The sequence below is a fragment of the Paraburkholderia sp. UCT70 genome (assembly GCF_050434085.1).
Lineage (GTDB): Bacteria > Pseudomonadota > Gammaproteobacteria > Burkholderiales > Burkholderiaceae > Paraburkholderia > Paraburkholderia tuberum.
Genome location: NZ_JBNPVZ010000002.1, coordinates 1,029,501 through 1,256,301 on the forward strand (window position 1 = coordinate 1,029,501; position 226,801 = coordinate 1,256,301).

Annotated in this window: 209 protein-coding genes, 12 pseudogenes and 1 other annotated feature (2 of these 222 only partly in view); of the genes and pseudogenes, 127 read left to right on the plus strand and 94 right to left on the minus strand. The window is 62.8% G+C overall.

The genetic code is table 11. The features are described 5' to 3' along the window. The 10 genes from OKW41_RS06985 to OKW41_RS07030 all read left to right on the plus strand — a co-directional run. On the plus strand, window positions 1-281 hold the end of the coding sequence (locus OKW41_RS06985; RefSeq protein ID WP_429445738.1) for a substrate-binding domain-containing protein. Its footprint begins 631 nt before the window's first position; the window shows 281 of its 912 coding nt (coding positions 632-912); its start codon lies off the left edge, out of view; its stop codon occupies window positions 279-281. Further along, a complete protein-coding gene (locus tag OKW41_RS06990) occupies window positions 278-1,048 on the plus strand; it encodes a hypothetical protein (RefSeq protein ID WP_429445740.1) in 771 nt (256 codons plus the stop codon). Before OKW41_RS06985 ends, OKW41_RS06990 begins: the two co-directional genes overlap by 4 nt. A gap of 5 nt (window positions 1,049-1,053) precedes the next feature. Beyond that, window positions 1,054-2,058, plus strand: a complete 1,005-nt coding sequence (locus OKW41_RS06995) for a LysR family transcriptional regulator (RefSeq protein WP_429571992.1) — start codon at window positions 1,054-1,056, stop codon at window positions 2,056-2,058. 255 nt (window positions 2,059-2,313) lie between these two features. Further along, complete coding sequence (locus OKW41_RS07000) at window positions 2,314-3,336, plus strand: AAA family ATPase (protein WP_429571993.1); 1,023 nt, start codon at window positions 2,314-2,316, stop codon at window positions 3,334-3,336. A 20-nt stretch (window positions 3,337-3,356) separates the two neighbouring features. Then, window positions 3,357-4,256 carry a DUF58 domain-containing protein gene (locus OKW41_RS07005; RefSeq protein WP_429571994.1) on the plus strand — a complete coding sequence of 300 codons (900 nt, stop codon included), beginning with the start codon at window positions 3,357-3,359 and terminating at the stop codon, window positions 4,254-4,256. After that, window positions 4,253-5,176, plus strand: a complete 924-nt coding sequence (locus OKW41_RS07010; protein WP_429571995.1) for a calcium incorporation protein MxaA — start codon at window positions 4,253-4,255, stop codon at window positions 5,174-5,176. The genes OKW41_RS07005 and OKW41_RS07010 overlap by 4 nt, the downstream gene beginning before the upstream one ends. Next, on the plus strand, window positions 5,173-6,159 hold the full coding sequence (locus OKW41_RS07015; RefSeq protein WP_429571996.1) for a vWA domain-containing protein: 987 nt from the start codon (window positions 5,173-5,175) through the stop codon (window positions 6,157-6,159). Before OKW41_RS07010 ends, OKW41_RS07015 begins: the two co-directional genes overlap by 4 nt. Beyond that, window positions 6,156-6,701 (plus strand): tetratricopeptide repeat protein, encoded by a 546-nt coding sequence (locus tag OKW41_RS07020; RefSeq protein ID WP_429571997.1) that lies wholly within the window; start codon window positions 6,156-6,158, stop codon window positions 6,699-6,701. The genes OKW41_RS07015 and OKW41_RS07020 overlap by 4 nt, the downstream gene beginning before the upstream one ends. After that, window positions 6,698-7,693, plus strand: a complete 996-nt coding sequence (locus tag OKW41_RS07025; protein ID WP_429445749.1) for an MxaL protein — start codon at window positions 6,698-6,700, stop codon at window positions 7,691-7,693. The genes OKW41_RS07020 and OKW41_RS07025 overlap by 4 nt, the downstream gene beginning before the upstream one ends. A 378-nt stretch (window positions 7,694-8,071) precedes the next feature. Then, window positions 8,072-8,632: a hypothetical protein gene (locus OKW41_RS07030; RefSeq protein ID WP_429445750.1), complete on the plus strand. Its 561-nt coding sequence runs from the start codon at window positions 8,072-8,074 to the stop codon at window positions 8,630-8,632. 36 nt (window positions 8,633-8,668) lie between these two features. Here OKW41_RS07030 and OKW41_RS07035 read toward each other — a convergent pair whose 3' ends face one another. Continuing rightward, a complete protein-coding gene (locus OKW41_RS07035) occupies window positions 8,669-9,643 on the minus strand; it encodes a GlxA family transcriptional regulator (protein ID WP_429571998.1) in 975 nt (324 codons plus the stop codon). A gap of 158 nt (window positions 9,644-9,801) precedes the next feature. On the opposite strand from OKW41_RS07035, the gene OKW41_RS07040 reads away from it, so the two are divergent. The 6 genes from OKW41_RS07040 (at window position 9,802) to OKW41_RS07065 (ending at window position 14,346) form a co-directional block, all read left to right on the plus strand. After that, the gene (locus tag OKW41_RS07040; protein WP_429571999.1) at window positions 9,802-10,479 is read left to right on the plus strand and encodes a DJ-1/PfpI family protein; all 678 of its coding nucleotides are present in this window, start codon (window positions 9,802-9,804) and stop codon (window positions 10,477-10,479) included. Window positions 10,480-10,586: 107 nt separating this feature from the next. Continuing rightward, window positions 10,587-11,027, plus strand: a complete 441-nt coding sequence (locus tag OKW41_RS07045) for a zinc-finger-containing protein (protein ID WP_429445756.1) — start codon at window positions 10,587-10,589, stop codon at window positions 11,025-11,027. A 263-nt stretch (window positions 11,028-11,290) separates the two neighbouring features. Beyond that, complete coding sequence (locus OKW41_RS07050; protein ID WP_429572000.1) at window positions 11,291-12,697, plus strand: selenium-binding protein SBP56-related protein; 1,407 nt, start codon at window positions 11,291-11,293, stop codon at window positions 12,695-12,697. Further along, a complete protein-coding gene (locus tag OKW41_RS07055; protein ID WP_429572001.1) occupies window positions 12,694-13,377 on the plus strand; it encodes a hypothetical protein in 684 nt (227 codons plus the stop codon). The genes OKW41_RS07050 and OKW41_RS07055 overlap by 4 nt, the downstream gene beginning before the upstream one ends. Before the next feature lie 126 nt (window positions 13,378-13,503). After that, the gene (locus OKW41_RS07060; RefSeq protein ID WP_018437257.1) at window positions 13,504-13,656 is read left to right on the plus strand and encodes a DUF6496 domain-containing protein; all 153 of its coding nucleotides are present in this window, start codon (window positions 13,504-13,506) and stop codon (window positions 13,654-13,656) included. A gap of 27 nt (window positions 13,657-13,683) precedes the next feature. Further along, a complete protein-coding gene (locus tag OKW41_RS07065) occupies window positions 13,684-14,346 on the plus strand; it encodes a UdgX family uracil-DNA binding protein (RefSeq protein WP_429445762.1) in 663 nt (220 codons plus the stop codon). Here OKW41_RS07065 and OKW41_RS07070 read toward each other — a convergent pair. Together OKW41_RS07070 and OKW41_RS07075 are read right to left on the minus strand one after the other, a co-directional pair. Beyond that, window positions 14,338-15,249: a DUF72 domain-containing protein gene (locus tag OKW41_RS07070; RefSeq protein ID WP_429572002.1), complete on the minus strand. Its 912-nt coding sequence runs from the start codon at window positions 15,247-15,249 to the stop codon at window positions 14,338-14,340. The genes OKW41_RS07065 and OKW41_RS07070 overlap by 9 nt on opposite strands. 62 nt (window positions 15,250-15,311) lie before the next feature. Beyond that, on the minus strand, window positions 15,312-15,545 hold the full coding sequence (locus OKW41_RS07075; RefSeq protein WP_187629707.1) for a DUF2795 domain-containing protein: 234 nt from the start codon (window positions 15,543-15,545) through the stop codon (window positions 15,312-15,314). A 240-nt stretch (window positions 15,546-15,785) separates the two neighbouring features. Between OKW41_RS07075 and OKW41_RS07080 the strand changes: the two genes are divergently transcribed. Then, window positions 15,786-16,724 carry an NADP-dependent oxidoreductase gene (locus tag OKW41_RS07080; protein ID WP_429572003.1) on the plus strand — a complete coding sequence of 313 codons (939 nt, stop codon included), beginning with the start codon at window positions 15,786-15,788 and terminating at the stop codon, window positions 16,722-16,724. A gap of 20 nt (window positions 16,725-16,744) precedes the next feature. Here the strand turns inward: OKW41_RS07080 and OKW41_RS07085 are convergent, their stop codons facing one another. Next, a complete protein-coding gene (locus OKW41_RS07085) occupies window positions 16,745-17,245 on the minus strand; it encodes a MarR family winged helix-turn-helix transcriptional regulator (RefSeq protein ID WP_429445768.1) in 501 nt (166 codons plus the stop codon). Between the two features lie 185 nt (window positions 17,246-17,430). Here OKW41_RS07085 and OKW41_RS07090 point away from each other — a divergent pair, with 185 nt between their 5' ends. After that, the gene (locus tag OKW41_RS07090; protein ID WP_429572004.1) at window positions 17,431-18,516 is read left to right on the plus strand and encodes a Rieske 2Fe-2S domain-containing protein; all 1,086 of its coding nucleotides are present in this window, start codon (window positions 17,431-17,433) and stop codon (window positions 18,514-18,516) included. Beyond that, window positions 18,513-19,478 carry a PDR/VanB family oxidoreductase gene (locus tag OKW41_RS07095; protein ID WP_429572005.1) on the plus strand — a complete coding sequence of 322 codons (966 nt, stop codon included), beginning with the start codon at window positions 18,513-18,515 and terminating at the stop codon, window positions 19,476-19,478. Before OKW41_RS07090 ends, OKW41_RS07095 begins: the two co-directional genes overlap by 4 nt. Before the next feature lie 43 nt (window positions 19,479-19,521). Here the strand turns inward: OKW41_RS07095 and OKW41_RS07100 are convergent, their stop codons facing one another. After that, window positions 19,522-21,978: a penicillin acylase family protein gene (locus OKW41_RS07100; protein WP_429572006.1), complete on the minus strand. Its 2,457-nt coding sequence runs from the start codon at window positions 21,976-21,978 to the stop codon at window positions 19,522-19,524. Between the two features lie 264 nt (window positions 21,979-22,242). On the opposite strand from OKW41_RS07100, the gene OKW41_RS07105 reads away from it, so the two are divergent. Further along, window positions 22,243-22,572 (plus strand): hypothetical protein, encoded by a 330-nt coding sequence (locus OKW41_RS07105; RefSeq protein ID WP_429572007.1) that lies wholly within the window; start codon window positions 22,243-22,245, stop codon window positions 22,570-22,572. Between the two features lie 490 nt (window positions 22,573-23,062). Here the strand turns inward: OKW41_RS07105 and OKW41_RS07110 are convergent, their stop codons facing one another. From OKW41_RS07110 to OKW41_RS07120, 3 genes are all read right to left on the minus strand, one after another. Then, a complete protein-coding gene (locus tag OKW41_RS07110; protein WP_429572008.1) occupies window positions 23,063-23,536 on the minus strand; it encodes a DUF2778 domain-containing protein in 474 nt (157 codons plus the stop codon). A 141-nt stretch (window positions 23,537-23,677) separates the two neighbouring features. Further along, entirely contained in the window at window positions 23,678-23,953 is a 276-nt protein-coding gene (locus tag OKW41_RS07115; RefSeq protein ID WP_429572009.1) for a hypothetical protein, read from the minus strand. Continuing rightward, window positions 23,950-24,387, minus strand: a complete 438-nt coding sequence (locus tag OKW41_RS07120; protein WP_429565030.1) for a DUF2778 domain-containing protein — start codon at window positions 24,385-24,387, stop codon at window positions 23,950-23,952. The genes OKW41_RS07115 and OKW41_RS07120 overlap by 4 nt, the downstream gene beginning before the upstream one ends. A 417-nt stretch (window positions 24,388-24,804) precedes the next feature. Between OKW41_RS07120 and coxB the strand changes: the two genes are divergently transcribed. The 5 genes from coxB to OKW41_RS07145 are packed head-to-tail and all read left to right on the plus strand — an operon-like array spanning window position 24,805 to window position 30,216. Beyond that, complete coding sequence (coxB, locus tag OKW41_RS07125) at window positions 24,805-25,806, plus strand: cytochrome c oxidase subunit II (RefSeq protein WP_429572010.1); 1,002 nt, start codon at window positions 24,805-24,807, stop codon at window positions 25,804-25,806. Between the two features lie 28 nt (window positions 25,807-25,834). After that, window positions 25,835-27,832, plus strand: coding sequence for a cytochrome c oxidase subunit I (gene ctaD, locus OKW41_RS07130; RefSeq protein WP_429572011.1), 1,998 nt, complete (start codon window positions 25,835-25,837; stop codon window positions 27,830-27,832). A gap of 1 nt (window position 27,833) precedes the next feature. Then, window positions 27,834-28,475 carry a cytochrome c oxidase subunit 3 gene (locus OKW41_RS07135; protein ID WP_429445779.1) on the plus strand — a complete coding sequence of 214 codons (642 nt, stop codon included), beginning with the start codon at window positions 27,834-27,836 and terminating at the stop codon, window positions 28,473-28,475. Next, window positions 28,472-28,888, plus strand: coding sequence for a hypothetical protein (locus tag OKW41_RS07140; RefSeq protein WP_184064815.1), 417 nt, complete (start codon window positions 28,472-28,474; stop codon window positions 28,886-28,888). The genes OKW41_RS07135 and OKW41_RS07140 overlap by 4 nt, the downstream gene beginning before the upstream one ends. Next, a complete protein-coding gene (locus OKW41_RS07145; protein ID WP_429572012.1) occupies window positions 28,888-30,216 on the plus strand; it encodes a c-type cytochrome in 1,329 nt (442 codons plus the stop codon). Before OKW41_RS07140 ends, OKW41_RS07145 begins: the two co-directional genes overlap by 1 nt. 16 nt (window positions 30,217-30,232) lie before the next feature. On the opposite strand, the gene OKW41_RS07150 is transcribed toward OKW41_RS07145, so the two are convergent. Both OKW41_RS07150 and OKW41_RS07155 read right to left on the minus strand, forming a co-directional pair. Then, a complete protein-coding gene (locus tag OKW41_RS07150) occupies window positions 30,233-30,637 on the minus strand; it encodes a Fis family transcriptional regulator (protein WP_429445786.1) in 405 nt (134 codons plus the stop codon). A 173-nt stretch (window positions 30,638-30,810) separates the two neighbouring features. Further along, on the minus strand, window positions 30,811-31,551 hold the full coding sequence (locus OKW41_RS07155) for a 3-ketoacyl-ACP reductase (protein ID WP_429445788.1): 741 nt from the start codon (window positions 31,549-31,551) through the stop codon (window positions 30,811-30,813). 377 nt (window positions 31,552-31,928) lie between these two features. Between OKW41_RS07155 and OKW41_RS07160 the strand changes: the two genes are divergently transcribed. Next, complete coding sequence (locus OKW41_RS07160; protein WP_429572013.1) at window positions 31,929-33,617, plus strand: Na/Pi cotransporter family protein; 1,689 nt, start codon at window positions 31,929-31,931, stop codon at window positions 33,615-33,617. 340 nt (window positions 33,618-33,957) lie between these two features. After that, window positions 33,958-34,230: a hypothetical protein gene (locus tag OKW41_RS07165; RefSeq protein WP_429572014.1), complete on the plus strand. Its 273-nt coding sequence runs from the start codon at window positions 33,958-33,960 to the stop codon at window positions 34,228-34,230. 264 nt (window positions 34,231-34,494) lie between these two features. On the opposite strand, the gene OKW41_RS07170 is transcribed toward OKW41_RS07165, so the two are convergent. The 4 genes from OKW41_RS07170 to OKW41_RS07185 all read right to left on the minus strand — a co-directional run bounded on the left by OKW41_RS07170 (window position 34,495) and on the right by OKW41_RS07185 (window position 37,157). Continuing rightward, complete coding sequence (locus OKW41_RS07170; protein ID WP_090809158.1) at window positions 34,495-34,896, minus strand: DUF3597 domain-containing protein; 402 nt, start codon at window positions 34,894-34,896, stop codon at window positions 34,495-34,497. Window positions 34,897-35,114: 218 nt separating this feature from the next. After that, entirely contained in the window at window positions 35,115-35,729 is a 615-nt protein-coding gene (locus tag OKW41_RS07175) for a hypothetical protein (protein ID WP_429572015.1), read from the minus strand. Between the two features lie 48 nt (window positions 35,730-35,777). After that, the gene (locus tag OKW41_RS07180; RefSeq protein ID WP_429572016.1) at window positions 35,778-36,572 is read right to left on the minus strand and encodes a molybdopterin-dependent oxidoreductase; all 795 of its coding nucleotides are present in this window, start codon (window positions 36,570-36,572) and stop codon (window positions 35,778-35,780) included. A gap of 3 nt (window positions 36,573-36,575) precedes the next feature. After that, window positions 36,576-37,157, minus strand: coding sequence for a cytochrome b/b6 domain-containing protein (locus OKW41_RS07185; RefSeq protein WP_429572017.1), 582 nt, complete (start codon window positions 37,155-37,157; stop codon window positions 36,576-36,578). A 21-nt stretch (window positions 37,158-37,178) separates the two neighbouring features. Between OKW41_RS07185 and OKW41_RS07190 the strand changes: the two genes are divergently transcribed. From OKW41_RS07190 to OKW41_RS07210, 5 genes and pseudogenes are all read left to right on the plus strand, one after another. Then, a complete protein-coding gene (locus OKW41_RS07190; RefSeq protein ID WP_429572018.1) occupies window positions 37,179-37,544 on the plus strand; it encodes a hypothetical protein in 366 nt (121 codons plus the stop codon). A 617-nt stretch (window positions 37,545-38,161) separates the two neighbouring features. Continuing rightward, window positions 38,162-39,521, plus strand: a pseudogene (locus OKW41_RS07195) (MFS transporter). A gap of 71 nt (window positions 39,522-39,592) precedes the next feature. Continuing rightward, window positions 39,593-40,618 (plus strand): amidohydrolase family protein, encoded by a 1,026-nt coding sequence (locus OKW41_RS07200; protein ID WP_429572019.1) that lies wholly within the window; start codon window positions 39,593-39,595, stop codon window positions 40,616-40,618. Window positions 40,619-40,620: 2 nt separating this feature from the next. Further along, on the plus strand, window positions 40,621-41,304 hold the full coding sequence (gene ligK / locus OKW41_RS07205) for a 4-carboxy-4-hydroxy-2-oxoadipate aldolase/oxaloacetate decarboxylase (RefSeq protein WP_429572020.1): 684 nt from the start codon (window positions 40,621-40,623) through the stop codon (window positions 41,302-41,304). Between the two features lie 14 nt (window positions 41,305-41,318). Next, on the plus strand, window positions 41,319-42,026 hold the full coding sequence (locus OKW41_RS07210) for a substrate-binding domain-containing protein (protein WP_429572021.1): 708 nt from the start codon (window positions 41,319-41,321) through the stop codon (window positions 42,024-42,026). Between the two features lie 152 nt (window positions 42,027-42,178). Here OKW41_RS07210 and OKW41_RS07215 read toward each other — a convergent pair whose 3' ends face one another. Continuing rightward, entirely contained in the window at window positions 42,179-43,195 is a 1,017-nt protein-coding gene (locus tag OKW41_RS07215; protein ID WP_429572022.1) for an ATP-grasp fold amidoligase family protein, read from the minus strand. A gap of 58 nt (window positions 43,196-43,253) precedes the next feature. Then, the gene (locus OKW41_RS07220; RefSeq protein WP_429572023.1) at window positions 43,254-44,186 is read right to left on the minus strand and encodes a GlxA family transcriptional regulator; all 933 of its coding nucleotides are present in this window, start codon (window positions 44,184-44,186) and stop codon (window positions 43,254-43,256) included. An 810-nt stretch (window positions 44,187-44,996) separates the two neighbouring features. On the opposite strand from OKW41_RS07220, the gene OKW41_RS07225 reads away from it, so the two are divergent. The 6 genes from OKW41_RS07225 (at window position 44,997) to OKW41_RS07250 (ending at window position 53,633) form a co-directional block, all read left to right on the plus strand. Then, window positions 44,997-47,318 carry a polysaccharide biosynthesis tyrosine autokinase gene (locus OKW41_RS07225; RefSeq protein WP_429572024.1) on the plus strand — a complete coding sequence of 774 codons (2,322 nt, stop codon included), beginning with the start codon at window positions 44,997-44,999 and terminating at the stop codon, window positions 47,316-47,318. Between the two features lie 59 nt (window positions 47,319-47,377). Further along, window positions 47,378-48,493 (plus strand): glycosyltransferase family 4 protein, encoded by a 1,116-nt coding sequence (locus OKW41_RS07230; protein WP_429572025.1) that lies wholly within the window; start codon window positions 47,378-47,380, stop codon window positions 48,491-48,493. A gap of 18 nt (window positions 48,494-48,511) precedes the next feature. Further along, window positions 48,512-49,969 (plus strand): hypothetical protein, encoded by a 1,458-nt coding sequence (locus OKW41_RS07235; protein WP_429572026.1) that lies wholly within the window; start codon window positions 48,512-48,514, stop codon window positions 49,967-49,969. Window positions 49,970-50,038: 69 nt separating this feature from the next. Then, a complete protein-coding gene (locus OKW41_RS07240; protein WP_429445815.1) occupies window positions 50,039-51,049 on the plus strand; it encodes a glycosyltransferase family 2 protein in 1,011 nt (336 codons plus the stop codon). A gap of 16 nt (window positions 51,050-51,065) precedes the next feature. Then, the gene (locus tag OKW41_RS07245; RefSeq protein ID WP_429572027.1) at window positions 51,066-52,382 is read left to right on the plus strand and encodes a lipopolysaccharide biosynthesis protein; all 1,317 of its coding nucleotides are present in this window, start codon (window positions 51,066-51,068) and stop codon (window positions 52,380-52,382) included. A 51-nt stretch (window positions 52,383-52,433) separates the two neighbouring features. Next, window positions 52,434-53,633, plus strand: a complete 1,200-nt coding sequence (locus OKW41_RS07250) for a glycosyltransferase family 4 protein (RefSeq protein WP_429572028.1) — start codon at window positions 52,434-52,436, stop codon at window positions 53,631-53,633. Here OKW41_RS07250 and OKW41_RS07255 read toward each other — a convergent pair. Further along, window positions 53,609-54,916 (minus strand): O-antigen ligase family protein, encoded by a 1,308-nt coding sequence (locus OKW41_RS07255; protein WP_429572029.1) that lies wholly within the window; start codon window positions 54,914-54,916, stop codon window positions 53,609-53,611. The genes OKW41_RS07250 and OKW41_RS07255 overlap by 25 nt on opposite strands. A gap of 634 nt (window positions 54,917-55,550) precedes the next feature. On the opposite strand from OKW41_RS07255, the gene OKW41_RS07260 reads away from it, so the two are divergent. The 4 genes from OKW41_RS07260 to OKW41_RS07275 are packed head-to-tail and all read left to right on the plus strand — an operon-like array spanning window position 55,551 to window position 59,951. Then, on the plus strand, window positions 55,551-57,071 hold the full coding sequence (locus OKW41_RS07260) for a mannose-1-phosphate guanylyltransferase/mannose-6-phosphate isomerase (protein WP_429572030.1): 1,521 nt from the start codon (window positions 55,551-55,553) through the stop codon (window positions 57,069-57,071). A 40-nt stretch (window positions 57,072-57,111) separates the two neighbouring features. After that, the gene (locus OKW41_RS07265; protein ID WP_429572031.1) at window positions 57,112-58,494 is read left to right on the plus strand and encodes an undecaprenyl-phosphate glucose phosphotransferase; all 1,383 of its coding nucleotides are present in this window, start codon (window positions 57,112-57,114) and stop codon (window positions 58,492-58,494) included. Window positions 58,495-58,496: 2 nt separating this feature from the next. Continuing rightward, complete coding sequence (locus OKW41_RS07270; protein ID WP_429445827.1) at window positions 58,497-59,582, plus strand: sugar-transfer associated ATP-grasp domain-containing protein; 1,086 nt, start codon at window positions 58,497-58,499, stop codon at window positions 59,580-59,582. Between the two features lie 33 nt (window positions 59,583-59,615). Next, window positions 59,616-59,951, plus strand: coding sequence for a hypothetical protein (locus OKW41_RS07275; protein WP_429445829.1), 336 nt, complete (start codon window positions 59,616-59,618; stop codon window positions 59,949-59,951). A 22-nt stretch (window positions 59,952-59,973) separates the two neighbouring features. Here OKW41_RS07275 and OKW41_RS07280 read toward each other — a convergent pair. Then, a pseudogene (locus tag OKW41_RS07280) lies at window positions 59,974-60,385 on the minus strand (hypothetical protein). Then, the gene (locus OKW41_RS07285; RefSeq protein WP_429572032.1) at window positions 60,370-60,645 is read right to left on the minus strand and encodes a hypothetical protein; all 276 of its coding nucleotides are present in this window, start codon (window positions 60,643-60,645) and stop codon (window positions 60,370-60,372) included. The pseudogene OKW41_RS07280 and the gene OKW41_RS07285 overlap by 16 nt, the downstream one beginning before the upstream one ends. Before the next feature lie 194 nt (window positions 60,646-60,839). Between OKW41_RS07285 and OKW41_RS07290 the strand changes: the two genes are divergently transcribed. The 4 genes from OKW41_RS07290 to OKW41_RS07305 are packed head-to-tail and all read left to right on the plus strand — an operon-like array spanning window position 60,840 to window position 62,372. Continuing rightward, window positions 60,840-61,286, plus strand: a complete 447-nt coding sequence (locus OKW41_RS07290; RefSeq protein WP_429572033.1) for a hypothetical protein — start codon at window positions 60,840-60,842, stop codon at window positions 61,284-61,286. Continuing rightward, entirely contained in the window at window positions 61,279-61,782 is a 504-nt protein-coding gene (locus OKW41_RS07295; RefSeq protein WP_429572034.1) for a hypothetical protein, read from the plus strand. The genes OKW41_RS07290 and OKW41_RS07295 overlap by 8 nt, the downstream gene beginning before the upstream one ends. Next, the gene (locus OKW41_RS07300; protein WP_429572035.1) at window positions 61,775-61,969 is read left to right on the plus strand and encodes a M35 family metallo-endopeptidase; all 195 of its coding nucleotides are present in this window, start codon (window positions 61,775-61,777) and stop codon (window positions 61,967-61,969) included. Before OKW41_RS07295 ends, OKW41_RS07300 begins: the two co-directional genes overlap by 8 nt. After that, a complete protein-coding gene (locus OKW41_RS07305; protein WP_429572036.1) occupies window positions 61,962-62,372 on the plus strand; it encodes a hypothetical protein in 411 nt (136 codons plus the stop codon). Before OKW41_RS07300 ends, OKW41_RS07305 begins: the two co-directional genes overlap by 8 nt. A gap of 20 nt (window positions 62,373-62,392) precedes the next feature. On the opposite strand, the pseudogene OKW41_RS07310 reads toward OKW41_RS07305, so the two are convergent. Together OKW41_RS07310 and OKW41_RS07315 are read right to left on the minus strand one after the other, a co-directional pair. Beyond that, window positions 62,393-62,572, minus strand: a pseudogene (locus tag OKW41_RS07310) (LysR family transcriptional regulator); the annotation flags it as partial. Between the two features lie 80 nt (window positions 62,573-62,652). Next, a complete protein-coding gene (locus tag OKW41_RS07315; protein ID WP_429572037.1) occupies window positions 62,653-62,979 on the minus strand; it encodes a hypothetical protein in 327 nt (108 codons plus the stop codon). 308 nt (window positions 62,980-63,287) lie between these two features. Here OKW41_RS07315 and OKW41_RS07320 point away from each other — a divergent pair, with 308 nt between their 5' ends. Beyond that, window positions 63,288-64,625, plus strand: a complete 1,338-nt coding sequence (locus OKW41_RS07320) for an MFS transporter (protein ID WP_429445840.1) — start codon at window positions 63,288-63,290, stop codon at window positions 64,623-64,625. Here OKW41_RS07320 and OKW41_RS07325 read toward each other — a convergent pair. Continuing rightward, the gene (locus tag OKW41_RS07325; RefSeq protein WP_429572038.1) at window positions 64,600-65,535 is read right to left on the minus strand and encodes a LysR family transcriptional regulator; all 936 of its coding nucleotides are present in this window, start codon (window positions 65,533-65,535) and stop codon (window positions 64,600-64,602) included. The genes OKW41_RS07320 and OKW41_RS07325 overlap by 26 nt on opposite strands. A 136-nt stretch (window positions 65,536-65,671) precedes the next feature. Here OKW41_RS07325 and OKW41_RS07330 point away from each other — a divergent pair, with 136 nt between their 5' ends. From OKW41_RS07330 to OKW41_RS07340, 3 genes are read left to right on the plus strand one after another with little or no spacing between them, the layout of a single operon-like run. After that, window positions 65,672-67,012, plus strand: a complete 1,341-nt coding sequence (locus tag OKW41_RS07330) for an MFS transporter (RefSeq protein ID WP_429572039.1) — start codon at window positions 65,672-65,674, stop codon at window positions 67,010-67,012. A gap of 23 nt (window positions 67,013-67,035) precedes the next feature. Then, window positions 67,036-68,211 (plus strand): L-rhamnonate dehydratase, encoded by a 1,176-nt coding sequence (locus tag OKW41_RS07335; protein ID WP_429572040.1) that lies wholly within the window; start codon window positions 67,036-67,038, stop codon window positions 68,209-68,211. 23 nt (window positions 68,212-68,234) lie between these two features. Continuing rightward, window positions 68,235-69,236 (plus strand): 4-hydroxythreonine-4-phosphate dehydrogenase PdxA, encoded by a 1,002-nt coding sequence (locus OKW41_RS07340; RefSeq protein ID WP_429572041.1) that lies wholly within the window; start codon window positions 68,235-68,237, stop codon window positions 69,234-69,236. 4 nt (window positions 69,237-69,240) lie between these two features. Here the strand turns inward: OKW41_RS07340 and OKW41_RS07345 are convergent, their stop codons facing one another. Continuing rightward, complete coding sequence (locus OKW41_RS07345; RefSeq protein ID WP_429572042.1) at window positions 69,241-70,257, minus strand: LacI family DNA-binding transcriptional regulator; 1,017 nt, start codon at window positions 70,255-70,257, stop codon at window positions 69,241-69,243. Window positions 70,258-70,461: 204 nt separating this feature from the next. Here OKW41_RS07345 and OKW41_RS07350 point away from each other — a divergent pair, with 204 nt between their 5' ends. The 6 genes from OKW41_RS07350 to OKW41_RS07375 all read left to right on the plus strand — a co-directional run bounded on the left by OKW41_RS07350 (window position 70,462) and on the right by OKW41_RS07375 (window position 78,215). Then, window positions 70,462-71,601, plus strand: a complete 1,140-nt coding sequence (locus OKW41_RS07350; protein ID WP_429572043.1) for an ABC transporter ATP-binding protein — start codon at window positions 70,462-70,464, stop codon at window positions 71,599-71,601. 118 nt (window positions 71,602-71,719) lie between these two features. After that, window positions 71,720-72,973, plus strand: a complete 1,254-nt coding sequence (locus OKW41_RS07355) for an ABC transporter substrate-binding protein (protein ID WP_429572044.1) — start codon at window positions 71,720-71,722, stop codon at window positions 72,971-72,973. A gap of 78 nt (window positions 72,974-73,051) precedes the next feature. Next, window positions 73,052-73,957 carry a carbohydrate ABC transporter permease gene (locus tag OKW41_RS07360; protein WP_429572045.1) on the plus strand — a complete coding sequence of 302 codons (906 nt, stop codon included), beginning with the start codon at window positions 73,052-73,054 and terminating at the stop codon, window positions 73,955-73,957. Window positions 73,958-73,984: 27 nt separating this feature from the next. Beyond that, on the plus strand, window positions 73,985-74,836 hold the full coding sequence (locus tag OKW41_RS07365) for a carbohydrate ABC transporter permease (RefSeq protein ID WP_429445850.1): 852 nt from the start codon (window positions 73,985-73,987) through the stop codon (window positions 74,834-74,836). Between the two features lie 60 nt (window positions 74,837-74,896). Then, complete coding sequence (locus OKW41_RS07370; RefSeq protein ID WP_429572046.1) at window positions 74,897-76,861, plus strand: beta-galactosidase; 1,965 nt, start codon at window positions 74,897-74,899, stop codon at window positions 76,859-76,861. Window positions 76,862-77,024: 163 nt separating this feature from the next. Further along, window positions 77,025-78,215 carry a glycoside hydrolase family 53 protein gene (locus OKW41_RS07375; protein WP_429572047.1) on the plus strand — a complete coding sequence of 397 codons (1,191 nt, stop codon included), beginning with the start codon at window positions 77,025-77,027 and terminating at the stop codon, window positions 78,213-78,215. Between the two features lie 64 nt (window positions 78,216-78,279). Here OKW41_RS07375 and OKW41_RS07380 read toward each other — a convergent pair whose 3' ends face one another. From OKW41_RS07380 to OKW41_RS07405, 6 genes are all read right to left on the minus strand, one after another. Next, entirely contained in the window at window positions 78,280-78,612 is a 333-nt protein-coding gene (locus OKW41_RS07380; RefSeq protein ID WP_429572048.1) for a hypothetical protein, read from the minus strand. 383 nt (window positions 78,613-78,995) lie between these two features. Next, on the minus strand, window positions 78,996-80,354 hold the full coding sequence (locus OKW41_RS07385; protein WP_429445857.1) for an MFS transporter: 1,359 nt from the start codon (window positions 80,352-80,354) through the stop codon (window positions 78,996-78,998). A gap of 384 nt (window positions 80,355-80,738) precedes the next feature. After that, window positions 80,739-81,725: a M14 family metallopeptidase gene (locus OKW41_RS07390; RefSeq protein ID WP_429572049.1), complete on the minus strand. Its 987-nt coding sequence runs from the start codon at window positions 81,723-81,725 to the stop codon at window positions 80,739-80,741. A 168-nt stretch (window positions 81,726-81,893) separates the two neighbouring features. Beyond that, window positions 81,894-82,238: a GtrA family protein gene (locus OKW41_RS07395; RefSeq protein WP_429446935.1), complete on the minus strand. Its 345-nt coding sequence runs from the start codon at window positions 82,236-82,238 to the stop codon at window positions 81,894-81,896. Between the two features lie 76 nt (window positions 82,239-82,314). After that, complete coding sequence (locus OKW41_RS07400) at window positions 82,315-82,734, minus strand: class I SAM-dependent methyltransferase (RefSeq protein ID WP_429573360.1); 420 nt, start codon at window positions 82,732-82,734, stop codon at window positions 82,315-82,317. Between the two features lie 98 nt (window positions 82,735-82,832). After that, the gene (locus tag OKW41_RS07405) at window positions 82,833-83,915 is read right to left on the minus strand and encodes a tartrate dehydrogenase (protein WP_429572050.1); all 1,083 of its coding nucleotides are present in this window, start codon (window positions 83,913-83,915) and stop codon (window positions 82,833-82,835) included. Between the two features lie 178 nt (window positions 83,916-84,093). Here OKW41_RS07405 and OKW41_RS07410 point away from each other — a divergent pair, with 178 nt between their 5' ends. The 3 genes from OKW41_RS07410 to OKW41_RS07420 all read left to right on the plus strand — a co-directional run bounded on the left by OKW41_RS07410 (window position 84,094) and on the right by OKW41_RS07420 (window position 85,775). Beyond that, a complete protein-coding gene (locus OKW41_RS07410) occupies window positions 84,094-84,924 on the plus strand; it encodes a hypothetical protein (protein ID WP_429572051.1) in 831 nt (276 codons plus the stop codon). Between the two features lie 12 nt (window positions 84,925-84,936). Continuing rightward, window positions 84,937-85,287, plus strand: coding sequence for a hypothetical protein (locus tag OKW41_RS07415; RefSeq protein ID WP_429334274.1), 351 nt, complete (start codon window positions 84,937-84,939; stop codon window positions 85,285-85,287). A 62-nt stretch (window positions 85,288-85,349) separates the two neighbouring features. Continuing rightward, on the plus strand, window positions 85,350-85,775 hold the full coding sequence (locus OKW41_RS07420) for a hypothetical protein (RefSeq protein WP_429572052.1): 426 nt from the start codon (window positions 85,350-85,352) through the stop codon (window positions 85,773-85,775). A gap of 6 nt (window positions 85,776-85,781) precedes the next feature. On the opposite strand, the gene prpR is transcribed toward OKW41_RS07420, so the two are convergent. Further along, window positions 85,782-87,740 (minus strand): propionate catabolism operon regulatory protein PrpR, encoded by a 1,959-nt coding sequence (gene prpR, locus OKW41_RS07425; RefSeq protein ID WP_429572053.1) that lies wholly within the window; start codon window positions 87,738-87,740, stop codon window positions 85,782-85,784. Between the two features lie 236 nt (window positions 87,741-87,976). On the opposite strand from prpR, the gene prpC reads away from it, so the two are divergent. From prpC to OKW41_RS07450, 5 genes are all read left to right on the plus strand, one after another. Next, the gene (gene prpC, locus OKW41_RS07430; protein ID WP_429572054.1) at window positions 87,977-89,146 is read left to right on the plus strand and encodes a bifunctional 2-methylcitrate synthase/citrate synthase; all 1,170 of its coding nucleotides are present in this window, start codon (window positions 87,977-87,979) and stop codon (window positions 89,144-89,146) included. Between the two features lie 112 nt (window positions 89,147-89,258). Beyond that, window positions 89,259-91,856: a Fe/S-dependent 2-methylisocitrate dehydratase AcnD gene (gene acnD / locus OKW41_RS07435; protein ID WP_429572055.1), complete on the plus strand. Its 2,598-nt coding sequence runs from the start codon at window positions 89,259-89,261 to the stop codon at window positions 91,854-91,856. Between the two features lie 106 nt (window positions 91,857-91,962). Then, on the plus strand, window positions 91,963-93,150 hold the full coding sequence (gene prpF, locus OKW41_RS07440) for a 2-methylaconitate cis-trans isomerase PrpF (protein ID WP_429572056.1): 1,188 nt from the start codon (window positions 91,963-91,965) through the stop codon (window positions 93,148-93,150). A gap of 10 nt (window positions 93,151-93,160) precedes the next feature. Then, on the plus strand, window positions 93,161-93,775 hold the full coding sequence (locus tag OKW41_RS07445; protein ID WP_429572057.1) for a class I SAM-dependent methyltransferase: 615 nt from the start codon (window positions 93,161-93,163) through the stop codon (window positions 93,773-93,775). Window positions 93,776-93,908: 133 nt separating this feature from the next. Then, window positions 93,909-95,150, plus strand: coding sequence for an MFS transporter (locus OKW41_RS07450; protein ID WP_187631527.1), 1,242 nt, complete (start codon window positions 93,909-93,911; stop codon window positions 95,148-95,150). Between the two features lie 13 nt (window positions 95,151-95,163). On the opposite strand, the gene copM is transcribed toward OKW41_RS07450, so the two are convergent. Then, the gene (gene copM / locus OKW41_RS07455; RefSeq protein ID WP_429445874.1) at window positions 95,164-95,559 is read right to left on the minus strand and encodes a CopM family metallochaperone; all 396 of its coding nucleotides are present in this window, start codon (window positions 95,557-95,559) and stop codon (window positions 95,164-95,166) included. Between the two features lie 190 nt (window positions 95,560-95,749). Here copM and OKW41_RS07460 point away from each other — a divergent pair, with 190 nt between their 5' ends. Both OKW41_RS07460 and OKW41_RS07465 read left to right on the plus strand, forming a co-directional pair. Then, window positions 95,750-96,064, plus strand: a complete 315-nt coding sequence (locus tag OKW41_RS07460; protein WP_429572058.1) for an antibiotic biosynthesis monooxygenase family protein — start codon at window positions 95,750-95,752, stop codon at window positions 96,062-96,064. Between the two features lie 128 nt (window positions 96,065-96,192). Then, window positions 96,193-97,200, plus strand: a complete 1,008-nt coding sequence (locus tag OKW41_RS07465) for a zinc-dependent alcohol dehydrogenase family protein (RefSeq protein ID WP_429572059.1) — start codon at window positions 96,193-96,195, stop codon at window positions 97,198-97,200. Between the two features lie 49 nt (window positions 97,201-97,249). Here OKW41_RS07465 and OKW41_RS07470 read toward each other — a convergent pair whose 3' ends face one another. After that, complete coding sequence (locus OKW41_RS07470) at window positions 97,250-97,873, minus strand: ABC transporter ATP-binding protein (protein ID WP_429572060.1); 624 nt, start codon at window positions 97,871-97,873, stop codon at window positions 97,250-97,252. 128 nt (window positions 97,874-98,001) lie between these two features. Beyond that, entirely contained in the window at window positions 98,002-98,850 is an 849-nt protein-coding gene (locus OKW41_RS07475) for a shikimate dehydrogenase family protein (RefSeq protein ID WP_429572061.1), read from the minus strand. Window positions 98,851-99,271: 421 nt separating this feature from the next. On the opposite strand from OKW41_RS07475, the gene OKW41_RS07480 reads away from it, so the two are divergent. Further along, the gene (locus tag OKW41_RS07480) at window positions 99,272-99,589 is read left to right on the plus strand and encodes a hypothetical protein (RefSeq protein ID WP_429572062.1); all 318 of its coding nucleotides are present in this window, start codon (window positions 99,272-99,274) and stop codon (window positions 99,587-99,589) included. Window positions 99,590-100,178: 589 nt separating this feature from the next. After that, entirely contained in the window at window positions 100,179-102,077 is a 1,899-nt protein-coding gene (locus OKW41_RS07485) for an ATP-dependent metallopeptidase FtsH/Yme1/Tma family protein (RefSeq protein WP_429572063.1), read from the plus strand. Window positions 102,078-102,278: 201 nt separating this feature from the next. Here the strand turns inward: OKW41_RS07485 and OKW41_RS07490 are convergent, their stop codons facing one another. Continuing rightward, complete coding sequence (locus OKW41_RS07490; protein ID WP_429572064.1) at window positions 102,279-103,403, minus strand: acyltransferase family protein; 1,125 nt, start codon at window positions 103,401-103,403, stop codon at window positions 102,279-102,281. Between the two features lie 384 nt (window positions 103,404-103,787). Here OKW41_RS07490 and OKW41_RS07495 point away from each other — a divergent pair, with 384 nt between their 5' ends. The 4 genes from OKW41_RS07495 to OKW41_RS07510 all read left to right on the plus strand — a co-directional run bounded on the left by OKW41_RS07495 (window position 103,788) and on the right by OKW41_RS07510 (window position 108,535). Further along, window positions 103,788-104,903: an OpgC domain-containing protein gene (locus OKW41_RS07495; protein ID WP_429445890.1), complete on the plus strand. Its 1,116-nt coding sequence runs from the start codon at window positions 103,788-103,790 to the stop codon at window positions 104,901-104,903. Window positions 104,904-104,938: 35 nt separating this feature from the next. Then, window positions 104,939-106,594, plus strand: a complete 1,656-nt coding sequence (locus OKW41_RS07500; RefSeq protein ID WP_429573361.1) for a tannase/feruloyl esterase family alpha/beta hydrolase — start codon at window positions 104,939-104,941, stop codon at window positions 106,592-106,594. A gap of 256 nt (window positions 106,595-106,850) precedes the next feature. Next, a complete protein-coding gene (locus OKW41_RS07505) occupies window positions 106,851-107,777 on the plus strand; it encodes an ABC transporter ATP-binding protein (protein WP_429445894.1) in 927 nt (308 codons plus the stop codon). Next, window positions 107,774-108,535, plus strand: coding sequence for an ABC transporter permease (locus tag OKW41_RS07510; protein ID WP_184037297.1), 762 nt, complete (start codon window positions 107,774-107,776; stop codon window positions 108,533-108,535). The genes OKW41_RS07505 and OKW41_RS07510 overlap by 4 nt, the downstream gene beginning before the upstream one ends. A gap of 76 nt (window positions 108,536-108,611) precedes the next feature. Here OKW41_RS07510 and OKW41_RS07515 read toward each other — a convergent pair whose 3' ends face one another. Beyond that, window positions 108,612-109,613: an autoinducer binding domain-containing protein gene (locus tag OKW41_RS07515; RefSeq protein ID WP_429572065.1), complete on the minus strand. Its 1,002-nt coding sequence runs from the start codon at window positions 109,611-109,613 to the stop codon at window positions 108,612-108,614. A gap of 182 nt (window positions 109,614-109,795) precedes the next feature. On the opposite strand from OKW41_RS07515, the gene OKW41_RS07520 reads away from it, so the two are divergent. From OKW41_RS07520 to OKW41_RS07530, 3 genes are all read left to right on the plus strand, one after another. Continuing rightward, window positions 109,796-110,707: an AraC family transcriptional regulator gene (locus OKW41_RS07520; RefSeq protein ID WP_184037292.1), complete on the plus strand. Its 912-nt coding sequence runs from the start codon at window positions 109,796-109,798 to the stop codon at window positions 110,705-110,707. 299 nt (window positions 110,708-111,006) lie between these two features. Then, window positions 111,007-111,432 (plus strand): DUF3830 family protein, encoded by a 426-nt coding sequence (locus OKW41_RS07525; RefSeq protein WP_018424716.1) that lies wholly within the window; start codon window positions 111,007-111,009, stop codon window positions 111,430-111,432. Between the two features lie 131 nt (window positions 111,433-111,563). Then, on the plus strand, window positions 111,564-112,598 hold the full coding sequence (locus tag OKW41_RS07530; protein WP_429572066.1) for an SGNH/GDSL hydrolase family protein: 1,035 nt from the start codon (window positions 111,564-111,566) through the stop codon (window positions 112,596-112,598). Between the two features lie 74 nt (window positions 112,599-112,672). On the opposite strand, the gene OKW41_RS07535 is transcribed toward OKW41_RS07530, so the two are convergent. From OKW41_RS07535 to shiA, 3 genes and pseudogenes are all read right to left on the minus strand, one after another. After that, window positions 112,673-112,801, minus strand: coding sequence for an MFS transporter small subunit (locus tag OKW41_RS07535; RefSeq protein ID WP_429445904.1), 129 nt, complete (start codon window positions 112,799-112,801; stop codon window positions 112,673-112,675). 10 nt (window positions 112,802-112,811) lie between these two features. Then, on the minus strand, window positions 112,812-114,215 hold the full coding sequence (locus tag OKW41_RS07540; RefSeq protein ID WP_429572067.1) for an L-lactate MFS transporter: 1,404 nt from the start codon (window positions 114,213-114,215) through the stop codon (window positions 112,812-112,814). 414 nt (window positions 114,216-114,629) lie between these two features. After that, window positions 114,630-115,948 (minus strand): annotated as a pseudogene (gene shiA, locus OKW41_RS07545) (shikimate transporter). A 373-nt stretch (window positions 115,949-116,321) separates the two neighbouring features. Here shiA and OKW41_RS07550 point away from each other — a divergent pair. The 6 genes and pseudogenes from OKW41_RS07550 to OKW41_RS07575 all read left to right on the plus strand — a co-directional run bounded on the left by OKW41_RS07550 (window position 116,322) and on the right by OKW41_RS07575 (window position 122,314). Next, window positions 116,322-116,540: a hypothetical protein gene (locus OKW41_RS07550; RefSeq protein WP_184010619.1), complete on the plus strand. Its 219-nt coding sequence runs from the start codon at window positions 116,322-116,324 to the stop codon at window positions 116,538-116,540. Next, window positions 116,518-117,237 (plus strand): GntR family transcriptional regulator, encoded by a 720-nt coding sequence (locus tag OKW41_RS07555; protein ID WP_013091210.1) that lies wholly within the window; start codon window positions 116,518-116,520, stop codon window positions 117,235-117,237. The genes OKW41_RS07550 and OKW41_RS07555 overlap by 23 nt, the downstream gene beginning before the upstream one ends. 457 nt (window positions 117,238-117,694) lie before the next feature. After that, on the plus strand, window positions 117,695-119,458 hold the full coding sequence (locus tag OKW41_RS07560) for a thiamine pyrophosphate-binding protein (RefSeq protein WP_429572068.1): 1,764 nt from the start codon (window positions 117,695-117,697) through the stop codon (window positions 119,456-119,458). 24 nt (window positions 119,459-119,482) lie between these two features. Then, the gene (gene frc, locus OKW41_RS07565; protein WP_429572069.1) at window positions 119,483-120,730 is read left to right on the plus strand and encodes a formyl-CoA transferase; all 1,248 of its coding nucleotides are present in this window, start codon (window positions 119,483-119,485) and stop codon (window positions 120,728-120,730) included. 9 nt (window positions 120,731-120,739) lie between these two features. Further along, a pseudogene (locus OKW41_RS07570) lies at window positions 120,740-121,546 on the plus strand (fumarylacetoacetate hydrolase family protein); the annotation flags it as partial. A 9-nt stretch (window positions 121,547-121,555) separates the two neighbouring features. Further along, window positions 121,556-122,314: an NAD(P)(+) transhydrogenase (Re/Si-specific) subunit beta gene (locus OKW41_RS07575; protein ID WP_429446939.1), complete on the plus strand. Its 759-nt coding sequence runs from the start codon at window positions 121,556-121,558 to the stop codon at window positions 122,312-122,314. Window positions 122,315-122,404: 90 nt separating this feature from the next. Here OKW41_RS07575 and OKW41_RS07580 read toward each other — a convergent pair whose 3' ends face one another. Beyond that, window positions 122,405-122,725, minus strand: a complete 321-nt coding sequence (locus tag OKW41_RS07580) for a hypothetical protein (RefSeq protein ID WP_429572070.1) — start codon at window positions 122,723-122,725, stop codon at window positions 122,405-122,407. A gap of 96 nt (window positions 122,726-122,821) precedes the next feature. Then, window positions 122,822-123,769 (minus strand): LysR family transcriptional regulator, encoded by a 948-nt coding sequence (locus tag OKW41_RS07585; RefSeq protein ID WP_018424728.1) that lies wholly within the window; start codon window positions 123,767-123,769, stop codon window positions 122,822-122,824. Between the two features lie 371 nt (window positions 123,770-124,140). Here OKW41_RS07585 and oxlT point away from each other — a divergent pair, with 371 nt between their 5' ends. The 3 genes from oxlT to OKW41_RS07600 all read left to right on the plus strand — a co-directional run bounded on the left by oxlT (window position 124,141) and on the right by OKW41_RS07600 (window position 128,048). Then, window positions 124,141-125,490: an oxalate/formate MFS antiporter gene (gene oxlT, locus OKW41_RS07590; protein WP_429445915.1), complete on the plus strand. Its 1,350-nt coding sequence runs from the start codon at window positions 124,141-124,143 to the stop codon at window positions 125,488-125,490. 30 nt (window positions 125,491-125,520) lie between these two features. Continuing rightward, window positions 125,521-126,504 carry a LysR family transcriptional regulator gene (locus OKW41_RS07595; RefSeq protein WP_429445917.1) on the plus strand — a complete coding sequence of 328 codons (984 nt, stop codon included), beginning with the start codon at window positions 125,521-125,523 and terminating at the stop codon, window positions 126,502-126,504. Window positions 126,505-126,596: 92 nt separating this feature from the next. Beyond that, window positions 126,597-128,048 carry an aldehyde dehydrogenase family protein gene (locus OKW41_RS07600; protein ID WP_429573362.1) on the plus strand — a complete coding sequence of 484 codons (1,452 nt, stop codon included), beginning with the start codon at window positions 126,597-126,599 and terminating at the stop codon, window positions 128,046-128,048. 85 nt (window positions 128,049-128,133) lie between these two features. On the opposite strand, the gene OKW41_RS07605 is transcribed toward OKW41_RS07600, so the two are convergent. The 4 genes from OKW41_RS07605 to OKW41_RS07620 form a co-directional block, all read right to left on the minus strand. Further along, window positions 128,134-129,111, minus strand: a complete 978-nt coding sequence (locus OKW41_RS07605) for a 2-dehydropantoate 2-reductase (protein WP_018424732.1) — start codon at window positions 129,109-129,111, stop codon at window positions 128,134-128,136. A gap of 192 nt (window positions 129,112-129,303) precedes the next feature. Beyond that, a complete protein-coding gene (locus tag OKW41_RS07610) occupies window positions 129,304-129,924 on the minus strand; it encodes a LysE family translocator (RefSeq protein ID WP_429445920.1) in 621 nt (206 codons plus the stop codon). 109 nt (window positions 129,925-130,033) lie between these two features. Then, the gene (locus OKW41_RS07615; RefSeq protein ID WP_429572071.1) at window positions 130,034-130,615 is read right to left on the minus strand and encodes a hypothetical protein; all 582 of its coding nucleotides are present in this window, start codon (window positions 130,613-130,615) and stop codon (window positions 130,034-130,036) included. A gap of 149 nt (window positions 130,616-130,764) precedes the next feature. Next, the gene (locus OKW41_RS07620; RefSeq protein WP_429445923.1) at window positions 130,765-131,346 is read right to left on the minus strand and encodes an IMPACT family protein; all 582 of its coding nucleotides are present in this window, start codon (window positions 131,344-131,346) and stop codon (window positions 130,765-130,767) included. A gap of 555 nt (window positions 131,347-131,901) precedes the next feature. On the opposite strand from OKW41_RS07620, the gene OKW41_RS07625 reads away from it, so the two are divergent. From OKW41_RS07625 to OKW41_RS07695, 15 genes are all read left to right on the plus strand, one after another. Next, the gene (locus OKW41_RS07625; protein ID WP_429572072.1) at window positions 131,902-132,093 is read left to right on the plus strand and encodes a Flp family type IVb pilin; all 192 of its coding nucleotides are present in this window, start codon (window positions 131,902-131,904) and stop codon (window positions 132,091-132,093) included. 57 nt (window positions 132,094-132,150) lie between these two features. Continuing rightward, entirely contained in the window at window positions 132,151-132,678 is a 528-nt protein-coding gene (locus tag OKW41_RS07630; RefSeq protein ID WP_429445927.1) for an A24 family peptidase, read from the plus strand. A gap of 24 nt (window positions 132,679-132,702) precedes the next feature. Continuing rightward, on the plus strand, window positions 132,703-133,647 hold the full coding sequence (gene cpaB / locus OKW41_RS07635; RefSeq protein WP_429572073.1) for a Flp pilus assembly protein CpaB: 945 nt from the start codon (window positions 132,703-132,705) through the stop codon (window positions 133,645-133,647). A 136-nt stretch (window positions 133,648-133,783) separates the two neighbouring features. Next, window positions 133,784-135,145 carry a type II and III secretion system protein family protein gene (locus OKW41_RS07640; protein WP_429445931.1) on the plus strand — a complete coding sequence of 454 codons (1,362 nt, stop codon included), beginning with the start codon at window positions 133,784-133,786 and terminating at the stop codon, window positions 135,143-135,145. An 11-nt stretch (window positions 135,146-135,156) separates the two neighbouring features. Further along, window positions 135,157-135,531 carry a CpaD family pilus assembly lipoprotein gene (locus tag OKW41_RS07645; protein WP_429292383.1) on the plus strand — a complete coding sequence of 125 codons (375 nt, stop codon included), beginning with the start codon at window positions 135,157-135,159 and terminating at the stop codon, window positions 135,529-135,531. A 36-nt stretch (window positions 135,532-135,567) separates the two neighbouring features. Further along, complete coding sequence (locus tag OKW41_RS07650) at window positions 135,568-136,794, plus strand: AAA family ATPase (RefSeq protein WP_429572074.1); 1,227 nt, start codon at window positions 135,568-135,570, stop codon at window positions 136,792-136,794. Continuing rightward, window positions 136,794-138,209: a CpaF family protein gene (locus tag OKW41_RS07655; protein ID WP_429572075.1), complete on the plus strand. Its 1,416-nt coding sequence runs from the start codon at window positions 136,794-136,796 to the stop codon at window positions 138,207-138,209. The genes OKW41_RS07650 and OKW41_RS07655 overlap by 1 nt, the downstream gene beginning before the upstream one ends. Continuing rightward, on the plus strand, window positions 138,206-139,192 hold the full coding sequence (locus tag OKW41_RS07660) for a type II secretion system F family protein (RefSeq protein WP_429572076.1): 987 nt from the start codon (window positions 138,206-138,208) through the stop codon (window positions 139,190-139,192). Before OKW41_RS07655 ends, OKW41_RS07660 begins: the two co-directional genes overlap by 4 nt. A 35-nt stretch (window positions 139,193-139,227) precedes the next feature. After that, window positions 139,228-140,160, plus strand: coding sequence for a type II secretion system F family protein (locus OKW41_RS07665; protein WP_429572077.1), 933 nt, complete (start codon window positions 139,228-139,230; stop codon window positions 140,158-140,160). Then, window positions 140,157-141,035: a tetratricopeptide repeat protein gene (locus OKW41_RS07670; RefSeq protein ID WP_429572078.1), complete on the plus strand. Its 879-nt coding sequence runs from the start codon at window positions 140,157-140,159 to the stop codon at window positions 141,033-141,035. Before OKW41_RS07665 ends, OKW41_RS07670 begins: the two co-directional genes overlap by 4 nt. Then, window positions 141,032-141,550, plus strand: a complete 519-nt coding sequence (locus tag OKW41_RS07675; protein WP_429445945.1) for a TadE/TadG family type IV pilus assembly protein — start codon at window positions 141,032-141,034, stop codon at window positions 141,548-141,550. Before OKW41_RS07670 ends, OKW41_RS07675 begins: the two co-directional genes overlap by 4 nt. Continuing rightward, window positions 141,538-142,266: a TadE/TadG family type IV pilus assembly protein gene (locus OKW41_RS07680; RefSeq protein WP_429572079.1), complete on the plus strand. Its 729-nt coding sequence runs from the start codon at window positions 141,538-141,540 to the stop codon at window positions 142,264-142,266. The genes OKW41_RS07675 and OKW41_RS07680 overlap by 13 nt, the downstream gene beginning before the upstream one ends. Before the next feature lie 156 nt (window positions 142,267-142,422). After that, window positions 142,423-144,177: a hypothetical protein gene (locus tag OKW41_RS07685; protein ID WP_429572080.1), complete on the plus strand. Its 1,755-nt coding sequence runs from the start codon at window positions 142,423-142,425 to the stop codon at window positions 144,175-144,177. Window positions 144,178-144,179: 2 nt separating this feature from the next. Next, on the plus strand, window positions 144,180-145,454 hold the full coding sequence (locus tag OKW41_RS07690; protein WP_429572081.1) for a glycosyltransferase family 87 protein: 1,275 nt from the start codon (window positions 144,180-144,182) through the stop codon (window positions 145,452-145,454). An 8-nt stretch (window positions 145,455-145,462) separates the two neighbouring features. Then, window positions 145,463-146,650 (plus strand): glycosyltransferase, encoded by a 1,188-nt coding sequence (locus tag OKW41_RS07695; RefSeq protein WP_429573363.1) that lies wholly within the window; start codon window positions 145,463-145,465, stop codon window positions 146,648-146,650. A 154-nt stretch (window positions 146,651-146,804) separates the two neighbouring features. On the opposite strand, the pseudogene OKW41_RS07700 reads toward OKW41_RS07695, so the two are convergent. Both OKW41_RS07700 and OKW41_RS07705 read right to left on the minus strand, forming a co-directional pair. Next, window positions 146,805-147,758, minus strand: a pseudogene (locus OKW41_RS07700) (glycosyltransferase family 87 protein); the annotation flags it as partial. A 57-nt stretch (window positions 147,759-147,815) separates the two neighbouring features. After that, on the minus strand, window positions 147,816-148,178 hold the full coding sequence (locus OKW41_RS07705; protein WP_429445955.1) for a GtrA family protein: 363 nt from the start codon (window positions 148,176-148,178) through the stop codon (window positions 147,816-147,818). Window positions 148,179-148,387: 209 nt separating this feature from the next. Between OKW41_RS07705 and OKW41_RS07710 the strand changes: the two genes are divergently transcribed. Then, window positions 148,388-149,014 (plus strand): LysE family translocator, encoded by a 627-nt coding sequence (locus OKW41_RS07710; protein WP_429572082.1) that lies wholly within the window; start codon window positions 148,388-148,390, stop codon window positions 149,012-149,014. Window positions 149,015-149,248: 234 nt separating this feature from the next. Continuing rightward, window positions 149,249-149,884 carry a 2-hydroxychromene-2-carboxylate isomerase gene (locus OKW41_RS07715; protein WP_429572083.1) on the plus strand — a complete coding sequence of 212 codons (636 nt, stop codon included), beginning with the start codon at window positions 149,249-149,251 and terminating at the stop codon, window positions 149,882-149,884. Between the two features lie 9 nt (window positions 149,885-149,893). Here the strand turns inward: OKW41_RS07715 and OKW41_RS07720 are convergent, their stop codons facing one another. Next, window positions 149,894-150,148, minus strand: coding sequence for a DUF2866 domain-containing protein (locus tag OKW41_RS07720; protein ID WP_018424737.1), 255 nt, complete (start codon window positions 150,146-150,148; stop codon window positions 149,894-149,896). A gap of 345 nt (window positions 150,149-150,493) precedes the next feature. Between OKW41_RS07720 and OKW41_RS07725 the strand changes: the two genes are divergently transcribed. Continuing rightward, a complete protein-coding gene (locus OKW41_RS07725) occupies window positions 150,494-151,609 on the plus strand; it encodes a diguanylate cyclase (protein ID WP_429572084.1) in 1,116 nt (371 codons plus the stop codon). Window positions 151,610-151,636: 27 nt separating this feature from the next. Here the strand turns inward: OKW41_RS07725 and OKW41_RS07730 are convergent, their stop codons facing one another. Next, complete coding sequence (locus OKW41_RS07730; RefSeq protein ID WP_429572085.1) at window positions 151,637-153,376, minus strand: peptidoglycan D,D-transpeptidase FtsI family protein; 1,740 nt, start codon at window positions 153,374-153,376, stop codon at window positions 151,637-151,639. Window positions 153,377-153,697: 321 nt separating this feature from the next. Continuing rightward, window positions 153,698-155,239, minus strand: coding sequence for a methyl-accepting chemotaxis protein (locus tag OKW41_RS07735; RefSeq protein WP_429445964.1), 1,542 nt, complete (start codon window positions 155,237-155,239; stop codon window positions 153,698-153,700). A gap of 547 nt (window positions 155,240-155,786) precedes the next feature. Here OKW41_RS07735 and aepX point away from each other — a divergent pair. Genes aepX through OKW41_RS07750 form a run of 3 tightly spaced genes read left to right on the plus strand, consistent with a single transcriptional unit; the run spans window position 155,787 to window position 159,768 of the window. Then, entirely contained in the window at window positions 155,787-157,517 is a 1,731-nt protein-coding gene (gene aepX, locus OKW41_RS07740; protein WP_429572086.1) for a phosphoenolpyruvate mutase, read from the plus strand. Further along, window positions 157,514-158,677 (plus strand): phosphonopyruvate decarboxylase, encoded by a 1,164-nt coding sequence (aepY, locus tag OKW41_RS07745; protein ID WP_429572087.1) that lies wholly within the window; start codon window positions 157,514-157,516, stop codon window positions 158,675-158,677. The genes aepX and aepY overlap by 4 nt, the downstream gene beginning before the upstream one ends. 23 nt (window positions 158,678-158,700) lie before the next feature. Next, on the plus strand, window positions 158,701-159,768 hold the full coding sequence (locus tag OKW41_RS07750; protein ID WP_429572088.1) for a 2-aminoethylphosphonate aminotransferase: 1,068 nt from the start codon (window positions 158,701-158,703) through the stop codon (window positions 159,766-159,768). 45 nt (window positions 159,769-159,813) lie between these two features. Here the strand turns inward: OKW41_RS07750 and OKW41_RS07755 are convergent, their stop codons facing one another. The 13 genes from OKW41_RS07755 to hyfB form a co-directional block, all read right to left on the minus strand. Continuing rightward, a complete protein-coding gene (locus OKW41_RS07755; RefSeq protein ID WP_008921009.1) occupies window positions 159,814-159,966 on the minus strand; it encodes a hypothetical protein in 153 nt (50 codons plus the stop codon). A 128-nt stretch (window positions 159,967-160,094) separates the two neighbouring features. Further along, complete coding sequence (locus tag OKW41_RS07760; protein ID WP_429445974.1) at window positions 160,095-160,802, minus strand: PIG-L deacetylase family protein; 708 nt, start codon at window positions 160,800-160,802, stop codon at window positions 160,095-160,097. A gap of 545 nt (window positions 160,803-161,347) precedes the next feature. After that, on the minus strand, window positions 161,348-161,713 hold the full coding sequence (locus tag OKW41_RS07765; protein ID WP_429573364.1) for a helix-turn-helix domain-containing protein: 366 nt from the start codon (window positions 161,711-161,713) through the stop codon (window positions 161,348-161,350). Continuing rightward, window positions 161,661-162,248 carry a nucleotidyltransferase family protein gene (locus OKW41_RS07770; RefSeq protein ID WP_429445978.1) on the minus strand — a complete coding sequence of 196 codons (588 nt, stop codon included), beginning with the start codon at window positions 162,246-162,248 and terminating at the stop codon, window positions 161,661-161,663. The genes OKW41_RS07765 and OKW41_RS07770 overlap by 53 nt, the downstream gene beginning before the upstream one ends. A gap of 131 nt (window positions 162,249-162,379) precedes the next feature. Further along, entirely contained in the window at window positions 162,380-164,593 is a 2,214-nt protein-coding gene (locus OKW41_RS07775) for a xanthine dehydrogenase family protein molybdopterin-binding subunit (protein WP_429572089.1), read from the minus strand. Continuing rightward, window positions 164,590-165,591 carry an FAD binding domain-containing protein gene (locus tag OKW41_RS07780; RefSeq protein ID WP_429572090.1) on the minus strand — a complete coding sequence of 334 codons (1,002 nt, stop codon included), beginning with the start codon at window positions 165,589-165,591 and terminating at the stop codon, window positions 164,590-164,592. Before OKW41_RS07780 ends, OKW41_RS07775 begins: the two co-directional genes overlap by 4 nt. An 11-nt stretch (window positions 165,592-165,602) precedes the next feature. Further along, window positions 165,603-166,325 (minus strand): (2Fe-2S)-binding protein, encoded by a 723-nt coding sequence (locus tag OKW41_RS07785; RefSeq protein WP_429572091.1) that lies wholly within the window; start codon window positions 166,323-166,325, stop codon window positions 165,603-165,605. A gap of 269 nt (window positions 166,326-166,594) precedes the next feature. Beyond that, entirely contained in the window at window positions 166,595-167,104 is a 510-nt protein-coding gene (locus OKW41_RS07790; RefSeq protein ID WP_429572092.1) for an NADH-quinone oxidoreductase subunit B family protein, read from the minus strand. After that, on the minus strand, window positions 167,104-168,663 hold the full coding sequence (locus OKW41_RS07795) for an NADH-quinone oxidoreductase subunit C (protein ID WP_429572093.1): 1,560 nt from the start codon (window positions 168,661-168,663) through the stop codon (window positions 167,104-167,106). The genes OKW41_RS07790 and OKW41_RS07795 overlap by 1 nt, the downstream gene beginning before the upstream one ends. A 3-nt stretch (window positions 168,664-168,666) precedes the next feature. Next, window positions 168,667-170,130, minus strand: coding sequence for a hydrogenase 4 subunit F (locus OKW41_RS07800; RefSeq protein ID WP_429572094.1), 1,464 nt, complete (start codon window positions 170,128-170,130; stop codon window positions 168,667-168,669). Then, entirely contained in the window at window positions 170,123-170,782 is a 660-nt protein-coding gene (locus OKW41_RS07805; RefSeq protein WP_184010569.1) for a formate hydrogenlyase, read from the minus strand. The genes OKW41_RS07800 and OKW41_RS07805 overlap by 8 nt, the downstream gene beginning before the upstream one ends. Then, window positions 170,783-171,733, minus strand: coding sequence for a respiratory chain complex I subunit 1 family protein (locus tag OKW41_RS07810; RefSeq protein WP_429572095.1), 951 nt, complete (start codon window positions 171,731-171,733; stop codon window positions 170,783-170,785). Further along, a complete protein-coding gene (gene hyfB, locus OKW41_RS07815; RefSeq protein ID WP_429572096.1) occupies window positions 171,727-173,733 on the minus strand; it encodes a hydrogenase 4 subunit B in 2,007 nt (668 codons plus the stop codon). Before hyfB ends, OKW41_RS07810 begins: the two co-directional genes overlap by 7 nt. 250 nt (window positions 173,734-173,983) lie before the next feature. On the opposite strand from hyfB, the gene OKW41_RS07820 reads away from it, so the two are divergent. Continuing rightward, window positions 173,984-174,751, plus strand: coding sequence for a YoaK family protein (locus tag OKW41_RS07820; RefSeq protein ID WP_429572097.1), 768 nt, complete (start codon window positions 173,984-173,986; stop codon window positions 174,749-174,751). Between the two features lie 81 nt (window positions 174,752-174,832). Continuing rightward, window positions 174,833-175,018: a CopG family transcriptional regulator gene (locus OKW41_RS07825; RefSeq protein WP_090809355.1), complete on the plus strand. Its 186-nt coding sequence runs from the start codon at window positions 174,833-174,835 to the stop codon at window positions 175,016-175,018. A gap of 25 nt (window positions 175,019-175,043) precedes the next feature. Here OKW41_RS07825 and OKW41_RS07830 read toward each other — a convergent pair whose 3' ends face one another. Both OKW41_RS07830 and OKW41_RS07835 read right to left on the minus strand, forming a co-directional pair. Further along, window positions 175,044-175,880: a spermidine synthase gene (locus OKW41_RS07830; protein ID WP_429572098.1), complete on the minus strand. Its 837-nt coding sequence runs from the start codon at window positions 175,878-175,880 to the stop codon at window positions 175,044-175,046. Window positions 175,881-175,969: 89 nt separating this feature from the next. Next, entirely contained in the window at window positions 175,970-176,314 is a 345-nt protein-coding gene (locus tag OKW41_RS07835) for a zinc ribbon domain-containing protein YjdM (protein WP_429572099.1), read from the minus strand. 383 nt (window positions 176,315-176,697) lie between these two features. Here OKW41_RS07835 and xth point away from each other — a divergent pair, with 383 nt between their 5' ends. Next, window positions 176,698-177,507, plus strand: a complete 810-nt coding sequence (gene xth / locus OKW41_RS07840; protein ID WP_429446000.1) for an exodeoxyribonuclease III — start codon at window positions 176,698-176,700, stop codon at window positions 177,505-177,507. Between the two features lie 96 nt (window positions 177,508-177,603). Here the strand turns inward: xth and OKW41_RS07845 are convergent, their stop codons facing one another. Next, a complete protein-coding gene (locus OKW41_RS07845; protein ID WP_429572100.1) occupies window positions 177,604-177,870 on the minus strand; it encodes a CsbD family protein in 267 nt (88 codons plus the stop codon). A gap of 181 nt (window positions 177,871-178,051) precedes the next feature. Beyond that, window positions 178,052-178,735, minus strand: a complete 684-nt coding sequence (locus tag OKW41_RS07850) for a Pr6Pr family membrane protein (protein ID WP_429572101.1) — start codon at window positions 178,733-178,735, stop codon at window positions 178,052-178,054. Between the two features lie 307 nt (window positions 178,736-179,042). Here OKW41_RS07850 and OKW41_RS07855 point away from each other — a divergent pair, with 307 nt between their 5' ends. Next, complete coding sequence (locus OKW41_RS07855; RefSeq protein WP_429572102.1) at window positions 179,043-180,455, plus strand: DUF2252 domain-containing protein; 1,413 nt, start codon at window positions 179,043-179,045, stop codon at window positions 180,453-180,455. Between the two features lie 35 nt (window positions 180,456-180,490). On the opposite strand, the gene OKW41_RS07860 is transcribed toward OKW41_RS07855, so the two are convergent. Next, the gene (locus OKW41_RS07860; protein WP_429572103.1) at window positions 180,491-181,324 is read right to left on the minus strand and encodes a polysaccharide deacetylase family protein; all 834 of its coding nucleotides are present in this window, start codon (window positions 181,322-181,324) and stop codon (window positions 180,491-180,493) included. Between the two features lie 275 nt (window positions 181,325-181,599). Between OKW41_RS07860 and OKW41_RS07865 the strand changes: the two genes are divergently transcribed. The 6 genes from OKW41_RS07865 to OKW41_RS07890 all read left to right on the plus strand — a co-directional run bounded on the left by OKW41_RS07865 (window position 181,600) and on the right by OKW41_RS07890 (window position 186,605). Beyond that, window positions 181,600-182,364, plus strand: coding sequence for an SDR family oxidoreductase (locus tag OKW41_RS07865; RefSeq protein ID WP_429572104.1), 765 nt, complete (start codon window positions 181,600-181,602; stop codon window positions 182,362-182,364). Between the two features lie 102 nt (window positions 182,365-182,466). Beyond that, a complete protein-coding gene (locus OKW41_RS07870; RefSeq protein WP_429446010.1) occupies window positions 182,467-182,742 on the plus strand; it encodes an oxidoreductase-like domain-containing protein in 276 nt (91 codons plus the stop codon). 41 nt (window positions 182,743-182,783) lie between these two features. Continuing rightward, entirely contained in the window at window positions 182,784-183,653 is an 870-nt protein-coding gene (locus tag OKW41_RS07875) for an NAD-dependent protein deacetylase (RefSeq protein ID WP_429572105.1), read from the plus strand. Window positions 183,654-183,709: 56 nt separating this feature from the next. Then, complete coding sequence (locus OKW41_RS07880) at window positions 183,710-184,318, plus strand: DUF938 domain-containing protein (protein WP_184010547.1); 609 nt, start codon at window positions 183,710-183,712, stop codon at window positions 184,316-184,318. A gap of 266 nt (window positions 184,319-184,584) precedes the next feature. After that, window positions 184,585-185,994 carry an NADP-dependent phosphogluconate dehydrogenase gene (gene gndA, locus OKW41_RS07885; protein WP_184037125.1) on the plus strand — a complete coding sequence of 470 codons (1,410 nt, stop codon included), beginning with the start codon at window positions 184,585-184,587 and terminating at the stop codon, window positions 185,992-185,994. Between the two features lie 275 nt (window positions 185,995-186,269). After that, window positions 186,270-186,605, plus strand: coding sequence for a DUF4148 domain-containing protein (locus OKW41_RS07890; protein WP_429572106.1), 336 nt, complete (start codon window positions 186,270-186,272; stop codon window positions 186,603-186,605). 153 nt (window positions 186,606-186,758) lie between these two features. On the opposite strand, the gene OKW41_RS07895 is transcribed toward OKW41_RS07890, so the two are convergent. After that, window positions 186,759-187,079 (minus strand): hypothetical protein, encoded by a 321-nt coding sequence (locus tag OKW41_RS07895; protein ID WP_184060543.1) that lies wholly within the window; start codon window positions 187,077-187,079, stop codon window positions 186,759-186,761. A 230-nt stretch (window positions 187,080-187,309) separates the two neighbouring features. Between OKW41_RS07895 and OKW41_RS07900 the strand changes: the two genes are divergently transcribed. The 3 genes from OKW41_RS07900 (at window position 187,310) to ltaE (ending at window position 189,766) form a co-directional block, all read left to right on the plus strand. Further along, window positions 187,310-187,621, plus strand: coding sequence for a cupin domain-containing protein (locus tag OKW41_RS07900; protein ID WP_090809381.1), 312 nt, complete (start codon window positions 187,310-187,312; stop codon window positions 187,619-187,621). A gap of 147 nt (window positions 187,622-187,768) precedes the next feature. After that, on the plus strand, window positions 187,769-188,572 hold the full coding sequence (locus OKW41_RS07905) for a peptidoglycan DD-metalloendopeptidase family protein (protein WP_429446014.1): 804 nt from the start codon (window positions 187,769-187,771) through the stop codon (window positions 188,570-188,572). Between the two features lie 186 nt (window positions 188,573-188,758). Further along, a complete protein-coding gene (gene ltaE, locus OKW41_RS07910) occupies window positions 188,759-189,766 on the plus strand; it encodes a low-specificity L-threonine aldolase (protein WP_429572107.1) in 1,008 nt (335 codons plus the stop codon). Window positions 189,767-189,910: 144 nt separating this feature from the next. Here ltaE and OKW41_RS07915 read toward each other — a convergent pair whose 3' ends face one another. Next, window positions 189,911-191,281 carry an MFS transporter gene (locus tag OKW41_RS07915; RefSeq protein ID WP_184072591.1) on the minus strand — a complete coding sequence of 457 codons (1,371 nt, stop codon included), beginning with the start codon at window positions 191,279-191,281 and terminating at the stop codon, window positions 189,911-189,913. 779 nt (window positions 191,282-192,060) lie between these two features. Between OKW41_RS07915 and OKW41_RS07920 the strand changes: the two genes are divergently transcribed. Further along, window positions 192,061-194,514 (plus strand): glycogen/starch/alpha-glucan phosphorylase, encoded by a 2,454-nt coding sequence (locus tag OKW41_RS07920; protein WP_429572108.1) that lies wholly within the window; start codon window positions 192,061-192,063, stop codon window positions 194,512-194,514. Window positions 194,515-194,627: 113 nt separating this feature from the next. Here OKW41_RS07920 and OKW41_RS07925 read toward each other — a convergent pair whose 3' ends face one another. Continuing rightward, window positions 194,628-195,017, minus strand: coding sequence for a DUF6232 family protein (locus OKW41_RS07925; protein WP_184072498.1), 390 nt, complete (start codon window positions 195,015-195,017; stop codon window positions 194,628-194,630). A 116-nt stretch (window positions 195,018-195,133) separates the two neighbouring features. Continuing rightward, window positions 195,134-195,370: pseudogene (locus OKW41_RS07930) on the minus strand (response regulator); the annotation flags it as partial. Window positions 195,371-195,932: 562 nt separating this feature from the next. Between OKW41_RS07930 and OKW41_RS07935 the strand changes: the two are divergent. After that, a complete protein-coding gene (locus tag OKW41_RS07935) occupies window positions 195,933-196,319 on the plus strand; it encodes a DUF3331 domain-containing protein (protein ID WP_429446018.1) in 387 nt (128 codons plus the stop codon). Window positions 196,320-196,458: 139 nt separating this feature from the next. Here the strand turns inward: OKW41_RS07935 and OKW41_RS07940 are convergent, their stop codons facing one another. Then, complete coding sequence (locus OKW41_RS07940) at window positions 196,459-197,871, minus strand: sensor histidine kinase (protein ID WP_429572109.1); 1,413 nt, start codon at window positions 197,869-197,871, stop codon at window positions 196,459-196,461. A gap of 489 nt (window positions 197,872-198,360) precedes the next feature. Between OKW41_RS07940 and OKW41_RS07945 the strand changes: the two are divergent. Beyond that, window positions 198,361-198,546 (plus strand): annotated as a pseudogene (locus OKW41_RS07945) (BMP family ABC transporter substrate-binding protein); the annotation flags it as partial. Between the two features lie 278 nt (window positions 198,547-198,824). Here OKW41_RS07945 and OKW41_RS07950 read toward each other — a convergent pair. Beyond that, window positions 198,825-199,250: a hypothetical protein gene (locus tag OKW41_RS07950; RefSeq protein WP_429572110.1), complete on the minus strand. Its 426-nt coding sequence runs from the start codon at window positions 199,248-199,250 to the stop codon at window positions 198,825-198,827. A 542-nt stretch (window positions 199,251-199,792) separates the two neighbouring features. Beyond that, window positions 199,793-200,827, minus strand: a complete 1,035-nt coding sequence (locus OKW41_RS07955) for an FUSC family protein (RefSeq protein WP_429572111.1) — start codon at window positions 200,825-200,827, stop codon at window positions 199,793-199,795. A gap of 388 nt (window positions 200,828-201,215) precedes the next feature. Between OKW41_RS07955 and OKW41_RS07960 the strand changes: the two genes are divergently transcribed. Then, complete coding sequence (locus OKW41_RS07960) at window positions 201,216-202,301, plus strand: hypothetical protein (protein ID WP_429572112.1); 1,086 nt, start codon at window positions 201,216-201,218, stop codon at window positions 202,299-202,301. A gap of 89 nt (window positions 202,302-202,390) precedes the next feature. On the opposite strand, the pseudogene OKW41_RS07965 reads toward OKW41_RS07960, so the two are convergent. The 10 genes and pseudogenes from OKW41_RS07965 to OKW41_RS08010 form a co-directional block, all read right to left on the minus strand. Next, window positions 202,391-203,750: pseudogene (locus OKW41_RS07965) on the minus strand (NAD(P)/FAD-dependent oxidoreductase). Window positions 203,751-203,828: 78 nt separating this feature from the next. Further along, window positions 203,829-205,235 carry a class II fumarate hydratase gene (fumC, locus tag OKW41_RS07970; protein WP_429572113.1) on the minus strand — a complete coding sequence of 469 codons (1,407 nt, stop codon included), beginning with the start codon at window positions 205,233-205,235 and terminating at the stop codon, window positions 203,829-203,831. A 136-nt stretch (window positions 205,236-205,371) separates the two neighbouring features. Further along, window positions 205,372-205,644 carry a succinate dehydrogenase assembly factor 2 gene (locus OKW41_RS07975; RefSeq protein ID WP_429446033.1) on the minus strand — a complete coding sequence of 91 codons (273 nt, stop codon included), beginning with the start codon at window positions 205,642-205,644 and terminating at the stop codon, window positions 205,372-205,374. A gap of 1 nt (window position 205,645) precedes the next feature. After that, window positions 205,646-206,350, minus strand: coding sequence for a succinate dehydrogenase iron-sulfur subunit (locus OKW41_RS07980; protein WP_429572114.1), 705 nt, complete (start codon window positions 206,348-206,350; stop codon window positions 205,646-205,648). A 30-nt stretch (window positions 206,351-206,380) separates the two neighbouring features. Continuing rightward, window positions 206,381-208,156: a succinate dehydrogenase flavoprotein subunit gene (gene sdhA, locus OKW41_RS07985; RefSeq protein ID WP_429572115.1), complete on the minus strand. Its 1,776-nt coding sequence runs from the start codon at window positions 208,154-208,156 to the stop codon at window positions 206,381-206,383. Between the two features lie 3 nt (window positions 208,157-208,159). Beyond that, a complete protein-coding gene (gene sdhD, locus OKW41_RS07990; RefSeq protein ID WP_429446040.1) occupies window positions 208,160-208,528 on the minus strand; it encodes a succinate dehydrogenase, hydrophobic membrane anchor protein in 369 nt (122 codons plus the stop codon). Between the two features lie 2 nt (window positions 208,529-208,530). After that, complete coding sequence (sdhC, locus tag OKW41_RS07995) at window positions 208,531-208,947, minus strand: succinate dehydrogenase, cytochrome b556 subunit (protein WP_429446945.1); 417 nt, start codon at window positions 208,945-208,947, stop codon at window positions 208,531-208,533. 186 nt (window positions 208,948-209,133) lie between these two features. After that, window positions 209,134-210,807 carry an NAD-dependent malic enzyme gene (locus OKW41_RS08000; protein ID WP_429572116.1) on the minus strand — a complete coding sequence of 558 codons (1,674 nt, stop codon included), beginning with the start codon at window positions 210,805-210,807 and terminating at the stop codon, window positions 209,134-209,136. A 183-nt stretch (window positions 210,808-210,990) separates the two neighbouring features. Next, a complete protein-coding gene (locus OKW41_RS08005) occupies window positions 210,991-211,887 on the minus strand; it encodes a LysR substrate-binding domain-containing protein (protein ID WP_429572117.1) in 897 nt (298 codons plus the stop codon). 87 nt (window positions 211,888-211,974) lie between these two features. Then, a complete protein-coding gene (locus OKW41_RS08010) occupies window positions 211,975-212,829 on the minus strand; it encodes a cytochrome d ubiquinol oxidase subunit II (RefSeq protein ID WP_429572118.1) in 855 nt (284 codons plus the stop codon). 452 nt (window positions 212,830-213,281) lie between these two features. Here OKW41_RS08010 and OKW41_RS08015 point away from each other — a divergent pair, with 452 nt between their 5' ends. After that, a complete protein-coding gene (locus tag OKW41_RS08015) occupies window positions 213,282-213,473 on the plus strand; it encodes a hypothetical protein (RefSeq protein ID WP_187639681.1) in 192 nt (63 codons plus the stop codon). Then, window positions 213,466-215,535 (plus strand): recombinase family protein, encoded by a 2,070-nt coding sequence (locus OKW41_RS08020; RefSeq protein ID WP_429572119.1) that lies wholly within the window; start codon window positions 213,466-213,468, stop codon window positions 215,533-215,535. The genes OKW41_RS08015 and OKW41_RS08020 overlap by 8 nt, the downstream gene beginning before the upstream one ends. A gap of 27 nt (window positions 215,536-215,562) precedes the next feature. Here OKW41_RS08020 and OKW41_RS08025 read toward each other — a convergent pair. The 7 genes and pseudogenes from OKW41_RS08025 to OKW41_RS08055 form a co-directional block, all read right to left on the minus strand. Continuing rightward, a pseudogene (locus tag OKW41_RS08025) lies at window positions 215,563-216,653 on the minus strand (IS3 family transposase); the annotation flags it as partial. A gap of 64 nt (window positions 216,654-216,717) precedes the next feature. Then, window positions 216,718-216,882, minus strand: a pseudogene (locus OKW41_RS08030) (cytochrome d ubiquinol oxidase subunit II); the annotation flags it as partial. Between the two features lie 49 nt (window positions 216,883-216,931). Further along, entirely contained in the window at window positions 216,932-218,329 is a 1,398-nt protein-coding gene (locus tag OKW41_RS08035; protein WP_429572120.1) for a cytochrome ubiquinol oxidase subunit I, read from the minus strand. 108 nt (window positions 218,330-218,437) lie between these two features. Beyond that, window positions 218,438-219,669, minus strand: a protein-coding gene (locus OKW41_RS08040; protein ID WP_429571231.1) for an IS3 family transposase whose coding sequence is annotated in 2 segments (ribosomal slippage) — window positions 218,438-219,381 and window positions 219,381-219,669 — 1,233 coding nt in all. Because the reading frame shifts where the segments join, the coding sequence is not laid out codon by codon here. Further along, window positions 219,275-219,391: a sequence feature (AL1L pseudoknot), on the minus strand. (Overlaps the previous gene by 117 nt.) A gap of 62 nt (window positions 219,670-219,731) precedes the next feature. After that, complete coding sequence (locus OKW41_RS08045) at window positions 219,732-220,037, minus strand: hypothetical protein (RefSeq protein ID WP_429446054.1); 306 nt, start codon at window positions 220,035-220,037, stop codon at window positions 219,732-219,734. A gap of 132 nt (window positions 220,038-220,169) precedes the next feature. Further along, the gene (locus OKW41_RS08050) at window positions 220,170-220,298 is read right to left on the minus strand and encodes a hypothetical protein (RefSeq protein ID WP_429290830.1); all 129 of its coding nucleotides are present in this window, start codon (window positions 220,296-220,298) and stop codon (window positions 220,170-220,172) included. Window positions 220,299-220,406: 108 nt separating this feature from the next. After that, window positions 220,407-221,354: a LysR family transcriptional regulator gene (locus tag OKW41_RS08055; RefSeq protein ID WP_429572121.1), complete on the minus strand. Its 948-nt coding sequence runs from the start codon at window positions 221,352-221,354 to the stop codon at window positions 220,407-220,409. A 100-nt stretch (window positions 221,355-221,454) separates the two neighbouring features. On the opposite strand from OKW41_RS08055, the gene budA reads away from it, so the two are divergent. The 3 genes from budA (at window position 221,455) to OKW41_RS08070 (ending at window position 225,306) form a co-directional block, all read left to right on the plus strand. Then, on the plus strand, window positions 221,455-222,243 hold the full coding sequence (budA, locus tag OKW41_RS08060; protein ID WP_429572122.1) for an acetolactate decarboxylase: 789 nt from the start codon (window positions 221,455-221,457) through the stop codon (window positions 222,241-222,243). Window positions 222,244-222,316: 73 nt separating this feature from the next. Then, window positions 222,317-224,002 (plus strand): acetolactate synthase AlsS, encoded by a 1,686-nt coding sequence (alsS, locus tag OKW41_RS08065; RefSeq protein ID WP_429572123.1) that lies wholly within the window; start codon window positions 222,317-222,319, stop codon window positions 224,000-224,002. A 392-nt stretch (window positions 224,003-224,394) separates the two neighbouring features. Then, a complete protein-coding gene (locus OKW41_RS08070) occupies window positions 224,395-225,306 on the plus strand; it encodes a LysR substrate-binding domain-containing protein (protein ID WP_429446065.1) in 912 nt (303 codons plus the stop codon). Window positions 225,307-225,436: 130 nt separating this feature from the next. On the opposite strand, the pseudogene OKW41_RS08075 reads toward OKW41_RS08070, so the two are convergent. The 3 genes and pseudogenes from OKW41_RS08075 to folC all read right to left on the minus strand — a co-directional run. After that, window positions 225,437-225,774: pseudogene (locus OKW41_RS08075) on the minus strand (chloride channel protein); the annotation flags it as partial. 294 nt (window positions 225,775-226,068) lie between these two features. Next, window positions 226,069-226,524 carry an FKBP-type peptidyl-prolyl cis-trans isomerase gene (locus OKW41_RS08080; protein WP_429446068.1) on the minus strand — a complete coding sequence of 152 codons (456 nt, stop codon included), beginning with the start codon at window positions 226,522-226,524 and terminating at the stop codon, window positions 226,069-226,071. Between the two features lie 13 nt (window positions 226,525-226,537). After that, window positions 226,538-226,801, minus strand: the 3' end of a protein-coding gene (gene folC / locus OKW41_RS08085; RefSeq protein ID WP_429572124.1) for a bifunctional tetrahydrofolate synthase/dihydrofolate synthase. Its footprint extends 1,047 nt past the window's final position; only the last 264 of its 1,311 coding nucleotides appear in the window; its start codon lies off the right edge, out of view — the gene reads right to left on this strand; its stop codon occupies window positions 226,538-226,540.

Below are 226,801 nucleotides of genomic sequence, written 5' to 3' on the forward strand. Positions count from 1 at the left end.
ACGTGGACGTGGTGTTCCTATGGGGGCCGATTGCGGGCTACTTCGCGAAGCGCGCCGGTGATTCGGTCAGACTCGTGCCGTTCCCACCGGGGCCGGGCATCCGCTTCGACTACACGATTTCGATGGGCGTGCGCTACGGCGAGAAGGACTGGAAGGACAAGGTGGATCAATGGATTGGCGCGAATCACGACAAGATCGACAGCATCCTCGCGACCTACCAGGTGCCGATGCTCAAACCGGTCGACGCGCCGGCGGGCAAGCCTGGCGACGCGTCGCAATGACGCGCGCGCGCGGCGCCTGGCTGCGCGCGGCACGCGCCGCGCTGATGGGCACGCTGTGTGTGCTGTGCCTCGCGCCAGCCGCCGCGCGTGCGGCGAGTCCGGCGTCGGCGCCGGGCGGCGACGAGATCACGCCGGCCGAGCGGCTGATTTTTCTGAGCGATCATCTGCACGGCGTCGCCGCGCAGACCGAACTCGACTACGCGCTGATCGATTCCGGGCAACCGTCTCGCAGTGCCGATGTCGTCAAGGTGCTGGTGCTGAGCGAGAACAACGCGAAAGGCGACGCACAGGTGTCCGACCATAGCGGCAGCGTGAACCTGCCGATCGGCGGCCTGCAGTGCAATCCGGCAATCATTTATTTTCTCGAACACGACATCGCGGAGATGCAGGGTCTCACCGGCGGGCAGCGCCGCTATTTCCAGCAGCGTCTGCGTCTCGCGCTCGCCGCGGGGCCGCAGATCGACAGCGTGCCGAGCGAGGTCGGCGGCAAGCCGGTCAGCGCGCGGCGCATCGTCGTGCAGCCTTATCTGAACGATCCGAACGCGGAGCGCTTCGCACAATACACGGGCAAGCGCTACACGTTCCTGCTCGCAGACGGCGTGCCGGGCCAGGTCGTGCAGATCCGCACCGACGTGCCGGGCCCCAACAACGACTTTGCGCATCCGGCGCATACGGAGTCGTTGAGCTTTCAATCGGCACTGAACAAGTTGCCTTCGGGCAAGGCGCCGGCGAAACCGTCATCGAATGCGCCGCGAGCGAGTCGCTGAATCAAATGCAGAATGCGAGTTTCGCGACGAACCGGGTCAAGCTGAATTTCGTTCGCACGCTGACCCTACGGCAGTTGCAGATTTTCGTCGTCGCGAGCCGCTATACGAGTTTCGCGCGCGCGGCCGAGGAGCTGCATCTGACGCAGCCGGCGGTGTCGATGCAGATTCATCAGCTCGAAGAGGCGGTCGGCCTGCGGCTGTTCGAGCGCATCGCGCGCAAGCTCGCGCTGACCGAAGCGGGCGAGGTGCTGACCCATCACGCGAGCCGCATTCTCGGCGAAATCAAGGACACCGAAGACGCGATGATGTCGCTGAAGCAGGCCGACAGCGGCTCGATCAACGTGGGCATCGTCAGTTCGGCGACCTACTTCGCGCCGAAACTGCTGGCGATGTACTCGCATCTATACCCGAAGGTCGACGTGCACTTCTCGGTCGGCAATCGCGACGCGTTGCTGCGTCTGTTGCAGGACAACGCGATCGATCTCGCGATCATGGGCCGCCCGCCGCCCGAACTCGATACGACGGCCGAGCCGCTCGCGAGTCATCCTCAGGTGGTGATCGCGCCGCTCGATCATCCGCTGTGCGGCGCGCGCCGCTTCGATCTGCAGGAGTTGCACCGCGACACCTTCCTGCTGCGCGAGCCGGGCTCGGGTACGCGCATGGCCGCCGAGGCGATGTTCCGGCAGCATCTGTTCACACCCGCGAAAACCGTCACGCTCGGCAGCAACGAAACGATCAAGCAGGCGGTGATGGCGGGCATGGGCGTGAGTCTGATCTCGCTGCATACGTTGCAGCTGGAGTTGCGCACCGGCGAGATCGCGCTGCTCGACGTGAACGGCACGCCGATCGAACGCACGTGGCAGGTCGTGCACCTGCGCACGAAGCAGCTTTCGCCGACCAGCATGATGTTCCGGCAGTTTCTGCTCGACCATGCGGCGGTGCATCTGGAGCAGGAATATGCGCAGTTTGCAGGGGTGTTTGCGAAACCGCCGGTCGGCGCGGAGCGGTAGCGTCATGCGCGCGTTGCGCGACTGCGCTCGTCGGCTTGCTGGTGGACGACGCGTCCCAGGCAGCGTCGATGGCACAGTCTGTACCCGGCTGTCGTGACAGGCTGCCAACTTTTCGCATTCGATTTAACTCTTGGGTCCCTTGCGCACGATCGGCATAAACCATGCTTGAACGGAAGGCTGGCGAGCGCTTGAAGCGCGTCGACGTTCGAGCGTCGTGCAAATAAACGCCAGCCACCACGGAAGGGGATCGCAGCGATGGTTTCTGGCGAGCAGCTCCAGGATTGGCGTTCTCACGCCCAGCAGATCGAAAACGAAGTCGCGAGAGTCGTCGTCGGTCAGCAGCAAACGCTGAGGCTCATCAACGTCGCGTTGTTCGCACGCGGCCACGTGCTGCTCGAAGGCGGTGTCGGGGTCGGCAAGACGACCGTGTTGCGGGCGTTCGCGCGCGTGGTCGGCGGCGATTTCGAGCGCGTCGAAGGGACGATCGATCTGATGCCGGGCGACCTCGTCTATCACACCTACGTCGATGCCGACGGCAAGCCGCGCATCGAACCGGGCCCGCTGCTGCGCCACGGCGAGCAGCTGACCACCTTCTTCTTCAACGAGATCAATCGCGCGCGTCCGCAGGTGCAATCGCTGCTGTTGCGCGCGATGGCCGAACGTTCCGTGTGGGCGTTCGACCGCGAGCACCGCTTTCCGCACATGACCGTATACGCCGACCGCAACAAGGTCGAGAAGGAAGAGACCTTCGAGCTCGCGTCGGCGGCGCGCGACCGCTTCCTGTTCGAGCTGAACATGCCGACGCCGGCCGACGAGGAGGCGCGGCGCAGCCTCGTCTTCGACACGAGGTTCCATGACGTCGACGGCCTGCTCGCGCAACTGACTCCGTCGACCGTGCCGTGGGAACAGTTGAACCGGATCGGCGCGGCGATCCAGCAGGGCGTGCAGGCGAGCGAGACGATCGAGCGCTACGTGCACGACATCTGGCAGGCGACGGAAACGCCGGCGCGCTTCGGCATCGCGCTCGACGGCGTCGACATGGAGCAGCTGATTCTCGCGGGCGCAAGTCCGCGCGGCATGAGCGCGCTGCTGCGGGCGGCGCGCGTGGTCGCGTGGCTCGCGGGACGCACGCATCTGCTTCCGGAGGACATTCACGAAGTGCTGCTGCCGGCGCTGGGGCATCGCGTGTTCTTCACGCCGATCTACGAGCTACGCCGCCAGGAGCTGGCCGAGGCGCTGATCGCGCGGATCGTCGCGAACGTCGCCGTGCCTCGCTGACCGGCGGCGCGCGCACCACGATGAACGACACCGCGGAATTCCACTACCGTCTGCCGATGCGCGCGGCCGGCGCGCGGCCCGGCTCGCATCCGGGCTCGAGCTTCGGCTCGGGTCAGCAGTTCGCGATGCACGGCCGGTTGTTCGACTACCCGGACCCGCGCCGGCTCGATCTGCGCGCGAGCTTGCGCGCGGCGCGCGACGAGTGGCTCGTGCGCGTGCATTTGCAGCGCGTCGCGGTGCCGGTGTTCGTGATCGTCGACGTATCGGCGTCGATGCGGTTCGGCAGCCGTAAAACGAAGCTGGAGGTCGCCGCCGATTTCGTCGAAGCGCTCGGCCATAGCGCGTTCCGGGTCGGCGACCGGCTCGGCATGCTGGCCTTCGATGGCGGCGAACGCGACGATCTGTTCATGCCGGCGCGCACGGGGCGGGGCACCGGCTCGCTGCTCGCGAGCATGCTGCGCGAACGCGCCGATGAAACGGCTGATCGTCAGGCGAATGGTCAGGCAGAACGTCAGGCCGGACACGCGGCCGTGGAAGGATTGCGGCGTTGCGCGATCCGTATCGCTGGACGCCAGGCGCTCGTGTTCGTCGTGTCCGATTTCCACTGGCCGCTCGCGCGACTGTCGTCGGTACTCGACATGCTGGTGCATGCGTGCGTGGTGCCGATGGTCGTGTGGGACGCGGCCGAGATCACGCCGCCGCACCACGCGTCGCTGCTGGCCGTCAACGATGCGGAGTCCGGCGAGGAGCGTCGCGTGTGGCTTTCCCGCGATGTGCGCGAGCGCTGGAGCGAAGGCGTCGCGCGCCGTCGCGACGAACTCGCCGCGGGGTTCGGCGCGCGCGGCATCCGGCCGTTCTATGTCGAAGGCGCGTTCGATCCGGAAGCGATGTCGCGCTACTTTCTGGAGATGACGGTATGAGCGCGCGCGGTGTGCGCGGTGGCGTCGCTCGTCGGGCGGCGCTGCATATGCTGATCGCATCGCTCTGCGGCGCCGCGAGCGCGACGGCCAGCGCCGCCGCGGTGACCGCGCTCGTTCAGGAGCCGCGCGCGTTCGGCTATGTGCTCGGCGATGTGCTGACGCAGCGCGTGCTGCTGGAGGCCAACGATCGGGACATCGGCGCGGTCACGCCGCCTTCGGTCGGACGCACGGGCGTGTGGCTCGAACGTCGGCCCGTGACGCTCGAAACCGATGCCAACGGCCGCAAGTGGATGGTGATCGCGTATCAGGTCGTCAACGCGCCGCAGACGCTCACGCAGATCACGTTGCCCGCGTTGACGTTGACGTCGGCAGCGGGCACGCAATTGCAGGTCGCCGAATGGCCGGCGAGCATCGGACCGTTGACGCCGCAAACCGCGTTCGCCGCAGGGGATTTGCAGCCGCTGCGGCCCGATCGTCAGGCACCCATGCTGGGCACGGCCGGCTGGCGTCGGCAGATCGCGTGGGCGCTCGGCCTGCTGCTCGTGACCCTGCTCGCGTGGGCGAGCTGGTGGTGGGCGCGCAACCGACGCGAGGCGGCACGGCTGCCGTTCGCGCGTGCATGGCGGCAGATGCAACGGCTGCCGGAGGCGCCCGCTGCTTCATCGAACGATGCGTGGGTCTGCCTGCATCGCGCACTGAACGAAACCGCCGGCCAGGTCGTGCATGCGGCTTCGCTATCCGCGTTGCTCGCGCGCGCACCCTATCTGCAACCGCTGCGCGCGCAGCTCGAACGTTTCTATCTGGCGTCGTCCGAGCGCTTTTTCACACCGGCGCCGAAGGCCGTCGGGAATCCCGGCGAGCTTTCGTTGCACGCGCTGTGCCGTGCGTTGTATCGGGCGGAGAGGCGCCATCAGCGATGACCATGAGCCTCGATTTCGCCCTGCCGTGGATGCTGGTGCTGCTACCGCTCGCCGCGCTGCCGCTGCTGCGGCGACGCAGCGACACGCTGGTGTTTTCGAGCGTCGCGTGGCTGCCCGCCGACGATCTCGGGCGCGCGGCCGGCCGGCTCGTACGCGGCGGCGCGGCACTGGCGATCGCCGCGATCGTCGTCGGGCTGGCGGGGCCGGGGCGCTCGCAGTTGCAGGTGCTGCGCACCGGCAGCGGCGCGCAGATCCTGATCCTGATGGACCGCAGCGCGAGCATGGACGAGCCGATGGGCAGCAAGGGCGTCGAGGCGCCGCGCGGCGACTCCAAGAACCACGTGGCGCGCGCCGCGTTGACGCGCTTCGTCGAGCAGCGGCCCAACGACCGGCTCGCGTTCATGATGTTCGGCACCAACCCCGTGCTGGCGATGCCGTTCACGTACAACCATCGCGTGATCGAGGCCGCTGTCGCGGCGACGGCGATTGGCCGTGGCATGCCGGACACCGAGCTCGATCGCGGCATGCTCGCGGCGATCGCGCAGTTCGACGGGCGCCTGTCGTCGGGCCGCCGCGCGATCGTGCTCGTCTCCGATGGCGGCGCGTTGCTCGACGAAACGATGCAACGGCGCATCGAGGCGGGACTGCGACGCAACCGGATCGCCCTGTACTTCATCTACTTGCGCAGCAGCGTCTTCAGTCCCGATCTGAACGCGACGCAGCCCGTCAGCGGAACCTCGGCCGAAGCGCAGCTGCATCGCTTCTTTCTGACGCTCAGGACACCGTATAGGCTGTTTCAGGCCGAAGACCCGAAGGCGATGATGGCGGCGATCGCGGAGATCAACCGGCAGCAGAACGCGACGACGACGTTCGTCGAGCATCTGCCTCGCCAGGACCTGAGTCTGTACTGTTTCGCGCTCGCGCTGTTCTGTTCGGCGCTGCTGGTGCTGCTGCACCAGTTGCAGGTCAGGAGCTGGGCATGAAGCGCACGCTGATCCATACGCTGTTCGGCACCGTGGCGATCTGTTGCGCCGCGTGGGCCGCGTATGGCTTCGTTCGTCTGCAGCACGCGGAGCGCGTCGATCAGGCCATTCTCGCGACGAACGCCGCTTCGCGCGACCAGGCTGCCGGCGACGACGCGCGCGAGGTTCAACTGGCCCGCGCGATAACGCTGTCGAAAGCGGGCGCGTATGACGCGGCGGCGCGGCTCTATAACGGTCTGATCCCCGAGGGCGGCCCGCCTGACGAAGTCGGCCGCGCGGCGCTGTTCGATCTCGGCAACCTGTACCTGCGCGAAGGCAGCGGCGACACGGCGCAGACGGTCAGGTCTCTCGCGATGATCGGTGAGGCCAAGGCGCGTTACCGTCTCGCGCTGCGCGCGGCGCCCGACGATTGGGACGCGCGCTACAACCTCGAGCGCGCGCTGTGGCTTGCGCCGGAAACGCCGTCCGCGCTCGCCGGGCCGGATGTGAAAGAGCAGCACAACGTCAAGCTGCGTGACCCGCAGAGCCAGGACTTGCCATGAGCGGCGTCTCGCGCGAGCGCGGCTTCGCAAGATGGCGTCACGCGTTGACGCCGCTCGCGCTCGTCGCATTGATCGCGGCGGTTGCGATGCCGGATGTCACTTTGCCGCGCAACACGTTCAACTACATCGTGACGTTCGATATCACGCAAAGCATGGACGTCGAGGACGTGGTGCTCGACGGCGCTCCGGTCAGCCGGCTCAAATTCGCGCAGGCCGCGATGCGCGACGCGCTCGGGCGCTTGCCGTGCGGCTCGAAGGTCGGCTGGAGCGTGTTCACGGGGCAGCGGGTGTTGCTGCTGATGGCGCCGGTCGAAGTCTGTGGCAACTACGACGCGCTGCTGGTGTCGCTCGAGGGCATCGACGGGCGCATGCGCTGGACCAACTGGAGCCGCATTGCCGAGGGCGGTGTGTATTCGGCCGTGCGGGTCGCGCAGGAGGTCGGCGGCGGCGCGGCCATCGCGTTCGTCACCGATGGTCAGGAGGCGCCGCCGGTATCGGCGTCGCGCCCGCTGATGGAGGGCATCAATGCCGCGCGAATCAGGGGCTGGCTGATAGGCGTCGGCGGCGACCAGCCCGCGGCCATTCCGAAGACCGACGCCAACGGTAACCGGATCGGCTACTGGCAGGCCGACGACGTGATCCAGGTGCCGCCAACGCCAGGCTCCGGTGTCGAGGCGCAAACGCACGAGGAGTTGTCCGAATTGCGCGGCGAGTACCTTGCGTCGGTGGCGGGGCAGACTGGCCTCGACTACCGGCGCCTGCTGAACGTGACGTCGTTCGGCGATGCGCTGCTCGATGCGCGCTTCGCTCGCCGCGAACCGGTGCCGACCGATCTGCGCTGGTGTCCAGCGCTGCTCGCGTTGCTGCTGCTCGTCGCGCGCTTCATGCCGGATGCCGTTCTCGCATGGCCGCGCGCCTGGCGAAAGCGCATTCGAACGATCGTATTGCTCATCGCGCCGGCATTCAATAGCCGGCCGACACGAGTCGACTGACTCACGCGAGCGCGACCGTTGGCGCCGCAACGGTTGAAGGTGCAGGTATCCAATCGAGCCGCGTAGTTGCTTGCGAAACCTCGCAAGAGTTGCCGGGATCGACCGACTCACGAGGCTTGCGCCAGAAGCTTTTGCCGGTCTTCGAGGCCGGAGAGCGTTTCCAGGAATCATTCTCAATCGGTCCACTTCGACGTCGACTCCAGCGCTGAGTCGCGAAGGCGCATGCGCTCGCCACACACGCGAGATACCTCACACTTTGACCTAGCAGTACGCCAATGACTGACTACAATGTCTGAATGCAAGCGACGCTGCAAGGCGCTCGGTTCGACGGGAGCGCCATGTCATGTGACATTTCAATTCCTTCACTGGAGGCATGCGATGACGTGCCAAAACGAGAGGATTGTCGGAGCGGTACTCGTCTTGATGAGCGGCTACGCGTTTGCGGGCGGCCCCTTTGGCGATGTGCCGCAAGCGATGATGGTCGCCAACATCGTCGCGTCGCCCGTCGAAGTCGTGCCGCCGATTCCCGAGCCTCGGCGCTACTTCGAGCAGCAGCGCTATGCGATGGAGTATCACGGGGATCAGGGCAAGCCGTTCTTCGCGCAAATGGAGAATTACTATAGTGTGGACGTGACGCGCGATGTCCAGCTCGGCACGGCGAAGGCATTGGTGTCGTCCGGACCGGAGTTCGCACCGGTGTCCGAACCGGGTGCAAAACCTGCCGCGCAAAATGCTTCGAATCCTTTGCAACTGGGTCCATCTACCGCGCCGCAATTGTCCATCGTTCAGATGAACAGTTCAGTGTTGTCGATTGGCGCGTCACCGCAGCGACGCTTGTCCTTGACGATCGACGACTGGGTGTTCTCCGGCACCGCGCGCGTCGCGATTCTGCATTCTCACGATACGGGCGCGACGCTGATCGTCAAACGTCGCTACTGAGTGATGTCGGACGGCCGCGCATGTCACGTCGACGAGTCACGTCGACGAAAAGCGCTCGCGATACACCTGCGGCGCCACGCGCAGCTGACGCACGAAGCTGCATCGCATCGTTTCCTCGCGGCCGAATCCACACCGCGCCGCGATTCGTTTGATCGACCAGGATGTCTCGCTTAGCAAGCGCTGTGCCGCTTCGATGCGCAACTGCTCGACCGCGCGGGCCGGCGTGCGGCCCGTTTGCGCCTTGTAGTGGCGCATGAAGCTGCGCTCGCTCATATGAAGCCTTCGCGCGAGCGCGGGTACCGACAGGTCGGATGCGAGATGCGACGTCATCCATGCATGCAATTCGCCGAAACGGTCGTCGGCATGTTGCAGCGACAGCATCGCGCTGAACTGCGACTGACCCCCCGGCCGCTTCAGAAACACGACGAGCTCGCGCGCGACATCGAGCGCCAATGCGCGCCCGTGATCCTCTTCGAGCATGGCCAGCGCGAGGTCGATGCCGGCGGTGACGCCCGCCGATGTCCAGATAGCCCCGTCGCGAATAAAGATTGGATCGGCTTCGACGCGCAGTTGCGGATACGCCTGCGCGAGTTCGTCGCAACGCCCCCAATGCGTGGCGACGCGGCGGCCGTCGAGCAGTCCCGCCTCGGCGAGCAGGAACGCACCCGAGCAGACCGAGGCGACGCGTCTGCAATCCGGCGCATGGCGCTGCGTCCAGCGGATCAGACGCTGATCGGCCGATGCCTGACGAATCCCCCAGCCGCCCGGAACGATCAGCGTATCGACCGGCGCTTTCACCGAGCGTAGCGAACCGGCGAGCACCGCGAGTCCCGACGACGACGTGACGGGCCCGGCTTCGGCTGCCACGACGCGGGGTGAGTAGAGTTCGTCGAGCCCACGCTGCGCGACGAGTTCATTGGCGGACGCAAATACCTGCAGCGGACCGCTGACGTCGAGCAGTTGCATGTTGGGGAAGGCGAGCAGCACGATGGAGGGGGGAGCGCTGGACATGTCGTGTGTAATAGGGGCTGTGAGAGAGCGCGCGCGCGTGGCAGAAAAACTGGGGTTTATGGCAGTCTTGCCAAAGCCTACGCGCATAGAATCAATACGTCCACCTGGAAGACGCGGCGGATCACGTGTTTCGATTTCTCCCTGAATAAGGTATCCATATGAACCTGCAAATCGGTTTTCTGGTGTTTCCGAAAGTACAGCAACTCGATCTGACTGGCCCGCACGACGTACTTGCATCGTTGCCGGGCGCCACGATGCATCTGATCTGGAAGACACGGGAGTCCGTGGTGTCGAGTAACGGGCTCGTGCTGACGCCGAGCACGACCTACGAAAGCTGCCCGCCGCTCGACGTGATCTGTGTGCCAGGCGGAAGCGGCGTGACCGATCTGTTGCAAGACGAGCAAACGATCGACTTCGTTTGCCGACAGGCCGCCAGCGCGCGCTACGTGACGTCGGTCTGCACCGGCGCGTTGCTGCTTGGCGCGGCCGGCTTGCTGCGCGGGCGGCGCGCGACGACTCACTGGGCGTTTCACTCGCTGCTTGAACCGCTCGGCGCGATACCGACACATGCGCGTGTGGTCCGCGATGGCAATCTGATTACCGGCGGCGGCGTGACGGCGGGCATCGATTTCGGGTTGACCGTCGCGGCCGAACTGGCGGGCGTAGAAGAGGCGCAGGCGATCCAGCTCGAACTCGAATACGCGCCAGCCCCGCCGTTCGACGCGGGCGATCCGGCGTTGGCGCCGCAAGCGTTGGTGGAACTGGTCCGGCGACGGTCGGCGGAAGGCCTGGCCGCGCGGCGCCGGGTAGTGATGGAGATCGCGGAGAGAGGCTAAGTTTTGCATGCGGGTACGGCCATTCCATTAAACTGTGTGGCTCTACCCGTTTCCGCCAGTCCGATTGATGCGATGAAGTACGGCGAATTTTCCCCGGGGCACTCCCCATGCGCGTAGGCAAGCCCGTCAAGGCACTGCCGCAGCCGTCATGCGACTACTGCGGCAACCGTGCGTTGCTCGCGCGTTACGGCGACGAGTCCTACCCCTATCGCAGCGATCAAGGGCCGCTGTGGATCTGCACCGCATGTCAGGCGTGGATCGGCATTTATTCGCGCAGCAAACACAACCTGCCGCTGGGCCGCCTCGCCGACGCGACGTTGCGCGAGTCGAAGAGCAAGCTGCACGATGCGCTCGAACCGCTCGTTGCCGGGAAGGTGCGCCGCGATGGTGTCAACGCGTTCGAAGCCCGCTCGAAAGCGATCCGGTGGGTCGCGACCGAGCTTGGCTTCGATCCGGTTCCGGCGAGCATTCACGCGTTCACGCCCGAGCAGTGCGAACAGGCGCTGCGTTATGTCGAGGCCTTTGTCGAGGCTCGGCGTGCGAGATAGCGTGATATCCCCAAGCGGCTAGCATCCTTCATTCCTCCAATACCACCCCGCCATACCGCCTTCCCCGCGCCTCTTCACCCCCACCAAATTGGCAGCTCTCGTGCGATGCGGCCCGGCAGTCGGATCGAACCTGCGTTCGGGTGCATATTTGCGGTTGCGTCCGTCGCTATCGTGAACTACAAACTAAAGTTACGCGCTGGCTCGATTTTTGGCGGGCCGGGCTTCCGTTCAGAACCGTTCAGAACGACAGGGAGAGTGCCGTCATGGGAATGCGCCCCGATCCTACCTTTCATGCATCGCCGAAGCTCGCGATGGATGCGCCGGCGGAAGAATACGCGTACACGGTGCTGCTAAGTCCGGACTCCTCGCAGCCCGACGCGCTCGCCGTGATCGACGTGAAGCCCGGTTCGCCGACTTATAGCCAGGTGGTCCACGCGGTGCCGGTGCCGAACAAGGGCGACGAATTCCATCACTTTGGCTGGAACGCGTGTTCGTCCGCGTTGTCGCCGTTGACAGGCCACGCGTTTCTGGAACGTCGCTATCTGATCATTCCGGGCATGCGCTCGTCGCGCATCTATATCGTCGATACGAAGCCGCATCCGACCCAGGCGAAGATTCACAAGATCATCGAGCCGGAGGAAATTTTCCGCAAGACCGGCTATTCGCGTCCGCACACCGTGCATTGCGGACCGGAGGGCATCTACGTGAGCACGCTCGGCGGTGGGGGCAAGGACGGCACCGACGGGCCGCCCGGAATCTTCATCATGGACTGCCAAACATTCGAAGTGCTGGGCCGCTGGGAAATCGAGCGTGGCGCGCAGGAAAAGCATTACGACTTCTGGTGGAATCTGCCGCGCGATTACATGGTGTCAACCGAATGGGCGCTGCCGCCGCAATTCGAAAACGGCATCGTGCCCGAAGACCTGCTCGCGAACAAATACGGCCACCGCGTGCACTTCTGGGATCTCCGCGCGAGGCGCAACGTGCAGACGCTCGATCTCGGCGCGAATCATCAGATGGCGCTCGAAGTGCGGCCCGCGCACGACCCGAGCCGCGAGTACGGCTTTATCGGCGTCGTGGTCGATACGACGAATCTGGAAGGGTCGATCTGGACCTGGTGGCGCGAAGGCGGCCACTTCCACATCGAAAAGACCGCGACCATTCCACCGGAGCCCGCGCATGCCGACGAATTGCCGCCGCTGCTGCAAGGTTTCGGCGCGGTGCCGCCGCTCGTCACCGACATCGATCTTTCGATCGACGATAAATTCCTCTACGTCTCCTGCTGGGGCACCGGTGAGATGCGCCAGTACGACGTGAGCGAACCGCGCAAGCCGAAATTGACGGGCTCGGTGCACATCGGTGGAATCGAACGTTGCACACCGCATCCGAACGGCAAGGCTTTCGCCGGCGGCCCGCAGATGGTCGAGATCAGTCGCGACGGCAAGCGCATCTACTGGACCAACTCGCTCTATTCGACGTGGGACGACCAGTTCTACCCGGATGGTGTGCCCGGCGTGCAAGTGATGGCGCATGCCGACCCCAATGGCGGTCTCGAGCTCGCCGAAGATTACTTCGTCGAGTTTCCCGCCGGCTATCGCGCGCACCAGATTCGCCTCGAAGGCGGCGACTGCTCGACCGATTCGTTCTGCTATCCCTCGGTGGGCGTTTGAGCGGCGCGGTGTCGCCGCAAGCGGCACTGTGGCTGGCCGTCCTCGCGAGCGGTGTGTATCACGGACTCAATCCGGCGATGGGATGGCCGCTCGCGGTGTCGAACGCGCTGATGCAGCGGCGCTCGCAAGCGCTGGTCGTAGCGCTTCTTTATCTCGCGGCGGGGCACGCGCTCGCCATATTGCTGTTGATGCTGCCGTTCGCGATGCTGGCCGGTGTGCTCGCGTGGCAGCGTCAGATGCAGATCGGCGCCAGCGTGCTGGTGATCGGCTTCGGTCTGGTGTTGCTGATGCGCCGGCGCCATCCGCGCGTACTGGCGAGAATTCCGCCGTCGCGGCTCGCGCTCTGGTCGTTCGCGGTGGCGATCGCGCACGGCGCTGGCTTGATGCTGGTGCCGATCTACCTCGGTCTGTGCCGCGCAGACGCAATGGACAGCGCGCACCAAGCCGCCCAAACGCTGATCGAAGCGAGTCTGCGCATGGCGCTGTCGGTCTCCGCGGTGCATGCGGCCGCGATGACGATGGCCGGCGGCGTGCTCGCATGGCTCGTTTATCGCTACCTCGGGCTCAGGTTCGTGTCGCGCAGCTGGTTCAATCTCGATGCGGTGTGGGCGTCAAGTCTGATTCTGGTGGGGGGCGTGTCGCTGGCGTTGAACGCGGTGGCAGCGGGCGTTTCCGGTTGATTTCGACGCGGCCGATCCGGCCTATGAGGCTCCCGGGCACAGCATATGCTGCGTAGCTTCGGTGCAGGGACTCCATTCCGTGCGGGTCCTGATTTTTCCTCTCGTCATCTACACCCGGAGAAGATCATGCCGCTGAAGAAAGGGACATCGAAAGAGACCGTGTCGCACAACATCAAGACCGAGTCGAAGCATGGCAAGCCGCACAAGCAGGCTGTCGCGATCGCGTTGAATCAGGCGCGCAAGTCGGGCGCGAAGATTCCGAAGAAGAGTGAGAAATGAGCTGCTTCAGCACGCGCGGTCGTACCCATGACCGACAGGCCGCAGAAAAAGCGCGCGCATGACGACCCGCAATCGGAGCCAGCGGATGTCGAACCCGATCAGCATCCGGCGAAGCTCGACGATTGCCGCCGTTGCGCGCTCTGGCGCAATGCGACTCAGGCCGTGCCCGGCGAAGGGCAGCGGCATGCGTCGATCGTGCTGGTCGGCGAGCAACCCGGCGACATGGAAGATCTGCAGGGCAAGCCCTTCGTCGGGCCCGCCGGCGCGTTGCTCGACAGCGCGCTCGAAGAAGCGGGCGTCAAGCGTAACGACGTCTACGTGACGAACGCCGTCAAGCATTTCAAGTGGATCGCGCGAGGCAAGCGTCGCTTGCACAAAACGCCCGCTCAGCGTGAAGTGGATGCTTGCGGCTACTGGCTGGAGCAGGAACTCGACATGCCGCATGTGCGCGTGGTCGTGGCACTGGGCGCGACCGCGTTGAAAGCGGTTGTTCACGACTCGCACGCGCGCTTGCAGGACGCGTTCGACAAAACGCTCGAGCGCGGCGAGCAACGCGTGGTCGCGACGTACCATCCGTCGTTTGCGCTGCGCGCGCCGGACCCTGAAACGCGTCGCGAGGTGTACGAACGCATCGTCGCAGCGTTGCGCACCGCACAGAAGCTGGCCCACGGCGGCAAGCGCTCAGGATGACGCCGGCGCGTGCGTCGCTCGTAATCCGAGGCCTTTCATCAATCGTTGTGCGTCGAACGGCGCCCGAGCTTTTACATCGTTGTCGAAGTAGCAGTAGACGTCTCGCGCGGCTCGGCGAGGCGGCCGGAGTTGCGGCGCGATCAATCGCGCGTCGGCCGGTTGCGAGCCGCCGCGCCATGCATCGATTCGCTCGGCCCATCGTTGCAGAGCGTCGTCCCCATACGAACCCGAGTATTTGGCTTCGCTGCCGTGCAGGCGAATATAGACGAAGTCCGCCGTCAGATCTTCGGCGACGGGCCACGGTTCGGTGGAATCTGAAACGACGAGCGCGAGCCCGTATTGCCGAAGCAAGGTCACGAACGCCGGATCGACAAAGCTCGCGTGGCGCACTTCGACCGCGTGACGCAACTTCCGCTTGCGATCGATGTCGACATAAGGCGTCTTGACACGCGCATCATGGTGCTTCGCCAGCGCCGATGCGCTCGCGATGTCGGACGGCAACACGCTCAGAAAGCGCTCCATTGCCTCGGGCTCGAATCGGAACGACGGCGGAAATTGCCATAGGATCGGACCAAGCTTTTCGTTCAACGCGAGTAGCCCCTGCGCGAAGAAGTTCGCGATGCCGACACGTGCGCTCGCATCGCGAAACCGCAGCATATGAGTCAGATAGCGCGCGCCTTTGATGCCAAACACGAAGCCGTCAGGCGTTTGCGCGTACCAACGCTGCCAGCTATCGAGCGATTGAAGGCTGTAATGCGTGCCGTTGATTTCGATCGTGCCGAATAGCGCCGACGCGTACTGTAATTGCGCTGCATGTTTGAGATCCTCTGGGTAAAAGCTGCCGCGCCAACCTTGGTAGCGCCAGCCGGAAATGCCGATACGCACATCGCCGGTTTTCTTCATTCGCGCGTCGGGTCCGGCGGAATGACGTTCGGAGTCCGGCTCCGACTCGACGGATCGCAGCGTCATTGAATACGCGCGATTTGCTTCGCCACCGCGGCCGGGCTGTCGAAATTGTGATCGGGCAGACGGTCGACCAGATCGACGATGTCGGTATTCGCGTGATTTTTGCGCGCCTGCGCGACCAGCTTTTCGCGTGTGGTCGGGTAATTCACACCACTGAGTGCTTTTTCGACGTCAGCGGGATTCGGCTGACCGGGGTGGCGGTGATCCTGGGAATGGGCGGGGTGCTGTGACATGGTTCCTCCTTGAATGAGTACATCACGACTGCGCGCCTACCGGTACCTGTCGCATATGTCGTGCCTCGGCGCGCGGTGGTCGTGATCACCCGGACACGGCCGTCACGTCCACACGAGCAGCACGCGTGCCCGTCGCGCACGTCGTGCGGATGAAAAAGAACCCAGCGATGAGGAACGCGGCTTGCGCGCAGCCCGCAAGGTAGCGCTGCTGACACAGGACCTTTCGAGGAGAAGGCCATCATGAGCACGATGCTCGCATATCGCATTCACCGCTTCGGCGGTCCCGAGGTGTTCAAGGCCGAGAAGATCGAGATCCCCGAGCCTGGCGCCGGCCAGGTGCTGGTGCGCGTGCGCGCGGCCAGCGCCAATCCGGTGGACCTGAAGACGCGCTCGGGCCAGTACCCGTTGATTCGCGAAGAGAAGCTGCCCTATACGCTGGGGCGCGATTTTTCCGGAGTGGTCGAACGGGTCGGCGAGGGCGTCGGGCAATGGCGCGCGGGCGAGCAGGTGTATGGCTTCGTTGGCCAGGGACAGGGTGCGTACGCGGAATTCGTCGTCGTGCCCGCGAGCGCGCTAGCGCATGCGCCGGAAAAACTGGATGTGGGGTCCGCGGGCGCCGTGCCGCTCGCCGCGTTGACCGCATGGCAGGGCCTGTTCGATCACGGCTGCCTCGAAGCGGGCGGCCGCGTGCTGATCCATGCGGGCGCGGGCGGCGTTGGACATTTCGCCGTGCAGTTCGCCAAGCAAAAGGGCGCGCAAGTGTACGCTACGGCGTCCGGCGACGGCATCGAGTTCGTGCGCTCGCTCGGTGCGGATCGCGTGATCGACTATCACGCGCAGCGCTTCGAAGACGTCGCGCGCGACATCGACCTCGTGTTCGATCTGATCGGCGGCGATACGCAGCGCCGCTCGTGGTCGGCTGTGGCGTCCGGTGGCGCGCTGATCTCGACGCTCAACGAGCCGTCGCAGGCCGAGGCGTCGAGCCATGGCGCACGGGCCACGCGTTATACCGCGCGACCCGACGGCCGGCAATTGACGGAGATCGCGTCGTTGCTCGACAAGGGCAGCGTGCGTGTGGTGGTCGCCGAACGGTTTGCGTTCGATGCGACGGCCAAGGCGCTGGAACGGCTCGCGAAAGGCCACGTGCGCGGCAAGATCGTGGTGGAGGTGGCGTCGTAGTACGGAGCGCGCGCTGTCTGCTAGTTCGGATTCGTGTCGTCGCTCGCGCTGCGCAGCGGCGCGCGGCTCTGATCGTTATTCAGATGCACGAACTTTCTCAACAGTCTCAATAGCTCTCGCGCATCCTCGTCTCCCATCCCGTCGAGCAGGCCGTGATTGAGCGCGTTGACGCCGGGGATCAATTCGTCGAGCAACTGCTCTCCAGCCGGCGTCAGCAATAGACGACGCTGGCGGCGCGGCAGAACTTCGCGCACGATCCAGCCTTTCGCTTCGAGCCGTACCGCGATATCGGCGGTGGTCGACGTGTCGAGGCCGACTCGCTGCGCGAGCGTGACCTGATCGAGTCCGGGCAATTCCTGCAGCATTCTGAGCACCGCATACTGAACGGGCGTCACCTCGCGTCCGATCAGATCATGAAACATGGACACGGAAATCTGATGCGCGCGTCGGATCAAATGGCCGGGCTGGTCGTACAGATCGATGCTGATCGCGGAAGTGCTGGTATCGGTTGAAGTGACCATATTAGTTCTGAAGACCTCGCGCCTTTTCGTTGCGAATGGAAATGGCGAACCGGCGTTCGTGTTACCTGATTGGAAGTTCGTCTAGGGGAAAACCTTCATTTAATCATTAAAGACGCATTGAGTACACTGAATCTCAATGAGTAGGCTGAATGCAATCGATGAATAATCCAGGGAGTGAGACTGACATGTTTCCCAAGAATGCGTGGTACGTCGCATGTATGCCCGATGAAGTCGCGGATAAGCCGCTCGGCCGGCAGATCTGCGGCGAGCCGATTGTTTTCTATCGCAACGCGGAAGGCGCCGTGGTGGCGCTCGAAGACTTCTGTCCGCATCGCGGCGCGCCGCTGTCGCTCGGTTCCGTGCGCGATGGCACGCTCGTGTGCGGCTATCACGGCCTCGAAATGGGCTGTCAGGGCAAGGCGACCGGCATGCCGGGGCAACGCGTCAACGGCTTTCCATCGATTCGCAGCTATCCAGTGATCGAGCGCTATGGCTTCGTCTGGGTGTGGCCCGGCGATGCGGCGCAAGCCGATGCCGCCAAGCTGCATCATCTGGAGTGGGCCGAGAGTGCCGAATGGGCGTACGGCGGCGGTCTTTATCACATCCGTTGCGATTACCGGCTGATGATCGACAACCTGATGGATCTGACGCACGAGACCTATGTGCACGCGAACAGCATCGGGCAAAGGGAGATCGACGAAGCCGCGCCGAAAACCGTGGCCGAAGGCGATACCGTGCGCACGAGCCGTTTCATGGAAAACGTCGCGGCGCCGCCGTTCTGGAAGATGGCGTTGCGCGGCAATGGCCTCGCCGACGACGTGCCCGTCGACCGTTGGCAGATCTGCCACTTCACGCCGCCGAGTCACGTGCTGATCGAGGTGGGCGTCGCGCATGCCGGGCATGGTGGCTATCACGCGCCGGCCGACAAGAAAGCGTCGTCGATCGTGGTGGATTTCATCACGCCGGAAACGGAAACGTCGATCTGGTATTTCTGGGGCATGGCGCGCAATTTCCGTCCCGACGATGCGGCGCTGACCGCGAGTATCCGCGAAGGGCAGGGCAAGATCTTCAGTGAAGATCTGGAGATGCTCGAACGTCAGCAGCAGAACCTGTTGCGCTGGCCCGAGCGCAATCTGCTGAAGCTCAATATCGATGCGGGCGGCGTGATGTCCCGCCGCGTGATCGATCGGCTCGTCGCGCAGGAACGCGCGGAGACGGGCGCGCCGCAGGCTGAAGTGACGCGCGTCATTCCCGTGCGGACGGCGACATGAATCATCCCGTGCTGAATGTGGTGGTCTCGCGCCGGCGCGACGAAGCGCTCGGTATCGCGAGCTTCGAACTCGCGAGCGAAACCGGTCAGGCGTTGCCGGCCTTCGACGCCGGCTCGCACGTCGACGTGCGTTTGCCAAACGGGCTCGTGCGTCAGTACTCGTTGTGCAACGATCCGCGCGAAACGCATCGCTATCTGATCGCGGTGCTGCGCGACAAAGGGGGACGCGGCGGATCGAAAGCGGTGCACGATCTGGTCCGCGAAGGCGATCGCCTGCAGATCAGCGCGCCGCGCAATCATTTCGCGCTCGCTGACGATGCGGCTCATCATCTGCTGCTCGCGGGCGGGATCGGCGTCACGCCGATTCTTTGCATGGCCGAGCGGCTTGCCGCCACGGGGGCTTCGTTCGGCATGCACTACTGCACGCGCTCGAAGGAACGCACGGCGTTCGTCGAGCGTCTTGCACAAGCTGGCTTCGCGAAGTCGGTCCAGCTTCATCACGATGACCAACCGGGCGGCTCGACGTTCGATATCGAGCAGACGCTCAGCGATGCGCCGGCCTGCACCCACCTGTATGTCTGCGGTCCGCGCGGCTTCATGGAGTTCGTGCTCGAGACCGCGCGTGCGAAGGGCTGGCCGGAAAACAGGCTGCACTACGAGTTCTTCGGCGCGGCCGCGAATCAGGCGGCGACGGGCGGCAGCTTCCAGGTGCGCATCGCGAGCAGCGGCGCGACCATCGACGTGCCGCCCGAATGCACGGTCGTGCAGGCGCTGGCCGCGCATGGCGTCGAAGTGATCACGTCGTGCGAGCAGGGCGTGTGCGGTACCTGTTTGACGCGGGTGCTGTCCGGTGAGCCGGATCATCTGGATTCGTATCTGACCGATGAGGAACGCGCGGCAAACGATCAGTTCCTGCCGTGCTGCTCGCGCGCGAAATCGCCGCTGCTGGTGCTCGATCTGTGATTTTCCGCGGTACGACGGGCCTGATGCCCGTTGTACCGCTTATTTATTGCGCTTTTCCCTCAGAATCCGACGAACTTACCGTGCGCACACTCAACGCCGGATCGTGCGCAATCGCTTCTTCGGAGAACGGAATAATCGCCCAGCGTTGGGCCGCGTAGTCGCGCGTCCCGTCGGCATAGTGCGGCGACGCCGGGTCATCCGATTCTGACGGTGCGAGCAGCGTGCGCGCGATCACCTGAGCGCCGGCGAACGACACTATCTGCAGATAGGTGTCGCCCATTGGCTTTACGTTCATCGAATAGCCGCTCGCATCGAAGGGATGCGCGGCACACGCCGAGGTGAAATAGCCGCCCGCGTCGCAACCCCCGAATAGCGCAATGCGCTCGTCGTTGCGTTGCACGTAGAGCGCCGCGCTGCGCGGTGCATCGATCGCGATGCCGGCGCGTTGCAGTGCCGCGAGCGCGTCATGCAGCGCGGCGGTGAGCTGCGCCGGATCGGCGGCGATGCCCGCGGGTGTGGTCAACGGCTTCGCGGGATCGAACGGTACCGCGTATAGCTGCGCGGGCGGTATCGTCAGCAGACGTCGCCACAGTTCGTCCCACAAGGTTGCCCCCACTGCGTCGGCCGCGGCCGTATCGTCCCATGCGGCGAGTACCTTGCACGCCGCGCGCTGCTGGTCGGCGATCGGGCCGGCCGGCAGGGCCGCGAGCGCGTCGCTGCCGCACAGACGGTCAAGCACGGGTGACTTGAACAGCAACGCTGACATCGAGCGGCTGTCGAGCGCAGCGTGGCCGAGTGTATCGGCGGAAACGCCATGCGGATCGCTCTGCAATTGCGCCGCGATCGTATGGCCCAGTCGCGTGCGCAGCGTCTGCGGCGTCGCGGTCGCACCGATGATCTTCGCATAGCCGGTCATCGGTGCGGCCGGGTTGCTGAGCCAGTAACTGTCGTTGAAATTGCCGACATAGTCGCGCCGAAGCAGCGACGGCATCTGCGCGACCGGCAACGCATGATGCTGCACCGCGCCGGCCTCGTCGCGCCAGTCGCAGTCGCTGCGCGAACCGTCGAGGACCGGCACGCCGGGCATGATCTGCGCCAGTGCCCGGCCGACCGGCGGCGTGCAACGCTGCGCGAGTTCGTCGGGCACGTCCGGGGTCGCGCCGATATCCGCGTACCAGACGCGCGGATCGTCACGGCCGATCGCGAGCGTGTTGACCCACGGAACCGCCGCGTTCTTCTTCTGGATGGCGATGAAATCGTCGAGCGAGGCCGCCTGATTCCATGCGCGGAAGTTTTCGAACACGCGGAAGTTGTCGGCATTGATATCGCGCAGCGCGAACGCCTGCTGCGCATTCCACGCGAGCGCGGGCGACATCGTGCCGAGATTGACCAGCGGTCCGAAGCGCGAACGATACAGCGTGCGCGACACGGTATGCAGCGAACCGTCGGCGGCGCGTACCTCGATGTTCACGCGCGTCGGCGTCATCGCTTCGCTGTGGCCATCGACCTGATACCGGGTTGGCGCGCCAGGTTCGAGCGTCAGCTTGAAGAGGCCGAAGCGCTTCGCGGTGGAGACGGTATGGGTCCAGGCGACGTTGTCGTTGAAGCCGATCATGATCAGCGGTACGCCGAGAAACGACACGCCGCTGACATTCAGCTTGCCAGGAATAGTGAGTTGAGCCTGGTAGAAGCGATCGGGGCCGGTCCAGAACCAGTGCGGATTGCCGAGCAGCAGCGCGCTGCCGGTGTGCGTCGCGTCCGCGCCGAACGCGAGAGCGTTGCTGCCGATGCCCGGATGGCCGCCGAATTCGGCGAGCGGTGGGTCGACGGGGGCGTCGTCGTGCAACGCGCTTTGCGGCGGCACCGGCATCGGCTGGGGCGGTTGCGCGGTCGCGATCGCGTTGACGAAGCGCGCCTCGCCACCGGCCAGATTCGCCGCGATCTGACGCCGGTACAAGTCCGCGTTGCTGATCTTGCCGAGCCACGGCGCCGCGCGGCAGGCCGCATGCGCGCCCGGGAAATCCCCGTGCGCGAGATCGGCGACGTACCGGTTATAGCCGGCGACGAAGCCGTCGATCAACGCGCGCATGTCGTCGGTCTGGCTTTTGCGGTAACGCGCGACGGTCGCATCGTCGACGATGAAACGGAAGAAGAAATCCGAATTGAGATTGTTGGGCTGGCCGAACGTCGCGCCGAGCGTGGGCCGCGCGTCGGCGCCGAAGAAGCGCGAGCGTTCGCCGCGATAGGTGACGAAGCTTTCGGCCATCGTGCACAGATTGTCTTGCGCCTGCGCGTAGCCGTATCCGTAGCCGAGGCTACCCCAGTTGTCGGCGTTGATGTGCGGAATGCCGAGCGCGGTGCGGCGGATATCGGCGCGATACGGGCCGGTGTGCGCGACGTCGTCCGCATTGGGGCTCGCGCAGCTTTGCAGAGCGGCGGCGACGGGCAGGGCGATCAGCAGGGCGGCGAGGCGGCGGAGCAGAGAGACGTTCGAACGCATGGCTTTTTGTGGTTGGGCGGACGTTGAGCGGTGACGGGCGTGTCGCTCGGCGTCAAGAAAGATTGTGAATGGACGCCCCGTTTGGGCGTGCTCTGATTTCTTTCGAACTGTCAGTTAGCTATTAATGTCAGGTGGCTAGAAGGCAGTGCTCCCGCATTCCGGTCATCAGTAGTTTACGAACGTTGAATCTGGAGCGAGAAGCTATACCGCGTGTCGTCGATCGTCGTGCATTTTTGATCAATGAGTATCTTCAGGAGCAAGGCCTTGCGATCGGTTCCCGCCAGGGTGTTCATCGTAACGACGAGTGCAATTATCGCGCTCGGAGCGGTCCACTATCGTTCCGCGGTCACGCAAATGAAAGGAGCCACATTTCACGATCAGAAATCAGATGACGGGAAATACATCGCGCGGTATGCATATCTGCCCCGTGACCGGATCGCCTTGAGGCTGTACCGCGCAACTACGGCGGAATTGCTCGCCGAGCGAGTTTATCGATATCCGGAGCGAATCCGGCTGTTCTGGACAGAGGACTCTCTGATATACGACACATCGGCGGAAGGCGACGATGGAGAAATTGAGCTACCGCCGTCATGATGGGACCGTGCCAAGGCAAAACTGCCTTGAAGAAGTTCTCAGTCCACGAGTGCAAGAAGCCTTGCCGAAAGCGCTGGGCGCCGTCAATGGCATGACACGATTTTCAAGGCTGGGCGACCGGACGTGCGAGCGGAGCTAGCCGCGCGAAACCCGCTGGGCGGCGGCCTTCAGTCGCAACTTTTGGTGCTGAGACAGCGATTATTTCCACCGTGAGATGGCTAGTCGTCAAGCTTTCGCTGACCACGCTTCCTGCTCCGCCGGAAAACCAGCACAGTTGCGGCGAACCCTAGCGCGATTGCGGCCGACGATATGAGGAAGGCCAAGTCGGATTCTTGATACGCCGTCTTGACCCCATACATACGAACCGCCCATTTCCATATCGGGTTGGAAAAGTTCAAGGGCGTATCCGGATGCCAAATCCACCAGACTGCATTAGCAGAGATTGCGAGCACGAAAGCTATGCCGACAGCTAGACAGAGCAGGATTGTTTTCATGCCACCGTCACTACGCCGTACGCTTTAAGTTCAGACCCGGGTACTGATACTTTCGGTGTATCGGTGAGTATCGAGCGGATACGCTTCCAATCACTTTGCTGGTCGATCGTTATGCACCGCTCGCTCCTACCGAATCTCCCCTTTGGATGCAAACGAAACTGGCCGCGAACGATGTTATCGCAAAGGACCGAGTCATCGTCGATATTCCCATCGATTGCATGGAGCGCAAACCATTCGCTCTTGTTATTGCCGTTCAGGTTGAGCGCATCTTTCCACGGGCCGAGCTTCCCGCCCCATCTTCGATCAAAAAGATAGTATCTGCCGACCGGTATGGCGCGGAAGACCGGCGTGCACGTTAGATCCACCTTATTGATATAACCTTGTTGCCCAGAGTAAGCAGAAAACGATAGTGCGCCAATCCGAAATTCGCTCATCGGTTTATTATTCAGTTTGAATGAGCATTGAAGCATCAGTCCTCCATATCGACTGGAAAGAGTGAAATAAGAAATAGTTCAGTGATGCCGTGCGGCCATTTTTAAGGCAATTTATTTTGAGAAAACCACTATTAAAAAATTTCCGCGCCAACAGCGATTATTTCCACCGTGAGATGGCTAGTCGTCAAGCTTTCGCTGACCACGCTTCCTGCTCCGCCGGAAAACCAGCACAGCTGCGGCGAACCCTAGCACGATTGCGGCCGACGACATGAGGAAGGCCAGGTCGGATTTTTGATATGCCGTCGTGACCCCATACATACGAACCGCCCATTTCCATATCGGATTCGAAAAGTTCAAGGGCGCTTCGGGATTCATCATCCACCACAGCGCATTGGCAAAGATTGCGAGCAGTAAGCAGAAACCGACCGCGAGGCAGATTAGGAGCTTTTTCATCTCACCGTCACTTCACCGTACGCTTTAAGTTTCGATCCGGGAACTGAGACTTTCGGCGTATCGGAAAGTATTGAACGGATATGACGCCAGTCCGCAAGTTGATCGATAGTTATGCAGCCCTCGCTCTTCCCCAATCTTCCCTTTGGATGCAATCGAAATCGGCCACGAGCGATGCCGTCGCACAAGAGCTCATCGTCATCAATATCGCCGTCGATAGCGTGGAGCGCGAACCATTCGCTCTTGTTATTGCCATTCAGGTTAAGCCGATCTTTCCATGGTCCGAGAATGCCTCCGGATCTTCGGTCGAAGATGTAATATCTGCCGACGGGAATAGCGCCATACTTCGGCGTGCACATTCCAACAGCCTTATTGATATAATTCTCCTGCCCCGAGTATGCGGGAAAGGATAGAGCGCCAATGCGAAATTCGCTCATTGGCTTATTATTCAGTTTGAATGAGCATTGAAGCATCAGTCCTCCATATCGACTGACAAGTGTGATATAAGAAAAATGGTTCAGTTATGCCGCGCGGCCATTTTAAAGGCAATTTATTTTGAGAAGGCCATTATTGAAAAAATTTCCGCACCGACAATTCCTGCCTACGCAGCAGCTCGTCTACGCGTTCGCATAACCGAGCGAATGCAACCTTCTCCTGACCTGTTCAAGTCAGCGCGAACCTCACGCCCGCACCCTCCGCAGACGCGGCCTGATTTTTGCTGACCTGCTCGGACGTCGCCTCGTTCGCAGGGGACGGCGCGTGTCGAAAGGTCATCACTGTCAGCGGGGTTCTCAGTGACAGCAGGGGAAGCATCCGGAACGTCAGGCCGGCGCGTCAGGTGCGGCAGCGTCACGTTGTTACCGGCGCTGGCTATCGGTTTCGCCTACTCCGCACACGCGAACACGGTGGCGCCGCTGAACTACTTCCTGCACGCGGCTGGCCCGGCGGCTCGTCCGACGCTGTACCTCGGCTGGGTTTTCACCGCGATCGTGACGCTGGTCACGCTGATCGTCGCTGGCCTGTTGATCGGCGCGATGGTCCGCCAGCGTCCCGCGGCGCAACCGGATGCGCTGAGCGCCGAGCCCGGCGGCATCCGCTGGGTGTTCATCGGTACTGCGGTGTCGTCGGTCGTGCTGTTGGCGATGCTGGTCTATGCATTGCTCACCCTCGAATCGGTGGCGTCGCCCGCGTCGTATCCGCAATTGACGATCACCGTGACCGCTTACGACTGGTGGTGGAAAGCCGATTACCGCGACGATCCGAACCCCGCCCGCAATTTCAGCACGGCGAACGAGATTCATATTCCGGTCGGTGAGCCGGTGAAGATCGAGCTCAAAAGCGCGGACGTCGTGCACGCATTCTGGGTACCGCAACTCGCGGGCAAGACGCAGACGATTCCAGGCCAAACCAACGAGCAGTGGCTGCAGGCGGACCGTCCCGGTATTTATCGTGGGCAGTGCTCGCAATTCTGCGGCGCGCAGCACGCGCATATGGCGTTCGAAGTGATCGCGCAGGACGCCGCGGCGTTCAACGCGTGGCGCGACGCGCAGGGACGCGCGGCCACCGTGCCCACGGGCGACGCGGCCGTCGCGGCCGGCCAGCATCTGTTCGAGGAGCGCTGCGCGGGTTGCCACACGATTCGCGGCACCAAGGCGACTGGCGTGCAGGCGCCCGATCTGACGCATCTCGGTTCGCGTCGCACGATCGCGGCAGGCGCGCTCAGCAACACGCCCGACCATCTGCTCGACTGGATCGAGCACGCCCAGCGGATCAAACCCGATGCATTGATGCCCAGTATCGCGCTGACCACCAGCGAGGCCGCCGCGTTGTCGGCGTATCTCGCGACGCTGCATTGAAGCGCATCGCACTCGAGGAGCCCGTTCAATGTCCGATCATCCCGCTTGCGCTTCGCTACCCGCGCTGACCCGCACGCCGCGGCGCGGCCGTGTCGAGCCCGGCAGCGAGCAGGAAAAGCGGCTGCGCGAAATCTGGGAGTCGCGGCCCGGCTGGCGCGGCTGGTTCTCGACGGTCGATCACAAGACCATCGGCTTGCGCTACCTGGTGACCGCGTTCATCTTTCTGCTGACGGGCGGCGTCGAAGCGCTGATCATGCGCGTTCAACTGGCGCGCCCCAACGCAACGGTGCTGACGCCCGAACAGTACAACCAGCTGTTCACGATGCACGGACTGACGATGATCTTTCTGTACGCGCTGCCCGTTCTGTCCGGCTTCTCGAACTATCTGTGGCCGCTCGTGCTCGGCGCGCGCGACATGGCCTTTCCGCGCCTGAACGCGCTGTCGTATTGGGTGTTCCTGTTCGCCGGCATCTTCCTGTATGCGAGTTTTCCGACGGGCCAGGCCCCCGACGCCGGCTGGTTCAACTACGTGCCGCTGTCCGGCCTCGAGTACAGCAACGGCCCGAATATCGACGTGTACGCGCTCGGCATGGTGCTGCTCGGCATTTCGACGACGGTCGGCGCGATGAACTTCGTCGTCACGCTGCTGAGGATGCGCGCGCCGGGCATGTCGCTCGATCGCGTGCCGGTGCTCGTGTGGGGCACGCTGACCGCGTCGGGCGGCAATCTGTTGGCGGTGCCGTCGGTGAGCCTCGCGTTTCTGATGCTGTGGATGGACCGCCGCATCGGCACGCATTTCTTCGACGTGCTCAATAGCGGGCGGCCGCTGCTCTGGCAGCACCTGTTCTGGATTTTCGCGCACCCGTGGGTCTACGTGGTCGTGTTGCCGGCCATGGGCATCGTGTCGGATGCGTTGCCGGTCTTTTGCCGCCGGCCGCTGGTCGGTTACGGGCCGGTCGCGTTGGCGACGGTCGCGACGATGGTGGTCGGCTTTGCCGTGTGGATTCACCATATGTTCGCGACCGGTATCCCCGCGCTCGCGCTGTCGTTCTTCGGCTCGGCCAGCATGGTCATCGCGGTGCCGAGCGCGGTCGCGACGTTCGCCTGGGTCGCGACGATCTGGACCGGTCGCCCCGTGTATCGCGTGCCGTTCCTGTTTTTCGCGGCCTTCGTGCTGCTGTTCGTGATCGGCGGCGTCTCCGGCGTGATGACGGCCGCGGTGCCGTTCGACTGGCAACTCACCGACACGTACTTCGTCGTCGCGCATCTGCACTACGTGCTGCTTGGCATCAACGTATTTCCGGTGATCGGCGGCATCTACTTCTGGTTTCCAAAATTCACCGGCAGGATGACGAACGAGCGTCTCGGCAAGCTCACGTTCTGGGTGCTCTTCATCGGCTTCAACGTCGCGTTCTTTCCGATGCATATCGCGGGACTGCTTGGCATGCCGCGCCGCATCTACACGTATCCCGCCGACATGGGCTGGAACACGGTGAACCTCGTCACGTCGCTCGGTTCGTTCCTGTTTGCGGCCGGCGTGCTGCTGTTTCTGATCGATATCGCGGTGAGCCTGAAGCGCGGCAAACTCGCCGGCAACAATCCGTGGGACGCGCCGACGCTCGAATGGTCGATCAGCTCGCCGCCGCCGCCGTACAACTTCGCGGTGGTGCCGACGCTCGCGAGCCGGCATCCGTTGTGGGAAGGTCGGATCGACGAGCCGGGCGACGCGGTTCAAACACGCTCGCGACTCGACGAAGGCTATCTGCTCGCGCAAGGTCGCGAAGCGTTGGGCACGACCGCGCTCGAGGCGAGTCCCGACGTGATCCTGAAGATGCCCGAAGATTCGTACGCGCCGTTCTGGCTCGCGGTCTTTGCCGCGCTACTGTTCGCGGGGCTCGCGTTGACCGCCTGGGTGTTCGTGGGGGCGATGCTGGCCGGCTGCGCGGTCTCGATCATCACGTGGCTGTGGCCCGAGCGCGCGCTGATCCAGCGCGAGCCGGTCGCGGTCGAGGATGCGGGAGGCTGACATGAGCGATGCACTGGATCTCAATCGCTCGTCGAGCGAACCGGACGAGACCGCGCGTGCGTTGCCGGTTGGCAGCGCGGGCGAGCGATCGAGCGGCTGGTGGGGCTGCTTCACGCTGATCGCGACCGAAGGCGCGCTGTTCGGCTATCTGATCTTCTCGTATCTGTATCTGGCCTCGCAAAGCCAGCAGCATTGGCCGCCGGAAGGATTGCCGAAGCTCGGGCTCGGCAGCGCGAATACGGTCATTCTGCTATCGAGCAGCGTGTTCGTCTGGTTCTGCGAGCGCTGCGTGCGTCGGCGTCGGCTGCGGCTCGGTGTCGCGTCGATGGCGGTTGGCATCGTGCTGGGCTGCATCTTCATGGGCATTCAGTTGCGCGAATGGCACAACCACCCGTATGGCCTGACCTCGCATCTCTATGGTTCGCTGTACTTCACGATTACCGGCTTTCACATGGCGCACGTGCTGGTCGGGATCGTCGTGCTGACGCTGCTGGCGATCTGGACCGCGCTCGGTTATTTCGACGACAAACGCTGCGCGGCGCTGTCGATCGGTGGGCTGTATTGGCACTTCGTCGATGTCGTCTGGCTGTTCATTTTCAGCACGCTGTATCTGACGCCGTATCTGTTCCGGGAGTGGTCATGACGACAGCGCCCAGAGACTCGCACATCTCGATGCCCTACGTGCTGATCGGTCTGCTCGCGGCGCCGTTCGCGTGGCTGTTGCAGATGATGCTCGCGGAAGCGCTCGCGGCGCAGGCCTGCTATCCGTACAACCATCCGCTCGGCGCGCCGCTCGTTTCGTGGATGCGTCCGGCGCTCGTCGCGCTCGGCACCGTGTGTCTGATCGCGGGCGCGTTCGGCACGTGGGTCGCGTGGCGCAATTTGCGCCGCGTCGCGCCACTGAAGTTCGGTGCGCTGAACGGCGAGCGCCGCACGCGTGCCGAACTCGACTGGTTTCTGACGCACGTCGCGGTGATGTGCAGCACGCTGTTTCTGTTCGCATTGATCGCAACGGATGCCGCGGTCGCGATCGTGTCGCCGTGCAGGTGGTGGTGATGAAGCGCGACGTTCTCAACGCGGTCAGGTTCGCCATCGCGGCCGCATGCCCGCTGACGATAGCAGCGACCGCAAACGCTGCCAGCGCCTCCACCGACGCCGCGCAGATCGCGCGCGGCGCATATCTCGCCAAAGCCGCCGATTGCGCCGGTTGCCACACCGCCGCGCCGCGCGTCCCGCATCCGGGCGCGGCGCCTGAGGCCACACCGCCGTTTGCCGGCGGCCTCGGCATGGGTTCGCCGTTCGGCACGATCTATACGTCGAACATCACGCCGGACCCGCAATACGGCATCGGCCGATATAGCTATGACGACTTCGCGCGCGCGTTGCGCGAGGGCATCGCGCCCGGGGGCAAGCGGCTTTATCCGGCGATGCCGTACCCGTCGTTCGCGAAGATCACCGATGACGACATGCATGCTCTCTACGCATACTTCATGCACGGCGTGCAACCGGTCGCGGCGCCTGCCCCGCAAACGCGCTTGCCATTTCCATTCAATCAGCGCTGGGTATTGATTTTCTGGGACTGGGCATTCGCGCCGAAAGGCCAGTTCAAAGCCGATGCGAAACGCGATGCGCAATGGAATCGCGGCGCGTATCTGGTGCAATCGCTCGGCCATTGCGGCGCCTGCCACACGCCGCGCGGACCGGCGTACGAAGAGCGCGGCTATGACGAGTCGGCATCGGCCTATCTGACGGGAGGCACCAACGATCACTGGTTCGCGCCGAACCTGAGCGCCGACCCAGGCTCGGGGCTCGGCCGCAGTTCCGCGACCGACATCGTCGAGTTCCTTCGAAACGGCCACGGCGGCGGACTCGTCCCGTTCGGCAGCATGGTGCAGGTCGTCGAAGACAGCACGCAGAACCTGAACGACGACGATCTCGCGGCGATCGCCACGTATTTGAAGAGCCTGCCACCGCGCGCGCCAAGCGGCTATTTCAACGCCCGCTCCGCCGCCGCGCAGCAAACCGTGCAGGCGCTGAAAACCGGGGATGTGGAAAGACCCGGCGCGGGCATTTACGCATCATATTGCGCGCGCTGTCATCAGATGGATGGGGCGGGGGTGCCGAACAAGTATCCGCGCCTCGCGGGCAACCCCGCGGTGTTGTCGGCGTCGAGCGCGTCATTGGTGCGCTTGCTGGTCGAAGGCGGGGGCAGTCCGCATACCGAGTCGGGACCGGAGCCGCGCAAGATGCCGTCTTTCGCCGGCAAGCTGACGGACACCGAAATGGCCCGCGTGCTCACGTTTGTTCGGACCACATGGGGAAATACGGCCGGACCGGTCACGCGAAACGATGTGTCGAGCGTGCGCGGCGCATTGCGCAAGTAAATGCCAACGCGCCTCGTCATGCGGTGTTCTCGTTGCCGTCGCAGTGGCCATTGGCGGCGCTGAACAGCGTCTTCAGCTTCGCATTGACCGCGATCAACTCCCGTACTGGCGCCGCCGCGAGTTGCTGATCGAAGAGCGTGAGAACCTGACCGAGTAGCGCGTATGCGTCGTGATCGACCACGCAGATGCCCGTTTCGAGTCCCGCCTGCCGGCAGCGCAGAATCGCGCCCTCCGCGTCGCGAAACAGCTCGGGTACGGCCGAACCATAGCCGCGCTGATTCAGCAGCATCGCCATGTAAATGGCCTGCGCCATGCTGCCGACGTGATATTGATTGGCGACGCCGCTGCGTAATGCCTCGAGCGTCATGTGATAGTCGAGCGAAATTTCGCCTGCTTTGGCAGGTACGATCGGGCGCAGCATAGCCTTCGGGCGCGTGCGCTGCGACTTCGCGGGTGCAGCGCGAGCAGGGCTCGCTTTTCTGGTCATAAGCTCACTGAGGCGGCCGGCTCGCGCCGGCCGCTACACCAGCACGGAACCTGACAACGTCCATAACGGAAAACGGCTGCGCCGCGTACCGCGCGGCGCCGTTCCCGTTAGCCCATATGCAGACCGCCGTTCAGCGAGAAATCCGCCCCGGTCGCAAAGCCCGCTTGATCCGACGCGATCCACGCGACGATCGACGCAATCTCTTCCGGCGTGCCGAGACGCCGTACCGGAATCGTCGCGACGATTTTTTCCAGTACGTCCGGACGGATGGCCTTGACCATGTCGGTGCCGATGTAGCCCGGCGACACGGTGTTGACGGTCACGCCCTTGGTCGCCACTTCCTGCGCGAGTGACATCGTAAAGCCATGAATGCCGGCCTTTGCGGTCGAATAATTGGTTTGCCCGAACTGGCCTTTCTGGCCGTTGACCGACGAGATGTTGATGATGCGCCCAAAGCCTCGGCCGACCATGCCCTCGATGACCTGTTTGGTCACGTTGAACAGGCTCGTGAGATTGGTGTCGATCACCGCTTCCCAGTCTTCGAACGTCATCTTGCGGAACATGCCGTCGCGCGTGATGCCCGCGTTGTTGACGAGCACGTCGACTTCACCGACTTCTTTCCTGACCTTCTCGAACGCTTTCGCGGTGGACTCCCAATCCGCGACGTTGCCTTCCGACGCGACGAAGTTATAGCCGAGCGCTTTCTGATCTTCCAGCCATCGGGCTTTGCGCGCCGAGTTCGGGCCGCAGCCCGCGATGACGGTGTAGTTCTCTTTGTGCAAGCGCTGGCAAATGGCGGTTCCGATACCGCCCATGCCGCCGGTTACGTATGCAACACGGTTTGCCATAAGTCCTCCTTCTTGTTTGGGTGAGTTGAGCAAGTTTGATTGGAGGATGGACCTATTATTGGCAGCGGCCAATGGCTGAGACGATGGGCATTTTCACCTACGGGTTAACTGCCAAATCAGGGGTGGAATCGTTGCTTGACGGGGCAATGAATTACGTCGATTGCGGGTTGCATGCTTTGCGAACTCCGGGGTCGCTCGAGACTGCCGGCCGCCCTCCCGTCCTTGCCTGCGCGCCATCTTCCTCTTACCCTTAGCGTTAGCCTTAAGTACCTGCCCCGGACACCGTGCGGCAGACTGCCTGCACGGTCGTCGATGCGGGGCGCGAAGCCGTCCCTCGCTCCCGCGTCTATTCGTGTGATCATCAGAGGCACATCAGGATGACTGATTATCTTGCTGACATCGATCCCGACAGGTTGAACTTCCTTGGGATCTTCGGGCTGTTGATTGGCGGCCTCGCGCTGTTTCTTCTCGGTCTGGAGTTCTTGACCGGCGGCCTGAAGGCGATCGCGGGATCGAAACTGCAGTCACTGATCGGCGTGCTGACCGCAAGCCGGTTTCGCGGCGTGGTGGCGGCCGCCGTCGTGACCGCGCTGCTGAATTCCTCGACCATCACGACGGTGCTGATGGTCGGTTTCGTGTCCGCCGGCCTGATGACGTTGACCCAGGCGGTGCCGATGATCATGGGCGCGAACATCGGCTCGACCATCACCGCGCAGATCATCGCCTTCGACGTTTCGCGTCTGACGCCGTACATGCTGTCGATCGGCTTCGTGCTGCACGCGTTTGCCCCGCGCGAGCTGCTGCGGCAGCTCGGCCGCGTCGTAATGGGGCTAGGACTGCTGTTCATGGGCATCCAGCTGATGGGCGAGTCCACGCATCCGCTGCGCACCTATCAGCCGTTCATCGACGCGATGCAGGACATGCGCAATCCGCTCGTCGGCGTCATCGTGGGGGCGGTCTTCACTGCGATCGTGCAAAGCTCGGCGGCGACGCTCGCGGTCGTGATTGCGTTGAGCGGCCAGGGCTTGATGCCGCTCGAAGCCGGCATCACGTTGATTCTCGGTGCGAATGTCGGAACCTGCGGCACGGCATTGCTCGCCTCGATCGGCAAGCCACCGGAGGCGGTGCAGGTCGGCGTCGTGCATCTGGTGTTCAATGTGCTCGGCGTCGTGATCGCGCTCTTCCTGATTCCGCAGATGGCGGAGTTCGTGCGCTGGATCTCGCCGTCGCATCCGGACCTGCAGGGCGTCGCGCGCCTCGCGGCGGAGGCGCCGCGCCAGGTTGCCAATGTGCATACGCTTTTCAGCGTGGCGAACACGCTGCTGCTGATCTGGTTTGCCGGTCCGATCGCGCGGTTCGCGCAACTGGTCGTGCCGAAGCGCGCGAAGGCCGCCAAACCCGCAGGCGATCCGCAGTATCTCGACGAGACGTCGCTGACGGTGCCGGCGCTTGCACTGCAACGCGTGCGTATCGAGCTGACCCGGCTCGGCGCGCAGGTGCTCGACGTTGTGCAACGCGGCTCGCAGATGGTGTCGACCGGCACGATGGAAGAGATCAATCAGATGCTCGATCAGGACAAGGAAAGCGACCGGCTGGCCTTCGAGATTCTTCAATATATCGGCCGCCTGTCGCAGCGGCAGCACTCGGAGGAAGAAGGTCAGCAGGTGGTCGGCTACACGCAGGTCACGAGTCATCTGGAGAGCATCAGCGGCATTGTCGGCATGACGCTGATGACGGTCGGACAACAAAGAATGACGCAGCAGATCGATCTGCTGCGTCTGCGCGATGCGGCGACCACGCAGTTTTCCGAGGCGGTGATCCGCAATCTCGAGCAGGCGATCCGCACGATCGAGACGCGCGATCCGGAAGAGGTCGCGAAGGTCGTCGACGCAAAGGCCGGCATCGACAAGCTCGCCGCGACCGCGCGTCAGGTCGTGCTTGCGAAGCTTCAGCTGGCGGACAAGGCGGACGTGGTCACGTTCCGGATCGCCATGGATCTGATCGAGCAGGGCCGGCAGATCGCGCAGTTTGCGCGGGCCATTGCGAAAAATGTGGCAGCGCTTTAAGAGCTGCAATAAAGCGCAACGCATGATTGGAGATCGATATATTCGCGCAAAGTGATCGCCAGCACACGGACGTTGGGGTTGCACGAGCTCTAAACTTGTGGCGTGTCATCCTCGTGACACGCTTTCAAAGAGAGTGGGATTGCCCGCCTTTGCTGTGCGGGCTTTTTTCGCCTCGCGCGTGTTGTGGTATCAGTAGTAAGGCGCGGCGGTGAAGTCGATCGTGCGACGATCCACGGTAGCTCGCACAATAAGCAACGGCTGAAGCGATTTAACACACGCCGCATCCATAATTTGATAGCCTTTGTCGCAGCAGAGCATTGAACTCAAGGAGGGCTTCACCATGATAAGGTGGCTTGCTAACTGGGCTTCACAACATGCTCCTACTCCCGAGAAACAGGCCGAACGCGCGCTGACCAACTTGCGCATGGAACTGTTTCAGGCCGAACAGCTCGTGCTCGACGCACAGCTGCGTGCCGATTACTATCGGGCTCGCCTGACCTTCCTCGAAGAAGTCACGAGAAAGGGAATCGAACAGGTATCGGACGAACGCAAGGCTCCTCTGGAGTCTCCCCAGCCGTTGCGGCCGGGACTCAAGCTCACCGCGGCGCAATAGCCGCGTGTATTCCATCGCAATGGGTTCCGTCACCCGCGTTTCGATACGTGGGCTGATGGCAATCGTGCTGTCGCGGGCGCGTGCAGTGCGCGCTCTCGATAGTCGATTGTGCGAGCATTGATTGCCGAGCGGAGAAGTTTCCGGTTGCCCGGTTTCGTGCTTCGACCGGGCAACCTGGACTGAGTATTTGATTTTTACTGCGTGATTTTTACTGCGCGACTTCCACTGCGCTTCGCTTACTGCGAAACGCCTGCTTCGTCCTGCTTAACTTGCCAGATCGGGCGGCAGCTTGCCGCCGTTTGCCGCGAGCGCCTGCATCACCTGCTTGTGCAGCCAGATGTTCATGCTCGCGGAGTCGTTCATGTCCCCGCTGTACTTCAATTCCTGCGCAAGTTGCTTGCGGTGTTCGAGACTGCTGTCGACGCCGAGTGCCTTCATCGTGTCGACAATCGACGTACGCCAGTTCAACGTCTGTCCGCTTTCGCTGACGAGCTGATCCATCACGGCGGCCACGTCGACGTCGGTCAGCGGCGCGGGCGCGGCGGGAGCGCTGGGCGTCGCGGCTTGCGCGGCGGCCGGGTCGGGGGTGGGTTCCGTCGCGGGGGGAGGTTGGTCCGGCTTCGCTTTGCCGAACAGCTTGTGCACGATGTCACCAAAAATACTCATTTCCGAAATCTCCGCGGTTGAATGACGAATGCGAGTGGGGGCGCTCGCAGGACATACCCCCACTATGCTACGCGATCTACCACAGTGAAAAACGTAATATTTTGTCAACCCGTCGACTGCTCGTATTGGTCCGCGCGCAATGATCCTGACACGACTCAGCCCGCTTCACGTCAACACATGACGCCGTGCGTGGCGCTATCCGAGGCCCAGGTCAGCCTTCACATCGGCGGCGCCACACCGTCCTTTTCGACCACGACGCGTTGCGCAACGTAAGTCCCCTGCGACGCGGGCGTAGCGACAATGAACACCTTCTTGCCCGGCGTAAGGTCGCTGCGCTCCGCGGGGGTGAACGTGACGATGGGCACGTTGGGCGGCACCGTCACCACATTGCTGCCGCCCTTGTACGACAGCTTCAGATCTCGGCCGCTCGTGCTCTGCACGACGGTGTCGACGTTCGCGTTCGTCATCGAGCTTTTCGGGCCCAGGTCCCACGCGTAATGTCCTTCACCCGTGCCGCGCGCGGACTCTGGAAACACGACCACTTCCGTTGCTGTCAGCTTGCCGTCGGCGCCCGTGGTTGCAGCCGTGCCGATAAATGTACCCGGCTTGATATCCGATAGCTGCATCGTCTTGACAGCCGAAACGCTCGCTGCCGGCTTCACATCGATCGACACAGTATCGCCGCTGCGTCGATGGACTTTGAGCGTGTCACCGTCGTGCGACACGATTTCGCCCCGGATGCGCGCGGGGTTCGTGGCCGGCGTCTGCGCGAAAGCAGCGCTCATGAGCGCTGCGGTCATCAAGGCTGCGCCTGATTTGATGAGGAATGACATAGGAACTCCCAACTGGATGGTTGATGGAAGGAGAAAAACATCATTGCGTCACGAGCCGCTGAACCAGTTGTAGCCTTGGTTCTCCCAATAGCCGCCCGGATACTGGTTCGTGATTTCGATAGCGACGACATGCTTGGGATTCTTGAAGCCGAGCTTGGTTGGCACACGCAGCCTCATCGGGAAACCATACTTCGGCGGCAGCACGTCACCGTTGTAAGTCAGCGTGAGCAACGTCTGCGGGTGGAGCGCCGTCGGCATGTCGATGCTCGTCCAGTAGTTGTAGTCCGCGCAATGAAGCGACACGTACTTTGCACTCGTGTCCGCGCCCGCGCGGCGCAGGAATTCGGAAAAGCGCACGCCGCCCCAGCGACCGATTGCGCTCCATCCTTCGACACAGATAAGACGCGTGATCTGGCTTTCCTGCGGCAGCGCGCGCAGTTCGTCGAGCGCCCACGTACGCTTGCCGTGCGCGAGGCCGCTGACCTGCAGACGGTAGGTCGCGGCATCGATCTCGGGCACCTCGTCGACGCCATAGAACGCATTGAACGGAAATGGCCGTGTGATCATCGATGCCGGATACGTGGGCGCCAGCTTGTTCGGATCGAACAGCAGTGCCTGCACGTCGTCGTTGAAGAACGAGATGCGGCGCAGCGCGGTGTTCACCGCCTTGTCGTCGGTCAGATCGCAACCGGACAGCAACGCGATGCCGCCTAACGTCAGCAGCCGCCGGCCGAACAGCCGGCGCGCAGGCGATTTGAGTTCGCGCTGAGCATCGCGAATGATCGATTCGCCATGCGTCGCGCGGAAGGTGCCTTGTTGCGCGGTTCGTTTTCGGATCGTCATGATTTACCGTCCACGTAGCATCAACAGCAGCGAGCGGGGCACGAGCGCAACCATCGCGACGTGAATGACGAAAAACGCCACCAGGACGCTCATACACATGAAGTGCACCACGCGCGCGTTGTCGTATCCGCCCATCAGCGTGCGCAGCAGCGGGAACTGCACCGACTTCCAAATGGCGAGCCCCGACAATACGATCAGCAGGATGTCGGCGATCACGACGAGATAGGCGAGCTTTTGCACCGAGTTGTAGTGCGCGAGGTCGTGGTGTTTCAGGCGCCCGCTCAGCGCAGCGAGCAGATCGGCGACCAACTGTTTCGGCCGGACAGGCAGCAGCTTGCGTCGAAAGTGTCCGGTCGCCAGATTCAGCGCCAGATAGACGATGAAATTCGCGACCAGCAGCCACATCACTGCGAAATGCCATTGCAGCGCTCCGGCGAGCCAGCCGCCAAGCGTGATCGAAGGTGGAAACTCAATTGCGGGAAAGATCGGCGACGCGTCGTAAATCTGCCAGCCGCTCATTACCATCAGCACGACCGCGACAGCATTGATCCAGTGCGTGATTCGCACCCATCCGGGTTGAACCATGTTGTGCCTCAAGACCATTCCATGCTCATTGACAATCATTCCGGTGCCGCTGGAGCCGTCAACGCGGATGCCGTCGGCGCCGGTACGGGGGCGCTTGCAAGATCAGGCGACGAGTTACGCTGCGAGCATCAGACTGGCATTGCGCCCGAAGCGGTAACGCGATCGATCGATGGTTATTCCGTCGTGTCTGAAATCTTTTTGTTCTTGCTATCGACTTTCAATGACGATGCACATCGCGCAGGAAGGCCGTCCCGCCGCATGGGAAACGCAGCATGCGACATTCCTGACTACGGGCGGACGCTGGCTCGAAGGTTGCAGCGCGGAAGGTTCGGTGGTTTCACCGGGCGATGGGGCGCGTTGTCCCGCCGCAAAATGAAAATGGCCTGAAGGGCGGATTCGCCCCTCAGGCCATTCACGAATACTTCTTGAATCAGAAGTGCGTATGCAAGCCGACGCGTGCGATTGCGCGCTTCAACGCAAGATCGCGCTGCGTCCAGATCTCGCGAGGCCGGCTCATCCCGAAGCGGAATGGCCATAGCACGGTCATGCCGCTTTTTTCTTTTTGTGCCCTTTTTGCGCGGGGCAAATCCGCTACCAGCGCGGCGCATCCACGTTGATCGGAAAAGCGGGGCGTCTCACCGCCGTTCTATGCGAGTTCATTCCCGCTTCATCTGTTCTGTTTATCAGGGTGTGCACCAGCAGGCGTTCGAAAAGCCCGCTTCGAAGGGCCGTGACTCTGGTTTGAACGCTTGTCCCGCAGGGCTTTGCGCGAATCGGACGGGCTTCGCCGATGCTATGCGGAACGCTGAGAATGCGGATACTCGCATCGACCCTATGGTTAACCCCCGCTTTGGCCCGCGAAGGACGAAACGTACCTTCACGCCAGTTATTTGAGTAAGCCGTGTAGGGGCCCATCGCCACGATGGTTACGGAGTCGACGTACTTTGCGAAGCTACCCGCTTCGAGCGCGCGATGAGACCAATGAAGGAGACAGGAGAGTTTTGATGACGAGTACTTCCAGCGGTAACAGGATTGATATCAAGAAGTTCATCGACGAACGGTCGATTTCGCCCTACCAGTGGCTATTGGTCGTGCTGTGTTTTCTGATCGTGACCGCCGACGGCATGGACGTCGCGATCATGGGTTTCGTCGCGCCTTCCATCATTCATGACTGGGCGATTTCGCGCCCCGAATTCGGACTCGTGATGAGCGCGGCGCCGATCGGTCTCGTGATTGGCGCATTGTTCGCGGGTCCGGCATCGGACCGCATCGGCCGCAAGTGGGTGCTGATTACGTCGGTGTTTCTGTTCGGGCGTGTTCACGATCGCGACTGCGTTCACGCAATCGCCGTTTTCGATGGCAGCATTGCGTCTGCTCAGCGGTGTCGGCCTCGGCGCCGCGATGCCGAACTCGACGACGCTGCTGTCCGAGTACGCACCGCAACGCAAGCGCGCGCTGCTGATCACCGTGATGTTCACGGGCTTCAATCTCGGCTCGGCATTGATCGGCTTCGCGGCCGGCTGGCTGATTCCGGTTCACGGCTGGCGCGCGGTGCTGATTTTCGGCGGCGCACTGCCGCTCGTGCTGATCCCATTCCAGATCTGGCTTCTGCCTGAGTCGGCCCGTCTGCTCGCGGTGCGCGGCGCGCCCGCGCAGCGCGTCGGCAAGGTGCTTGGCCGTGTGTGCGGCGAGCACTTCGCAGGCAATGAAGTGTTCGTGTCGAACGAACCGCCGCTGCCGACGCGCAAGCCGATCGGCGTGCTGTTCTCGCAAGGCTATGGCTCGATGACGATCGCGCTGTGGGTCACGTATTTCATGGGCCTGCTCGTCATCTATCTGCTGACCGGCTGGCTGCCGACGCTGATGAAGGATGCGGGCCTGTCGGTCACGACCGCGGCCAACGTCACGGCGATGTTCCAGATCGGCGGCACGATCGGCGCGATCCTCGTCGGCTGGCTCATGGACAAGGCGCGTCCGGCGCCGGTCATCAGCGCCGCGTATATCGGCGGCGCACTGTGCGTGCTCGGGCTCGGCTACATCGGCGCGCTGTCTTCGTCGCTCGCATTGTTGGTGTTTGCCGCGGGCTTCTGCATGAGCGGCGCGCAAACCGGTCTGAACGCGTTTGCACCCGGCCGCTACCCGACCGTTGCGCGTGCGACCGGTGTGAGCTGGATGCTCGGCATGGGCCGCTTCGGCAGTATCTTCGGCTCGGCGATCGGCGGCGCGCTGCTTGGCTTCGGCTGGCAGTTCGGCGCGATCCTGGCGATGCTCGCGATCCCCGCGACACTCGCCGCTATCGCCATCCTGATGAGCCAGCGTGTGGGCGGCGCCGAAAGGGTGGCGCAGCCGAATATCGCGCATTGAGGCGTGAGGCAACGCGGCGCGCGTGCGTTTCGCGGGCGCCGCTGGATAAATTCATCTACTGGGGAATCACGGTGATCATCGACATTCACGGACACTACACCACCGCGCCGAAAGCGTTGGAGACGTGGCGTAACCGCCAGATCGCAGGCATCAAGAGTCCTTCCGGATTGCCGAAGGGGTCGGAATTGCAGATCAGCGACGACGAGCTGCGCGAGTCGATCGAAAACAACCAGTTGAAACTGATGCGCGAACGCGGCCTCGATCTGACGATCTTCAGTCCGCGCGCGAGCTTCATGGCGCACCACATCGGCGACTTCGAAATCTCGAGCACGTGGGCCGCGATCTGCAACGAACTGTGCTATCGCGTGAGCCGGCTGTTTCCCGAGAACTTCGTGCCGGCCGCGATGCTGCCGCAAAGTCCGGGTGTCGATCCGGCCACCTGTATTCCTGAACTCGTCAAATGCGTCGAGCAGTACGGCAATGTCGCGATCAACCTGAATCCCGATCCGTCGGGCGGCCACTGGACCAGCCCGCCGTTGTCGGACCGTTCCTGGTACCCGATCTACGAGAGGATGGTGGAGTACGACATTCCCGCGATGATTCACGTGAGCACGAGTTGCAACGCGTGCTTCCACACCACCGGGTCGCACTACCTGAATGCGGATACCACCGCGTTCATGCAATGCCTGACCTCGGATCTGTTTCGCGATTTCCCGACGCTGCGTTTCGTGATTCCGCACGGCGGCGGTGCGGTGCCGTATCACTGGGGTCGTTTCCGCGGCCTCGCGCAGGAACTGAAAAAGCCCTTGCTGAAAGACCATCTGCTGAACAACGTGTTCTTCGACACCTGTGTCTATCATCAGCCGGGTATCGACCTGCTCACGCGCGTGATTCCCGTGGACAACATCCTGTTCGCGAGCGAAATGATCGGCGCGGTGCGCGGCGTCGATCCGGAAACCGGTCACTATTTCGACGACACGAAGCGCTACGTTGAAGCCGCGGATATGAATCCGGAGCAGCGCTACAAGATCTACGAAGGTAACGCGCGGCGCGTCTATCCGCGTCTCGACGCCTTGCTGAAAACGAAGGGGCTGTGATCATGTATGAAATCGGAGTCGTCTATCGCAACATCCAGCGCGCGGATGCGGAGGTGGCAGCGAAACTCGGCGCGCTCGGTTCGGCCACCGTGCATGAAGCCATGGGCCGCACGGGCCTGCTCCAACCGTATATGCGCCCGATCTATACCGGCGCGCGCGCGAGCGGCACGGCCGTCACGGTGCTGCTGCAACCGGGCGATAACTGGATGCTGCACGTCGCGGCCGAACAGATCCGGCCGGGCGACGTCGTCGTCGCGGGCGTCACCGCGCAGAGCACCGACGGTTACTTCGGCGATCTGCTGGCCACGAGCTTCAAGGCGCGCGGCGCTCATGCGTTGATCATCGACGCCGGCGTGCGCGACGTCGGCGTGCTGACCGAAATGAACTTCCCGGTCTGGAGCAAGGCGATTTCGGCGAAAGGCACGGTCAAGGCGACGCTCGGCTCGGTGAACATTCCGGTCGTGTGCGCGGGTGCACTGGTCACACCGGGCGACGTCGTCGTTGCCGATGAGGACGGCGTGGTCGTGGTGCCGGTGGCCGCGGCGCAAGCCGTGCTCGACAAGGCTGCGGCGCGCGAGGCCAATGAAGCCGAGAAGCGCGCGAAACTCGCCTCTGGGGTGCTCGGTCTCGACATGTACAACATGCGCGGGCCGCTCGAGCAGGCCGGACTGCGTTACAAGGACTGACAGCCGTGGTCGCAATGAGCAACGATCAAGCCACGCGCGCGCCGATCACCGGCATTTCGTCGATGGCCACGCGCCAGGTGCTGGCCGAACTCGCCGCGTTCTACGAGCGGTGCACGGGGCAAGGCGTCGTCATCGAATCGGTCGGCGGCGTCGATGCGGCGCGCCGGGTCGAGGATGGCGAAGTCTTCGACATCGTCGTGCTTGCCGGCGACGCGATCGAGCGGCTCGTGGTGACGGGTTGTGTCGAGGCGGCGAGCCGCGTCGGGCTCGCGCGCTCGGGCATCGCGGTCGCGGTCGCGGCCGGAGAAACGCACCCGGACATCGCGTCCGAAGCAGCGCTGCGCGACGCGATTCTCGGTGCGCGCAGCATCGGTTACTCGACGGGGCCGAGCGGCACGCATCTGCTGAAGCTGTTCGAACGCTGGGGCATTGCCGGGCAGATCGCTTCGCGTATCGTGAAGGCGCCGCCGGGTGTGCCGGTCGGCACGCTCGTCGCGCGCGGAGAAGCCGCGCTCGGCTTTCAGCAGATGAGCGAATTGATTCACGTGGCGGGCATCGACGTGCTCGGCGAGCTTCCGGCCGCCATCCAGTCCACCACGACTTTCACCGCCGCGATCTGCACCGTGGCGCGCCAGCGTGAAGCAGCCAAGGCGTTGCTGGCGTTTCTGGCCTCGCGCGAGGCCGACGGCGCAAAGCTGCAAAACGGCATGTCGCCGGCTTGATGGCGGGCGGCGCTCGCCGCCCACGCTTGTGTCCTTGCCTTTTCCGCCTCCATCTCTTTGCGTGAGCGCATGCTCGCCGTTGAAACGCTGAAAGCGCTGACCGGCATGCCCGATCGGATGGAGGAGGCAAAACGCTACGAATGAAAGCGGATTCAAGCCAGCAGCTTGCCCCACTCGTAATCGATACTGTCCGGCGTGAAGGGCAGCACGCCCGCGCCGGGCGTAAATGTAAGTTCGCCGAAATAAACGAGGTCGTCCGGCGCATACAGGTCGACGCGCACATAGTCGAAGTCTTCGCACAGACGGGCCGCGACATCGAGCACGGCGTGTAGATGCGGCGGGCGCGGAGCGGGCAACGCGCTGCGCTTGTAGTCGCCGATTGCGATATCGAGGTGATTCCAGTCGGCGTCGTACACGTCGCCGTGCGTCGCGTTGCCGAATCGATCCGAGATCACGAGGATATAGATGATCGGCCCGCCAGGACGGCCGCCAAAGCAGTGCATTTTGAAATCCGCCGGAATCTGGCCGCGCCGATCGAGCAGCAACTGCTCGAAGAAAACGCGCGGCTCGATCGTCCGATAGTGCCGCTCGCGCCCAACGTAATAGAATTCGGCGCGCAACCATTGGTCGGCGAGCTTCTTCAGCTTCTCGAACGAGGTCTCTGATTTGTTCCTCACCACTTCGACGTAGCTGCTGCCGTGATTGGCTTTCATTACGAAAGCATCCGGCAGTGCGTCGAAGACTTCGGGCGTGAATGCATCGGGTACTGCGATCAGCGGTATCAAATGCTTGTCGCCGATTTTCCGGGCAACATATTCCCGCACCAGAAGCTTGTCGGTCAGGTCGATATAGCGCGGATCAGGATGAAGATTGCGCTGCAGGATCTTCTCATTGAACGTCACCGGACGAATCAGGTTCGGATAGCGGCCAATGCATTTGTGATGTAACAGGCTTAGGAAAAGGGCGTCCGGCAATAGCGTTTTCGCCGCTTCCTTGATTTTTCTCGCGGTAGATGGCGATTGCCCGTGCGCCGCATGCGCACCGTTGTGCAAGCCCGGCTGCCCGCAGGGCGCGGCCAGAGCACTGTCCCCGGACTGTAGGGAGGCGATGTTTTCCGGCACGACGGCCGCGTCCTGCGCGGCCAGTTCGCCGGATTTGATGATCGTCATGTTCTAATCCCTTTGCGGTCGAGTCGACGAGTCGTCCTCGGAGTAACGGGAATTGAAATCAAAGCGTCAGCGGCGCTTGCCGCAACATCTCGGTCGCGGCACTCCAGCTTTCCTCCGGCGTCAGCCATCGTTCCTCCGCATCCACATGCTGTTGCGCGCGGAATTGCGTCGGCGACATCCCATAGCGCTCCTTGAATAGCCGCCCAAGCCGATTACCGTCGCCCATTCCGCAGCGGCGCGCAATCTTGTCGACCGGCAGATCGGTGTTCTTCAGCATCGAGCGAACGATCTCGAAGCGTGTGCGCAGCAGATATTCGAGCGGCGTCATGCCGAACTCGCATTTGAAGCGGCGCTGGAAATTGCGCTTGCTCATCGCCACCGATTCGGCCGCCTGCGCAACCGAAATTGCCTTGCTGTAGTTTTCCTTGATCCAGCGCGCCGATTCGCGAATCTTCTCCGTCGTCGTCGTGATGTTGACGTCGTCGAACTCGGAGCGGCTTTTCTCGGCGTAGCCGGTTTGCAGGATGCGGCCGATCTTCCGGGCAGTATCGGTATTGATGTCGCGTTCGATCTGCGCGAGCGCGAGATCGGTCGGCGTCACATTGCTTTGCGTGCGCGCGGCGTCACCGCTGTCGTCGAACAGAAAAATCGGCACGATCGATTGCAGCGGATCGTTGCAGACGACCGCGAGATTCGCACCCTGTTGCATGCCGAAAGATGCAATCGATCCTTGCAGCGAGATCCACGACAGAAAGCGGTCGTTGGATTCCGCGACTTCGGTGACGTCGCGGCAGGCCACGAAGAGCGCGTGGAAATCAGCGAGGCAGTAGCGTTCGAGGCCTTGCGTCCAGATCGATATGCCGGACGAACTGGTCACCAGACCGCCGCCGTCGGATACCACGGTAAACCGGTATGGCGCCTCTTCGCCAGCCGTTCTCTTGGACTCATTGGCAAGCCGGAACGCGTCGCCGATCGCGCCGGTACTTGCCATCGAACAATCCTGAAAGACGAATAGACCAATGTGCTTCATCACGCGAGCTTCTCCAGTCAGGAAAATCTACGCATTGAGATTAGCGCATCGATTTGGGCGAGACGAGCTTGGCCGGCATGCGTGGGTGTTTTGGCGTAATCGTCAGGGTTCAAGAAATTCTTACTTCGCTATTCGCGGAAATGCGTGCTACTAATTAACGTTGCACGGAATTTTTTTCCCGATCAATTAGCGCGATTCTTGCAAGCGAAACGCTGGGGTATCGGCGGAATGCGCCGAGTGGCCTGGATGCGGCGCGATTTGCGGGTTAACAACGGCATTCTTGGCACTTGAGCCGTGCAATTGGCGTTCTGTCGCGATGTACGATACCTGTCGTATAACTCTGTTACAGCACTTGCAGATCGCAACAAGCCTTTCCGGCTTCTGTTTCATTTGTAAAAGGCTCCGCATTATCGGCCAATAGCACCCTACTTTGGGCCGCCGGCGAATGCCTCGATCCTTTGCGGACTATGCTTCACCGCAACATCGAGAGAGAAATTGTCAATCGCGGATTACGTGAATGGCGGGCTTCGCATTCGCTGATTCGTGAGAAGAACAATCGGCAATGCCGCGGTGGATAAGCAATAGGTGTGTAGCCTTCCGTGGTTCGAGAGGTCCCCGAACACGGCTCCCCGACCTAACCCGACACAGCACGTCGCTTCGCCGTGCTGCCAGCCAATCGAGGGTATATCCGGCCGGCGGCATAAATAGCGACGTGGCGACGCAAAGCGATCGCCGATCGTTTTGTTTCATCAACCTGCAAGGATCAGACCGGTGGATTACTATCCGCAAAACTCGCTCTATCCCGCTGTTGATACCGAGCGTAGACAACTCAGTGCCAGCGCGATGCTCACGCTAATGCGCGACCACATCTGGGAGATCGTCGTGACGACGGTCGTCGTCCTCACGCTCGCGGTCGCGTATCTTCTGATTGCCACGCCTATCTATTCCGCTGACGTAATCGTTCGCGTGGACCCACCCGAGCCAAATGCCCTCGGACTCGCGTTGCAGAACCAGGAACTGTTGCCGCCACCGACGCCGTCGTCGGTAACCGAAATGGCGGTCATGGAAAGCCGGTCGGTTTTGCAGCCGGTGATGGACCAGTTCCGTTTCGACATTTCGGTGAAGCCGCACAAGCTTCCAGTTCTCGGCGACATCGCCGAGAAATTCGCTACACCGGGACAGCCCGCGGCGCCGTGGCTCGGGCTGAAATCGTTTGCATGGGGCGGCGAGCGTGTGCAGATCGCCGCGCTCGACGTGCCGCGCGAACTCGAGGAAGAGAAGCTGACCTTGACCGCGCTCGACAATGGCGCCTTCGAATTGCACGGCCCGTCCGGCGAGTTGCTGGCGAGAGGCACGGTCGGCATGCCGCTCAAGCAGAACGGCGTGTCGATGCTCGTGAAGGAACTCTCTGCGCGGCCGGGCACGAAGTTCGAGGTGATCCGCTGGAATGAGCTCGATGCCATCAAGCGCTTCACCAGTCTCGTCAAGATTGGCGACAAGGTGAAAGACTCTGGGCTGCTGCAAATCCAGTACCGCGACAAGAGTCCGGACAAAGCCGCGACCGTCGCCAATGCATTGGGAGAGCAATACCTCGCGTACGCGGTGGCGAGCCGGCAAGCGAACGACACGCAGACGCTCGCGTTTATTAACGGCGAACTCCCGCGTCTACTCGGCGATTTGCGAAAAGCCGAGGAAGCGCTGAAGAACTTCCGCTCAAGCTCGCAATCGATGCAGCCGACCAACGAAGCGCAAGCCTATTTGCAGGGCGGCCTCGATCTCGACAAGCAGATCGCGGCGCTGCAATTGCAGCGCACGCAAATGCTCGAGCGCTATACGGAACAGAGCCGCTGGGTGCAGAACGTCGACGAGCAACTGGCGCAATTGAAAGAAGCGAAAGCAAAATTCTCCGACCATTTCAACGGCATGCCCGCGTCGGAACGCGCGAGCGTCGATCTGATCCGCGCGCAGAAGGTCGCGGAAACGGTGTATCTCGGCATGGTGCAGAAGGCCGAGCAATTGCAGGTGCGCCGCGCCAGCACGACGGGCGGCGCGCATATTCTCGATCGCGCGATCAGACCGCATATGCCGGTCAAGCCACAGCCGATTCTCGTGCTCGGCGGCGGATTGGTGCTCGGTATCGTGTCCGGCGTCGTGTTGGTCTTCATGCGCCGCCACGTGATGATCGGCGTGACCGACCCGCGCTACGTCGAGCGCGAGATGAGCGTGCCGGTGTTTGGCGAGATTCTGTTCAGCCATCAGCAACTGCTGCTCGACCGCGATGCGACCGCGGGGCGCAAATCGCTGCCGGCAGCAGCCGGGCGCGCCCATCCGCCGATGCAGAAGAGTCTGCACGAGATTCAGTTCGATTCCGGCGTTCAGAACAGGATTCTCGCCGCGCGCTTTCCGCACGACACGTCGGTCGAAGCGCTGCGCAGCGTACGGACCGCCGTCACGCGCGATCTCGCGCATGCACGCAACAACATTGTGATGATCATCGGGCCCACGCCATCGGCCGGCAAGAGCTTCGTCGCCGCGAATCTGGCGATCCTGCACGCTGAAATCGGCTCACGGGTGGTGCTGATCGATGCCGACATGCGACGCGGTCATCTCGCCTCGCTATTCAACGAGAGCAATCGTGGAGGCCTTTCCGAAGTACTGTCCGAACGCCTGCCGCTCCGCAATGCGCTGCGCTCGACCCGCATCGACGGATTGACGTTCCTGTCATGCGGCGTGCGCCCGGAGAACCCCGCCGCGCTGCTGATGAGGCCGCGCCTGAAGGATGTACTCGAGCGGCTGTCGAGCCAGTTCGATCTGGTGATCATCGATACGCCGCCTTTCCTCGCGGTCACCGACGCCTCGATCGTCGCGAACGAGGCGGGCGCGTCCCTGCTCGTGCTGCGCTCGGGCATGCAAAGCGAGGAGGAGATCGCCGACACGATCAGAAAGGTGGAACGCGCGGAAGGGCGCATCGCGGGCGCGGTGTTCAACGGCATTCCGCTGCGTCGAAGCACGAAGAACTATGGCTACGAAACGAACTATGCCAGCGATTTCGGCGAAAACGACGTCGGACAGCAAGCGCCGCGAGGCGCCTGAGCGTGTGGAGATCCCAACGCGGTAAAGCGCGTTCGCGATGGCGTAAAACGGAGAACCAGATGGCCTTTGCAATCAACGGAAAGTTTACTTCGCAGTCCGTCACGGGAGTTCAACGCGTGGCGTATGAGCTGACGCGGGCCATGCAGATGCGCGCCGCGCCCGGTGATGAACCGGAAGTGTTCGTGCCGCAAAACGCCGTCGAGCCGGGGGCGCTGCTCAAACCGCAACGGCGCTTTCCGTGGCTGCGCGGCACGCTGTGGGAGCAGATCACGCTGCCAATCGCCGCACGTGGCATCACGCTGCTGAGTCTGTGCAATACGAACCCGCTGTTCAAGCACAGTCAGGTCGTGATGGTTCACGACATGGCCGTCTTTGACGTGCCGCAAGGATTTTCGAGGAAATTCCGGCTCTGGTATCGCATCTGTTTCGCGCTCTTGCCGCGCACGCATCCGATCGTTCTGACGGTCTCGACGTTTTCGAAAATGCGTATCTGCCATCACCTGAAAATCGAGGAATCGCGTGTGAAAGTGGTGGCGCCCGCCGCGGATCATTTCGACCGGATCGTTGCCGACCCATCGGTGCTGCAACGGCTCGAATTGAACAAGGACGCCTATTGCGTGATCGTCGGCAGTCTCGATCCGCGCAAGAATCTGCGCGGCGTGCTCGATGCGATCGTGCGGCTCGGGCATCTGCGCGACGTCAAATTCGTCATCGTGGGAAAACAGTATCCGCGTATCTTCAGCGGTGCAGGCGTCGAGCATCCTGTGCATTCGCGGCAGGTCGTGTGGGCAGGTTGCGTGTCGGACGCGGAGCTGAAGGCACTGTACGAGAGCGCTGGCTGCCTCGTGTTTCCGTCGTTGTACGAAGGTTTCGGCCTGCCGCCTCTGGAAGCGATGTATTGCGGCTGTCCGGTGATCGCGTCGGCGCGCACGTCGATACCGGAAGCGTGCGGCGATGCCGCAATGTACTGCGACGCGACCTCCGCGGACGACATCGCCGCAAAGATCGCGCAGATGATGAGCGACGCCGATCTTCGCCAACGTTATCGCAGTGCGGGGCTGCTGCATGCGCGCGAGTTTCGCTGGGAGCGCGCGGCGCAAACGGTGCTCGAAATCCTCGATGTCAAGACTGGCGAGCGGCTGCCCGAACTGACGCCGCGCGCGTCCGCGAGCTAGCGATGGGTGGGCACGAACATGGATCGCATGAAGACCCGTGCTGGCAGAAGACGTGCATTGCGCACACTCGCCGCGTTGGCGGCGGGTGCGGCCGCGCCGTTGTCGAGTCTCCGGCCCGCTCTAGCATTGGTACCGGACCCAGCGCCCGCGAACGCGCGCGCCCGCATGATGACCGATCTGATCGGCACGAACGGCTGGGCCGGATCGGCCGCCGACATCGAGATGTGGCGAGCGATGGGCATTAGCTGGGGCCGTGACACGGTCGGCCCTGGCCAACCTGATCGGCCCGGCGAGGCGATGCGCATCGACAAAACGAGCTCGGCGTTCGATATCGATCTGCCGTCGGCACTGTTGCGAAACGAACGCAATGGAATCGGTTCGCTGTTGATGCTCGGCTATACGCCGAGATGGAATGCGACTGTGCCGGGCGACAGCAATTCGGCACCCGTCGACGTGGATGCGTGGAAGCAGTATGTCGACGCGGTGGTTCGCAAGTATTCGGCGCCGCCTTATAACCTGCGCTATTTCCAGATCTGGAACGAGGCGGCCGGCAAGTTGTCCGGCGGCTTGCCTCAGTCCGTGTTCTGGCACGGCCCGGAGTTCAGCAAGGACGAAAAACGCTCGAAACCGTATGAGCGCGCGATGCAGGATTACGTCGAGCGGATTCATATTCCGGCGGCCCGCATCATTCGCAGTTATCGCGCATATGTGGTATATGGCGGCTGGCCGGACCAGGGCGGCCTCGATAACTTCCACCGCTGGCTCGAATATCGCAGTCCGGTATTGAAAGAGCGCATGCTCGATTGGGTCGACTACATCGACACGCACTATTTGCCGGTTGCCGATATGGAATCGCTGTACCAGCGATACGTGAAGAGCGGTCCCGCGCGCGGCATCTGGCAAACGGAGATCGGCAACGAGTACATGAAAGACCCGCACTATTTGCCGCGTTATTTCTTCGACTTCGCGGTGTGGGCGCTCGGCAGGAATTGGGACGACCCGAACAAGTACCTGTCGATGATCTATCACTGGGACGGCTATGAACCGTTTCGTCTCACGCATCCCGGTCCGCCTGAACGAACCTACAACGTTTCCGGTCGAAGCTTGGTCGTGTTGCGTCAAACAGCGGGTGGGCATCTGGCGAGTTTTTCGAAGCCGCTGCAATGCGGTCCGGGTGTTGCTGCCAATGCCTTGCTTTCCGGCAACGACCTCGTGATGCAGGTGAGCAGCAGCGCGGGCTGGCAGAACATTTCCATCGGCGGGCTGCAGCCGCTGCGCTCGCACGCGGTGCAGGTCGAATTCATCGATGCGCTGAGCGGCGAGGCGAGCGCACCGGACAAGGTTGCATTGAGTTGGGACAACGATTTGATGAACGTGCGATTCAAGGTACCCGACCAGGTGAACGGCGCTGGTAATAATCCGCCCAAACATCTGGCTTATCTCGTGGTACGTCGTGTGATGCAGGCGGTGGCATAGCGATATTTCGCGAGCATGACGACCGCCGGGAGCCGGCGGATCGAACCTGATGGATAGCGTTGACACATCATGAAGCAGGTCACCATTGCGATTTGCAATTACAACTACGAGCACTATCTGGCCGCGGCGATCGACTCGGCGCTCGCGCAGGATTATCCGGCGACCACCGTCATGGTCGTCGACGATGGCTCGACCGACGGTTCGCGCGCGATCATCGAAAGCTATGGCGATCGCGTACTGACGTTGTGCAAGAAAAACGGCGGGCAGGTATCCGCCTACAACTATGCAATCGCGTCGCTCACCACCGAGTATGTGATCCTTCTCGATTCCGATGACGTGCTGTACCCATCCGCGGTTACCGAAGTCATGCGCTTTTTCGAGGGCGGCGAGTGGGCCAAGGTGCAATTCCGGCTCGACGTGATGGACAACGAAGGCGCATTGACGGGTGCCTACGTGCCGAATAGCGAGCCGCCACGCGACTGTGGCAGGCTGCTGCGCGGCGGGTGGCTCTATCCGTCCCCGCCCGCGTCTGGCAATGCCTACCGGGTGAGCGCGCTCAAGCAGATCTTCCCGGTTCCCGAAGAGGGCGTGAATCGCTATGGCGCGGACTTTTATGCGATCTATGGCGTCGCGCTGGCTGGACCGATCGCGACCGTGTCGAAGTCGCTAGGCGGCTACCGGGTGCATAACGCGGGCAGTCAAACGGTGTCGTTCGCGAACTCGGAACAACTGACGAAAGCGCCCCGCGCGTTCAACATGCGCTGGGCCATTCTGCGCAATATCGCCAAAGACCGGCTCGACATAGAACTACCGGCAACATTTCTCGACTTCTCACACGAGAAAGCGACATTCTGCTCTTCCGTTTATCGCGCGACCCTGTTCCGGCGTTGGCATTGGATGATCCTCGATTCGCGCAACTATCTGCACACGATCATTGCGAATCCGTTCTGGAGCCTGAAGAAGAAGCTCGGCACGCTCGTACTGTCGAGCCTGTGTCTCGTGCCTTATTCGCCGCTGTCGGATTTCGCGGTGCGTTATATCGCGAACCCGCTTGCGCGCCGTCGCGTCGCAGGACGCTGAGGCGAAGGAGGACGGCATGGATAGACGAACGAGCGCCAACCTGATCGTATTTGTTTACGCCGGCTATTTCATGAGGTACGTGTACCTCCTGATCGTCGTGCCGTTCTATGGCCGGGTGCTCGGCGTGGCCGAATACGGCCGCGTACTCGCGTCGATGTCGCTGATGAACGTGATATGGATGCTCGTCAGCTTCGGCTTCACCTTCGTCGGCATCCGCGAGGTGGCGAAAGCGCAGTCGACCCAGGAATGCAATGCGATCTATTCGCTGCAGGTCAGCGCGCGGCTGACACTCGCCGTGATCGGCGCGGGCATCGGCATCATTGCGACGTTCTGTTCACCGTTATTGTCGGAGCGGCCGCTGATCGGCCTGCTCGCGACCTTGCTAGGTATCGTGTCGGCATGCAATCTCGGCTGGCTGTTTCAGGGGCGGCAACAGATTCGAACGCCGATCATGATCGAAGTGTTCGGCTTCGCGCTGAGTCTCGTGCTGGTGCTGACTCTCGTCAAAGGACCGAACGATGCCGTATGGGTGTTGGCGAGTCTGCTGGTTGCGGGTGTCGCGTCCTTGATCATTGCCCACGGTTTGACGACGTGGCAACTCGGCTGGCCGCGTCTGGCGTTTGCCGGCGTCCTGCCGCTCGTGCGCAGGTCGACGATGCTGTTCTGCTATTCGTCCGGCTCCGTCGTCCTGACGGCATCGTCGACGTATTTGCTGACCTTGTTCTCGACGCCCGCGGAGGTCGGCTATTTCGGCGCGGCCGAGCGTTTCGCGTCGATCGGACTCAGCCTGATGGCCCCCGCGGCGCAAGTCTTTATTCCGACGATATCCCGGCAACTCGCGCAGGGCGACAAGGCGGGCGCGCATGTCACGACGCGGCGCGGCGCCATCTTGCTGCTCGGCTATGGCGTGCTCGTGCTGTGCGGCGCGTTGACGCTGTCGCCTTTCGTGTTGCCGCTGATTCTCGGCGCCGCGTTCGAGCCGAGTGTGCACGTATTGCAGGTATTTGCATGGATGTTCCCGTTCGCGGCTTTCAATGATTTCGTCGCGCTCTATGTATTCGTGCCGCGCAGGAAAGACCGGGTGCTCGCGATTGCCGGCGTCGCCTCGGCGCTGGTGAATCTCGCAGCGGCGCTCTTTCTCGCGCCGCGTTTCGGCGCGATTGGCATGGCCTCTGCTCGGGTGATTGGCGAAGCGGCGCTGTCGGTGACGCTGCTCAGCGTGTTGATTCGCCTCGAGCTGGTCGGACTGGTGCCCGGCGCCGAGCGGGCGCTCGAGCGGGTGCGGGTGGTGTGCGGGCTTCGTACGCAGGCGGACGGCGCAAAGGACGATTGAAGTGGCGCGTGAGTGTGTGGGAGTTTGGGTGGATTGTCACAGGAGGTCGAAGTGAAAGTCGCTATTGTTCACGATTGGCTGGTAGTGTCCGGCGGCGCCGAGAAAGTATTGAAGAACATCATCGAGTGCTTCCCGGATGCGGACGTCTTTTCGATTGTCGATTTTCTCGAAGACCGCGATTGCGTGAAGGGGAAGTCTGTCAACACGTCATTCATCCAGAAGATGCCGTTTGCGCGAAGACGATACCGCGCCTATCTACCGTTGATGCCGATTGCGATCGAGCAGGTGGATCTGTCAGGCTACGATCTCGTCATTTCGAGCTCGCACGCGGTCGCGAAAGGCGTGTTGACCGGGCCGAACCAGATGCATATCAGCTACATTCATTCGCCGATCCGCTATGCGTGGGATCTGCAACATCAGTACCTGCGTGAATCCCATCTGGACAGAGGGCTGCGCTCCGCGTTGGCGCGCGTGCTGCTTCATTACATTCGAGGCTGGGATTCGCGCTCCGCGAACGGCGTCGATCATCTCGTCGCGAATTCTCAGTTCATTGCGCGGCGTATCAGAAAGGCCTATCAGCGCGAAGCGATAAACGAGACCGTGATCTATCCGCCGGTCGATCTGGTGAACATGCCTATTGGTACGGAGAAAGAGGATTTCTACGTGACGGCGTCGCGGATGGTGCCTTATAAGCGTATCGATCTGATCGTTCAGGCCTTTTCGCAAACGCCTGAACGCAAGCTGGTCGTGATCGGCGACGGTCCCGAGATGAAGAAGATCAAATCGGTGGCCGGCGACAACGTCCAGATTCTCGGGCATCAGCCGTCCGATGTGCTGGTCGATCATTTGCGGCGCGCGCGCGCGTTCGTGTTCGCGGCGGAAGAAGACTTCGGCATTTCGGTGGTCGAAGCGCAGGCATGCGGCACGCCGGTGATCGCCTTCGGCCGCGGTGGCGCGCTTGAATCGGTGGTGGGATTGCCGCTCGAGCGACCCACCGGGGTTTTCTTCGGTGAGCAAAGCACCGCGTCGTTGCTCGAAGCCGTTACCCGGTTCGAGAGCAACGCAGCCCTATTCGACGCACGCGTGTGCCGCAAGAATGCCGAGCGGTTTTCGTCGGAGAACTTCAAGAAGGCGCTGATGGGCTTTGTCGACGCGCGGCTCCCGTATGCGTGCGTCGAACAGTTTCTTCCCTATGCACCGAGTCAGTCGCTGCCGGCCGAAGAACGTCATCTTGCCGACGTTACGCCCTGAGTCGGGCGCTGGGGCACGGGCTGTGCAGCCCGCGTGCCCACGATGCCCGCCTTGCGCGCTCCGCGCGGGCCGGGCCTGAATGCGGTGGCCGCCAGCGGACTCGCGGCTAGCAGCAGCGAGATCACCAGAGAAAGAATCAATACATTCGACGGCGTGACCAGCCGATGCTCGGTTGCCGACATCACCAGCAGGCAAACCGACGAAATCTCGACGAAGCGGAACGCCGCGAACTGGCGGCCGCCCTCGACCAACGCGGCATACGCCGCCCCCTGCCTGCTCCACTCGATCAGTCTCCAGAAGAACGCGAGGATCAGCGTCAAGCCCACTACGCCGAGCTCGGCGAGGATATTCAGATACGAGTTGTGAGCGTGCGAGTCGCTGTGCTCGATCACCACGTCGGACGGCACCGCGAACAGATGGAAGTACGAGGTGAGGCTGCCGATGTGGTCGTCGAAGGAGCCGAAGCCGAGACCGACGAGCGGGCTTTGCACGAAATACGCGAGCGCTCGCGGCCACAACCACTCGTAGCGAATGTTGAGGTTGTTGACCTTGGCGTCATTGGCGTGAATCGCGAACGTATAGCCCATGTAGTCGACGTTCGGCTGGGTATGGTAGATCGCGATGGCGGCCGAGGCGAGCAGCAGCACGGCTATCAGCGTGCCGAGAATCCAGCGCTTGCGGCCAAAGTACAGATAGGGCAGAACGGCCGCCGCGCCAAGCAGCGAGCCACGGCTGTAGGTCGAAAACAGCATCAGCACATTGCAGGCGAGCAGCGCGATCAGCAGCTTGCTGCGTTTTTGCAGGTAGCACGCTACGCCGAGACAGAACAGCATCGCCAGGAAGCCGCCGGCTGCGTTGCGCGCAATGAAGTAGCTGCCGAAACTGTCGGTCGGATTAACGAAGATGCTGAACAGCCCGTTCGTGGCGATGTAGTAGACGTACATCGGCAGATTGATGATGACCGCGAAAATGAACAGCGCACGCAGTACCTTGTTCAGATCCCAGCGGTGCGCATACACGAAACCCGCAAAAATGGGCGCATAGGAAATGAAAAAATTGCCGTCGCGCCGATAAAAGTCGAAGTCGAGGAACGACTGCGGATCATAGAGCAGCGTCGAGACCGTCGCGAGCACCGTGAAAGCGGTAAGCGGCGCGATGAACGCGGGATAACTGCGGCCGTAAAAGCGCCATGCCAGCAATAGCAACGGGACAAAGCCGATCGCACTGATGGGCACAAAATTCGTGACCGTCAGGAAAAGTGCGAGTAGCGAAATATAGGCCATTGCAACTCCAGAAAAACGAGTGGCGCGCCGGTTGGGGTTGTGCCCATGCGCTGGATGATGGCGAGGTTGGGAACAGCGGAAAACTCACAGTGTGGCCCGCGCGGGGATCACACCGCTGTGTATCTTTGACATGAATGCCACGGGACGTTCATTAAACGGTAGCACGTGTCGCTGCTTATTTCCAATCGCGCGCCCTGCAATAGAAGTGCAAGCTCGTTCGCAAGCTTGTTAAATCCAGTCCGCGAGCACCGCCAAAACTTCCGCGCTTCGCGCCAGATGGGCTGCGTCGTAATGCGGTCTCACTATGATGAATTCATCGGGGCACGATGTCGACCAGATCCGATGCAGGTCGTTGGCCGCATTCGATCTTTCGTTTCAATCGTTTTCCGGTCGTCGTTGTCGAGCAGACCATTGCGATTCGGCCAGTCAGTTTCGGTACTTCCCGATTGAGCCGGATTCGCCGTAGGCGCATGCATCTTTCACTGCGAACTGAACTACTGGTCTGGTCCGTTTGACGCGGACGCCTGTCATCAATCACATCAGACGGTATTTGCGTGGATCGCGGCACACCGCGCTATGCGGTGTCCTCGAGGGAGACGCGTTCCCAGCCGGTTTCAATGCGAAGGAGTTAGCGATGGGCAAGGTTACCGCGGCAGCAGCCGCAGCGGATGTCGAAACGATACGACAGGATTCTGCCGAGGCGGAGTTTCCGACGCTGGTGCAGGTGATTCTCGCCGGTGGTTCCGGCACCCGGTTGTGGCCGGTGTCGCGCGAACAGTTTCCAAAGCAACTGATCGACGTGATCGGCAATCAGACTTTGCTGCAAGCAACCATGGGGCGCATGGCGGGTTTTGATTGCGCATGGAACGTCGCGGCCGATCCCGTGATCGTCTGCGGAACCGAGCATTATTTCGCCACTTACGAACAGGCGCGCGAGATCGGCGTGAAGGCGCGGATCGTGGTCGAACCCGCGCGTCGCGATACGGCGCCGGCATTGACGCTTGCCGCGTTGACGGCATGCGCGGAAGACGAAGACGCCATTCTGGTCGCAATGCCCGCCGACCATGCGATCGCGAATCTCGAAGCGCTTCACCACGCGCTGGACATCGCTGCGAGGCATGCGCGCGACGGCGCGATCGTCACGCTAGGCGTACCGCCCGAACGGCCGGACACGGGCTTCGGTTATATCCGGCTCGGCGACGCATTGCCAGACGGCGCGCGCCGCATCGAGCGCTTCGTCGAGAAGCCCGCGACGGAACTCGCGGCCCAGTACGTCGCGTCGGGCAATTACTGGTGGAATAGCGGCATCTTCGTCGTGCGAGCGTCGGTTTGGCTCTCCATCATCGAGCAGTTTCAGCCGGACATGCACGCGGCCTGCGTTCAGGCATACCGCGACGCGAAGAAGACTGAAGAATGCATCGTGCCGGACGCCGAGGGGTTTCTGGGTTCGCCGTCCGACTCGATCGACTATGCGGTGATGGAGCAGCTTGGCAAACCGGAGTCGGCGTTTTCGGGCGTGGTGGTGCCGCTCGAAGCAGGCTGGTCCGATCTCGGCTCGTGGGATGCCGTATGGCAAGCGATGGAGAAGGACGACTGCGGTAACGCGGCCAGCGGCCGCGTGCTGTTCGAAGGGGCCACCGCGACCTACGCACGCTCGCAAGGAGGCAGGCTTCTCGCCTGCGTCGGCACCAACAACATGATCGTGGTCGAGACCGACGACGCGGTGCTCGTCGCGGATCGCTCGCATGTGCAGGACATCAAGGGGCTCGTGTCGCGGATCAGGGCCGAGAAGTCGCCGGAGGCCGATGCGCACAGAAAAGTGCGTCGCCCGTGGGGCTTTTACGACTCGATCGATCATGGCGAGCGCTTTCAGGTGAAGCGCATCGTCGTGATGCCCGGCGGCCGTCTGTCGTTGCAGATGCATCATCATCGCGCCGAGCACTGGGTCGTCGTGTGTGGAACCGCACACGTCACGCGTGGGGAAGAGCAGTTTCTTCTTGGCGAAAACGAATCGACCTATATCCCGTTGGGTGTTCGCCATCGGCTCGAAAATCCGGGCCGCGTGCCGCTGCAGATCATCGAGGTGCAGTCGGGTACTTATCTCGGCGAAGACGACATCGTTCGTTTCGACGACAAGTACGGGCGTTGTGGCTGATGCGACGGAGTCGACCTGCTACGCCTATGAGGGAGCTGTGATGCGATTGCTGACTGGTCTACTGGCGAGAGCGTTCGACGTCGCGATGATCGTGGCTGGGGCATTTGCGGCCTCCCAGATCCGCTTCGACAGCGGCTCGCAATGGAGCTTTTATTTCGCCTTCGTCGCTTTTGCCGCGGCGTTTGCTCTCGCGGTCTTTCCGGCGCTCGGCGTCTACCAATCGTGGCGTGGCCGCTCGAAAAGAGTGCTGGCGAGCCAGGTGGCGCTCGGCTGGCTCGTCGTGCAGGCCTGCGCGATGGTGCTGATGTTCTCGCTGCACCGGATCGATTTCGTGTCGCGACTCTGGTTCGTGTACTGGACCGGCATTTCGGGCGCGGCAATAATGGCCGGCCGGCTGGTCACGCATGCGTTGCTTGGGCGCATGCGTCATGCGGGGATGAACTTGCAGCAGGTCGCGGTGGCGGCGTGCGGCGAACATTGCGACGAGATCATCCATAAGATCGAGGCGTCGCCCGCGGCCGGCTTTCGCGCGAATGCGCTGTATAACCTGCACCCCGGCTGCTGCATTCCGCCGCGCTCGTCGGTGCAGGTCTTCGAAGAACAGGGTGCGTTCGCTCGCTACGTGCGCGAACAGCAGATCGGCGAAGTGTGGCTGGCGCTGCCGCTCACCGAGGAGCGCGCGATTCTCAAGCTGGTGGCGGAGTTTCGCAACGACCTGATCAATGTGCGCTTCATGCCCGACGTGCGCTCGCTTGCGCTGTTCGAAGGGAGCATGACCGAGTTGCTCGGCTTGCCGACGATCAATCTTGCCGTGTCGCCGCTGCCGCCGAAGGCGTTGGTGCAAAAAGACCTGTTCGATCGTCTGTTCGCGCTCGTCGCGTTGATCGCGATCTCGCCGATACTGCTGGGCTGCGCGATCGCCGTCAAACTGAGTTCGCGCGGGCCGGTGTTCTTCACGCAGCGTCGCAAAGGCGCCGACGGCCGCGTATTTACGATCTACAAGTTCCGCACGATGCGCCTGCACGAGCAGAAGCCGGGCATTCTCGAACAGGCCACGCGCGACGATCCACGCATCACGACCGTCGGCGCGTTCCTGCGCCGCACGAGTCTCGACGAACTACCGCAGTTCTTCAATGTGCTGCGCGGCGATATGTCGGTGGTGGGGCCGCGCCCGCATGCGCTCGAACACGACGATCTCTACCAGAACATCGTGTCGGGCTATATTCACCGTTATCGGATCAAACCAGGAATTACCGGCTGGGCGCAGATCAACGGCTATCGCGGCGAAACCGATCGCCTGGAAAAGATGGAGGGCCGCGTCGCACACGATCTGTACTACCTGCGCAACTGGTCGTTCTGGCTCGACATGAAGATCATTCTGGCCACGATTTTCAAGGGGCTTCATCATCCAAACGCGTACTGAGCATGATGCTATCCGGAGTTGAAAACATAGTGAGACGATCTGCGAAGCGGGTCTCGCTTTACCGCTTTCACCACGATCACGAATTGCAGGCGAGAAAAATATTGGAGCGACTCGAAAGCAGGTATGGCAAGACCGATCGGAACAAACTGCGGCTCGCGGACACCTATGCGCGAGACGTGTTCGGCGACCCGGTCTACGCACCCTGGCTGCGCGTTTATACCGCGTTTTGCGGCACCTTCAAGGAAGGCTGGATTCCGGACAACTACTACGGCATCGTCGTCGTGCCGCATATGCAAGGCTGGTACGGCAAGATTTCGAGCCTCAAGCCGATTTCACGGCTGATCTTCGACGGCGACGAATTGCCGGACGTCGCGTACTTTGCCAATGGGCTGTTCTTTACCGACAAAGGCGTCGTGGTGCCCGAGCGCGATCTGACAGACGTCGTCTTCGAGCATACCGAACGCGTCGTATTCAAGCTCGACGGTTCCGGACAGGGCAACGGTGTCTACTTCTTCGACCGTGCCAACTTCGACCCCGCGGTCATCAGATCGCTCGGCAATGGCGTGATTCAGACGTTCATCAACCAGCACAGTCTGTTCACTACGTTTGCTGCGCAGCCGGTGGCGACATTGCGCTTCACGACCGTGGTGGACGAGGCCGGTCGCATTTCCATTCGAGCCTGCTACTTGCGACTCGGCAGGGCGGACGATACGCATGTGCTGAGCGATCGCGAGGTATGCGTGCCGGTCGAACTCGAAACAGGCGAACTGTGTGACGAGGGGTATATGAGCGACTGGGCCGCGGTGGACGCGCATCCAGACTCGGGCGCGCGCTTTGCGGGCGTGAAGATTCCATGTTTCGAGAAATGCATGGCCACCGTGCTACGCCTGCACAGGAAGATTCCGTTTGCGCGCTGCATCGGCTGGGATCTCACGGTCGACGCGGACGGCCAGGTCAAGGTGATGGAGTGGAACGGCAAGCACAACGACGTCAAATTCAGCGAGGCGACGCAAGGCCCGTGCTTCGCGGATCTGAACTGGGAACGGCTCAGGGCCGAACCTGAGTTTGCACGGCTGTCACTGGGCTGATCGGGCAGGCCAAAAAAACGTAGGAGACGCGACGTGAGCGAACAGTTATGGTGCGTCCATATCGAAGGACTGAACGACTTCATTGCCGTGGATTCGGAGGAATCGGCGCGGTACGAGGCGTCGCAGATCAATGCGTATATCGATCGCGCCGACAGAAGCTCGCGCGCCGCCCGCTTGCGCGCGGTGGTGGTCGAATGGCCATATGGCGCGGACGCTCACGCAAGAGCGCTCGATGACGACTGGCACGATCTGCAACGTATGCCACACAGACAGCAGGCCGTCGCGCGGTCCGGCGGCGCATTGTCGAATCTCGCGCGACGCGTTAGAGAACTGCTGAGCGTCGCGCCCACGGGGAAGGACGATGCGTGAAGCGCGGCTATGGCAAACCGCGTTATGCGGGCAGTGGCACGTCCTCGATCAGATCAGCATTTACCGCGCGAATCCTGCGATCGACAAAATACGGCCGGCTTCGACATAGCGCATGTACAGTCGCCCGCAGGTCGAGCACTGCCATACGCCGCAGCGGTTGTACGGGAAATAGCGCGGCGCGACCGGCGCATCGGCCGACCAGTAGCTCGTTTTATCGGACAGATATTCGCTGAAGGTCGGCTCGGGATCATCCCCCGGCACCAGTGTGCCGGTCTTCTCGAAAGCGTTTCGTCGAGCGACAGCGGTTGCGATTGCCAGCCGTCGAGGGGAGTGCCCGTGCATTCGCAAGGCGCGGCGGCGCGTTGTCGCACCGGGCGCCGCTGCGCCGCGCGCGCGAGATCGAGAAGGCTTGCAGCGTTCAGGTAGTGCGCCATGTGGCTGGTGGCAAGGCGCTCATAAGCTGTTCATCATCCGGGTCGCGCTGCACGTTGACCCAGCCGCGCTCGAACGTGCTGCTGGCAATCGACGCGAGCACCGCCGCTTTCTTGACCCGCTGACGCCGCGCGCCTTCGATGACCGCGTCGACATCGGTCGGCGCAATGGCGCGCAGAGCGGGCCGAGAGGCTTTCCCACCGACGACTGACACCGGCGGGCGCGGCAGCGGTTCTCGCTGGCACTGACCGGCGTCGATCACTGACGGAGAAGGCGGCTCAATGCCGTCTTTTCTTGTTGAGCGGCGATACCGGAAAGATGGACCTGAAAATCAGATACCCGCAACGATCGTGAATATCTGTAAAAACGGTTTTATCTCAGATTAAAGTCATTGACTGTGATTCGTTTTAGATGGTTAATTCGTCGGGTATGTTCTGGAGAACCAGCAGAGGTCAAATGGAGCAACAGAAACAGGAAGACGCCGGGGGCAAGGAAGAATGCCAGCTTCGCCGCGTGACATATCCAATATATTCAAACTTCCCGCCAATGCCGTCCGCAATGGCTCTGAACGTCGAAACCGGCGAATGGTTTCCGATGGATAGGCTTCGGTCGTATTCAAACGGCTACGATATGGCCGAAGCCCTCGGTTACGCATGGGCGTGCGATTGCCGCGGACGCAAGGCAGCGCTAGAGCCAGCGTCGAAGCGTTTCACTCACGACGAGCAATACGCGCTCAAAGATCGCGACGGCAAACCGCTCGCTAATGTGCGTTACCGGATCATTCTTGACGGTGAGCGAGTGAAAACGGGAACTACGAATGCGCAAGGGAAAACCGAGCGTATCGCGACTATTTTTGAATCGAGCTTGAGGTTTTATATTGCAGAGGCAATCAGGGATGAATGATTTTGATGATCGGAATAAATACGGGTTCAAGACCGACGAAAATGAAGAATGGTTCGAGGTACACACTGGTGCTATTACGAATACAAACCCCGGTTCAATGGTCCATGTAACAATCAATACAGACAAGATTTGCCCGAAAATGTTAAACAAAGTTTTTCGCGACATGGTTCTGAAGTGCCGGGATCGTGCTGTTGGTTACGTTGGGACTCGCCTGGAGGATTTGGCACGCTGGTCAGCATCAGATCAGGACCGCGTGCGAGCATGGTTTGGCTATTGCGACGAGTCAGCAAGAAACCGGCTTGCGAATGGTTTAACATCAATTGTTCGCGTGTTGCGAGGGTTATCCGGTGACAATTTCGTCCGATGGGAACCTGATACGTCGAGATACGTGGGATGCGTACCAAACCCCGTAAGATCTGGCGTGGTCGCTGAAGTATGCGCGCCAGACACCAAAACACACGATCGCTATACACCTGGATTTTTGTTCAATGCGTGACTTCTCTTGGGACAAGGATTCAATTGTTTCTACGCTCATTCATGAGGCGAGTCACTTTCAAGACACTATGGGAACCAAAAATTGGAAGTACTTCATGAACGAGTGCCTTTCGTGGGGAGGAACGAATCCCGAACAGGCAATCGATAACGCTGACAGCATCGCCGGATACGTTGTCTACAATGCGTAAACTTTACGTCATCATTTCGGCCCTGATATCGGGACATGTTTTTGCGTGTATGCCTGGCGAGAATTTCGATATCTACTTTCCACCGAATAGTGCCGTTATCCCCGCTGATGAGGTTTTAAGGCTTGCTAACTGGGTAGTCGATCAAAAGATTACATATGCGAATCACAAAACCAAGGAAACAACGCTAGTAAGTGGGCATGCTGAGGAACGCGAACAGAACGCAACCCAATTGGCCCAAGCTCGCCTGATAGCGGGTAAAGCGGTGCTGGATCAATTTGGCTTCTTGCGTGGAACGGTAAAGACCAGTTCGCGCGTGTATTGGAAGAACGAAGTCGAAAACGGCCGGCGTGTTGAAATATCGTTTGAGCCCGATTGTCCTAACAAGTGTTGTACGGGTCAATAGCGCTTACATCCAATGTGCGTTAAGTTGTGATTGAGTCGATCCGCCGCGTGCGGTCGACGCCGCCGCGTGCCGAGCAGTTCGTCGAGCGAGCGGATCTGCTGGCTCAGCGCGGGCTGCGCGGTATGCAGCCGCTTCGCGGCGCGGCTGAAGTTGAGTACCTCCGCGAGAATGACGAAGCACTGTAGAGCCCCGAGGTTCATGCTGGGCAAGAGCGAGCACAACCAGTGCGGGGTGCGAGGCAACAGAGGCGGAACCCGCCGTGGTGGTGGCGGGTCCGGGATCATTGTTTCGGCGGGAGCGGCGCGAAATGATCCCCGTCACGTTGATTGGTGACGACGTAGCCATCTCGCTTGCGTATCTTCAGGAAGAAGAGTACCGGGGCGGTAGCCGGATCGCCACCGCATTCGGGGGTGTGTTTCTCATGAACCCCGACGATGAAACAGCGCTTCTCATCGGATACGTCGAACATCAGGCATTGGGTGCGGTTGGAGGATAGATGTTGGCTCTGGGTAACTTTCGCTGCCCGGTCCGCTGCCTGATCCGCTGTGGCGGTCGTCTGCCCCGATGCTATTGCGTGCACGCTGGCAAGAAGCGGAGCGAAGGTCACCAATCGTGTCCTCATGGTTTTGTCTGTTCTACCGGACGTCATATTGATCGAGATGGCGTGAGCGAATGATGCTGATCAGTTTTGCGCCGTACTGCGGGTCGGTCGCATGGAGCCCCAAATCTATACCTGACAGTCAACGCTCGGCTATGGGCGAAGGATGAAAGCGATAACCCCCAGTGATCGCTGTATCCAAACAATTCATTAGTCAACTATCACCCGTCTTCTGATAATGTGCGCACAAAACAAGCCATAGCGGACGCTACCGTCGGAGCATCGGCGCGGGCTCACGCGACAATCCGGAGGAGACGATGCTGCGACCCAAGGTCAGCCGGGCGGTTCTCGCACTCATGTGCGCGATGTCGTTCATCTTGTATCTCGATCGCGTCAACCTGTCGGCAGCGGCCGGGCTGATCCGCGACGATCTGCATCTGAGCAATACCAACGTCGGCCTCGTGTTCGCCGCGTTCGCATACACGTACGCGCTGTGCCAGGTGATCGGCGGCTGGGTCAGCGACCGCTTCGGCGCGAAGCTCACGCTCGTGACCTGCGCAAGCATCTGGATCGTCGCGACGGTCGCGACCGGTCTCGCGGGCGGACTCGCGTCGCTGTTCGGCGCGCGGCTGCTGCTCGGCATCGGCGAAGGCGCGGCGCTGCCCGCGCAGGCGCGGGCGCTGACCAACTGGTTCCCGTCGAACCGGCGCGGCTTCGTGCAAGGCCTCACGCATTCGTTCTCGCGGCTCGGCAATGCGATTACGCCGCCGCTGATCGCGCTGCTGGTCGCGTATTCGTCGTGGCGTGTGTCGTTTCTCGCGGTCGGCGCGCTGACCTTCGTGTGGGTCGTGATCTACGCATGGTATTTCACCGACGACCCGCGCAAGCATCGCCATATGACCGCGGAGCAGGAAACGCAATTGCCGCCGGTCCGTCAATCCGCGGTCGAAGCGACGCGCGAGCCCACGCCGTGGCGGCGTCTGCTCAAACGCATCGCACCAACGATGCTCGTCTACTTCTGCTATGGCTGGACCGGCTGGCTGTTCTTCACCTGGCTGCCCACGTTCTTCATGCACGGTCGCGGCCTCGATCTGAAAAGCTCGGCGATGTTCTCCGCGGGCGTGTTTCTGTCCGGCGTGGTCGGCAATACCGCGGGCGGCGTGCTCAGCGACCGCGTGTTGAAGCGAACGCGCAACGTCGTCGCGGCGCGCCGCAACGTGATCATCTGCGCGTTTCTCGGCGCTTTGGTGTTCCTCGCGCCGGTGATGGTCGTGAAGTCGCTGCCGGTCATGGCAGCGTGCATGAGCCTGTCGTTCTTCTTCCTCGAAATGACGATCGGGCCGATCTGGGCCGTGCCGATGGACATCAGCCCGCGGCACGTCGGTGTCGCGAGCGGGCTCGTGAATGCGGGCTCGGCGGTTGCGGGGATTTTCACGCCGATCGTGTTCGGCCTGATCGTGGACCGCACGGGTAGCTGGACGCTGCCGTTCGCGGGCTCGCTCGGACTGCTCGCGCTCGGCATCGTCGCGACCTTCTTCATGCGGCCGGATATTCCGCTCGACGCGGCTCGCGCTCACCCGGATCTCGCGGACATCAATGCGGGCGGCGAATTGCGCTTCGCAGAAAACCTCACGCCGCGCGAATCGAATCGATGACCAGTTGCATCGCTGGCGTGATGCGCCGGTTTCTGCGCAGAATCAACCCATACGGTGCGAGCCGGCCGCGTAGCGGCGTCGCGATGGCGGCGATCGCATCGAGCGCGACGTAGTACTGCGCGACCGAACTCGGCAGCACGGCGAGCATGTCCGAATCGCGCAGCAACGACAGCGTGGTCAGAATCGACGACGTCTCGACCGTGCTGACCGGCGGTGCAACGCGCGACTCGCGAAACGTTTGATCGATGACCTGGCGCATCGGGCTCGGATGCGGCTGGACGATCCACGGATAGCGCGCGAGGTCCGCGAGCTTCGGCCGCGTGCCCGTTTGTTTGCCTGTTTTCACGGCCGGATGATCGGGCCGCACGACGATCGACAACGCCTCTTCCGCCAACGTCTCGAAGCTCAGATCGAGCGCTGGAAAGCCATCGGGAATCCGGCCAATCACGATATCGAGCTGATCCTGTTGCAGCGACTGCACGAGCACGTCGCTGGTGTCGATCGTGACCGCCATCTGCAGGCGCGGGTGCGCTTCCTTCAGCTTGACGATCGTGTTTGTCAGCAATTCGGGCGACGGCGCCATCACCGCGCCGATGCGCACCTTGCCGATGTCGCCGGCCTCGATGCCGGCCAACTCCTCGCGCAGCTCGTCGAGATCCTGGAACACGACGCGCGCATAGCGCATCACGGCCTCACCGAAGATCGTCGGCTCCATGCCGCGCGCATGGCGCACGAACAGCGATACGCCCAGCGTGTCTTCGAGTTCCTGCAAGGCCTTGGTCGCGGCGGGCTGGGTCATTGCGAGATCGTCGGCGGCACGCCGCAGCGATTCCGTTTCCGACAGCGCGACCATCAGTTGCAGATGACGCAGGCGCAAGCGTTTGCGAATGGTGGAGGCGGGCGGGATCATGAGCGATAACTTTAGCGAATCGGCCGATTCGAATTATTCAGTAGTCAGTTATCGGATAGTTTCGCACACTAGCGGTTATCGCAGGACGGCAATCGCAACGCCGTTCGCGTTGACAAGACAAAACCGGAGACGACGCATGACGATGACCGCGAGCCCCGCGCTCGACAGCGCGATTACCAAAGCGCGCAAGAGGCTGCTGCCTTTTCTGATCCTGATGTACGTACTGGCGTTCATCGACCGCGCGAACGTCGGCTTCGCGAAGAACGTGCTGCAGGCCGACACGGGTTTGAGCGACGCGGCGTTCGCGTTCGGCGCCGGCATTTTCTTCATCGGCTATGCGGTGTTCGAAGTACCGAGCAACCTGCTGATGTACCGCTTCGGCGCGCGCGTCTGGATGAGCCGCATCATGGTCACGTGGGGCATCGTGTCCGCGTGCACCGCCTTCGTCGACAGCGCCACGAGCTTCTATGTGCTGCGCACGCTGCTCGGCATCGCCGAAGCCGGTTTCTTTCCCGGCATCATCCTGTTCCTGTCGAACTGGTTTCCCGCCAAAACGCGCTCGCAGACGATGGGCATGTTCTATTTCGGCTTCCCGCTCGCGCTCCTGCTCGGCAGCCCGATCTCGGGTCTGCTGCTCGATGCGGGCAATCCGTTCGGCATGCATCCGTGGCAATGGCTGTTTGTCGTCGAAGGGATCGCGGCGTCGGTAGTGGGCGTCGTCGCTTACTTCTATCTGACCGACCGGCCCGTGCAGGCGCACTGGCTCGATGCCGAAGAGCGTGACGCGCTCGATCACGCGTTGCGCCAGGAAGACCGCCAGAAGCTCGCGCATGGTCCGGCTTCGGTGCTCGCGGCGCTGCGCGATTCGCGCGTACTGTTCTGCGGCCTGATCTACTTCGCGGTGCAGATGAGCGTGTATGGCGTCGTGTTCTATCTGCCAACCCGCATCGCCGGGCTCGCGAGCGGCGGCCATGTCGGCGTCGAGGTCGGAATGCTGACAGCGATTCCGTGGATCGCCGCGATCATCGGCACGTTCTGGGTGACGCGCTACGCCGACCGCCACGGTCATCACCGTACCTGGGCCGCGGCGATGCTCGCGCTCGCGGCGTTCGGCATTGCCGCGTCGGCGATGACGTCGTCGGTCACGCTTGCAATTGCCGCCTTCTGTTTCGCCGCCATCGGTTTCGTCTGCGTGCAGCCATTGTTCTGGACGCTGCCCACCGGTTACCTGGGCGGCGCCGCGGCCGCGGGCGGCATCGCGTTGATCAATTCGATCGGCAATCTGGGCGGCTTCGTCGCGCCGAATCTGAAGGGGCTGGCCGAGCGCGCGATCGGCTCTTCGCAGGCGGGTATGTTCTCGCTCGCGGTGGTCGGACTGATCGGCGCATTGCTGCTGCTGACGTTCCGCTTCGCCCCGGCCGCCTCCCATTCCGTCTCTCATCGCAGCGGCCCGCTCGGCGAACGCCCGGGCCACTGACTCTCTGAAGGAAATCGTCGAACATGAAAATCAAGCATATCCGAACGCGTGTTTTCGAGTGGAAAGGCAAAGTCGTGCCGCCGCAAGCGCATTTCTGCACGAACGCGGTCGATATTCTGTACGAGCGTGGCGATGCGATGGGGTCGTTCCGCTTTCACGGCTGGCTCGTCGTCGAAGTCGAATGCGACGACGGCACCGTGGGCATCGGCAATTGCGCGCTCGCACCGCGCATCGCGAAGCAGATCATCGACGAATACCTCGCGCCGATCGCGATCGGCGAAGACCCGTTCGACAACGAATACATCTGGCAGAAGATGTATCGCCGCACGCTCGCGTGGGGCCGCAAAGGCATCGGCATGGCGGCGATCTCCGCGATCGATATCGCGCTGTGGGACATCATGGGCAAGGCCGTGAAAAAGCCGGTGTTCAAGCTGCTCGGCGGGCGCACGAAAGAAAGGATCTGGTGCTATGCATCGAAGCTTTACAACAACGATGATCGCGACGCTTTCCTCGGCGAAGCGGAAAGCTATCTGGACAGCGGCTTCACCGCGATGAAGATGCGCTTCGGCTACGGTCCGAAAGACGGCCCGAAAGGCATGGCGAAGAACATCGAACAGGTGCGTCTGTTGCGTGAACTGGTCGGCGACGAAGTCGACATCATGCTCGAATGCTATATGGGCTGGACGCTCGAATACGCGCGCAGAATGCTGCCGCGCCTCGCCGAATTCAATCCACGCTGGATCGAGGAGCCGGTGATCGGCGACGACGTCGAAGGCTATCAGGAGTTGAAGAAGATGAACCTGATGCCGGTGTCGGGTGGCGAGCATGAGTTCACGAGCTATGGCTTCAAGGATCTGCTCGAACGCCGCGCGATCGACGTGATCCAGTACGACACGAATCGCGTGGGCGGGATCACGGCGGCGCGCAAGATCAACGCGATGGCCGAAGCGTGGTCGGTGCCGGTGATTCCGCATGCGGGACAGATGCACAACTATCATCTGACGATGTCGAGCACCGCGAGCCCGATGTCGGAGTTCTTCCCGGTGTTCGATGTCGAAGTTGGCAACGAATTGTTCTACTACATCTTCGAAGGCGAGCCGCAGCCGGAAAATGGCTATTTGCAACTGTCGGACGACGTGCCGGGTCTTGGCATCAAGTTGAGCGACAGGTATCTTGCCGACTTCAACATCGTCGAATGAGTGGACCGATCCTAGGAAAGCACATGAAGCCACGCATCGCAGTCCTCCTTGGCGACCCCGCCGGTATCGGTCCCGAGTTGATCGCGCGTCTGTTCGCGCAGCGGGTGAACCGTGCGCGCGCGGAGGTGCTGATCATCGGCGACCGGCGCGAGCTCGAAACCGGCATGAAGATCGCGCAGCAGCGCTTCGATTACGACGTGGTCGAAGATGCGCATGCCGCGTTTCAACGCGACGGCGTGCCGTCGCTGATCGATTTCCGTCTGCCTGGCGATCAAGCTTTCGAGCGTGCGGTGGCGACCGAGCGCGGCGGCCGCTATAGTCTCGCCGCGTTCAGGCACGCGCTCGCGCTGACGCAAAGCAACGTCACCCAAGGCATGCTGTTCGCGCCGGTCAACAAGACCTCGCTGCATCTGGCCGGCATGGAAACCGGCGACGAGATGGAGTGGTTCGCGAAGCAGCTCGGCTACACGGGCAGCTTCTGCGAGTTCAACGTGCTCGACGAGCTATGGACTTCGCGCGTGACCTCGCATATGCCGTTGAAGGACGTCAGCGCGAAGCTGTCGGAGGGGCGCATCGTCGGCGCGGTGCGGCTGATTCACGAAGGCCTGAAGCGAGCCGGCCATCCGCAGCCGCGTATCGCGGTATGCGGTTTCAATCCGCACAACGGCGACAACGGCGCGTTCGGCCGCGAGGAGATCGACGTGATCGCGCCGGCCGTCGAGGCCGCGCGCGAGCTCGGCTACGACGCGCAGGGACCGTTTCCCGCCGACACGATCTTCGTGCGCGCGCACGACCAGAAGGCCTTCGACGGCGTCGTCACGATGTACCACGATCAAGGTCAGATCGCGATGAAGCTGATGGGTTTCTGGCGCGGCGTGACCGTGCACGGCGGCTTGCCGATTCCGATCGCGACGCCCGCGCACGGCACCGCGTTCGACATCCACGGCCAGGGCAAGGCCGACGTCGGCGCGACGCAGAAGGCGTTCGACATCGTCACGCGGATGGCGACGGAGCGCGTGAACTAACGCGTCAGCGTTTCCTGCGCGGCCCGGTCGAGGCGCGCACCACGAGCTCGGGCGGTGGCCCGAGCACCATCGACGGCTGCCGCTCCGGCGTCTCGATCAAACGGATCAGGCTCTTGATCGACAACTCCGCGACGGCCGCGGTTTGAATCGCGACCGTGGTCAGCGCGGGATGCACCTGATGCGCGAGCTGAATGTCGGTGATGCCGATCACCGACACGTCGTCGGGCACCGAGCGGCCGAGCGTGATCAACGCCTGGATCGCGCCGATCGCGAGCAGGTCGTTGGTCGCGAAGATCGCACTCAGTTGCGGGCGGTTCGCCATCAGTTCCATGCAGGCGGCGAAGCCGGCGTCGATCGAGTCGCGAATCTGCAGCACGGCGGCCGCATCGGCTTCGATGCCGGCCATGCGCATCGCGGCGCGAAAGCCGTTCGAGCGCGCGTCCTGCAAACCGCCGCAGCCGTCGCCGATCAGCAAGCCGATCTCGCGATGGCCGAGTCCGAGCAGATGCCCCGCGGCCAGCTCGCCGGCACGCGCGAAGTCGACTGCGATGCACGGTAGCTCGGGCGGCGACTCGGGGTGCTCCCACATGGCGAGCAGAATCGGCGCGCTATGCGTCGCAGACGCGCACAGGTCGTTGATTGTGATGTCCGTGTTCATCACGAGCACGCCGTCGGCGAGCGTGCCGGCGATCTGGTTCAGATACGCGCGGCCGATTTCGGCATCGTCGTCGGTATTGCAGACCATCAGGAAGTGGCCGGTCTTGCGCGCCGCGCGCTCGGCGGCGAGCACGAACTCCGGGTAAAACGGGTTCGAGATGTTCGACAGCATGAGCGCGAGTGTCGACGAACGGCCTTCGGCGAGCGCGCGCGCATTGAGGTTCGGCCGGTAGCCGAGCTCGGCGATCGCCTGCAGCACGCGCTCAGCCGTTTCAGGGCGGACTTTCTCGCGATTGCGCAGCACGTTGGAGACCGTGGCGGCGGTAACCTGCGCGCGTTTCGCGACTTCGGACAACGTGACCATGTCGGGTTATCCCATATTTAGGGAGGTCAATTCAAATGTTGCAAACGGCCTGCGACATTGCTAACTTTCTCAAAAACGTAACGGAGACACCCACCATGACTTTATCCGTCGAACTCGAATTTAAGCGATTAAATGCCGCCGGCACAAGGCCAGGGCATTTTATTTCGGCCAAAATTTAAGCGGTTAAATCAAGGCGGAGACAGCATGGCGACGATTCGCCTGAGCGATGTGCAAAAGGCCTACGGCGACCATCCGCCGGTGATCCGGCGCGTGGATCTGGAGATCGCCCAGCATGAATTCTGCGTGTTTCTCGGCCCCTCGGGCTGCGGCAAGTCGACCTTACTACGGATGATCGCCGGTCTCGAAGACCTCAGCGAAGGCGAGCTGCATATCGGCGGCCGCCTCGTCAACGACGTGCCGGCAGCCGAGCGCGAGGTCGCGGTGGTGTTCCAAAGCTACGCGCTGTTTCCGCACATGACCGTGTTCGACAACATCGCGTTCGGATTGAAGCTCGCGAAGCAGCCGAAGGACGTGATCGAGCGCAAGGTGCGCGAAGCCGCGCGGATTCTGCAACTGGAAAGCTTGCTCGAACGACATCCGAAAGCACTGTCGGGCGGCCAGCGGCAGCGCGTCGCGATCGGCCGCGCGATCGTGCGCGAGCCGGGCGTGTTTCTGTTCGACGAGCCGCTATCGAATCTCGATGCCGCGCTGCGCGGCCAGACGCGCGTCGAGATCGCGCGTCTGCATCAGCGCTTCGCGAGTGCGAGCGTCGTGTACGTCACGCACGATCAGGTCGAAGCGATGACGCTCGCCGATCGCATCGTGCTGCTGCATGCGGGCGCGGATGCCGAGCGCTACGGCAGCATCGCCCAGAGCGGTGCGCCACTCGAGCTGTATCACCACCCGAAGTCGCGCTTCGTCGCGGGCTTTATCGGCTCGCCGCGTATGAACTTCGTCGATGCGACCGTCGAGTCGATCGAACCGGGGCGTGTGACGGTGGCGCTCGTGGCCGGCGCGGAAAAGCTGGTCGCGCACGTCGACGGTAAACGGCTGCAACGCGGCCAGCGCGTCACGCTCGGCGTGCGCCCCGAGCATCTGCGGCTCGATGGCGACGAACAGTTCATTCAGTGCGCGACCGTGCTATCGGAACGGCTCGGCGAGCACAGCTATATCCACGCGGACCACGCGGGAGGCACGCTGATCGCGAAGGCGCCCGGCGATACGCCGCTCGGCGCGGGCGAGCGCATCCGCGTCCATGTTCCGCCCGCTGCCTGTCATCTGTTCGACGAACAGGGACTCGCGCTGCGGCGTAGCACGTTCGAGCCGGAACGCGCGGCCGCCTGATCGATCGTCGACGGCGGACCTGCTTCAACGGTTCGTCAAGCTGAATTCCGCCATAGAGCGGGTTACATCGCCGGCCACGCTACGTAGGCCGGTCAACAAGGTAGACAAGGAGACACAGATGATTGCTCTTCGCCTTCGCCGTTTTGCACAGGTGTCGATCGCCGCCGCCGTGGTGGCCAGCGCGCTCGGCAGCGCCGCGGTCGACGCGGCCACGCTGAACGTCAACGTATCGGCGCGCGGTAATCAGCGCTCGACCTGGCAGGATGCGTTCGACCAGTTCAAGAAAGCCAATCCCGACATCGACCTGAAAATCACCTACGTGACCGAGGAAGCATACAAGGTGCAGATGGGCGGCTGGCTCGCTACCGATCCACCCGACGTCGTCTCGTGGCACGACGGCGAGCGGATGGCCTATTACGCGCAACGTGGTCTGCTCGAAGATCTGAGCTCGGACTGGGCGAAGAATGGCTGGTCGCAGCAGTATGCGTCGGTCAAGGACGCGTCGACGTACAAGGGCAAGCAGTATGCGGCACCGCTCGGCTATGACGCGTACGGCTTCTTCTATCGCAAGGATCTGTTCGAGAAGGCCGGCATCAGGAGCGAGCCGAAAACGTGGGACGAACTGCTCGAAGCCAACAAGAAGCTGAAGGCGATCGGCGTCGCGCCGATCGCGGTGGCCGCACGCGACAGCTGGACGCTGGCCGCCTGGTTCGACTATCTCGATCTGCGCATCAACGGCAACGAGTTCCATCAGAAACTGATGGCCGGCGAAATTCCGTACACCGATCCGCGCGTGAAGAAGGTCTACACGACGTGGAAGACTCTGCTCGACAATCACGACTTTATCGACAATGCGCTGTCGTACGACGTCGATTCGATCGGCCCGATCCTCAACAACGGCAAAGCCGCGATGATGCTGATGGGCACGTTCTTCTCGGCGAGCTTCCCGCCGTCGATCAAGGACCAGATCGGCTTCTTCCGCTTCCCGGTGCTCGACGCGAACGTGCCGATGGCCGAGGACGGCCCCGTCAACGTGCTGCTGATTCCGGCGAAGGCGAAGAACAAGGCCGACGCGCGCAAGCTGCTCGCGTTCATGGAGACGCCGAAGATCAACGCCGAACTCGCGAAGGGCTGGGGACAGTTGCCGTCGAACAGCCAGGCGGCGCCGCCTGAGGACGCAATCTCGAAGGTCGGCTTCCAGACGCTCGCGAACACGAAGGGCGGCATCGCGCAGTTCTACGATCGCGATATGCAGAAGGAAATGGCCGACGAAGGCATGAAGGCCATGCAGCAGTTCTACAGCGATCCGTCGCAACTCGACAGCGTGCTCGCTCATCTCGAAGCGACGCGCAAGCGCATCTACCAGAAGTAAGTCCGGCCGCGCCGGCCGCCTGAGCGCGGCCGGCTTCCGGGTCCCAATTCCGCCTTCGATTTCCGACGAGGCCGTTCCATGTCTCATACCGCAGCGCGCCGCCTGCCCGCGGCGCGGCACCGTCGCGTCTCGACGACGCGCCGACATCAGCATCGCGCCGCGTTTTTCTTTCTGCTGCCGGGCTGCGCGTTGTTCGCGCTGTGCGTGATCTATCCGATCATCAGCAGCATTTCGCTGAGCTTCTACAACTGGGACGGCATGACGCCGAAGACCTTCGCCGGTCTCGCCAATTACGTCGAGCTGTTTCAGTCCGATACGTTCTATACGGCGCTGAAGAACAACCTGATCTGGCTCGCGCTGTTTCTGCTCGCGCCGCCTCTCGGTCTGCTGTTCGCGCTGTATCTGAACCAGCAGGTGCGCGGCATGCGCGTCGTGAAGTCGCTGTTTTTCGCGCCGTTCGTGCTGTCGGGCGTCGTGGTCGGTCTCGTATTCAGCTGGTTCTACGATCCGACGTTCGGGCTGCTGCGGCTGATCGTCGGCCGTGGCATCCCGGTGCTCGGCGATCCGCACACGGTCACGCTCGGCATCATCTTCGCCGCGCTGTGGCCGCAGGCGCCGTTCTGCATGATTCTGTATCTGACCGGGCTCACCGGTATCAATCCCGAAGTGGTCGAGGCTGCGCGCATGGAAGGCGCGCAGGGGCTGCGACTCCTGTGGCACGTGATCCTGCCGCAATTGCGGCCCGCCACCTTCATGGCGGTGGTGCTGACCGTGATCGGCGCACTGCGCAGCTTCGATCTGATCGCGGTGATGAGTGGCGGCGGTCCGTTCGACAGTTCCACCGTGCTCGCCTATTTCATGTACGACCAGGCGATCAAGTACTACCGCGAAGGCTATTCCGCCGCGATTGCGGTCGTGCTGTTCGCGATCATGCTCGTCTATATCGTGTTCCATCTGCGCCGCATGTTGCGTGAGGAACGCTGATTCTCTGAACCTCAGGAGTACCCGGTCATGTATCCGCTTCCCGTCGAACGCTGGAAACCGCTGAATCGCACGCTTTACAAGGCCTCGCTGCCGCTGGCGCTGTTTATCTGGCTGCTGCCGATGCTCGCCGTGCTGCTGACCTCGATCCGCTCGACGGATGAATTGTCGCAAGGCGATTACTGGACGTGGCCGAAACACTTCGCGTTGCTGGAGAACTACGGCACCGCGCTCACGCAAACGCCGATGCTGCATTACTTCGCCAATAGCGTGCTGATCACGGTGCCGTCGGTGATCGGCGCGATCGCGCTCGCGTCGATGGCGGGCTTCGCGTTGGCGACGTATCGCTTTCCGGGCAACACGGCCGTGCTGTTCGCGTTCGTCGCCGGCAATTTCGTGCCGATCCAGATCCTGATGATTCCAGTGCGCGACATGGCGCTGAAGTTCGGCCTGTTCAACACCGTGTGGGCGCTGGTGATCTTTCATGTGTCGTTTCAGACCGGCTTCTGCACCTTGTTTTTGCGCAACTTCATCAAGCAACTGCCGTTCGAGATGATCGAGGCCGCGCGCGTCGAAGGTGCGGGCGAGTGGACGATCTATCTGCGCATCGTGCTGCCGCTGATCCGCCCCGCGCTCGCCGCGCTCGCGATCCTCGTGTTCACGTTCGTGTGGAACGACTACTTCTGGGCGCTGTGCCTTACGCAAGGCGACGACGCCGCGCCGATCACGGTGGGCGTCGCCGCGCTGAAAGGGCAGTGGACGACCGCGTGGAACCTCGTCGCGGCGGGCTCGGTGCTGGCCGCGTTGCCTTCGGTGCTGATGTTCTTCGGCATGCAGAGGCACTTCGTCGCCGGACTGACCTTCGGGGCGAGCAAGGGATAAAGGGCGCTTGAAACACGATTGAAACGACGGCTCGACGTCAACTCACCACGAGACTTTCACATGCAACTTGGTGTCTGCTACTACCCGGAACAATGGCCGCACGCGATGTGGGCCGACGACGCGCAACGTATGGTCGAACTCGGCATCACGCATGTGCGGATCGCCGAATTCGCGTGGAGCCGTATGGAGCCGCGCGCCGGCGAATTCGACTGGCAATGGCTCGACGAAGCGATCGAAACGCTCGCGAATGCGGGCCTGAAACTCGTGCTCGGCACGCCGACCGCTTCGCCGCCGAAGTGGCTCGTCGACGCCCACCCGGACGTGTTGCCGGTGCGCGCGGACGGCACGCGCTGGAATTTCGGCTCGCGGCGTCACTACGATATTTCGAGCGACACGTACCGGCGCGAATGCGTGCGCATCGTCACCGCGATGGCGAAGCGCTATGGCCGGCATCCGTCGATCGTCGCATGGCAGACCGATAACGAACTCGGCTGCCACGACACGGTGCCGAGCTATTCGGCCTCGGCGTTGCAGCGCTTTCACGCGTGGCTGCAGCGGCGCTACGCAACGATCGGCGCGTTGAACGACGCGTGGGGCAATGTGTTCTGGAGCATGGAGTACCCGTCGTTCGACGCGATCGGGCTGCCGACGCTGACACCCACCGACGCCAATCCGATCCATCTGCTCGACTTCCGCCGCTTCATGTCCGACGAGGTGGCGAGCTTCCATCGCGAGCAGATCGACGTACTGCGCGAGCATGCGCCGAACGCGGATCTGCTGCACAACTTCATGGGCTTTTTCACGACCTTCGATCACTATCGTTTCGCCGCCGACAACGCGATCGACGTCGCCGCATGGGACAGCTATCCGATTGCGCGCACTGAGTCGATCGCGTTGCCGGAGGAGCAGAAGGCGCGCTTCGCGCGTACCGGACATCCCGACGTGTCCGCGTTCGATCACGACCGCTACCGGGGCATTGGCGGAGGGCGCTTCTGGGTGATGGAGCAGCAGGCCGGTCCGGTGAACTGGGCGTCGTGGAATCCGATTCCGGCGCCGGGCATGGTGCGGCTTTGGGCGTACGAGGCGTTCGCGCATGGCGCGGAGCTGGTGTCGTATTTCCGTTGGCGTCAGTGCCCGTATGCGCAGGAGCAGATGCATTCCGGGCTCAATCTGCCGAACGACGAACTGTCGCCGGGCGGTCTCGAGGTGCAACGGGCCGCGCGTGAGATCGCGGGCAGTACGGCGCTGTCGACGCTCGCCGCGCCCGCGCGCGCGGCCACCGCGCTGGTATTCGACTACGAGACGCAGTGGATGTTCGAAATCCAGCATCACGGCAAGGGCTTCGACTACCAGACGCTCGCGTTCGACTACTACGAGTCGCTGCGTGAACTCGGGCTCGATATCGATATCGTGTCGAGCCGGGCAGATCTTTCGCGCTACCAGCTAGTCGTGGTGCCGAGTCTCGCGGTGATCGACGCCGCGCTCGTCGAGCAGATCGCGCGTTCGAACGCGCAATGGGTGTTCGGCCCACGCAGCGGCTCGAAAACCGACGCGTTCGCGATTCCCGGCAATCTGCCGCCCGGCGCGTTGCAGCGCGCGCTGCCGATCCAGGTGCTCGAAGTCGAAACGCTGCGCTCGACGCTCGCGCCCGCGCTGTCGATCGACGGCACCGAGGGTCACGCGCTGCACTGGCGCGAGCATGTGCGCGCCAATGGCGAGACACGCATTGCCGTGCGCTTCGACGATGCCTGGCCCGCGCTGCTGACGCACGGCAACGTGCGCTATGTGGCCGGCTGGCTGTCGCATGAACTGCATCGCACGCTGTTGCGGCAGGCGGCGCGCGACGCGGGCCTCGATACGCAGGTACTCGCCGACGGACTGAGGCTGCGCCGCCGCGGCGGCTTGACCTTCGCATTCAATTTCGGCGCGCAACCAGTGCAGGCGCCAGCACCGCGCAATGCGACGTTCGTGCTCGGCGAGCCGCGCCTGAATACCGGCGACGTCTGCGCGTGGAAAGACGCGTGACGTGGTGTGGTTGTCACGTCACGTCAGGAAGTCAACCAGGGAGGAAGCGGTAGCAGCAGCCTGAAAACTCGCAGTTCAAAACTCGTAGGTTGCAACACGGACGCATCAAACCAGGACCAGGCGGCCCGCAAAGAGCCGCCATTTAATCGATGGAGGATGACGGATGAACCGAAGAGAAATGCTGGGATGGCTGGCGGGCGTCGCTGCGGCGGCGGGTGTCGGCGCGACGCTCGGCGCGCCCGCTGTTGCGGTGGAGCAAGGTGGGGCGCCCGGCAACGCCACGGCGCAGGACGCCGCCGCGCGCGCGAGCCGCTTCGCGATGGGCGCGGATGTCTCGACGTTGCTCGAACTCGAAGCGAACGGCGCGAAGTATTACGAGCATGGCGAGGCGCACGACTGCCTGCATATTCTGAAGCGTCACGGCATCGATTCGATCCGTATCAAGGTGTGGAACGATCCCGGCAATCCTGACTTCTTTCCGGCCAATCAGAGCCCCGCGGCCGGCTGGAACAATGCCGGGCACGTGCGCATTCTCGCGCGCCGCGCCGCCGCGCTCGGCCTGCGTATTCTGATCGACTTCCACTACAGCGACTGGTGGGCCGATCCGGGCAAGCAGTACCCGCCGCACGACTGGGCCGGCAAGGACATCACCGAGACCTGCGCGCTGCTGTCCGCGTATACGTCGAACGTGTTGCGGATGCTCGAGCGCGACGGCGTGCATCCCGAGTGGGTGCAGATCGGCAATGAGATCACCGGTGGCATGCTGTGGCCGCTCGGCAAGTACGATCAGCTCGATAACCTCGCGGCGCTGCTGAAGGCCGGGCACGACGCGGTCAAATCCGTCGACGGGCGCATCAAGGTGATGCTGCATATCGACAGCGGCGGCAACAACGCGACGAGCCGCTGGTGGTTCGACAACATGACGCAGCGTGGCGTCACGTTCGACGTGATCGGCCTGTCGTATTACCCGCAATGGCAGGGCTCGTTCAGCGACCTGCAGGGCAATGTGAACGATCTTGCGACGCTCTACGACAAGGACGTGATCGTCGTCGAGACCGCGTATCCGTGGACGACCAGCGACGGCGATCCGGAACCGGACTCGATGACCAACGTCGGCACCTCGCCGTACCCGCAGACGCCCGCCGGCCAGGCGCAGTTTCTCGGCGCGGTGACCGATATCGTGAAGGGGATCCCCGACGAACACGGCAAGGGCGTGTTCTGGTGGGAGCCCGAGTGGATTCCGACGCCGAACGTCGGGTGGAAAGTCGGCGCTGGCGACCAGTGGGACAACAACACGCTGTTCGATTTCCACGGCAACGCACTGTCGTCGCTGGATGCGTTCCGGCGGCGCTAGCGCATCGCGGGTGACGCGCGGCTGAATGCGCGCCAGCCGCTACGCGCATGGGGACACGCCGGCATCACTGTGCCGGCGATGCCTGCCCCTTGTGCTGGTTCACGCAGTCCGACGTGATCGCCATGCTCGCCTGATCGGGCGTCATGTGTGGCGCGTCGGGGCTGTAGATCTTTTCGATGATCGCGTCGACGGCAGCGCGGTCGGACGGGTCTTTGTAGTAGTGGGCGGCCTGCTCGAGCGCCTGAGCTTTGGTCTTTTTGTGTGCGCGCCACGACGCGACCTGGCCGGCGATATCGCCGAGCGCGAAACATTGATCGCTGACGGTCTGCGCGACGGCCTGAGCGGCCGGCTGCGCGATGCACAGCGCGACGAGCGCGGATACGACTACGCGTTTCATTACCGGAGTCCTGACATGAGACGGCGGCGGCGCGGAAGCGGCGGTGATCGCCGCGCCGGGCCGCGCGCGGAAAAATTGTTGCGTAGTGTATAGGGAAGTAGGCCGGGGCGCTTTTGCCGCCGTGGATCACATGCCGCAGGCGAACGGGTGGGACGTCGATGCGTCACAGCGGCAGCGGCCGATCCTTTAGCCAGGTTTCAGGCGCGGCGATGGTTCTGATTGCCGTGCTGCTGTGTGTCGAGCAACTGATCGCGTTCAGGTAAGCGAGAGATTCCAGGCGCTCAGTGAAATAAAAAGCCGCCCTGCGATTCGCAGGGCGGCTTCCGGGTCACCACTCGGTCGAACCGTTACCGGTCCGCTGGCGCGCACATTTCATTGCACGCTCAATGGCCGAACGACTCCGTCTTCGACGCACCCGCTTCCGCCGCCTGCGGCCGTGCCGCCTGCTTGATCAGCAGCGCGACGCACGACAGCAGACCCGCCACCGCGATCGTCGCGAAGATGCCGCCGAACGAGAAGTGGCGGCGCGCCAACTCGGCTACGAGGAACGAACCCGCAATGCCGCCGAAGCGGCCGACGCCAAGCATCCACGCGACGCCCGTGCCGCGGCCCACGGTCGGGTAGAACGCGGCGGCGAGCGCCGGCATCGACGATTGCGCGGTGTTCATCAGCACGCCGGCAATGAACACGATCAGCACGAGCGCGCCGACGTTGCCGGCCGCCTGACCGATGAAGTACACGCTGACGGCGGTCAGTGCATAGCACACCGCAATGACGCGGTTCGCGTTGAAGCGGTCCATCAGCACGCCGGCCACTACCGCGCCGACGCCGCCGAGCGGGAACAGAGCGGAGATCAGCGTCGCGCGTTGCGGCGTGAGGCCGGCGTCCTTCAGCAGGATCGGCATCCAGTTGATCGATGCGTAGAAGATCACGAGACCCATGAAGTACGCGAGCCACAGCATCACCGAACCGACGATGTACGAGCGCGACAGCACGACGCCGAGCCCCTTGCCGCCGGTTTGCGGCGCGGTTTCGGTCATCGTGAAACCGACGGCCTGCACCGCGTCGCCGGAAATGCGCGCGAGAGCGGCGCGAATCCGCTCGGCCGGCTTGTTATTCGCGACCATGTAGCGGACCGACTCTGGCATCTTCGCGAGCAACAGCAGCAACAGCAGCAGCGGCGTGACGCCGCCGAGGATCAGCACACTGCGCCAGCCCAGATGCGGAATCATCCACGCGGCGAGGAAGCCGCCGAACGCGGCGCCGAGCGGGAAGCCACAGAACATCAGGTTGATCACGGTGGCGCGGCGGTTGTCCGGGCAGTACTCGCCCATCATCGTGACCGCGTTCGGCATCGCGGCGCCGAGGCCGACGCCGGTGACGAAGCGCAGCACGGTCAGTTGGTCGATGCCGGTCGAAAACGCCGACGCGAGGCAGGCGACGCCGAACAGCAGCACCGAGCCGACCAGCATCGAGCGACGCCCGAGGCGGTCGGACAACGGACCCGAGCCGAGCGCGCCGCACGCGAGGCCGAACAGCGCGGCGCTCAGCACCGGCGCGAGCGCGGGCTTGTTGATACCCCATTCGGTGATCAGTGAAGGCGCGATGAAGCCGATCGCAGCAGTGTCAAAACCGTCCAGCAGGACGATGATGAAGCACATGAAAAAGATCAGCCATTGGAACGGCGAAAACGGATGCTCGTTGATGAAGGTTTGAACGTTCACAGCGGGGCTGCGGTTCATGATGGTCTCCTGGCAGCGAAAGGCCCGACACGACGAGCTATTCTTCTCTAAGACTGTACGCCGTCTGGCAACGGCGTACGATGCCTGCGGCGGGCCAACTGGCCATTCACCGGCAATGAATCATCCCGGACGGATCGGTTTGACGGAATCGCGTCGGGCGAGGGAATTTGTTCGAATAAAGAACTGTGATTCTCTATGCGAACGCGCGCCACTGTAAGGAATGAAATCGATGCGGTCAACGGGGGAATACCCGAGCTTCGCAGTGGCGGACGTGCCCGCCGATGCGTGGGAGGCGGCGCGCTGCAATAGGGCCGCAGAAAGGACGAGGCGCGCCAAGCTCAACGCGCCAAAACAACCGGCGAACGGCGTCGAGACATCAGCCCGTCAGGCCGTCACCCCGGGATTGGCCACCGTCCGCTCGATTCGCCCCAGCCGGACCACCGTCACACCGGGGCGTAACTGCCGCAGCGACGGCATCACGAGCATGCAGTTGTCGTAGGGGGTGCGCACCTCTTCGCCGTTCGACCAGCCGATCAGGGCGCCCGCCTCGGCGAAAACCTCGAGGCCGGTGTACGCCGCGGCGAAGCTGAAGTCCATGCTGGTCGCGACGACCGGCTGTGTCACGCGCACGATGTTCTGCTCGGGCGGCAATGGCGCGAGCCATCCAGGCGGCAGATCCGCTTCGTCGATCACGCCGGCCAGCAGCAGGAAGCGCGCGGTCGTATCGCGCGCGACCGCCACCGCACGGCGCTCCCAATGCTGGCCGCATTCGATCAGCAGCGCGTTCTTCGGGCTCGCGGCATCGCCGAACCCTTCGTAGTCGCGCATGCGGCGGCCTTCGGGATGCCCTTCGTCGCAGATCACCGTGGCGGGCGTACCGAGCCGCACCGCGAGGTCGATGCCTTTTTGCAGCGGTCCCGCGACTATCAGCGGCTTGCACCGCTCGTGCATCGAATGCAGGTCGAGCAGCGCGTCGACCGTATCGATCACCGGGCGCATCGCACGCGCGCGCTGCAGTTCGCTCGACCTGCGCGACGTGTCGTCGAGCACCGCCGCCGTCCACACGCGGTTGAAGTCCTGATCGACGAAGCGCGCGGCGTCCGGATTCGCCGGATCGAAGCGCCGGTACGCGGCGACGTTCGCGAACGACAGCGTGAGCTGTCCGCGTCGCGGCCGCAGCGCGCGTCGCAGCAGATCGTCGACGACGATCGCGCCGCACACTTCGTTGCCGTGCGTGAGCGCGTTGATCATCACGTGCGGGCCGGGCACGCCCGAATCGAACGTGTGGACGTATGCAACGCCCGACGACGATGGCTCGTGCGGCGCGATATCGGGAAATGCGACTTCGATCGGATAGGCTTCTCGGCTCATGGCGGCGTCCTCGGTGAATGGCATTGGTAATCTTTTCGTAAGACGTTGTTATTCCTGGCGCCTTCCGCAAAAGATAGTAAATGTTCTTCCGACATGTGCTTACCGTATCCCGCCACGTCGACAAAATCGTGAACAGATATCAATGACGTGCGGATACGAGGCGCATTTTCAGCGTGCGCGCCCGCGCATCGCCCAATACCGGTTGCCGAGAAAGCCCACGATCACGTAGACGGGAATGCCGCACAGTTGCGCGAGATAGGGCGCGTGCGTGAGATGCAACACCGAAACCATCGTCGCGAGATTGGCCAGGTACGAGATCAGCACGACGATCAGAAAGCGGATGGCGGTGTGCCGCGTGGCCTCCGTCCTGAACGTGAACCTGCTGTTGAGCGCGAAGCTCAGTCCCACACCCATCGCGTAGCCGACTATGTTGGCAACTACAGGAATCGCGCCCGCCGCTTGCACGATAAAGATGATGGCGGCCGAGATCACCGTATTGAGGCCGCCAACCAGAAGTTACTTGATGAACTGGCGAAGAGGTTCGGTACGCGATGCTGTCGTGCGTAGACTGTTCATCGAATGGCCGCCTTCATGCGGCGCTCGCGTCGACGGCGTATTGGGCGCGGAGCGGAACATGGGTCAGATATTTTTCGAGTGGACGCAGTTTGGCCAGCATGTGAGGAATGAAAATCCGGAAGCGCACGACAACGTCGGAAAAGCCTGCATCGAGGCACGCCCGCTTCATGTTGCGCGCGGTGATCAGTTTGGCGTTCACATCGAACTCGCAGGTGTTGACCGCCCTGACGGTCAGCGGGTTCAGCGGATTATGCTCGAAGATGACGACCGTACCCCGCGGACCCACGACGCGTTTCAGTTCGCCCAACAAATCAACATGCTCGGCGTGATCGATATGATGGAACACGCACATCGCATAGGCGAGATTGAATTCGCCCTGCTCGAAAGGCAGCGTGTGGCCGTCGAGCGCTCTACGAGCGGCGCAACTGTCGATAGCGGCGCATCCGGCGTTGTGCCGTCATCCCTTCATGTCGAACGATCGGCGGCCAGGCATTCGCAGCGCGCTTTGATGGGCCTGGCGCGCCGTTCATATCAGGCGAGTTTTGCCGCGATCGCCTCGCCGACTTCGCTCGTGCTTGCTTTACCGCCGAGGTCGCCGGTGTGCGGACCCTCGATCAGCGTCGCCTCGATCGCCTTCAGGATCGCGTCGTGCGCTTCGCGCTCCTTGCCGCTCGAATGACCGAGGAAGTCGAGCATCATCGCGGCCGACCAGATCATCGCGATCGGATTCGCGATGTGCTTGCCGGCGATATCGGGTGCCGAGCCGTGCACCGGCTCGAACAGCGACGGAAACTTGCGGTCCGGATTCAGGTTGCCCGACGGCGCGAGGCCGATCGTGCCCGTGCACGCGGGGCCGAGATCGGACAGGATGTCGCCGAACAGATTGGTCGCGACGACCACGTCGAAACGGTCCGGGTTCAGGACGAAACGCGCGCACAGGATGTCGATGTGCTGCTTGTCCCACGTGACGTCCGGATACTGCGCGGCGATGCCGGCCGCGCATTTGTCCCACCACGGCATGCTGATCGCGATGCCGTTGCTCTTCGTTGCGACGGTGATTTGCTTGCGCGCGCGGCGCTGCGCGAGATCGAACGCGAACTTCAGCAGGCGCTCGCTGCCATGCCGCGTAAACACCGACTCCTGCAGCACGAACTCGCGCTCGGTGCCTTCGAACATCACGCCGCCCACTGACGAATACTCACCCTCGGTGTTCTCGCGCACGATCCAGAAGTCGATGTCGCCGGCCTTGCGTCCCGCGAGCGGCGAGGGAACGCCCGCAAAGAGCCGTGCGGGCCGCAGATTCACATACTGGTCGAATTCGCGGCGAAACTTCAGCAGCGACCCCCACAGCGAGATGTGATCGGGCACGGTGTCGGGCCAGCCGACCGCGCCGAACAGGATCGCATCGGCCGATTGCACTTGCGCTTTCCAGTCGTCCGGCATCATCTTGCCGTGCTTCGCGTAGTAGTCGCAGCTCGCCCATTCGATGTGCCGATATTCGAGCTCGATGCCGAAGCGTTTCGTCGCGACTTCGAGTACGCGCAGCGCTTCGGGCATTACCTCGACGCCGATGCCGTCGCCGGGGATGACGGCAATCCGGTATTTGTTCGACATGGTGGGCTTCTCCTTTGAAGAATTGGGCTGGGGATGTGGTGGCGGTTATTTTATTCGTGGTGCATTCGTTCATGCCGTGCCAGGCGCGGCGTGCCCCTCCTGCAAGGCTTAACCAGGGGGGTTTTTGGGATGGTACCTTGATGCACAATCGGGCCTCCTTTATTGACTGTGAGGCACGATGACTTCACTTTCCCTGGGTTCTTACCATGAGGTCCGTGAAAGGCGGCACGGACATCTCTTCTCGGTCAGCCTCTACAGATCGTTCAACCTTCACATCAGGTCTCGCTGGCTGTTTGACGTGGATCGGTGGTTCCATTTTGCATTGCCGGCGAGCACAGCCCGCGAAGCACACGATGACATTGTGCAGGGCATGGAGGAAGCGCGCGCGGCGTGGCTGCAACATAGCCCATCCGTGCTGCTGTCGCACCAGTCATACGAGTTACGCGATATGCTCGGCCGGAGTGACAACCGCTTTTATATGTACAGGATGAAAGACGATGAGGTTGCCAAAGCCCTGTACAACGAAGTGAAGGACGGTAGCCTGATCTTCGTCCCTGAACGGGACGAGATGCTCAAGTGCGTGCAGGCGATACGGGAGCAGCGGGAAAAGGCGTCCCGGTCAAGCCCCGTGTGCGCGCGGCAACCGAACGACGCAGACATGCTCAGGTCCCTCTATGGCAACAGCCCCCGGGTGCCGCAGAATGCCGGTACGCCGTCGTATTCTCCCCGTGTTGGTTCGTTAGGCGAAGCTCAGCCGTTTGAGTACAGCGAGGACATTCCCACGGGCGGTGAAATGCAAACGGCATGGCTTCCCTCAGAAGGAGGGTCACCTAACCAATGGGTCGAAAACACATCGGGCAAGAAACAATGGCGCTTATATGACGGAGACGGTAACGCGGCCGTCGATATTGATTTCGGTCACGATCACGGGTTTGGCGTTCCACACTCCCATAATTGGGAAAATGGCGTTAGAGATAAGGGAAATGCATTTTCGCTGCTACCTTGGTAAAGGATTTTTTTGATGGACAAACTCAAGGAATTTGGTTACTTCCACGACTGGTATATCAACGCTCTCGTGGTTCGGGATAAGCATAAACTTATTGTCATGTTGGAGGATGAAGGGAAGCGAGCGACGGCAACTTTTAGCGGAACCAGTCGCTGCACCGTTGAACATTTCAGCGTGTCCAATAACATCGTCTTTGAGATGAAGATCCTCACGCCGGGGGACACGAATTACGATCTCGCCCGCGCCATGCTCTCTAAAAGCGAGCGGTTTTCGAAGACGCCGGGGTCTCAAGTAGCGCTAGTCCTCGCAACGGCCGGCGCGGAGCTAGCTGTGGAATTTGAGACGCTCGAGATCGACGCTGAGTAGGCGATTCGACTCGTGAATCTGCGACTACGGGAATCGGCGCCTTTCGGGAAGCAGTGGCCGTGATGCTAAAACCACTGTACCCGGCGCTAGTAATTTGCCTGATTGCGACCTCCTGCTCTGCCGCCGGGCTCACGGCCACCCCGTCATCATTCAACGGAAAATGGACCGTCACCGATGTGGTCGGATACAGCGATGTTTCGGGCGGAATACCCGAGGCAAAACGACTGCTCGGCAAGGTGCTGAGCATATCGACTGGGCAGATCGAATTCGCAGGCGAGCGCTGTCGTCCGCACGGCGGTTTCAACGTCCGCACCGTCAATACCGCGCCGAAGCTCAAGGACTATTACGGTATCAACCTCGAAGATACGGGCTTGCCCCCGAAGACCCTACTGCTGGACAGCGACAATTGCGCGGCCGTATTCCGCATGGATGCGCATCGCGTCGTATTCGGTTGGGACGGCGTGATCGTGCGGGCAGTGAAACCGTAACCATCTCTACCGCCCCGCATTCAACTTGCGCCACAACGTCGTCTTGCTGATGCCCAATGCGGCGCAAGCCGCATCGCGATCGCCCTCGTGGGCCGCGAGCACCGCGCGGATTTCATCGGCCTCGACATGACGGCTGCGCTCGCGCAGCGTCAGCGCCGCCGGCTTCGCGCGCGCGATGGGCTCGACGACTTCCGGCGCGATCGCGCGCAGCATGTCGCGCGTGACGAGCGCCGCACTCGCATCCGTGTCCGCATCGCCATCGGCGAGTTCAACCGCGATCCGCTCGATCACGTTCTGCAACTCGCGCACATTGCCCGGCCACGCATAGCGCCGCAACGCCGCGCCCAAACCCTCCAGCATGCGAGCGGCGGTCTGCGCGTCGGGCACGCGCGCCGCCAGCCTCGGCTCGCGCGCGGCCGCCTGGCGCAACAGTTCGGCGGCGAGCGGCAGCAGGTCATTCGGCCGCTCGCGCAGCGGCGGTAGCGCGATGCTGAGGATGTTGAGCCGGTAGTACAGATCGGCACGGAAACTGTCCTCTGCGACGGCGTCGGTCAGCGCGCGATGCGTCGCCGCGACGATGCGGATATCGACGCGCATCGGCTCCGTCGATCCGAGCCGCACCACCTCGCGCTCCTGCAACACGCGCAACAGGCGGCTTTGCAACGGCAACGGCATCTCGCCGATCTCGTCGAGAAACAGCGTGCCGCGATGCGCGACCTCGATCAGCCCCGCCTTGCCGCCCTTGCGCGCGCCGGTGAACGCGCCTTCCTCGTAGCCGAATAGCTCGCTTTCGAGCAGCGCCTCCGGAAACGCGCCGCAATTGATCGCGACGAACGCGAAGTCGCGTCGCGCGCTCCGTTGATGCATGCTCTGCGCGACCATCTCCTTGCCAGTGCCGCTTTCGCCGAGAATCAGCACGGTCGCGTCCGACCTCGCATAACGCGCGACGAGCGCGCGCACCCGTTCGATCGATTCCGACGCGCCGACGATATCGTCGAGCCGGTAGCGCGCGGTGAACTGCTGCACGCGTTGACGCGCGCGCAGCGTCCGATCGAGCCGTTCGACCGCGCGCGATTCCTGAAACGTCAGCACGGTGCCCGGCGCCGCGCCGCTGCTTGCGAGCGGCCCGCGATGCACGACATAGCTGGCGCCGCGCACTGTGCAGAAGCTGTCGCCCTCCGGGTCCGGCAGACTGCCCGCGAGGTCGGGCGCGAGTTCGAGCAGCGCGCGGCCGACGGCCTTTGCCGCATCGATACCGAGCACGCTCGCGAGCCGCTGGTTCATCAGTTCGACGCGGCCTTGCGCATCGAGCGCGACCACGCCGTCGCGCAGGTGCTGCAGCAGCGTGTCGAGCCGCTGGCGTCGCACGGTTTCGTGGCGCGTCGCCTGCGCGACTTCGAGCGCGGTGTCGAAACCGGCCCGCACCGACGCGCGCGAGTACAGAAACACCGCGCCCATGCCGGCGCTCGCGGCGAGGTCGGTGACCATGCCTGGGCCGACCACGACGTCGATGCCACGATCGCTGAGATCGAGCACGACGCTCTCCGCGTCCTGCGCCGACTGATACGACGCGAACGTGACATCGAGCGCGTACGCGGCGGCGAACCGCCGCACTTCGTCGGGCGTGTCGCCGTGCGTGACGAGCGCGACGCGCGCGCCTTCCCGACGCGCGCGGGCGAGCGCATGCATGACGTCGTAGCCGGTCGGACTGATCCGCACGACCGGCACCGACACGCGCGTCTTCAGATACGCGCCGTTCGAGCCGCCCGCGAGCACGACGTCGGGCCGCGCGGCGCCCGCGGCCTCGATTTCGCGCACCGCGTCTTCGAACGCGTGCGACACGATGCGAACATCCGCGCGTTCCACGTATTCGCCGGCGATGTCGAAGAACAGATCGCGCAGGCGGCTAATGCTGAGCGCCCAGACGCGCGGACGCTGCGGCGGTTCATAAAGAGGCGTGCTCAAGGCGGACGGCTCGCAACGGGATGGTTCGGGACCTCCATTATGCGAGCATTCATTGCCGATTTGAAATCCGGAGTTTCATTAATGAAATCAAGCGTCGGACGGGTCGCATCATCGCTTCGCCGGACTCCCGCCAAATCAGGCACTTAGCTGGCGGTGTGCGGGCTGGCCCGTTCTTTGCGTACAAGGCAGCCCAGTCGAAGCAATGGCCAAATTCCAACCCTTTCTGGAGACAATCGATGAGCGAAGCAGACAACAGCAGGCCGAACGCAGGCGCTTTCAAACCGAAAAAATCCGTCGCGCTGTCGGGCGTCACCGCTGGCAACACCGCGCTGTGCACGGTCGGCAAGACCGGCAACGATCTGCACTATCGCGGCTATGACATTCTCGACATCGCCGAGGCGTGCGAATTCGAGGAGATCGCTTATCTGCTGGTTCACGGCAAGCTGCCGACGCAGGCCGAACTGACCGCGTACAAGACGAAGCTGAAGTCGATGCGCGGCCTGCCCGCCAACGTGAAAGCCGCGCTCGAATGGATTCCGGCCGCCGCGCATCCGATGGACGTGATGCGCACCGGCGTGTCGGTGCTCGGCACCGTGCTGCCCGAGAAAGACGATCACAATCTGCCCGGCGCGCGCGATATCGCCGACAAGCTGATGGCCTCGCTCGGCTCGATGCTGCTGTACTGGTATCACTACTCGCACAACGGCAAGCGCATCGAGGTCGAAACCGACGACGATTCGATCGGCGGGCATTTCCTGCATCTGCTGCATGGCGTCGAGCCGTCGAAGGCGTGGGTCGACGCGATGCACGTGTCGCTGAACCTGTACGCGGAGCACGAGTTCAACGCGTCGACGTTCACCGGCCGCGTGATCGCGGGCACGGGCTCGGACATGTACTCGGCGGTCACCGGCGCGATCGGCGCGCTGCGCGGCCCGAAACACGGCGGCGCCAATGAAGCCGCGTTCGAAATCCAGTCGCGCTACCAGACGCCTGACGAAGCCGAAGCCGACATCCGCCGCCGCGTCGAGAACAAGGAAGTCGTGATCGGCTTTGGCCATCCGGTCTACACGATCTCGGACCCGCGCAACAAGATCATCAAGGAAGTCGCGAAGAAGCTGTCGAAGGAAGCGGGCAACACGAAACTGTTCTCGATCGCCGAGCGGCTCGAATCGGTGATGTGGGACGCAAAGAAGATGTTCCCGAACCTCGACTGGTTCAGCGCGGTGTCGTATCACATGATGGGCGTGCCGACCGCGATGTTCACGCCGCTGTTCGTGATCTCGCGTACGGCAGGATGGAGCGCGCACATCATCGAACAGCGCGTCGACAACAAGATCATCCGTCCGAGCGCGAATTACACCGGTCCGGACGATCTGCCGTTCGTGCCGCTGGCGAAGCGCGTTTGACGCGAGCAGCGAGCTAAACTGCCTGCACTGTCCAACCGGCCGCGCGCGAGAAGCGCCGCCGGGCGCCGCCGGCATACCGTCCGGCGGCCGATAACCGTCCTGTCCCTACGTCATGAATACTGCCAACCGCAAACGCCTTCCGGGCACCGAGCTCGACTTCTTCGATACGCGTGCCGCGGTCGACAAGATCGAGCCCGGCGCCTACGACAAGCTGCCGTACACGTCACGCGTGCTCGCCGAAAACCTGGTGCGCCGCTGCGACCCGGTGACGCTGACCGCTTCGCTGAAACAGATCATCGAGCGCAAGCGCGAGCTCGATTTTCCGTGGTTCCCGGCGCGCGTCGTGTGCCACGACATTCTCGGCCAGACCGCGCTCGTCGATCTGGCGGGTCTGCGCGATGCGATCGCCGCGCAAGGCGGCGATCCGGCGCTCGTGAATCCGGTGGTGCCGACGCAACTTGTCGTCGATCACTCGCTGGCCGTTGAGTGCGGCGGTTTCGATCCGGACGCGTTCGCGAAGAATCGCGCGATCGAGGATCGCCGCAACGAAGACCGCTTCGATTTCATCAACTGGACCAAGCGCGCGTTCCGCAACGTCGACGTGATTCCGCCGGGCAACGGTATCCTGCATCAGATCAACCTCGAACGCATGAGCCCGGTCGTGCAGGTGAAGGACGGTGTCGCGTTTCCCGACACGCTGGTCGGCACCGACTCGCATACGCCGATGGTCGATGCGCTCGGCGTGATCGCGATCGGCGTCGGCGGCCTCGAAGCGGAAAGCGTGATGCTCGGCCGCGCGTCGTACATGCGGCTGCCCGATATCGTCGGCGTGGAGCTGAGCGGCAAGCCGGGCGAGGGCATTACCGCGACCGACGTGGTTCTGTCATTGACCGAGTTCTTGCGCAAAGAGAAGGTGGTCGGCGCGTACCTCGAGTTTTACGGCGAGGGCGCGGCGAATTTGACCTTGGGCGATCGCGCGACGATCGCGAACATGGCGCCCGAGTTCGGCGCGACCGCCGCGATGTTCTATATCGACGAGCAGACGATCCGCTATCTGAAGCTGACCGGCCGCGACGACGAACTCGTCAAACTCGTGGAAACGTATGCGAAGCACACCGGCTTGTGGGCCGATACGCTGAAGCACGCCGAATACGAGCGCGTGCTCAAGTTCGATCTGTCGAGCGTGGTGCGCACGCTCGCGGGGCCGTCGAATCCGCATCGCCGCTTGCCGGTGTCGGAGCTGGCCGCGCGCGGCGTCAGCGGCAAGGTCGAGAACGAGCCCGGTCTGATGCCGGACGGCGCGGTGATCATCGCCGCGATCACGAGCTGCACCAACACGAACAATCCGCGCAACATGATCGCGGCGGGCCTCGTCGCACGCAACGCGAACCGGCGTGGACTCGTGCGCAAGCCGTGGGTCAAGAGCTCGCTCGCGCCGGGCTCGAAGGCTGTCACGCTGTATCTGGAAGAGGCGGGGCTCTTGCCTGAACTCGAACAGCTCGGCTTCGGCGTGGTCGCGTATGCGTGCACGTCGTGCAACGGCATGTCCGGTGCGTTGGACCCGGTGATCCAGAAGGAGGTGATCGAGCGCGATCTGTATGCGACCGCCGTGCTGTCGGGCAACCGCAACTTCGACGGCCGGATCCACCCCTACGCGAAGCAGGCTTTTCTCGCGTCGCCGCCGCTGGTCGTCGCCTATGCGATCGCGGGTACGATCCGCTTCGACATCGAGAAGGACGTGCTCGGCGTCGATGCGGACAGTCATGCGGTCACGCTGAAAGATCTGTGGCCGTCGGATGCGGAGATCGATGCGATCGTCGCCGCGAGCGTGAAGCCCGAGCAATTCCGCAAAGTGTATGAACCGATGTTCGCGGTCTCCCCCGACACCGGCGCGAAGGCCGACCCGCTGTACGACTGGCGCGAAGAAAGCACCTATATTCGCCGTCCGCCGTACTGGGAAGGCGCGCTCGCCGGCGAGCGAACGCTGAAGGGTATGCGCGCGTTGGCCGTGCTCGGCGACAACATCACGACGGACCACCTGTCGCCGTCGAACGCGATTCTGCCCGACAGCGCGGCCGGCGAATACCTGACGAAAATGGGCCTGCCCGAAGAGGACTTCAATTCGTACGCGACGCACCGCGGCGATCACTTGACCGCGCAGCGCGCGACCTTCGCGAACCCGACGCTGAAGAACGAGATGGTGGTCGAGAACGGCCAGGTGAAGGCCGGTTCGCTCGCGCGCATCGAGCCCGAGGGCAAGGTCACGCGCATGTGGGAAGCGATCGAAACGTATATGGAGCGCAAGCAGCCGCTGATCGTGATCGCGGGCGCCGACTATGGCCAGGGTTCGTCGCGCGACTGGGCCGCGAAGGGCGTGCGGCTGGCCGGCACCGAAGCGATCGTTGCGGAAGGCTTCGAGCGGATTCACCGCACGAACCTCGTCGGCATGGGCGTGTTGCCGCTCGAATTCAAGCCGGGCGTGAATCGCCTGACGCTCGGCATCGACGGCACCGAGACGTTCGACGTGATCGGCGAGCGCAAGCCGCGCGCCGATCTGACGCTGGTGATTCATCGCCGCAACGGCGAGCGCGTCGAAGTGCCGGTGACGTGCCGGCTCGATACGGCCGAAGAGGGGTCGATCTACGAAGCCGGTGGCGTGCTGCAGCGTTTCGCGCAGGACTTTCTCGAGTCGACCAGAGCGGCGGCTTGACGGGTAGACGCGCGTTTTGCAGTGAACGTCGCAACAGACCAGGGCGATGCGGCTTGACGGGCCGCATCGCCCTTCATCAAAGAACATGTCACCTCAGGACACCTTCATGGCCCAACTTCCCCAGATCAAGATTCCGGCCACCTATATGCGCGGCGGCACCAGCAAGGGCGTGTTTTTCCGTCTGCAGGATCTGCCCGAGACCGCGCAGCGACCGGGCGCCGGGCGCGACGCGCTGCTGATGCGCGTGATCGGCAGTCCCGATCCGTACGGCAAGCAGATCGACGGCATGGGCGGCGCAACGTCGAGCACCAGCAAGACCGTGATCGTTTCGCGCAGCAGCCGGCCCGATCACGACGTCGACTATCTGTTCGGTCAGGTGTCGATCGACAAGGCGTTCGTCGACTGGAGCGGCAATTGCGGCAACCTGTCGGCCGCGGTGGGGCCGTTCGCGATCAGCGCGGGCCTCGTCGATGCGGGCCGCGTGCCGCGTGACGGTGTCGCGATCGTGCGTATCTGGCAGGCTAATATCGGCAAGACGATCATCGCGCACGTGCCGATGAGCGATGGCGCGGTGCAGGAAACCGGCGACTTCGAGCTCGACGGCGTGACCTTCCCGGCCGCCGAAGTGCCGCTCGAATTCATGGACCCGGCCGCCGACGAAGAAGGCGCGGGCGGGGCGATGTTCCCGACTGGCAACCTCGTCGACGACCTGGAAGTGCCGGGCGTCGGCACTTTGAAGGCGACGATGATCAACGCGGGCATCCCGACGATCTTCGTCGACGCCGAGGCGATCGGCTACAAGGGCACCGAGTTGCAGGACGCGATCAACAGCGACGCGAATGCGCTCGCGATGTTCGAGACGATTCGCGCGCATGGCGCGCTGCGCATGGGGCTGATCAAACATCTGGACGAGATCGCGACGCGGCAGCACACGCCGAAGGTCGCGTTCGTCGCGAAGCCGGTGGACTACGTGGCGTCGAGCGGCAAGCCGGTGCGCGCGGGCGACGTCGATCTGCTGGTGCGCGCGATGTCGATGGGCAAGCTGCATCACGCGATGATGGGCACGGCGGCGGTCGCGATCGGCACCGCGGCGGCGATCGCGGGCACGCTCGTCAATCAGGCGGCGGGCGGCGGCGAGCGTGAGTCGGTGCGCTTCGGGCATCCGTCGGGCAGGTTGCGCGTCGGCGCGCAGGCGAGTCAGAAGGACGGCGAGTGGGTCGTCACGAAGGCGATCATGAGCCGCAGCGCGCGCGTGTTGATGGAGGGGTGGGTCAGGGTGCCGCGGCAGGGCTGAGGCGGCGCCGATGTCGGCCAACGTCAGCGGCACGGAAGGCTACGTAGAGCAGGCCGCCGCGCTGATCGAACGATGGCGGACGCTGTCGTTCGGCGATCGGCATCGGCCGATTCTCGACTGGATACCGCAGGCGCCGTCGCGCATCGTCGATATCGGCGCGGGCATCGGCACGGATGCGGCCGCGCTCGCGGCGATGGGGCATACGGTGCTCGCGGTCGAACCGGTCGACGCATTGCGCAACGCGGCGCGCGAGCTGCATGCGTCGACGCGCATCGAATGGCTCGACGACAGCCTGCCTGATCTCGCTCTCGTGCTAGCGAAGCCGAAGCGCACCGCTTTCGACCTCGTCATGCTCACCGCCGTCTGGATGCATCTCGATGCGCGGCAGCGCGAACGAGCGATGCCGCGCGTCGCGTCGTTGTTGCGCGATGGCGGCGTGTTGATCATGTCGCTGCGGCATGGACCGGTTCCGGCCGGCCGCCGCATGTTCGACGTTACCGCAGATGAGACGCTCCGGCTGGCGAGCGAGCACGGCCTGCGACTCGTGCGCGAGTTGCGCACGTCGTCGGTTCAGAAGGCCAACCGCGATAGCGGCGTGACGTGGACGCGGCTCGTGTTCCGTTGACTCCCCGATCCAGGCGCGCCGCAGCCGCCGCCTTTGCCGATGCAAACCTTCGCGTCGTCTACAATGGCCGCTCCGGCCGCGCTCCCATAACCACGCCCAGCGGCCGACTCAGTCCCGACGCAGAGGAGCCACGATGCAGAACAGGCTGGACGCCGACGCAACGAAGTCCGGCGACGCGGCGCACGACATCGCGCGCGCGAGACGCGCGGTGCTCGTGATCGCGATTGCGCAATTGCTCGGTACGTCGTTGTGGTTCAGCGCGAACGGCGCGATGCGCGATCTGCAGATCGCCTGGCATCTGAGCGCGTCCGGTATCGGCTGGCTGACGAATGCGGTGCAGGCTGGCTTTATCGTCGGGACTTTGCTGTCGGCGACCACCGGACTCGCGGATCGCGTGTCGGCGAGCAAGGTGTTCGCCGTCTGCGGCGTGCTCGGCGCGACCTTGAATGCGCTGTTCGCGCTGTGCAGCAGCGGGCTCGCGTCGGCGCTCGTGTTTCGCTTCGGCGTGGGCGTCGCGCTTGCCGGCATCTATCCGCTCGGCATGAAGCTGCTCGTTACGTGGGACCCGCGCCGCGCCGCGCAGACGCTCGCGTTGCTCGTTGCGATGCTGACGCTCGGCACGGCGTCGGTGCATGCGATTCGTGCGTTGCTGTCGAGCGTGCCGTGGCAAACCGTGGTGCTCACTTCGTCGGGACTCGCGGTGATCGGCGCGCTGCTGGTGTTTGTGCTCGGCGAAGGGCCGCACGCGCGGCGCTCGGGCAGCCGACGCTTCGGTTTGTCGGCGGGCGTCGGGCAGGTCGTGCGCATCAGCGAGTTTCGCTCGGCCGCGCTCGGCTATTTCGGTCACATGTGGGAGTTGTACGCGTTCTGGACGCTGACACCGCTGCTCGTGCAGCGCGCGTTCGCGAGCGGGGCGCCGGCGGCGCCGGGCACCGTCGCATTGTGGTCGTTCCTGATCATCGCGATCGGTGCGCTCGGCTGCCTGTTCGGCGGCAGGCTCAGCCAGGTGGTCGGCAGCGCGCGTACCGCCGCTCTCGCGCTGACGATATCGGGCACGCTGTGCGCGATTTATCCGCTCACCACGGGGTTCGGCACCGCCGCGCAACTGGCGCTGCTACTCGTGTGGGGCATCAGCGTGATCGCCGATTCGCCGCAATTTTCGGCGCTGTCCGTGAAGGCCTGTCCCGCTGACAAGATCGGCGGCGCGCTGACGCTGCAGAACAGCTTCGGCTTTTTCCTGTCCGCATGCTCGATCCTGTGGTCGACCAGCGTATTTCACGCGCTCGACGTGCGCGTCGCATGGCTGCTGCTGCCTGGGCCGATCATCGGTCTGATCGCGATGTCGCCGCTGTTGCGCAAGCAGCCACGCTGGTGATGCTCGCGGTGCGTTACTTGCCGCCGTGCTTTTCCTGCCAGCGCTGCATGAACGCGATCTCGTCATGCTGCGCCTTGATGATGTTGCGCGCGAGCCGCTTGATCTCCGGGTCCTTGCCGTATTTCAACTCCGCCTGCGCCATCTCGATCGCGCCCTGGTGATGCGGGATCATGTGCGCGACGAAATCCCGGTCGGCGTCGCCGGTGTATTCGGGGGCGCTCATGTCATGCATCATGCGCTCGTCGGCGGCCTTGAAGGCCTGCGTCGATGCGCCCGCGTCGGTATGCGCCGAATCCGGCATGTCCATGCCGGGCATCCCCTGATGTTGCGCGTGAGCGGACAGTGCCGCCGCCGCGAATGCCAAACCGCCGAACACACAGAGAGCGCGCAACGCGCGAAGGTTTTTCATATTGATTTTCGGTTGTTGAAGAGGGTGGCGACGTGATCCGCGCGATTCTAACGGTCACGTCGGACATCGTGGAGCTTCCTACCGTGGTAAGGTCAAGCGGAGGCAAAGCAACGCACGCCTATAATGAAACGCGACTGGATGACCAAGCCAGCATCATTGGCAGCATCACTCACTCAACGAGGCTGACAGCATGTACATCGCGATGAACCGCTTCAAGGTGGCGCCCGGCTCCGAGGACGCCTTCGAACATCTGTGGACCACCCGCGACACCCATCTGAAAGAGGTGCCAGGCTTCGTGGAATTCCATTTGCTGAAGGGACCGCGCAAGGACGATCACGTCCTCTATTCGAGCCATACGATCTGGCGCGACCATGCATCGTTCGAGGCATGGACGAAGTCCGACGCGTTTCGTGCCGCGCATCGCAGTGCCGGTAACGAAAACCGCGTGCTGTATCTCGGCCACCCGGAATTCGAAGGCTTCGAAGTCATCCAGACCCTCAAATAACGCGGTCTCGCGCGGCGCCTGCATGCCTGTTCGCATTCGCGTGGGCATGGCGCATGCACATCCGACGCGCATCGCGCGTGGACATCGAGCTGCTCACGGCAGCGCACCACTCACCAAGGATCGAAAACATGAAAGCCGTCAGAATCGGTTCACCCGCCACAGTCGATAGCCTGCAGGTCGTCGATCTCGCCGATCCCGGTCAGCCCGAGGCCGGGCAGATTCGCGTGCGCATTCGCGCGAGTTCGTTGAACTACCACGACTACGGCGTCGTCTGCGGCAATCTGCCGGCCGAAGCGGGCCGCATCCCGATGGCCGATGGCGCGGGCGTCGTCGAAGCGGTCGGCGCAGGCGTGCGCGAATTCAAGGCCGGCGATCACGTCGTGTCTTGCTTCTTCCCACACTGGGAAAACGGTTCGCCCGCGATCGGCGATTTTGCGACCACCCCCGGCGACGGCGTCGACGGCTACGCGCGCGAAGTCGTCGTGCTGCCGAGCCACTACTTCACGCACGCGCCGGCCGGCTACAGCCACGCCGAAGCGGCGACGCTGACCACGGCGGGGCTGACCGCGTGGCGCGCGCTGGTCGTCGATGGTCAGTTGAGGGCAGGCAGCAGCGTGCTCGTGCTCGGCACCGGCGGCGTGTCGATCTTCGGCTTGCAGATGGCGAAGGCGATGGGGGCGTCGGTGATCGCGACGTCGTCGTCGAATGCGAAGCTCGCGAAGCTGCGCGAACTGGGTGCCGACCATACGATCAACTATCGCGACAATCCCGAGTGGGGCAAAGACGTGCGGCATATCACCAACGGGCGCGGCGTCGATCACGTGGTCGAGGTGGGTGGTCCCGGCACGCTGCCGCAGTCGATCACCGCATGCCGCATCGGCGGGCACATCGCGCTGATCGGCGTGCTGACCGGCCGCGCGGGTCCGGTGCCGACCGCGCATCTGATGGCGCGGCAACAGCGTCTGCAAGGGCTGATCGTCGGCAGCCGGCAGGATCAGATCGACATGGTGCGCGCGCTGGAGACCACGGGCATCAAGCCGGTGATCGATAGCACGTTCGCGCTGGACAAGCTCGCCGACGCGTTCCGGCACGAGGCATCGGGTGCGCACTTCGGCAAGATTTGTGTGGCGATCTGAGGATTCAACGCTCGCGCCCGACCCGCAGGACCCGCGGGATCGCTCTAGCTCAGATGCCCCTCGCGAGGTCCGCGAAACAGACACCCGTCGCCTCGCAGGCCTGCGTGAACCCTTCGTCGTAGTTCGTGAAAAACAGCGTGCGCGTCGTGCCGAGCGTTCTGAACAGCTCGGCGAGCACCGCGCGCGCTGACGCGTCGAGTCCGCCGGCCGGTTCGTCGGCGATCAGCACGCGGGTTTCGCCGAGCGCGGCCGCCGTCAGAAACACCTTTTTGCGGCTGCCATACGACATCTGCTCGAAACGTTTGTCCAGATGCGGCGCGAGGCCGAAGCGTTCGGCGAGCGCGAGCACGTCGTCGGTCAGCGCGGTGTGCCGCGCCGCCGCAACCTGCCGCAGATAATCGCGGCCGGTCTGATCGGGCCAGCTCATGCTGTCTTCCGGCACATACGTGAGCAGCGCTTGCGCGGCATGCGGCGCGGCGCGCAGCGAACGACCGCCGAGCCATACGTCGCCGGTGTCGGGTTCGAGCGCGCCGGCGAGGATGGCGAGCAACGTCGATTTGCCGCTGCCGGATTCATCGTTCAACGCGACGCAGCCGGACGTCGCGTCGAAGTGCAGTCCTTCGAACAGGACGCGGTCGCTATATCGCTTGCTGAGGTTGTCGAATCGAAGCATGGGTTGGCGCGCAGAGGGCGATGTGAACGCGGCGCAGGATTGCGCCACGCCTCGCGCATGCCGTGCGGGATCTTCGGCACGGCAATTTCGCGCCAGTGTAGCAGCGCGCGCCTGGTTCCTTCGCGCCGTTACGCAGACGTCGGCGTCTCCAGCAAGAACTCCACCATCCGATCACACACGCGTTCGAACATCTGCGTGCCCGTCACGGTCGGGCAACCGCGCGCGCGCGCCGCTTCGATCAGCGGCGTAAGTGGCGGTTTCGTTACGACATCGCCGACAAAAGTCGTGGCCGGCAAGCGCGCGACGTCGATCGGCAACGAATCGCCCGCGCGCATGCCGAGCGGCGACGCGTTGACGACCACGTCATACGGACTCGGGTCGAGGTCGGCCGCCGCACCGCGCGCCGTGCCTCGGCCGAGCGCATTGAGCCGTGCGGTCAGCGAGCCGGTGCGTTCGACGTCGTTGTCGCGCACGTCGAGCGAGCCGACGCCGCGCTGAATCAGCGCATGGCCGATCGCCGAGCCCGCGCCGCCCGCGCCGACCAGCAGCGCTCGCTTGCCCTGTAGTTCGCAGCCCGCCGCGACGAGCGCCGCAACGAAGCCGGTGCCGTCGAACATGCCGCCATGCCAGCCGCCATCGGCGTTGCGGCGCAGCGTGTTGACCGCGCCAAGGAACGCGGCTTCTTCGGCGAGCGTCGCGCAATAGCTCGCCGCGGTGAATTTGTGCGGCACCGTGATGATCACGCCGTCGACGTTGCGCATCGGCGCGATGCCCGCGAAAAAAGCCGGCAGATCGGCTGGCGCGACGTGCGCGGGTACCACCAGCGCATCGCGGCCGGCCGAACGGAACGCGGCGGTCACGCCGGACGGCGAGCGCACCTGCGCAATCGGATCGCCGACGATGAAATACACGCGCGTCGCGCCGCTCAGACCCGCGTCGAGCGACGCCGCGAACGAAGGGGTTTCAGCCCGCTGCATGGTCGAATCTCCTGAAATGGGTGCCCCTATGCATCGTGCCCGATGGCGGGCGCCATGTGTTGCCTGTAGTCGGCTCGAAGCGTTGCGCACGAATGCAAGCGGCGCGATCGACGGCATCACGCTGAGTCAGAACGGGCAGCAGAACGAAGAATCGGTGATGGGTGGTGTCTACCTTTGGCCCGGCATCACGCCTCGTCGCCGCGAGGCGAGTGCGGCAATCCCGCGCGACGAGCTGTTTCAGCACGCAAAGACGGGCCATATCAGTCGGCATTTCTCACGCCCGCGCCCTATTTTGAGACGCACGGTCAAGCCGCCTCCAAAAACTGCGCTATGGTCAAACGGTCAGATTGCAGATCGCTTTCGACTTTAGCGATCGATGCGGCGAAGTCAACAGGCCAACAGGAGGACGCGGGGAGCGAAGATGAGCCTCACCAACAGGCAAGCAGCCGCGCGACGCGGCGGGCGGCTTCCGGCCAGATTCGCGGATGGCCACTTGCAGCATCTCGAGAGTGTGCTTGGCTTCGTGACGCGCAAGGGCGCCGCGCAATCCGGTGAACTCGACCACGTCTATTGGGAGCGGCGTATTCGCGCGCTCGAGGACACGCATCATCTGATCCAGAATCAGCGCACGCGCATCGCGAAGCTGCGCGACATGTTGCGCTTGCAGGCTCGGGCCAGCGGCGCACGGCGGCCTGAGATGTCGGGGTCGTCCGCGAAGACCGAAAGAAGTGCAGCGTAGGAAAGAACCGTCGATGCCGCTCGGCGCCGGCACCCAAAAAGCAGAACCTGAGAGAAAAGTGACGATGACGCGAACGGGTCCACAGAGACCCGTCGCTCATCCGCCGGTATTGCCCAGTTGATTCCAAAATCCTGCTTAATCGTGGCCTTTTTCAGATCATTCAGGTCTGTCTAAATTGCGCCTTTGCCAGTAATTCTGACTGATTTTAATTGGGGTGCGGTTTGATATAGACATTTAAAAACACGCGCCGCTTTTTACGCTGATAAACTGTGCGCCGGAGCCAAGGCGGCGACGCCCTGCGCGCGGTTTCCGCGTTCCCTTCCGGCGTGTCGATGGCCGGATAGACGGTACAAATAGGCCCTTTCCGCGACTTTGACAGACGCGTACCGCCCGGCAACTGCCTTCGGCTAACGCGGCTCACCGGGACGCACAGATCGTCCTCCTTCTGAATTGTCCTTTGAGCCTCGCCGTGTGGCGCTTCGCCCCAGCCGATTTTCCGCAGACTCCGCCTTCCGATTTCGACAGGTAAGTTCGACAGACAGCTTGATTAAGTAAGGGCTTGTTCAAGTCCGCTTTTTGGAAATGACTCATGAAGCCGGGAAATAATTCGCTTGGGAAAAAGCGCGCACGCAAAATTGCGATGGCGGCTGTGGCGGTGCTGATCGCGGTGTTGGTCGGTTGGGGCGTCTGGTATATCCAGCATCGCGCCAAGCCGCAGGCGCCGGCACTGAGCGGCATCGCGAGCCAGATGCGTCACGATGCATCCGCGTGGACGCATGCGGAGAAGGATGCGTCCACGATGCTGCGCGACATTCACGATACCAACGTCGCGGCGATCGGCGTGAGTCCCAACGCGATTCTGGTGTCGCTGCGTGACGGCTCGAAGTACTTCGTCACCGATCACAACGCAACCTTCTCGCACGCGCTGCTGCTGGGCGAGCGCTCCGACGCCGCCGCGTATCAGCTCGTATGGCTGCCCGACGTCGACATCCACAGCGACGGCGCACGCTGGACCCAGCTGTTCGAACAGTTCCGCGACGCGCTGAGCGTGCTGCTGCCGCTCGCGCTGATCGGCGGCATGGCGTGGTTCATGCGACGCGAGATGAAGGGCGGCGCGAAGCTGCTCAGCGAAACACCGACGCTGCGTTTCGACGACGTGATCGGCGCGAACGAAGCGAAGGCCGCGCTCGCCGACATTCGCGGTTACCTGTCCGATCCGAAGCAGTTCTCGTCGCTGGGCGTGCGCGCGCCGTGCGGCATCCTGATGGTCGGCGCGCCCGGCGTCGGCAAGACGCGGCTCGCGCAGGCGCTGGCCGGCGAATGCGGCGCGAACTTCATTTCGATCACGGGCAGCTATTTCAGCGCGAAGTACTACGGTGTCGGTATCCAGAAGGTGCGGCACCTGTTCGAACTCGCGCGCAAGAACGCGCCGACGGTCATCTTCATCGACGAAGCGGACGGTCTCGCGAAACGAACCGACACCGGCGGTGGTCCGGTCGAAGCCGAAAGCAACCGGATCATCAACCAGCTGCTCGCGGAGATGGACGGCTTCGAGTCGAACGAGGGCGTGATCGTCGTGGCCGCGACCAACCATCCCGACAATCTGGACGAAGCATTGCGCCGCCCCGGCCGTTTCGATCGCACGGTGCAGGTGCGTCTGCCGGATCGCGAAGACCGCGCCAAGATTTTCCGTTTCTACGCGCAGCGGCTGAAGTCGAAAGCGGCGGATATCGACTACGACCAGCTCGCGCGTTTGACGACTGGACTGTCGCCGGCCACCGTCGCGATGGTCGTGAATCAGGCGGGGCTGATCGCGCGCAAGGCGGGCGATAACGAAATCGCCGCGAAGCACTTCATGGAAGCAATCAAGATCGCGCGCATCGGCGACGTGAGCGGCGCCGAGCGCGCGCTCACCGAGGACGAGCGCAAGCGCATCGCGGTGCATGAGGCGGGTCACGGTCTGGTCGCCGCGCTGCTTGGCACCGGCGTGCTCGAGGAAGTGACGATTCTGCCGCGTGGCGGCGCGCTTGGCGTCGCGCTGATCACGAAGGCGCAGGACAAGCACCTGTACCGCGAAACGGAAATCCGCAACGAGATCCAGGTGCTGCTCGGCGGACGCAACGCGGAGATTCTGATGTTCTCCGAAGCATCGAGCGGCGCCGCGTCGGACTTGCAGGAGGCCTCGCGTATCAGCCTCGACATGGTGTCGAAGTTCGGCTTCAACAGCGACGGCGATCTGTTCAGTCTCGCGGCGCTGCCGTCGCAGTACGCGGGCCTGCAAATGAAGAGCGCAATCGAGCATGCGAACGTGCTGCTCAAGGAGCTCAACGAACTTTGCTACGGGCTACTGCACGCGTACGAGCCGGTACTGCGCGACATTTCGGACCAGTTGCTCGAGCACGAGACCGTACCCGGGGACACCGTTTATCGGTTCATCGCCGAGCACAAGAGCACGCTGAAGATCGTGCACGAGCCTGCGGCGGCTTGACGGGCGCTGATGATGCGCTACGCGAAGTCCGACGATCCCGGGTCGGTCGGCATCGCGGGAAAGCGCCTCGCGCATCGTGTTCTTCTTTCGTTTGGCCGGTTCGGTCCCGTGGAGTGCGTCAGATGAGGGGCGACCGGGTGGTGAGGCCGAATGATAGCGTGAGGCGTGTAGCCGGATAGATCGGCGACCCGGTTCGATCTTTCAGGCTACGTCGGAAGCGACGTTCTCCGCTCCTTTCAATACCGATTCGCCGCGCGTCTTCACTCGCAAAATCGGCGCCTCGATCAACCGCCACGACAGCACCGCAATGCCAAGCGAAATCGCAAACGACGCGACGATGCCAAGCGTATGTGCCCACATCGGCACGCTGCCGCCAAACAACGCCTCGGCGTGACGGTTACGCGTCAGATCGGGGATCAGGTTGTGATACAGATAGAAGCCGTAACTGATACGCCCAAGACCGGCGAGCCAACGCGTCTGTAGCAGACCCATCACGGCAGCATTGCGGCAACACGCGATCGAAGCCACCAGCGCCGCGATACCGATCCCGTACGTTGCGCTGATCGCGGTAAACAGCAAGGGATCGTCGAGCATGTTCCACCTCGGCTCGGCCGCGCACAAGCCGATCACGACCAGACTCAGCGCGAACAGCGTCAGGCCATGACCGAGCCAGGCACGCACGCGGCCGCGATCGTCCTCGATCACCAGACCACCGATGCCGCCCAACGCGAGCAACCATACATTGCTCAACGGATGCGTATAAATCGTGATCTCATCCCAGTGCGCGGCGCGCATCGCGAACAGCGCGGCAAGGCCGAGCGCCACGATCGCCCAACATGCCGCTCGATGTCGCCGCGTCGCGAGCAGCAGCAAAAACGGCGCAACGACGAGATAGAACTGCTCCTCGATCGCGAGGCTCCACAAGTGCGAATAGCGGCCCGGCCAGTAACGCAGCACCGAGCCGATCCAGAAGTTGGACAGATACGCGAAGTGAAACGGCATGCCGCTCGCCAGTTCCGGATTTGCGAGGCCGAATGCCATCAGCACGCACATCACGACGAGCATCAGGTAATAGATCGGAAAGATGCGCACCGTGCGACGAAACAGAAAGCGCCCGAGTTCGGTGCGGAAACAGCTGTCGCCCTCTTCGATGCGCGCGCGCCGCGACGACAGGATGCCGATGATCAGAAAGCCGCTCAGCGCAAAGAAGATCCACACGCCGAGATGCCCGATTTCGCCGATGTCGCCGAAGAGTCGATGCTGCAGAAACACCATCAGCACAGCGATCGCGCGCAATCCATCGAATCCGGCAATTCTGTTTTTCATAAACCTCTATTCGCAAAGCGGCGGAAAAGCACGAAAACATCGTACGGGGAAAAAATGCGAAAAAAATCGCAGCGCGCGTTCGATGATTTATTTTCGAGGCTCGCGTCCATCCATGAAGACGGGTGTCCCTGTTTCGTGCATGAAAAGTCGCAAAACTTTCCGCGTGTTCGCCAAAGACGCGCCGAGTATTACCAGTCGCCAACGACTCCATTTCAGAAAGCCGTTGTGAAAGCGAACATTAGAGGCGGATCGTCAGCGCCTTCGCCTGCGTCATAGGTGATGCATTGAACGATCGAGTCTTTTGTCGTTCGCACAGGTTGGCACGCTGATGCGTGGCCATTCACGTTCTTGCGTGCCGCCAGCGCGCATTCTTCGAGAAGACGAATGGAAACCCCGGGCCGTGGCCGTGGACGATCGGTCGAAGTCGATTTCTTTCGCGGTATCGTGCTGATCGTCATCGTGCTCGATCACATTCCCGGCAGCACGCTATCGCACCTGATGCTGCACGCGTACGCGTTGTGCGATTCGGCCGAGGTGTTCGTATTTCTCGGCGGCTATGCATCGGCGGCGGCGTATACGGCGGTGCTTGCGCATCGCGGCGAACACGCGGCGCAGCTGCGCTTCGTCAAACGCTGCGGGGAGATCTATCGCGCGTATCTGTTGACGGCGATGCTGACGCTCGTGTCCGGCGCGATTCTCGCGCTGCTCGATCTGAATCGGCCGATGGTAGAAATGACCGGTTGGCCGCCGTTCGCGTTGCAGCCATGGCGTCAAGCATTCGATATCGCGCTGTTGCGCCGGCAACCGTATCTGTCCAGCGTGCTGCCGATGTACGTGCTATTCGCGCTATGCGTGCCCATGATGATGCCGCTCGCGCGCCGCTCTGCATCGCTCGCGCTCGCGGTGAGCGTCGCGGTGTGGGCCGTCGCGCGGCCGCTCGCCGCGTTATTCAGCATTGACGCCGTCGCCGACTGGGCTTTTAATCCGTTTGCGTGGCAACTGATGTTCGTGCTCGGTATGCTGTGCCGCGTCCAGCCGATCAGCGAACGTTTTCATGCGAGCTATGCCGCGCAGTGGCTCACGCGCGTCGCGGTGGTCGCGTTGCTTGGCTTCGCGATGGTCAAACTTTTCGTGCTGACGCAGCCTTTGCCCGGCACGCACAAGCAGAATCTTTCAGTGGAACGTGTGATCAATTTCATCGTCATCGCGTGGCTCGCCGCCCAGTTCGTGCGGATGGGCAGTATCGCGTGGCTAGCGAGGCGGCTGCCCGCCGTCGTGACGGTGGGGCGCACCGGACTCGTGTGCTTCGTGACCGGCACGCTGGTGTCGTTGATCATCGACACGGCGACACCGCACACGTTTCACGGTTTTCGCGCGGTGCTGGTCGGGCTCGGCGGCGACCTCGCGGCGATCGGCGCGCTGCTGATGATCGCGCGCGGCTGGAGCGGCTGGAAAGGGCAGCAGTCGGGCGCACAGGCGAATGGCGCGGGTTGCGGATGACACGACGCGAGCGCCGCGGGCGCATCACGACCACGATGCGCACTACGCGCAAGCTCGTTGGACTCGCAACCGTGATGAGCGTCGTCGTGCTCGCGTGGCTCGCGATGCATCGCACGGCCGCGCAGGCCAAAGGGACACCGTTCGCGATGCACTGCGCGGAGTTCGCGGGCGCGGTGCTGTCGCCCGAATTGATCGAGATGCCGACGGCCGGCGCGCTGATCGAAAGCGCGGCGATGATCGGCGCGACCGCGCCGGGCAATCAGCAAGGCGGCGAGTATTGCCGCATCACGGGCCGCATCAAGGCGCTGAATCGGACGACGCCCGACATCCGCTTCGATCTGAATCTGCCGCGTCGTTGGAATGGCCGTGCGTTGCAGATCGGCGGCGGCGGGTACAACGGCGTGGTTGTCAGCGGCACCGGCGTGATGCCGTTCTCGCCGGATCGCGCGCCGCTCGCGCAAGGCTACGCGACGTTCGGTGACGACTCGGGGCATGTCGGCGATTCGTCGCTCGCGGAGTTTGGTCTCGTCGATGAAGCGGTGACGAACTTCGGCTACGCACATCTGAAGAAAACCCATGACGTCGCGCTCGCGTTGATCGCGCACGCGTACGGCAGGCCGCCGCAGCGCATGTATTTTGCCGGCGGCTCGACGGGGGGCCGCGAAGGCTACACGGTGATGCAGCGCTTCCCCGACGACTACGACGGCGTAATCGCCAATGCGCCCGCGCTGAATTTTTCCGGCGTGCGGCTGATCGGCGTGAAGCTCGGCCAGGCCGAGTACGGTACGCCGGGCGGCTTCGTGCCGCCGGCGCTGCTCGAACGCGTCTATCAACGCACGCTCGAGGTATGCGACCGGCTCGACGGCACGGCGGACGGCATCGTCAGCGACGTCGAAGCATGTCGCGCGCACGAAGCGCAAATTGTCGATTCGCTGCGTTGCGCGCTGCGCCCTTCATCTGACGATGCGTGTCTGACCGACGCACAACTGGCCACCTTGCTGGCGATGCGCGACGGGCTGTCGCTGTCGTATCGGCTCGCGTGGGAGGTGAGCGGCTATCGCGGCTACAACGTGTTCCAGGGCACGCAACTGACCGGCGCACTCGGGCTCGCGCATCAGCCGCGGCGTCAACCGGTGCCGACGTTCTATGCGAACGGCTATCTGTTCGCGCAAGGCGACGGCTATCTGCGCTACTTCGTCGCGCGCGACGCGGACTTCGATTCGTTGACGTTCGATCCGCAACGCCCCGGCAAATATCGCGCGCAACTGATCGCGCTGTCGGGCACGATCGGCGCGATGAACCCCGACCTGTCGCGTTACATCGCGCACGGCGGCAAGCTGATCACGCTGCAGGGTCTCGCCGATGAAGTGATCAGCCCGAACCAGACGATCGCATATCACGACGCGCTAGTCGCGCGTTTCGGCAAGGACGAGGTCGATCGCTTCATGCGGCTGTACATGGTGCCGGGGTTTCAGCATGGCAACGGCGTGTTCATTCCATCGGTCGATCTGCTCGGCGCGCTCGACGCGTGGGTCACGCGCGGCGTCGCACCCGAAACGCTGATGGCCACAGATCTCGCCGTGGCGACGAATGGACGCTCGCGGCCGCTGTGCCGCTATCCCGGGTTTCCGCGCTATCTCGGCCGAGGCAATGTAAATCTGGCGAGTAGTTTTGTCTGTGCGCAGCCCTGAGGTCTGAGTTGTCGCAGCGCCTGTTTGACCGGCGAGCCGCGCAAGAAAGCGTGCGGACCGAGCCGGGGCTCACGCCCGACGAGCCGACAGCCCGAGCGCCACCGCCTTTTCGCGCACGTAGCGCCGCAACCGCACGATCTGTTCGTCCGCTCGCGTGTGCTGCACGCTTTCGCACTTTCCATTACATTGCGGATGCGGCGCGTTCCTTCGCGCCGTTTCCTCTCATTCAACAGCGGTGTCGGCCATCATCGAGTCCATGCAGCCAATCGTTTCGGTCACGAATCTGTCGAAAACCTACGCCAGCGGTTTTCAGGCACTGAAGAACATCAATCTGGCGATCCACCGTGGAGAAATCTTCGCGCTGCTCGGGCCGAACGGCGCGGGCAAGACCACGCTGATCAGCATCGTCTGCGGCATCGTCAACGCGAGCGAAGGCGGCGTGACGGTGGATGGCCACGACATCGGCTCCAACTATCGCGCGGCCCGCTCGCTGATCGGCCTCGTGCCGCAGGAGTTGACCGCGGACGCGTTCGAAACGGTCTGGGCCACCGTGTCGTTCAGCCGCGGCCTGTTCGGCAAGCCGAAGAACCCCGCTTACATCGAGAAAGTGCTGCGCGACCTGTCGCTATGGGAGAAGCGCAACAACAAGATCATCACGCTGTCGGGCGGCATGAAGCGGCGCGTGTTGATCGCGAAGGCGCTGTCGCACGAGCCGCGCGTGCTGTTTCTCGACGAGCCGACCGCCGGCGTCGACGTCGAGCTGCGGCGCGACATGTGGAAGCTCGTGCGCTCGCTCGCGACGAGCGGCGTGACGATCATCCTGACCACGCATTACATCGACGAAGCCGAGGAGATGGCCGACCGCATCGGCGTGATCAACGCGGGCGAAATCATGCTGGTCGAAGAGAAGACCGAGCTGATGCGCAAGCTCGGCACGAAGCAGTTGACGCTGCAACTGGAGAGCCCCCTCGACACGGTGCCGGCTTCGCTCGCCGGCTACGGGCTCGCGGTCGCGAACGGCGGCAACGAACTGACCTACACCTATGAAGGCGAGGGCGGGCGCACCGACATCATCGCGCTGCTGAAATCGCTCGACGACGCCGGTATCCGCTTCAAGGACCTGCACACCACGCAGAGTTCGCTCGAAGACATTTTCGTCAGTCTGCTGCGGGGGAACCCATGAATATCTACGCAATGCGCGCGATCTACAAGTTCGAAATGGCGCGCACGTGGCGCACGCTGATGCAAAGCATCATCGCGCCGGTGATTTCCACGTCGCTGTACTTCGTCGTGTTCGGCTCGGCGATCGGCTCGCGTATCAAGGAAGTGGAGGGCATCAGCTACGGCGCGTTCATCGTGCCGGGTCTGATCATGTTGTCGCTGCTGTCGCAAAGCATCGCGAACGCGTCGTTCGGGATTTACTTCCCGCGTTTCACTGGCACGATCTACGAGCTGCTGTCGGCGCCCGTATCGTATCTGGAGATCGTCGTCAGCTATGTGGGCGCGGCGGCCACCAAGTCGATCCTGCTCGGGCTCATCATTCTCGCGACCGCCGCGCTGTTCGTGCCGTTGCAGATCATGCATCCATTCTGGATGGTGCTGTTTCTCGTGCTGACGGCCGTCACGTTCAGTCTGCTCGGCTTCATCATCGGCATCTGGGCGGACAGCTTCGAGAAGCTGCAACTGGTGCCGCTCCTGATCGTCACGCCGCTCACGTTTCTCGGCGGCGCCTTCTATTCGGTGGACATGCTGCCGCCGTTCTGGCGCGCCGTCACGCTGTTCAATCCGATCGTTTATCTGGTCAGCGGATTTCGCTGGAGTTTCTACGAGTTGGGCGACGTCGGCGTCGGCCTGAGTCTCGGCATGACACTGCTGTTCCTCGCGGTGTTCCTCGTGATCGTCGGCTGGATCTTCAGGACCGGCTATCGCTTGAAAAGCTGATAAGACCGCGCGATTAGCAGAGGGCGCGACAGCGAGACGCCGTCGCGCCCTCTTCATCGATACGCGGAGACGCCGACTACAACAGATACGCCTGCGCGACATTGATCAACTGCACGCGGTTGCGCACGTTGAAGAGCTGCCGCAAGCGCCGCAGATGATAGTCGACGTTATGCGGCGACAGCCCGAGGAAATACGCGATTTCCTTGTCGCGCTGCCCCTGCACGACCGCCTTCAGCACCGCGTGCTGCAGCTTGCTGAGCACGACGCGCTGCTGCTGCGCGGGCGCGATGCCGATCACGCTTTTCGCGTGCATCCAGATGAACTCATGAATCGAGTGCGCGAACATCAGCGTTTCCGCGACGATCGATTCGGTCATCCAGCGCGGGTTGCCGATCTCCGAATTGAAGCACAGGCTCGCGCTCAGCTCCGGCTCCGGCAGCGGCATCTGCGTGAGAATGCCGCTCTTGCGGCCGGTCGCCTCCAGCATGTCGATCAGCGCGCCGAGCCGCTCGCTGCGCAGCTGCGCGCGCGGCAGATCGGCGCGCAGGTCGGCGGTATTCCACAGAAACGGCATGCCGGTCGGCGACGCGAGCGCGACGCGCGGGTCGAGCTCGAAATAGCGCTCGCGGAAATAGCGCGTGAGCCATGCCTGCGACTCGTAGCTCGTCAACACGAACATCGTCTTGTGATGCGAAGACGTGCGCGTGGCGGTATAGCTGAACGAGTCGAAGCCCAATTGCCTGATGCGCTGACGCACGAACTCCATGCGGTCCTGCGCGCTGCCGAACCGTCCGAGCGGACCGATCAGCGGCGCGGCCCGCCGCGCCGCGGGTGACGGCGTGCCGATCTCTTCCTCGGTGAACAGAGTCAGAAAGCCACTGCGACACGCACCATTCGCGGCGCGGGGAGACATCTTCACTGCTTCAGCCGCGTGGGCTGATTTCGCGGCGTGCCGCGCGCCGGCCGGGTAAGCCGGTTGGGCGGATGCCGCTCTCGGGTGTGCTGCCGACGCGTGCCCGGCTTCGCCTTGCGGCGAGCCGGTCAGCCATTGCGGCAGCGTATCGCATTCATGTTCCATGAAACGGTAGCTCCGGCGTTCTAAACGCGTGAAAGACGACAACCTCAATGATTAGCGATTTCGTGAAATGTCGGTAGCCGGTTCCTTGCTATCATTTTTGTGATCTTGCGCTGACAGTGGACCGGCAATACGGGTACGGCGGCGTTTCTCCTTCCATACGGCACCTCCTTCGAGGGGATGTGATGGCACGAATTCCCAAGCTCACGACGACGCTCGCCTACGACCGCTACATGGCCGGCCAGCGACTCGTGTCGAGCGTGGATCGCGAGTGGCGGCATCTGGTGCTGCGCTCGTATCTCGAGCCGGTGCGGCAAGACCTGCTCGAAGCGCCCGGTTTGCGCGACTTCACGCTGATGACGCTCGCGAGCGGCGCCGAGCATCTCGAACGCAACCTCGGCGGAGCATGGGAAAGCGCCGATATGCGCGTGAACGACCTGTGGTTCGTGCCGCCCACGCCGATCTCGTGGCGCTGGCATTCGATCAGCGACGAGCCGTTGTCTACGTTGCACGTGCACATCGAGCGCGATTTGATCGACAGCGTCGCGCAACAGATGGGGCTCGACGCGTCGCGTGAACTGTCGCTCGGCGACGCGATGCGCTTCAACGATCCGCTGATCGCCGCGATGCTTGCCGCGCTGCATCGCGCCGCCCGCGATCCGGCCGATTCGCGTCTGTATGTCGATACGCTGGCTCACGCGCTCGCCGCGCACCTGCTGCAGCACTATTCGAGCGGCAACGACGCGCGGCGCGGCGGCGCGACGCGGCCCGAACGGCTGGTGCCGCGCCGGATCCGCCGAGTGACCGAGTACATCCGCACCAATCTCGCCGAAGATCTGGCGATCGCCGAACTGGCCGAGCAGGCCGGCCTAAGCAGTTTTCATTTTGCTCGGGTGTTTCGCCGCGAGACCGGGGAGACGCCGCATCAGTTCGTGACGCGCTTGCGGCTCGAGGAAGCGGCGAGGCTGCTGCGCGCCACGGATCGAACCGTCCTGCAAATCGCGCTCGAAGTTGGCTTCGAGAATGCCAGTCATTTCTCCGTGCAGTTCAAGCGTGGCTATGGTGCGACGCCGCTCGCCTACCGGCTGCGCGCTTGAGATGCACGCCGGCTGATGCTTGCCTGCGCACGCCGTAACGGCTCGCCCTTCTAAGGTAGGAATCACGCACTTGCGCAGTGTGCTTTGCATTGCGCGGCTTGCAAACTACGAACTTTCGTGGCGGCGCGCGGTGCAAACTGGCATGGCACGTGGCGCAAGGCTTCGCGGTCGGCCGGCCGCCCGCGATCGGACGTGGTCTAAATGGACTGACCGCGGCGCCGACAACTGTATCTGTCGAAACCTTGCATAGGACGACAGAATCGAACCGCCTTTGAACCCCACACACTGGATGACGCGCCATGACCCGACTCAAGATGACCGCCTGCGGCCACGCCTTCATCGCCGAAACCCATCCCGATGCGCCGCAGACCGTGGCCGCCTTCCTGAAGCTGCTGCCGTACCGGCAGAAGCTGATCCATGTGCGCTGGAGCGGTGAGGGCTGCTGGGTGCCGCTCGGCGAATTCAAGCTCGAGAACGACGGCGTCGCGGTCGGCTTCGAGAATCACACGAGCCATCCATCGGTCGGCGACATCCTGTTCTATCCGGGCGGCTATAGCGAGACCGAGATCATCCTCGCATATGGCTCATGCTGCTTCGCGAGCAAGATGGGGCAACTCGCGGGCAATCATTTTCTGACGATCGTCGAAGGCAAGGAAAAACTGCGCGAGCTCGGCACGAAGGTGCTGTGGGAAGGCGCCCAGGAGGTGGTGTTCGAGAGGCTTTGAGCGGGCCGCATTTCCTTGCTGGGCATACGCGATGCTTGTTTGAAGAGCCGCGTGCGGTCAGGTACCGATCCGGCACCGACCACGCACGTGAGGCACTCGACACCGCTGGCCCGCCCGGCGAGGAGGAGCAAATGCGAGGCATAAATGACAAGATCCGCGCTGTAGTTTTTGCCATGTCGATCGTGCTGCTCTCGGCTTGCGGCGGGGGCGGTAATGGCAGCGGCGGGTCGAGTAGCGGCGGCAGCACGGCGGCCGAGCCGGCTGGCGGCGTCAAGCTGCAGGTCGTGTCGTTCGGCGACAGCCTGTCGGACGTCGGGACTTATGCGCCGCTCGCAAGCGCGGTGGGAGGCGGGCGTTTCACGACCAATCCCGGCCAGGTGTGGGCCCAGCAGGTCGCGCAATACTACGGCGATACGCTCAGCGCCGCGTTCACGATCGATTTCACGCATAAGCTGAGTGCGCAGAGCGGCCTCGGTTATGCGGAAGGCGGCTCGACGGTGGCGACGCCGGCGAACCAGTACGACTATCTGAGCGACGTCATCGGCAACATCGAAATGCCTGTCAATCAGCAACTGTCGAGCTATCTGAGCGCTCACGGCAGCTTCAACGCCAATCAGCTCGTGCTCGTGTGGGTGGGCGCGAACGATGTGCTCCGCGCCGGCAACCTGCCCGCCGCGGCGCCGATCGTGCAGGCGGCGGCCACGACGCTCGCCCAGCTCGTCGGGCAGATCGTGCAGAACGGCGGCGCGCATGTGGTGGTGATCAATCTGCCGAATATCGGGCTGTCGCCGAAGGGGCTCGCTTCGGCCGATGGTGGCGCGAACCTTACGCAGTTGTCGCAGCTTTTCAACGCTACGTTGAACACCGCGTTGCAAACCGATGGGCTGCAGTCGAAGGTGATCGAGGTCGATTCGTACACGTGGACGAATCAGGTCATCGGAAGCTTTCAGGCGAACGGCTTTACCGTGTCGAATACGGGGCAGGCCTGCGATCCGAAGAAAACGCCCGATGACACCGCGCTGCTATGTTCGCCGGCGACCTATGTGAGCGCCAATGCGGATCAGACTTACATGTTCGCCGATGATTTGCATCCGACGACGCATATGCATGCGTTGTTTGCGCAGTTCGTCGAGCAGCAGATCGCGCGTAGTGGGTTGGGGCGGTGAGGGGATACTACGGCGGGGCGCGCTATCGGCACCCCGCCCCTCAACCAGGCCGGGGTGCGCGCCCCATCAGGTCATCACTTGAACAACTTCATCGCCTGCGTCAGCGTATTGATCACCCCCCAGGCAAGCGGAATCATCACATACAGCCAGAACACCGCAAGCATCACCTTGTTGGTCGGATGTACGGTTTGAACGGTCGACATACGGATCTCCTCATGCGCCCTTGGCGACTTGTGCATCGGTCATGTGGTGCTTCTCATCCACACGCTTGACCAGCAGGTTGCAGATAAAGCCGATCACGAGCAGCACGGCCATGATGTGCACGGTCATCGTGTACGCGTCCGCTTTGGCGACACCGTTCGCGAGTTCATATGCGCGGATGTAATTGACGAGCACCGGACCCGCTACACCCGCCGCCGCCCACGCGGTCAGGAGCCGTCCATGAATGCCGCCGACGAATGCCGTACCGAACATGTCGGCGAGATAGGCCGGCACCGTCGCGAAGCCGCCGCCGTACATGGACAGGATGATGCAGTACGTCAGCACGAACAGCGCGATCTGTCCGTTCGCGGCAAAGCTGGGCACGAGGTAGTAGAGCACCGCGCCGAGCACGAAGAAGATGGCGTAGGTGTTCTTGCGACCGATCCAGTCCGATGCCGACGACCACACGAAACGTCCACCCATATTGAACAGCGACAGCAATCCGACGAAGCCGGCCGCAGCCGACGCCGTCACGGTGTTCTTGAAGCTCTCCTGGATCATCACCGAGGCCTGGCCGAGAACGCCGATCCCGGCCGTCACGTTCAGGAACAGCACGAACCAGATCAGATAGAACTGCGGTGTTTTCAACGCCTGATCGATATGTACGTGGTTGCGCGAGATCAGCCGGTGCTGCGTGACTTCGGGCGGCGTCCAGCCGGCCGGCTTCCAGTCAACGGGCGGCACGCGGATCGCGAGAGCGCCGATCGTCATCGAGATGAAGTAGACGATGCCGAGCACGACGAAGGTCTCCGTGACGCCCACGCTCGTTGCGCTATGAAAGTGGTTCATCAGCGCGACCGACAACGGCGCCGCGATCATCGCGCCGCCACCAAAGCCCATGATCGCCATGCCGGTCGCCATGCCGCGGCGGTCCGGGAACCAGCGGATCAGCGTCGACACCGGCGACACATAACCGAGCCCCAGCCCGATCCCGCCGATCACGCCGTAACCGAGATATAGCAGCACGATCTGATGCAGATAGACGCCAAGCGCGGACACCAGGAACCCGCCGCCGAAACAGCATGCTGCCGTGAACATGGTGCGACGCGGACCGACGTGTTCGAGCCATTTGCCCGCGAATGCCGCCGACAAACCGAGGAACACGATCGCGAGCGAAAAGATCCAGCCGAGCGCGGTCAGCGACCAGTCATCGGGCGCGGACTGCGTGATCCCGATTACTTTGGTCAGCGGTCCGTTGAATACCGAGAACGCATAGGCCTGACCGATGCACAGATGCACGGCGAGCGCCGCGGGGGGCACCATCCAGCGCGAAAAGCCTGGCTGTGCGACGGTGGCCTGTTTGGAAAAAAATGGGGCTGAACCTCGTTGGCCGCCCGGCTCGCTGATGCTACTCATAAGTGGGTCTCCTTACAGTTGTTCTGTTTATCGGCGCTTCGTGCATTTACCTTGAGGCGGCGGAGTGTAACTTGTGCACGTCGTCGCGTCATCGCTATATGTACTTTTATTTCATATGAGCCAGATCCACGCACCCAAAATCGTGCCTGGCTCGACAATAGGACGTGGACGATGGCTTCGCAATATGAAGCGCGCGGACATAAGGTGTGAACCTGGTGAAACGCGCGTATTCTTCACGCGATCGTGCAAATCGTGGGACGCTCCGGGCGGGTTGCTTCGTACTTCCGACTAGAGCCACTATGCAAAGTCAGCAATAAACGAGACGCGCACGACGCGCGGCACAAAAAGAAACGGGCCGGCGCGGCTTCTTCACCGCGGCGGCCCGTCGTGTATCGACGGCGAGTTCCGCCGGTGTCAATCGATCTTGCGCCCGGTCTTCATGCGTGCTGCAACGAGTACCGAAATCAGACAGCCGATCGCCAGATACGCGGCCACCGGATGCCACGAGCCGCCCGCGAAGCTGACCAGCGCGACCGCGATGAACGGCGTGAATCCGCCGCCGACCACGCTCGCCACCTGATAGCCGACACCCGCGCCGCTATAGCGGTACTCGGTGCCGAACAGCTCGGTGAACATCGGCTGCTGGACGCTGACGACCATGTCGTGCGCGATGTTGGCAAGCATCACCGCGAACACGACGATCCATATTGTCGAACGCGCTTCGAGCGCGAGGAAGAACGGCACCGCGCTGAACACGCCGACCAGCGCGCCGATCATATAGATGCGACGGCGGCCGAAGCGATCCGCGAGCCAAGCGAAGCACGGGATCGTCACGCAGCTGAGCGCGCCGACGACGAAGCCGATCGTCAGGAAAAACTCGCGCGGCATGTGCAGGTTCGTGGTCGAGTAGCTCAGCGCGAACGCGGTCACGATGTACATCGTGAACAGCTCGGCGAGCCGCAGCGCGATGATCAGCAAAAAGGCCTTCGGATGGCGCAGCAGCGCTTCGACGATCGGTAGGCGCACACGGCGCTCGCCATGCTGGCCGACTTTCTCGACGAACTCCTGAGATTCCTCCATGCTCGAGCGGATCCACAGCGCGATCAGCACCAGTACGACGCTGAACAGAAACGGCAGACGCCAGCCCCAGCTGAGGAACGCGGCGTTGTCCATCGAGCGGCTGATCAGCGCGACGAGTCCCGTCGACAGCACGAGCCCGACGCCGTAGCCGACCTGCACGCCGCTGCTGTAAAAGGCCTTCTTTCTTCGGGCGCGCTTTCGACGGCCATCAACGCCGCGCCGCCCCATTCGCCGCCGACCGCAAAGCCCTGGATTGCGCGCAGCGTGACGAGCAGCACCGGCGCCAACCAGCCGATCGTCGAGAACGCCGGCAGCAGACCGATCGCGGCCGTCGACAGACCCATCATCATCACGGTGAGCACGAGCATGCGCTTGCGTCCGAGCCGGTCGCCGTAATGGCCGAACACGAAGCCGCCGAGCGGCCGGAACAGAAAGCCGACGCCGAAGGTCGCGAACGCGGCAAGCGTGCCCATCGCCGGGCCGACGTTCGGGAAGAACTCAGCGTTGAACACGAGCGCGGCGACGATGCCGTACAACAGGAAGTCGTACCAGTCGACCACGGCGCCGATAAAGCTGCCGAGCGCGGCCTTGCGAGCCCGACTGCGCGCATTGCGGTGAGTGGCCACTGTGGCCTGCGGGTGGGTGGTGCTCATCGAGTCTCCTTCAATGTGATATGTGCTTTAATCGATCGCGCCGCCCGGGCAAGGCTTTCGACGCGATCGATCCGCGGAGGGAATGTCCGGAAGGTTAATGACGCGCCCGGAATTCACAATCGGCGTGATGGTAAAAATGCGCGATCATCGCTCGCGGCTGCGCGAATAGCGCGCGTTTTGCGTGTTTACACCGAGCGCCACGGAGAACCGTCGCGGGGAATGATGTGGGCGAACCCGCGCAGCGCGCGGCGTGCTAACGTGAAAGTAATCTTAAAAACAACAGTCATTGATATACTACATACGAAATATTGAAAAATGCGGCGTTGCAGCATATGATTGAGGGATCAATCTTCTCAATCATCCGGAGTTACACGTGGAATTCGTGCCTCTTGCGCTGTTCGCCATGGCCGTCGTTGGGTTGGGCTGTGCCGCCACCGTTCTGCTGACCGACTGGATTCCCGAATCGGTCGCTGCACCTGCATCGCAACATGGCCGCTTCGTGGGTCTCGGCGAGCAGCGCGGCAAAACGGCGGCGCCGAATCGCGCGCGTGTTCAAGCAGAGGCGATGAATGTCGTCAGAACTTCCAACTGAAACAGTGGCCACCCCGTTGACCCTGTCGTTGCAGCCAATCGGCGCGAGTGCGAGCTTGCGCGATCAGGCCTATGCGATGCTGCGTCAGGCAATCGCCGACGCGGATATCTACCAGAATCGCGAAGAAATCCGTCTCGACGAGCGCGTGCTCAGCGAATCGCTCGGCGTGAGCCGCACGCCGGTGCGCGAAGCGATGACGCTGCTCGAGCAGGAAGGCTTCCTGCGCATGGTGCCGCGGCGTGGCATCTACATCGTGCGCAAGAGCAAACGCGAAATCGTCGAGATGATCCAGATGTGGGCCGCGCTCGAAAGCATGGCCGCGCGGCTCGCCACGCTGCATGCGACCGACGAGGAAATCGGCCGCTTGCGCCATATGTTCGACAATTTCCGCGACACGACGCCGGCCGAGCATATCGCCGAGTATTCGGACGCGAACATCGCGTTTCATCAGGCGATCGTCGAGCTGTCGAAGTCGCAGATCATTCTCGACACGATCAAGAACATCTTCATCCACGTGCGCGCGATCCGGCGCATGACCATCTCGCAGAGCGATCGGGCCGCGCGCTCTATCGTCGATCATCTGCGCATCATCGAGGCGCTCGAAAAGCGCGATACCGAACTCGCCGAGCGGCTCACGCGCCAGCATTCGCTCGATCTCGCGGCGTTCGTCGAAGCCAATTGCGATTTCCTCGATTGATGGCGGCGTAGACGCTGCCTGGCTGCTGATTTCGAAAAGCCCGCGTGTGCAAGCACTGCGGGCTTTTTTGCGTGCGCGCACTTCGAGCGATGCGCAGGTCGCGCGGCGGCGAACGGCAAACAAAACGAGATCGCCGCCGCGCTGCGGGATGAACCTTGCTTGACGGTCTTGAAAATATGGTATGTGATATATCAGCAATGACCGGTGTAACGCACGACCTGGTGTTTTCCCTTGAAATGACTGCCGCAGAGCCTTGTAGATTCGGCGCAAAGCTGCGGCTGGCAAGCTCGAGCAGCACAAACTTCGCGCCGTCCATGTCTCGAAATTGGCCTTGAAGGAATGTGATATATCACATACGGTATCTTCGAAGTCGTGAGACGTCGGTGCAACCGGACGTATATCGAAGCGGGCGCGTCCGTCGATAACCGTTGCACATCCGATTGATGAGGAGATGACCATGTCTGCAGTTGTTTCATCCCTGAGTCCGGCCACGGCCACCACGACCGCCGACGACACGCTCAAGCAGAAGACCCGCGACGCGGGCGTCGTGTCGGGCGGCCATCTGGTCGCAAAGGCGCTGAAAAACGAGGGGGTCGACACGATCTTCACGCTGTGCGGCGGCCACATCATCGATATCTACGACGGCTGCGTCGACGAAGGCATCCGCATCATCGACGTGCGCCACGAGCAGGTCGCCGCACACGCGGCCGACGGCTACGCGCGCCAGACCGGCAAGCTCGGCTGCGTGGTGACGACCGCCGGCCCCGGCTGCACGAACGCGGTGACCGGCATCGCGACCGCGTTCCGCTCGGAAAGCCCGATCCTGCACATCGGCGGGCAGGGCGCGCTGACGCAGCACAAGATGGGCTCGCTGCAGGACCTGCCGCACGTCGACATCATGGCGCCGATCACGAAGTTCGCCGCGAGCGTGTCGAGCACCGAGCGCGTCGCGGATATGATCTCGATGGCCGCGCGCGAATGCTTCAACGGCGCGCCCGGTCCCGCCTACCTGGAAATTCCGCGCGACGTGCTCGACCGCGAAGTCGACGCGTCGCGTGCGATCGTGCCGCGGCCGGGCCGCTATCGCGCGTCGACGAAATCGATCGGTGACCCGCGCGACATCGAGAAACTGGCGGACATTCTCGTCGATGCGGAACGCCCCGCGATCCTGTACGGCCAGCAGGTGTGGACCGCGCGCGGTCACGAGGAAGCGATTGCGCTGCTGCGCGGCATTGAGATTCCCGGCTATTTCAATGGCGCGAGCCGCGGGCTGCTGCCGCCGGGCGATCCGCATCATTTCGATCGCACGCGTTCGCAGGCGTTCGCGAATGCCGACGTGCTGATTGTGGTCGGCACGCCGTTCGATTTCCGCATGGGTTACGGCCGACGCATCAGCAAGGAATTGACGCTGGTGCAGATCGATATGGACTATCGAACCGTCGGCAAGAATCGCGATATCGATCTGGGGCTCGTCGGCGATCCGGGCGCGATCCTCGCCGCGGTGCTGCAGGCCGCGAGCGGTCGTATCAAGGACGACAAGCGTCAGGCGCGCCGCAAATGGATGGCGCAGTTGCGCGACGCCGAAGCGACCGCAACCGAAAAACTGATGCCGCTATTCCGCTCGAATGGCACGCCGATTCATCCCTATCGTGTCGCGTACGAACTCAACGAATTCCTGTCCGACGACACCGTCTATATCGGCGACGGCGGCGACGTCGTGACGATCTCCGCGCAAGCGGTGCGCCCGCGCCGCCCCGGCCAGTGGATGGACCCCGGCGCGCTCGGCTCGCTCGGCGTCGGCACCGGCTTCGCGCTCGCGGCGAAGCTCGCGCACCCGCACAAGGAAGTGCTCTGCTATTTCGGCGACGGCTCGTTCGGCATGACCGCGTTCGACATGGAAACCGCGAACCGCTTCGGCGCACCGTATCTCGCGGTGATCGGCAACAACTCGGCGATGAACCAGATCCGCTACGGCCAGCTTGCCAAATACGGCGAAGAACGCGGCAACGTGGGCAATCTGCTCGGCGACGTGCCGTTCAGCAAATTCGCCGAAATGCTCGGCGGCTATGGCGAGGAGGTGCGCGATCCCGCGCAGATCGCGAGCGCGCTACAGCGTGCGCGCGAAGCGATTCATCGCACCGGCCGCTCGGCGGTGGTCAACATCTGGGTCGACCCGCGCGAGTACGCACCGGGCACGAAGAACCAGACCATGTACAAATAACCCTCATCGTTCAGGAGATACGACATGGCCAAGGCACTCGACGGTGTGCGCATCCTCGATTTCACGCATGTGCAATCGGGGCCGACCTGCACGCAATTGCTCGCATGGTTCGGCGCGGACGTGATCAAGGTGGAACGGGCAGGCGCGGGCGACATCACGCGTGAGCAGCTGCGCGATATTCCCGACGTGGATAGCCTGTACTTCACGATGCTCAATCACAACAAGCGCTCGGTCACGATCGACACCAAGCATCCGGAAGGCAAACAGGTGCTCGAAGCGCTGATCCAGACATGCGACGTACTGGTCGAAAACTTCGCACCGGGCGCGCTCGACCGGATGGGCTTTACGTGGGAGCGGATTCAGGAATTGAATCCGCGCATGATCGTCGCCTCGGTGAAGGGCTTCGGTCCCGGTCCCTACGAGGACTGCAAAGTCTATGAAAACGTCGCGCAATGCGCGGGCGGCGCGGCGTCGACCACCGGCTTCGACGACGGCCCGCCGGTCGTGACCGGCGCGCAGATCGGCGACAGCGGCACGGGGCTGCATCTCGCGCTCGGCATCGTCACTGCGCTCTATCAACGCACGCATACCGGACGCGGCCAGCGCGTGCTCGCGGCCATGCAGGACGGCGTGCTCAATCTGTGCCGCGTCAAACTGCGAGACCAGCAGCGGCTCGACCGCACCGGCGTGATGAAGGAGTATCCGCAATATCCGAACGGCACGTTCGGCGAGGCGGTGCCGCGCGCGGGCAATGCGTCGGGCGGCGGCCAGCCGGGCTGGATTCTGAAATGCAAAGGGTGGGAGACCGACCCCAACGCCTATATCTACTTCATCACGCAGGCGCCCGTGTGGGCGAAGATCTGCGACGTGATCGGCAAGGAGGAGTGGGCCACGGACCCCGACTACGCGACGGCGCCCGCGCGCCTGCCGCGATTGAAGGAGATCTTCGCCGAAATCGAACGCTGGACGATGACGAAGACCAAGTTCGAGGCGATGCAGATCCTGAACAAATACGACATTCCGTGCGGCCCGATCCTGTCGATGAAGGAAATTGCCGAGGAGCCGTCGCTGCGCAAAACCGGCACGATCGTCGAAGTCGATCATCCGAAGCGCGGCAAGTATCTGACAGTAGGCAATCCCATCAAGCTGTCCGACAGTCCGACCGACGTCAAACGCTCGCCGCTGCTTGGCGAACATACCGATGAAGTGATGGCCGAGCTCGGTTATTCGGCCGAGCAGATCACGGCGCTGCGCACGGCGGGCGCAATCTAGGAGCGAGGCATGCAGACGTGGATGCGGTTCATGTCGGGCGACGGCGGCATCGTGTTCGGCCGTGTCGAAGGCGCCTATCTGCACGAGTACGAAAGTCTCGCGCAGCCGGTGCCGACCGGCGCAGTACTGTCGCTGCGCGCATTGACGCCGTTGGCGCCGTGCTCGCCCGGCAAGATCGTTGCGCTCTGGAATAACTATCACGCGCTCGCGGCGAAGCTCGACAAACCCGTGCCCACGCATCCGCTGTTTCTGCTGAAGCCGGCGGCGTCGGTGATCGGCGCGGGCGAGCCGATCCGCCGGCCGCGTCACTACGCGGGCAAGATCGTCTACGAAGGCGAACTCGGCATCGTGATCGGCCAGCGTTGCCGCGACGTGGATGCGCAGCAGGCGGAGGCGGCGATCTTCGGCTACACGCTCGTCAACGACGTCACCGCCGCCGATCTGCTTAACGAGAATCCGCATTTTCCGCAGTGGTGTCGCGCGAAGAGCTTCGATACCTTCTGTTGCCTGGGTCCGGCCATCGTCTCCGGTTTCGACTGGCGGGCGGCGCGCCTCCTGACCACGCTCGACGGCGCCGAGCGTCAGAACTATCCGCTCGCCGATATGGTCTTTTCGCCGGCCGAGCAGGTGAGTCTGATATCGCAGGATCTGACGCTCGAACCCGGCGACGTGATTGCGTGCGGCACCTCGGTGGGCGTGGGGTCGATCAAGGACGGTGCAACGGTCTCGATCACGATCGATGGGATAGGCACGCTGGCCAATACCTTGAGCGCGGCGCAGCGCGACGAGCCACGGCGATCGGGCGATATCGCGAACGCGGTGCTGATGGTGGCGTTGGCCGCGCTCTCGCGACGACAGTTCGGCCGACGTTCGGCGCATCGGCATTCATGCGTGCGCGAACGCGATCTGACACGCAGGCCCCGGATGCTTGCATTGCTTGGCAGCGGCATCGGTTTGGCGGTCGCGTCGATAGGCTTTACGCGCTACCTGTTGGCAGCGGCGCGCGAGAACAGCGAACGCATCGAACTGTTTGCAGCCGTGTTGATCGGCGCGCTGCTCTTTGCGATCTCGGCGATTGCGTTCTGCAAGCTGCGCGGCGCATTGCAACTCGAGGCGGTCGCGCGGCCGGGACATCACGTCGTCAATCTGTTTGCGCTGTTTTTGTGCGGATGGCTCGGTTACGGCTTCGTCACTGAACAGACACAGCCATTCGGACTCGCGGCATTGCTCGCGACGGGCGCGCTGGCGTTGGCAATGGGCGTGCATCTGATGCTGAGTCGCGAGTACTCGGCCGATCCCGCTCACGCGGCGAATCGCGTCAGTTGCGCAGCGCGCATGTATGCCTTCGCCGCACGTAGCGATGGCCTGGCGATCGGCAAGCCGGGCCTGCTCGAGAACATCGAGTGGCATGGCGGGGAAGAGCAGACGTGGGCGCTTCGCGATGTCACGCCGGCGATGATGCGCGTGAGCGCCTCTGCAGATGGTCGGGATGGGCGTGATGGTAGACGCGGCAATGGCCGCAAGCGGGACTGTGCACGCCAATGCGCGCACGAGCGGCCGGTTCATTTCACTACACGTCGCTGATCAATGATGCATGCGCCGCCAGGAGACCTGATTGCCAATAGCGAAGACGGCGGGACGATGATCCCGCCGCCCGAGTCTTTTTCGATGCTTCTATTCGCCCACGGTCGCGGCGAATTCGCTGTAGTACTGCGTCTTCCTATGCAGAATCAGTTGCGCGAGAAAGTCGGCATCGTACGCCCGATGCAGGTGGCTGTGATAGCGCTCGATATAAGCGGTGATTCGCGCCAACTCGCCATTGAACTCTTTCAGCATGTCGAGCGTTGCACGGTCCCAGCGAAACCGCAGCCCAAGATCGCTGAACGCGGCATTGTAGGCGCTCAGGTGCGCATCGTCGGGTTGGTCTTCGTGATCCGCCGCCGCTGTGCGAGCGTTGCGTGTACTGATAGGGGATTCAACCGGAGCGTGGTTCATGATCGGCCTCCTCGGCTCGCAGGTGAAAGAACTCGCTTGCAGCATAGAAGTCGCGATCGATTTGTAATAGTTAAAGTTTTATTGGCTTTCCATAGCCTACGGCTTATGCACGCTCAGTTCCTTCACGCGGGTGATCTTTTCGATCAGATTGGCGCCTTCCTCCATCAGGAAGCGTTTGAAGGCGACGGCAACCGGTGGCAGACGCTTGTTCTTCCGATGCACGACATACCAATTGAGCATGACCGGAAAGGTTTCGACGTCGAGCACGACCAGATGACCCAGTTGCAATTCGAGGCTGATCGTATGGGCGGACAGAAACGCGATGCCCATGCCGGCGATGACCGCCTGCTTGATCGTCTCGGTGCTCTTGATCTCCATCGCAATCTTCAGATTGGACAGCCGGCCGGCAAAACCTTCTTCCATCGAATTCCACGTGTCCGAGCCGCGTTCGCGCACGATGAACGCTTCGTTCGCGAGTTGACTGAAGCGGATATTGCGCTTGTGCGCAAGCGGATGAGTGGGCGCCGCGACGATCACGTACGGGTGCGGCGCGAACGGTTCATTGGTCGCGTCGGTTTCGTGCGGCGGACGCACCATGACCGCGAGGTCGGTCTGATTGGTCGCCAGTTGATGAAGCAGTTCTTCGCGGTTGTGTACCGCGAGATTGAGATCCACACCCGAATAGCGACGCGTGAATTCGGCGAGAAGGCGCGGAAAGAAATAGTCGCCCGCGCTAATCACCGCAACATTCAGTTTGCCGCCGGAGACGCCCTTCAACTGGCTCATCGCTTCGTCGACTTCATGGAACTGCTGCATGATCGCGCGGCTGTAGTGGAGCATTTCCGTGCCGGCCGGCGTCAGATAGATCTTCTTGCCGAGTTGCTCGAACAGAGGCAGCCCCGCATGTTCCTCGAGTTGCCGGACCTGGGTGGAAACGGCCGGCTGAGTCAGATGCAATTCCTCCGCGGCGCGCGAAAAACTCAGGTGGCGCGCTACCGTTTCAAAGACCTTCAGTTGCCGCAGAGTTGCATTGCGCATCGTCATGGTCGATGTATAAGGAAACGTGAATCAACATAATAACAAACTTTAATTATGAGTAATTCAGCAATGACCCTAGCATGAAATCTATAACAAGCCGAATAGCCGCTGTAATACGCGGGTTAACGCATAGATATGTGGTGTAGCGGACTCAATAGCGGGGAATAAGCTGTAATGCTTACCGGCTGAAGCGTGGTTCTGGTCGGAATAAAGCAAGAATTTTATAGAAGACGAGTTCGGGGGATCTGCGGAAACACAAAAGCGTCAATTGAGATTTTTCCCGAATAGCGAAGTTCTCGGGCCATAACGATAAGGCGGGACGCATCCAGCGCGGCGCGTAAGCCGGCTGCACTAAATATATAGCGGAGACAAGGCTCATGAACGATATCACCCAGCAATCGACGACCCATATGTCCTGGCGTAACCGATGGTGGCAACTCGTCATCGGCATGGTATGCATGGCGCTGGTGGCGAATCTGCAATATGCGTGGACGTTATTCGTGGCTCCTATGCATGCGCGGCATCACTGGAGCGAGGCGTCGATCCAGCTCGCGTTCTCGATCTTCATTCTGACCGAGACGTGGCTCGTGCCGTTCGAGGGCTGGCTCGTCGATCGATACGGGCCGCGCCCGGTGGTGGCAGCCGGCGCGGTATGCGCGGGTTTGTCGTGGATTCTCAATTCGCATGCGACCACGCTCGGCATGTTGTATTTCGCCGCGGTGATTGGCGGGATAGGCGCGGGCGGTGTGTATGGAACATGCGTCGGCAATGCGCTCAAATGGTTTCCCGACCGGCGCGGTCTCGCCGCGGGTTTGACGGCCGCGGGCTTTGGCGCAGGCGCGGCGCTGACGGTGATTCCGATTGCGAACATGATTACCCGCCGCGGCTATGAAGAGACGTTCCTGTTCTTTGGCATCGTGCAAGGCGTCAGCATTCTGCTGCTCGCGATGCTCCTGACGCGGCCGCTCTTGAGTCAGCCAGGGGTACGCAAGAGCCGCTTCGCGGTGTCGAAGGTCGATTTCACCTCGCGCCAGATGATCAGAACGCCAGTGTTCTGGGTGATCTACGCGTCGTTCGTCGCGGTCGCGGCAGGCGGCTTGATGGCGACCGCGCAGATCGGCCCGATCGCGAAAGACTGGGGCATAGCGCGCATTCCGATGACGGTCTTCGGCGCGACGTTGCCGCTGCTGACCCTCACGCTGTCGATCGACAATATCTTCAACGGCTTGACGCGTCCGCTGTGCGGCTTCATCTCCGACAAGATCGGCCGTGAAAACACGATGTTCGTGATCTTCATTGGCGAGGGGCTCGCGTTGCTCGGCATGATGCAGTTCGGCAGCAATCCGTATGCGTTCATGGTCTTTGCCGCGCTGATCTTCCTGTTCTGGGGCGAGATCTTCTCGATCTTCCCGGCGACTTGCGCCGATACGTTCGGCAGCAAGTACGCGGCCGCCAATGCCGGCACGTTGTACACCGCGAAGGGCACGGCCTCGTTGCTGGTGCCGATCGCGTCCGTACTCGCGGCGACGGGCGGCTGGAGCCTTGTCTTCGTCTTTGCCGCCGTCATCACGATCGCAGCCGGCATTTCCGCGAAGTTCATCCTCGAGCCGATGCGCGCGCGTTGGATCGAATCGCACAATGAACCTCAGGGCGCGCTGGCCGTCGCGGGTCATGGCAATGGCAATGCGTCGCGAATGAGTCACTGGCCCGAACAGTCTGGCGAATAACGTGAGCGTCGCGCGCCCGGAACCGACGCCATGAACGTTTCGCTGCAGCAGCTCAAGGTATTCGTCGCGGTCGCGCGCGAGCGGAGTTTCACGCGCGCGGCGCGCGAGTTCGATCTGACGCAGTCGGCCGTGAGCCGTTGCGTGCGTGAACTGGAAGACGCGCTTGAATTGAAGCTGTTCGATCGCACGACACGCCAGGTCGAACTGACGAATGCGGGTGCGAGTCTCGAGAGAAGAATTGGCCGGCTGCTCGACGAAATCGAGTTGACGCTGCTCGAAGAGCGCGCTGCTTATGACGGACACACGGGCGTCGTCTTATTCGCGAGTAATCCGGTGTTGTCATCGGGCTGGGTGCCGCAGGCTTTGGCGCAGTGCGCGTCGGTTTTTCCCGAGCTGGTCGTATCGGTCAACGATCAGCCTCAAAGCAGCGTACTGGCCAGTGTCGAGCAGGGCGAGGTGGATTTCGGCGCGGTCTGTGTGACTGCACCTGTCGATCGTCCTCTACTGCACGCTCAGGTACTTTTCACTACGCCGCTGCATGCGGTGCTTCCATCCGCGCATCCGCTAGCGCGGCAAGACAGCATCGGATGGCACGCGTTGCGCGAATGTCCACTGATAACGCTGAATGCCGATACTGGCGTGCGCGCCGCGCTCGCACCGGTACTCGCCGCGAACGGATCGAAGCGCCGACCGTTGCAGGAACTCGGACACGTTGCGACGGTAGCGCGCATGGTCGAATTGGGACTGGGTGTCGGCGTATTGCCTGTCGATGCGCATTGGCCTTCGCCGGGCGCTTCGTTGGTGAGCCGCCCGCTGGTCCCCGAAACGGCATTGACGACTGTACTCGTGCACCGCAGAAATCGCTCGCTTCGTCCCAATGCGGCTGCTGCGTGGGCGCAGTTCGTTGCGTCTACGACTGATCATTCGCCGATCGCGAACGAAGCGCCTGCCGCAGCCGCGACGCCAAGCTTCAACTGGCGGTCCGTGCGGCAAAGCCTGTTGCCGGAACCTTAGACAGGGGTCGACCAAAAAGCTTGCGCGACGCGCGGCATTCGATCGATGCGCCGTCAGTCAACGACATAACGTCCTACTCAAGGAGCTTCATGATGGAAATCCCGACCGATCTCAGCCACCATGATCTGCTGATCGACGGCAAGCGCATGCCGCCAGGCACCGGGGAATATTCCGTCGACATCAATCCCGCGACCGAGGAGCCGATCGCACTGGTGGCGCAAGGCAGCGCCGCCGACGTCGATGCCGCGGTGCGCGCCGCGCGCGGCGCATTGAAAGTATGGAATTCGATTCGGGCCGCCGAACGCGGGCGCATCCTGCAACGTCTCGCGGGCCTGATGCGAGAGAACATGGAAGAACTCGCCGCGCTCGAAAGTCTCGACGGCGGCAAGCCGATTGCCGCGGTGATGCGTCAGGACGTGCCCGCCGCGATCGATACCGTCGAATACTACGCAGGCTGGTGCGACAAGATCAACGGCCAGGTGGTGCCGACGCGTCCCGATGCATTGACCTATACGTTGCGCGAACCTGTCGGCGTGGTCGCCGCAATCGTGCCGTGGAATTTTCCGCTGATGATCGGCATGTGGAAGATCGCGCCCGCGCTCGCATGCGGTTGCACGCTGATCGTCAAGCCCGCCGAGATCACGCCGCTCACCGCGTTGCGCATCGGCGAGCTGGCGCTCGAAGCGGGCGTGCCGCCGGGTGTGCTCAACATCGTCACCGGCAAAGGCAGCGTGGTGGGCGACGCGATGGTCTCGCATCCCGGTATCGACAAGGTCACGTTCACCGGTTCGCCTTCGGTCGGACGAGGCATCCTGCAGGGCGCGGCGGGCAACTTCAAACGCGTGACGCTGGAACTCGGCGGCAAGTCGGCCAACGTGATTTTTGCCGACGCGAATCTCGACAATGCGGTGCGAGCCGCGGCGTCGGGCGTGTTCTTCAATACGGGGCAAGTGTGCTCCGCCGGGTCGCGGATACTCGCGCATCGCGACGTGTATGACGAAGTGGTCGAGCGTCTGGCCACGCGCGCGAAGTCGATCAAGGTCGGCGATCCCTCGCTGCGCGAAACGTCGATGGGACCGCTGATTTCGGCCGCGCAGATGAAGACCGTATTGAGCTATGTCGACACGGGACGCTCGGAAGGCGCATCGCTCGTGACGGGTGGCGCGCGCGTCGGCAATCGCGGCTTTTTCGTCGAGCCAACCGTGTTCGCGAATGTCGAGCACGAAATGCGTATTTCGCAGGAAGAAATCTTCGGGCCCGTGGCGAGCGTGATCCGTTTCAACGACGAAGCGGACGCGATCCGAATCGCCAATGGCACGTCGTACAGTCTCGCGGCAGGCGTGTGGAGCGCTGACTTGAGCCGCGTGCATCGCGTGGCGCGCGACCTGAAGGCGGGCACGGTGTGGATCAACACCTACGGCTATACGGACGTGCGTTTGCCGTGGGGCGGCGCTGGCGATTCGGGCTTCGGTCGCGAGCATGGCGATGTCGCGATCGAGAACTTCACGGAACCGAAGGCGGTGTGGGTGGCGATCGATCAATAGCGGCAAATGCGAAAAAGGATCGGATGCATGGCATCCGATCCTTCAGGTCGTGTCGCAAAACGAAAAGGAATTGACGAGTACTCGGTCAATTGCCCTGTAAAGCCATCTTCTCGCGCAATTTGATCAGTGCGAGCACGACGTCGATAGTGGGTGTCGGTTCGGCAACGAGTCGCCCCATTTCCTGCACGACGGTCAATAAAGGATCGATTTCCATCGGCCTGCGGTGCTCGAGATCGACGAGCGTTGATGTCTTGTGCGCACCGACCGCACCCGCGCCATCAATACGCCTTTCCACATCGACGCGAAAGTGCACGCCGAACTGATCCGCGATTCGCTTCGCTTCGAGCATCATCGTGCGTGAGACCGCGCGCGTGCCCGGGTCACTCGTGAGCACATCGAGCGTTGCATGCGTCAATGCGCTAATCGGGTTGAAGCACAGATTACCCCATAGCTTGAGCCAGATTTCGTCGCGAATGTTGTCGCGAATCGGCGCTTCGAAGCCGGCCGCCTGCATGATCTCGTGCAATTGCTGAATGCGCGGGGTGCGCTCGCCACTGGGTTCGCCGATGGGAAACTTCTTGCCGTACACATGTTTGATCACCCCCGGTTCGACGATCTCCGCCGCCGGATAGAGTACGCAGCCAATCGCGCGCTCGGGTCCGAGCTTGGTCCATTGCGAACCGTCGGGGTCGACGCTCGTCAGCCGGGTGCCGGCAAAGCGCCCGCCGTGCTGATAGAAGTACCAATATGGAATGCCGTTGACGCCGGTAACGATCGCCGTGTGCTTGCCGAGTAGCGGTTGCATGGAATCGACCACGCCAGGCAGCGAATGCGCCTTCAGCGTCACGATGACGAAGTCCTGGACGCCGAGTTCGCGTGGATCGGACGTGCAGCGCACCGGCGCGCTGAACGTTTCGCCATCCATGATGAGGCGCGCGCCGTGTTCACGCATCGCGGCCAGATGCGGGCCGCGCGCAATGAAGCTGACGTCCGCGCCGGCGCGTGCCAATTGCACGCCCATTAAACCGCCAATCGCTCCCGCTCCGAAGATGCAGATCTTCATGATGTCGCTCCGTGACGATGAAAAAGCCGTTCGCCCAATGCCGCATTGCAGTCATTCGCGGCCGGTCACGGTTCGAGCATAAGGTGGCGCGACGAATGCTGATAGTTAAAGTTTCTCCGTCGATGTATTAGCTATTCGTTATGAAAAGACCGCACGCGAATGCTGCTTCGACTGTCGGAGAGCCTCGATACCTCAGCCGCGCCGAACCAGCAGAAAACTCACGCCGATTGCCGCGAGAAATCCGCCGCAGCAGCGATTGAACCAGCGGCGGATCTGCGCGCGCATCAGCCATTTGCCGAGATACATGCCGGCCCACGAATACAATGCAATCGCGACCCATTCGAGTACCAGAAAGCTCGCGCCGAGCGCGGCGAATTGCGGCAGTATCGGCTGCGCGACGTCGACGAATTGCGGCAGGAACGCGGTAAAAACCAGAATCGCCTTCGGATTGCCCGCCGCCACGAAAAACTCGTGCCGTGCGATGCGCGAGAGCGCGGCCTCCTGGGGTTGCGACGTATCGATTGCGGGTGCGGCGCTGCGCCACAACTGGATCGCGAGCCAGATCAGATAAGTGGCGCCCGCGAGTTTGATCGCCAGAAAGATCCACTCGGACGCATGCAGCACGACCGCGAGACCGGTCGCGGCGAGTGCGAGCATCATCGCGAAGGCGAGCAGCCGGCCGCTGCCGCCGACGAACGCTTTCATGAAGCCATGACGCGCGGCCACATTGATCGAAAGCAGGTTATTGGGCCCGGGTGCGAGGTTGATGGCAAAGCAGGCGGGTAAAAAGAATAGCCAGGCGGTAAGGGACATGACGGCTTGCATTCCGAACGGGAGATCACGATGCATCGCGCGGAGGATCGCGCGCGATGCGTTGCCGGGATTGTAGCGAAACCGCGCCGCGCCTCGGCCGGCCGCGTGCTCAGTTCACCGCCTTGATAAAGCCTGGATCGCCAATCAACGTATCGACGCTGACCTTGACCGTGTCTTCGATCGCGATCGTGTTGTTGGTGAATTTCGGCGACTTCTGCTTCACGGTGCGCGTGGTCGTGTACATGACTTTTTGGGTCGCCGCATCGACAACCACGTAGTGCATCTTCAGCGTCCACAGCGCCGGCGAGCGCCTATCGTCCACCGTGAAGGTTTCGATGCTGCCGCTGAGCACGCGTTTGTTGTCGTCGATACGAAAACCGGCCACTCGCAGACTATTCGCGACGCCATTGCGCACCACGAGGCTGACGTCGTCCTTCAGCACGAGCCCGGTCATCCCGGTATTTTCGATGCGGTTCGGCGAGACGTGACCGTCGCGCGCGGGCAGATACGCGAAGTCGCGTCCAGGGGCGACGCTGAGCGAGCCGGTGCCGTGGGTCTTCGTGTGCGTTGCGCTGGCGCTGCTGTTCAGACCGAACCATGACCAGGAGCACGCGGACAGCAGCGTGGGCAGCAGTATGGCGCCGCAGCCCTTGAGCACGACGGATCTCAACGGCGAACGCGCAGCAGCCATGCGGGAGAAAGCGGCGGTCGAAGTCAGAGGAGTTGCCTTTTCAGTGGAGTCATCCCGGTGAAGAACAGCATGGTAGCAGCGAACCGGACCGTCGAACCTTCAAACGGATGTTTTCGGAATTGCCCGCGTCAGGGCCGGACCTGAGCCGTTCAGAAAAAGCCCGCCTTTCCTTGCGTGATATCGATCAGCGTTGCTTTGGCGTCGTCGAGTGCGTTGGCGGGCACGCGCATCGTCATCTTCACCAGCATGCCGTAGGCGCTGTCCACGAGCGCATAGCCTTCGGCGTCCATCCATCGACGGACTTTGGCTTCGTCGGCATAACTCACTTCGACGCCCAGCAAAACCTGAGCAATCCTCTCGACGCGCGGCGCGTCGAGCAGCGCGGACGCGATCGCATCGGTGTATGCGCGCACCAGACCGCCCGCGCCGAGTTTCACCCCGCCGTAATAGCGCACGACGGCCGCGAGCACGCCGTCCAGATCGTGATGTCGCAGCACTTCGAGAATCGGCCGGCCGGCGGTGCCGGACGGCTCGCCGTCGTCGGACATGCCGGATTGGCCGCCCGCGAGCAGCGCCCAGCACACATGCGTCGCGGCCGGATGTTCGTCGCGCAGACGATGCAATTCGGCCATCGCGGCATCGCGATCGGCGACCGGGATCGCATAGGCGATGAAGCGGCTCTTGCGAATCTCGAGTTCCGCAGACGCTGTGGTTGAGACGGTGTGACTCACGTTAGTCGAGATCCGTTATGTCAATAAAATCAATTGGTTGACGGGGTGACTTCGTCCCGCTTGTGTTGACCAGGGATGGACCGGGTGCGACATGGACTGCGGGCTCAGATGGGGCAATTATGCGTGGACATCAACCTATTGATCATTGCGCGAAATAAGGGCCGCATTTCACGAGATCGAGTGCAGTCTTCTTGCGATTCGGTGACGCATTATTGATCGATTTCATCAAATTTTTCGCCCAATATTCCGACCCGTTTGGTCGCCAGTCGGCGCGGAAAAATTCTTTTTTTTAACTGCATCGATCACCGGTCTTCTTGCGATTCGGGAATGCACTAGTGATTTATTCAGTAAAGTTCCCTGAATACCGGCCGTTAACAGATGAGACGGTGAGGCTCTTACTCAGTCCTGGTTGCATTCCATGAGCCGAATTGAGTGGGTTTTTCCCGTCTTCTCCGCCCGGGGGTATCCGGTTCGCGCGGCTATGATAAGTGCAGGTCGGATCCGCAACGACCGGGAAATCTTGGCTATCGACCAACAGTGTTTTTGAGGGGCTATATGAAAATTCGTCAATTCGTCAAAAAATTCGCGCGCGACGAGCGCGGCGTGACCGCGCTGGAGTACGCGATTCTGGCAGGGATCATCGTGGGGGCGGTTGTGTTGGGTGTCGGTTATCTTTCGGGCGCGCTTAAGACGGGCTTCGGCGAGCTGAGCACCCAGATCGGCAACGCTACCACCGCTGCCTCCTGATCCAGTTGAAGTTCCCCCGAATTCACCCGCATTACGCGAGCTCAATGAGAGGTGGCGATGTCCGAGCTTTCACTCGTGGTCCGGCTGGCGGCGGTGGGAACGCTGGGGTGGCTTGCAGTGATGGATGTGCGCGACCGCCGTTTGCCCAACAAGGGCGTACTCGCGGTCGCCATTCTGTTCTTTGCCGATGCGGTGCTCGCGCAAATGTCGTTGTCTGCGACCGGGGAGCATGTGCTGGTTGCGGCTGTAGTAAGTGTGCTGTGCGTTGGACTCTACCTGATGAACATGCTGGGCGGCGGAGACGTCAAGCTGGTTGCAGCCATCGGCCTGTGGGTCGGTAGCAACCTGCTGGTCGCGACGTCGACGCTGATGCTGGTTGCTGTGACCGGGTTGCTCGTTGCACTGCTCGGCCTCGCGACACGTCGGCTCGATCCCGCTGCGTGCTTCGGATCAATGCGCGGTCTTGCATTCTTTTCCTGTCGGCGCGGGGTGCCGTACGGGGTCGCGCTTGCTGCGGGTGGCAGCGCGGCAATTCTGTTACCGCTCTGGTTGCCTTGGGCGATAACGCACATTGTGAAGCACTAGAAAACGACTTCGGCCTCTGCCTATATGTCCAAGATCATAAAGCTGGCAGCTCTGCTGCTGGGCGCACTGCTTGTGGCGTTTATCGTGCGTTTCGTTGTCCAAACCGCGACAGCCCAGCACGTTCAGCCTCCTGCCATGAAACGGGTCCGCGTAGCGGCCGCCGATCTTCCCGCCGGCCTGCTGCTGCGAGAGGCCGATCTCGCCTGGAAGGACACGCCGGTGGCGAGCGTGCCGGCCGGTGCGGTGATCGACGGCGATACGGCGAATACAGTCGAACTGAAAGGCGCGCTGTTACGTCAAGCCGTGTCGACTGGCCAGTCGGTCCAGTCCGATGAGGTCATCCTTCCGGGCGCGCCGGGTTTTCTGGCCGCTACGCTGAAACCGGGAATGCGGGCGGTGTCGGTTGCGATCGACGACGTCTCGGGCAATGCCGGTCTGATTGAGCCGGGCGACTACGTGGACCTGTTGCTGACCCAACAGATGAGCAACCGTACCGACGAGCCGGTGCTGGCGGTGGCGAGCGAAACCATCGTTCAGCACGTGCGCGTGCTGGCCGTCGGCTCGGTCATTCAGCGTCCGAAGGCAGACGGCAATCCGTCCGATTCGGGTAACCGGGCGCGCACCGTCACGCTGGAAGTCTCACCGGAGAGGGCAGAGGTGGTGTCCGTGGCGGCGCGGCTTGGTAGCTTGTCGCTTGCCCTGCGCAGCTTTGCCGTGGCCAGCCGCGATCCTGGCGCCGATTCCTCCGACGCGGCTTCCGCTCCGCCCGGACCCGTCTGGGCCGGCGATATTTCGCGTGCCGTGCGCGAGCTGCCACGACCGGCGAGCAATAAGCCGCAGAGTGCCGTCCCAGGCCATAGCGTGATGGTTTATCGCGGTTCGCAAAAAAATCTGGCCGAGGATTCGAGCGTGCCGTTACCGGGCGGTGGTCATGTCCCTCCGCTTCCGACCCAGCCCATGCCGCAATAAGAATATGAAAGCAATTTATCTGACTGGGGTAGCGCCAGGGAAATGGCCGATGGTCGCACGCGCGGTGGTGTTCGCCGTCGGGCTGGGAATGGCTGTCGGAGCGCAAGCGCAGGTGAGAAAGCTTCCACCGACATATATGGCACAGAAGCCCGTACCAATCCGCGCGAGTGAGCATGCCGACGCCGACGGCAGCGTGAGCGTGACAGCTGGGCAGGAGGTGCTCGTGCGTCTCAATCAGGATGCCAGTTCGGTATTCGTGGCCGATCCGGACGTGGCCGACGTGCACATGCCGACTCCGCGCGTACTGGTGCTACTCGGCAAGAAGGCCGGCACGACAACGCTGTTCGCGCTGACGGCGAACGGCGTGCAGTTGCTCAAGCGCAGCGTTGTGGTCGGCGCCGATCTGGACACGCTGCGCCGCATGATGGCGGCGCGCTACCCGGACGCTAATCTGCGGCTCAACGCCGGGCCCGGATCGCTGCAGGTCTCGGGCGAAGTGTCGGGATCAGATGTCGCGGATGCCGTGGTGCAGATGATTACGCCGTACCTGGCGGAAAAACAGGTGCTCGTGAACCGCATGACGATCGCGCATCCGTTGCAGGTGCAACTACGCGTGCGCATTTCCGAAGTCGACCGTACCGTCACCCAGCAACTAGGCGTGAACTGGCAATCGCTCGGCCTCCCTGGCAATTGGCAGACAGGGCTGTTTAACGGTCGCGGCATTCTCAATACGACGGGATCGAGTAGCAACGGCGGTTCGCCTGTCAATCTGGCGACGAACGGTGCGTTTTCGCTGCTGACCGGTTTCGCGACGAGCCACTGGAACATCCAGATGCTGCTGGACGCGCTCCATCAGGAAGGATTGCTGACGATGCTGGCCGAGCCGAATCTCGTGGCGTTGTCTGGCCAGACCGCCAGTTTTCTCGCGGGCGGGGAGTTTCCGATTCCGGTTTCGCAGACCAACGGCGCGATCGATGTCGAGTTCAAGCAGTTCGGTGTGAAGCTGGACTTCACGCCGACCGTGCTCAACGACAATCGGATCAGCCTCAAGGTCCGGCCTGAAGTGAGCCAGATCGACTCGTCGGTCAGCGTTACCACTGGCGGCATCACGATTCCGGGCCTGAGCGTGCGCAGCGCGAATACCACGGTCGAGCTCGGCAGCGGTCAGAGCTTCGCCATCGCGGGTTTGCTGCAAAACAATACGAGCAACACCATTTCGCAGATACCCGGCCTCGGCTCGATTCCGGTACTCGGCAAGCTGTTTTCGTCGAACAGCTACCTGAACAACAAGACCGAACTGGTCATCATCGTGACGCCGTATCTGGTCGATCCGGTCAGTCCGGACAAACTGCGTACCCCGCTGGATTCGGTTATGCAGCCAGTGGGTGACCTCGAGTACAGCTTCCAGCACACCTATGGTTCGGCGGGCGCCAAGGCGCCCGTCGCGGACGCCGACACCCAGCCGCGTCTGGTGGGCCGGGCCGGATACATCTATTGATCGGAGCGACCATGACAATGCGATTCAGGATGCTGTTTGCTCCGCTCGGTCTGCTCGTCACGCTGCTGGGCGGGTGTTTCCAGCCGCCGTTCGATATGCCCGATGCCTCGGTCATCCGCCACGACGATGGCCAGGTCGTGCCGCCGGATTGCAGGCAGCTTGCCGTGCCATCCGGGCTGACCGACGGCGGCCTGCGGCAGCCCTCGGTGGCATGGGGGTGCGCGACCTACACCAACCTGGCCGCGCAGATCGCGCATCCACGCGATCTGGAGCAGCCTGGACCCATGGGGCCGGCCGATGCGGCCGTGGCAGCCGATGCGATGCGCCGCTACGAGCAGGACAAGGTCACGCCGCTCGACAAGCAATCTTCGCGCAACGCGAAGTAACGACAGGACCCAACCCACTTCGCCCCCGGATTTCACATGAGCATGATTGGATCCCTCATCAAGCCCGCCAGGTCCGACGGGGTTGCCGCCGACTTCGTCGCCTTCGTCGCTGACCGCGAGTCCGAGCAGGTACTGAAAAGCTTCGTTCTGGACGAAGCCCTGCCGCATACCTTCATCGCGGAGGGCGGCATCGAGGAAGCCATCGCTCGCCTGTCCAGCATGGAGCACTCGCCGAAGCTGCTGCTCGTCGATCTGCAAAGATCCGAAATGCCGCTTTCGGATCTGGCTCGGCTTGCCAGCGTCTGCGAGCCGTCGGTACAGGTGATCGCGCTTGGCGAGCGCAACGATGTCGGCCTGTACCGTAGCCTGCTCGGCATCGGCGTGGGCGAATATCTGGTCAAGCCGCTGACGGTCGGACTGCTCAAGCGCACGCTGAACTTGCGCGAGGGGCGCGCGATGCCGGTGTCGCAAGCACGGGCTGGCAAGGTGCTCACGTTCGTTGGCGCGCGCGGTGGGGTAGGCACGACCACGATCGCGATCAACCTCGCTCGCAACCTGGCCCGCTCGCGACGTCGCGTGGTGTATCTGGACCTGAACCTGCACGGTGGGGCTGCCCCAAGCATGGTTGGCCTGAGGAGTAATAACGGTCTGCTCGATGTGCTGCAGAACGTCAATCGGCTCGACCCCGCCTATCTCGAGCGTGCGATGCAGTCCGTGGAGAGTTCGCGGCTACTGATGTTGTCCGCCCAAATGGGATGGGACGACGAGCGCCCGTTCGGGGAGGGCGCGCTAGAGAAAGTGCTGGACATACTGGTGTCGAGTTTCCATTACGTATTCCTCGATATCGGCGAGCGCGCCGATCCGCTGACCCACGAGGCGTTTCGCCGCGCTGGGCGAAGCTACGTGGTGGCGGACCGGTCAGTCCATGCCGTCCATGAGACCGGCCGGCTGATCCGGTATATCGAAGCCTGCAGTAGCGGCAGTCCCGCTACGTCTGTTCTGCTAAACAATCCGAACATAGCGACAGCGGGCAAGGTCGAGCCGGGCGACTTCGAGGCGTCCATTGGCCGGCCCGTGCTGGCCGAGGTGCCGTTCGAACGCCGCGCGCTCGCGATTGCCGAGAATGTCGGCGCGCCGGTAGCCGCCGGCAAGACCGAAGCGTTCGAGCAGATCATCATGCATCTGTCCGGCGATCTGACCGGCAACAACCAGAACACGGTTGTGCAATCGGGCCTGTGGCAACGACTCAAGTCGAGGAAGTGATGCAATTCGGTCAAAAACGCATCGCCGAACCGGCCCCCGCGCCCATCGAGGGCGATACCGAAGCGCTCGAACCTAAGGCGCAGCTCGACGAGAATGCGTTGCGACGGTCTCACGCCGCCTTGGTTCAGAACGACACGGATGCAGCTTCCGACACGTCGCTCGTGCGCTCGGAAACGTACAGGACGGTGCGCAATGCCGTGCTGTCGACCATGAATGCCTCTTTAGTGCTCACTTATAGCCGCGAGCAACTGAAGCCCGAACTCGAGCCGTTGGTTGCCGCGATCATCGAGCGCGAGCGCCTGAACATTCCGCTCTCCGAACAAGGGCAGATCGTCGAGGAACTGCTCAACGACATGTTCGGGCTAGGGCCAATCGAGCCGCTGTTCGCCGATGAGACGGTGACCGATATCCTCGTCAACGGCCCCGATCAGGTCTACATCGAACGGCGCGGTAAGCTGGAAATCACACCGTACAGGTTCCGCGACAATGCGCACGTGACCACCGTGGCGCAGCGCATCGCGGCGGCGATTGGCCGACGCGTCGACGAGAGCAGCCCGATGGTGGATGCCCGGCTGCCGGACGGCAGCCGGGTCAACGTGGTACTGCCGCCGCTCGCATTGCGCGGGCCCGCGATCTCCATTCGTAAATTTTCCAAGCGCAAGCTCACTCTCCAGCACATGGTCAATCAGGGCAACATGTCCCTCGCCATGGCGCACGTGCTGAAGATCGCGGTGACCTGCCGCCTGAACGTGCTGGTCTCGGGCGGCACGGGTTCCGGCAAGACCACGTTGCTCAATGCGCTCTCGCATTTCATCAATCACGGCGAGCGCATCGTAACGATCGAGGACGCGGCGGAACTTCAATTGCAGCAGCCTCACGTGGTCAGCCTCGAGACGCGCCCCGAAAACACCGAGGGGATGGGTGGCGTCGATCAGCGCGATCTGGTGAAGAACGCGCTGCGGATGCGCCCCGACCGCATCATCCTCGGCGAAACGCGCGGCGAGGAAGCTTTCGATGTGCTGCAGGCGATGAACACGGGTCACGATGGTTCGATGACCACGATCCACGCCAATACGCCGCGCGATAGCCTGACCCGGCTCGAAAGCATGGTGACGATGGCCAACGGCAATCTCCCGTTGATGTCGATCCGGCGGCAGATCGCAAGCGCGCTGCACCTGATCGTTCAGGTCGAGCGGATGCGCGACGGTATCCGCCGGCTGACACGCGTGACCGAGGTTGCGGGTATGGAGGGCGACGTGATCATCACTCAGGATCTGTTCGTCTTCCGTTACGACGCCACGGCCTACGAAGCAGAGGTGAAGGGCAACTTCGAAAACGGACACCTGCGGCCGGCATTCACCGAACGGGCCTCGTACTATGGCCTCGACGAAGCCTTGCTGGCGGCCGTTGCGTGAGCGCGATCGTCAACCTCGCCACTATCGCCGCTTTCCTTTGCGCGGTGATCATCGGCATCATGCATATAGTCTGGCAGGACCTGCGCAATCAGCGCCCCGATGCGTTGATCCGCGCACGCATCGCGGCGATGCCTGCGGAAACAGCGATTGGCGCGACGGCTTCGAGCGACGTACAAGCGATTATCAAAGGGCATGCGTTAGGCCACGCTGAAGAGACACATATCGTGATCGCGTGGCTTCGTGCACGGCGCGACCGCTTGCGCACGGTCGCGCCGCGCGGGCTGCCAGTCGTGATAGCCGGCAGCATCGTCGCATTGGGTGTGGCACTGGCGATCCCGCGGTTCACGTCGACACCAGCCATTGTCCAGATCCTGCTTGCGCTCGCGTTGCCTGTGTTCGCCGCGCAGCGCATCTACCAGATGTTCGTCGACCGTTTCCGTGAAGGCTTTCTGGCAGCCTTGCCGGATGCGATCGACATGATCGTGCGTGCGGTGCGCGCCGGGATTCCCGTGGTGAAGGTATTGCCCATGGTGGCCCAGGAGTCCACACACCCACTGGCCGGCGAGTTCAAGCGCATTGGCGATTCGCTCCAGCTCGGGATGGATCTGGAGGAAGTGCTGAGCGCGGCGGTACAACGCGTTCACGTGGCCGATTTTTCCTTTTTTTGCGTGTGCTTGCTGCTGCAGCGCGAAACGGGCGGACAACTGGGCGAAACGCTCGAGAACCTGGCTGGGATAGTGCGTGCCCGCCGCGAAATTCGTCAGAAGACCAAAGCGTTGACGGCGGAGACGCGGATCACGGTCAAGATCCTCGCAGCCATTCCCGTTCTCATCGTGGTGTCGCTGTACATGTTGAATCGCGCCTACATCATGCTGCTGTTCACCACGCCTACCGGCCATTCCATACTGACGTTCGCCGTGACGGCGATCATCGCGGGCGTTGCAGTCATCAACAAGATCGCCAACCTGGATACCTCGCGATGAGCACGATGCGTATTGATCTGCTGGTCAATCTGTTGATGCTGCTGATGCTGCTGGGTGCGCTCGTCCTGTGGTGGGCGTTTAACCGGGGCGGGTATCGAGGCCGGATTGCGGAACGGGTACGCGTGGTGAGTGTGGGCGCTGCTACGGGAGCCGCTTCCTCGAGCAACGACCCGTCGAAAAATGGCTTCCTGTTCGTCCGCCGTGTCATGGCGTCATTGACCCGGTTCGGTGAACGCATGCCGCTCTTCACGTCCGATCAGCGACTGAAGCTGGCACGGGATCTGGTCAAGGCGGGCTTTCGCGGTCCCGGTGCCGTGGCGACCCTGATCGCACTGAAATTTGTCTCCGGCGTGCTGTGGGCCGCGTTGGTCGTGCTGTGGGTAGCCGATCTGTTCTCGCTCGGCCATGTCGTGGCGATCCGCGTGCTGATGATGTTGGCCGCATTCGTGTTCGGGATGATCGTGCCGGAATACGCGCTGGACATCTACGCGCGCCGGCGGCGCAAGCAGATCCTTGCGTATTTTCCTGACGCGCTCGATCTGTTCGTCATTTGCACCAATGCGGGTAATAGCCTCGGTGTAGGGCTGCGTCGCGTCGCCCAGGAGATGGCGGTGATCTGCCCGGCGCTGGCATCGGAACTCGCGCTGACCGCCGACGAACTGCATCTTTCCGGCGACAGCGCGCGCGCGCTTCAAGCCATGGCCGACCGTGTCGACGTGCCGCCGGTCCGCGCGCTGATCTCGACGCTGACCCAATCGATGCGCTATGGCACGCCCATTTCGCAGGCACTGCGCACGCTCTCGCGAATCGAGCGTACCGCCCATATCGTGCGTATCGAGGAGACCGCAGCCAAGCTCGCGCCGAAGATGGTCGTGCCGATGATGCTGTTCATCCTGCCGGCCGTCGTCGCGATTTCCGCCGGGCCGGCCATCATGCAACTCGCCACTTCGCTCAAGCACTTGACATGAAACTCACTCGCTCACTTCCAGCCGCTTTGATTTCCGGCGCCGCGGCGTGCAGGCTTGGCGCCGCCGTGTCGCTGCTGGCAATGGCGGCCTGCACGACCACGGTCAAGCAAAGTTTCGGGCCGGTTGCGCCAGTTTCCAGCCCGGCTACGCTGAGCCTCAAAGGGGAACTGCATGTGGCAGAGGCCGCGCTGGAGTCGGGCAATGTCGATCTGGCCACCACCATTTACATGCAGATCGTCCAGTCCAATCCGGATTCCGTGCCGGGCCTGACGGGCCTCGGCGATACGCTGTATGCGCAGGGCGACTATACGCGAGCGAATGTCTACTACAACAAGGCGTTGTCGCTCGATCCGAACGCGCTGCCGGCCATGACGGGCAATGCTCGCGTGGCCATCCGGCAACGACGGCTGGATGACGCCGTTGCCGATTACCGGCGCTTGCTCGCGCGGTCGCCGAATGATCCGATGGCGGCAGCGGGGCTCGGAACCGCGCTCGACATGCAGGGACACCACCACGAAGCCCAGGCGGTCTTGCGCAACGCACTGCTCGACAATCCAGGTGACCCGCGGCTGGAGACCGATCTGGGACTCTCTCTGGTGGTGGCGGGCAAGCCACGCGAGGGTGCGAACGTGCTGCTCGACGTCACACGTTTTCCCGCCGCTCCGGCCGAGGCGCGCCAGAATCTCGCGATGGCCTACGGCATGCTCGGCAACAACGAAGCTGCCGAGAAAATTCTGGACGCCGATCTGCCGAAAAAATCAACGCAGGACAATCTCCGCTATTACGCGATGCAGCGCATGCGTCTGGCCGAAGTGCAAGGCAATCCGTCGGGCCCGGGCAGAACCCCCCTCGCGACGGAGAAAAAGGCGCAATGAAGCGATCTGTCCGCTCCTGGCCCTGCCTCTCTGCCTGGCGGCGTCTGCGGACTTTGCCGCGGGACGAGCGAGGTGCAAGCGCGATCGAATTCGCGCTCGCCTCGCTGCCCATATTTTTTCTGTTCATCGCTACGATCGAGTTCGCGCTCGATATGACCGTCGACGTGACCGTGCAGATCGCGGCCCAAGCGGCTTCGCGAGCCGGACTGACGATGTCCGCACCTGCCACGGGCACGCGCGCGACGCAGGCGGAGCAGATCGCGACGCAGTACCTGGCGACGTGGAAGAACGTTGGCGCGACCGTGACGGTGACCCAACTCGACTACGTGGCCTTCAGCAACTTCGGTTCGTCCACCTACAAAGCGGCCAACGGGCCGGGCAACTGCGGCGACGTGGAGATGTACACCATTCAGGTCACCATGCCGGCCTTTACGGGGCTGGCATCGTGGTTCGGCATGCCCACGCTGAATTTCCAGCGCAACTACATTGTCCAGAACGAAGAATGCACAAGTTAACGAGTGCCCGGAGAACCGGGCTCGCACGGCGCCGCTCACGCGGGGTGGCGGCGCTCGAAGTGGTCATCATCGTGCCGGTGATGATGTTCATGCTATTCGGCTTCACCGAGGTGTATCTGTACCTGCGCGCAGTGAGCATGGTGGAGCATGCGGCGTTCGCGCTCGCCAATTCGCTCGGGCAGATGCAGAATGTGACGGATCAACCCGGCACGACCAATGCGAACAGCCTCGGCTCGTTATGGGCGGACGCGAACCTGCTCGCCAGTCCCGATACATTGACGGCGAACGGCAACGTCATCGTCACTTCCGTTTGTGACAAGTCGTCTTCGGAAAACAACTGCGGCTTGAACGTGGTCGGCACGCCGTCGCTGACGAGTGGTAAGCCGACCATCTGCTGGCAGGCCGAGGCCAACTCGACCTCAACCATGAAATCCCAGGTCACGACCAGTAATGTTCTGCCGTCCACCTGGCCGTTCTATCAAGGCGACGCCGCGCTCGTAGTCGAGGTGTTCTACCGCTACAACCCGTTTCCTCTGGTCTCCTCGTTCTGGCCCGGCGCTCCGGGTTCGACCGTGCTCTACCGGCGCGTCTATGCGCGGCAGCGCGTGATGAACTGGACCTCGATGTCGTTGATGAACACGACCGGCGCTGCCGTCGCAGCGGGAAGTGGTTTGTCGGCAGGCTGTCCGGGCTCGACGATCATCGTGGGCTCCTGACAGGTGCCACCTTCGATAAGCCAGCGCTCGCGTGATGTACCGGGGACAATCATGAATCCAGCTACCGCTGTTTGCACCGCTCGCCTGCGCGATGCCGCCGTGTTTGCGCGATGCCGCGAATTTTTCGCCGGCGCAGATCGCGGAGCGGTTTCGCTGATGTTCGCCGTCAGCGCGAGCGTGATGCTCGGTGCGTTGTCGATATCGATCGACCTGGGACGCTACGCAATTTCGCAGGCTCGTATGCAGTCCGCACTCGACGTGGCGAATCTTTCGGCTTCGATGGACATGGGCCACTATGCGAGCACGGCCTGTCCGACGATCCTCGCCGCGTGGAAGAACGATGCGCTCAAGTATTACAGCACGAACATGCCGAACGGCTATCTCGATCTGCTGCTTTCGAGCAGCAATTTCAATGCGACCTGCGCGAATAACCCGAGCAGCAGCGGCGGTGGCCAACTGGTGCGGCTTTCCGCGACGGGCGAATTGCCGTTGATGATGCCGGCGTTCCTGGCATCGAAGAACACCGGCACCAGCACCGGGTCGACCGGTAGCAACGACATGCAGGTCGCCGCTTCAAACGAGGTAGCGCGTAATCCGCAAACTGAACTGGAACTGGCGCTGGTGCTGGACAACACGGGGTCGATGGCCCAGACGCCAAGCGGCAGTGGCACGACCACCCTCTCGGCGGAAAAGATTTCTGGACTGAAGACCGCAGCCAATGCTCTGTTGTCGCAACTGTTCAGCCAGTCGGGATCGTCGCAGTACTACATCGGAATCGTGCCATTCGCCAGCACCGTCAATGTCGGGAAGACGCCGTCATGGAAGGGAGCGAGTGGCGCGACGATTTCCGCATCGCTGACTCCTGGGACGTGGCTCAAGCAGGCGTTCAGCTACAACTCGGCCAATGTGTCAATGAGCGGCACGCCGACGGTAAGCCTGTCAGGTTCGACGTGGGCGTGGAGTGGAAGCGGGTGGGGCGGTTGTGTCGCTGAGCCGCGGGACAGCAGCGGTAATCTGGCCGCGCTGGCCTATTCGCCGTCCTCGACGACGGCGTCATCGACGTCGCCCAATTTGCAGTTCACGCCTTACTACTATAACGTGCCGCCCGCAGGGCTCGCGCTCTATACCCAAACGGGCTCGGGCAGCAACAAAACCTGCACGACGAATTCCCCGGTGACGAAGATTCCCACGACAATCGAAAAAGGAACAGAAGGCACATGCACCACGACCAGTTCGACACTTCCGGTCAGCCAATGGGAGCAGACGTCGACCAATAGCGCTTATACGTTGAACCAGAACAATCTGTGCATCGGTACGCCAGTGACCTTCCTGACCAACGACAGCACGCAACTGCCCGCTGCAATCAACGCGATGCAGCCAGCGGGCAATACGATCATTCCGTTGGGACTATTGTGGGGATGGCGCATGCTGTCTTCGAACTGGGCCGGCACATGGAACCAGCGTTCGACCATCACCACCCCACTGCCGTTGCCGGAGAGCACGATGGGGCTGCAGCGCGTGCTGATCCTGATGACGGACGGGGAGAACGACGTCACTGCGAGCTACGTTCCGGGCCAGGAGGTCACGCATTTCAACGGGTTGTCCGGAGTCGGCACGAATAGCCTTCACGCTCCATTCGTGGCGAGCACGGATTACAGCAGCGGCACGCTGGCGAGCGGCACGATCAACCTGAAGGACATCAACTCCTATCAGGCGGCCGTCTGCACCGCGATAAAAAATGCGGGCATCACGATCTATACGATCGCGTTTGGCTCGGGGGCCGCGGCCAACACGGGGTTGCAGTCGTGCGCGTCGCCAGGCGACTACTACACCGCATCCAGCAACTCGGCGCTAAATTCGGTCTTCCAGCAGATCGCATCGAACATCGGCATGCTGACGCTCCGGGAATGACGATGTCGGACGATGCATCGATCGAACAACTCGCGGTCCCGAAGAGGAATGCAAGTGACCGCGGGAGCCAGCGGCGGCATTGGCTGACGCGACAACGTCTATGCGTCTACGCAGGCGCATTGCTGCTTATTTACGTCCTTGCGCCGGCAGTTCACATGCTTGGCAACAGCTGGCGGCACCAACTGCCTTTCGGCAACAATGCAAGAGACTACATCGCATTCTGGAGTGCTTCACATCTTGCGCTACAAGGACACGCCGCCGATGCGTACAGTACGAAGTTACTGGGTGCGGTGGAAAAATCTGTGCTGCCTCATCTCAAGGGCACCATGCCCTGGTTGTATCCGCCGACATTCCTGTTGTTTCTCTACCCTGTAGCGCTGCTTCCCTACGAGCCTTCGGCCTGGCTTTTTTTTGGTTTCACGCTCATAGCGTTCGTCGCGGCTATCAACGCGATCGTGCCGGGAAGGATTTCGACCTTGCTCGCACTGGCCTTCCCGGGAGTGATCATTACGGCAGTGTCGGCACAGAACGGCCTGCTGACTGCGTCAATGATGGGATTTGGGCTCGCACTATTGCCGCGGCGTCCGGTCTGGTCAGGCGTTTCTCTGGGACTGCTGTGCACCAAGCCGCATCTCGCCGTACTGATTCCGCTTGCATTGCTCTGCTCTCGGTCGTGGAGAACGCTGGCGGTAACCGGATCGGTCGCAGTCGTGCTGAGCGCGATATCGGTCGGATTGTTCGGTGTGGAAACACTCGTCGCTTTCGTGCGCAGCATGGGGGAAATCCAGGGCGTCGTCATTTCCGACAACAAGGTGCTGCTTCGCATCCCCACGTTTTTTGCGCTGGCAAGGCAATTGTCCATCCCGGCAGCCGGGGCCTATGCCTTGCAGGCAGTTTCAGCGTCCATGGCCGTCGCTTCGGTTGTCTATGTTTGGTCCCGGCCGGCCGCCCACGAATTGCGCGCGGCGACGCTCATCTGCGCGATGCTGGCCGTCAGTCCGTATCTCTACGATTACGACCTGACCTGGTATGGTCTCGTCATTGCCTGGTATGGCCGGTTCGGGTTGGCTCACGGTTTCCGGCGTTACGAGCGGGAGGGACTGATACTGCTCGGATTCGCTCCGTTAATGGGGCTACTGGTCGTACCCCGCGTTCATTTCCAGTTCCTGCCCATCCTTACGCTGGTAACCCTCGCAGTGCTCGTCACGCGCGTAGGCACGGAGAGGCGCGGCGTGAAAGGAGGCATCAGCGTCGCGTTCGTTAAGGAGACCTCCTGATGAAGATGATGTCCTCCATCAACATTCGGGATCTGTCGAAGCGACCGCGGGTTCCTTTGATTTCGATCATTGCGCCGTTTCATAACGAGCGCGACGCGGTCAATCTGTTCTTCACGGAAATACGAAAGGTCATCGCCCCCCTTCATGCGCTTCGCTTCGAAATCGTTTGCATCAACGACGGCAGCCAGGACGGCACGCTCGACCAGTTGCTCGCCGCGGCTGCCCAGGATGCGCGCATCCGCGTGCTCGACCTGACGCGCAATTTCGGCAAGGAAGCTGCACTCACCGCCGGTCTCGACGAGGCGCGAGGCGATGCCGTTATCGTCATTGATGCCGACCTGCAGGATCCGCCGGAGCTGATTCCCGATATGATCCAATGCTGGCAGGACGGCGCGCCGGTCGTACTGGCGCATCGCGCCAACCGCAGTTCCGATTCGTTTGCGAAGCGCGTGACGGCCAGTCTCTTCTATCGCGTTCACAACGCCCTGTCGAGCGTGAAGATCCCGCCCAATGTCGGCGACTTCAGGTTGATGGACCGACAGGTAGTCGAAGCGCTGAGCCGGCTGCCGGAGCGGCGTCGATTTATGAAAGGGCTCTTCGCGTGGGTAGGCTTTCCCGCCGTAACGCTCCACTACGAGAGAGCACAGCGTAGTGCGGGCCATTCGAGCTTTTCGGGTTGGCGCCTGTGGAACTACGCGATCGAAGGCATTACCGGGTTCAGTACGATTCCGCTACGTGGCTGGACTTACGTGGGGGCTTTGATTGCCATGCTCGCGTTTTTATACGGCGGGTTCATGGTCGTGCGCACGTTGCTGTTCGGCAATCCCGTACCCGGTTATGCATCGCTGTTTTCGGCAGTGCTCTTCATAGGTGGCATCCAGCTCGTCGGTATCGGCGTGATTGGTGAATACATCGGCCGGATTTACGACGAGTCGAAACAACGGCCGATTTACCTCGTTCGCCAACGTTATTGCGCTGCCGATACGGGGCGTGATGCGCGTCTCGCCGAGGGCGTACACGGATTCCAACGGAAAAAGCGCATCAGCCGCACGCTTCGGCGAGACGGTCGGAGCGCTCATCCGCGAGCCCGGAAAGACGTTGCTTGGGGCGATGCGAGGCCCGATGCCGTCGCACGATCGCCGTCAGCATCAGAATCATTGCGAAGGGTGCCAGATGAAATGGCAAATGAAATGTAGCGCCAATCAGTTCGTATACCGGCATTGACCATACCGCGGCAAGCGCGAGCCGGTCTAAGCGCGTTAGCTCTCCCGCTACCGCGTCGCGTATTAGAAGCGCCGCCGGAAAGCCGAGCCAGGCGAGATCGTAGGTCATCAAATAGGGTTGTACGAGCAGGCTGGCGACGAGCAAGGCCGCGGCCCTCAATTCGTACCGTGCGTTCGCGAGCCAAAGATAGGCAACGGTAAGCCCGGCGGGAATGGCGGCTAACGCCTGAACGGCGTAAGCCACTGCCACGGGCGCACCGGCGAGTCTGGCGGTGGCGAATAATGTCGGCATCCCGAACCAATGATCCCGGCCATCCAGCAGGGCGGCTTGTCTGAATACGGGAAGGTACGAGAAAAACGAAGACCATGCCTCAATCCCTAGTATCGCGATACTCGACAGCATAAATACCGAGCAAAAGAAAATAGTGGCGAGCAACATCTTCCAGCGGCGTCCGCAAATGAGGGCGATCGGGAAGAGCACACCCAGTTGCGGCTTGACTAGGAGCACGGCGAGGCAAGCACCCGCGCAAATCGGCGCCCCGTCCATCAGTACCAGCGTCGCGGCAGCGGCGGCGGCGGTGAAGAGGGTATTCTGTCCCGCAAAGATAGCCAACGGCATCCCGCCAAGCGCGGCGATCAAGATGGACTGGCGCTGTGTTTGTTCCAAGTGGCGGCCGATGCGTAATGCGATAGTGCAATAAACACCTATGCCGAGTGCCAGGAACAGGACGAGGGCGCACGGATAACTCAAATAGCCCAGTGGCCAAATGGCGAGCAGGAACGTCGGCGGATAAGGGCAGGGATCATAGTGCGACGAGGAGCGCACCATGGCTTCTAGCGGTTGCATCCAGCGAGGTGAGAATACCGCTGCCGCGCCGTGCGCCAGCTCGACACGGGCTGCAGCCCAGAAAATCCCGAAGTCGAACCCGATGACCGGCGCATTGCGGATGCCGATTACGTAGCGCGCGGCGAAGCTGATGGCGAGGGGGATGAATTGTATGCTGAGCAAGAAGCCCGGCACGAAAACCAGCAGGAACTGGAAAGTGGAGGTTACCTTCCTGCGCGTCTCTTGTGTAGTCATGGTTGTTGTGTAACGTTCGGGTGCTGTGCGCAGGTCGGTCCGGCAATGACTACCGCGTCAACCTTCCATCCGATAGGTCCACCGCGCGTGGGCAATATATGAGCATACTGGAATGCAGCACACGACGATCAGCGTGGGCGCCCAGAGATGCTGTCGACCTACTAGCAGCGGCACGAGTGCTGAAACACCGAAGCCCGCGGAGGAGACGACGCAGAAGCGGGAAAAATTCGAGAACGTTGGCCTGCTCGAAAAACTCCAGAGTGTTTGTAGCAGGAACGAAACGACGTTGGCAAGGACAAATCCGGCGAGATTGGCAATTGCTGAATCTGCAACGAGCCGATTGAAAACCAGCCAGGCGACGCACAGATGCGTGCAGGTGGCGACGACGCCGGCTATGGCGAAGCGGATGATCCTGGGCATTTGGGGAACGCGCTAAAGTCTGGTTTCATCATTATCGCAGGTAGAGCGGAACCCAGGCGGTGCGTCATGGTAGTTCGCGGCGCGGTGCCGGTCATTGTAATGGAGCGTCCGTGCGCGGGGCGTGCGCAGGGAGGTTTCGTGCATTCGTCTACAATTGTCCGCTGAACGCGTACCCATTGTTTCGATCCCGCGCGTCGCAAGGAGACGACATGCTTGACCTATCCACGTTGGGGACCTTCGTTGTCGTCGTGCTCGGGCTCTTTCTGATTCCGGGCCCGGCCGTGCTGCTGGTTTTGACGCGCACCATGCACGGCGGACGCAAGGCCGGCATTCTGACCGGCCTCGGTATCGCAGCCGGCGATTTTGTACACACCCTGGGCGCCGCGGTTGGCCTCTCCGCGCTGCTGATGACGTCCGCGTTGGCCTTCAATGCGGTGAAATTCGTCGGTGCCGCGTATCTCGTCTATCTGGGCATTCGCGCGTTGCGCGAGAAGCAGGCGAGCGCGCATCTGCCGGTCGTCGCACCGCTGTCAGGTTCGAAAGCGCTCTTGCAGGCGATCCCCGCCGAAGTTTTGAACCCGAAGACCGCGCTGTTTTTCCTCGCGTTTCTACCGCAATTCGTGCGCCCAGAACATGGTTCGACGTTTCTGCAGTTCGCTACGCTCGGACTGATTTTCGTCGCCATGAGCGCGCTTTACACGACGCTGATCGCTTTGACGATGCGGCCGTTGGGCAAGCTCGTGAAGCGTTTGACGTGGTTGATGCGCTGGCAGAACAAAATTATCGGCGTGCTGTTTATTTCGCTCGGCCTGCGCGTCGCCGTGCAGACGCGCTGATTCATTCGAGCGCGAGGTCAGGACAACGCTTGCAGGATCAGCGACGAAACGACGGTGATGAAAAGACAGGTTGCGGTGAGCAGGTCGTACGGATAACTCATGGGGTGGCCGGCCAAGCGTGCAAAGCGAAAAGGGCCATCATAGGCAGAACCGTTGGATGCGACTGTTAGTCTTTGCAAGACTGCGATGCCGTGGCACGCGCGATTCACATCGCGCACGATTCAGGAGACAGCGATGAATGGCGACGCAAATTCGACAGCGCGCGCAATCGAGTTCTGGTTCGACTTCGGCAGCAACTACAGCTATCTGAGCATGATGCGTATCGAAGCGTTGGCGGCGGAGCGCAATGTGACGATCGTCTGGCGGCCGTTTCTGCTCGGCCCGGTATTTCGCCAGCTCGGTTTCGAGAACTCGCCGTTCGCACTGCAGAAAGAAAAAGGCGCGTACGTGTGGAAAGACATGGAGCGTCAATGCCGCAAATACGGCATTGCGCTCACACGTCCCGGCACGTTTCCGCGCGCGGCGCTTCTCGCGATGCGCGTCGCGGTGCTTGGTGCGAGTGAGCCGTGGATCGGTGCGTGGTGCCGCAAGGTCATGCAGCTGAATTTCGTCGACGACCGCGACATCGGTTCAATCGATGTCGTTAGCGAAGCGCTCGACTCTCTCGACCTACCCGCGCAGAGCGTGATCGACGCCGCGCAAAGCGACGCGAACAAGCTCCGCTTGCGCGAGCAGACCGAACTGGCCATGAACAGAGGCATCTTCGGTGCGCCGACGTTTTTTGTCGGCGGCGAGATGTTCTGGGGGAATGACAGGCCGGAGGATGCGTTGGACTACTGCGACGCGATCGCGGTCGCCATTGAACGTTGAATTCAGCGCTCAATCAGCCTGCTGACAGAAGCGCCGGCCCGGCACATGGGAGACCACGGCCTGGGCGATTTCGAGCGGAGTGCTTTCGGCGGGAACGACGCGACGGCTCGATTCAGGCGCGTGCTTCATCGTCCATTCGACGAGCCGGTATGAACGGCCCCATGGCGGTTGCAGCGGATCGGAGACCTTGCAGGAATGAATCTGGCGAGTCCATTCATGGCCGGGCATCGCACGCAGGTGTTCGACTACCATTTCTTCAACCATGACTTACCTCCTTCTTCTTACGCGCGTAACCGTTTTCGGTCGCGCTTCTGGCACCCCTCAAGAAAAAGCGCCGCCGATGTTCTGGCGGCTCAACAGGGGATGTACTACATACTTGCAGGGAACAATTAAGCGAAACTTAAGAACCGCAATCGTTACGCAGACGGATCTCACTGCGTGTAAGCGAGTGCAAGTGAATGCAAGCGGGAGCTGACAACGGTGGGCACGAACGCTCGCAGGCCGGCCGACACGTCGCGAGCCTGCCCTCAAGACGCCGGCGGATCGGCCGTTATCAGTAGAGTTGGGGCGTCGACCCCGCTTCGCCTTCAGGGCCGCCTTACTGATACCGTGACGAATCTCGCCCAAACGCCGCTTTCCGAGCGCCTTCGCTCGCTCGTCGACACCGTGCAGCACAACGAGCGCACGTTGCGCCGCTTCCAGAACGTCGAATTGCGGTTGATCGGCGCGCAGGATTTCGGATCGTTTCTCGATACGTTGTTCAGCCATCTGCCGCGGGAGTTCTCGCTCGCGAACGTGGTGCTGTGGCTCGACGAGCGCGCGCCAATGCTGCTCGAACTGCTCGAGCCGGGCAACCTGCGCGCGCTCGATCATGCGCAGCTGAAGACGTCGCGCGAGGGCGGTCTCGTCGCGCAATCCTTGTGCGAAGGCGATCGGCCGTGGCTCGGCCGCCCTGGCGAACTCGACGACGACACGCGCCGCGCGTTCTTCGGTGCCGCGCCAGCTCACGTGCCGGCCAGCGCGATCCTGCTGCCGCTCGCCGCGGGCACGAGCGTCAGCGGCTATCTATGCCTCGGCAGCGACGACCCCGCGCGCTTCGGCGCGGGCATGGCCACCGACATTCTCGAGCGCTTCGCGAGCATTGTCACCGCGAGTCTCGACAACGTCGCGCATCGCGAGCGGCTCAGGCAGTTCGGCATGACCGACTCGCTGACCAGCCTCGCGAATCGCCGCTATTTCGACGAACGGCTGCGCGAGGAGTTGATGCGCGCGGCCCGTTATCGCGTGCCGGTCGCGTGTCTTTTCATCGATATCGACGGTTTCAAGCGCATCAACGATAGCCACGGCCATCAGACCGGCGACCGCGCGCTCGCGGCGGTGGCCGCCTGCGTCCGACAGCAGGTGCGGCTTGGCGACACCGTCGCGCGCTATGGCGGCGAGGAGTTCGCCGCGCTGCTGCAAGGCGATCGCAGCGACGCGTTGACCGTCGCGGAACGCGTGCGGCGTGCGGTTGAGAATCTCGACGTGCGCGACGAGCACGGCGAGCTCATTGCATTGACCGTGTCGATCGGTGTGGCCGGGCGCGTGGTCGCCGGCAGCCCGGCCGAGGCGATGTCGCTCGGTCAGACGATGATGGACGAGGCCGATCGCGCGATGTATCAGGCCAAGCGCAACGGCCGCAATCGTATCGAGGCGCAGGTCGATGCGCTCGATGAGCAGGGCTGATCGACCGTAACTAACACTAACTACGCGTCACACTCCTGCCGCATCCGGCGGCACCCCGAGCAGCTGCAACGCGCCGCCCATCACGCCGCTGAACACCGGTCCAGCGACCGTACCGCCATAGAACGCCTTGCCAGCCGGATCGTCGATCATCACGGCGACGATCAGGCGCGGATCGCTCATCGGCGCCATGCCGACGAACAGCGCGCGGTAGCGGTTCTTCGCGTAGCCCGCGCCGATCTGCTTGCGCGCGGTGCCGGTCTTGCCGCCGATGCGATAACCCGGCACGGTCGCGGCGCGTCCGGTGCCGCCGTCGCCCGTGGCCATTTCGAGCATGTTGCGGATCGCGCGCGCGGTGCCGGGCGTCGTGACCGATTCGCCGCGGTCGGCGAACGACGCGGGGTCGTCCGCGTCGAGCGGCTCGCACAGCAGGCTCACGCGCCTCAGCGCGCCGTCGCCCGCATAGGCGGTGTAGACCTGCGCGATTTGCAGCAGCGATACCGACAGCCCGTAGCCATACGCCATCGTGGCCTGTTCGATCGGGCGCCAGCGTTGATACGGCCGCAGCTTGCCGGCTGCCACGCCAGGGAAGGGCAGCTCGGGCTTCAGACCGAGCCCGTATTGCCGATACTTGGTCCAGATCGTCTCGGCCGGCAGATTCAGCGCGAGCTTTGCGAGCGCGATATTGCTCGACTTCTGCACCGCCTCGGCGACCGTCATCGCGCCGTGATTCGACGTGTCGTGAATCACGGCCGGGCCGATCCGATACCAGCCGGGCGCGGTATCGATGATGCTCTGCGGCCGCACCTTGCCTTCGTCGATCGACAGTGCGACGACCAGCGGCTTGATCGTCGAACCCGGTTCAAACGTGTCGATCACCGCGCGGTTGCGCAGCTGCCGGCCGGACAGGCGCGTGCGGTCGTTCGGATCGAAGCTCGGGTAGTTGGCGAGCGCGAGGATCTCGCCGTTGCGCGCATCGAGCACGACCACGCTGCCCGCTTCCGCGCGGTGCTGCGCGATCGCGGCTTTGAGTTGTGTGTATGCGAGTTGCTGGATGCGCCGGTCGATCGTCAGCTGGATCGTGGCGCCGTTGCGCGCGGGCACGAGCGGCCGCGTCTCCGAGATCACGCGGCCGAGCCGGTCGCGGATCACCTCGCGGTGGCCGGGCACGCCTTGCAACTGCGCATTGGCGGCGAGTTCGACGCCTTCCTGGCCGTTGTCCTCGATGTCGGTGAAGCCGACCACGTGCGCGGCCGACTCGCCCTCGGGATAAAAGCGTTTGGTGTCGGCGATCTGCGTGATCCCGGCGAGCCCGAGGCGCGACAGATGCCCGGCAGTGTCGGCATCGACCTGGCGCTTGAGCAGCACGAAGCTGCGCTCGCCGTTCAGACGCCGACGCAGTTCCGCGAGCGGCAGATCGAGCAGCTTTGCCAGCGGCGCGAACGCGCTTTCGTCGACGAGCTTCGGCGTGGCCCAGATTTCGTAGCTCGCGAGACTGACCGCGAGCATCGAACCATTGCGATCGACGATCCGGCCGCGCGTCGCGTCGAGTTCGAGCAGGCGCTGATAGCGCTTCTGCCCTTGGTCGACGTAGAAGTCCTGATTCACGACCTGCACCCAGAACGCGCGGAGCGCGAGCGTCGCGAACGCGCCGAACACGAGCAGCACGACGAACTTCGAGCGCCACGCGGGTAGTCGCGCATCGAGCAGCGGGTTCTTCGCGGCTAAGGCATAGGGATCGGGCGACGGCGGTTTTTTCTGGCGGATCATGGCGGCGGGCAGCGGACCTCACGTACTTTCGATTGAACGAGGCCGCCAAAGCCACGAGGCCTGGCGGCAAGGACTGTCGCCGGGCCGATTGTAAATAAAACGTAATTTAAATGCGAGGAGTGTGAAAGGAGGTGCGTTCGAGCTGGAGCAAAGGCGAGCCGAGCCGAAGCTTGATAACGAAAAGCCGCGCGGACTTGCAAAATCCGCGCGGCTGATTCGTTCGATTGATGCGTCGACTCCGACGCGGCGTGTTGAATAGGCGCTTCCTGCCTGTGGGGCGCCTTCTTTTTTCGCGCCCGTTGCGGGCGCGGCGGGGCAAGCTCAAGCCGGCAACGCGAAACTCGCGATCGCGTCGCGCAACACGCCGACCTGGTCCTTCAGCGAATGCGCGGCGGCCGCGGCCTGTTCGACCAGTGCCGCATTCTGCTGCGTGACCTGATCCATCTCGCCGACCGCGCGATTGACCTGTTCGATGCCCGCGCTCTGCTCGCGCGACGCGTGGCTGATTTCTTCGAGGATCTCGTTGACCCGCCGCACCGACTGCACGATCTCGCCCATCGTCGCGCCGGCGTTGGCGACCAGTGACGCGCCGGTCTCGACGGTATCGGTCGAGGTTTCGATCAGTGCCTTGATCTCCTTGGCGGCCGTCGCCGAGCGCTGCGCGAGGCTGCGCACTTCGGCCGCGACCACCGCGAAGCCACGACCCTGTTCGCCGGCGCGAGCCGCCTCGACGGCGGCATTCAGCGCGAGGATATTGGTTTGGAACGCGATGCCGTCGATCACGCCGATGATGTCGCCGATCTGCCGCGAGCTCGCGGTGATCTCGCCCATCGTGCGCACCACGTCGTCGACCACGCGGCTGCCGCGCGTCGCGACGTTCGCTGCGTCGCTCGCGAGTTGCGCGGCCTGGGTCGCGCTGTCCGCGTTCTGCTTCACGTTCACCGTCATCTGATCCATGCTCGACGCGGTTTGCACGAGCGCCGCCGCCTGCTCCTCGGTGCGCTGCGACAGGTCGGTGTTGCCCGCCGCGATTTCGTTCGCGCCGACGTTGATGTTCTCGGTGCCCTGGCGCACGCGCGAGACCGTGTCGACGAGTCCCGCCTGCATCGTGCGCAGCGCATGCAGCAGGCTGCTGTTGTCGTGCGGCTCGATCGGCACCGGCGTCGCGAGGTTGCCTTGCGCCATCAACCGTGCGTGCTCGACGGCCACTTCGAGTTCGCCGCCGAGCGAGCGGCGGATGCTGCGCAGCACGACCAGCATCACGACCGTAGAGAGCGCACCGAGCGTGACGGTGATCGCGAGCCAGCGCAGCAGGTTGCGGTAGAACGCGCTTTGCACGTCGTCCATGTACATGCCGGTCACGAGGTACCAGTCCCACGGCGCGAAGTGCATCGAGTAGCTGGTCTTCGCGACGGGCTGCTCGCTGCCGGGCTTGGCCCACAAATAATCGACGAAGCCGCCGCCGTCGTGATTGCCCGAGTTGACGATATCGACGAACAGATGATTGCCGGCCGGATCGGTGAACTGCGCGAGGTTCTTGCCGATCAGTTCGGGCTTGATCGGATGCATCAGCATGACCGGCTGCGAGTCGTTGATCGACAAATAGCCGTCCTTGCCGTAGCGCATCGCGCCGAGCGTCGCGAGCGCCTGCTTTTTCGCGTCGTCCTCGGACAGCGCATGCTGCTGGGCAAGCGAGTAGTAATGGCCGACGACGTGGTTTGCCTCTTCGATCAACGAGCGCAATTGCTCGCGTCGGTCCGAGATCATCGATGCGCGGTTGTGCCACGCGCCGAACGCGCCGATCAGGATCAGGCCGACCCACAGAACGGCGATCATGGACGCCAGTTTTCGGTTCAGAGTCATAGCGATGGGAATAGGCGTTTTGGCCAGTAGGATCCAATGGATTGCGGTCGGATGCCGCTCGCTGTGTTTACGGCACGAAATGGCGTTGATCGAGGCAGGGAAAACCCGCTGTTCGACATCGCCATTCGTCCGATTAATAGGTGGATTTATTGAATGTTTTAGCGGCGTTCATGCGCGCAATTCGAAAAGGGCTTTTGTGCATTACTCGCGAATATGAATTAGCCGGCGATTATCGGTAAATCGTAGCGATTGAAAAATGCGGGAGAAAATCGACATGAAAAATGCCGGCGCTGGTCTGCGTAGAACCTGCTGAGCCCAATCCAGGAAGGCTCGCACCAACATCCCACAAAACGCCAATTAAATCCAAAAGTCCCGTTAGATGGTCACGCATGCAAAAAACAACAGATTTTCCCACTTAAGCGCAACCACGAAAGATCGTTGAGACCTTCAAGGAATCGTCATAAAAAATTCCGCTATAGTCGCCCTTTTCCGATTGCCAGCCTGGCATAGAAGAAGCCAATAAGCCCGCCACCAGGAGTCCCGAAGAATGAATGCACGCGAACCCGCTTTCGTTTCCCAGTCCCGCAGCGCGCGTCTGCGCCAGATGCTCGTCAGCAGCGAACTCGAATTCATGATGGAGGCGCATAACGGCCTGTCCGCGCGCATCGTTCGCGAAGCTGGGTTCAAGGCGATCTGGGGCTCGGGCCTCGCGATCTCCGCGCAGTTCGGCGTGCGCGACAACAACGAGGCGAGCTGGACGCAGGTGGTCGATACGCTCGAATTCATGGCCGACGCGAGCGATCTGCCGATCCTTCTCGACGGCGACACCGGCTACGGCAACTTCAACAACGTGCGCCGCCTCGTGCGCAAGCTCGAACAGCGCGGCATCGCCGGTGTGTGCATCGAGGACAAGCAGTTTCCGAAGACCAACAGCTTCATCAACGGCGAGGCGCAGCCGCTTGCCGATATCGACGAATTCTGCGGCAAGATCAAGGCGGGCAAGGACTCGCAGAACGACGAGCATTTCTCGATCGTCGCGCGCGTCGAGGCGCTGATCGCGGGCTGGGGCATGGACGAGGCGCTGCGCCGCGCGCAAGCGTACGCCCAAGCTGGTGCCGATGCGATCCTGATTCACAGCAAGCTGTCGCGCCCCGACGAGATTCTCGAATTCGCGCGCGAATGGGCCGGGCGCGCGCCGCTCGTGATCGTGCCGACCAAGTACTACGGCACGCCAACCGAGGTGTTCCGCGAAGCGGGCATCAGCACCGTGATCTGGGCGAACCATCTGATCCGCGCGGCGACCTCGGCGATGCAGGCCGTCGCGAAGGAAATCCATTCGAGCGAGACGCTCGTCAACGTCGAGGACAGCATCGCGGCCGTCAACGAAATCTTCCGTTTGCAGGACGCCGACGAATATTCGGAAGCCGAAGACCGCTATCTGTCGAGCGGCCGCGCGGCCGGCTCGGCCGTCGTGCTCGCCGCGAGCCGCGGCAAAGGCCTTGAAGCGGTGACCGGGGACCGTCCGAAGGTGATGCTGCCGATCGCCGGCAAACCGCTGCTGCGCTGGCTCGTCGATGCGTTCAAGAAGCAGGGCGTCAACGACATCACCGTGGTCGGCGGCTATCGCGCCGACGCGATCGATACCGCGGGCATCCGCCTCGTGGTCAACGAGCAGCACGCGCAGACCGGCGAGCTTGCCTCGCTCGCGTGCGCACTCGACCACCTGACCGGCGACACGGTCATTTCGTACGGCGACCTGCTGTTTCGCAGCTACATCCTGCGTGATCTGGTGGATAGCGAGGCCGCGTTCAGCGTGGTCGTCGATTCGTCGCTAACCGATGCGGAGAACGCGAGCGTGCGCGATTTCGCGTGGTGCTCGGCCGCCGACGACCGCGGTCTGTTCGGCAATAAGATCGTGCTGCGGCACGTCGCGAGCGGGCGGGAGCAGTCGTCGGCGGCGGGCGCCGCCCCAGTGCCGCATGGCCGCTGGGTGGGTCTGTTGAACGTGCGCGGCGCGGGTCGCGAGCGCCTGCGGGCGGTCATGCGCGAGTTGCGGACGCGCGACGATTTCGCGTCGCTCGACATGCCCGCGCTGCTGAACGCGTTGATCGAAGCGGGCGAGTCGATCGAGGTGCAATACGTGCACGGCCACTGGCGCGGCGTCAACGATCTCGACGATTTCCGCCGCGCGGGCGACTTCGCGCACGCGCAGGCGCCGTTCGCGACGGCCGTCGGCGGCGGGGCGACGACGAACGCTGCACACGGAGGCGCGCAATGATCGAAGCAGCACAGTTCGTCGAGGCGGCGCGCGAGCGCGGTTTCGACTGGTACGCGGGCGTGCCGTGCTCCTATCTGACGCCGTTCATCAACTACGTGCTGCAGGACGAATCGCTGCACTACGTGTCGGCGGCCAACGAGGGCGACGCGGTCGCGCTGATCGCCGGCGTTACGCTCGGCGCGAAAAACGGCCGGCGCGGCATCACGATGATGCAGAACTCCGGGCTCGGCAACGCGGTCAGCCCGCTGACGTCGCTGACGTGGACCTTCCGCTTGCCGCAACTGCTGATCGTCACGTGGCGCGGCCAGCCCGGCGTTGCCGACGAGCCGCAGCACGCGCTGATGGGCCCGATCACGCCGGCGATGCTCGACACGATGGAAATTCCGTGGGAGACGTTCCCGACCGAGGCCGACGCGATCGGTCCGGCGCTCGATCGCGCGATCGCGCACATGGACGCAACCGGCCGTCCGTACGCGCTCGTGATGCAGAAGGGCAGCGTTGCGCCGTATGAACTGAGGGACGGCGGCGCGCCCGGGCGGCGCACGCCGGTCGAGCCTCGCGCGCGGTTCCGCGACATCGCCGCGAACGAACTCGCGACGCGCCACGACGCGCTGCAAAAGGTGATCGCGCATACGCCGCTCGACTCGACGGTGGTGCTCGCGTCGACCGGCTTTTGCGGCCGCGAACTCTATGCGATCGACGATCGCGCGAACCAGCTATACATGGTCGGCTCGATGGGCTGCGTGACGCCGTTCGCGCTCGGCCTCGCGCTCGCGCGCCCCGATCTGCGCGTGGTCGCGCTCGACGGCGATGGCGCCGCACTGATGCGCATGGGCGTGTTCGCGACGCTCGGCGCGTACGGCCCGTCGAACCTCATGCATGTGCTGCTCGATAACGGCGCGCACGACTCGACCGGCGGCCAGGCGACGGTATCGTCGCAGGTGTCGTTCGCGGGCGTGGCGGCCGCGTGCGGTTACGCGTCGGCGCTCGAGAGCGACGATCCTGCGATCATCGACGAGCTGTTCGCGGCGCCGCCGCTCGACGGGCCGCGCTTCGCGCGCCTGACGATCCGCCGCGGCACGCCCGACGGCCTGCCGCGCCCGACCATTACGCCGCCCGATGTGAAGACGCGCCTGATGCGCCACATCGGCGCAATCTGAACCCAACGCCAACAGGAGCGCCCATGCTGCTGCTCAACCCCGGCCCGGTGACGCTCACCGAACGTGTCCGCAACAGCCTGTTGCAGACGGATCTGTGCCATCGCGAGAGCGAGTTTTTCGATCTCCAGGAAGAGGCGCGCACGCGTCTCGTCGACGTGTACGGGCTCGACCCGAACGAATGGCAGGCAGTACTGATGACCGGCTCCGGCACGGCCGCCGTCGAAAGCATGACGGCCGCGCTGGTGCCGCACAACGGCAAACTGCTGGTCGTCGAAAACGGTGTGTACGGCGAGCGTATCGCGCAGATCGCCGCGCAATACGGCATCGCGCACGAAGCGCTGAAGCACGACTGGATGGACGCGCCCGATCTGGCGAAGATCGCCGAACGGCTCGACGCCGACAAGTCGTTCACGCACGTCGCGGTGATTCATCACGAAACGACCACGGGGCGCCTGAACGACATCGCGGCGCTCGGCGCCTTGTGTCGCGAGCGCGGCCTGCGTCTGCTGGTGGACGGTGTCAGCAGCTTCGGCGCCGAAACGATCGATTTCGCGGACGCGAGCCTCGACGCGCTCGCCGCGACCGCCAACAAGTGCCTGCATGGCGTGCCGGGCGCGTCGTTCGTGCTGGTGCGGCGCGCGGCGCTCGCCCGCGCGGCGAGCCGCACGTACTACCTCGATCTCGCGCGGCTCGCGCGTTTGCAGGATCAGCGCAATACGCCGTTTACGCCGTCGGTGCACGCGTATTACGCGCTGGTCGAGGCGCTGCGTGAGCTCGCCGACGAAGGCGGCTGGCGCGCGCGTCACGCGCGCTATGCGGCGCTTGCCGAGCAGGTGCGCGCTGGGCTGGCGGCGCGCGGCATCGACAGTGTGTTGCCGACCGGGCAGTCGTCGGTGGTGTTGCACGCGTACCGCTTGCCCAACGGTATCGCGTATCCGCACCTGCACGACGCGCTGAAGGCGCGCGGCTTCGTGATCTATGCGGGGCAGGACGGGCTGTCGGCGGAGCTGTTCCGCATCTCGACGATGGGCAACGTTCACGCGGCCGATATCGACCGCCTGCTGCAGGGCTTCAGCGACTTGATGTGCTGACGCTGCGCCGAGCGGCGCGCCGCGACCGAGCCGCTCGCGGCTCCTTTACACCGGATCCTTGTCCGGCGGCCCGTCAGGCCGCTGCGGCTCCTCGACATGATGCCCCGGCGACGGCGGCACGAGCGGGTCGGCTTCCGGGTCGCGGTTCGGATCGGCGTTCGGGTCGGGAATCGGGCTGGTGTGCATGTCGTAGCTCATTGCGTCACCCTGCGGTTGAAATGCGCGGGTCCGGCGGAAGCGGCTTTATACCGCCGATGTGTGCCGCCGCGTCGGCTATCTGTCTTCAAGCGTAGGCGCTCGCCGCGCTTCCTGCTCGCTCCTTTTTGCTATTTCTTCGCGCGTTTACGGCCGACGCTGAGCTGCCAGTAGCGCTCGGTCGCGAACACGTCGTCGTAGTTGCCGGCGCCGAACGCCCGCAACTGGCTCGCGTACGCGTTGACCGCTTCGCGTTTCAGATGCGCGCGGCGCTGCACGTCGATCGTGTGGCCCGCGCTCGGCGTTGCCGGCGTCGCGACGATGCCGCGCTGCGCGAGATCGGCGAGCCGCGCCTGCACCGCGCCCGGCGTGAGCCGGTGAATCGCTTCCTCGTAACCGAACCAGTCCAGATGCGTGAGCCGCGGCAGGATCTCGCAGCACGCTTCGAATACCCGCGCGTGATCGTCGTGATGCAGGCCAAGCGGCATCAGCAGCGTGTTCGCGGTCGTGCGGTAAATCGTTTCCTCCAGCGCCGCGGCCATCTGGCTGATCGACGGCGAGTCGGCGTACTGGCTGTCGCGAAACGGCATGCGCAGCGGGATCGCGTCGAGCACTTCGAGCGCGCGGTTGTCTTCGATCGTGCGTTCGCGGACCGCTTCATGGGCGTTCGCGAAGCCCGCTTTTTCGTCCCACTCCGTGTGCATGTCGTGTTCGGGCGGCGCGGCGAACACGGTGCAGACGGCGGCGTCGGGGTGGGCGGCGAGCAAGGCGCCGCAACTGAAGACGGCGTCGTCGAAATGGGGCGAGACGATGAAAAGGCGTGGAGTGGTTTCGCTCATGGGCTTGCGTGTGGGGATTCGAGGCGGGACGGATGAGGCATCGAGGCTGCCGGTCGTCAAGGCGCCGCGTGCGCAAAAAACGTGACGTCACCTCAGCTTAGGCGCAATCGGCGCGGCTTGCGCGCGAAACTTGCCGGCCGCAAAGCGCGTGCCTGAAAGACCGCGAATCGAACTCTCGATCCGTCCATCCAGTGACGGTCGTGGCTTTCCGGCTCGTCGCGCGCCGCCGTCAGGGGCCCTTGAAGCGCACGTTTTTTGGGTACTTTGCGAATTCTCCGAACACGAGTCCTTATAGCGACGCTCGCTCCAGAAACTTTCTGATCTCGAGAGAGTAGGCGCCAGGGTGCGAAAACCTGAACATGTGACCGGTGCGCGGCATGACGACTTCCTGCGAACCCTTGATGCCGTTCAGCAGGACCCCCGCGGCTTCTTTGCCGATCAGCCTGTCTTCCTCGGGAGTCAGGATCAGCGTTGGGACGTGGATCTTCTTCAGCAAGGCCGTATAGTCCGTCTTCTCGATCGAGCGGATGCGATTGACGTAGGCCTTATGCAACGTCTCCCTGATAAGGAAGTCGCGGCTCTTTCTGGTTGACCAGGGTATCTCTCCCTGGATCAGCAAAGGCAGTACGCAGCCTCGATAAGGCGTGACTGGTGGCGGACTGGGACAAATGCAGTCGTCCGGCGGCGCGGCCGACGTGCCTTTCGGTCCAAAGTGCCTCAAGTACAACCAGAGATTGAGATCGAAACGCGTCAGATCCAGGGGCTTCATGCCGTATCAGTGTTCCTTTCCTTGTCCGGCAAGATTCTCGATTTCGACCGGCTGCGGGCAGCCAGTCTCGGCGAGGCTGATGTTGGCGGCTAGAGCGTGCGCAAATCGTCCTGCGTGTCCACGTCGCGCAGAATGCCGGGATCGTCGACGTCGATGCGCGTCAGCGCGTGTGACGTGAGCAGCGCTTTCGCGCCGGTGTCGCCGTCCAGCGCGAGTAGCGCGTCGCGATGCTTGCTGCCGAAGCCGACCGGATGGCCGCGCTGGCCGTCGTAGAACGGCGCGACGAGCGGCGCGCCGTTGTCGAGCGCGCGGGCTACCGCTTCGATCGTCGGAACCGCAATGCGCGGCATATCGGCGAGCGCGACGATCCAGCCCTCGGCGTCATCGCTCGCTTCGATACCGGCGGCGAGGCTCGCGCCCATGCCGCGCTCGGCGCTCGCCGCAAACACGACATCGCAGCCGGCATCGTTCAGCGCGCGGGCGAGCGCGTCGGAGCCCGGCCGCACGACAGCGAGCACCCGCGTCACGACCCGCAGCAGCCGATGCGCGGCTTCATGCGCAACCGGCGTGCCGTCGGGCATACGTGCGAGCAGTTTGTTGTGCAGCCCGTGCGGATCGAAGCGCGAGCCGAGACCGGCGGCGAGCAACACACCAGTGGCGAGCGAGGCGTAGGCCATCGGCGGATACCGGTAGACAGGAATGCCCCCGATTGTGCGATGCAACGGGGTGCGAAGCAAGCGGCAAGGCACGCTCGATGCTAGCCGCCCGCCGCTTTCGCTTTCACTCCAATTCCGGCACTGCCGCCGGTTCAGGTCCGCACCACCTTGTCCAGCGTGATCGGCAGATCGCGCACCCGCACGCCGGTCGCGTTGTACACCGCGTTCGCGACCGCGGCCACCACGGCCGTGATGCCGATCTCGCCGATACCGCGCACGCCGAGCGAGTTGATATAAGGATCGGGCCGGTCGATGAAGGTGATGTCGAGCGTGCCGATATCGGCATTCACCGGCACGTGATACTCGGCGAGGTTCGCGTTCGTGAAGCGTCCGAAGCGCGCATCGAGCGTGCTTTCCTCCTGCAGCGCCGCGCCGATGCCCCATACGATGCCGCCCATCATCTGGCTGCGCGCGGTCTTCTGGTTCAGCACGCGGCCGACGTCGTACACCGCGACCACGCGCGGCACGCGGATCGTGCCGAGTTCGGCATCGACGTGGACCTCGACGAACACCGCGCCGAACGAGTGGAACGAGTACTTCTGCTTCTCGTCGCCGGGCTTCACGGTCGCGGTCGCCTCGATCGGCTTGCCGCCCGCGCGCGCGATGATCGCCGCGGCCGGATCGCGCTTGCCCGGTTGCGAGCGGCTCACGACCCAGCCGCTTGCGACGGTGACGTCATCGAGCGGCAGGCCATGCACGGGCGATGCCGCATCGGCAAGTGCCAGCGCGATCAGCTGGCTGCGCGCCTGGCTCGCCGCGTCGCGCACCGCGGGCGACACGCTGGCCGCCGACTGCGAGCCGCCCGAGACCGGCGCGCGCGGCAGCGACGAATCGCCGAGCGCGAAGTGGATCTGCTCGGGCGTGAAGCCGAGCGCATCGGCGGCGACCTGGGTCATCACCGTATAGGTGCCGGTGCCGATGTCCTGCGTGCCCGATGCGACCACCGCGGTGCCGTCCGGCAGAATCTGCGCAAGTGCCGACGCCTCGCTGCGGTTGGCCGGATAGGTCGCGGTTGCCATGCCCATGCCGATCAGCGTGTTGCCGTCGCGCCTCGAACGTGGCGCGTGCGGGCGGCGCGACCAGCCGAACTTCTCGGCGCCGATCTGATAGCACTCGCGCAGCGTCTTGCCCGACCACGGCTTGTGCTCCTGCGGATCGCTGTCCGCGTAGTTCTTCAGGCGCAGCGCGAGCGGGTCCATCTTCAGCGCGACGGCGAGTTCGTCCATCGCCGATTCGAGCGCGAACGAGCCGGTGGTTTCTCCGGGTGCGCGCATGAAGGTCGGCGTGCCGACATTGAGTTGCACGAGCCGGTGCGTCGTTATCTGGTTGGGCACCGCGTACAGCATGCGCGTGACCATGCAGCAGGTCTCGGTCCAGTCTTCAATCATCGACGTGTTCGAGATGCTGTCGTGACGCATCGCGGTCAGCGTGCCGTCATGCCGCGCGGCGATCACGAAGTGCTGCTCGGTGCGCGGCCGCGCGCCGACCGGGCCGAACATCTGCGGGCGTTCGAGGGCTAGCCGCACGGGCCGCCCGGTTTGCCGCGCGGCCATCGCGCACAGCGACACGTGCGACCACGACGAGCCCTTGCAACCGAAGCCGCCGCCGATCAGCGGCGAGATCACGCGCACGTCGGACACAGGGATGGCGAACGTCTTCGCGAGCACCTGCGCGGCGCCGCTCACGCCCTGCGTCGAGTCGTAGACCGTCAACTGCGGGCCGTCCCATTGCGCCATCGTTGCGTGGGGCTCCATCGGGTTGTGGTGCTCGATCGGCGTCGTATAGGTCGCTTCGATATGCACGTCGCCGCTTTGCATGCCGTCTTCGAAGCTGCCGCGCTGCGTGTCGGTCTGGCGGCCCTGCGGCTTGTCCGGCGCATGCGCGTGCGCCTTCGCCTGCTCGAAGTCGAGCGCCGCGGCGCCCGGCTGATAGGCGATGCGCAACTGGCGAGCGGCATCGGCCGCATGTTCGAGCGTATCGGCGACGATCACCGCGACCGGCTCGTTGCTGTAGTGCACTTCGTTATCCTGCAGAAGCGACAGATGGCGGCCGGCCGGCGGCGCGAGCGCGGGCCGGCCGCCATTCGGCAGGCGCGGCGCGTTCTGGTAGGTCATCACGAGCAGCACGCCGGGCACGGTCTCGGCGCGGCTCGCATCGATCGACGCGATCGTGCCGGCCGCGATCGTGCTCGTCACGAGCACCGCATGCGCGAGGCGCGCCCCGGGGAATTCGGCTGCATAACGCGCGTCGCCGGTCACCTTCAGCACTCCGTCGACGCGATCGAGCGGTTGTCCGATCAGATTCATGCGACACCTCCCGCGTTGCCGGCTGCCTGATTGACCGCACGCACGATCGCGCGCTGCGCGAGCTGCACCTTGAACGCGTTGTCGTGGCGCGGCTGCGCGCCGCTCAACGCGGCCGCGGCGGCGTTCTTCAGCGTGGCCTGGCTGAGCGGCTGGCCGCTCAGCATCTGCTCGGCCACGTTCGCGCGCCATGGTTTGTGCGCGACGCCGCCGAGCGCGATGCGCGCGCTCTGAACACGCTCGCCGTCCATCTGCAACGCGGCCGCGACCGATACGAGCGCGAACGCGTAGCTGGCGCGGTCACGCACCTTCAGATAGTGCGAATGCGCGCTGAACAGTGGTGGCGGCAGATCGACCGCGGTGATCAGCTCGCCGGGCTGCATGGTGGTATCGACATCGGGCCGGTCGCCCGGCAGCCGATGGAAGTCGGCGAACGCGATCGTGCGCTCGCCGCTGGGGCCGCTCACGTGCACCAGCGCATCGAGCGCGGCCAGCGCGACGCTCATATCCGACGGGTTGACCGCAATGCATTGCGGGCTCGCGCCGAGGATCGCATGCGCGCGGTTATGGCCGTCGAGCGCCGCGCAGCCGCTGCCGGGCAGGCGCTTGTTGCACTGCGTGAACGCGGTGTCGTAGAAGTAGCCGCAGCGGGTGCGTTGCAGCAGATTGCCGCCGACCGTCGCCATGTTGCGCAACTGCGCCGACGCGCCCGCGAGCAGCGCTTGCGACAGCAGCGGGTACTGCTCGCGCACCAGCGCGTGATTGGCCGCGTCGCTGTTGCGCACCAGCGCGCCGATGCGGATGCCGCCGCCGGGCAGCGTCGTCACCGAGTCGAGGCCGCCAATGTGCGTGATATCGATGAGCCGCACCGGCCGCGCGACGCCGCCCTTCATCAGATCGAGCAGATTCGTGCCGCCGCCGATGAATACCGCGCCCGGCTGTTGCGCGGCGCGCACCGCGCTGGCGACGTCGCCGGCGCGTTCGTAGGAGATCGCATCCATGTCGGTCTCCGTCAGGCGTTGTCGTGCGCGGCGCGGACCGCGGCGACGATGTTCACGTACGCCCCGCAGCGGCAGATGTTGCCGCTCATGCGTTCGCGGATTTCGTCGTCGGTGAGCGCGGCGGGACGCGCGCGCACGTCGGCGGTCACGGTGCTCGCCGTGCCGTTGCGGAATTCGCCGAGCAGGGCGGTCGCCGAGCACAACTGCCCGGGCGTACAGTAGCCGCACTGGAACGCATCGTGTTCGATGAACGCGGCCTGCACCGGACTCAACGCGCCGTTGCTCGCGAGTCCTTCGACGGTCGTGATGTTCTCGCCTTCATGCATGACCGCGAGCGTCAGACACGAGTTGATGCGGCGGCCGTCGGCGAGCACCGTGCAGGCGCCGCATTGACCGCGGTCGCAGCCTTTCTTCGTGCCCATCAGTCCCGCGTATTCGCGCAATGCGTCGAGCAACGTCACGCGCGGTTCGAGTTGCAGCGTGTACGCGCGGCCGTTGACGGTCAACGTGACGGGGCGCGGCGGCACCACGGGGTTGCTTGGCGGCGCGGGTGAGGCGGGCGCCGGCGCTTGCGTTTGCGCGCGCAGATGGGGCGCCGCACCGATCGTCGCGGCGGCCGCCGCCGATTGCAGGAAGCGGCGTCGTGACAGTTGGGAAGGCGTGGCGGTGGGCTCGGCGGTGGACTCTGATGCGGGGGTGTCCCCGCAATGCTGACATTCTGTAGGCGTAGTCATGAGGATCTGTTGACTCCACTGAAAGGTCAATGCGGGCTGACGACGCGTCGATGTCCAACGCATCGCGTTGAAACAAAACTATTGCGCAGCAATTTGAATGCCGTTGCAGCTAACACGGTATTAAAAACTCGCTGCAAGCACAAAGCCGATCTGCGCAATAAAGGCAGGCCAATATGCGCAATGACCGCGATGGAACCCGGCTGGAGCCGCGCAAACACGGGCAAAAGTTGCACGTTGCAAGGGGGAAAATGCGAAATCGACCTCCGGGCTCAGCGCGCCCGGCAGGCTGCCAGGATGCCTCGCAGCAAATCGATCGGCGGCGGCGGACATCCGGGGATCGTTACGTCGACCGGCAAGATCGACGAAACAGGGCCGCACACCGCGTAACTGTCGGCAAAAATGCCGCCCGTGCACGCGCATTCGCCTGCGGCAACGACGAGTTTCGGGGCGGGTGTCGCGTCGTACGCGGCGAGCATGGCCGCTCGCATATTCAGCGTCACCGGCCCGGTCACGAGCAGCAGGTCGGCATGCCGCGGACTCGCGACGAATTTGATTCCAAGTCCTTCGATGTTGTAGTACGGGTTGTTCAGCGCGTGGATCTCCAGTTCGCAACCGTTGCATGAACCCGCGTCGATCTGCCGGATGCACAGCGCCCGCCCGAGCAGATCGAGAATATCGTCGCGAATGCGTCGCTCCTCGTGATGCCACGCGTGTTCCGCCGCCGGTGCGGGTTCGCCGGGAAAATCGGTGCGCGCGAATTGCCGGATCAGTTGCCACATCAGAGATCGTGCCCCGCGTAGTTCAGGTTGAACGACTTGTTGATCAGGGGGAAATCGGGAACGATGTTGCCGATGATCGCGTGCTCGAGCGCCGGCCAGTTCTGCCACGACGGATCGTGGCAATGACATCGGGCGATAACGTCGCCGGGGGCGAGATCGAGGGCGACGAATACGTCCCCCCGCCAACCTTCCACCCAGCCTATGCCTTGCGCGGGCGCCGTTGCAGGCGTCGTGGCGACGACCACCGGACCATCCGGAAGATTGGACAGCAGCGTGCGGATCAGGCGCAGGGATTCATCGATTTCGGCGAAGCGCACCGCGACGCGCGCGGCAACGTCGCCGCGCGCATCACTGACCGCATTGACCGCTATGTCGTCATACGGAGCGGGCCGCAAGTTGGCGCGAAGGTCGAAGGTTCGACCGCTGGCGCGGGCGGCCATGCCACGCACGCCAAAATGCTCGACCACAGCTGGGGTCAATCGGCCCGTGCCGAGGAATCGATCCTGCAGCCCGGACTGGTCATCGTAGACTTTGCGCATGACGTGGACCTCGCGTTCGATGCGTTCGCATTGCTCCGCCAGCACCGCCGCGTCGTCGGGGCGAACGTCGATCGATACGCCACCCGGCACGATCCGATCCATCAGGTACCGATGTCCGAATGTACGGGCGTTCATCCGTATCCAGTCCTCCTTGAGCCGCGAGAACTGCGCGAGTCCGAAGCCGAACCCGGCGTCGTTGCCCAGCGCGCCGAGGTCGCCGAGGTGGTTGGCCACGCGCTCGCGTTCCAGCAGAAGCGCACGCAGATACAGCGCGCGCTTCGACAGTATCGTGCCGCTGGCTTGCTCGAGCGCCATGCAAAAGGCCCACGAGAACGCGACGGTCGAGTCGCCCGCAATCCTGGCGGCAACCCGATGACCGCGCGATGCAGGAGTACATTCGAACAGACGCTCGACGCCACGGTGGACATAGCCGAGACGTTCTTCCAGGCGCAACACCTTCTCGCCGACGACCGAGAACCGGAAATGCCCCGGTTCGATGATGCCGGCATGAATCGGCCCGACGGCGATCTCGTGTACGCCATCGCCCGCAACCTGCACGAATGGGTAGTCCGCCTCGCTCGAATCAAAGTCTTCGACACCCGTCGCCTGCCGTTGCAGCGGGAAATAATCTTCGGGCCAGTTGCCGTGATTGAGCCACGGCCGCGTGTCCTGGGCGCCACGCGCCCGCAGGCCGAGCAGATCGAAGATCGCCCGTTGCATGCGAGTCGCGCACGGGAAAACGGTGGCGAGATCGGGATAGTCTCCATCAGCATCCTGCTTACGCCCGATCGCGAGGCGTACCCACAATATGCCGTCATCGCATTCGTACGCGGCATTCACCGAGAAACCGTCTTCGGCTGCTTCGCTGCCCCACATTGCAACGAGGCGCCGCTGCTCGGATCTCGCGGTTCGCGCCAGCTCGAGCCACACTGATTCATCGGCGCTCACCACATGCGCTGGAATCTGGCCCGCACGGTGCGTGAGGCGGATGGCGGCAATTTGCATCGATTCGAGTCGCATCCGTCACCCCGACAACATCGTTGCGGCCTGGCGATACCACGTCGCCAGGTAGGGTGGCACATAAAGCCCAAGCATCAGCCCCAAACCCAGATGCACGAATACCGGCAGCGGCGCGGGGCGATGCTCGAGCGGTTTGGCCGTCGTCGTTTCACCGAACACCATTTGCTGAACGCGCGCGAAGATCGCCGCGAATGCGACGGCGAGGCCGAGCAGCAACAACGGCGCCGTCCACGGTATCGTGTTCATCGCGGTCGTCAGGATCAGGAATTCGCTTGCAAACACACCGAACGGCGGCAGGCCGAGAATCGCGAGCGCGCCGAGCAGCATGCCCCAGCCGACCGTCGGGCTGACCTGCAGCAGCCCGCGAATGCCTTCGATCGCCTGCGTACCGGCCTTCTGCGTCGCGTGGCCAACCGCAAAGAAGATTGCCGACTTGACGAGGGAATGGACGGTCATGTGCAGCAGACCGGCGAACGTCGCGACCGGGCCGCCGAGGCCGAACGCGAACGTCATCAATCCCATATGCTCGATCGACGAATACGAGAACAGCCGCTTGACGTCCTTCTGCCGAAACAGCGAGAACGAGGCGACCAGCACCGACACGAGCCCGAACCCGACCAGCAATCGCCCCGGCAGGCCGTTGCCAAGCGCACCGTCCGCCAGCACCTTGCAGCGCAGCACTGCGTACAGCGCGACGTTCAGCAGCAGCCCGGACAGCACCGCTGAAATTGGTGTCGGGCCTTCGGCGTGCGCGTCCGGCAGCCAGTTGTGCATTGGCACGAGTCCGACTTTCGTGCCGTAGCCGACCAGCAGGAACACGAAGGCGATCGACACGATCGACGGGTCGAGGTGCGTCTTGACGGCGACAAGGCTCGTCCACAGCAGCGCATCGCCGTCGGTCAGTTGCCGGCTCGCGGCGAGGTACAGCAGGATCGTGCCGAACAATGCCTGCGCGATGCCGACACCGCACAGGATGAAGTACTTCCAGGCGGCTTCGAGGCTCGCGGCGGTCCGATAGACGCTGACGAGCAGCACGGTCGCGAGCGTGGCGCCTTCCATCGCGACCCACAGCACGCCAAGGTTATTGGTCAGCAGCGCGAGCAGCATCGCGAACATGAACAACTGGTACATGCTGTGATAGAGGCGCATGCGCGTCGCCGTCATCCGGCCGCGCGCCTCTTCGACCTGCATGTACGGCCGCGAGAACAGCGACGTCGTCCAGCCGACGAACGCAGTCAGCGCGACGAGGTACACGTTGAGGGGATCGACGAAGAATGCACGTTTGAACGCGAACGACGGTCCATGTTCGACGGTACGCGCGGCGAGCACGAGCGTCGCCGCGAACGTCACGGCGCTGAAGCCGGCGTTCAGGTTGCGCGCGACATGAGCGGGTCGCACGGCCGCAAGAGAGGCGGCCGCCACGAGCGGAATGCCGAGCACGGCGAGCACGACGTGGGCGTCATTCATCTTTGAGTGTCTCGAGGTGACGGATGTCCAGGCTGTCGAACTGCTCGCGAATCTGGAACATGAACACGCCCAGAATCAGAATCCCGACCAGCACGTCGAGTCCGATACCGAGTTCCACGATCATCGGCATGCCATTGGTGGCGGCCGTTGCGGCGAAGAACAGCCCGTTCTCCATCGACAGGAAGCCGATCACCTGGGGAATCGCCTTCGCGCGCGTGATCATCGCCATGAACGACAGCAGCACGCACGCAAGCGCGATCCCGAGCGTGCCGCGCGCGGCCGACGTCGCGAGCTGGCTGATCGGCGACGCGACGTTGAACGCGACGATCACGAGCACGATGCCGATCAGCAGCGTCGTCGGAATGTTGATGAGCGGCTCGACGTCGGCCTGAATGTCGAGCTTGCGCACGAGGCGATACAGGAGCCACGGAATCACGCCGACCTTCAGCACGAGCGTCAGTCCGGCCGACACGTACAGATGCGCATCACCGGTCACGAAACCGAGGATCAGGTTGGCCAGAACGAGCGCGACACCCTGTAGCGTATAGAGGTGGATCAGCGACAGGATCCGACGCTGACTCAGCATCGCGAACGACAGCATCAGCAGCACGGCCGCGAGGAAATTGATCAGTTGCGTCGCGTAGGTGTGCATTCATGCTCCCAGTAGCAGGTGAACGAGCATGCCGATCACCGCGAGCAGGAAGGCGGTCGCGAGGAACTCCGGGACCCGGAAAATCCGCATCTTCGCGTTGGCGGTCTCGACCACGGCCAGCGCGGCGCCGCCCGCCATCAGCTTGACGAAGAGTGCCGGCACCGCGAGCAGCAGCGCGAGCGGATTACCCGCCGCGGCGATCCCCCACGGCATGAACAGCGCAATGCCGATGCACGAGTAGGCGAACAGTTTGAGGCTGGCCGCCCATTCCATCAGCGCGAGGTGCCGCCCCGAATATTCGAGGATCAGCGCCTCGTGGATCATCGTCAGCTCAAGGTGGGTGGTCGGGTTGTCGACGGGCAGCCGCGCATTCTCGGCGAGCGACACCAGCGTGAACGCTATGCCGGCGAACGCCAGGCTCGGATAGATCGTCAGCTCGCTGTGTCCGAGCGTCGCGACGATGCTCGTGAGCAGGGTCGACTGCGTGATCAGCGAGGCCGACAGCAGCACCATCAGCAAGGCCGGTTCCGCCAGGAAACCGACCAGCATCTCGCGGCGCGCGCCGAGCGTGCCGAACGCCGTGCCGATATCCATCGCCGCGAGCGACAGCGCGACGCGCGCGAACGCAAACAGGCCGACGAGCGCGATCGCATCCGCGGCGGGAGACAGCGGCAATTCGGTCGACAGCGTCGGCACGATTGCACAGGCGAGCGTCATCGCCGCCCACACGACATAGGGTGCGCAACGGAACACCGGACTTGCGCCATAAGCGACGACTGATTCCTTGTTGAACAGCTTGTGGAGCATCCGGTACGGTTGCCAGATGCTGGGCGCGCGCCGGTTCTGCAGCCACGCGCGGCACTGGTCGACCCAGCCCGTGAGCAGTGGCGCCGCGGCAAGCGCCAGGACGATCTCGAGGGTTTGCGATAGCACGCCGGATAGGGTCACCATCGTCTCACCAGCATCAGGAGCACGATCAGCACGGCGAAGCTGTAGGTCAGGTACACGGCAATCTTGCCCGTCTGCAGCCGCCCCGCCCATTCCGCCGCGCGTTGCGTGAGTGCCGCGATACGGTCGTAGAGAATCGACCACGTGCGGTCAGCGACCGAGACCCGGTAAGCCGGCTGCGCGTCGAACGGCGTCGGCAGTTGCCGCTCGATGCGCAGCAGCGGCGCGAAGATCTCCCGGATCGGTTGCCCGAAGCCTTCCGCCGTATCCTGCATCCGCGCAGTCGTAAACGGGAAGCCGCAACTCCACGGCGCGGCCCGTCGCAGCCGACCGTGGTAGAAGCGCCGTACCACCACCCACGCAAGGCCGCAGCAGGCGACGAAAAACAGCATGAACACGACGGGCATGTAACTCGCCCGCGCGGTCGACACCGGCACGAAGATCAGCCAGCCATGATTTTCCGCGCCGATCCCGGCACCGACGAGCACGCGCGTGACCCGGTCCAGCACCTTGACGAACTGCGTAGGCATCAGTCCGAGCAGTACACCGACCACCGCGAACCAGCAGAACGCGAGCCGTTCCCAGGTATTCGCGTCGTGTGCGCGACTCAGTTTCGCTTCTCTCGGCTGCCCGAGGAAGACGATGCCGTAGAACTTGACCATCGTGTAACTGGCGAGAGCTGCCGTCATCGCGACGAGCGCGGCCGCAATCGGCACCGTCATCGCCAGCACGGAATTCTGCAGACCCGGCGTGAACAGGAAGCTTTGCAGCAGAAGCCACTCCGCGACGAAACCACTCATCGGAGGCAAGCCAGCGCTGGCTGCGACGCCAGTGAGCACGGCCCAGGCGGTCCACGGCATGACACGGATCAGGCCGCCGAGCTTGCCGAGATTGCGCTCCCCGGTGGCGTGCAGCACGGCGCCGGTGCCGAGGAACAGCAGGCTCTTGAAGGCCGCATGCGCGACGATCTGGTAGAGCATCGCGCTCAGCGCAAGCGCGGACAGGGCCGTCATCCCGTACGCGCGAAACAGCACCGCGAGACCGAGCGCGACGATCATCAGGCCGACGTTGTCGATCGACGAATACGCGAGCAGGCGCTTCATATCGACCTGGATCGTACTGAACACCACGCCGAGCAGCGCGGTGCCGATACCCAGCACGAGCAGCAGCACGCCCCACCAGGCGAACTGCACGTGCAGCAGGTCGAACACGGTCCGGATCAGGCCATACAGGCCTACCTTCAGGACGAATCCACTGAGCAGCGCCGATACGGGGGACGGCGCCGCGGGATGGGCGTCCGGCAGCCACACGTGCAACGGGAACACGCCCGCCTTGGCACCGAATCCAACCAGCGCGAACAGGAACGCGAGCGATGCCCACAACGCGTCGGGCGACTGCGCGCGCAGATTGGCAAACGTGTAGTCACCGGTGCGCGCCTGCAGGATGCCGAAGCAAAGCAGCAGCGCGAGCGCGCCGACGTGGGAGATCAGGAAATACAGGTAACCTGCGCGGCGGATCTCGCCGATCCGATGGTTGGTCATCACGAGGAACGTCGCGGACAGCGTCAGCGTTTCCCAGGCGACCATGAACACATACGCATCGTCGGCGATGAGCACGAGCGCGATGCTCGCGATGCAAACGTGGTATTCGAAGCAGATGAGTCCCGGCGCGGACCCTTCGCCCTTACGGAAATAACCGGCGGAGAAGGCGCCGATCCCCGCGCTGACGACACCAAGCACGAACAGGAAATAGCCGGATAGCCCATCGACGCGCAGATGGAACGGCAACCCGGGCAGTCCGATCGGCAGCACCGCGGTGGTCGGTTCGGAGAAGATCCCGGCGAGTCCCGCCGCGCCCAGCAGCAGCCCTCCCAGCGCGCCGAGCGGAAACAGCCCGTGTGCAACGAATCGCGTGCGATGCAGAACTCCGAGACCCAGCGTGCCGGTCGCAAGCCAGGCGGCCGCGACCAGCAGGACGAAATGGACGACCGTGAAGGGTGCCATCCGGAATGTCTCCAGTACGCTCGGATTGGGACGAGGAGCATGGAATGAGCTCCAGCTTGCCGGGCTCACTCGAACTGCATTATGACATCAGAAAACCAATCTGGATAACAGGATATGATAATGGCATTATCATGTGAACCACATGTTCGAGCGAATCGGCGGCCCTGTGCGCAGCTCGCCTGCATGCGGTGCGCGAAGCGTCTATTCGCCGCGTCTTTGCTGTTGTTCCGAGCGATTGAGTGAAGATCCTATGCCTGCGCAGTACTTTCGAAGCCTGACGGGAAAACACCGCAGCACGAGCGCGAACCGTCAGCTCGGGTTTTCTCTTGCCTTCGTGGCCGGCGCCACCAATGCCGGCGGCTTCCTCGCGGTCAAGCAATACACGTCCCATATGAGCGGCATCGTGTCGGCGATCGCGGACCAGACGGCGCTCGGGGACATCCGGCTCGTGTTGGCTGGCATCGGTTCGCTGGCATCGTTTGTCGTCGGAGCGGGGTGCTCGGCAGTGCTCGTCAACTGGGGGCGCCGCCGCGGCCTGCAAAGCCAGTACGTGCTGCCATTGGCGGTCGAGGCCGCGCTGCTGCTCCTGTTCGGTCTGCTCGGCAGCCACCTCGCGCTACGCGAAGCGTTCTTCGTCCCCGTGACCGTGATCCTGCTGTGCTTCATCATGGGGCTGCAGAATGCGATGATCACCAAGCTGTCGGGCGCGGAGATCCGTACCACACACATGACCGGCATCGTCACGGACCTCGGAATTGAGTTGGGTAAGCTTTTTTACTGGAATCGAACGGCGCTCATTGACGACGCGCACGCGGTCATCGCAAACCGCGCGAAGCTGAAGATCCACGGCACGATGCTCGCGTCTTTTTTCGTGGGCGGCCTGATCGGCGCAATCGGTTTCAAGCATGTGGGCTACGTGTCGACTGTGCCGCTCGCCGGCGCGCTCGTCACACTCGCGATCGTCCCCGTCGCCGACGATGTGCTGGCCTATCTCTATCGGTTCGAGCGCAGGCACTGACCTCATACGAGGTGGGGTGAATCCTCGTCGAAAGCAAATGCATTATAATTTGGTTAGCATATTCGCCGACCCGCCCTCGCAATGGAAACCAAAACCGCACGCCTGACCGTCCTGATCGACCCCGCCAAGAAAGAAGCATTTGAAATGCTCTGCTCGGCGCAAGATCTGACGCCGTCACAAGTCGTCCGCCAACTGATCCGCGAGTATCTCGAGCGTCACGGCGTGACCTACAAGACCAAGAGCCCACTCGCCAAGCGGGGAAAGTGACGCCCAGGTTGAGGCGTGGTGCCGGTCAACCGCCGATTTCCCAGTGCCCTTGTCCTTGCGCATGCCAGATCAGCCGCTTCGGATCGAGGCGCTCTCCCGCTTTCAGATGGCGAGCAGTGACGGACAGCTTGAGCTCGCCTGCAAAGTCAAACGAGAGGGCGCGCTCGAACAGGACTTGTCTGGGCGGCAAACGACGCCCGCTTTTCCAGGCAAACGCGACGAAGTTGCTGTCGTCGCCGCACCGAACGATCGCATAGGAAACGCCAAATACCGATTTCAGCCGCTCGAGGTGCCGCGGTATGGCCGGATCATCGTCCGTAAAGTTGATGACGAGGATGCCCGTCTCGGTTAAACGCTCGCGACAGGCGGCGAAGAACGCGATGTCCGCACACCGGCTCGCCATCCCTTCCGCACCAAACGCATCAAGCAGGATCACGTCCGTGCGGATGTGATCCTTCGTCAAGTAGTCCGCGCCATCGGCGCAAACCACCTTGAACCGCGCGTCGTCCGCCGGAATCCTGAACACGTCACGCAGCGCGATCACCTCGGGGCTGATCTCGACTGCGTCGATCGTGACCTCTGGCAGATGCCGATAGCAATACTTCGCCAGCGATCCCCCGCCTAGTCCGATCATGCAGATGTGCGTGGGAACTGGCTGCAGCAGCAGAAATCCCATCATCGCGCGTGTATAACCGAGGGTGAGCTTCTCCGGATTCCTGAGCGACATGAAGCTCTGAGTGGCGAAGTGATCGAAGTGTAGCGACACCGCGTGCTGCGTCTCCAGCACAAGCGGTTGCTCATTGCTGATCGGCGTGGACATGAATTTGACGAACGCGTCGTACGATGTTCGATCCTCAGCCATTCTCGGTATGCTCGGGTAGCCAAACAGTCGATTGAATCATGCACTGCGGACCGCGCTTCCGGGCGGGGCCGCCAACGGGGAACGGCCCGTCAGACCTTCTTCAGAAGGCAGGCCTTGAGCATGAAGCCGCCGGCGTCCGTCTTGCAGTCGATTTCGTGATCGCCACCGACGATCCGGATGCTTTTCACCTTGGTGCCCATCTTCAGCGTGATCGACGAGCCCTTGACGCGCAAATCCTTGATCAGCACGACCGAATCACCGTCCGACAGCACGTTGCCGTTCGCATCCTTGACGACGCTGCCCGCCGGTTCATCGCTCGCGTCGGCGCCAGCGTTCGCCGACCATTCGTGACCGCAGTCCGCGCACACGTACAGCGTGCCGTCAGGGTAAGTGTTTTCCATTGCGCATTGCGGGCATGAAGGGGCAGCGTTCATTGCAGCTTCCATTGAAACGATTTTGAGTCAGTCAGTAAAAAAACAGGCGAGCAACCCGCCAGCCCTGAGCCGGTCGTCGTGCCGGTGGCTCGTGGGTGCACAAAATTATAATGCAATACACATGCTCTTACCGTCCAATTATCATCGGACTTTCAGTCCCATTCACCAGACTTACGGGTAGCTTCGCCGCGGATGTCGACAGGTTTGAACTGGATGGAAAATGTCCGCTTTGCGGGTGATAAATTTGGAACTGGCCAACCGGGCCAAAATGGAGTCGGTGCTATGAGCAGAACCGATCGGGGATAACACCCTGATTGCCGCGCGCGTTCGCGGGCGACCGAGTATCACGACGTCGCGGAGCAATAGGCGAGGGAGGGATGATCATGGCGAAGCTGCGCATTGCGACGTTCAACATCAACGGTATCCGCTCGCGGCAGGCGGCGCTATTGCAATGGCTCGAGCGCGAGGCGCCGGACGTCGTGTGCCTGCAGGAACTGAAGGCGGTGGATAGCGCATTTCCAGTCGACGCATTGCGCGACGCCGGTTATGGCGCCGTGTGGCAAGGCCAGAGCGCATGGAACGGTGTGGCGATTCTGGCCAAAGGCGACGCACCGCTCGAACGTCGGCGCGGTCTGCCCGGTTTCGAAGACGACACGCATAGCCGTTACATCGAGGCCGCGGTCGGCGGCGTGCTGATCGTGTGTTTGTACCTGCCGAACGGCAATCCGCAGCCCGGCCCCAAGTTCGACTACAAGCTCGCGTGGTTCGATCATCTGATTGCGCATGCGGCGCGGCTCTACCAGAGCGGCCACCCGGTCGTGATCGCTGGGGACTTCAACGTCGTGCCGACCGACGAAGACATCTACAACCCGCGCTCGTGGCTAAAGGACGCGCTGCTGCAGCCGGAGAGCCGCGAGCGTTATCGCAGGCTGCTCGCGCAAGGCTGGACCGATGCGCTGCGCACGCATTTCGGCGACGAACGCGTGTACACGTTCTGGGATTATTTCCGCCGTCATTGGGATACGAATTCGGGGCTGCGCATCGATCATCTGCTGCTGAGCGCCGACCTCGCGCCGCGCCTGCGCGATGCGGGCGTCGACCGTTGGGTACGCGGCGAACCGCATGCCAGCGATCACGCGCCGACGTGGATCGAACTGGAAATGGGCGCCGGCCGCAAGAAGAAGAGCGGCTAGTGAAGCGGCGGGCGATCCGCTTGCGGCGGATCGCCCGCTTTGGCGCGACTGCCGCGCCCTGTTGATCGGCGCCTATGATCCGGCGCCGTGCCTGCTTCAGTCGTAGTCGCGACCGCCGCGCGACCACAGCGCGCCCATCACGAACCCGGCGAGAGCAACCACGGCCAGCGTCGTGAACGGGTTTTCGGCCGTCGTATCGCGCACGAGGCTCGTCGTATTCGCGCATAACTGCTGCGCCTTGCCGCTCAATTCGCGCGCCTTGCCCGCCACCTGCGCGCTGGTGTCGGCGACGGCATCGCCGACCGCGCTTTGCACCTTGCCCGCGACTTCCTTTACCGCGCCTGCCGCTGAATTCGTATCCATATGCATCGCTCCTGTTGTCATATTTACGTGCGGGCCCGCTGCAATTGCAACGCGCTCGCACAAGGGCGCCGCGCAAGCCGTGCCAGTGCGGCGTAAGCCTGCGTCAGTGACGAAAGGGGTGCAAGAAGTGCGCCCGGCGACGGGACGCCATGCATCCGGCCAAACGGGACGTGCTGGAACATCATCGTCGGCGCCCGAAATTGATGCCGACGAACACGGCCAGCAGCATCAGAAAACCGCCGAACAGCAGCGCGGCATTGACGAGCACCTGGCGCAGCCCGAGCGTTTCGACGTCGATGAACGGATACGGATAAAAATCCGACAGGCTGCCGCGCCAGAACGTGATGCCGAGATAGGCGAGCGGATAGACGAGCCACAGCGGAGCGTGGCGCAACCGCAGATGAAAACGCGGCACGAACAGCACCCAGTAGAGCGCGGCGAGCATCGGCAGCACGCTGTGCAGCGACTCGTTGAGCAGGCGCCGGTAGGGCGACAGCGGCCACAGTCCGCGCAACAGCAGGTTGTACGCGAGGCCGACGAACACGATGTACGCGACCACCGCGGTCACGACCGTGGGCTGCCGGAAAAAGCGCACGAGCGGCGAGCGGTGCTTCCACAGCACGATGCAGGTGAAGCAGAGCGCACTGGCGAGCACCGTCAGATTGGTCAGGTAGCTGCTCATGCGCGCGAGCGCGTCGAACACGGTGAGCCCGCGCGCGAGCGAGCGATCGATCGTCAGGTCGGCTTGCGCGAGGATCGCCATCCACGCGATCAGCGCAATGACCGCCGCCAACGTCAACGACGACACACTGGGCGTATGCAGCGGCAGCTCGGGCTCGCGCTGCGGAACGAGGGTAGGGCGCATGCGCTCGATTCTACGCGCGGTGCGCGCGCGGCTGCATGGGCTTTCGCGCCCTCGCGCGCCGGCGTTGGCAAAATACTACGGCGTACTACGCGAGCTACTGGCTGGCTGTCAAGCGGGTTGCAAAGCGGGTTGCAAAGCGGGTTGCAAGCTCGCCGCCACGGCTGCAAGCGCCGCGCTCACTGGCGGCGATTCATCGTGTGTTTCGACCCGTTATGATCGCGACTGCAGCCCTCGATGTTAACGACGCCGTGCGCGGCAAGCAGTCTCTGTCAGCGCCGGTTCAAGACTCGCAAAACGGAGAGAAAGCATGAAAGCCAGCACCATTGCCGAACGGGAAGCGCGCGGCCGCGCCGCGCGCGAGCATTCGAAACGCTCGAGTCACCGGGCGGTCGGCGAGTTGCACCGCGATCCGATCGAGCTGCTGAAACAGAGCAGCGCGGAGCGCGTCGAGAATCTGGTGCCGCTGCGCTATGGGCGCATGGCTGCCTCGCCGTTCTCGTTCTTTCGAGGCAGCGCGATTCTGCAGGCGCACGATCTGAGCAAGGTGCACGACACCGGCCTCACCATGCCGATCTGCGGCGACGGCCATCTGATGAATTTCGGCGGTTTCGCAACGCCCGAGCGGCAACTGGTCTTCGACCTGAGCGACTTCGATGAAGTCTCGATCGGCCCGTTCGAATGGGACCTGAAACGCCTGTGCGCGAGCCTCGTCGTGGCCGCGCGCCAGATGCGCCTGAGCCGCGGCACCGCCGAGAGTCTTGTGATGACCGCGGTCGGCTCGTATCGCGATCGTGTCGCGCAATACGCGCAGTTCGGCGCGCTCGACCTGTGGTACGACCGCATCACGTTCGACCGCATGGCCGAGATCGCACTGACGCCCGAGCGCCGGCGCGCGGTGCGGCGCAGCATGGAGAAGGCCGCGAGCCGCACGCATGAAAGCCTGCTCGAAAAAATGGCCGCGTTCGACGGCAATCGCTGGACCATCCACGATGCGCCGCCCGCGCTGTTTCACGTGCACGGTGCGAATACGTTGTTGACGGCCGAGGAAACCGAAACCTACCGGACCGGCAACGTCGACAAGATGGTCGAGCAGGTGTGGGACGAGTACCGCAAGACGATGTCGCACGATCGGCGCGAACTGCTGGATCACTTCACGAGGCACGACGTCGTGTTCAAGGCGGTCGGCGTCGGCAGCGTCGGCACGCGTTGTCTGGTCGTGCTGCTCGTCGATCACATGGGCAAGCCGTTGTTCCTGCAATTGAAGGAGGCGCGGCCGTCGGTCATCGCGCAGTTCTACAAGTCGCCGGCGGTCAAGCATCAGGGCGAGCGCGTCGTGCAAGGACAGCGGCTGCTGCAGGCCGCGAGCGACGTCTTCCTCGGCTGGGGGACCGGGCCGCTCGGGCGGCATTTCTATTTCCGCCAACTGCGCGACATGAAGCTGTCCGCGAATATCGAGCTGTTCGACAGCGATCTGCTCGACGGCTATGCGCGGCTATGCGGCTGGATCATGGCGCGCGCGCATGCGAAGGCGAGCGGCCAGGCGATCGAGATCAGCGCGTACATCGGCCGCGGCGATCAGTTCGGCGAAGCGCTGAGCGGCTACGCGAGCGCCTACGCGGATCAGGTCGAGCGCGACTACGACGGGTTCATGAAAGCGTGCCGCGACGGCAAGCTCGAAGCGCGCACCGACGAGGACATGGCGGCGGATTTCCGTGTGTAACGCTGCGTGCGCGTGGTGTCACTTCACGCGCACCGTCACGCATCGGCGCGCGCTTCGCGCAGCGTGACGAAACGCAGATGGCGCTCGCATGCCGCTTCGATCACGCTCGGCAGCACCGCGAGAATCAGCGGCTGGCCTTCGATCGTCAGCGCGGCGTTGCCATCGTGCAGCAACAGGATGTCGCGCGCGGCGAGACCATCGAGCAGCCGCCGCGCAACCACGTGAGGGTCACGCTCGCGCGTATCGTAGCCGCGCCGTGTCCAGGCCGCGAGACGCAGATCGAGCTTGCGCAGCACCGGCTCCAGGAAGAGGTTGCGCAGGCCGGCGGGCGCGCGGAAAAACATCGGCCGCGCGCCGCTGACGGTTTCGAGCGTGCGTTGTGCGGCGGCGATCTCGCGTGTCAACGCGCGCGGAAACGTGACCGAAAATGTATGCACGTGCACCTGCGAGTGATTTTCGAGCCCATGCCCACGCGCGACGATTTCGCGCGCGAGTTGCGGATAACGCTCCACCTTCGCGCCGATGCAGAAGAACGTCGCGCGCACGTCGAACGCGTCGAGCAGATCGAGCACTTGCGGCGTGACGGCGGGGTCGGGACCGTCGTCGATGGTCAGCGCGATTGCATCCGCGTTGCGCGGGTTCGCGGGCAGGCGGGTCCAGTTGGGCCCGAGCAGCGTGGTGCGCGGCAATAGTCCGGCGATCGTGAACAGCGCGTGGTTCGCGACGATCGTGGCGAGCCACCATGGCCACGCGGCCGGTGCGACAGCCACGCCGATCAGCACGATCACGTGCCAGCCGATCGTGCCGTTCAGCAGTGCGGAGTTGCGGCTACGCGGCCAGCGGCGCGGCGGGTTCGGGCATTCATTCATCGAACGTGCTTCCAGTACGCCTTCCTCCGTCCCGGGAAGGCCCGTGAATCTTGCGCGATGCGCAACCGCGAACGATACCACTGTTGCGCTAGTCGACGTGCCGCGTTCGGCGGCGACGTACCCCGGTGAAAGCGCCCTGAAAGACGTCGCGCGGTTTGCTATCGCCGATTCGCTGTTGTATGGTGCGGGGCGAAAAGAGTCGCGCGTGTCGATGGCGATCGGACGGATCGCCGCAACGAGCTCGCGTCGCTACCCACTACAACAGGAGATGCATGATGTCGGAAACAGGAAACGGAAAAGTGGCGCTGGTGACGGGCGCGGGCAGCGGCATCGGCCGCGCGTGCGCACTGACGCTCGCGCAGCACGGTTATAGCGTGGTGCTCGCCGGACGCCGCCAGGCCGCGCTTGATGCGGTCGCGCAGGAAGCGCGGGCGCTGCGCGGCGACGCGCTCGCGGTTGCGTGCGACGTGACCGACGCCGACAGCGTCGCCGCGCTTTTCGACACGATCCGCGCGCGCTTCGGCCGGCTCGACGTGCTGTTCAACAACGCGGGACGCAACGGCTCGCCCGTCGATCTCGACGAAGTGAGCATCGACGAATGGCGTTCCATCGTCGATACCAATCTGAACGGCGTGTTCCTGTGCACGCGCGCGGCGTTCGGCCTGATGAAGACGCAGAACCCGCGCGGTGGCCGCATCATCAACAACGGCTCGATCTCCGCGCATGCACCGCGTCCGAACAGCGCCGCGTACACGGCGACCAAACACGCGATTACCGGACTCACGAAGGCGGTGTCGCTCGACGGCCGCAAATACGACATCGTGTGCGGTCAGATCGACATCGGCAACGCGGGGACCGAGATGGCCGCGCGAATGGCGCGCGGCGTGCCGCAAGCGAACGGCGAGATCGCGGTCGAGCCGCTGATGGACGTGCAGCACGTCGCCGACGCGGTGCTGCATATGGCAAGCCTGCCGCTGTCGGCGAACGTGCAGTTCATGACGATCATGGCGAGCAAGATGCCGTTCGTCGGGCGCGGCTGAGCGGCGCGCAGCACCGGCTCACAACGGCGGGGCGGGGAGCGGGGCGCGCGCGTTCAACTTATACTGGGCGCTCCGCCGTCTTTCCTCGCAAAGCAAGCCGCCGTGCCCCGCGCCACACCCAGCGACGACCCGCCGCCGCAGCCGCCCGTGCGGCCCGATCTCGACGACTGCTGTCATAGCGGCTGCACGCAGTGTGTGTTCGATCTATACGATGAAGCGCTGGAGCGCTACGAGCTCGCGCTGGCTGCGTGGCACAAGCGGCAGGCGCAGAAGGCGCGGCCAGCGCGGCGACCGGACACGCAGGGCGCGAAGTCGAAACCGCAAACGGACGCGCGTCGCTCGACACCCACGCGCGGCAAACCGAGCCCTCGCAGCTGATTCGCGCACGAATTCGCGCACGATCGTCCACCGTCCCCGTTATGACCGACCTTCAGCTCACGCCGACCGAATCTCTCACCGATCCGCACACGCTCGACGATCTGCATCGCTTCGTGCAGCGTCATCCGCGCCTGTTCGTGCTGACCGGCGCGGGCATCAGCACTGATTCCGGCATCCCCGGCTACCGAGACGACAACGGCGCATGGAAGCGCTCGCCGCCGATCACGCTGCAGGAGTTCCTTGGCACGCTGGCGATGCGTCAGCGCTACTGGGCGCGCAGCATGGTCGGCTGGCCGCTCGTCGCGCGCGCGCAGCCGAATGCCGCGCATGTCGCGCTCGCGCGGCTCGAAGCGGCTGGTCACGTGCCGACGCTGGTCACGCAGAACGTCGACGGCTTGCATCAGCGCGCGGGCAGCCGCGACGTGATCGAGCTGCATGGCGGCATCGACGGCGTCAGTTGTCTCGACTGCGGCATGCAGCACTCGCGCGCGGCGATCCAGCAGACGCTCGAAGCCGACAACCCCGCTCTGCTCGACGTCACGGCCGAAGCCGCCGCCGATGGCGACGCGCATCTCGAGTGGCACGATCTCGGCGGTTTTCGCGTGCCGGCATGCGCGAACTGCGGCGGGTTGCTGAAGCCGTCGGTGGTGTTCTTCGGCGAGAATGTGCCGAAGGCGCGCGTCGAAGCGGCGTCGCATGCGCTCGATGCGGCCGACGCCGTGCTCGTGGCCGGCTCGTCGCTGATGGTGTATTCCGGCTACCGCTTCTGCGTGTGGGCGCAGCACCAGGGCAAGCCGATCGCGGCGATCAACCTCGGCCGCACGCGCGCCGATCCGCTGCTGTCGCTGAAGGTGGCCGCGCCGTGCGGCGATACCTTGAGCGCGCTCGCCGGTCTGCTGGCTGGCGATTGAGAATGAGTAGACTCCGCGGATCACCGTCAAAACCTGAGGAACACGCAAGGCCGACCATGACCGACTCCCGACAACATTCGCCATCCGCCGAACGCAATCGCGAACCGATCCTCGCGGTGCTGCGCGAGGCGCTGCCGGCGAGCGGCCGCGTGCTCGAAATCGCGAGCGGCACCGGTGAGCACGCGATCTGCTTCGCCGGCGCGCTGCCCGGTCTCGACTGGCAGCCGAGCGATGCCGACGAAGAAGCACGCGAGTCGATTGCCGCGTGGACCGCGCACGCGGGGCTCGCGAACGTGCGCGCGCCGCTCGCGCTCGACGTGCATCAGCCGGACTGGGGCGTCGATGCGCTCGACGCCGTCGTCTGCATCAACATGATCCACATCTCGCCGTGGAGCGCGGCGCAGGCACTTTTCGACGGCGCGGGGCGGCGCCTCGTCGACGGCGGCGTGCTCTATCTATACGGTCCTTACCGGCGCGGCGGCGCGCACACGGCGCCGAGCAACGAAGCGTTCGATCAATGGTTGAAGAGCCGCGATCCCGAATGGGGCGTGCGCGATATGGAAGCGGTCGTCGCGCTCGGCGACACGGCGGGGCTCACCTGCGAACGGGTGGTCGCGATGCCGGCGAACAACTTCAGCCTGGTGTTCACGAAGCGGGCAGGGTAGCGGGTGCACCGACGGGTCGCGCATTCGTCCACGCCTTCCGCCAAACCTCCGTCCGATCCCAAACCGAACCCGCCGCGCAAGCGCCGACGCGCGCACAATACCTGTCGTCACGCGCAAACATGAGCACGACAGGAGCACGAGCAACTGGCGTGCTTGCCCCCTCCCAAGCGGCAAGCGCGCATTTCTTTTATCCTTTCACCCTCGACGCCGCGCCGCCGTTCTCATGGCGCGGCGCCACGACATTTTTTGGACTCTGGAGAATTCAAATGGGCAAACAGGCAATCGGCGTGGTGGGGCTGGCGGTCATGGGCCGCAATCTGGCGCTCAACATCGAGAGCCGCGGCCACGCGGTGTCGGTCTACAACCGTAGCCGCGCGAAAACCGACGAACTCATCGCCGAATTTCCGGACCGCAAACTGGTGCCGGCTTTCACGCTGGAAGAGTTCGTCGACTCGCTCGAAAAGCCGCGCCGCATTCTGATGATGGTCAAGGCCGGCGAGCCGACCGACGCGACCATTGCCTCGCTCAAGCCGCTGCTCGAAAAAGGCGACATCCTGATCGACGGCGGCAACACGCCTTTCACCGACACGATCCGCCGCAACCAGGAACTCGCGAAGGCGGGTCTGCATTTCATCGGCACCGGCGTGTCGGGCGGCGAGGAAGGCGCGCTGAAAGGCCCGTCGATCATGCCGGGCGGCCCGCGCGACGCGTACGACCTCGTCGCGCCGATCCTCACCGAGATCGCCGCGAAGGCGCCGGACGGCGAGCCCTGCGTCGCGTACATGGGACCGGACGGCGCGGGCCACTTCGTGAAGATGGTGCACAACGGCATCGAGTACGGCGACATGCAGCTGATCGCCGAAAGCTACGCGGTGTTGAAGCAGGTCGTCGGATTGTCGAACGAGGAACTCGGCAAGGTCTACACCGAGTGGAACCAGGGCGAACTCGACAGCTATCTGATCGAAATCACGTCGAAGATCTTCGGCAAGAAGGACGACGAAACCGGCAAGGACCTCGTCGACGTGATTCTCGACCGTGCCGCGCAGAAAGGCACCGGCAAGTGGACCAGCCAGAACGCGCTCGACCTCGGCGCGCCGTTGCCGCTGATCACCGAGGCGGTGTTCGCGCGCGTGCTGTCGTCGCTGAAGACGCAGCGCGTGGCCGCGAGCAAGGTGCTGGAAGGTCCGCAGGCGAGGCCGCTCGAAGGCGCGAAGGACGCGTTCATCGAATCGGTGCGCCGCGCGTTGTACTTCAGCAAGGTGATCTCGTACGCGCAGGGCTTCGCGCAGTTGCGCGCCGCGTCGGAAGAGTACAACTGGGATCTCGACTACGGGACGATCGCGAAGATTTTCCGCGCGGGCTGCATCATCCGCGCGCGCTTCCTGCAGAAAATCACCGACGCCTATTCGAAGGACAAGGCGCTCGCGAACCTGCTGCTCGACCCGTACTTCCGCGACATCGCGAAGAACTACCAGGCGGCGCTGCGCGAAGTCGTGGTGGCCGCGGTCAACGCGGGTGTGCCGGTGCCGGCATTCGCGTCGGCAATCGCGTATTTCGACGCCTACCGCTCGGAGCGTCTGCCCGCGAACCTCGTGCAAGCGCAGCGCGACTTCTTCGGCGCGCATACGTTCGAACGCATCGACAAGCCGGGCAGCTTCCACGCGCAGTGGAGCTGAGCGGTTAAAAAAACGGCCCGGCGCGCCATGGTGACAGGGCGCGCCGGGCCGTTGCTCCGTTTGGTTCAGCAAGGAAACGCCGCATTATTACCAAATGTCTCGCGGGTTAAACGCGGACTTAAAGAATGCCAAATGATTATTGCGGCCGCAGCAATAGAGTTTCACTGGTTTAAGGGTTTTCCCTAGATCGAGACACCTCTAAACTTGTTTTCAATCGCTGAGGGATAAGCAGAAACCCGAAGCGCACCACACAACAAGTCCTTTGGAGGTTAATCATGAAGACCCTGATTTCCGCTGTTGCTATCGCCGCCGCCCTCGTTGTTCCGGCCGCGTCGTTCGCTCAAGCGAGTCAGCCGGTGACCCGTGCTCAGGTTCGCGCTGAACTGATTCAACTCGAAAAGGCCGGCTACAACCCGAGCGCCAGCGACGTGAACTACCCGGCCGACATCCAGGCAGCGCAAGCACGCGTCGATGCGCAACGCGGCACGGCCATCGCGGCCAACCCCGCAGACACCAGCGGCTATGGCGCTCCGGCTGCCGGCACGTCGCAAGCTGGCCACGCTGTCATCCCGGCGAAGGCCGACCGTGACTCGGTGTACTTCGGCAACTAATCGCAGTAGAAGTCCGCAGATGTAGTGGGTAGTTGTAGTGCGCTGTAGACGCCGTTTCGTGGAATAGCGCGAACGCGGCGGGCAAGAAAAAACGCCATCCAGTTCGATCGGATGGCGTTTTGTCGTTTACGGCGCCGTTCTGCGACGTTCCCGTCAATGCAGCGTTCGCTGCCGCCGGCCGATGTCATCGAACAGCGCGCGGCTCGGCTCCAGCGCGAGCAGCCACGATTCGTCGTAGTCGCTCAGGTTGTCGAGCGCCTCGCGCAGCCGTTCGAGCGCCACCGCAGGCAGCTCGACGCTCGCCTCGACCCCGCTCGACAGTCCCGCGATGCTCGCCAGTTGCACGAGCGCATCGGCGGCCTCGGCGACTTCGGCGGCGAAGATCAGATGCGTGTTCAGCAGTTCGACGAGGCCGGCAGACGCCGCCACATCGTCGACGTTGAGTTGCACGGCCAGAAAGGTGGCTTTGTTCATCCTCGATTCCTCCCAGAATCCCAACGTTGTCGTGAGCTGCTCCGCGCGGCTTGACTGAGTATAGGCGATGGTCGATCGCCTGCAATGATCGGACGGAACGGCCGTGGCGGCTTGCTCGCCCAGACGCGCGGGCCACGCGACCTATAATAGGGCCAGCCGCGCGAGCGCCGTCGCCGTGGGCGCACGGCGCCGCCCGCCGGGCTTGCGCGCTTGCCAATTGCTCATCGACCATGAAGATCATCCGCAGCAGAAGCTTCACCGCGTCGCGTGCCTGGGGCGCGCTCGACATCGCGAACATGAACGGCATCACCACGCGTCTGCATTGGACCGACCAGCCGTACAAGTGGCATGTGAACGACGGCGAGGAGGTATTCGCCGTGCTCGACGGCCGCGTCGAAATGCGCTATCGCGAAGACGGCGTCGAACGCACGACAGTGCTCGAAACCGGCGACGTGTTCCATGCGTCGGTCGGCACCGAGCATGTCGCGCATCCGCTGGGCGCGGCACGCGTGCTCGTCGTCGAAAAGCAGGGCAGCGTCTGAAGAACACGGCAGTTTGACGGCGCGCGTGTGGCGGTCGCGCACAATATCCAGGCGGCAGCGGACAGCCGCGACCGTGCAAGCATGACGGCACGGCAATTGCAAGGGCGTCGATTGAATCGGATTGAGACACACCTCGAGGAAAATCAGATGACACAACAATGGCAACCGACGGCGATCCGCCTGCTGATGGCGGCGGCGCTCGGCGTGGCGATCGGCGGCTGCACGACGATGCCGTGGGAAAGCACGCCGTTCTACAGCAACGCGCCGTCGAGCACGACCAGCCTCGCGACCGTCCCGGTGCCCGCCGGCTACTATCGCGTCAATCCGGGCGATACGCTGTCCGGCATCGCTTCGGCCTATGGACGAAGGCCGCAGGAAATCGCGGCCTGGAACGGCTTGCCGGTCAACGCGGCGGTCGCGCCCGGCCAGGTGCTGCGCGTTTCGCCGCCGATGACCTCGGGCAGCGTGGTCACGCCGCCGGTCGCGGTGGCGCCGGGTGCGCCAGCCGCGCCGGGCGCGACGGCGAACGTGCCGCCGGGTGCCGTACCCGGTGCGCCGGCCCCTACCGCCATGCCGCAGCAGGGCGTGCTGCAATGGCCATTGCGCGGACCGATCCTGCGCGCGTTCGCGCCGGGCAAATCCAACGGCATCGTGATCGGCGGCCAACCCGGTGATCCGGTCAAGGCCGCGGCGACCGGCCGCGTGGTTTACGCGGGCACCGGCATCGAAGCCTACGGCCCGCTCATCATCATCAAGCACAACGATTCGCTGATCACCGCGTACGGCCAGAACAGCCAGCTACTCGTCAAGGAAGGCGACGCGGTGGCGCAAGGGCAGACGATCGGCGAGGTCGGTGTCGATAGCCGCGGCGTCGCGTCGATCCAGTTCGAAGTGCGCGAGAACGGCCAGCCGGTCGATCCGCTCCAGTGGTTGCCGAAGCCTGGCGGCTGAGCGTCCCCGTCGCGACTGTTGGCTCATCGCAGCCGGATCGGCGCGCTTCTCGGGGATGCGCCGATTTTCAGCGTCGTCTGAATTGAATACACTGTATGGCTCGTTTGCCGGCGCGCGCGTTCCTCCCGGAATGCACGGGCGGCCGGTTGCCGTAGGCTGTCATTCATGGACGCACAGGGACACACAATGATCGATTTGCGCAGCGATACCGTTACCCGTCCGACTCCGCCGATGCTCGCGGCGATGTCGGCGGCCGAAGTCGGCGACGACGTCTGGGGCGACGACCCCACCGTCCTGCGTCTGCAGGCAACGCTGGCCGAGCGCACCGGCAAGGAAGCGGGGCTGTTCTTCCCGAGCGGCACGCAAAGCAACCTCGCCGCGTTGATGGCGCACTGCGCGCGCGGCGACGAATACATCGTCGGCCAGCTCGCGCACACCTACAAATACGAGGGCGGCGGCGCGGCCGTGCTCGGCAGCATCCAGCCCCAACCGCTCGAAAACGCCGCCGACGGCTCGATCCCACTCGACAAGATCGCCGCCGCAATCAAGCCGATCGACGATCACTTCGCGCGCACGCGGTTGCTCGCGTTGGAAAACACGATCGGCGGCAAGGTGCTGCCGGCGCAGTACGTCGCCGATGCGACGCAGCTCGCGCGCGAGCGCGGCCTCGCGACCCACCTCGACGGCGCGCGCGTGTTCAACGCGGCGGTCGCGTCGGGCAAACCGGTCGCGGCGCTCGCCGAGCCGTTCGATTCGGTGTCGATCTGTTTTTCGAAGGGACTGGGCGCGCCGGTCGGCTCGGTGCTGGTCGGCAGCCGCGCGCTGATCGACGTCGCGCATCGTTGGCGCAAGGTGCTCGGCGGCGGCATGCGCCAGGCTGGCGTGCTCGCGGCGGCGTGCCTGTATGCGCTCGATCACAACGTCGAGCGGCTCGCCGACGACCACGCGAACGCCGCGCATCTGGCGGCGGGGCTGGAGACGATCGAGCAGGTGAAGGTGCAGTCGGTCGCGACGAACATGGTGTTCGCGCAGTTTCCTCAGCAGCATTGCGCGCCGCTCGAGGCGTGGCTCAAGGAGCGCGGCATCCTCACGCAGATGCTGTATGCGTCGCGCTTCGTCACGCACATGGATGTGTCGCGCGACGATATCGACACGTTCATTGCCGCGGTGAAGGGGTATTTCGCGGCACGTTGATCGCGCCGCATGGGTCGTAAGCGAGGCGGCTCGCGTGGTTGCCGCCTCGTCTTCCCGCACTGGCTTCAACTCGTGCGGCGCGCTCGTTCGAGCCGCGCTTCATTCAGGCTTCATCCCCGCCTCACGCGCCGTCCGGCGCATATCTCACTTGACCGCCGCCTTCGCCTGCACGCCCGCGCGATGCGACGGCGCGAGCAGCCGCAAGCCGCTCGCCAGGCTCGCCGCGCCGGCGAAGAACGCGCCGAGGCCGAGCGCGAGCGTCGGCCCATGCTGGCGGCCGGCAATGCCGAAGCACAGCGCGACCAGCGCCGCGCCGGTCGCCTGTCCGAGCAGCCGCGCGGTCGCCACGATGCCGCTCGCGCCGCCGCTGCGCTCCGGCGGCGCGCTCGCCATCAGCGCCTTCAGGTTCGGCGACTGGAAAAAGCCGAAACCCGCGCCGCAGATCGCCATACGGATGCCGATGTCGAGCACGTGCGGATGGGCGGGCAGCATCGCCAGCGAGGCCATCCCCGCCGACAGCACCGCGAGCCCGATCGCGCCGAGCAGCCCCGGCGGGTAGCGGTCCGACAGGCCGCCCGCGAGCGGCGCGGCGAGCGCGACCACGACGGGCCACGGCGTCATCAGGAAGCCGGTTTCGACCTGGCTGCGCAGCAGCACGTCCTCGAAATAGAACGGCAGCGACACGAACGCGAGGCCCTGCGCGGCGAACGAGCACACGGCCGTCACCGCCGACAGCGCGAACACCGGCCGCTTGAACAGATCGACAGGCAGCATCGGCGCGGGGTGGCCCGCCTCGCGGCGGATCAGCAGCAGCCCGAACACGCCGGCGAGCGCCGCGGCGCTGAGCACGATCTGCAGCGACGCGCGTTGCGCCGCCTCGCCGAGCGCGAAGATCAGCGCGGCGAACGTGACCACGTTGAGCAGCGCCGCCACCGGATCGAGCGGGTGCCGGCTCTGCGCGGTATGCGGCAGCGCCGGCATCGCGAAGCTCAGCGCGAGCACACCGAGCGGTACGTTGACCGCGAACAGCCACGGCCACGTCGCGACCGACAGAATCAGCGACGCCACCGTCGGCCCGACCGCGAACGACACGCCGACGATCAGCGCATTGGTGCCAAGCCCGCGACCGAGCCGATGCGGCGGGTACAGATAGCGGATCAGCGCGGTGTTGACGCTCATGATCGCGCTGGCGCCCAAGCCCTGCACGATGCGCGCGGCGGCGAGCAGCGGCAGCGTCGGCGCCATCGCGCAGCCGAGGGAGCTCAGCGTGAACAGCGCGATGCCGCCGATATAGATGCGCCGATGTCCGACGATATCGCCGAGCGCTGCGAGCGGCAGCAGCGTCGCGACCATCGCGAGCTGATATGCGTTGATGATCCAGACCGAGGCGGCCGGCGCCGCGTGCAGGTCGCCGGCGATCGCGGGCAGCGCGGTGTTGGCGATCGCGGTATCGAGCGTGGCGAGCGCGACGGCGAGCATGATCGCGGCCATCGCGCGGCGGTTGGCGGCCGACATCGGGCCGTCGGCGGGGAGAGTCGGCGTGGGGACGCCGACGGCGGGGCTGAGCTTATCGGACAAGGCGTGGCTCGCGGGGTTGGGCATGCCGGTGTCGGTCGCTTCCGGAGAGGCGACGCGCTCGGGCGGCGGTTTCGTCGTGGGTGAGGCGCGCGCTGTCGGTCCACGGCGGATCAGTGTGGCGGCTTGTGCGGCGCAACGTCGCGATTGTTGCAGAGACGGCACGATCGTGCAGGGAGGCGGGCAGGGACCGGGAGGCGGCTTGAAGATGAGGCGCTTTGATCTCAATGAAACGCAACTAACCGCCAATCCGCCCCGCCATCTCCGAATCGGTACACGCCCCGTGTCAAATCCAACACGCATACGACAGAACCGCCCGGCAGAACGGGCCGCCCGATTCGATCACAAAATCAGGCTATTCGGAGCTTCATCCGCTCGTCACGCATCGGAAAAATAATCGATGTGCGGCTCGCAGATGCTTCGGGCGTTTGTCTTCCCCAGCCCGCTTTCGTCCCCCGACTCACGCGCGCCGATGCCCACCCCGAGTGCCGCTGCCACGCGGCTTTGCACCGCGTCCGGGCGCCCGCCGCGGCTCGGTCGCGCGGCAGCGGGCGAGTTCGCCGGGCACGCCGTATGCGTCACCGTCCGCTCGCGCGCCAGTAGGCGCGATCCCTAAAATGTCCTACTCTGTTTTGTTTAAACCGCTCCGACAGGCACGCGCCTCCCGTCCGTCTCCCGTGCGGTTCGCGTCTGCCATGTCGAACTTCCCGGAGGCTTCGATGACAGCCGTCGATCTGGAATTCGAGCAGCTCAACAGTACCGTCGACGCGCTACGGCGCTCAATTTCGAATCGCATGATGTACGGCGTCGGCAAGGACGCTGTCACCGCTCACCCGCACGACTGGCTGCACGCGGCCGCGCTGGCCGTGCGCGACCGGCTCGTCGCACGCTGGATGAAGACCACCCGCCTGCAATACGAGCAGGACGTGAAGCGGGTCTACTACCTGTCGATGGAGTTTCTGATCGGCAGGACCTTTACCAACGCGCTACTCGCGCTCGGCATTCACGATCAGATGAAGGAGGCGCTCGCGAGCCTCGGCGTCGACATGGACGCGCTGATCGATCTCGAACCCGACGCAGCGCTCGGCAACGGCGGTCTCGGACGGCTCGCGGCGTGCTTTCTCGACTCGATGGCGACGCTCGGCATTCCGGGCTTCGGCTACGGCATCCGTTACCAGTACGGCATGTTCCGTCAGGAAATCGTCAACGGCGAGCAGGTCGAGGCGCCCGACTATTGGCTGCGCGCCGGCAACCCATGGGAATTTCCGCGACCCGAAATCAAGTACATGGTGCACTTCGGCGGCCGCACCGTGCAGCGCGGCGACAAGACCGAATGGATCGACACCGAGCATGTGAACGCGACCGCCTACGACACCGTGATCCCCGGTTACGCGACCGACGCGACCAACACGCTGCGCCTATGGTCCGCGCGCGCGACCGAGGAACTCGACCTCGGCGCATTCAATCGTGGCGACTACCGCAACGCGGTCGATACCAAGAACATGTCGGAGAACGTGTCGCGGCTGCTCTATCCGGACGATTCGACGCCGGCCGGCCGCGAGTTGCGGCTGCGCCAGGAGTACTTCTTCGTGTCGGCGACGATGCAGGATCTGATCCGCCGCTATCAGCGCACGCACAGCACGTTCGGACGCTTCTCGGAGAAGGTCGCGGTGCATCTGAACGACACGCACCCGGTGCTCGCGATTCCCGAACTGATGCGCCTGCTCGTCGACGAGCATCATGTGCCGTGGGACAAGGCGTGGAAACACTTGACGCAGATCTTCTCGTACACGAATCACACGCTGATGCCCGAGGCGCTCGAAACCTGGGATGTCGAAATGTTGTCACGCCTGCTGCCGCGGCATCTCGAGATCATCTTCGAAATCAACGCGCAGTTTCTGAAACACGTCAGCGAGCACTCGGGCCACGACGCCGAGATGATCCGCCGCATTTCGCTCGTCGATGAATATGGGCAGCGGCGCGTGCGCATGGCGTATCTGGCGATCGTCGCGAGTCACAAGGTGAACGGCGTGTCGAAGCTGCATTCGCAGTTGATGACGCGCGACATCTTCGCCGACTTCGCGCGCATCTATCCGGACCGCTTCACCAACGTGACCAACGGCATCACGCCGCGCCGCTGGCTCGCGCAGGCGAGTCCGTCGCTGTCGTCGCTGATCGACGCGCGCATCGGCACACACTGGCGCAGCAATCTGTTCGAGCTCGAGCAGCTGCGTAATCTGCGCAAGGACGACGAGTTCGTCGAAGCGTTCCGCGAGGCCAAACGACAGAGCAAGCTGCGGCTCGTGCACCGGCTCGCGCATCACACGAGGCTGCACTTCGATCCGGACGCGCTGTTCGATCTGCAGGTCAAGCGCATTCACGAATACAAGCGCCAGTTGCTGAACTTGCTGCACGTGATCGTACGCTACAACGAGATTCGCGCGAATCCGGAGCGCGACTGGGTGCCGCGCGTCGTGCTGTTCGCGGGCAAAGCCGCGTCCGCGTACCGGATGGCCAAGACGATCATCAAGCTGATCGGCGACGTCAGCGAGAAGGTCAATCATGATCCGCTGGTCGGCGAGAGGCTGAAGGTCGTGTTCGTGCCGAACTACGGCGTCAGCGTGGCCGAGCTGATCATTCCGGCGGCCGATCTGTCGGAGCAGATCTCGATGGCCGGCACTGAGGCGTCGGGCACCGGCAACATGAAGCTCGCGCTCAATGGCGCATTGACGATCGGCACGATGGACGGCGCGAACATCGAGATCTGCGACGCGGTGGGGCGCGAGAACATCTTCATCTTCGGTCACTCCGCCGACGAGGTGGACGACTTGCGCGCAAGCGGCTATCGGCCACGGCATATTTACGAGGAGAACGAAGCGCTACGCACCGCGCTCGATCAGATTCGCACGGGCTTCTTTTCGCCGGACGATTCGCTGCGTTTCTCGGATATCTTTCACACGCTGGTCGACTGGGGCGATCACTATATGGTGCTCGCCGATTTCGACGCGTTCGCGAAGGCGCAGAACGAAGTGGATGCGCGTTTCGTCGACAAGCACGCGTGGGCCGAAAGCGCGATCGAGAACGTCGCGGGGATGGGGCAGTTCTCGTCGGATCGAACGATCGGCGAGTATGCGCGCAATATCTGGCGCGTGAGTCCGCTCAGTCTCGGCTGAGCGCGAGATGACGGCAACGTAGTCGTTGCTTGCGGGAAAGCAGATCGAAAGCCGTGCGAGACTGGTGCTCATCAGTCGCGCACGGCTTCGTCATGTTCGATCGTCGCCCCGCGTCAAGCCTTCGGCGCGGCAGCCGCGGCCTTCGCCCGATGCACTGCCTCGCCGACGCGTTCGACGAACTCGCGATCCGTACTCATCAGCGCTTCGCGCTCGCCGTCGGCCGTCTTGACCATCAGCCGATGCGTGATGTCCTGGGTCACCCACGTAAGCCAACCGACCACGATCAGCATCACCCCGCATACGAGTCCCGACGCCGAGTGCAGCACGCCCCCGACGATTGCGCCGATCAGCCCGGCCACCGAGATCACGAGCGGCACGACCTTGTTCTTCTGCACGGTCACGACCTGCACGTCGACGATATCGCGCAGCGGGAAGACCTGACCTGCGGATGAGAGGGCGTTGCGCGTGACCGACACGCCGCGATCGTTGAAAGGGCTTTCCATCGTTTCAATGCGAGGGTGGTGAAGCGCGCAGCGTAGCAGACTTCCTTCAAATTCCTAAAGTTACGGAGTTTTCTATCCCCTCTCTGGCCCGTGTTGCAAGGGAGAGCGATTCCAATCTGGAAGGCCAGCCCGCTCTCGCCTTTCAGCCTGACATCGAGGATGAGACAGCTACGACCGACGGGTTTGCGAAAATCCAGGAATTCGCGGACGGAACCGAACAGCTCGACGCAATACCCCACTGATTCCAGCAAGTCACGCAACGCCAGACGCATGGACTCTTCGTCGTCCACAACGAAAACTGTGGAGCCGGGGATTCCGCTCGTGGACGGCGGCGCATGCCTATCGGTAGCCATAGCAAATTCCGTGAAGAGCGCGCCCGAAGGTTCAGACCTTCGCTTGCCCGATCGGGACGCGTCGCGGCCGAAACAAGCAATGAGACGCCCAGAAGTATGACACGGCATAGCCCAAGGTATGAGGTCTATGTCCAAACGCAGCTTTGCAGCCGCTTGCGGGGATCCGTATGCTGGAATCGACGTCTGGAAGAGTCGCACGAGCGGTTGAGCATAAAAACCGGACTGGCTTGCAACATATGGAGAGAAATATGTCGTTCGCATCGCAAGAGTGCTTCAGACCATATCTCTGTGCCCGCGGCCAGGCGCGGCCCGCACGGCCCGACCTGGCGCGCGCAATGGCGCGCAGCAGACGATGCAGAACAACCTTCGCGCCTGGCCGATGCATGCTTGGCATCACGAAGGCCGCGGCCAGCCGCTGTTACCGACTGACGAGACGCGGACTGTGAATGGTGGATAAGTCGCCAGCATGCCCGTCGCGGGAGGAGAACGGCGCGCTGCTCTTCGCCGCGTCCCAAAGTCCAGAAGCAATGCTAACCCGATCGCTTTCGCAAGGAGTTTCGACATGCTGGCAAACGCAAACGTGATGGATCCGTGGGCGCAGACCATCTGTCTGCTGGGGACACCTTCGCGCCAGTTGGCCGCTGTGGAAGGGGCCGAGCAGCGCCGTCAGAAGGCGCACTGTGCCGATGGATGCTTTACCGCCGCAGTGACGCTGATCGACCGTCCGACGTCGTCGACGGCCACGATTGCCTGGCGCGATGCGACGCGCGGCTGTTTCGGCGACCAGGCCTGGCGCATGGCGCGCGCGCGCATGCCGGGCTTCTGCGCGATGAGCGGGCAAGCGATCAATCCCGGCGACGCCGTCTACAAGCCGACCTCACGCCCAACGCCCATCAATGCGGAAGCGATGATCCTGGCCTGCGTGGTGCACGACGCGGCGACTCTCTGAACCGCGCACATCGTTTTTTGCCGCAGCGGACGATGCCTGCTGCAATTTTGGCCGCGCGGCGTGGATAGCGTGTCCGCGGCTTGCGTACGATGGATTCGGCAGTAAAAGTGTTTGGGGGAAACCCTTGACCGCGTGGGGGTCAAGCCATATGCGCGGGAGCAGCCCCAGAAGATTCATGTCGTTCGACTGGCAGGGTCAACCGGAAAACCGCTCCGCGAGGCTGGTTTTGCTCAGCGTCGATGCGTCCGCCGTGGGACTCCGCAATCGACCTGCAGATTGCAAGGCCCATGCCCATTCCCTCCGCTTTCGTCGTATAGAACGACTCGAACAGGTGTGGGAGGTCTGCTTCGTTTATTCCGACGCCCGTGTCGCGAACCTGTATGAAGGCATAGCCGTGCCCGTCGACTCCGGTCGTAACCGTCAGTACGCGGTGGTTGTCGACGACGCCATGCATTGCCTCGATGGCATTCACGACCATGTTGATCAGCACCTGCTGCACCTGAACGCGGTCGCCGCTGATCGAGAGCGAGCTTTGCTTGAGTTCGCGCCGTAACTGAATGCCGTTGCGTGCGACGTCGGAGCCGGTTAGTGCAATCACTTCGTCCACCGCCTCGTTCACGTCCCAGCGCTCAGCACGCGTCGGCGCCTTTTTTACAAGCGAACGCACACGAGCGATAACCTCGACCGCGTGGTTGCCATCATCGACGATGCGGGCGATCGCCTGAGCAGCTTTTCGCGTCGCCGGCGGGTCGTGATCGAGCCAGTTCAGCGCCGCCGTCGCGCTCGTCATCATCGCCGCGATCGGCTGCTTCATCTCGTGCGCGATCGACGCCGTCAACTCGCCCAGGACGAGCACCCGATTCATTCGAACCAGGTCGGACCGCGCCTGCTCCAGCGCGTCCTCGAGCCGTACGCGCTCGGTGATGTCATTGTTGGTCTCGAGGACCATGGAAGCGCGCCCGGCCGCATCCCGCTGCAAAGTGAGACGGCAACTCACGATGCGCGGGGCGCCGTCGGCGCGACGCCTGGCGAACTGGCCTTCCCAGCTATCGTGCTGATGAAGCCGGTCAACGATCTGCTCGAGCGGTACGACGAATTGCGTGTTGAGCAATGTGTGCACGACCTTGCCTATGGCCGCTGCCCGGTCGAAGCCGTACAGTGCTTCGGCGCCACGGTTCCAGTAGAGGACCTTCCCGCTCATGTCCCACGTAAAGAAAGCATCGCGCGTCAGTTCGAGCAGGCTGGCCTGATATCGGTGCCGCTGTTCTGTGCGAAGGCTGCGGATAGTGAGAACGGTCGCCAGTGCAATCGTGAGATTGCTGATCACCTCATTTACGATGCCCTCGAGGATGGGGCCGGCAGGGTGCGTGAGCCCCCAACTGATCACCGCGAGCGCGATGCAGCCTGCGCCCACCAGCATGACCGTGCGCGTCGATCCGAATCTCGCCGACAGCAGCACAACAAGCACGTACAACGTGGCGACGGCGATGTCGAGAACCGTGACGGTATCGGCGAAGAAGATCAGCAACGCCAGTATCGACATCGCGATCATCGCCCGTCCGTTAGGGCAACGAAGGACATTCATTTTCGTCTGGTCTCTGATGGACGCGCGAAGCACCGACGGACGTAAAGCCGCGTTGGTTCAGCGCTCAATCGACGCTTCAGGAGGGCGCACGAATGAATCTGTCTAGTCGCGACAGTATAGATCGCGCGGCATGTGACCGGACAGGTCACGGTCGCTCGCTCCGTGTTTCCGCGGATCGCTTTGCGCCGCAAAGACAACGGTCGCCGACAGCGCGGAGAACATCGCATATGCCGGTAATGGCAGCTTGTAACGAGGCGCATAATTAATCCGTCGGCAGTAGTCTGGTCATCCACAGTGGCCAAAAGACCGCGATATGGTGCACGTCGCGATGGCTGCACCTGTTGGTGACTTGTGCACCGCGGTAGGTCGTTAGCTACCAGGCTAAGGACCGCACTCGCTTTCCGATTCATTGCAACCGGACAATCAGGAAATCCATGCTTCCTGCGGTGACTATTTTTGATGTCCCGCTTCGGTTATATCGACCAATGCCAGTATCTGGCGTTGTCGCCGGTCACAGCGACAAGACGAAGAAGCTCGGCTTCGTCGCCGCCAAACGGATTCCGCAGGTGCTGCGCGACATCAATGGCGTTCCCGCTCGGCGCGCAGTCGGTCGATCCGTCGATTACTACGCATGAGATCTTTGATCTGGAAAGCTTGCCGAGGCGTGCCTGTTGCTGCGCGCTCGTATCATGCAAAGTAAACTGGAGGCGCGCAAGATCACCCTGTCGATGCTTGCAGCCGCGCAGGAAGCCAAGTTACCGTTCGTCAGTTGAACTTGCCGGTCGGCGAGCTTCTCGGCATCGTGTAGATCTTAGGCGTGCCATAACAGTGCGGCGACTCGTGGGCGACATGCGTCTACACCCGACACCGCCAGTGCATTCGATATGGAGCCGTCCTGTCCGGCCTTGCAGTCGCTGATATCAAGCAGCGCGCTGCAAGCTCTGCGCCGACAGTCCGAACTGCCTTGCTATCGAATGCAAGCGGTCGTTCCACTCCCAAATGCCAAAGATGTCATGTACGTTCTGCAGGCAACTCAGGAGCTCGACCGTCTCGCGGCAAGAGATGTTCACCCTGGCTCGCAGCAGTGCACGCTTTAGTGCGGCAACGCCGGCGTCCATGTAGGCGGGAATCTGCGTGGCTTCGGCTAGAACGAAGCGCACAGGTACCCCCTCCATCGACGTCCGGTAGTCGCTCAGGCGCACGAGCGCACCAACCGGGCAGCCGCCGCATTGGCCGCGGTAAGCGCCGCCACCGCGCGGCAGCAGTGACGCGCGACCCTGACTGATAAGGTGCACGACGGCCAGATCAAAAATATGCTGGTGAGCAAGATATGTCCGCGACATCATTCGCTCCGACGAATATGAGTGTGTGCGCAACACGACTCACGGACCGCGCGCAGTAGCGGGTGCGCACCGCTTGGACGCATCGCTTCCGAATAGAGCAGGGCCGTCAAGGCTTTAGGCAAACGAGGCTTCGCAGCAGCGCCGTCCATGCTTGCCAGGATAGGAGAAAAATTGGTATCAAATCCATTCTTCGAGCGTTTGAACTTGTGCCCACAGTTGTTTGCCGGAGGCATACTCGGTATTGGCCCACAACCTCAAACGCGTCATGAATATACTTGGGTTGCCAGGACGATGAAGGCCATGAGAATGGTTGGAAGCTGAGGCGCTCAGGAGTCTTTTTGCGGCTCACGACGTTAGCACTTTCTCCCGACCTACCAAAACACAGATCAGGCGGCGTGATATTCAGCGTCCACCCCGAAGCGTTCTCCCTCAGCAAGGTCTTGCACGCTTTCCCCAAGGAATAAGAAATCTTCAACCGCGGCTGCAATCGGAGATGCGCGTTACAGGAACGCCAGAATTGATGAAAGGATGGGTTCCGTTGAACATCACTCGATACGTCGGGGCCTGAGCCCGCCATCGGTGCGGTTGCCTTTGAGCGAGCCGGCAATCAGATGGGTCCCCAAGACGAAGACGATGCCGATTACGCTACCGGCGACGACGTCTATCGCCCGGTAGTCGGCTAAGAAAACGGCGTGCCCCGCGACAATGATCGCGACCGCATGCAGCGCGCATCTCGTACCGAACGCAATGACATACCGGTTGAAAGCGACGAGCGTCAACACGGTAGCGGCTGTCAGTACATCGAAGAACACCGGCGCGTGGGGCATGAAGACTCCCACCAGCATCCCTGCGGGAACGCCGACGATTGCACCGATCATCCGGTCGTTCCATTTGGCGCGCGCCGTCGCGAGATCGCCCGTGACAACGCTGGCCGCCGACCAAACCAGCCATTGCCCGTAGTGAATGCCTGGCCATTCGACAAGCGATGCCGCCACGCCAACAGCGAGGGCAGCGGCGACAATCCCTTCGAAACATCCAGGCGCCGGCGCTTCAGTCACCTGCCGAAGCGCGAGCCAACCACGGCCGGCCGATCCGCCCGCTAACTGCTTCGAAAGCAGGGAAGCGCTCGAAGCGAGGATGACGGGAATCGCTGAGCAAAGGAGATACGGGAGCACCTCCAGACCGAGCTGCCCTAATCGATGTCCATTGGCATTGTCCGCCGTTGCAAAGCCAATATAGAGCACAGGAATGAAAGTGAAGCTGCCGGTCCAGCGCATGGAGGAGCCCGCGGCAGTGATGCCCGCGCAAACGATGGCGAGCAGGACGGACGCCATCACGAACGTCTCCGGCCTTCCAAGCGACAGGGTCATGACCAGAACGCCCAACCCTATTGCGAGCGCATGCAGCAGCACGCCAACCGGTGCAAGGCACGAGCGTTCCGCGGCAATGAAGACGGACAGCGTGACGATCTCAGCGCGAAACCACATTGGATCGCCTGTCACGAGTCCCGCGATGAATATCGGCGAAAGCAGTATGGCGCCACGCGACAGCATCCGGAAATTGATTAGACCGTTGAACATATAGGTGGCAATTGTGCGTCGATGAACAACTCTTCTTCTGACGGGACCAGCATCCGGTCGATGCGGGTCTTTGCTATCAGGGCTCTTTGGCGCGCCTGACGACCTAAGGTTTGATCGGCCACTACTGCGTCAGACAGCACTGCAAGCAGTATCGGTTTCCACCGGCATATACGCAATGCACGCGTTATAGCGATCTCCATATCATTTTATGAATAACAGTCGGGCGTCATAGATCAGCGCCGTCCATAGCGGTACGACGGTCGGCGCGGCTCCATGCTCGTCACCGTTACGTCATGCGTTGGTGTTTCCATATATTGCGTTTCATTACCGGCCATTCAGCACATGCCGGTGCCGCCGCTTCCCCGCGTACACGCTTCAGGAGAGAAACATGCCCAGCATTCAACCTGTTTGTGCATTAAGCCGTGTTGTCAGTCGCGCCGCGCTGGCGTTCACCGTACTTTGTTTCGCCGCTGGCGGCGCCGATGCGCAAAGTTCGGCGAAGCCGGTGGTCACACCGGGCTTCAGCCTGAGCGTTTTCGCGACAGGTTCCGGAGGACTGTTCAACGCACCCGACTCCCTGGCCGTGCTCGATGATCATGTCTGGGTCGGCTATGCAAACCTCGGCGCACCGGATGGCTCGAATGGCGCGAGGAGCGAGATCGTTGAGTACTCGCTGGACGGCAACATCGTGAAGAGTTACGAAGTGGCGGGACACAACGACGGCCTGAAGGTCAATCCGTACACTCGTGAGATCTGGGCGATGCAGAATGAGGATGCAAATCCGAACCTCGTCATCATCAACCCCGCGACCGGCCAGGCCTCTGCACCTTATTCCTTTGGCAAGACGCTGCACGGCGGCGGTTACGATGACATTGTGTTCAAGGACGGTCAGACCTACTTCAGCGCGTCCAATCCTACCCTTAACGGCAGCGGCCAGAATACGGGTCCCGCGATTGTCCGCGTTGTGCACGTGGATGCAAACACTCACATGATCAACGTCACGCCGGTATTGCGTGGCTCACTGGACGCCAGCAACATCCCGTTTGGCACGGTGGCGCACCTCAACCTGATCGATCCGGATTCGATGACGCTGACGCCGTCGGGTGATGTCCTGCTTGATGATCAGGCAGATGGCCAGCTCGTTCTGCTGCGCTCTTCGGGCGATGAGCCGCGGGTGCAATATCTTCCGCTTCTCGGCCAGGTGCTGGTTGACGACACGGTGTTCGCGACTGCGCGACGGGGCTTCCTGCTGGTGGCCGATACGAAGACAAACACGATCTACAAGATCAGCGCCAACGTCTGGCCGCGCGGCGCAGCATTCTCGGCGTCCACGGGCGTAGCTACTGCCGCATCGCCAGTGCCGGGCTATGTGGGCCAGCTGGATTTGCACAGCGGGGCGCTCCTTCCGTTAGTGACCAACCTGGTCAGTCCGCACGGCATGGCGTTCGTAGCGCAAGTGGACGAGCAGCAATAACGCGCTCACGTTGCTTGCCGAATGACGCAGTCGCCGCGAGCACTTACGCGGCGATTGCGTTAACCGGTACGTGCTGTTGCCACAGAACACTAATGAAGCTTGACGCGCGGCAGCGTGGTGCGCCTCAGCCAGTGCGCGACGGTATCGAGCGTCATGCGCGGATAGCCGTGCAACCCGGCAATATGCAGCCGATAGAGCGACATGTACATGAAACGCGCGAGCAATCCTTCGACGAGCATACTGCCGCCGACGAGCCCGCCCATCAGGTTGCCGACCGCACTGAAATGGCCGAGCGAGACGAGCGAACCGGAATCGCGATAGGTAAACTCCGGCAGTTGTCGGCCGTCCAGGCGGTAGCCTAGCGCACGCACCAGAAAGCTCGCCTGCTGATGCGCGGCCTGGGCACGCGGCGGCACGTTGCGGTCATTGCCTTCGTTACCGGAGCACGGACAGGCCGCGCAGTCGCCAAGCGCAAAGATATCGTCATCGGTGTGCGTCTGCAGCGTACGCCGCACGGCCAGTTGGCCGAGGGTCGTTACGGGCAGCCCGTCGAGCTTCGCGAGCACGGCCGGCGCCTTGATTCCGGCCGCCCAGACGGTCAAATCGGCGCGCACGGTCTTGCCCCCCGCCGTCCGCACGAGACCGGGTGCGACCTCCGCGACCCGTTCGCCCGTCATGAGCTTCACATCGAGCTTTCCCAGCAGTCCCGAGGTTGCGCTAGACACACGCTCCGGCAACGCGCTCAGAATGCGCGGCCCGGACTCGATCACGACGATGCCGATGTCGCGACTCGGATCGAGCTTGTGCAGGCCGTACGCCGAAAGCACCTGCGCCGTGTTGCGTAGCTGGGCGGCGAGCTCGACGCCCGTCGCGCCGGCGCCGACGATGGCCACCTGGATGCGCGGTTCGCCTGGCGGCGACACAACCGGCCCGCTCTCGACGGTCTCCTGGTGCTGGTGCTCGGCGCGCATGCAGGCGGCAACGAGACGCTTGCGGAAACGCTCGGCCTGCCAGACCGTATCCAGCGCGAACGAATGCTCCTCGGCGCCTTGCACGCCGAAAAAATGCGTGGAGCTGCCGATGGCAATGACGAGCGTGTCGTACTCGAGTTCGCGCAGCGGCAGCAGATCCGCGCCATCATCATCCAGCACGGGGGCGAGCGTGACGCGTTTCGCCGCGCGGTCAAGACCGACGAGCTCGCCCTGCTGGAACTCGAAGCCGTGCCAGCACGCCTGCGCCGCATATGCGAGTTCCTCCGTGAAGGGATCCATGCTGCCGGCCGCGACCTCATGTAGCAGCGGTTTCCAGATATGCGTGGGATAACGATCGACGAGCGTGACGAGCGCGCGTGGCTCCCTGTTCCGCTTGCGCTTGCCATAGCGATCGCCAAGGCGCGTCGCGAGCTCCAGCCCCCCCCGCGCCTCCCCCTACGACGATGAAACGATGCATGCGTAGACTCTCCGTATTTGCAATTCGCCGTCCGGAACGGAAGGCGTGGGCGAGCGATACTGTTCGAGGCTCGCGGCCTCAACCTACGGTGGCGACATATGGCCTGACCATTTTGGCCGGATCGACGACGCGGTCAAACGTCTGTTCGTCGACGAAACCGAGTTCCAGTGCGGCGGCCTTCAACGTCAGGTCATGCTCCGCCGCATGGTGAGCGATCGCTGAAGCGCGGTCGTAGCCGATTACCGGCACCAGCGCGGTGACCAGCATCAACGAGCGATCGACGTATTCCTTGATCTTTCTGAAGTTCGGCCTGGTGCCCTCGACCAGGAAGCGCCGGAAATTCGTGCAGCCGTCGGTCAGGAGCGTAATCGACTGAGTCAGATTGAAGATCATCAGTGGCTTATAGACGTTCATCTCCAGAAATCCGCCGGCGCCGCCAAACCCGACCGCCACGTCGTTCGCCATGACCTGCACGGCGAGCATCGTCAGCGCCTCCACCTGGGTGGGGTTGACCTTGCCCGGCATGATTGACGAGCCAGGCTCGTTCTCGGGGATCAGCAGTTCCGCGAATCCAGCGCGCGGGCCACACGACATCAGGCGAATATCGTTACCGATCTTGTAGAGCGACCCTGCGAGCGTACGGAACGTGCCGGAAAGCTGCACCAGCGCATCGTGGGCGCCTTGCACCGTGAACTTGTTCGGCGCGCTGACAAACGGCAGTCCCGTCAGCCTTGCAATTTCGGCGGCGGCTGCTTCTGCGAAGCCCGGTGCTGCATTGATCCCGGTTCCGACCGCGGTACCGCCCAGCGCGAGGCAATACACTCCCTCAAGCGCAGCATCGATGCGTTTGAGATTGTCTGCAAGCATGCCGGCATAGCCCGACCACTCCTGGCCGAGCGTGAGCGGTGTCGCATCCTGCATATGGGTACGGCCGATCTTGACGATGTCGTCCCATTCGTGAGCCTTGGCCGCGATCGCGCCATGCAATGCCGCGACGGCGGGAATCAGGCGTTGCGTCGTGTTGAGCGCGGCGGCAATGTACATCGCGGCAGGAAAGGAGTCGTTCGACGACTGCGACATGTTGACGTGATCGTTCGGGTGAACCGGCTTCTTGCTGCCGAGCGGTGTGCCCGCGAGCTGGCAACAGCGATTGGAGATCACCTCGTTGACGTTCATGTTGAACTGCGTACCGCTGCCCGTCATCCAGACGTGCAAAGGGAACATGTCGTGATGCTGGCCGGCCAGGATCTCGTCGCAGACCTGGGTAATCAGTGTATGGGCCTGGTCGTCGAGACGCTTTCCGGCGTGATTTGCGTTGGCCACCGCCTTCTTGAGAAAGGCATAGGCGGTAATCATTTCCCGTGGCATCAGCTCGCGCCCGATGCTGAAATGCTCGATTGAACGCTGCGTCTGGGCGCCCCAAAGCCTGTCGGCCGGAACACTGACTTCTCCGAGGCTGTCGGCCTCCGTGCGAAAATTGTCCATCGTAAGTTATCCTTCATTTAAAGCGTGGCCATGCCGTTCATATGAAGCAATCCGGCAGACTACTGAACTTGAACTGCCAAGTGGCGCTACATCGGCTCCGTCACCAGTGGGCTCGCCTGATGCGAGACCGACGCACTCAAGCGGAGCGCAGCAGCGCGAGCAGTCGAACGAGGTCCGGGTCGGCAAGGTCGCCCTCCGGTTCCTTGCGCGCGAGCAGCAAGTCCATCAGGTCGTTGTCACTCAACTCGAGCAGGCACGTGAGAGCGCCCACGTCGGCGTCGCTGAGGTCATGCTCGTGTCGGCTGAAAAAACGCTCGAAAATCAGGTCGTTTTCCAGCAGGCCGCGCCGGGCGCGCCAGCGAAGTCGCGCGCGGCGCAGCGGGTCGGACTGGTGTGGGGTCTCGTTCATGTCAAACCTTTCGGCGCACCATCAGTTCCTTGATCTTGCCGATCGCCTTCGTCGGATTGAGGCCCTTTGGGCACACGTCGACGCAGTTCATGATCGTATGGCAACGGAACAGACGGTACGGGTCTTCCAGATTGTCGAGACGTTCGCCCGTCGCCTGGTCGCGGCTGTCGGCGATGAAGCGATAGGCTTGCAGCAGGCCTGCCGGACCGACGAACTTGTCCGGGTTCCACCAGAAGCTCGGGCACGACGTCGAGCAGCTCGCGCACAGGATGCATTCGTACAGGCCGTCGAGCTCGTCGCGTTCTTCTGGCGACTGCAGGCGCTCCTTCTCCGGCGGCGGCGTGTCGTTGATCAGATACGGCTTGATCGAGTTGTACTGATTGAAGAAGTGCGTCATATCGACGATCAGGTCGCGAATGACGGGCAGCCCCGGCAACGGACGCAGCACGATCTTCTGCGGCAGGTCGTTCATGTTCGTCAGGCACGCCAGACCGTTCTTGCCGTTGATGTTCATCGCGTCCGAACCGCACACGCCCTCGCGGCACGAGCGGCGGAACGCCAGCGTTTCATCGACAGCTTTCAGTTTGACGATCGCGTCGAGTAGCATGCGTTCGTGCGAGTTGATCTCGATCTCGTACGTTTGCATGCGCGGTGCTGCGTCCTTATCCGGGTCGTAGCGGAAGAGTTCGAAGGTACGTTTTGCCATGGTCGTTTCCTTTAAGTCCGGGAGTGTCGCCTAGAAGGTTCGTGGCTTCGGCGGAACCGTTGCGACGGTCAGCGGTTGCAATTGAACCGGCTTGTAGTCGAGGCGGTCGGCTTCGCTGAACCACAGCGTGTGGCGCAGCCAGTTTTTGTCGTCGCGCTGCGGGTACTCGCTCGGCGCATGCGCACCGCGGCTTTCCTTACGCGCTTCGGCCGACACCATCGTGGCGCGCGCCACTTCGATCATGTTGGCGAGTTCAAGCGCTTCGACGCGCGCGGTGTTGAACACCTTCGACTTGTCCTTCAGATGCACATGCTTCGCGCGCTCGACCAGTGTCTTGATCTGCTCGACACCTTCAGTCATCAGCTTCGAGGTGCGGAACACACCAGCGTGCTTCTGCATCGACGAGCGGATGTCGCCCGCGATCACTTGCGTGTATTCGCCCGACGACGACTTTTCAAGCTTGTCCAGACGCGACAGAGCGAAATCAGCGGCGTCGGCCGGCAGCGGCTTGTGCTCCTTGATTTCCTTCACGTGCTTGACGATGTGGTTGCCGGCCGCGCGGCCGAACACCACGAGGTCGAGCAGCGAGTTCGTGCCCAGGCGGTTCGCGCCGTGCACCGACACGCACGAGCATTCGCCCACAGCGTAGAAGCCGTTGACCGGATCCTTGTAACCCTGCGACGTGCCGACCACCTGGCCATGAACGTTGGTAGGAATGCCGCCCATCTGATAGTGGATGGTCGGCACGACCGGGATCGGTTCCTTGATGCAGTCGACGTTCGCGAACCGTTGTGCGATTTCGCGGATCGACGGCAGACGTTTCATGATCGTCTCGGCGCCGATGTGCGACAGGTCGAGCAGGATGTGATCCTTGTTCGGACCGACGCCACGCCCTTCAATGATCTCCTGCCCCATCGAACGCGACACGAAGTCGCGCGGCGCCAGGTCCTTCAGCGTCGGTGCGTAGCGCTCCATGAAGCGGTCACCGTCCGAGTTACGCAGAATGCCGCCTTCGCCGCGCACGCCTTCGGTAATCAGCACGCCCGCACCGGCGACGCCGGTCGGGTGAAATTGCCAGAATTCCATGTCCTGCAGTGCGATGCCCGAACGGGCCGCCATGCCGAGGCCGTCACCGGTGTTGATGAACGCGTTGGTCGAGGCCGCGAAGATCCGGCCCGCTCCGCCGGTGGCGAACAGCGTGGTCTTGCCTTCGAGGATGTAGACGTCGCCGGTTTCCATTTCCAGTGCGGTCACGCCGAGCACGTCGCCGTCGGCGTCGCGGATCAGATCGAGCGCCATCCATTCGACGAAGAACTGCGTCTTCGCGGCGACGTTCTGCTGGTACAGCGTATGCAGCAGTGCGTGACCGGTCCGGTCAGCGGCTGCGCACGCGCGCTGCACCGGCTTTTCGCCGTGGTTCGCGGTGTGGCCGCCGAACGGGCGCTGATAGATCGTGCCGTTCGCGTTACGGTCGAACGGCATGCCCATGTGTTCCAATTCGTAGACGGCATTCGGTGCTTCGCGGCACATGAACTCGATCGCGTCCTGGTCGCCGAGCCAGTCGGAGCCCTTGATCGTGTCGTAGAAGTGCCATTCCCACTTGTCTTCGCTCATGTTGCCGAGCGACGCGCCGATGCCGCCCTGGGCAGCGACGGTGTGCGAACGGGTCGGGAACACTTTGGACAGCACGCAAACCGACAGACCCGCGCGTGCGAGCTGCAGCGAAGCGCGCATCCCCGAGCCGCCCGCGCCGACGATGACCACGTCGAAACGGCGACGCGGCAGAGAATTCCTGATTGCAGCCATTCTTTACACTCCCCAGAGAATCTGTGCGGCGAAAGCCGCGCACGCGACCAGCCAGACGATCGACAAAACTTGAAGGGTAAGCCGCACGCCGACCGGCTTCACGTAGTCCATCCAGATGTCACGTATCCCTATCCACGCGTGATAGAACAGCGACAACAGCGTGACGAACGTGGCGAGCTTCATCCATTGCGTCGCGAAGATCGACGCCCAGCCTTCATACGAGAAGTCCTGCGCGCCGAAGAACCACACGAGCAGGATGACGGTGTAGACCGCCATGATGACCGCGGTGACGCGCTGCGCGAGCCAGTCGCGCAGACCGTAATGAGCGCCGACGACGAGACGCTTCGGCCCGATTTGGTTATGGGTTGCCATGTTTAGAAAGCTCCGAACAGTTTGAGCGCGAAAGCAATCGTCAGGACAGACGAGACGACCACCACGACGACCGCCGTCTGCTTGCCACCTTGCTTCGAGACCGCGCTGTGGCTCGTGTCCATCCGCAGATAGCGGATGCCGGCGCAGAAGTGGAGGAGGAAAGCCCACGCCAGCACGAGCGTGATGACCTTCACGATCACGTTGGAAAGGACACCCTTGAAGACTTCGAAACTGAGTTCGGAAGTCAGGCTCCGATCAAACAGGTAAAGCAGGAACGGAAGGGACACGAAAAGCAGCGCGCCGCTCACGCGATGCAGGATCGACACGCGCCCCGCCAGCGGGAGACGGTATGCCGTCAGTATTTGACCGATACCGATATTCCGGAATTCCGGTCTCGGCTTGTTTACGGCTTCGTCCATGGGGACCTCCAGTTGTAGTTGCACCAACCCGCAATGCAGCGGACGTATTCGAGTGAAGCCGGTCGTGACGGGGCCATCTTGCGCTACGGCATCCATGGATGCCGTTTAACTACCAAACGACCGAACAGATAGATGGAGTAGCGCGGACACCGTCACATAAACCGTCAATGCATGATCTGCGTACGGCTAAGCCAACTGATAGGAGGGTTGGTAAACTTTCCCGTCGATGTAGGCGTCGAGATCATCGGGCAGTGGTACGCCCGCCAGCCCCTGGTCAAAAATGAACCTTGCGACCTCGCGCGCGACTACCAACGAGGTTTGGAAAATGCGCGATTGCGGTGGGTAGATCAGTCCCGCGTCCAGATCGTCCTGCGTGACCTGGGCGGCGAGCGCGCGGGCGGCGGTAATGAGCATCTGGTCGGTCACGCGTCGGGCCTCTGTGGCGTAGATGGCCATGCCAAGCGCCGGAAAGATGTAGACGTTGTTGCCCTGTCCGGGGACGAAGGTCCGCCCGTTGTACTGCACTGGCGCGAACGGGCTGCCGCTGGCGAACACGGCACGCCCTTCAGACCAGGTGTAGGCTTCCTCCGCAGTGCATTCCGAACGTGAGGTCGGGTTGGAGTAAGGGAAAATGATCGGGCGTTCGTTGATGCGTGCCATCGCCTCGATCACGGGTTGGCTGAACGCTTTGGCCGCCGTGCTTACACCGATAATGGCCGTTGGGCGCAGTGTTTCGATTGCGGTGACGAAGTCGCCGATCGGCTCATGGTCGTGAGCAAATGGCATCTGGAACTCGGCCAGATCGGTGCGCCCGGCATGGATCAACCCCGTCTTGTCGTAGAGCCAGCATGCGCCGAAGGCGTCCTCCTGTGACACGCCGGCTTCCATCATGGCCTTGGCCAGCAGGCTGGCAATCCCGCTTCCTGCAGTTCCGCCGCCAAGGAACAGAAAGCGCTGGTTCGCAAGCGTTCCGCCTGTTACGCGCAGCGCAGCCAGAATGCCGGCAAGTGCGACCCCCGCGGTACCCTGGATGTCGTCGTTGAAGCAGCAAACGCGATCGCGATAACGCGTCAGGATCGGTTCAGCATGGGTAAACGCAAAGTCCTCGAACTGGATGCAGGCACGCGGGAATACTTCCTGAACCGCCATGACAAATTCTTCGATGAACTCGTCGTACTCGGCGCCAGTGACCCGGCGCTGACGCAGCCCAAGATAGAGCCCATCTGCCAGCAGACTTTCGTTGTTGGTTCCCACGTCAAGAGTAATCGGCAGCGTGACCTGAGGAGGCACGCCAGCGCAACTGGTGTACAACGCCAGCTTGCCGATAGGGATTCCCATGCCATTCACGCCGAGATCCCCCAGGCCCAGAATGCGTTCGCCGTCAGTAACGACGATGAAGCGCACATCCTTTTCTGGCCAGTTGCGCAGGATCTCCTTGAGCTGACCTTTGCGACTAATGGGCAAATACATGCCACGCGGGCGGCGGAGGATGTGGCCGAAGTTCTCACAGGCCTCACCGACGGTCGGCGTATAGACCAATGGAATAAAGCGCGCTGGATCCGACATCAATACCCGGTAATACAGCGTCTCGTTGGTGTCGAGCAGTGATGAGAGATAGATGTAGCGTTCAAGATCGCTGGTCTTCAATTCGATCTGGTTCAGGACTCGCTGGATCTGTGCGTCCTCGGTTTCAATCTTTTCGGGTAACAGGCCAACCAGCCCCAACTGTTCGCGCTCGGCGGAGTTGAAAGCGGTGGATCTATTGGCATGCGGATTGTGCAGCAGCGCTGCACCTCGCAGATTCGCAACCGTGGGACTGGCAGATAGATTGGTAGAAGCTTGCGGCAAAAGAGAGGTCATGATGTTAGTCCTTTGGAGTCCAGACGAAGGTGCATTGAGAATGGTTCCACTACGGTAGTCTGAGCCATGATGCTTGCCTGTAGCCGACTGACGTTGATGACAGTATGTCGCAATGCAGGCTAGCGTCCAATATATTGAGAGTGGATGCTTCGATATGGTTTAGTGAATAAGACGCTGTCGTCCTCAGGCCACGATTCGGTGCAAACAAGGTGCGGGACGGTTCCTGCTCAGGCGCCTCGCGACCTCCAGGAAATCGCGAACGACTTTAGAAAACTCGGTCGACCGATACGCAATGACGATTTGCGCCTTGGGCTGAGCTCCCTGGATCGCACGGTAGGTCACCCCGGTCGCCAACAGCTGGCGGATCGAGTGGGGGACGATCGAGACGCCGAAGCCCGCTGCAACCATGCTGACGGCGGATGCGACCTGGGTGGACTCCTGCCCAAGCAGCGGGCTGAAGCCGGCGCGTTGGCACGCGGATATCACTTCGTCATACAGAACGGGCGCAATTTCCCGGGGGAACATGATCAACGTCTCCTCGGCAATCGAGCGCAGGCTGATGCTTGCAGACGCGGTCAACCGGTGTTGCGGTGGCAGTACCAGCAGCATCTCTTCATCGAAGAGCGCCTCGATCTTCACGCGTTCCGACTCCTGCGAAGTTTGGCGAATGATCGCCAGGTCAATGCGTTCGGCCAGCAAATCGTCAATCAACGCCGCGACATTGCTCTCGGATGGCGACAGTCTGACATCAGGGTGCAATTCACGATATGCGCGAACGATTTCGGGAATGACGGGATGAAAGACGACTGAGCTTGCGAAGCCGACGCGGATGTGACCGGTTTGTCCACGGGCTGCGCTCTGTACGCGGCTTCTCGCCTGCTCGACCTGATCGAGGATGCGCCTTGCGTCCTCGTAGAGGACGCGGCCGGCATCCGTCAGTTCGACGCCGCGCGTCAGGCGCCGGAACAACTGTGCGCCGATTTCACGCTCCAGCTTGCGTATCTGTTGACTTAGCGGGGGCTGCGCCATCCCGAGCCGCTCCGCGGCGCGAGTGAAATGCCGTTCTTCGGCAACGACCACGAAATACTTGGAGGTAGCGAAATTACATATCCAATCCGATCTGACGGAGCTGACGTTCTCGCTTTCTTTCGGGCTCGACGGAGTAGCTTAATGCTTGACCGGGACAACCTTGCCCCGGAAAAGGTAGTACTGGTACAGGTTGTAGCCGATCATGACCGGGAACACCATTCCAATGCCGAAGAGCATGAACGTCAACGTCGTACTGTCCGAGGCTGCGGACGCAACCGTCAGTTGACCCGGAACTACGTAGGGGAACAAGCTGATAGCCAGACCTGCGAACGACACGACGAACAGGATTGTCGAACCCACGAACGGGCCATGTTCTCCGCGCATGAAAACCGAATACAGAACATACACGGACGCCAGCGCCGCCAGAATGGCGAGAGCAATCAACACATGCAATACGCCATGATCCTGCCAGCGGGTGATGCCGATTGGGCTCACCTTCAACGTGCCGAGCGAAACTGCGATTGCCGCGATGACGGTCGTGAAGAGGGGGATCACCGAATACCCACGCGCCGCGCTTGCGATCGCGCCAGTGGTCTTCTTCACGAGCCATGTCGCACCGAGCAGGCAGTAACCCGATACAACACCGATTGCGGTCACCGCGATCAAGCCGAAGCTCGCGCCGCCGGGGGTGAACCCGGTAATGATCCTCCCAAGGATGATGCCTTGCGCGACTGCGGCAAGCAGGCTACCAATACCAAACACTCGGTCCCAGGCTACCTTGCTGGTATGCGCTGCATGCCGGAACTCGATTGCCGCGCCCCGCATGATGAGGCTTGCGATAAGCATCATCACGGGAACATAAAGATCCGAAAGAATCATTGCATAAGCGGGGGGGAAGGCGCCGAACAGCGCACCCCCTAACACTACCAACCAGGTCTCGTTGGCATCCCATACGTGGCCAATGTGACCTTGCCCCTGTTTCGCGAATCCCATAGCTGAGAGATTTATGCGGCTCGCCCCTGTTGAGCGGCGAACCAGTTTTTCTCGAACGTCATGGGGCTGACGTAATCGAGCGTCGAGTGTAGCCGGCGCGCATTGTACAAGCCGTCAACACAACGCCCATATCGGCGAATCAAAGGAGGTTCTCTACCGCTGGCACCCGTGGTACGGGCACACGGTATGGATTTTCACCACGATAGAGAGGAAGAACGCCGAGTCAGTGCTGCGCTGTGGGCGAGAGCCGTTCGACACGGCGGGCTTGCTGGAGGTGCCGCAATGGATGTTCGATCCCGTTGCCTGCTGTCGCATTACCTCGGCAACGTCTCCCGCCGTCAGCTGTGAAGCATTGAGGGAACTGAAGTACCTGTTGGCGCAGGCGCCTGCTGCCACGCCGCGCGGTATGGTACAAGCCGAGCACCATCCTTTGCTCCGTACAGGAGGTGCTGATGCGACGCCAGACAAACCCCCAACCGGGCGGTCAACTCGACCTGTTCCGTCTCTTTCCGAAGACACCACAATGGGAGCACCTGCCGCAAGAGGTCCGGCAGCAGACGGTGCGTTTGCTGGCGCAGCTGCTGCGGCAACACCGTCGCGGGCTGCTCGCCGCCGTACACGAGCCGGAGGTGCGCGATGAGTGACAAGATTCGGGCGCAGCATCTGGCGCGCAAGGCCATGCTGTACGTGCGCCAGTCGTCGGCCTACCAGGTCAGCCACAATCTGGAGAGCCAGAAGCTGCAGTATGCGATGCAGGATCGTCTGCATCAGTTGGGCTGGAACGAGATCGAGGTGATCGACGAGGATCTGGGACGCTCTGCGGCCGGAACGCAAACGCGCACGGGCTTCGAACGGATGGTCGCAGAGGTCTGTCTTGGGCACGTCGGCGCAGTTGCCGCTCGCGAGGTTTCACGATTCGCGCGCAACAGTCGCGAGTGGCAGCAACTGGTTGAGGTGTGCCGCGTCGTCGACACGGTGCTCGTCGATCAGGAGACCGTCTACTCACCGCGGCAGAGCAACGATCGTTTGCTGCTCGGCTTGAAGGGCAGCCTGAACGAATACGAGCTGGATCTGTTGCGTCAGCGTTCGCTCGAAGCTCGTCGGGAGAAGGCCAAACGCGGCGAACTCATTGTCGCGGCGCCGGTGGGTTACTGCAAGACCGAAGACCAGCGCCTGGAGAAGGATCCGGATTTGCGCGTGCAGGACGCCATCCGCTCAGTATTCCGCCAGTTCGGCGCGATTGGTTCGGTGCGTCAGACGTTGTTATGGTTCCTGGAGCACGGCCTGCAGTTGCCGGCATGCATGCCGCGCGGCGAAATCCAATGGAAACGGCCGAGCTACGGCACGGTGTACCGGATCCTGACCAACCCGATCTACGGTGGCACGTATGCCTATGGCAAAACCGAATGCGCGATCCATTACGAGGCTGGGGAACCACGCAAACGTGATCGCCGCAAACCACGGGATCAGTGGCTTGCGCTCATTCCGAATGCCCACGAAGGGTACGTTGACTGGGACGAATTCGAACGGATCCAGTGTGCCATTAGCGGCAACCTGCGTCTGGCCGGACACGCTGGCGCCCCGAAGAACGGTGAGGCCCTGCTGGCGGGACTATTGCGCTGCAGGCGCTGCGCGAGCAAGCTGACGCTACACTACACGGGTAACAGGCACGACGCCTTGCGCTATAGCTGTCATCGCGGCTGGATGGACAAGGGGCAACCGCGTTGTATTGCGTTCGGTGGCACACGCGCGGACGCGGCCATCGCCGAGGCGGTCTTGCAGGTCGTTCAACCGGCGGCAATTGAGGCAGCAATCGTGGCGCGCGAAGAAGAGACCCTGAAGCAGGACGAAGTGCTGGCCGCGTTGCAGCGGGATCTTCAGGCTGCACGCTACGCCGCGCAACGCGCGCAGAAACAGTACGATGCTGCTGACCCCGAGAACCGGCTCGTCGCCGACGAACTGGAGCGGCGCTGGAATCATGCGCTACTACGCGTAGAGGAACTGGAATCGCGTATCGAGCAACAGTCGCGCACATCCGGCCAGATACCGCCTACCCAGCCAGAGGAGTTTGCCGATCTTGCCACTGCATTGGAATCGATCTGGCCGCAGGCCGACGCCCGCCTGAAGAAGCGCATAGTGCGCACCCTGATCCACGAAGTCGTCGTTGACGTTGACGACGCAACGAGCGAAATCGTGCTCGTCATTCACTGGAAGGGCGGAGTACATACCGAGATTCGCGTGCCGCGGCGGCGCCGCGGAGAGAACACTACGCATACGTCACGTGAAGCAATTGATGCCGTGCGCCAGCTTGTCCGTATCTGTCCGGATCTGGTGATCGCCGGCGTACTCAATCGCAATGACCTGCGAACCGGCCGGGGTAACTTCTGGACCCAGGAGCGAGTCACCGCGTTGCGCAGCCACCATCAGATCCCGGTCTATTCGAGCGAACGACGTGCTGCTGAAGGATGGATGACGTTGACCGAGGCATCGGCGTTCATCGGTGTGAGCCCCGGAACGCTCAGGCTCGCAGTTGAGCGCAACAAGATCCCAGCCGAACATCCGTTACCCGACGGGCCATGGATCTTCAATCGCAATTCGCTGACCGGGGACGCAGTTACGGAACTCGTCGGACGGGCTCGCGCACGGCGTGGACACCCCACAATACCAACGACACAACAGGGCTCTCTAGATTTATCAACAACATAGCGAGGTTGGGCAGTATGAAACGCACTTGTAAAAGCCGAGCCAATCAATCACTTCATCCATTGCGGCACGCCGTGTGGCAAAGTGCCGGCCATGCAGGCGTGCAACTTTCAACGAACCCCACAGGCTTTCGGTCGGTGCATTGTCCCAGCAGTCGCCGCGCCGACTCATCGACGAGCGCATGCCGTAGGCCTTCAGCGTGTCCTGGAACAGCCCGCTGCAATACTGGCTACCCCGGTCGCTATGGACGATGACGCCAGCCTCTGGACGGCGCCGGAACCACGCCATACGCAGCGCATCGGTGACCAGTTCCGCTTTCATGTGTGGCTGCATCGACCAGCCCACCACCTGCCTGCTGAACAGGTCAATGATGACCGCCAGATAAACCCAGCCTTCAGCCGTCGCACAGTACGTGATGTCGCTCGTCCAGACCTGGTTCGGCGCCGTTGCTGTGAAGTTACGCTCCAACAAGTTCGGCGCCACCGGCAGGTTGTGATTCGAGTTCGTCGTCGCGATGTACTTGCGCTTGTGTCGGGCACGGATGCCATGCTGCGCCATCAGCTTGCGAACACGCTCCTTGCCCACGCGCACGCCGCGCGCAACGAGCTCTTTCCACATGCGCGGCCAGCCATATTCGCCCTTGACCTGCACGTGAATTGCCTTGATGTGCGCGAGCAGGGCATCGTTGCTGATACGGCATCTGTGCGGCTTATCATCACCGCTGCGCTGCTGACGCTGATGATATCCACTGGGACTGATTCCCAGTACTTCGCACAGCATCGAGACTGGCCAGTGGCGTCGATTCCGGTCAATGAACGCGCACTTCACATCAATTCCTTTGCGAAGTACGCCGCCGCTTTTTTTGTGATGTCGAGCTCCATCTTCAGGCGAGACACTTCCGCCCTCAACCGCGCCAGTTCCATCTGCTCGGGACTGACCGGCTTCGCCCCGGCTCCGACCAGTTTGCCTTCCCTGTCCGCCTTGACCCAGTTGTGAAGGGTCTGCTGCACCACGCCCAGCGTCGCCGACACCGCAGCCAAACTCTGGCCGTTCTTTACCAGTCGGACCGCTTCCAGTTTAAATTCGAGCGTGTACTGCGCCCGCTTTGCCTTGACCGTCATCGTTTCCTCTCCTTGCTTGAGTTTACACACTCAGCAAGGGATTCGTTTTTCGGGGGCAAGCTCAAATGGACTGAATCATGAGGTCCCGGTCGTTGGCCCGACGCCGGAACAGGGTAAGCACGCCGACACCGAGATCGAAACCGTCGGTCACGACATAGAGCACGAGCATCAGGCCAATAAGACCAAACCACGCATGGCTCAGAAGGTTCTGAGTTGATGAGGGATTCATTTTGCTTGCCTATAGGTTTAAGACTGTGCGGTAAGGGTGCATGCTATGGCTAGTAGTCGATGGCACGCGAACCGACGGTGCGGATCGGCTTAGCCGGCGGCGGCATGAGCGTCAGATCCGGGCCGTTCTTCAACCAGCGACGTGCGAAGATGAAAAACGAAACGATCAGGATCACATAGAAGGTTGCGAACATCACCATGCTGCCGGTGATCGCCGTCGGCGAGATGGCCGAGGCTGCGTGCTGCGTGCGCATGAGCCCATATACAACCCACGGTTGACGACCCACTTCGCGGACAATCCAACCGCATTCCACCGCGATGTACGGCAGCGGAATGGCCAACACCCAGGCGAGGAGCAGCTTGCGCTGTGCGACGAGTGCGTCCACGCGACCGCGCGCTCGACCGATTGCGTAGATGGTCCAGAAGGCGAGCACCATGAACAGGAAGCCGATACCGGCCATCGCCCGGAATGCGTAGTAGAGCAGCGGGATCATCGGCGGCTGGTCGGCGACCGGAATGTCCCTTAGTCCCTTCACCTGACCGTGAAGACTGTGGGTACCGAGGATGCTGAGCATGCCGGGAATCTCGAGCGACCAGTCATTGGCCTGCCTGGCAGCGTCAGGCCATGCAATCAGCGACCAGCTTGCACCAGTGCCCGGTGCGTTTGTTCGCCAGTGGCCTTCGATCGCCGCACCCTTGGCTGGCTGGGTTGCGAAGACGTCGCCGCCGCTGGAGTCCCCCAGCCAGATCTGTACGGGAGCGACGAAGCAAAGCATCAGCAGCGCGAGCTTGAACGAGCGGACGAAAAACTCCGGATGGCGGCGCTTGAGCAGATAGTAGGCCGAGATGCCGGCGACCACGACCAGACCGGTTTCCAGCGCGGCGAACCACATATGGGAAACACCCCAGGGCATATCGGGGTTGAAGATCGCTTTTACGTAGTCGGTCACCACGAGTTTGCCGTCCACCACAGCGACGCCCGCCGGTGTTTGCAGCCACGAATTCGCGACCATGATCCAGAACGCGGAAATCGATGAGCCCAGCGCCACCATCGCGGTGGCGAACAGGTGCACCCCCTTGGGAACACGCCCCCAGCCGAGCATCATGATGCCGATAAAACCGGCCTCAAGCATGAAGGCCATCGCGCCCTCAAAGCCCAGGATATTGCCGAAGAACTGCCCGGTGTACTGCGAAAACGGTCCCCAGTTGGTGCCGAACTGAAACTCCATTGGGATACCACTTACAACGCCGACAGCGAAATTGAGGATCAGGAGCTTGCTCCAGAAGCGCGCGTGACGGTACCAGACCACATCGCTCGTTCTGATCCACAGGATTTCAACAACGAGCAAAAACGCGGAGAGGCTGATCGTCAGGATTGGCCAGAGTATGTGGAAAATTGCGGTCATCGCAAACTGGCCGCGCGCCAGACTTAAAGCTTCGACAGACATTTCATTTACCAGATGGTTGACGATGAGGCACGCCCGGCAAGGGCGCGTCTCAACTGGTAGAAGAAGAACGCTTTTGAACCGCCCCGGGAATCGTGGAGGCTGGTTGGTTTAAGTTAATGCGGGTTCGGCGACCGATGTTTCAAGTTGCCGATAGTAGTTTGCCTCAGCTTCAGCCGGCGGGATGTAGCCGATGGGTTCCATCAATCGATGATGATTGAACCAGGCCACCCATTCCAGCGTTGCCAACTCGACGGACTCGCGTGTTTTCCAGGTGCGGCGATGAATCAGTTCGGCCTTGTACAAACCGTTGATTGTCTCGGCCAGTGCGTTGTCGTAACTGTCGCCACGGCTACCAACCGAGGGCTCGATGCCCGCTTCGGCCAGTCGCTCGCTATAGCGAATGCTGACGTATTGCGAGCCTCTGTCGGAGTGATGTATCAACGTTCCATCTCCGCCTGGGCGCCGCGCATAAAGTGCCTGTTCAAGTGCATCCAGAACGAAGTCTGTAGTCATCGACGAACTGACGCGCCAGCCGACAATCCGTCGGGCGAACACGTCGATCACGAAGGCCACGTAGAGCCAGCCCTGCCACGTCGAGACATAGGTGAAATCAGAAACCCAGAGCTCGTTTGGCCGGTCCGCCCTGAACTGCCGGTTGACCCGATCCAGCGGGCGAGCGGCCGCCGCATCGGCAATGGTCGTGCGAACACGTTTGCCTCGCGTTACGCCACGCAAACCCAGTTGCTTCATCAGCCGTTCGACCGTACAGCGAGCCACCGCAATGCGCTCCCGGTTCATCTGCTTCCAGACTTTATCCGCTCCGTAGACACGCATGTTGGCTTGCCAGACACGCTGGATCTCAGGCCGCAGGCGTTCATCGCGTATCGCACGTGCGCAGCGGCGCGACGGATCGCGAAGCTGCGCAGCATGGCGCCGGTAGCCCGACGGGGCAATCCGCAAGACCTTGCAGATCGGCTCGACCCCGAAGGTGTCTCGATGCTGATCGATGAAGGCCTTCAGGACTTCAGGCGGCGGTCGAGCTCCGCCTGGGCGAAAAACGCACTCGCCAGTTTCAGAATCTCGTTGGCGCGGCGCAGTTCCTTGACTTCGCGCTCCAGTGCCTTAAGACGTTCGCGTTCCGACGTGCTCACGCCCTCGCGCTCGCCGCTATCGACTTCATCTCGTTTGACCCACCCCAGCAATGTCTGGCTCGTGCAGCCGATCTTGGGGGCGATGGATTCGATCGCCGCCCACTGTGACGGATACTCGCCCCGATGCTCTTGCACCATGCGCACTGCACGTTCCCGGACTTCAGCAGAAAATTTGTTCGACTTGTTCATGGCTCCATTCTCTCAAGAGTTGGAGCCTCCACCAAATCCGGGGCGGTTCACTTTATTAAATTTCAGCGTCCAAATGCAATGCCCACACGAAGATCACCGAAGGAGTGACCCGCATGATCCTGGGAATGCCCGATGCGAACAGGCGCGAAGTCAGGATCATTCCGGCCATCGCTGACTCCTGATAGGGCTGAAGATCCGCTGTATTCACCGTTCATTTCGGTGAAGCACTTCCCACAGCAGACGGCAGTAATATTTGGCCAATAGTTCACGCGCTTCTGGACGTCTTCCTTCATCTCGCCGCATTCATCGCAGCGATCCAGGACACTGACCTGCAGCGGTCGGGAGCGCCACCGTTCGAGCGCGTTCATGTCAGCAGCCCTCGCGTCGATCTGCGACGCCGACGGCGATGATGTTCGCGGCCATCTTCCGCAGTTCTGCCGACGTTGGATCATCTCGGCGCAGCTCGAGTAAATCTCTTGCGTTCGTGCTCATCGTGGCCCTCACTGGATACAGATGTGGCTAAGGTCAACAGTCCGGCGATACACGTTCTTGTTCAGCCAGGGGACGAACGTGTACTCGTCGTACGCGTTGCTGCCGATATGAATCCAGTTATGCAGAACGTTTGACATGGCGCCCCTCGAATGAAATCGCAAAGTCCATGGAATCAAGATACATGGACGACCCGACGAAAGCCATTCTACGAACGGTCGCTGCGATCCTCCGTTGGCATAGCGCACTCATACGTTTGGATACCTCATGGCATCCAGGAAGTGAGTTTCGAGTGGGTGCGCTGGACGGTTCCTGCTCAGGCGCCTCGCGACCTCCAGGAAATCGCGAACGACTTTAGAAAACTCGGTCGACCGATACGCAATGACGATTTGCGCCTTGGGCTGAGCTCCCTGGATCGCATGGTAGGTCACCCCGGTCGCCAACAGCTGGCGGATCGAGTGGGGGGCGATCGAGACGCCGAAGCCCGCTGCAACCATGCTGACGGCGGATGCGACCTGGGTGGACTCCTGCCCAAGCAGCGGGCTGAAGCCGGCGCGTTGGCACGCGGATATCACTTCGTCATACAGAACGGGCGCAATTTCCCGGGGGAACATGATCAACGTCTCCTCGGCAATCGAGCGCAGGCTGATGCTTGCAGACGCGGTCAACCGGTGTTGCGGTGGCAGTACCAGCAGCATCTCTTCATCGAAGAGCGCCTCGATCTTCACGCGTTCCGAGTCCTGCGAAGTTTGGCGAATGATCGCCAGGTCAATGCGTTCGGCCAGCAAATCGTCAATCAACGCCGCGACATTGCTCTCGAATGGCGACAGTCTGACATCAGGGTGCAATTCACGATATGCGCGAACGATTTCGGGAATGACGGGATGAAAGACGACTGAGCTTGCGAAGCCGACGCGGATATGACCGGTTTGTCCACGGGCTGCGCTCTGTACGCGGCTTCTCGCCTGCTCGACCTGATCGAGGATGCGCCTTGCGTCCTCGTAGAGGACGCGGCCGGCATCCGTCAGTTCGACGCCGCGCGTCAGGCGCCGGAACAACTGTGCGCCGATTTCACGCTCAAGCTTGCGTATCTGTTGACTTAGCGGGGGCTGCGCCATCCCAAGCCGCTCCGCGGCGCGAGTGAAATGCCGTTCTTCGGCAACGACCACGAAATACTTGAGGTAGCGAAATTCCATATTTATCTCGTCTTAAAGAAGACTGCTTTCTGTATTAGACGCGTGCATTGCTGCGCACCATACTGTGGTCATGCCAACACCTTTGCAGGAAACCGGAGTTATGGAAACCACAGTCGCGTGTTCTTGTGCCCATGAGATTTCAAAATCATTTGCATATCTAATAGAAAAGAAAGCTGATCTCGAACTGAGCGAGATTTATCAAACCTCGTTGATGAGTGCGCTCATCGACGGCGTGTATGACGGAAGCGTGACGATCGCGGAATTGCTCGAACACGGCGACTTCGGTCTCGGCACGTTCAATGACCTCGATGGGGAGCTCGTCGCGTTCGACAGCGAAGTTCACCAGTTGCGTGAGGATGGAAGCGCGCGTGTCGCAGCGATGGACCAGAAGACGCCGTTCGCGGTGATGACGCACTTTCGCCCTACGATCAGTGGGGAACTCATGACCGCGCTTGACAAGCTCGACGTGCAGGACATTATCGACAAACTGGTCGGGTCGCCGAATCTTTTTTGCGCTTTTCGTATCGACGGCCGTTTCGAGCGCGTCGATACGCGCACGGTGCCACGCCAGACCAAACCATACCGGCCCATGCTTCAGGCAATCGAGCGGCAGCCGGTCTTCAAGTTTGAAGAAACCGCGGGCACGCTGATCGGATTTCGTTGCCCCCCGTACGTGCAGGGCATCAACGTGGCGGGCTTTCACGTCCACTACATCACCGACGATCGACGCGGCGGCGGCCATGTCCTCGACTATCGCCTGCTCGAAGGCAAGCTCGAGATCGCGAAGATCTCGAAGCTGCGCATCGATCTTCCGCAGACCGAGAGCTTTCAGCAAGCCACGTTGCACTCGGAGGAAATGAGCAAGGCAATCGAGGCAGCTGAAGGTTGAATGACCGGCTGATGAATCAGCCGGTCGACACAGGCGTTGCTTCATGAACTGTTGATAATTACTGGAGTTGAACATGTTGAAGAGTGAAAGCGACGTCGAAACGTCGTGGAAATGTGGCGCTGATCTGGTGGTCCGCAACCTCGAAACACAAGGTGTGAAGCATGTGTTTGGCATTCCGGGCGCCAAGGTCGATCGTGTGTTCGATTCATTGGTCGACTCGTCGATCGAGACTGTGGTGGTCCGGCACGAGGCGAATGCGGCCTTCATGGCGGCGGCCGTGGGCCGGCTGACGGGCAAGGCGGGCGTTGCGCTCGTCACCTCTGGCCCAGGCGTCTCGAATCTCACCACGGGTCTTGCGACGGCGAATTCGGAAGGCGACGCGATGGTGGCGATCGGTGGCGCGGTACCGCTTGACGACCGACTCAAGCAGGTCCACCAGACGATGGATACCGTGAGCCTGTTCAAGCCGATTACGAAGTTCAGCGCGGAAGTCGTCACGTCATCAACCATTTCGGAGGTGCTGTGCAATGCGTTTCGGGCTGCCGAGCGTCCCCGTCCTGGTGCAGCATTCGTCAGCCTGCCGATGGACCTCGTCAACGCCCCGGCCACAGGCGATGCATTGACCGATCTTCTTTCTCCCGAACTGGGGCCCGCAGCGGCGGACAGCATCCGCGCGGCTGCCGAACTGCTCGGGGAGGCGCGAAACCCCGTCCTGCTGCTCGGCATGCTCGCCAGCACCCCGGAGAATGCAGCGGCGGTCCGCAGTTTTATCGAGAAAACGGGCGTGGCCGTCGTTGGCACCTTTCAGGCAGCGGGGGCCCTGGGCTCGCCGCAATTCGCGAATTTCGCCGGACGCGTCGGTCTGTGGAACAACCAGCCCGGCGATCGGTTGCTCGATCAGGCGGATGTCGTAGTGACGGTCGGTTACAACCCCGTTGAATACGAGCCGTCCAAGTGGAACAAGAATGCGCGCCGCACGCTGATTCACATCGATGTGGTGCCGGCCGATGTCGATCGATACTATCGGCCCGCCGTAGAACTGGTCGGTAGCATTGCGAAGACGCTCGACGTGCTTGCCTCGGAAGCGGGTACCTTGAGCCGCTCGCCGGAAACAAACGCCATTCTCGTAACACATACCAGTGCGCGCCTGGCGTTGGCCAAGTGGTCCGCGGCATTGGGAGGCTCGCCGGTCCACCCGTTGCGCATCGTCCATGAATTGCAGAACGTCGTAGGCGACGATACGACGATGTGTGTCGATATGGGCAGCTTCCACATCTGGATTGCGCGGTACCTGCACAGTTTCCGTGCGCGGCAGCTGCTGATTACGAATGGTCAGCAGACGATGGGCGTGGCGCTGCCGTGGGCGATCGCGGCATCGCTCGTACGTCCGGGCGAAAAGGTCATCTCGGTGTCGGGCGACGGGAGCTTCATGCAGTCCAGCATGGAACTGGAGACCGCCGTGCGCCTCAAAGCCAACCTCGTCCATGTGATCTGGGTCGATAACATGTACAACATGGTCGGGATTCAGGAGGTCCAGAAGTACAAGCGGCGTTCGGGCGTCGAATTTGGGCCGATCGACTTCAAGGCCTACGCGCAATCGTTCGGAGCGGCGGGTTTCGCGGTTGAGTCGGCTGACGAACTGCGCTCGACCTTGCACAAGGCGATGTCTGTCGATGGTCCCGCCGTCGTTGCGATCCCGGTCGATTACTCGGACAACCCGAAGCTGATGGAGCCGTTGAGGTCGGACTATCTGATCTGAGCAACAGGTCAGAGCACCTCGACGCGGAGTGCGGCGCGGTCCGGATGTCAAGTTGTCTGCTCCGGGCCGAACAACGTCAACAGGATCGCTACGTTCGAATGCCTTGTCGCTGGTTCAATGTCCATATTCCGATCTGGTCGTCCGTTGTAGTCCATTCGCCGGGCGTTGGCATCACGGGAAGTATTCAGCGCCCCGGCGTTACCGGAGGTTTCAGACGTCAGGGATTTGATTTCAGGTAAAACAGAACGCCCTGACGACGCGTCGGAAAGCTTCGCCATGCTTACCGGTTGTCGGGGACGATGCGAGCAGTATCTGGCGATCTGGGATAAAGTCCAATATATTAAGCGCGGTGATTTCGATATCTTTAAGTACATAACAGGATGGATGCTGGCATGGAGCTTCGACATCTACGCTATTTCGTTGTAGTGGCCGAGGAACGGCACTTCACGCGAGCTGCGGAGCGACTCGGTATTGGGCAGCCACCGTTGAGCCTGCAGATCCAGCGACTCGAGCGCGATATCGGCGCACAGCTATTCCGCCGTCTGTCGCGAGGCGTCGAACTGACCGAGGCAGGCGAGCTGTTGTTCGACAACGCGCGTCAGATCCTCGCTCAGGTCGATCGCACGTGCGCGGACGTGCAGCGCCTCTCCCGTGGCGAGCTGGGACACCTGCGAGTGGGGTTTGCGGGAGCCACTTACTTCCAGTCGCTGGTGCCGGCCATCATTCGCGAATACCGCGGCCAGCATCCCGACGTCACGGTGTCGCCGGAGCAGAGCAATACGCCATCGTTGGTGGATGGCCTGCTCGAAGGCCGCGTCGACGTGGCGTTCATCCGGCCGCCGATCATGAGCGCCGACGCACTGGAGGTGGAGTTGCTGGTCAAAGAGGATATGGTCGTGGCTCTACCGCATACCCATCCACTGGCGCAGTCCGGCGCGGCGGTATCGCTGTCCGCACTCGCAGGGGAGACCTTCATCCTGTTCCCGCGTTCGATCGGCGCGGGGCTTTACGACGCGGTCACGGGCGCCTGTCAGCGTGCCGGTTTCATTCCGAGACTTGGCCAGGAGGCGCCACAAATTACCTCGATCGTGCCGATGGTAGGAGCCGGCTTCGGCGTTTCGATCGTGCCGCGCTCGACCAGCCAGATCCGGACTGACGAAGTGGTCTATCTGCCGATCGCCGGCGACGCGCCCAAGGCGCCGATCAGTCTTGCGTGGCGGCGCCACGATCCTTCGCAAGTGGTGCGCCGCTTTCTGGCGGTCGCTCGGCGGATGGCAAAGGACTGGCGCAAAGTGCAACGGTGAGGCCTGCGAGTCAGGATCGACGGCCTGGCAATCCGTCACTCGGCTTGCAATCTTGCAGCAAGCCAAGGCGTAAAGGTGTCCGCGCTCGGCTGTGCCAGGCCCAAGCGCGGGCAAAAAGGGCACACGTCTCGATCACGAACGCCGTGATGCGGCTTTGCGTAATCGCTGCCAGATACCCCACCATGCCAGCACCGATCGCGAGCGAAGGAGCGAACAGGCCGCCCGGCGCCCCCGGCAGATATGATCCGACCGTGGAAGCCATCTTGAGCAGCGGATAGGCAATACCAAGTTGTGTGCGTCCTTCCAGCATTGCGCACTTGCGCAGAGCCACTGCCGAATGTATGCCCGGCGGACGCCACGCCGATGACGGCGATGATCAGGCCGCCAAGCGGCACCGAATGCCACCGGCTGACGGCTGCGCCACGCGCTTACCGACGAGGGCATCCAGCGTCGGGTGTTCAGCAGCAGGGCGGCCTCAAATCTGAAGTGCAACACCTGTTTCGTTGTGGCGGCGCTCTGCGCCGGTCTCGCGCTCCAGATCGCTGGATCTGCAGGCTCAACGGCGGCTGCCCCATACCGAGTCGTTCCGCAGCTATACAAATGCGCAGCACAAGCGCGAGCTGCGCACCCAAGCCTTCGAGGCTTGGGAAAGGGTGAGTCCTTAATTTGACAATACCGCACGTTCGACGCCTGCGCAGAAACCGCGCAGTAGCGCCAGCAGGATCCCGGCTTCGGCGAGAGCCGTATCCTTCATGCTAACGATTACAAAATTCCGATGATTTTCACTTCGAACGCCAGTGCCTGGCCGGCGAGCGGATGATTAAAATCGAACAGGGCGGACGTTTCGTTGACTTCCTTCAGTACGCCCGCGTAGCGTTCGCCACCCGGTGCGTTGAATTCGAGGAGATCGCCCGGCGAAAAATCCTCACCGATCATGCTGTTTTCGCGCAGCGTGGCAAGCGACACCCGCTGGATCAGATCGGGATTGCGCGGGCCGAATGCCTGCCCCGGGACTAGCTGAAAGGTCGAATGGTGGCCGACCTTCGATCCCAGCAGAATATCTTCCAGCGGCGGCGCCAGTTGGCCCGCACCCAGCAGCAGTGTGGCTGGCTTGTCGGTAAAGGTGTTGATGACTTCAGTGCCGTCGGCAAGCGAAAGCCGGTAATGGAGCGTGACGTGCGAGCCGGGTTTTACTTCAGAGATGTCGATGATGCTCATGCCTGCCGCCTGTTCAGTGTTGCTGCGATTTACGATACGCCATCACGCCGGCTACCGTATGGAAACTGCCGAAAACCACGATTCGATCATTCTCCGACGCTCGTTTCAGCGCGTCTTGATAGGCGTCTGCCGGTGACGCGAAGCGCGTGACGCTGCTGTCGGCGCCGTCGGTCAAACCAGCCTCGCGCAGCGCAGCCTCCACGGTCTGAGCGGAGGCCCCGCGCGGCGTCGGCAGATCGGTCACGCACCAGTGGTCGACTTCGGCCTTCATGTGCTT

Excerpts from the sequence above, each read along its gene's own strand:
- ltaE (WP_429572107.1), top strand. The coding sequence starts at position 188,759 with ATGATCGATTTGCGCAGCGATACCGTTACCCGTCCGACTCCGCCGATG.
- sdhA (WP_429572115.1), bottom strand. The coding sequence starts at position 208,156 with ATGGCTGCAATCAGGAATTCTCTGCCGCGTCGCCGTTTCGACGTGGTC.
- OKW41_RS07735 (WP_429445964.1), bottom strand. The coding sequence starts at position 155,239 with ATGACTCTGAACCGAAAACTGGCGTCCATGATCGCCGTTCTGTGGGTC.
- OKW41_RS07625 (WP_429572072.1), top strand. The coding sequence starts at position 131,902 with ATGAAAATTCGTCAATTCGTCAAAAAATTCGCGCGCGACGAGCGCGGC.
- OKW41_RS07295 (WP_429572034.1), top strand. The coding sequence starts at position 61,279 with ATGAATGATTTTGATGATCGGAATAAATACGGGTTCAAGACCGACGAA.
- OKW41_RS07580 (WP_429572070.1), bottom strand. The coding sequence starts at position 122,725 with ATGAACCACGCTCCGGTTGAATCCCCTATCAGTACACGCAACGCTCGC.
- gndA (WP_184037125.1), top strand. The coding sequence starts at position 184,585 with ATGGGCAAACAGGCAATCGGCGTGGTGGGGCTGGCGGTCATGGGCCGC.
- OKW41_RS07535 (WP_429445904.1), bottom strand. The coding sequence starts at position 112,801 with ATGTCGACCGTTCAAACCGTACATCCGACCAACAAGGTGATGCTTGCG.
- OKW41_RS07865 (WP_429572104.1), top strand. The coding sequence starts at position 181,600 with ATGTCGGAAACAGGAAACGGAAAAGTGGCGCTGGTGACGGGCGCGGGC.
- OKW41_RS07905 (WP_429446014.1), top strand. The coding sequence starts at position 187,769 with ATGACACAACAATGGCAACCGACGGCGATCCGCCTGCTGATGGCGGCG.
- oxlT (WP_429445915.1), top strand. The coding sequence starts at position 124,141 with ATGAACGATATCACCCAGCAATCGACGACCCATATGTCCTGGCGTAAC.
- OKW41_RS07880 (WP_184010547.1), top strand. The coding sequence starts at position 183,710 with ATGACCGACTCCCGACAACATTCGCCATCCGCCGAACGCAATCGCGAA.
- OKW41_RS07265 (WP_429572031.1), top strand. The coding sequence starts at position 57,112 with ATGCGATTGCTGACTGGTCTACTGGCGAGAGCGTTCGACGTCGCGATG.
- OKW41_RS07040 (WP_429571999.1), top strand. The coding sequence starts at position 9,802 with ATGAACCTGCAAATCGGTTTTCTGGTGTTTCCGAAAGTACAGCAACTC.
- OKW41_RS07385 (WP_429445857.1), bottom strand. The coding sequence starts at position 80,354 with ATGAACCGCAGCCCCGCTGTGAACGTTCAAACCTTCATCAACGAGCAT.
- OKW41_RS07475 (WP_429572061.1), bottom strand. The coding sequence starts at position 98,850 with ATGCAGCGGGCTGAAACCCCTTCGTTCGCGGCGTCGCTCGACGCGGGT.
- OKW41_RS07290 (WP_429572033.1), top strand. The coding sequence starts at position 60,840 with ATGGAGCAACAGAAACAGGAAGACGCCGGGGGCAAGGAAGAATGCCAG.
- OKW41_RS07630 (WP_429445927.1), top strand. The coding sequence starts at position 132,151 with ATGTCCGAGCTTTCACTCGTGGTCCGGCTGGCGGCGGTGGGAACGCTG.
- OKW41_RS07705 (WP_429445955.1), bottom strand. The coding sequence starts at position 148,178 with ATGCCCAGGATCATCCGCTTCGCCATAGCCGGCGTCGTCGCCACCTGC.
- OKW41_RS07585 (WP_018424728.1), bottom strand. The coding sequence starts at position 123,769 with ATGACGATGCGCAATGCAACTCTGCGGCAACTGAAGGTCTTTGAAACG.
- OKW41_RS07180 (WP_429572016.1), bottom strand. The coding sequence starts at position 36,572 with ATGACGATCCGAAAACGAACCGCGCAACAAGGCACCTTCCGCGCGACG.
- OKW41_RS07150 (WP_429445786.1), bottom strand. The coding sequence starts at position 30,637 with ATGCTGCGCCCGATCGTACCTGCCAAAGCAGGCGAAATTTCGCTCGAC.
- OKW41_RS07835 (WP_429572099.1), bottom strand. The coding sequence starts at position 176,314 with ATGAACGCTGCCCCTTCATGCCCGCAATGCGCAATGGAAAACACTTAC.
- OKW41_RS07875 (WP_429572105.1), top strand. The coding sequence starts at position 182,784 with ATGACCGACCTTCAGCTCACGCCGACCGAATCTCTCACCGATCCGCAC.
- OKW41_RS07480 (WP_429572062.1), top strand. The coding sequence starts at position 99,272 with ATGAGCCTCACCAACAGGCAAGCAGCCGCGCGACGCGGCGGGCGGCTT.
- OKW41_RS07115 (WP_429572009.1), bottom strand. The coding sequence starts at position 23,953 with ATGAAAAAGCTCCTAATCTGCCTCGCGGTCGGTTTCTGCTTACTGCTC.
- OKW41_RS07655 (WP_429572075.1), top strand. The coding sequence starts at position 136,794 with ATGCAATTCGGTCAAAAACGCATCGCCGAACCGGCCCCCGCGCCCATC.
- OKW41_RS07615 (WP_429572071.1), bottom strand. The coding sequence starts at position 130,615 with ATGGCTGCTGCGCGTTCGCCGTTGAGATCCGTCGTGCTCAAGGGCTGC.
- OKW41_RS07375 (WP_429572047.1), top strand. The coding sequence starts at position 77,025 with ATGAACCGAAGAGAAATGCTGGGATGGCTGGCGGGCGTCGCTGCGGCG.
- OKW41_RS07935 (WP_429446018.1), top strand. The coding sequence starts at position 195,933 with ATGCTGGCAAACGCAAACGTGATGGATCCGTGGGCGCAGACCATCTGT.
- alsS (WP_429572123.1), top strand. The coding sequence starts at position 222,317 with ATGTTGAAGAGTGAAAGCGACGTCGAAACGTCGTGGAAATGTGGCGCT.
- OKW41_RS07795 (WP_429572093.1), bottom strand. The coding sequence starts at position 168,663 with ATGCGACTCGAATCGATGCAAATTGCCGCCATCCGCCTCACGCACCGT.
- OKW41_RS07355 (WP_429572044.1), top strand. The coding sequence starts at position 71,720 with ATGATTGCTCTTCGCCTTCGCCGTTTTGCACAGGTGTCGATCGCCGCC.
- OKW41_RS07720 (WP_018424737.1), bottom strand. The coding sequence starts at position 150,148 with ATGGTTGAAGAAATGGTAGTCGAACACCTGCGTGCGATGCCCGGCCAT.
- OKW41_RS07520 (WP_184037292.1), top strand. The coding sequence starts at position 109,796 with ATGGCACGAATTCCCAAGCTCACGACGACGCTCGCCTACGACCGCTAC.
- OKW41_RS07230 (WP_429572025.1), top strand. The coding sequence starts at position 47,378 with ATGGCCTTTGCAATCAACGGAAAGTTTACTTCGCAGTCCGTCACGGGA.
- OKW41_RS07145 (WP_429572012.1), top strand. The coding sequence starts at position 28,888 with ATGAAGCGCGACGTTCTCAACGCGGTCAGGTTCGCCATCGCGGCCGCA.
- hyfB (WP_429572096.1), bottom strand. The coding sequence starts at position 173,733 with ATGGCACCCTTCACGGTCGTCCATTTCGTCCTGCTGGTCGCGGCCGCC.
- OKW41_RS08045 (WP_429446054.1), bottom strand. The coding sequence starts at position 220,037 with ATGAACGCGCTCGAACGGTGGCGCTCCCGACCGCTGCAGGTCAGTGTC.
- OKW41_RS07155 (WP_429445788.1), bottom strand. The coding sequence starts at position 31,551 with ATGGCAAACCGTGTTGCATACGTAACCGGCGGCATGGGCGGTATCGGA.
- OKW41_RS07080 (WP_429572003.1), top strand. The coding sequence starts at position 15,786 with ATGAGCACGATGCTCGCATATCGCATTCACCGCTTCGGCGGTCCCGAG.
- OKW41_RS08055 (WP_429572121.1), bottom strand. The coding sequence starts at position 221,354 with ATGGAATTTCGCTACCTCAAGTATTTCGTGGTCGTTGCCGAAGAACGG.
- OKW41_RS07325 (WP_429572038.1), bottom strand. The coding sequence starts at position 65,535 with ATGATCCCGCCCGCCTCCACCATTCGCAAACGCTTGCGCCTGCGTCAT.
- OKW41_RS07445 (WP_429572057.1), top strand. The coding sequence starts at position 93,161 with ATGTCGGCCAACGTCAGCGGCACGGAAGGCTACGTAGAGCAGGCCGCC.
- OKW41_RS07810 (WP_429572095.1), bottom strand. The coding sequence starts at position 171,733 with ATGGTGACCCTATCCGGCGTGCTATCGCAAACCCTCGAGATCGTCCTG.
- OKW41_RS07895 (WP_184060543.1), bottom strand. The coding sequence starts at position 187,079 with ATGAACAAAGCCACCTTTCTGGCCGTGCAACTCAACGTCGACGATGTG.
- OKW41_RS08000 (WP_429572116.1), bottom strand. The coding sequence starts at position 210,807 with ATGACCTCTCTTTTGCCGCAAGCTTCTACCAATCTATCTGCCAGTCCC.
- OKW41_RS07575 (WP_429446939.1), top strand. The coding sequence starts at position 121,556 with ATGGTGGCGTTGGCCGCGCTCTCGCGACGACAGTTCGGCCGACGTTCG.
- OKW41_RS07045 (WP_429445756.1), top strand. The coding sequence starts at position 10,587 with ATGCGCGTAGGCAAGCCCGTCAAGGCACTGCCGCAGCCGTCATGCGAC.
- xth (WP_429446000.1), top strand. The coding sequence starts at position 176,698 with ATGGCGAAGCTGCGCATTGCGACGTTCAACATCAACGGTATCCGCTCG.
- OKW41_RS07175 (WP_429572015.1), bottom strand. The coding sequence starts at position 35,729 with ATGTCATTCCTCATCAAATCAGGCGCAGCCTTGATGACCGCAGCGCTC.
- OKW41_RS07360 (WP_429572045.1), top strand. The coding sequence starts at position 73,052 with ATGTCTCATACCGCAGCGCGCCGCCTGCCCGCGGCGCGGCACCGTCGC.
- OKW41_RS07665 (WP_429572077.1), top strand. The coding sequence starts at position 139,228 with ATGCTGCTGATGCTGCTGGGTGCGCTCGTCCTGTGGTGGGCGTTTAAC.
- OKW41_RS07095 (WP_429572005.1), top strand. The coding sequence starts at position 18,513 with ATGAATCATCCCGTGCTGAATGTGGTGGTCTCGCGCCGGCGCGACGAA.
- OKW41_RS08050 (WP_429290830.1), bottom strand. The coding sequence starts at position 220,298 with ATGTCAAACGTTCTGCATAACTGGATTCATATCGGCAGCAACGCGTAC.
- OKW41_RS07715 (WP_429572083.1), top strand. The coding sequence starts at position 149,249 with ATGAATGGCGACGCAAATTCGACAGCGCGCGCAATCGAGTTCTGGTTC.
- OKW41_RS07605 (WP_018424732.1), bottom strand. The coding sequence starts at position 129,111 with ATGAAGATCTGCATCTTCGGAGCGGGAGCGATTGGCGGTTTAATGGGC.
- OKW41_RS08035 (WP_429572120.1), bottom strand. The coding sequence starts at position 218,329 with ATGTCTGTCGAAGCTTTAAGTCTGGCGCGCGGCCAGTTTGCGATGACC.
- OKW41_RS07380 (WP_429572048.1), bottom strand. The coding sequence starts at position 78,612 with ATGAAACGCGTAGTCGTATCCGCGCTCGTCGCGCTGTGCATCGCGCAG.
- OKW41_RS07530 (WP_429572066.1), top strand. The coding sequence starts at position 111,564 with ATGCGAGGCATAAATGACAAGATCCGCGCTGTAGTTTTTGCCATGTCG.
- OKW41_RS07850 (WP_429572101.1), bottom strand. The coding sequence starts at position 178,735 with ATGCGCCCTACCCTCGTTCCGCAGCGCGAGCCCGAGCTGCCGCTGCAT.
- OKW41_RS07110 (WP_429572008.1), bottom strand. The coding sequence starts at position 23,536 with ATGCTTCAATGCTCATTCAAACTGAATAATAAACCGATGAGCGAATTT.
- OKW41_RS07000 (WP_429571993.1), top strand. The coding sequence starts at position 2,314 with ATGGTTTCTGGCGAGCAGCTCCAGGATTGGCGTTCTCACGCCCAGCAG.
- OKW41_RS07345 (WP_429572042.1), bottom strand. The coding sequence starts at position 70,257 with ATGGTCACGTTGTCCGAAGTCGCGAAACGCGCGCAGGTTACCGCCGCC.
- OKW41_RS07790 (WP_429572092.1), bottom strand. The coding sequence starts at position 167,104 with ATGTGGCAACTGATCCGGCAATTCGCGCGCACCGATTTTCCCGGCGAA.
- OKW41_RS07750 (WP_429572088.1), top strand. The coding sequence starts at position 158,701 with ATGCTGCTGCTCAACCCCGGCCCGGTGACGCTCACCGAACGTGTCCGC.
- OKW41_RS07780 (WP_429572090.1), bottom strand. The coding sequence starts at position 165,591 with ATGGATGCGATCTCCTACGAACGCGCCGGCGACGTCGCCAGCGCGGTG.
- OKW41_RS07730 (WP_429572085.1), bottom strand. The coding sequence starts at position 153,376 with ATGATCCGCCAGAAAAAACCGCCGTCGCCCGATCCCTATGCCTTAGCC.
- OKW41_RS07390 (WP_429572049.1), bottom strand. The coding sequence starts at position 81,725 with ATGAGCCGAGAAGCCTATCCGATCGAAGTCGCATTTCCCGATATCGCG.
- OKW41_RS07540 (WP_429572067.1), bottom strand. The coding sequence starts at position 114,215 with ATGAGTAGCATCAGCGAGCCGGGCGGCCAACGAGGTTCAGCCCCATTT.
- OKW41_RS07820 (WP_429572097.1), top strand. The coding sequence starts at position 173,984 with ATGCCTGCGCAGTACTTTCGAAGCCTGACGGGAAAACACCGCAGCACG.
- OKW41_RS07410 (WP_429572051.1), top strand. The coding sequence starts at position 84,094 with ATGACTTCACTTTCCCTGGGTTCTTACCATGAGGTCCGTGAAAGGCGG.
- OKW41_RS07245 (WP_429572027.1), top strand. The coding sequence starts at position 51,066 with ATGGATAGACGAACGAGCGCCAACCTGATCGTATTTGTTTACGCCGGC.
- OKW41_RS07320 (WP_429445840.1), top strand. The coding sequence starts at position 63,288 with ATGCTGCGACCCAAGGTCAGCCGGGCGGTTCTCGCACTCATGTGCGCG.
- OKW41_RS07670 (WP_429572078.1), top strand. The coding sequence starts at position 140,157 with ATGAAACTCACTCGCTCACTTCCAGCCGCTTTGATTTCCGGCGCCGCG.
- OKW41_RS07640 (WP_429445931.1), top strand. The coding sequence starts at position 133,784 with ATGGCACAGAAGCCCGTACCAATCCGCGCGAGTGAGCATGCCGACGCC.
- OKW41_RS07900 (WP_090809381.1), top strand. The coding sequence starts at position 187,310 with ATGAAGATCATCCGCAGCAGAAGCTTCACCGCGTCGCGTGCCTGGGGC.
- OKW41_RS07170 (WP_090809158.1), bottom strand. The coding sequence starts at position 34,896 with ATGAGTATTTTTGGTGACATCGTGCACAAGCTGTTCGGCAAAGCGAAG.
- sdhC (WP_429446945.1), bottom strand. The coding sequence starts at position 208,947 with ATGGACGAAGCCGTAAACAAGCCGAGACCGGAATTCCGGAATATCGGT.
- budA (WP_429572122.1), top strand. The coding sequence starts at position 221,455 with ATGGAAACCACAGTCGCGTGTTCTTGTGCCCATGAGATTTCAAAATCA.
- OKW41_RS07215 (WP_429572022.1), bottom strand. The coding sequence starts at position 43,195 with ATGACGATCATCAAATCCGGCGAACTGGCCGCGCAGGACGCGGCCGTC.
- OKW41_RS07135 (WP_429445779.1), top strand. The coding sequence starts at position 27,834 with ATGAGCGATGCACTGGATCTCAATCGCTCGTCGAGCGAACCGGACGAG.
- OKW41_RS07050 (WP_429572000.1), top strand. The coding sequence starts at position 11,291 with ATGGGAATGCGCCCCGATCCTACCTTTCATGCATCGCCGAAGCTCGCG.
- OKW41_RS07980 (WP_429572114.1), bottom strand. The coding sequence starts at position 206,350 with ATGGCAAAACGTACCTTCGAACTCTTCCGCTACGACCCGGATAAGGAC.
- OKW41_RS07060 (WP_018437257.1), top strand. The coding sequence starts at position 13,504 with ATGCCGCTGAAGAAAGGGACATCGAAAGAGACCGTGTCGCACAACATC.
- OKW41_RS07240 (WP_429445815.1), top strand. The coding sequence starts at position 50,039 with ATGAAGCAGGTCACCATTGCGATTTGCAATTACAACTACGAGCACTAT.
- OKW41_RS07405 (WP_429572050.1), bottom strand. The coding sequence starts at position 83,915 with ATGTCGAACAAATACCGGATTGCCGTCATCCCCGGCGACGGCATCGGC.
- OKW41_RS07940 (WP_429572109.1), bottom strand. The coding sequence starts at position 197,871 with ATGATCGCGATGTCGATACTGGCGTTGCTGATCTTCTTCGCCGATACC.
- OKW41_RS07975 (WP_429446033.1), bottom strand. The coding sequence starts at position 205,644 with ATGAACGAGACCCCACACCAGTCCGACCCGCTGCGCCGCGCGCGACTT.
- OKW41_RS07680 (WP_429572079.1), top strand. The coding sequence starts at position 141,538 with ATGCACAAGTTAACGAGTGCCCGGAGAACCGGGCTCGCACGGCGCCGC.
- copM (WP_429445874.1), bottom strand. The coding sequence starts at position 95,559 with ATGAAAAACCTTCGCGCGTTGCGCGCTCTCTGTGTGTTCGGCGGTTTG.
- OKW41_RS07300 (WP_429572035.1), top strand. The coding sequence starts at position 61,775 with ATGCGTGACTTCTCTTGGGACAAGGATTCAATTGTTTCTACGCTCATT.
- OKW41_RS07330 (WP_429572039.1), top strand. The coding sequence starts at position 65,672 with ATGACGATGACCGCGAGCCCCGCGCTCGACAGCGCGATTACCAAAGCG.
- OKW41_RS07185 (WP_429572017.1), bottom strand. The coding sequence starts at position 37,157 with ATGGTTCAACCCGGATGGGTGCGAATCACGCACTGGATCAATGCTGTC.
- OKW41_RS07690 (WP_429572081.1), top strand. The coding sequence starts at position 144,180 with ATGTCGGACGATGCATCGATCGAACAACTCGCGGTCCCGAAGAGGAAT.
- OKW41_RS07415 (WP_429334274.1), top strand. The coding sequence starts at position 84,937 with ATGGACAAACTCAAGGAATTTGGTTACTTCCACGACTGGTATATCAAC.
- OKW41_RS07335 (WP_429572040.1), top strand. The coding sequence starts at position 67,036 with ATGAAAATCAAGCATATCCGAACGCGTGTTTTCGAGTGGAAAGGCAAA.
- acnD (WP_429572055.1), top strand. The coding sequence starts at position 89,259 with ATGAATACTGCCAACCGCAAACGCCTTCCGGGCACCGAGCTCGACTTC.
- OKW41_RS07915 (WP_184072591.1), bottom strand. The coding sequence starts at position 191,281 with ATGTCGGCCGCCAACCGCCGCGCGATGGCCGCGATCATGCTCGCCGTC.
- aepX (WP_429572086.1), top strand. The coding sequence starts at position 155,787 with ATGAATGCACGCGAACCCGCTTTCGTTTCCCAGTCCCGCAGCGCGCGT.
- OKW41_RS07525 (WP_018424716.1), top strand. The coding sequence starts at position 111,007 with ATGACCCGACTCAAGATGACCGCCTGCGGCCACGCCTTCATCGCCGAA.
- OKW41_RS07610 (WP_429445920.1), bottom strand. The coding sequence starts at position 129,924 with ATGTCCCTTACCGCCTGGCTATTCTTTTTACCCGCCTGCTTTGCCATC.
- OKW41_RS07030 (WP_429445750.1), top strand. The coding sequence starts at position 8,072 with ATGACGTGCCAAAACGAGAGGATTGTCGGAGCGGTACTCGTCTTGATG.
- OKW41_RS07675 (WP_429445945.1), top strand. The coding sequence starts at position 141,032 with ATGAAGCGATCTGTCCGCTCCTGGCCCTGCCTCTCTGCCTGGCGGCGT.
- OKW41_RS07770 (WP_429445978.1), bottom strand. The coding sequence starts at position 162,248 with ATGGCCTACGCCTCGCTCGCCACTGGTGTGTTGCTCGCCGCCGGTCTC.
- OKW41_RS08015 (WP_187639681.1), top strand. The coding sequence starts at position 213,282 with ATGCGACGCCAGACAAACCCCCAACCGGGCGGTCAACTCGACCTGTTC.
- OKW41_RS07340 (WP_429572041.1), top strand. The coding sequence starts at position 68,235 with ATGAAGCCACGCATCGCAGTCCTCCTTGGCGACCCCGCCGGTATCGGT.
- OKW41_RS07505 (WP_429445894.1), top strand. The coding sequence starts at position 106,851 with ATGCAGCCAATCGTTTCGGTCACGAATCTGTCGAAAACCTACGCCAGC.
- OKW41_RS07825 (WP_090809355.1), top strand. The coding sequence starts at position 174,833 with ATGGAAACCAAAACCGCACGCCTGACCGTCCTGATCGACCCCGCCAAG.
- fumC (WP_429572113.1), bottom strand. The coding sequence starts at position 205,235 with ATGGACAATTTTCGCACGGAGGCCGACAGCCTCGGAGAAGTCAGTGTT.
- prpF (WP_429572056.1), top strand. The coding sequence starts at position 91,963 with ATGGCCCAACTTCCCCAGATCAAGATTCCGGCCACCTATATGCGCGGC.
- OKW41_RS07005 (WP_429571994.1), top strand. The coding sequence starts at position 3,357 with ATGAACGACACCGCGGAATTCCACTACCGTCTGCCGATGCGCGCGGCC.
- OKW41_RS07510 (WP_184037297.1), top strand. The coding sequence starts at position 107,774 with ATGAATATCTACGCAATGCGCGCGATCTACAAGTTCGAAATGGCGCGC.
- ligK (WP_429572020.1), top strand. The coding sequence starts at position 40,621 with ATGTATGAAATCGGAGTCGTCTATCGCAACATCCAGCGCGCGGATGCG.
- OKW41_RS07755 (WP_008921009.1), bottom strand. The coding sequence starts at position 159,966 with ATGAGCTACGACATGCACACCAGCCCGATTCCCGACCCGAACGCCGAT.
- OKW41_RS07220 (WP_429572023.1), bottom strand. The coding sequence starts at position 44,186 with ATGGCAAGTACCGGCGCGATCGGCGACGCGTTCCGGCTTGCCAATGAG.
- OKW41_RS07560 (WP_429572068.1), top strand. The coding sequence starts at position 117,695 with ATGTCTGCAGTTGTTTCATCCCTGAGTCCGGCCACGGCCACCACGACC.
- OKW41_RS07960 (WP_429572112.1), top strand. The coding sequence starts at position 201,216 with ATGCCCAGCATTCAACCTGTTTGTGCATTAAGCCGTGTTGTCAGTCGC.
- OKW41_RS07420 (WP_429572052.1), top strand. The coding sequence starts at position 85,350 with ATGCTAAAACCACTGTACCCGGCGCTAGTAATTTGCCTGATTGCGACC.
- OKW41_RS07015 (WP_429571996.1), top strand. The coding sequence starts at position 5,173 with ATGACCATGAGCCTCGATTTCGCCCTGCCGTGGATGCTGGTGCTGCTA.
- OKW41_RS07950 (WP_429572110.1), bottom strand. The coding sequence starts at position 199,250 with ATGATGTCGCGGACATATCTTGCTCACCAGCATATTTTTGATCTGGCC.
- OKW41_RS07255 (WP_429572029.1), bottom strand. The coding sequence starts at position 54,916 with ATGGCCTATATTTCGCTACTCGCACTTTTCCTGACGGTCACGAATTTT.
- cpaB (WP_429572073.1), top strand. The coding sequence starts at position 132,703 with ATGTCCAAGATCATAAAGCTGGCAGCTCTGCTGCTGGGCGCACTGCTT.
- OKW41_RS07140 (WP_184064815.1), top strand. The coding sequence starts at position 28,472 with ATGACGACAGCGCCCAGAGACTCGCACATCTCGATGCCCTACGTGCTG.
- OKW41_RS07890 (WP_429572106.1), top strand. The coding sequence starts at position 186,270 with ATGAAGACCCTGATTTCCGCTGTTGCTATCGCCGCCGCCCTCGTTGTT.
- OKW41_RS07955 (WP_429572111.1), bottom strand. The coding sequence starts at position 200,827 with ATGTTCAACGGTCTAATCAATTTCCGGATGCTGTCGCGTGGCGCCATA.
- OKW41_RS07025 (WP_429445749.1), top strand. The coding sequence starts at position 6,698 with ATGAGCGGCGTCTCGCGCGAGCGCGGCTTCGCAAGATGGCGTCACGCG.
- OKW41_RS07465 (WP_429572059.1), top strand. The coding sequence starts at position 96,193 with ATGAAAGCCGTCAGAATCGGTTCACCCGCCACAGTCGATAGCCTGCAG.
- OKW41_RS08070 (WP_429446065.1), top strand. The coding sequence starts at position 224,395 with ATGGAGCTTCGACATCTACGCTATTTCGTTGTAGTGGCCGAGGAACGG.
- OKW41_RS07805 (WP_184010569.1), bottom strand. The coding sequence starts at position 170,782 with ATGCACACCTACGCGACGCAACTGATCAATTTCCTCGCGGCCGTGCTG.
- OKW41_RS07860 (WP_429572103.1), bottom strand. The coding sequence starts at position 181,324 with ATGAATGAATGCCCGAACCCGCCGCGCCGCTGGCCGCGTAGCCGCAAC.
- OKW41_RS07800 (WP_429572094.1), bottom strand. The coding sequence starts at position 170,130 with ATGAATGACGCCCACGTCGTGCTCGCCGTGCTCGGCATTCCGCTCGTG.
- OKW41_RS07260 (WP_429572030.1), top strand. The coding sequence starts at position 55,551 with ATGGGCAAGGTTACCGCGGCAGCAGCCGCAGCGGATGTCGAAACGATA.
- OKW41_RS07070 (WP_429572002.1), bottom strand. The coding sequence starts at position 15,249 with ATGAAGAAAACCGGCGATGTGCGTATCGGCATTTCCGGCTGGCGCTAC.
- OKW41_RS07020 (WP_429571997.1), top strand. The coding sequence starts at position 6,156 with ATGAAGCGCACGCTGATCCATACGCTGTTCGGCACCGTGGCGATCTGT.
- OKW41_RS07450 (WP_187631527.1), top strand. The coding sequence starts at position 93,909 with ATGCAGAACAGGCTGGACGCCGACGCAACGAAGTCCGGCGACGCGGCG.
- OKW41_RS07785 (WP_429572091.1), bottom strand. The coding sequence starts at position 166,325 with ATGACTACGCCTACAGAATGTCAGCATTGCGGGGACACCCCCGCATCA.
- OKW41_RS07210 (WP_429572021.1), top strand. The coding sequence starts at position 41,319 with ATGAGCAACGATCAAGCCACGCGCGCGCCGATCACCGGCATTTCGTCG.
- OKW41_RS07555 (WP_013091210.1), top strand. The coding sequence starts at position 116,518 with ATGTCGTCAGAACTTCCAACTGAAACAGTGGCCACCCCGTTGACCCTG.
- OKW41_RS07165 (WP_429572014.1), top strand. The coding sequence starts at position 33,958 with ATGATAAGGTGGCTTGCTAACTGGGCTTCACAACATGCTCCTACTCCC.
- OKW41_RS07305 (WP_429572036.1), top strand. The coding sequence starts at position 61,962 with ATGCGTAAACTTTACGTCATCATTTCGGCCCTGATATCGGGACATGTT.
- OKW41_RS07695 (WP_429573363.1), top strand. The coding sequence starts at position 145,463 with ATGTCCTCCATCAACATTCGGGATCTGTCGAAGCGACCGCGGGTTCCT.
- OKW41_RS07120 (WP_429565030.1), bottom strand. The coding sequence starts at position 24,387 with ATGAGCGAATTTCGCATTGGCGCTCTATCCTTTCCCGCATACTCGGGG.
- OKW41_RS07710 (WP_429572082.1), top strand. The coding sequence starts at position 148,388 with ATGCTTGACCTATCCACGTTGGGGACCTTCGTTGTCGTCGTGCTCGGG.
- ctaD (WP_429572011.1), top strand. The coding sequence starts at position 25,835 with ATGTCCGATCATCCCGCTTGCGCTTCGCTACCCGCGCTGACCCGCACG.
- OKW41_RS07035 (WP_429571998.1), bottom strand. The coding sequence starts at position 9,643 with ATGTCCAGCGCTCCCCCCTCCATCGTGCTGCTCGCCTTCCCCAACATG.
- OKW41_RS07760 (WP_429445974.1), bottom strand. The coding sequence starts at position 160,802 with ATGAGCGAAACCACTCCACGCCTTTTCATCGTCTCGCCCCATTTCGAC.
- OKW41_RS07685 (WP_429572080.1), top strand. The coding sequence starts at position 142,423 with ATGTTCGCCGTCAGCGCGAGCGTGATGCTCGGTGCGTTGTCGATATCG.
- OKW41_RS07090 (WP_429572004.1), top strand. The coding sequence starts at position 17,431 with ATGTTTCCCAAGAATGCGTGGTACGTCGCATGTATGCCCGATGAAGTC.
- OKW41_RS07370 (WP_429572046.1), top strand. The coding sequence starts at position 74,897 with ATGCAACTTGGTGTCTGCTACTACCCGGAACAATGGCCGCACGCGATG.
- OKW41_RS07490 (WP_429572064.1), bottom strand. The coding sequence starts at position 103,403 with ATGAAAAACAGAATTGCCGGATTCGATGGATTGCGCGCGATCGCTGTG.
- OKW41_RS07100 (WP_429572006.1), bottom strand. The coding sequence starts at position 21,978 with ATGCGTTCGAACGTCTCTCTGCTCCGCCGCCTCGCCGCCCTGCTGATC.
- frc (WP_429572069.1), top strand. The coding sequence starts at position 119,483 with ATGGCCAAGGCACTCGACGGTGTGCGCATCCTCGATTTCACGCATGTG.
- OKW41_RS07235 (WP_429572026.1), top strand. The coding sequence starts at position 48,512 with ATGGATCGCATGAAGACCCGTGCTGGCAGAAGACGTGCATTGCGCACA.
- OKW41_RS07650 (WP_429572074.1), top strand. The coding sequence starts at position 135,568 with ATGAGCATGATTGGATCCCTCATCAAGCCCGCCAGGTCCGACGGGGTT.
- OKW41_RS06990 (WP_429445740.1), top strand. The coding sequence starts at position 278 with ATGACGCGCGCGCGCGGCGCCTGGCTGCGCGCGGCACGCGCCGCGCTG.
- prpC (WP_429572054.1), top strand. The coding sequence starts at position 87,977 with ATGAGCGAAGCAGACAACAGCAGGCCGAACGCAGGCGCTTTCAAACCG.
- OKW41_RS07160 (WP_429572013.1), top strand. The coding sequence starts at position 31,929 with ATGACTGATTATCTTGCTGACATCGATCCCGACAGGTTGAACTTCCTT.
- OKW41_RS07920 (WP_429572108.1), top strand. The coding sequence starts at position 192,061 with ATGACAGCCGTCGATCTGGAATTCGAGCAGCTCAACAGTACCGTCGAC.
- OKW41_RS07500 (WP_429573361.1), top strand. The coding sequence starts at position 104,939 with ATGCGCACTACGCGCAAGCTCGTTGGACTCGCAACCGTGATGAGCGTC.
- OKW41_RS07065 (WP_429445762.1), top strand. The coding sequence starts at position 13,684 with ATGACCGACAGGCCGCAGAAAAAGCGCGCGCATGACGACCCGCAATCG.
- OKW41_RS07495 (WP_429445890.1), top strand. The coding sequence starts at position 103,788 with ATGGAAACCCCGGGCCGTGGCCGTGGACGATCGGTCGAAGTCGATTTC.
- OKW41_RS07830 (WP_429572098.1), bottom strand. The coding sequence starts at position 175,880 with ATGGCTGAGGATCGAACATCGTACGACGCGTTCGTCAAATTCATGTCC.
- OKW41_RS07085 (WP_429445768.1), bottom strand. The coding sequence starts at position 17,245 with ATGGTCACTTCAACCGATACCAGCACTTCCGCGATCAGCATCGATCTG.
- sdhD (WP_429446040.1), bottom strand. The coding sequence starts at position 208,528 with ATGGCAACCCATAACCAAATCGGGCCGAAGCGTCTCGTCGTCGGCGCT.
- OKW41_RS07845 (WP_429572100.1), bottom strand. The coding sequence starts at position 177,870 with ATGGATACGAATTCAGCGGCAGGCGCGGTAAAGGAAGTCGCGGGCAAG.
- OKW41_RS06995 (WP_429571992.1), top strand. The coding sequence starts at position 1,054 with ATGCAGAATGCGAGTTTCGCGACGAACCGGGTCAAGCTGAATTTCGTT.
- OKW41_RS07855 (WP_429572102.1), top strand. The coding sequence starts at position 179,043 with ATGAAAGCCAGCACCATTGCCGAACGGGAAGCGCGCGGCCGCGCCGCG.
- OKW41_RS07190 (WP_429572018.1), top strand. The coding sequence starts at position 37,179 with ATGCTCATTGACAATCATTCCGGTGCCGCTGGAGCCGTCAACGCGGAT.
- OKW41_RS07925 (WP_184072498.1), bottom strand. The coding sequence starts at position 195,017 with ATGGAAAGCCCTTTCAACGATCGCGGCGTGTCGGTCACGCGCAACGCC.
- OKW41_RS07595 (WP_429445917.1), top strand. The coding sequence starts at position 125,521 with ATGAACGTTTCGCTGCAGCAGCTCAAGGTATTCGTCGCGGTCGCGCGC.
- OKW41_RS07600 (WP_429573362.1), top strand. The coding sequence starts at position 126,597 with ATGGAAATCCCGACCGATCTCAGCCACCATGATCTGCTGATCGACGGC.
- OKW41_RS07365 (WP_429445850.1), top strand. The coding sequence starts at position 73,985 with ATGTATCCGCTTCCCGTCGAACGCTGGAAACCGCTGAATCGCACGCTT.
- OKW41_RS07470 (WP_429572060.1), bottom strand. The coding sequence starts at position 97,873 with ATGCTTCGATTCGACAACCTCAGCAAGCGATATAGCGACCGCGTCCTG.
- OKW41_RS08010 (WP_429572118.1), bottom strand. The coding sequence starts at position 212,829 with ATGGGATTCGCGAAACAGGGGCAAGGTCACATTGGCCACGTATGGGAT.
- OKW41_RS08020 (WP_429572119.1), top strand. The coding sequence starts at position 213,466 with ATGAGTGACAAGATTCGGGCGCAGCATCTGGCGCGCAAGGCCATGCTG.
- aepY (WP_429572087.1), top strand. The coding sequence starts at position 157,514 with ATGATCGAAGCAGCACAGTTCGTCGAGGCGGCGCGCGAGCGCGGTTTC.
- OKW41_RS07075 (WP_187629707.1), bottom strand. The coding sequence starts at position 15,545 with ATGTCACAGCACCCCGCCCATTCCCAGGATCACCGCCACCCCGGTCAG.
- OKW41_RS07350 (WP_429572043.1), top strand. The coding sequence starts at position 70,462 with ATGGCGACGATTCGCCTGAGCGATGTGCAAAAGGCCTACGGCGACCAT.
- OKW41_RS07010 (WP_429571995.1), top strand. The coding sequence starts at position 4,253 with ATGAGCGCGCGCGGTGTGCGCGGTGGCGTCGCTCGTCGGGCGGCGCTG.
- OKW41_RS07515 (WP_429572065.1), bottom strand. The coding sequence starts at position 109,613 with ATGGAACATGAATGCGATACGCTGCCGCAATGGCTGACCGGCTCGCCG.
- OKW41_RS07645 (WP_429292383.1), top strand. The coding sequence starts at position 135,157 with ATGACAATGCGATTCAGGATGCTGTTTGCTCCGCTCGGTCTGCTCGTC.
- OKW41_RS07775 (WP_429572089.1), bottom strand. The coding sequence starts at position 164,593 with ATGAATCTGATCGGACAACCGCTCGATCGCGTCGACGGAGTGCTGAAG.
- OKW41_RS08080 (WP_429446068.1), bottom strand. The coding sequence starts at position 226,524 with ATGAGCATCATCGACATCTCTGAAGTAAAACCCGGCTCGCACGTCACG.
- OKW41_RS07270 (WP_429445827.1), top strand. The coding sequence starts at position 58,497 with ATGATGCTATCCGGAGTTGAAAACATAGTGAGACGATCTGCGAAGCGG.
- OKW41_RS07485 (WP_429572063.1), top strand. The coding sequence starts at position 100,179 with ATGAAGCCGGGAAATAATTCGCTTGGGAAAAAGCGCGCACGCAAAATT.
- OKW41_RS07460 (WP_429572058.1), top strand. The coding sequence starts at position 95,750 with ATGTACATCGCGATGAACCGCTTCAAGGTGGCGCCCGGCTCCGAGGAC.